The sequence below is a fragment of the Streptomyces calvus genome (assembly GCF_006782915.1).
GTDB lineage: Bacteria > Actinomycetota > Actinomycetes > Streptomycetales > Streptomycetaceae > Streptomyces > Streptomyces calvus.
In genome coordinates, this window is the sequence record NZ_VCNP01000058.1 from 57,672 (window position 1) to 282,587 (window position 224,916).

Sequence of the window (224,916 nt, forward strand, 5' to 3'; positions counted from 1 at the left end):
CGCTGCACGCCGACCGTCCGTCCCGGCACGTCGACTGGACCGCCGGCCACGTCCGCCTGCTCACCGAGCGCACCGACTGGCCGGCAACCGGCCGGCCCCGCCGCGCCGGCGTGTCCTCGTTCGGCATCAGCGGCACCAACGCGCACGTCGTCCTGGAACAGGCCGAACCCGTCCCGGCACCCGACGAGCCCACCACGCCCGCCCTCACCCCGGCGGTCGTGCCCTGGCCGGTCTCCGCCAGGACCGAGGACGCCCTCGGCGACCGGCTCACCCAGATCACCGCACCCACCGACGCCACCGCCCTCGACACCGGCTACTCCCTCGCCACGGGCCGCTCCGTCTTCGAGCACCGGGCGGTGCTGCTCACCGGCGCCGACGGGGTGCCCGCCGAGGTCGCCCGCGGCCGCGCCACGGAACGCACACTGGCCGTCCTCTTCTCCGGCCAGGGCTCGCAGCGCCCCGGCATGGGACGCGAACTGTACGCGCGGTTCCCGGTGTTCGCCGAGGCCCTCGACGCCGTACTGGACCGGCTCGACGGCGCCCTGGAGCGCCCGCTGCGCGACATCCTCTTCGCCGGACGCCGCACCCCCGAGGCGGACCTCCTCGACACCACCGGCTGCACGCAGCCCGCACTGTTCGCCGTCGAGGTGGCGCTGTACCGGCTCGTCGAGTCGTGGGGCGTCGTACCGGAGTTCGTGGCCGGACACTCCGTCGGCGAGATCACCGCCGCACACGTCGCCGGGGTGCTGTCCCTGGACGACGCCTGCACCCTGGTCGCGGCCCGCGCCCGGCTCATGCAGGCCCTCCCGGCGGGCGGCGCCATGATGGCCGTCCAGGCCACCGAGGAGGAGGTCACCGCCCGGCTGACCGACGGTGTGGCCCTGGCCGCCGTGAACGGGCCCGAGTCCGTCGTCGTCGCCGGCGAGGAGACCGACGTCCTCGCCCTGGCCCACGGGTTCGCGGTGGACGGCCGCAAGACGCAGCGGCTGGCGGTGAGCCACGCCTTCCACTCGCCGCTCATGGACCCGATGCTCGAGGAGTTCCGCCGGGTCGCGGAGACCCTCACCTACCACGAGCCCGTCGTCCCCGTCGTGTCCAACGTGACCGGGACGATCGCCGAACCGGGGCTGCTGTGCTCGCCGGACTACTGGGTGCGCCACGTCCGGCGCACGGTGCGCTTCGCCGACGGCGTGCGCGCCCTGGCCGACGCCGGCGCGAACGCCTACCTGGAACTGGGCCCGGACGGCGTCCTGACCGGCCTGGCCGCGCAGGTCCTCGACGGCACCGCCGACACCGTCTCCGTGGCGGCCCTGCGCAAGGACCGCGCCGAGGAACGCGCCCTGCTCACCGCGCTGGCCCGGCTCCACGTCGCGGGCGTCGGCGTCGACTGGGCACGCTGCTTCGACGGCACCGGCGCCCGCCGCACCGACCTGCCCACCTACCCGTGGCAGCACGAGCGGTACTGGCCCGTCCTCATGGCCGCCGCCGGTGACGTGACGGCCGCCGGGCTCGTCTCCGCCGAACACCCCCTGCTCGGCGCCGCGGTGACCCTGGCCGGACTCGACGGGGTCCTGTTCACCGGACGGCTCTCCGCGCAGACCCACCCGTGGCTGATGGACCACACGGTCGGCGGCGTGGCCGCCTTCCCCGCGACCGGCTTCCTGGAACTGGCCGTCCGCGCCGGCGACCAGGTCGGCTGCGACCGCATCGACGAACTCACCCTCGCCAAACCGCTCATCCTCACCGAGAACGCCGCCGCCGTCGTCCAGGTGTGGGTCGGCGCCCCGGACGAGACCGGCGCCCGCAAGGTCACCGTCTACTCGCAGACGGTGGACGACCCGGAGCAGCGCTGGACCGAGCACGCCAACGGCGTCCTCACCACCGGTGAGCGCACCACGGCCTTCGACGCGAGCGTCTGGCCGCCGCGCGGCGCCGTCGCCGCGGACCTGGAGGGCTTCTACGAACGCACCGAGTACGGCCCCGTCTTCCAGGGGCTGCGCGCCGTGTGGCGGCGCGGCGACGAGGCGTTCGTCGAGGTCGCCCTGCCGAGCCAGGTCGACGACGCCGAGTACTACGGCATGCACCCGGCGCTGCTGGACGCGGCCGTGCAGTCCGTGGGCTTCGTCGGCGTCGGCGACGGCAAGAAACTCCTGCCGTTCTCCTGGTCCGGGGTGTCGCTGCACGCGGGCGGCGCCTCCGTGGTCCGCGTCCGGGTCGCCCGCACCGGCGAGGACTCCGTCTCCATCGCCGCGGTCGACGTCGAGGGCGCGCCCGTGCTCTCCGCCGAGTCGCTGATCCTGCGCGTCCCCTCCGCCATCCAGGCTCCCGCACTGCGCAGCAGCGAACAGGACGGCCTGCTCCGCCTCCACTGGACGCCCGCCACCGACGCCGGCACGGACACGGACGTCCGCCACGCCGTCCTCGGCACGGGACTGCCCGGAACCACCGTCGCCGCCCTGGCCGACAGCCTGGCCGCCTCCCCGCCGCCCGCCCTCGTCCTGGCCCCGCTGGACGGCAGCGGCGGCGAACTGCCCACCGCCGCCCACACGCTCACCGCGCACGCCCTCGACCTGGTGCGCCAGTGGCTGGACCTGGACCCGTCCGCCCCGTGCCGGCTGGTGTTCGTCACCCGCGGCGCCGTCGCCGCCGACACCGGCGAACCGGTCCGCGACCTCGCCGCCGCCGCGGCCTGGGGCCTGGTGCGCAGCGCCGCGACCGAGAACCCGGGCCGCTTCGCCCTGCTCGACCTCGACCCGGACACCGGCACCGACACCGACGAGGCCGGCCTCGACGCGGTCCTCGCACGGCTGCCCGGACTGCTCGCCGACGGCGACACGCAGTTCGTCGTCCGCGACGGCACCGTACGCGTCGCCCGGCTGGCCCGGCTCGCCGGCGGCGAGAGCCTGCTCCCGGCCGCCGGACTGCCCTGGCGGCTGGACAGCGACGACCGGGGCACCCTCGACGCGCTCACCCTCGCCCCCTGCCCGGAGGTGCTGGACGGCCCGGTAGGCCGTCAGGTGCGCCTCGACGTGCGGGCTGCCGGGCTGAACTTCCGCGACGTGATGAACGCGCTCGGCATGTACCCGGGTGAGGCGGGACTCCTCGGCTCGGAGGCGGTCGGCGTCGTCACCGCCACCGGACCCGAGGCCACCGATTTCGCGCCGGGCGACCGGGTGATGGGCATGGTGCCCGGCGGCCTCGCCGACACCGTGCTCATCGACGAGCGCTACCTCGTCCGCGTCCCCGACGCGTGGACGGACGAGCAGGCCGCGTCGACGCCGCTGGTGTTCCTGACCGCCCTGTACGCGTTCCGTGACCTGGCGGGTCTGCGGGCGGGGGAGTCGGTGCTGGTGCACGCCGGTGCGGGCGGTGTCGGCATGGCGGCGGTGCAGTTGGCCCGGCATCTGGGTGCGGAGGTGTTCGCGACCGCGAGCGAGGGCAAGTGGGACACGCTGCGCGGGCTGGGTCTGGACGACGATCACATCGCGTCGTCGCGTGATCTGGGCTTCGAGGAGAAGTTCCGGGCTGTGACCGGCGGCCGGGGCGTGGACGTCGTACTGAACGCGCTCGCGGGTGAGTTCGTGGACGCGTCGTTGCGGCTGACGGCCGATGGTGGCCGGTTCCTGGAGATGGGCAAGACGGACATCCGCGACCCGCGGGCGATCGACCGGGTGACGTACCGTGCCTTCGATCTGGGTGAGGCGGGTCCCGAGCGTACGCGGGAGATGCTGCGGGAGCTGGTGGGCCTGTTCGCCGAGGGCGCGTTGAGTGCGCTTCCGGTGCGGGTGTGGGACGTGCGGCGGGCGCGTGAGGCGTTCCGGTTCATGAGCCGGGCCCAGCACGTCGGGAAGATCGTGCTGCGGATGCCGCCGCGCTGGAACCCGGACGGCACCGTCCTCGTCACCGGCGGCACCGGCGGCCTGGGCCGGGAGCTGGCCCGCCACCTGGTGTCCGCGCGGGGCGCGCGCCGCCTGCTGCTGGTGTCGCGCAGCGGCATCGAGGCAGAGGGCGCCGCGCAACTGCGGGACGAACTGGCCGCCGCCGGCGCGGTCGTGGACATCACCGCCTGCGACGTGGCCGACCGCGAGGCGGTCACGGCCCTGCTCGCCGGCATCGACCCGGCCCACCCGCTCACCGCGGTCGTGCACACGGCCGGCGTCCTCGACGACGGTGTGGTGACGTCGTTGTCGGCGGAGCGGGTCTCCGACGTGCTGCGGCCCAAGGTCGACGCCGCCTGGCACCTGCACGAGCTGACCCGGGACCTCGACCTCGCCGCCTTCGTCATGTACTCGTCGGTGTCCGGTGTGATGGGCAGCGCCGGTCAGGGCAACTACGCGGCGGCGAACGTCTTCCTGGACGCGCTCGCGCAGCAGCGGGCCGCCTCCGGCCTGCCCGCCCTCTCCCTCGCCTGGGGAGCCTGGGCGCCGAGCGCCGGCATGACCGGCAGCCTCTCCGACGCCGACATGCAGCGCATCGCCGCCTCCGGCGCCGCCCCGATCCCCGTCGAGCGCGGCCTGGCCCTCTTCGACACCGCCACCGGTTCCGCCGAAGCCCTCGTCGTGCCCATCGGCGCCACCGGCGGCGACCTGCGCATCCCCGGCGCGGTACCGCCGCTGCTGCGCAACCTGGTACGCGGCACCCGGCGTTCGGCCGCGACCGCCGTCGGCGGCGCGAGCACCGCCGCCGACCTGACGCGCCGCCTCCTGGCCCTTCCCGAGGACGAGCGCGTGCGCGACGTCGTCGAACTGGTGCGGGTCGAGGCCGCCGCCGTACTCGGCCACTCCTCACCCAAGGCCATCGACCCCGGCCGGGAGTTCCGCGAGCTCGGCTTCGACTCGCTCACCGCCGTCGAGCTGCGCAACCGCCTCACCACCGCCACCGGCCTGCGCCTGTCCGCCACCCTCGTCTTCGACTACCCGACCCCGCACGGCCTCGCCGAGCACCTCGTCGCCGAACTCCTCGACGAGCGCGGCGACCTGGGCACCCCGCTCGTGGCCGCCGACGTCGCCGACGACCCGGTGGTCGTCGTCGGCATGGCCTGCCGCATGCCCGGCGGCATCACCACGCCCGACGACCTGTGGCGGATGCTCGCCGACGGCGAGGACCGCATCACCGCGTTCCCGACCGACCGCGGCTGGGACCTGGACGCCCTGTTCGGCGGCGGCCACGACAACCGGGGCGTCAGTGCGACCCGCCGCGGCGGCTTCCTGCACGACGTGGCCGGCTTCGACGCCGCGTTCTTCGGCATCTCCCCGCGCGAGGCCCTCGCCATGGACCCGCAGCAGCGGCTCCTGCTGGAGACGTCCTGGGAGGCGTTCGAACGCGCCGGCATCGACCCGGCGGGCCTGCGCGGCAGCGCCACCGGCGTCTTCGTCGGCACCACCGGCCAGGACTACGCGAACCTGGTGATGACCTCCCGGGAGGACGTCGAGGGCCACGCCAGCACCGGCCTCGCCACCAGCGTCATCTCCGGCCGGGTCGCCTACGCGCTCGGCCTGGAGGGCCCGGCGCTCACCGTCGACACCGCCTGCTCCTCCTCCCTGGTCGCCCTGCACCTGGCCGCCCAGTCCCTGCGCAGCGGCGAGAGCTCCCTGGCCCTCGCGGGCGGCGTCACGGTCCTGTCGACCCCGATGAACTTCTCCGGTTTCACCCGGCAGGGCGGCCTGGCGGCCGACGGCCTGTGCAAGGCGTTCGCCGACTCCGCCGACGGCACCGGCTGGTCCGAGGGCGTCGGCCTGCTCGTCCTGGAACGCCTCTCCGACGCCCGCCGCAACGGGCACGACGTGCTCGCGGTGGTCCGCGGCTCCGCCATCAACCAGGACGGCGCCTCCAACGGCCTCACCGCGCCCAACGGCCCCTCCCAGCAGCGCGTCATCCGGCAGGCCCTGGCGAGCGCCGGACTCGCGGCCGCGGACGTGGACGCGGTGGAGGCGCACGGCACGGGCACCACCCTCGGCGACCCGATCGAAGCACAGGCCCTGCTGGCCACCTACGGCCAGGACCGGCCCGCCGACCGGCCGCTGCTGCTCGGCTCCATCAAGTCGAACATCGGCCACACCCAGGCCGCCGCAGGCGTCGCCGGCGTCATCAAGATGATCCTCGCCATGCGCCACGGCGCCCTGCCGAAGACCCTGCACGTCGACCGGCCCTCCACCCACGTCGACTGGGAGGCCGGCGCGGTACGGCTGCTCACCGAGACGACCGCATGGCCCGACACGCACCGGCCGTGGCGCGCGGGCGTGTCGTCCTTCGGACTCAGCGGCACCAACGCGCACGTCATCCTCGAACAGCCGGACACGACCCCGGAGCAGCCGGAGCCGTCCACCACGCCGTCCGTCACACCGGCCGTCGTGCCGTGGCCGGTGTCCGCCCGTTCCGAGGACGCCCTGCCGGGCCAGGTGCAGCGGGTCACCTCGCTCGACGCCGAGTCCGCGCTGGACGTGGGCTTCTCGCTGGCGTCGGGACGGTCGGTGTTCGAGCACCGGGCCGTGCTGCTCGCGGACGCGGAGGGCGAACAGCCCGTCGAGGTGGCGCGTGGGCGTGCGGCGGAGCGTTCGACGGCGGTGCTGTTCTCGGGTCAGGGGTCGCAGCGGGCCGGGATGGGGCGTGAGCTGTACGACCGCTTCCCGGTGTTCGCGGAGGCGTTGGATGCCGTACTGGACCGGCTCGATGCCCAGTTGGAGCGTCCGCTGCGTGAGGTGCTGTTCGCGGAGGCGGGCACGGCGGAGGCTGAGCTGCTGGACTCGACGGGGTTCACGCAGCCGGCGCTGTTCGCGGTCGAGGTGGCGCTGTACCGGCTGGTGGAGTCGTGGGGTGTGCGGCCGGAGTTCGTGGCCGGGCATTCCGTGGGTGAGATCACGGCCGCGCATGTGGCGGGTGTGTTGTCGCTGGAGGACGCCTGCACGCTGGTGGCTGCTCGTGCGCGGCTGATGCAGAGGCTTCCGGCGGGCGGCGCGATGGTGGCCGTACAGGCTGCTGAGGAGGAGGTCGTTCCGCGGCTGACGGACGGTGCGGCCCTGGCGGCCGTGAACGGTCCGGACGCGGTGGTGATCGCCGGCGTGGAGTCCGAAGTGCTGGCGCTCGCGGATGTGTTCGCGGGGGAGGGGCGCAAGACGCAGCGGCTGGTGGTGAGTCATGCCTTCCACTCGCCGTTGATGGAACCGATGCTGGCCGCCTTCCGTGAGGTCGCCGAGAAGCTGACGTACGCCGAGCCGTCGATTCCCGTGGTGTCGAACGTGACCGGTGAGATCGCCGAGCCCGGCCTGTTGAGCTCCGCCGAGTATTGGGTGCGGCATGTGCGTGGCACCGTGCGGTTCGCCGACGGGGGGCGTGTGCTGGCCGGTGCCGGTGTGAACGCGTTCCTGGAGCTGGGCCCGGACGGTGTGCTGACCGGGATGGCCGCGCGGGTGCTGGACGGTGCCGGGGACGTCGTGTCCGTGGCGGTGCTGCGCAAGGACCGTGCCGAGGAGACCGCGCTGCTGACCGCGCTGGCCCGGCTGCACGTCACCGGCGTCGACGTCGACTGGGCGCCGTGCTTCGAGGGGACGGGTGCGCGGCGGGTGGCGCTGCCGACGTACGCCTTCCACCACGAGCGGTACTGGCCCCGCCCGGCGGCCCACACCGGTGATGTCACGGGCGCCGGGCTGCGGCCCGCCGAGCACCCGCTGCTGGGCGCCGCCACCGCGCTCGCCGCCTCCGAGGGCGTCCTGTTCACCGGACGCCTGTCGCTCGCCACGCACCCCTGGCTCGCGGACCACACCGTGGGCGGCGGCATGGTCCTCTTCCCGGCCACCGGTTTCCTCGAACTGGCCGTGCGCGCCGGGGACGAGGTCGGCTGCGAGTGCGTCGAGGAGTTCACCCTCGCCACCCCGCTGCTCCTGCCCGAGGACACCGCCGTGGTCGTCCAGGTGTGGGTCGGCGCGCCCGACGAGTCGGGCGCCCGCAAGGTCAGCCTGTACTCGCGACCCGCCGACGCGGCGGAGGAGACCTGGACGGAGCACGCGGCCGGCGTCCTCGGCACCACCGCCCGGACCCTCGGCTTCGACGCGAGCGTCTGGCCGCCGCGCGGCGCCGTCGCCGCCGACCTGGAAGGCTTCTACGAACGCACCGAGTACGGCCCCGTCTTCCGCACCATCCGCGCCGTGTGGAAGCGCGGCGACGAGGCGTTCGTCGAGGCGGCGCTCCCGACGGAGGCGGACGACGCCGGCTACTACGGCATGCACCCGGCGCTGCTGGACGCGGCCGTGCAGTCCGTCGGCTTCGCCGGTCTGGACGACGAGCACAAGCTGCTGCCGTTCCTGTGGGGAGGGGTGTCCCTGCACGCGGCCGGCGCCTCCATGGTCCGCTTCCGGGTCGCCCGCACCGGCGAGGACTCCGTCTCCATCGCCGCCGTGGACGTCGAGGGCGCGCCCGTCCTCTCGGCCGAGTCGCTGGTGCTGCGCGTCCCCGCGGGCGGGCAGGCACCCGCCGCCCGCCGCACCGAACTGGACTCGCTGCTCCGCCTGGAGTGGACCGCCGCTCCCGAGACCGCCGCCGATCCGTCGGTCCGCCACGCCACGCTGCCCGCGCTCGGCACCGACGCCGCCGCCCTGGACGGCCTCACCGGCACCGAAACCCTGGTGTGCGTCCCCGTGTCCGGCGACGGCCACGGCGACGACGTACCGCGGGCCACGCACACGCTCGTCGCGCACGCCCTCGACCTGGTGCAGGAGTGGCTGCGCCGGGACCGCTTCGAGGCGGCCCGGCTGGTGTTCGTCACCCGGGGCGCGGTCCGCGCCGGACACGGCGACCGGGTCGCGGACCTTCCGGCCGCGGCCGTGTGGGGTCTGCTGCGCGCCGCGCACTCCGAGAACCCCACCCGGTTCGCCCTGGTCGACCTCGATGCGGACACCCGCGTCGAGAGCGTGCTGCCGCTGCTGCCGGAGCTGCTGGCAGGCGGCGACGCCCAGTTCGTCGTACGGGACGGTGACGTCCTGGTGGGACGTCTGGACCGGGTGGTCACCGGGGCCGGACTGTTGCCTCCGGCTCAGAGCCCCTGGCGGCTGGACAGCACGGCCAAGGGCGACCTGGACGCCCTCACGCTCGTTCCGTGCCCGGAGGTGCTGGACGGCCCGGAGGGCCGTCAGGTGCGCCTCGAGGTGCGTGCGGCCGGGCTGAACTTCCGCGACGTGCTCAACGCGCTCGGCATGTATCCCGGTGAGGCGGGACTGCTGGGAGCCGAGGCGGTCGGCGTGGTCACCGCCACCGGCCCCGAGGCCACCGATTTCGCGCCGGGCGACCGGGTGATGGGCATGGTGCCCGGCGGCCTGGGCACCGACGTGCTGATCGACGAGCGGTTCCTGGTGCGGGTGCCCGACGGCTGGACCGACGAGCAGGCCGCGTCCATGCCGCTGGTGTTCCTCACCGCCTCCTACGGCCTGACCGAGCTGGCGGGTCTGCGGGCGGGGGAGTCGGTGCTGGTGCACGCCGGTGCGGGCGGTGTCGGCATGGCGGCGGTGCAGTGGGCCCGGCACCTGGGTGCGGAGGTGTTCGCGACCGCCAGCGAGGGCAAGTGGGACACGCTGCGCGGGCTGGGTCTGGACGACGATCACATCGCGTCGTCGCGTGATCTGGGCTTCGAGGAGAAGTTCCGGGCCGTGACCGGCGGCCGGGGCGTGGACGTCGTACTGAACGCGCTCGCGGGTGAGTTCGTGGACGCGTCGTTGCGGCTGACGGCCGACGGTGGCCGGTTCCTGGAAATGGGCAAGACGGACATCCGCGACCCGCGGGCGATCGACCGGGTGACGTACCGTGCCTTCGATCTGGGTGAGGCGGGTCCCGAGCGTACGCGGGAGATGCTGCGGGAGCTGGTGGGCCTGTTCGCCGAGGGCGCGTTGAGTGCGCTTCCGGTGCGGGTGTGGGACGTGCGGCGGGCGCGTGAGGCGTTCCGGTTCATGAGCCGGGCCCAGCACGTCGGGAAGATCGTGCTGCGGATGCCGCCGCGCTGGAACCCGGACGGCACCGTCCTCGTCACCGGCGGCACCGGCGCGCTCGGCGGACACCTCGCCCGGCATCTCGCGGCGTCCGGGACGCGGCACCTGCTGCTGACCAGCCGGCGCGGACCGGACGCACCAGGTGCCGCCGAACTCGCGGCAGAGCTGCGGGAGTTGGGTGCCGAGGTCACCGTTGCGGCCTGCGACACCGCCGACCGCGACGCCACCGCCGCGCTCCTCGCCGGCATCGACCCGGCCCGCCCGCTCACCGCGGTCGTGCACACGGCGGGCGTGCTGGACGACGGTGTGGTGACGTCGTTGTCGGCGGAGCGGGTCTCGGACGTGCTGCGGCCGAAGGTCGACGCCGCCTGGCACCTGCACGAGCTGACCCGGGACCTCGACCTCGCCGCCTTCGTCATGTACTCGTCGGTGTCCGGTGTGATGGGCAGCGCGGGCCAAGGCAACTATGCGGCGGCCAACGTCTTCCTGGACGCGCTCGCCCAGCAGCGGGCCGCCTCCGGACTGCCCGCCCTCTCCCTCGCCTGGGGCGCCTGGGCGCAGGACGGCGGCATGACCGGCACCCTCTCCGACGTCAGTGCCCGGAGGATCGCCGCCTCGGGCGCGCCGCCCCTCACCGTCGAACAGGGCCTCGCGCTCTGGGACGCCGCCACGCTCTCCGACGAGCCGTACCTCGTGCCCCTCGGCGCCTCCGGCAACACCCGGATGCCCGGTGAGGTGCCGCCGCTGCTGCGCAACCTGGTACGCGGCACCCGGCGTGCCGCCGCCACCGCCGTCGGCGGTGCCCGGGTCGCCGAGAACCTCACCCGCCGGCTCCTGGAGACACGGGAGGAGGAACGCGTCCGCGTCCTGCTCAACCTGATCCGCGGCGAGGCCGCCACCGTGCTCGGCCACTCCTCGCCCAAGGCCGTCGAGGCCGACCGTGACTTCCACGACCTCGGCTTCGACTCGCTCACCGCCGTCGAACTGCGCAACCGCCTCACCGCCGTCACCGGCCTGCGCCTGTCCGCCACCCTCGTCTTCGACTACCCGACGCCCACCGTGCTCGCCGAGCACCTGGTGACCGCCCTCCTCGACGAGAAGCGCGTCGCCGGCACGCCCGCGGCGACCGGAACCGTCCTGCCCGCGACGGCCGACGACCCGGTGGTCATCGTCGGCATGGCCTGCCGGATGCCCGGCGGCGTCAGCTCGCCCGAGGAACTGTGGCGGCTCGTCGTCGAGGGCCGCGAGGGCATCTCCGCCTTCCCGACCGACCGCGGCTGGGACCTGGACACCCTCATGCGCGGCGGCCACGGCGGCCACGGCCGCAGCGCCACCTCCGAAGGCGGCTTCCTCTACGACGTCGCCGACTTCGACGCCGGCTTCTTCGGCATCTCCCCGCGCGAGGCCCTCGCCATGGACCCGCAGCAGCGACTGCTGCTGGAAACGTCCTGGGAGGCGTTCGAACGCGCCGGCATCGACCCGGCGACCGTGCGCGGCAGCCGGACCGGTGTCTTCGTCGGCACCAGCGGCCAGGACTACACCACCCTCGTCATGAACTCCAGCGAGGACGCCGAGGGTCACGCCCCGACCGGCCTCGCCACCAGCGTCATCTCCGGCCGACTGTCCTACACGTTCGGCCTGGAGGGCCCCGCGGTCACCATCGACACCGCCTGCTCCTCCTCCCTGGTCGCCCTGCACTGGGCGGCCCACGCGCTGCGCTCCGGCGAGTGCAGCCTCGCCCTGGCGGGCGGCGTCACCGTGATGTCCACCGCCATGGGGTACGCAGGGTTCACCCGGCAGGGCGGCCTCGCCCCCGACGGACGCTGCAAGGCCTTCGCGGACGCCGCCGACGGCACCGGCTGGTCCGAAGGCGTCGGCATGCTCGTCGTGGAGCGGCTGTCCGACGCCCGCCGCAACGGTCACCCCGTGCTGGCCGTGGTGCGCGGTTCCGCCGTCAACCAGGACGGTGCATCCAACGGCCTGACCGCGCCCAACGGGCCCTCGCAGCAGCGCGTCATCCGGCAGGCCCTGGCGAGCGCCGGACTCGCGGCCGCGGACGTGGACGCGGTGGAGGCGCACGGCACGGGCACCACCCTCGGCGACCCGATCGAGGCGCAGGCCCTGCTGGCCACTTATGGCCAGGACCGGCCCGCCGACCGGCCGCTGCTGCTCGGCTCCATCAAGTCGAACATCGGCCACGCCCAGGCCGCCGCAGGCGTCGCCGGCGTCATCAAGACCGTCATGGCGCTCCGCCACGGCATCCTGCCGAAGTCCCTGCACATCGACGCGCCGTCGACCCACGTGGACTGGACCGAGGGCGAGGTGCGTCTGCTCACCGAGACCGTCGACTGGCCGGACACCGGCCGTCCGCGCCGCGCCGGTGTGTCGTCGTTCGGCATCAGCGGCACCAACGCGCACACCATCATCGAGCAGGCCCCGGAGTCCGAGCCCGTCGCACAGGCCGTGGAACCCGGGCGCGTTCCCGAGGTCGTGCCGTGGCCGGTGTCGGCCAAGTCCGAGGAGGCCCTGGAAGGCCAACTGGACCGGATCACCACGCTCGACGCCGAGTCCGCGCTGGACGTGGGCTTCTCGCTGGCGTCGGGACGGTCGGTGTTCGAGCACCGTGCGGTGCTGCTCACCGGCGCCGACGGTGCGCCCACCGAGGTCGCCCGCGGCCGGGCCACGGAGCGTTTCCTGGCGGTGCTGTTCTCGGGTCAGGGGTCGCAGCGGGCCGGGATGGGGCGTGAGCTGTACGACCGCTTCCCGGTGTTCGCGGAGGCGTTGGATGCCGTACTGGACCGGCTCGATGCCCAGTTGGAGCGTCCGCTGCGTGAGGTGCTGTTCGCGGAGCCGGGTTCGGCGGAGGCGGAACTCCTCGACACGACGGGGTTCACGCAGCCGGCGCTGTTCGCGGTCGAGGTGGCGCTGTACCGGCTCGTCGAATCCTGGGGGGTGCGGCCGGAGTTCGTGGCCGGGCATTCCGTGGGTGAGATCACGGCCGCGCACGTGGCGGGGGTGCTGTCGCTGGAGGACGCCTGCACGCTGGTGGCTGCTCGTGCGCGGCTGATGCAGGGGCTTCCGGCGGGCGGCGCGATGGTGGCCGTACAGGCTGCTGAGGAGGAGGTCGTTCCGCGGCTGACGGACGGTGTGGCCCTCGCGGCCGTCAATGGTCCGGACGCCGTGGTGATCGCCGGTAGCGAGTCCGAAGTCCTGGCGCTCGCTGATGTGTTCGCGGGCGAGGGGCGCAAGACGCAGCGGCTGGTGGTGAGTCATGCCTTCCACTCGTCGTTGATGGAACCGATGCTGGCCGCCTTCCGTGAGGTCGCCGAGAAGCTGACGTACGCCGAGCCGTCGATTCCCGTGGTGTCGAACGTGACCGGTGAGATCGCGGAGCCCGGCCTGTTGTGCTCCGCCGAGTACTGGGTGCGGCATGTGCGTGGCACCGTGCGGTTCGCCGACGGCGTGCGCGCCCTGGCCGGTGCCGGCGCGAACGCCTACCTCGAACTGGGCCCGGACGGTGTCCTGACCGCCCTCACCCGCCGGTGTCTCGATGCCGGGGCCGACCCGGTCGCCGTGCCCGCCCTGCGCAAGGACCGCCCCGAGGAGACCGCGCTGCTCACCGCGCTGGCCGAACTGCACGTGGCGGGCGTACGCGTGGACTGGAAGCCGTGCTTCGACGGCACCGGCGCCCGGCGCACCGAACTGCCCACCTACGCCTTCCAGCGCGCCCGTTACTGGCCCGACGCCCAGCGGACCACGGCGGGCGGCACCGGAGCGGACCCCTTGGACGCGGCGTTCTGGACGGCGGTCGAGGGCGAGGACCTGACCACGCTCGCCGCCGATCTCGCCGTCGACACCGACGCGCTCGGTGCGGTCCTGCCCGCCCTGTCCACCTGGCGGCGCAGGCAGCGCGACCAGGCGATGGTCGACTCCATCAGGCACCACGAGGTGTGGAAGCCGCTGTCGCTGCCGTCCACCGCGCCCGCCGCCACCGGCACCTGGCTGGCCGTCGTCCCCGAAGGGCTCGCGGACGACGCGTGGGTGGCCGCCGTCCTGGCGGCCGTGGGCACCGACGTCGTGCCGCTGACCGTCGGCACCGACGACCGTGACGCGCTCGCCGGAAGGCTGCGCGGCCTGCTCTCCGAGCACACCGCGCTCACCGGAGTGCTGTCCCTGCTCGCCCTCACGGACACCGCCGAGACCCCCGCCGTCCCGACGGCGGTGCTGCTCCAGGCCCTGCTGGACGCCGAGATCAACGCGCCCCTGTGGTGCGTGACGCGCGGCGCCGTCGCCGTCGCCGGCACGGAGCGGATCACCGCCCCCGGCCAGGCGGCGGTGTGGGGCCTCGGACGGGTCGCGGCACTGGAACTGCCCGTGCGGTGGGGCGGGTCGATCGACCTGCCCGCCGTCCTGGACGACCGTGCCGCCCGGCGGTTCGCCGCCGTCCTCGCCGGACACGACGGCGAGGACCAGATGGCCGTACGCGACTCCGCCGTCTTCGGCCGCCGGCTCGTGCCCGCGCCGGAGGCCGCACCCGACGCCGGCTGGGAGCCCAGCGGCACCGTCCTGGTCACCGGCGGCACCGGAGGCCGCGGCGCCCACGTGGCGCGCTGGCTCGCCGCCGCCGGAGCCGCCCGCCTGGTGCTGGTCAGCCGGCGCGGCCCGGACGCGCCGGGCGCCGCCGAACTCGCCGCCGAGCTGCGGGAACTGGGCGCAGAGGTGACGGTCACCGCCTGCGACGCCGCCGACCGCGACGCCCTCGCCGCCGTCCTCGCCGACATCCCCGAGGACACCCCGCTGACCGGAGTGGTGCACGCCGCCGGCATCGTCGACGACGGAGTGCTCGACGACCTCACGCCGGAGCGGTTCGCCGCGCTGCACCGTGCCCGCACCGTCCCCGCCGTCCACCTGGACGAACTGACCCGGGACCTGGACCTGACGGCGTTCGTGCTCTGCTCCTCGGTGGCCGGCACGATCGGCACCGCCGGGCGCGCCAACCTCGCCGCCGCCACCGCCGTCCTGGACGCGCTCGCCCGGCGCCGCCGGAGCGAGGGCCTGCCCGCCACCTCCATCGCCTGGGGCGCCTGGACCGACGAGGAAGCGGGCGCGGACGCCACGGTCACCGACACGACGGACGCCGGCACCACCGGCACCGGTGCCGCCGGGCGCCCGGCCCGCACCGCCGGACACCCGGCCGTGCACCCGGACCTCGCGCTCGCCGCCCTGCGGCAGGCCGTGACCCGGCCGGAGCCGACACCCGTCGTGTTCGACCCGCGGCAGCCGCAGGTCCTGGACGGCCTCATCGGCATCCGCGGCAGTGCCCTGCTGCGGGACCTGCCGGACGCCCGGCAGGCCCTGGCCGACGCGGCCACCGCGCGGGAGCGGACCGAGACGGCCGCCTCCGGGCTCGCCGCGCGGCTGCGGCAGCTGCCCGCCGCCGAACGCACCGCCGTCATGGGCGACCTGGTCCGCACCCACGCCGCCGCCGTCCTCGGCCACCCGGGACCCGAGGCCGTCGCCCCCGACCGCACCTTCCGCGACCTGGGCTTCGACTCGCTGACCGCGATCGAACTGCCCAACCGGCTCGCGCTCGCCACCGGCCTGCGCATGCCCGCCACCACCGTCTACGACTTCCCGACCGCGCAGGCCCTGGCCGAGCACCTGGTCGCCGAGATCCTCGGCGAGCAGGACACCGAGTCCGGTGCCGACCGGGTGAGTGCCGCCGGACTGTCCGACGACCCGATCGTCATCGTCGGCATGGCCTGCCGCCTGCCCGGCGGCGTCCGCTCGCCCGAGGACCTGTGGCGGATGCTCAGCGAGGGCCGCGACGGCATCGAGGCCTTCCCCGAGGACCGGGGCTGGGACCTCGCCACCCTGGAGACCGGCGGCGCCGACGGCCGCGGCCGCAGCGCCACCCTGCGCGGCGGATTCGTCGCGGGCGCCGCCGAGTTCGACGCCGGCTTCTTCGGGATCTCCCCGCGCGAGGCCCTCGCCATGGACCCGCAGCAGCGCCTGCTCCTCGAAACCACCTGGGAGGCGTTCGAACGCGCCGGCATCGACGCCGACGCACTGCGCGGCAGCCGCACCGGTGTCTTCGTCGGCACCAACGGCCAGGACTACTCCACCCTCGTCATGAACTCCCGCGAGGACCTGGAGGGCCACGCCGGCACCGGCCTCGCCGCCAGCGTCGTCTCCGGCCGGCTCGCCTACACCTTCGGCCTCGAAGGGCCCGCGGTCACCGTCGACACCGCCTGCTCCTCCTCCCTGGTCGCCCTGCACTGGGCGCTCCAGGCGCTGCGGGCCGGCGAGTGCGACCTCGCCGTCGCGGGCGGCGTCACCCTCATGAGCACCCCGTCCGGCTTCTCCGGCTTCACCCTGCAGAACGGCCTCGCCACCGACGGCCACTGCAAGGCGTACGCGGACGCCGCCGACGGCACCGGCTGGTCCGAGGGCGTCGGCCTGCTCGTGGTGGAACGCCTGTCCGACGCCCGCCGCAACGGGCACGACGTGCTCGCCGTGGTCCGCGGCTCCGCCATCAACCAGGACGGCGCCTCCAACGGCCTGACCGCACCCAACGGGCCCTCCCAGCAGCGCGTCATCCGCCAGGCCCTGGCGAGCGCCGGACTCGGCCCCGCCGACATCGACGCCGTCGAGGGCCACGGCACCGGCACCCCGCTCGGCGACCCCATCGAGGCGCAGGCCCTGCTGGCCACCTACGGCCAGGACCGGCCCGCCGACCGACCGCTGCTGCTCGGCTCCATCAAGTCGAACATCGGCCACACGCAGGCCGCCGCAGGCGTCGCCGGGATCATCAAGACCGTCATGGCGATGCGGCACTCCGTCCTGCCGAAGACCCTCCACGTCGACCGGCCCTCCACCCACGTCGACTGGGAGGCCGGCGCGGTGCGGCTGCTCACCGAGCCGGCGCCGTGGCCGGAGACCGGCAGGCCCAGGCGCGCCGGTATCTCGTCCTTCGGCATCAGCGGCACCAACGCCCACACCATCATCGAGCAGGCACCCGAGCCCGAGACGGTGCCCGAACCGGGCGGCTCCGCGGCGACCGGCACCGCGGCCCCCGCGCCGGCCCTCTCGGTCGTCCCGTGGCCCGTCTCCGCGAAGTCCGAGGCAGCCCTGGACGCCCAGGTGTCCCGTGTCGCCGCCCTCACCGGCCGCTCCCCGCTGGACGTGGGCCACTCCCTGGCCACCGGCCGCGCCCTGTTCGATCACCGCGCGGTCCTCCTCGCCGGACCCGGCGGGCAACCCCTGGAGGTGGCGCGGGGCCGCGCCGCCCACCGCACCACCGCCGTCCTGTTCTCCGGACAGGGCTCCCAGCGGGCCGGCACGGGACGCGAACTGTACGCCGCTTTCCCGGTGTTCGCCGAGGCCCTGGACGCCGTACTGGCCCGCCTGGACACCGGCGGCGAAGTCCCCCTGCGGGCCGCGCTGTTCGCCGCCGAGGGCACGCCCGAGGCGGACCTCCTCGACACCACCGGCTACACCCAGCCCGCACTGTTCGCCGTCGAGGTCGCCCTGTACCGGCTCGTCGAGTCCTGGGGTGTGCGGCCCGACTACGTGGCCGGTCACTCCGTCGGCGAGATCACCGCCGCGCACGTCGCCGGGGTGCTGTCCCTGGACGACGCCTGCACGCTCGTCGCGGCCCGCGCCCGGCTCATGCAGCAACTCCCGGCGGGCGGCGCCATGATCGCCGTCCAGGCCACCGAGGAGGAGATCACCCCCAGGCTGACCGACGGCGTGGCCCTGGCCGCCGTCAACGGACCCGACTCCGTCGTCGTCGCCGGCACCGAGGAGGACGTCCTCACCCTCGCCGCCCTGTTCACGGCGGACGGCCGCAAGACGCAGCGGCTGGCGGTGAGCCACGCCTTCCACTCGCCGCTCATGGAGCCGATGCTCGACGCCTTCCGCGACGTCGCAGAGACACTGACGTACGCCGAGCCGCGCATCCCCGTCGTGTCCAACCTGACCGGCGAGATCGCCGACCCGGCGCTGCTGTGCTCCGCCGACTACTGGGTGCGCCACGTCCGCGGCACCGTCCGCTACGCCGACGGCGTGCGCGCCCTGGCCGACGCCGGAGTGACCGCGTTCCTGGAGGCCGGACCCGGCGGTGTCCTCACCGCACTGACCCAGCGCTGCCTGGACACCGACCTCGACACCGTCGCCGTACCCGCGCTGCGCACGGACCGCGACGAGGAGACCGCGCTGCTCACCGGGCTCGCCCGGCTCCACACCGCCGGTGTCCGCGTCGACTGGGCGGCCTGGTTCCGGGGCACCGGGGCGCGCCGCACCGAACTGCCGACCTACCCGTTCCAGCGGGAGCGGTTCTGGCCCCGCCCGGCCGCCCTGACCGGCGACGTCGGCTCGGCCGGCCTGGTCTCCGCCGACCACCCGCTGCTCGGCGCCGCCGTGCCGCTGGCCGACTCCGAAGGCGCGCTGTTCACCAGCCGGATCTCCCTGCAGGTCCACCCCTGGCTGCTCGACCACAAGGTCGGCGGCACGGTGATCCTGCCCGGCACCGGCTACCTGGAGATGGCCATTCGCGCCGCCGACCAGGTCGGCTGCGGCCGCGTCCAGGAACTCGTCCTGTCCACCCCGATGGTGCTCGACGAGAAGGTGCCCACCGCCCTCCAGGTCGTCCTCGGCGCCCCGGACGACGAAGGCACCCGCAGCATCGCGTTCTACTCCCGCCCGTCCGACGCCACCGACGCCCCCTGGACCCGGCACGCCACCGGCACCCTCGCCGCGGACGAGCACACCGCCCCGTTCGACGTGCCCGTCTGGCCGCCGGCGGACGCCCGGCCCATGCCGGTCGACGGCACCTACGAGCGCACCGAGTACGGCCCCAGCTTCCAGGGGATGCGCACGGTGTGGATCCGCGGACAGGAGGCCTTCGTCGAGGTCGCCCTGCCCGAGGAGATCGCCGGGGACGCCCAGTACTTCGGCATCCACCCGGCCCTGCTCGACGCCGTCCAGCACGCCAACGGCTACCTCGGCGTCGGCAGCGAGGACAACCCGCTGCTGCCCTACATCTGGAGCGGCGTCTCCCTGCACGCGGCCGGCGCCACCACCCTGCGGGTCCGCATCACCAGGCTCGGCGACGAGTCGGTCACCCTCACGGCCGTCGACGCCGAAGGCGCGCCCGTGCTCTCCGCCGAGGCCCTGGTGCTGCGCGCCCCGAGCGTGCCGCGCGCCCCGGCGGCCACCGGCGGCCAGGAACCGGTGTTCCGCCTCGACTGGGTCACCGCACCCGAGGTCAAGCCCACCGAAGGCCTGCGGGCCGCCACCCTGGGCGCCGACGTCCTCGGCACCGGCACCACCCTGTCGTCCCTCGCCGACCTCACCGACCCGGCCGACGCCCCCGACTACGTCCTTGTTCCGCTCCACGGGCAGTACACGGCCCCGGACGGCACGGACGCGGGCGGCGGCGACCCGGCCGCACCCGGCACGGACGTCCCCGGCGCCGTCCACGCCCTCACCGCCCGCACCCTGGAACTCGTCCGCCAGTGGCTGGACCACGACCGGTTCGACCGCACCCGCCTGGTCTTCGTCACCCGTCACGCGGTGGCCGCCGCCGACGGCGAGACGGTGCGGGACCTCGCCGCGGGCGCCGCCTGGGGTCTGGTGCGCTCGGCCCAGTCCGAGAACCCGGACCGGTTCGTCCTCGTCGACCACGACGGACGGGACGACGTCCTCGCCCTGCTGCCGGACCTGCCGGCCCTGCTCGCCACCGGCGACGCCCAGTTCGCCGTGCGCGAGGGCACCGTCCGCGTCGGCCGGCTGGACCGCCTCGCCACCGGCGCCGGGCTGCTGCCGCCCGTCGACGTGCCGTGGCGGCTCGACACCACCGGCAAGGGCACCCTGGACAACCTCGTCCTCGCCCCGTGCCCGGAGGTGCTGCAGCCGCTCGGCGACCACGAGGTCAGGATCGACGTCGACGCCACCGGCCTCAACTTCCGCGACGTCCTCAACGCGCTCGGCATGTACCCCGGCGAGTCCGGCCCGATGGGCACCGAGGCCGCCGGTGTGGTCACGGCCGTCGGCCCCGCCGTCACCGGACTGCGGCCCGGCGACCGGGTGTTCGGCACCGTACCCGGCGGCTTCGGACCGGTCGTCGTCGCCGACGAGCACTACCTCGCCCGCGTCCCCGACACCTGGACCCAGCAGCAGGCGGCCTCCGTGCCGCTGGTGTTCCTGACCGCCCTGTACGCGTTCCGTGACCTGGCGGGTCTGCGGGCGGGGGAGTCGGTGCTGGTGCACGCCGGTGCGGGCGGTGTCGGCATGGCGGCGGTGCAGTTGGCCCGGCATCTGGGTGCGGAGGTGTTCGCGACCGCGAGCGAGGGCAAGTGGGACACGCTGCGCGGGCTGGGTCTGGACGACGATCACATCGCGTCGTCGCGTGATCTGGGCTTCGAGGAGAAGTTCCGGGCCGTGACCGGCGGCCGGGGTGTGGACGTCGTGCTGAACGCGCTCGCGGGCGAGTTCGTGGACGCGTCGCTGCGGCTGACCGCCGACGGCGGCCGGTTCCTGGAGATGGGCAAGACGGACATCCGCGACCCGCGGACGATCGACCGGGTGACCTACCGGGCCTTCGACCTCGGCGAGGCCGGACCCGAACGCAACCGCGCACTCCTCGGCGAACTCCTCGACCTGTTCTCCGAAGGCGCCCTGCGACCCCTGCCGCTGAAGGTGTGGGACGTACGACGGGCACGCGAGGCGTTCCGCTTCATGAGCCAGGCCAAGCACATCGGCAAGATCGTGCTGACGATGCCGCCGCGCTGGAACCCCGACGGTACCGTCCTCGTCACCGGCGGCACCGGTGCGCTCGGCGGACACCTCGCCCGCCGCCTCGCCGCCGCGGGCATGCGGCACCTGCTGCTGACCAGCCGACGCGGACCGGACGCACCCGGCGCCGCCGAACTCGCCGCCGAACTACGGGAACTCGGCGCCGAGGTGACCGTCACGGCCTGCGACACCGCCGACCGCGACGCCACCGCCGCGCTCCTCGCCGACGTCCCCGCCGCCCACCCGCTCACCGCGGTCGTGCACACGGCCGGCGTCCTCGACGACGGCGTCGTCGCCTCGCTCACCCCCGAACGGCTCGCCACCGTCCTGCGGCCCAAGGTCGACGCCGCCTGGCACCTGCACGACCTCACCCGCGACCTGGACCTGGCGGCGTTCCTGCCGTTCTCGTCCATCGCCGGCGTCATGGGCAGCCCCGGCCAGGGCAACTACGCCGCGGCCAACTCCTTCCTCGACGCGCTCACCGCGCACCGCCGCTCCCTGGGCCTGCCCGGCACCTCCCTCGCCTGGGGCCCCTGGTCCCACGAAGGCGGCATGACCAGCACCCTCTCCGACACCGACATGCGCCGCATGCAGTCCGGCGGCCTCCCGCCGCTCTCCGTCGACCAGGGCTTCGGCCTCTTCGACATCGCACGCGGCTCCGACGAGTCGTTCCTGGTCCTGGTCGGCCTCGCCCCCGGCGCCATGCGCGGCGCCGCCCCCGAGGACCTGCCGCCGCTCTTCCGCGGCATGGTCAGGAGCAGCCGCCGCACCGCCGCCGCCACCGACGCGGCCGGAGCGGCCGCCGCCCTCGGCGCCAGGCTCGGCGAACTCCGCGCCGACGAACGCGTCCGGTACGTCACCGACCTGGTCCGCGAACAGGCCGCCCGGGTCCTCGGACACGCCACGCCGAAGGCCGTCGACGTGACCCAGGAGTTCCGGGAGCTCGGCTTCGACTCACTGACCGCCCTGGAACTGCGCAACCACCTTGCCACGGCGACCGGGCTGCGCCTGCCGGCCACCCTGGTCTTCGACTACCCGACCCCCACGGCACTCGCCGAACACTTCGTCTCCGAACTGGCCCCCGGCGACGAGCGCCCGCAGGGCCCCTCGCTGCTCGCCGAACTCGACCGCCTGGAAGCCCTCTTCGCGGCCGGCGAGCACGACGAGATCACCCGCGCGGGACTCGCGCTCCGGCTCGGCCAGATGCTGGACAAGGTGCGCGGCAGCGCGCCGGAGCAGACCGGCACCCCCGTGGACGACGCCTTCGAATCGGCCAGCGCCGACGAGGTGTTCGCCTTCATCGACAACGAGCTCGGCCGCATGGGCGACCACTGAGACGAGCCGATTCACCACAGGAAGGTATTCCCGTCATGCCCGATGACAAAAAGCTCGTCGACTACCTCAAGTGGGTCACGGCCGACCTGCACAGGACCCGTCGGCGGCTGGAGGAGGCCGAGGCGAGCCGGCACGAACCGATCGCCATCGTGGGCATGGCCTGCCGGCTGCCCGGCGAGGTCGCCTCCCCGGAGGACTTCTGGCGGCTGCTGGACGAGGGCCGCGACGGCATCGCCCCGTTCCCCACCGACCGGGGCTGGGACCTCGACGCGCTGGGCGGCGACGGAGCGGGCAGCAGCGCCGCCGCCGAGGGCGGCTTCGTCGACGCCGCCGCCTTCGACGCCGGGTTCTTCGGCATCTCGCCGCGCGAGGCCGTCGCCATGGACCCGCAGCAGCGGCTCCTGCTGGAAACCACGTGGGAAGCCGTCGAACGCGCCGGCCTCGACCCGGTGTCCCTGCGCGGCTCCCGCACCGGCGTGTTCGTCGGCACCGCCGGCGTCGACTACGTCGGCGTCGTGATGAACTCCCGCGAGGACGCGGAGGGCCACGCCACCACCGGCCTCACCGCCAGCGTCGTCTCCGGCCGCGTCGCCTACGCCTTCGACCTCGCCGGCCCCGCGGTCACCGTGGACACCGCCTGCTCCTCCAGCCTGGTCGCCATCCACCTGGCCGCCCAGTCCCTGCGCCAGGGTGAGTGCGGCCTGGCCCTGGCGGGCGGCGTCACCGTCATGTCGACCCCCATGGGCTTCTCCGGGTTCACCCGGCAGGGCGGCATCTCCACCAGCGGCCGCTGCAAGGCGTTCGCCGACTCCGCCGACGGCACCGGCTGGTCCGAGGGCGCCGGCGTCCTCGTCCTGGAACGCCTGTCCGACGCCCGCCGCAACGGCCACCAGGTCCTCGCCGTGGTCCGCGGCTCCGCCGTCAACCAGGACGGCGCCTCCAACGGCCTCACCGCCCCCAACCGCCCCTCACAGCAGCGCGTCATCCGGCAGGCCCTCGCCGGCGCCGGCCTCTCCCCCGCCGACGTCGACGCCGTCGAGGCGCACGGCACCGGCACCCCGCTCGGCGACCCCATCGAGGCCCAGGCCATCCTCGCCACCTACGGCCAGGACCGCCCCGAGGACCGCCCGCTGCTGCTCGGCTCGGTGAAGTCCAACATCGGCCACTCCCAGGCCGCCGCCGGTGTCGCCGGCGTCATCAAGACCGTCCTGGCCATCCGCCACGGCGTCCTGCCCAGGACGCTGCACGTCGACGCGCCCTCCACCCACGTCGACTGGACCGCGGGCAACGTCCGCCTCCTCACCGAACGCACCCCCTGGCCGGAGACCGGCCGGCCCCGCCGCGCCGCCGTGTCGTCCTTCGGCATCAGCGGCACCAACGCCCACCTCGTCGTCGAACAGGCCCCCGAACCACAGGAACCGGCCCAGCCCGCCGCACCGACGGCCCACCCGGCGGTCGTGCCGTGGCCGGTCGCCGGCAAGACGAAGGGCGCCCTGGAGGCCCAGCTCGCCGCCGTGTCCGCCCCGACCGACGCCACCGCCCTGGACGTGGGCTTCTCCCTGGCGTCGGGACGGTCGGTGTTCGAGCACCGGGCCGTCCTCCTCGCGGACACCGGCGGCGGCGCACCCGTCGAGGTGGCGCGCGGTCGCGCGGCGCAGCGGTCGCTCGCCGTGCTGTTCCCGGGCCAGGGCTCGCAGCGGGCCGGGACGGGACGCGAACTGTACGCGGCCTTCCCCGTCTTCGCCGAGGCGCTGGACGCCGTACTGGAGCGGCTCGACGCGGAGCTGGACCGCCCGCTGCGGGAGGTGCTGTTCGCGGCGGAGGGCACGCCCGAGGCGGACCTCCTCGACTCCACCGGCTACACGCAGCCCGCGCTGTTCGCGGTCGGGGTGGCGCTGTACCGGCTGGTGGAATCGTGGGGTGTGCGGCCGGAGTTCGTGGCCGGTCACTCCGTCGGTGAGATCACGGCCGCGCACGTCGCCGGGGTGCTGTCCCTGGACGACGCCTGCACCCTGGTCGCCGCGCGGGCCCGGCTGATGCAACAACTCCCTTCCGGTGGCGCGATGGTGGCCGTGCAGGCGACCGAGGAGGAGATCACCCCGCACCTGACCGCAGACATCGCCCTGGCGGCGGTGAACGGCCCGGACGCGCTGGTGATCGCCGGCGCCGAGTCCGACGTCGCCGCCGTGGCGGAGGAGTTCGCCGCGCGGGGACGCAAGACGCAGCGGCTGTCGGTGAGTCACGCCTTCCACTCGCCGCTGATGGAGCCGATGCTGGAGGAGTTCCGAGGGATCGCCGAGCAGCTCACCTACGCCGCACCGCGCATCCCCGTCGTGTCCAACGTGACCGGCGGGATCGCCGACCCGGCCCTGCTGTGCACGGCCGAGTACTGGGTGCGGCACGTCCGCGGCACCGTCCGCTACGCCGACGGCGTACGGGCGCTGGCCGAGGCGGGAGCGGACGCCTTCCTGGAACTGGGACCCGGCGCCGTCCTCACCGCCCTGACCCGGCAGACCCTCGGCGACGACACGGACGCCGTGGCGGCACCCGCCCTGCGCGCCCGGCACGACGAGCAGACCGCGCTGCTCACCGGGCTGGCCGAACTGCACGTCGCGGGCGTCCGCGTCGACTGGACCGCCTGGTTCGAGGGAACCGGCGCCCGCCGCACCGACGTCCCCACCTACCCCTGGCAGCACCGGGCGTACTGGCCGCGTCCGCTCGCCCACGCGGGCGACGTCGCCGGCGCCGGACTCGTCCCCGCCCGGCACCCCCTGCTGGGCGCCGCCGTGTCCCTGGCCGACTCCGACGGTGTCCTGCTCACCGGACGGATGTCGCTGCGCACCCACCCGTGGCTCGCCGACCACACCATGGGCGGCATGGTCCTCTTCCCCGCCACCGGATTCCTGGAGCTGGCCGTCCGCGCCGGCGACCAGGTCGGCTGCGGCCGGGTCCAGGACCTCGCCCTGACCACGCCGCTGGTGCTCGACGAGCGGGGCGCCGTCGCCGTACAGGTGCGGGTCGGTGCGCCAGACGACTCCGGCGTCCGGCACATCGCCATCCACTCCCGGCCCGCCGACGCCGACGCCGGGCCGTGGACCCAGCACGCCCTCGGCACCCTCGTCCCGGGCGACCGCGCCATCGACTTCGGCACGGCCGAGTGGCCACCGAACGGCACGGAACCCGTCGACCTCACCGGCTTCTACGAGCGCACCGAGTACGGCCCCCTCTTCCAGGGCCTGCGCGCCGCCTGGACCAGGGACGACGAGGTCTTCGCCGAACTGGAACTGCCGGGCGGCGCCGACGACGCGGCCCTGTTCGCCCTGCACCCGGCGCTGCTGACCGCCGCACTGCACGCCGTCGAGTTCGTCCGGTTGAAGGACGCCGACCAGGGACTGCTGCCCTTCTCCTGGTCGGGTGTCTGCCTGCACGCCTCCGGAGCGGCACGACTGCGGGTCCGGCTGGCCAAGGCCGGCGAGGACACCGTGTCCATCGCCGCCGTGGACCCCGCGGGACGGCCCGTCCTGTCGGTCGAGTCGCTGGCGCTGCGGCCCTCGTCCGCCGCCCGGCTCCTCGGACCGACCGCCGGCGACCGCGCCTGCCTGCTGCGGCTGGAATGGGTGCCGGCCGACACCGCAACCGGGCGCGGCGCCGCGCCCGGCCCGCTGGTGGCCCTGGGCGAGGACCCGTTCGGAGCGGGCCGCACCATCACATCGCTGTCCGAGGTCACCGAGAACGGCACCCGCGTCCTCGTCCCGGTCGCCGATCGCACCGACCGCACCGACACCCCGGACGCCGTCCACGATGCCACGCGTGCGGCGCTGGCCCTCGTCCAGGAATGGCTCGCCGAGCCCCGGCCCACCGGCGCCCGGCTGGTGTTCGTCGCCCGCGGCGCCGTCGCCGCACGACCCGGCGACCCGGCCGGCAACCTGGCGGCGGCCGCGGTGTGGGGCCTGGTGCGCACGGCCGAGTCCGAATACCCCGGCGGGTTCACCCTGGTCGACATCGAGCCCGCGGCCCCGCTGCCCCTGGACACCGTGTTCGCGGTGGACGAGCCGCAGATAGCCGTCCGGGACGGCGGGCTCCTGGTCGGCCGCCTCGCCCAACTGCCCACCGCGCAGGACGCGCCGGCCCCTGCCACGACGGACGACGGGCCGGAGCACCGGGACGCCCTCGGTGCCGGCCGTGCCGGAACCGTCCTGATCACCGGCGGCACCGGAACCCTAGGCTCGCTCACCGCCCGCCACTTGGTGACGCACCACGGCGTCACCAGGCTGCTGCTCGCGAGCCGGCGCGGTCCCGAGGCACCCGGCGCCGCCGAACTGCGGGACGAACTCACCGCGCTCGGCGCCCACGTGGACCTCGCGGCCTGCGACCTGACCGACCGGGACGCGGTCGCCGCGCTGCTGTCCGGCATCCCGGCCGGACACCCGCTCACCGCCGTCGTCCACGCGGCAGGCGTCCTCGACGACGCCGTACTCACCTCCCTCACACCCGAACGGCTCGAGGACGTCCTGCGGCCCAAGGCCGACGCCGCGCTGCACCTGCACGACCTGACGCGGGACCTGGACCTCGACGCGTTCGTGCTCTACTCGTCCATCTCGGGCGTCACCGCCCGCGTCGGACAGGCCAACTACGTCGCGGCCAACACCGTCCTCGACACCCTCGCCCACCACCGCGCCGCCCAGGGCCTGCCGGCCCTGTCACTGGCCTGGGGCGCCTGGGATCTGGGCGACGGCATGGCTCGGGACCTGCTCACCGACAGCGGCCGGCAGCGCATCCGCGCCGACGGCATCGACGCCCTGCCCGCCGAGCGGGCCCTGCACTTCTTCGACACCGCCCTCCGCCTCGACGAACCCGTCGTGGTCCCCACCACCTTCGCGACGCCGCCGGCGGGATTCACGGGCGACGTACCGCCCCTCATGCGAGGGCTGGTCCGCGCGCCCCGCCGGACGGCGGCCGCATCCGCACCGCTCCGCGCCGTCGACCCGGTCCCGTTCCGCGAGCGACTGGCCACCCTCGGTGCCGCCGAGCGCAAGCAGGCGCTGCACGACCTGGTCGTCGGACACACCGCGGAACTCCTCGGCCACCGCGACCAGTCGGAGATCGACCCGGAACGCAACTTCCTGGAACTCGGCTTCGACTCCCTCATCGGTATCGAACTGCGCCGCAAGCTCAGCGAGGCCACCGGACTCCAACTGCCGGCGAGCATCGTCTACGACAGCGGCTCACCCGAGGGACTCACCGCCTGGCTGGGCACCGAACTGGCCGCCCAGGGCGGCGGCCCGGCCGCCCACGGCGCCGCGGCCGACGGCCCCGCCGAGAACGACTCCCTGGAGCGGCTGTTCCTCGACGGCCTGGCCCGCGGCAGGACGCGCGAGGCGCAGCGCATGCTGGCCACCGTCGCCGCCCTGCGCCCCACCTTCGAGGCGACCGCCGAACTGGAGGACCTGCCCTGGCCGGTGACGCTCGCCGAGGGCCCCGCCCCGTCCCGGCTGGTCTGCGTCAGCGCGCCCACCGCCAACGGCGGCGTCCACCAGTACGCGCAGCTGTCCGCGCACTTCCGCGGCGGCCGCGACGTGACCGCGCTGCCGCTGATCGGCTTCGCCACCGGTGAGGCCCTGCCCGCCGGCCCCGAGGCCGCCGCCCGGGTGATCGCCGAGAGCGCCCTGCAGGCCGCCGACGGCCGGCCCTTCGTCCTCGCCGGCCACTCCTCGGGCGGTTCCCTCGCCTACGCGGCGGCCGGCGTCCTTGAGTCCACCTGGGGCATCCGCCCCGCCGCCGTGGTCCTGCTCGACACCCTGAGCATCCAGCACAGCAGCGACGAAGGCGTCGACTTCTCCGGCATGATGCGGTTCAACTTCACCGCCGTCGACGACTCGCCCGTACGGCTCACCAACTCCCGGCTGTCCGCGATGGGCCGCTGGATGGTGCTGCTCAACGCCCTCGACGTGCACCCGACCACGGCACCCGTGCTCGAGATCAAGTGCACCCGCGCCCTCATCGAGGGCGTGCCCGCACCGGACCCGGACAGCCTCGGCGAACCGCTGGTGCCGTCGGCGACCGTGCGCGCGGTCGACGCCGACCACCTCTCCGTGATCCGCGAGGACTCCGCGAAGGCCGCCACCCTCATCGAGGAGTGGCTGACCACGCTGGAGGAGACCACGGGCTGACCACCCCTCAGGAACCGGCGGCCACCCCTCGGAACCGGCGGCTGTCACTCAGGACCCGACGACCGCCACACAGGACCAGTGGTCGCCGCTCGGCACCCGCGGCCACCGCTCAGGCACCGGCGATCCCCGCTCAGGCACCGGCGGCCGCGCCCCCGATAACCGATCACCATCAGGGAATTCACCAGTTCTCCGCCCCGGGCCGGGCGTGTGTGGCAGCCGCCACCGCGCCCGGCCCCGCCATTCCCCCGAGGCTCTAGGGAAACCCGCAGTCGACCACGGCCCAGACTGGCCTCCGGTCCGGGACGCCGCGCGCCCCGGACCGGAGGACCACCGGGCGGCGCCCTCCGCGCGCACCGCGGGTCCTCCCCACAGGGTCGGGGCGTGGACACCGGGAATCGCCGCTCTCCGCGCGTCCCGGAATCTGAGTGAGAGGTGGGCACCTGATGTCGAACGAGGACAAGCTCCGCGCGTACCTCAAGCGGGCGATCGCCGACCTCCAGGAGGCCCGGCAGCAGCTCAGCGAGGCCGAGAACCGGGACCGCGAGCCCGTCGCCGTCGTCGCCATGGCCTGCCGCTACCCCGGCGGCGTCCGCTCGCCCGAGGAACTGTGGGAGCTGGCCCGCGACGGCGTGGACGCCATCTCCGCGTTCCCCGGCAACCGCGGCTGGGACCTCGACCGCCTCTTCCACCCCGACCCCGCCCACCACGGCACCACCTACACCCGCGAGGGCGGCTTCCTGCACGAGGCCGGCGAGTTCGACCCGGCGTTCTTCGGGATCTCCCCGCGCGAGGCCCTCGCCATGGACCCGCAGCAGCGCCTCCTCCTCGAAACCTCCTGGGAGGCCCTGGAACGCGCCGGCATCCTGCCCGACTCCCTCACCGGCAGCCCCACCGGCGTCTTCGTCGGCACCGGACACGGCGACTACGACAGCGCCTCCCGCGGCCGGCAGGAAGAGGTCGCCGGACACCTCCTCACCGGCAACACGGTCGCCGTCGCCTCCGGCCGCCTGTCCTACACGTACGGCTTCGAGGGCCCCGCGGTCACCGTGGACACCGCCTGCTCGTCGTCCCTGGTCGCGCTGCACCTGGCGGTGCGCTCGCTGCGCCAGGGGGAGTGCTCCCTCGCCCTGGCCGGCGGCGCCACCGTCATGTCGACGCCGAAGATGTTCACCGAGTTCGCCCGCCAGCGCGGACTGGCCGCCGACGGCCGCTGCAAGGCGTTCGCCGCCGCCGCCGACGGCACCGCCTGGTCCGAGGGCGTCGGCATGGTCCTGCTGGAGCGGCTGTCCGACGCCCGCCGCAACGGCCACCAGGTCCTCGCCGTCATCCGTGGCTCCGCCGTCAACCAGGACGGCGCCTCCAACGGCCTCACCGCCCCCAACGGCCCCTCGCAGCAGCGCCTCATCCGCCAGGCCCTCATCGACGCCGGACTGTCCGCCGCCGAGGTGGACGTCGTGGAGGCGCACGGCACCGGCACCACCCTGGGCGACCCGATCGAGGCGCAGGCCCTGCTCGCCACCTACGGCCAGGACCGGCCGGCGGACCGGCCGCTGCTGCTCGGCTCGCTGAAGTCGAACATCGGCCACACCCAGGCCGCGTCCGGTGTCGGCGGCGTCATCAAGATGGTGCAGGCCATGCGGCACGGCACGCTGCCCAAGAGCCTCCACATCGACGCCCCGACGCCGCACGCCGACTGGGCCGACGGCGCCGTCGACCTGCTCACCGAGCCCACCGACTGGCCGGCAACCGGCCGGCCCCGCCGCGCCGCCGTGTCCTCCTTCGGCGTCAGCGGCACCAACGCCCACCTCGTACTGGAGCAGGCCCCGGAGCTCCCGTCGGACGACGAGGCCGACGGCCCGGTGGAGAGTCCGGTGTGGCTGCCGTGGGCGGTGTCGGCGAAGTCGCGTGAGGCGGTGCGGGAGCAGGCGGCGCGGCTGGCGGCGTCCGTGCGCGCCTCCGGTGCGGGTGCGCTGGACGTGGCGCATTCGCTGGTGTCGACGCGGGTGGCGATGGAGCACCGTGCGGTCGTCGTCGGCAGCGGCCCGGACGACCTGCTCGACGGACTGGACGCGCTCGCCGCTGGTCAGCCCGCTCCCGGTCTGGTCGAGGGCACCGCCACGGAGGACGGCGGCGTCGTCTTCGTGTTCCCGGGCCAGGGCTCGCAGTGGGCCGGGATGGCCGTGGAACTCCTCGACACCTCGCCGGTGTTCGCCCGGCAGATGTCCGCCTGCGCCGAAGCGCTCGCGCCCCATGTCGAGTGGTCGTTGCTGGATGTGGTGCGGGGTGTGGAGGGTGCCGCTTCGTTGGAGCGGGTGGATGTGGTGCAGCCCGTGTTGTGGGCGGTGATGGTGTCGTTGGCGGAGGTGTGGCGGTCGTGTGGTGTGCGGCCGGCTGCGGTGGTGGGTCATTCGCAGGGTGAGATCGCTGCGGCGTGTGTGGCGGGTGGGTTGTCGTTGGAGGATGCGGCGCTGGTGGTGGCGTTGCGTTCGCGTGCGTTGCGTGCTTTGTCGGGTCTTGGTGGCATGGTGTCGGTGGCGCGTGGTGTGTCGGTGGTGCGGGAGCTGGTCGGCCGGTGGGAGGGCCGGGTGTCGGTGGCGGCGGTGAACGGGCCGTCGTCGGTGGTGGTGTCGGGTGACGCGGATGCGTTGGACGAGCTGCTGGTGGTGTGTGAGGCGGAGGGTGTGCGGGCGCGCCGGGTGGCGGTGGACTATGCGTCGCATTCGGCTCATGTGGAGCGTATCGAGGCGGAGTTGGGCCGGTTGCTGGCTCCGGTGGTGCCGCGTTCGTGTGAGGTGCCGTTCTACTCGACGGTGTCGGGTGGTGTGATCGACACGGTTTCGCTGGATGCGGGGTACTGGTACCGGAATCTGCGGGGGACGGTGGAGTTCGAGGCGGCGACGCGTGCGCTGCTGGCGGACGGTTTCCGGGTGCTGGTGGAGGTGAGTGCGCATCCGGTCGTGGCGACGGGTGTGCGTGAGACGGTCGAGGACGCGGGTGTCGCGGCCGGTGTGGTGGGGACGCTGCGTCGTGACGAGGGCGGCTGGGAGCGGTTCACGCTGTCGCTCGGTGAGGCGTGGGCGTACGGCGCCGATGTCGACTGGGACGCCTTCTACGACGGCACCCGGCCCCGCCGCGTCGACCTCCCCACCTACCCCTTCCGCCGCGAGTGGTACTGGCTCACCCCCGACGAGACCGACCGGCCCGCCGGCACCGATCCCGCCGACGGCGAGTTCTGGTCGGCCGTGGAGAGCGGAGACATCACCCGCCTGTCCACCGTCCTCGACATCACCGGTGACGACACCGAAGCCTTCAGCAGCCTGCTGCCCGCCCTCGCCTCCTGGCGCCGCCGCCGCACCCTGCGCACCACCCTCGACGCCTGGCGCCACCGCGTCCACTGGACCCCGCTGACCGGCGCCGCCGGCCCCGTCCCCGACGGCCGCTGGCCCGTACTCGTCCCGGCCGGACACGCCGACGACCCCTGGGTCGCCGACGTCCTCGACGCCCTCACCGCCCGCGGCCTGCGCGTCGAACGCCACGACCTCACCGGCGACGAGGACACCGCCGCCCTCACCGCCCTGCTCACCACCCCCGACAACGACGACACCCCCGCCGGCGTACTGTCGCTGCTCGCCCTCGACGAGCGCCCCCACCCCGACCACCCCGCCGTGCCGCGCGGCCTCGCCGCCGCCAAGACCCTCACGCACGCACTCACCGGCACCGGCATCCGCCTGTGGGCCCTCACCCGCGGCGCCGTCTCCGTCGACAGCCGCGACCTGCTCACCTCACCCGTCCAGGCCCAGACGTGGGGCTTCGGGCGCGCCGTCGCCTTCGAACTCCCCGACACCTGGGGCGGACTGGTCGACCTGCCGGCCACCTTCGACCCGCGCGCCCTCGACCGCCTGCCCGGCCTCCTCACCGGCCCGGAGGACCAGCTCGCCGTCCGCGCCTCCGGCAGCTACGCCCGCCGGCTCGCCCGGATGCCGCTGCCCGAGCCCGCCGACGGCACCGACCCCACCGGCACCTGGGGACCGCACGACACCGTCCTGATCACCGGCGGCACCGGCGCGCTCGGCGCCCACGTCGCCCGCTCCCTGGCCGCCGCCGGCGCCCGGCACCTGGTCCTCACCAGCCGCCGCGGACCCGACGCGCCCGGCGTCGCCGACCTCACCGCCGACCTCACCGCGCACGGCACCCGCGTCACCGTCGCCGACTGCGACGTCGCCGACCGCGACCAGCTCGCCCGCCTCCTCGAGTCCCTGCCCGCCGACCTGCCGCTCACCGGCGTCGTCCACGCCGCGGGCGTCCTCGACGACGGCGTCCTCGACGCCCTCACCCCGGACCGCTTCGACGCGGTCCTGCGCCCCAAGACCCTCGGCACCGCCCACCTGCACGAACTCACCCGCGGCCACGACCTGTCGATGTTCGTGCTGTTCTCCTCCATCGTCGGCGTCCTCGGCAACGCCGGACAGGCCAACTACGCCGCCGCGAACGCCTACCTCGACGCCGTCGCCGAACAGCGCCGCGCCGCCGGCCTGCCCGTCACCTGCGTCGCCTGGGGCCCCTGGGCCGACACCGGCATGGCCACCGCCGACGTCCTCACCGACCGGATGAGCCACGACGGGCTCACCCCGATGGCACCCGACACCGCCGTCGCCGCGCTGCGCGCCGCCGTCACCGAAGGCGCCCCGCACGTCACCGTCGTCGACGTCGACTGGCCGTCGTACGCCGCCGTCCTGACCGCGGCCCGGCCCAGCCCGCTCATCGGCGACCTCCCCGAGGTCCGCCGCGCCCTGGAGGCCGCCAAGGCCGCCGCGCCCGACACCCACGCCCTGCGCGACCGGCTGCGCGGCCTCGCGCCCGCCGAGCAGGACCGCCTGCTCACCGACCTGGTCCGCGCCGAGGTCGCCACCGCCCTGCGCCACGCCTCGCCCGACGCGATCGACGTGCACCGCGCCTTCAAGGACCTGGGCTTCGACTCGCTCACCGCCGTCGAGGTGCGCAACCGCATCACCGCCGCCACCGACGTCACCCTGCCCACCACGCTCCTGTTCGACCACCCCAACACCGCCGCCGTCGTCGACCACCTCAAGGACCGGCTGCTCGGCGAACAGCGGCACACCGCCGCCCCCGTCGTCGTCGCGGCCGGTGCCACCGACGAGCCGATGGCCGTCGTCGCCATGGCCTGCCGCTTCCCGGGAGGGGTCACCAGCCCCGAGGAACTGTGGGACCTGATGGTCGCCGAGGTCGACGCCGTGTCCACCCCGCCCGCCGACCGCGGCTGGGACCTCGACGCGATGTACGACCCCGACACCGAACGGCACGGCACCACCTACAGCCGCGAGGGCGGCTTCATCCAGGACGTCGCCGGCTTCGACCCGGCGTTCTTCGGGATCTCCCCGCGCGAGGCCCTCGCCATGGACCCGCAGCAGCGACTCCTCCTCGAAACCTCCTGGGAGGCGTTCGAACGCGCCGGCATCGACCCGGAAAGCCTGCGGTCCACCGCCACCGGTGTCTTCGTCGGCACCATCAACACCGACTACCAGGTCCGCCTCGGCGGCGCCGCCGCCCAGGAGCAGCTGGCCGGCCACCTCATGACGGGCAACGCCTCCAGCATCGCCTCCGGCCGCCTGTCCTACACGTACGGCTTCGAGGGCCCCGCCGTCACCATGGACACCGGCTGCTCGTCCTCCATGGTCGCCCTGCACCTGGCCCTGCAGGCGCTGCGCACCGGCGAGTGCACCATGGCCCTGGCCGGCGGCGTCACCATCATGTCCACCCCCGAGCCCTACGTGGAGTTCTCCCGGCAGCGGGGCCTCGCACCCGACGGCCGCTGCAAGGCGTTCGCCGAGGGCGCCGACGGCATGGGCTTCGCCGAGGGCGTCGGCCTCGTCCTGCTGGAACGCCTCTCCGACGCCCGCCGCAACGGCCACCCCGTCCTCGCGGTGGTGCGCGGCTCCGCCCTCAACCAGGACGGCGCCTCCAACGGCCTCACCGCCCCCAACGGCCCCTCGCAGCAACGCGTCATCCGGCAGGCACTCGCCAACGCCGGACTCACGCCCGCCGAGGTGGACGTCGTGGAGGCGCACGGCACCGGCACGCCGCTCGGCGACCCCATCGAAGCCCAGGCCATCCTCGCCACCTACGGACAGGGCCGCGACCCCGAACGGCCGCTGCTGCTCGGCTCGCTGAAGTCGAACATCGGTCACACGCAGGCCGCCGCGGGTGTCGGCGGCATGATGAAGATGGTGCTCGCGATGCGGCACGGCATGGTGCCCAGGAGCCTGCACATCACCGCACCCACGTCGGTCGTCGACTGGTCCAGCGGCGCCGTCCGGCTGGTCACCGAACACACCGCCTGGCCGGGCACCGGCCGGCCCCGCCGCGCCGGCATCTCCTCGTTCGGCATCAGCGGCACCAACGGCCACCTGATTCTCGAGCAGGCCCCGGAACTCCCGTCGGACGACGAGGCCGACGGCCCGGTGGAGAGTCCGGTGTGGCTGCCGTGGGCGGTGTCGGCGAAGTCGCGTGAGGCGGTGCGGGAGCAGGCGGCGCGGCTGGCGGCGTCCGTGCGCGCCTCCGGTGCGGGTGCGCTGGACGTGGCGCATTCGCTGGTGTCGACGCGGGTGGCGATGGAGCACCGTGCGGTCGTCGTCGGCAGCGGCCCGGACGACCTGCTCGACGGACTGGACGCGCTCGCCGCCGGCGAGCCGTCCGCCCACGTCGTGGACGGCGTCGCCGAGACCGGACCGGGCACCGTGTTCGTCTTCCCGGGCCAGGGCTCGCAGTGGGCCGGGATGGCCGTGGAACTCCTCGACACCTCGCCGGTGTTCGCCGCCCGCATGGCGGAGTGCGCGGCCGCCCTGTCCCCGCACGTCGAGTGGTCGTTGCTGGATGTGGTGCGGGGTGTGGAGGGTGCCGCTTCGTTGGAGCGGGTGGATGTGGTGCAGCCCGTGTTGTGGGCGGTGATGGTGTCGTTGGCGGAGGTGTGGCGGTCGTGTGGTGTGCGGCCGGCTGCGGTGGTGGGTCATTCGCAGGGTGAGATCGCTGCGGCGTGTGTGGCGGGTGGGTTGTCGTTGGAGGATGCGGCGCTGGTGGTGGCGTTGCGTTCGCGTGCGTTGCGTGCTTTGTCGGGTCTTGGCGGCATGGTGTCGGTGGCGCGTGGTGTGTCGGTGGTGCGGGAGCTGGTCGGCCGGTGGGAGGGCCGGGTGTCGGTGGCGGCGGTGAACGGGCCGTCGTCGGTGGTGGTGTCGGGTGACGCGGATGCGTTGGACGAGCTGCTGGTGGTGTGTGAGGCGGAGGGTGTGCGGGCGCGCCGGGTGGCGGTGGACTATGCGTCGCATTCGGCTCATGTGGAGCGTATCGAGGAGGAGTTGGGCCGGTTGCTGGCTCCGGTGGTGCCGCGTTCGTGTGAGGTGCCGTTCTACTCGACGGTGTCGGGTGGTGTGATCGACACGGTTTCGCTGGATGCGGGGTACTGGTACCGGAATCTGCGGGGGACGGTGGAGTTCGAGGCGGCGACGCGTGCGCTGCTGGCGGACGGTTTCCGGGTGCTGGTGGAGGTGAGTGCGCATCCGGTCGTGGCGACGGGTGTGCGTGAGACGGTCGAGGACGCGGGTGTCGCGGCCGGTGTGGTGGGGACGCTGCGTCGTGACGAGGGCGGCTGGGAGCGGTTCACGCTGTCGCTCGGTGAGGCGTGGGCGTACGGCGCCGACGTCGACTGGGACGCCTTCTACGACGGCACCCGGCCCCGCCGCGTCGACCTCCCCACCTACCCGTTCCAGCGGCAGCACTACTGGCCCCGCTTCTCCGACGCCTCCGGCGACGTCACCTCCGCCGGACTGGACTCGCCCGACCACCCGCTGCTCGGCGCCTCCGTGGAACTCGCCGGCGGTGACGGACTCGTCGCCACCGCCCGCTGGTCCCTGCGCAGCCACCCCTGGCTCGCCGACCACGCCGTGTCCGGCACCGTCATCGTCCCCGGCACCGCCCTCGTCGAGTCCGTCATCCGCGCCGGTGACGTCCTCGGCGTCGGCAGCGTCGACGACCTGACCCTCCAGGCACCCGTCGTCCTCCAGGAGCACGGCGAGGTCCAGGTCCAGATCGGCATCGGCGACGCCGACGACTCCGGCCGCCGCCCCGTCACCGTCCACACCCGGGCCACCGGACCCGACGGCGACACCGAGAACTCGTGGACCCTGCGCGCCCAGGGCACCCTCACCGCACCCGGCAACCCCGCCGTGGCCCGCCCCGAGGACTTCACCGCCTGGCCGCCACCCGGCGCCACCGCCCTGGCCGCCGACGGCTTCTACGACCTGCTCGCCGGCCGCGGCTACGAGTACGGCCCCGTCTTCCAGGGCGTCCGCGCCACCTGGCGCCGCGGCGACGACGTGTTCGCCGAGGTCGTCCTGCCCGACCAGGTGCGCGGCGACGCCACCCGGTTCGGCATCCACCCCGCCCTCCTCGACGCCGCCCTGCACGCCGCCGGGCTCGCCCCCGGCAGCGACGACCGCACCCTCGTCCCCTTCGCCTGGTCCGGCGTGTCCCTGTACGCCACCGGCGCCACCGCGCTGCGCGCCCGGATCTCCCCGGCCGGTGAGGACACCGTCACCGTCCACCTGACCGACCCGGACGGCGCGCCCGTCGCCGTCATCGACGCGCTCACCGTCCGCGAGGTCGCCGCCGAAACCCTCGACCCGTCCGCACGGGCCGCCCGCGACTGGCTGTTCCACCTCGACTGGACCCCCCTCGCGCCCGCCGACGCCCCCGCCGACACCTCCGGCTGGGCCGTCCTCGGCACCCCGGACGGCCCCGTCACCGCTCCCGACCGCACCGGCACCCCGCTGCCCGCCCTCGCCGGCCTCACCGCCCTCGACACCGACCGACTCCCCACCGCCGTACTGCTGTTCGCCGGACAGTCCACGACGGGCACGCCCGCCACCGTCCCCACCGACGCCGGGCAGGGCGACGACACGCCGGCCGCACCGGACGCCGTCCTCGGTGACGTCCTGACCACCGTCAACGACTGGCTCGCCGACGACCGCACCACGGACATCCCGCTCGTCGTGGTCACCCGCCACGCCGTCGCCACCGGACCCGGCGACCCCGCGCACGACCTGCCCGGCGCCGCCGTCTGGGGCCTGCTGCGCTCCGCCCAGTCCCAGCACCCCGGCCGCCTGGTCCTCGCCGACCTCGACATCCACGACGACTCCTGGCAGGCCCTGCCCGCCGCGCTCACCACCGGCGAACCCCAACTCGCCCTGCGCCAGGGCACCGCCCACGCACCCCGGCTGACCCGCCCCCGCACCGCCGACACCCTCACCGCACCCGACGGCGCCACCGCATGGCGCCTCGACATCCCGGTGAAGGGCTCCGTCGACCAGCTGGAACTGGTGCCCTGCCCCGAGATCACCGACGAGCCCGCGCCCGGACACGTCCTCATCGAGGTCCGCGCCGCCGGACTCAACTTCCGCGACGTCCTCAACACCCTCGGCATGTACCCGGGCCCCGCCGTGCTCCTCGGCGCCGAGGCCGCCGGCGTCGTCACCGCCACCGGCCCCGGCGTCACCGGCCTCGCACCGGGTGACCGCGTCATGGGCCTGGTCACCGGCGGCTTCGGCACCCACGCCGTCGCCGACGCCCGCATGCTCGCCCCCGTGCCCGACGGCTGGACCTTCACCCAGGCCGCCTCCGTCCCCGTCGCCTTCCTCACCGCCTACTACGGCCTGCGCGACCTCGCCGGCCTCACCGCAGGCGAATCCGTCCTCGTCCACGCAGCCGCCGGCGGCGTCGGCATGGCCGCCGCCCAACTCGCCCGCCACTGGGGCGCCGAGGTCTACGGCACCGCCGGCGACCACAAGCGGCGCCTGCTGCGCGCCGACGGCTGGGCCGACGACCACCTGGCCTCCTCCCGCACCCTCGACTTCGAGGACCGCTTCCGCGAGACCAGCGGCGGACGCGGCGTGGACGTCGTGCTGAACTCCCTGGCCGGCGACTTCGTCGACGCCTCCCTGCGGCTCCTCGCCCCCGGCGGACGCCTCGTCGAAATGGGCAAGACCGACGTCCGCGACCCCGAACAGGTCACCCGCGACCACCCCGGCGTCGCCCTCTACCAGGCGTACGAACTGCGCGAGGCCGGCGAGGACCGCATCCAGGAGATGTTCGCCGACCTCACCCGGCTCTTCGCCACCGGCGCCCTGCGCCCCCTGCCCACCGTCACCTGGGACGTCCACCAGGCCCGCGACGCCTTCCGCCACATGGCGCAGGCCAAGCACTACGGCAAGATCGTCCTCACCGTGCCGCGCGCCTGGAACCCCCACGGCACCGTCCTGATCACCGGCGGCACCGGCACCCTCGGCGGCATCCTCGCCCGGCACCTCGTCACCCGGCACGGCATGCGCCACCTGCTGCTCACCGGCCGCCGCGGCCCCGACGCCCCCGGCGCCGCCGCCCTGCGCGACGAACTCACCGCCCTCGGCGCCGAGGTCACCGTCGCCGCCTGCGACGCCGCCGACGCCGACCAGCTCGCCGCGACCCTCGCCGCCGTACCCGCCGCACACCCGCTCACCGCCGTCGTGCACGCGGCCGGCACCCTCGACGACGGCGCCCTCGAACACCTCACCCCCGACCGGCTGCGCACCGTCCTCGCCCCCAAGGCCGACGCCGCACGCCACCTGCACCGCCTCACCCGCGACCTCGACCTCGCCGACCTGGTCCTCTTCTCCGCCGGCGCCGGCGTCTTCGGCAACGCCGGACAGGCCAACTACGCCGCCGCCAACACCTACCTCGACGCCCTCGCCCACCGCCGCCGCGCCGACGGCCTGCCCACCACCTCCCTGTCCTGGGGCCTGTGGGCCGACGCCAGCGCCATGACCGGCCACCTCGACGCCACCGACCTCGCGCGGGTCCGCCGCTCCGGCGTCCTGCCGCTGTCCGCCGCCGACGGCATGGCCCTCTTCGACGCGGCCCTCACCGCGCAGCGCCCGCACCTGGTACCCGTCCGCCTCGACACCGGCCGGCTGCGCGCCGACGGCGACGTACCGCACCTGCTGCGCGCCCTGTACCGGGGCCCGGTCCGCCGCGCCGCCGCGGCCGGCCCCGCCGGCGGCACCGACGGGCTGCGGCTGCGCCTGGCCGGCCTGCCCGCCGACGACCGGCTCACCGTGCTGCGCGACCTCGTCGCCACCCACGCCGCCGCCGTCCTCGGCCACACCGAACCCGGACGGCTGCACGCCGGACGCGCCTTCCGCGACCTCGGCTTCGACTCGCTGACCGCCGTCGAACTGCGCAACCGGCTCAACACCGCCACCGGACTGCGGCTGCCCGCCACCCTCGTCTTCGACCACCCGACCCTCGCCGAACTCGCCGCCCACCTCGACGGCGAGCTCGGCGGCGACACCCCCGCACCCACGACCGCCGCCCCCGCACCCCGGGCGACCGACCCCGGCACCGACGAGCCCCTCGCCATCGTCGGCATGGCCTGCCGCCTCCCCGGCGGAGTGCGCTCCCCGGAGGACCTGTGGCGGCTCCTCACCGACGGCACCGACGCCGTCGCCGAAGTCCCCGCCGACCGCGGCTGGGACCTCGACGGCCTCTACGACGCCCTGCCCGGCGAGCAGATCACCTCCCGCACCCGAGAAGGCGGCTTCCTCGACGACGCCGCCCACTTCGACGCCGACTTCTTCGGCATCTCACCGCGCGAGGCCCTCGCCATGGACCCGCAGCACCGGCTGCTCCTCGAAACCGCCTGGGAGACCTTCGAACGCGCCGGCATCGACCCCCGGTCGGTCCGCGGCAGCCGCACCGGCGTCTTCGCCGGACTGTCCTCCAGCGACTACCTCAAGCGCGTCACCCGCGTCCCCGACGAGATCGCCGGGTACGTCAACAACGGCAACGCCAACAGCGTCCTGTCCGGCCGCGTCGCCTACACCCTCGGCCTGGGGGGCCCGGCGGTCACCGTCGACACCGCCTGCTCCTCCTCCCTGGTCGCCCTGCACATGGCGGTCCAGTCGCTGCGCCGCGGCGAGTGCACCATGGCCCTGGCCGGCGGCGTCACCGTCATGTGCTCACCGGAGATCATCGTCGACTTCTCCCGCCAGCGCGGACTGGCCGCCGACGGCCGCTGCAAGCCGTTCGCCGCCGCCGCCGACGGCACCGGCTTCTCCGAGGGCGTCGGACTCGTCCTCGTCGAAAGGCTGTCCGACGCCCGCCGCAACGGCCACCAGGTCCTCGCCGTGGTGCGCGGCTCCGCCGTCAACCAGGACGGCGCCTCCAACGGCCTGACCGCCCCCAACGGGCCCGCCCAGCAGCGCGTCATCCGCCAGGCCCTCGCCGACGCCGGTGTCACCGCCGACCAGGTGGACGCCGTGGAGGCGCACGGCACCGGCACCCGCCTCGGCGACCCCATCGAGGCACAGGCGCTCCTCGCCACCTACGGCCGGGACCGCGACCCCGAACGGCCCCTGCTGCTCGGCTCGGTGAAGTCCAACCTCGGCCACACCCAGGCCGCCGCCGGTGTCGCCGGCGTCATGAAGACGGTCCTCGCCCTGCGGCACGGACTGCTGCCGAAGAGCCTGCACATCGACGCGCCCACCCCGCACGTCGACTGGTCCGCCGGCGCCGTCAGCCTCCTCACCGACGCCACCGCATGGCCCGAACCCGCCGCCCCCCGCCCCCGCCGGGCCGCCGTGTCCTCCTTCGGCATCAGCGGCACCAACGCCCACGTGATCCTCGAACAGGCCCCGGCGGAAGCGGAACCGGAGGTGGCCGCCGCGGCGGACACCGGCGACGACGCGTCCGAGGCCCGCGCCGGCCTGCCCCTGCCGTGGATCCTGTCCGCCCGCAGCGACGCGGCGCTGCGCGGCCAGGCCCGCGCCCTCCTCGCGCACCTCGACGCCCACCCCGACCTGGCGCCCGCCGACATCGCGCTGTCCTTGGCGACCCGCCGGGCCACCCTGGAGAAGCGTGCCGTCGTCGTCGCCACCACCCCCGGCGACTTCCGCGCCGGCCTCACCGCCCTCGCCGACGGCACCCCCTCGCCCGCCGTGACCAGCGGCGGCACCGTCAGCGGCCGCGACCGCCGGGCCGTCCTCGTCTTCCCCGGCCAGGGCTCCCAGTGGGCCGGCATGGGCGCCGAACTCCTCGACACCTCACCGGTGTTCGCTGCACGCATCGCCGCCTGCGCCGACGCCCTCGCCCCGCACGTCGACTGGTCCCTCACCGACGTACTGCGCGGCACCGACGGCGCACCCGGCCTGGACCGGGTCGACGTCGCCCAGCCCGCCCTGTGGGCGGTGATGGTGGCGCTCGCCGACGTGTGGCGCGCCCACGGACTGAAGCCCGCCGCGGTCCTCGGCCACTCCCAGGGCGAGATCGCCGCCGCCGCCGTCAGCGGCGCCCTCTCCCTCGAGGACGCCGCCCGGATCGTCGCCGTGCGCAGCCTCGCCATCGCCCGCGAACTGTCCGGCCAGGGCGGCATGGTGGCCGTCACCGCCCCGCACGACGAGGTCACCGCCCTCGTCGCCGACCTGCCCGGCGTGTCGGTCGCCGCCGTCAACGGCCCCTCCTCCGTGGTCGTCTCCGGCGACACCGACGGCCTCGACACCCTCCTCGCCGACTGCGCGGAGCGCGGAGTGCGCGCCCGCCGCATCCCCGTCGACTACGCCTCGCACTCCGCGCACGTCGACCGGCTCGCCGAGACCCTGCCCGCCGCCCTGGCCGGCATCGAACCCCGCGACGGCGACATCCCGTTCTTCTCCACCGTCACCGCCGACTGGCTGCCCGGCACCGCCCTGGACGCCCCCTACTGGCACCGCAACCTGCGCGGCACCGTCCGCCTGGAGGAGTCCCTGAACGCCCTCCTCGACCAGGGACACGACGTGTTCGTCGAGTGCAGCCCCCACCCGGTGCTCACCGTCGGCATCGAGGACACCGTCACCGCGGCCGGGGCCGACGCCGTCGCCCTCGGCTCCCTGCGCCGCGACGACGGCGGCACCGACCGGGTGCTCACCGCGCTCGCCGCCGCCCACGTCGCCGGTGTCCCCGTCGACTGGCGGCCCGCCGTCGCCCACGGCCACCCCGTGGACCTGCCCACCTACGCCTTCCAGCGCGAGCGGTACTGGCTGGAGGCGACCGGCGCCGACGCGGACCCGACCGGCCTCGACACGGTCGTACGGCTCGCCGACGGCGGCGCCCTCCTCAGCGGCGGCCTCTCGCTGACCGGCCAGCCCTGGCTGGACGCCCACCGCGTGCACGGCACCGCCGTCGTACCGGCGACCGCCCTGCTCGACTGGGCCGTCCGGGCCGGCGACGAGACCGGCTGCCCGGTCGTCACCGCCCTCGACGAGCACACCCCGCTCACCGTCCCCGAACACGGCCGCGTCGACATCCAGGTCACCGTCTCCGCCCCCGGCGGCACCGACGCCGACCAGGGCTCGTGCACGCTCACCGTCCACTCCCGCGTCCCCGACGCGGACGGCACCGACGTGCCCTGGACCCTGAACGCCACCGGCACCCTCACCGCCGGCGCCCTGGAGCCCGCCCCGGCAGGCCCGGACACCTGGCCGCCCGCCGGCGCCCGCCCCACCGACCCCGACCGGGCCCACGACCGTCTCGACGGCAGCGGCCTGGACACCGGAGCCGCCTTCCGCACCCTGCGCGCGGTGTGGCGGCAGGGCACCGACCTCCTCGCCGACGTGGAACTCCCCGAGGACGCCCGCGCCGACGCCACCCGGTTCCGCGTCCACCCCGCGCTGCTCCAGACGGCCCTCGCCCTGGCCGCCACCCCGGAGCACGCCGACGCGCCCGCGCTGCCGCACCGCTGGCAGGACGTCACCGTCCACGCCACCGGCGCCACCCGGCTGCGGCTGCGGCTGACCGGCGACGGCGACACCTGGACCGTCCACGCCCACGACGCCACCGGCGCGCCCGTCCTCACCGCCACCGCCACCACCCGGCCGGCCACCCCCGACCGGCTCCCGGCCGCCACCGCCCCCGACGCGTTGCACCGCGTCGAATGGACCCCGTGGACCGGCGACACCGACCCGGCGGACCTCACCGGCCCCTGGGCCGTCCTCGGCGGCCACGGACGCCTCACCGCCGCACTGGAGAGCGCGGGCGCCACCGTCCGCGTCCACGCCGACCTGGACGAGCTCACCGCGGCCCTGGACAGCGGCGACGCCGAACAGCCCGCCGTGGTCGTCGTCCCGCACACCCACCCCGGCACACCCGGCGGTCCGGCCGCCCGTGACACCGCGACCGCCGCCCACGCCTCCGCCCACCGCGCCCTGCGCCTGGCCACCGCCTGGCTCGGCGACCCGCGGTACACGAACACCCGGCTGCTCGTGGTGACCGAGGGCGCCCTCGCCACCGGACCCGACGACAGCGTCCCCGCCCTCGCCGACGCCACCGTCTGGGGACTGCTGCGCTCGGCCCAGACCGAACACCCCGGCCGTTTCCTCCTCGCCGACCTCGACCCGACGACCGACACCAGCGGCACCAGCGGCACCAGCGACACTGGCGGTACCGGCGCGACCGGTGACGGCACGGCGGACGGCGACCCCGCACCCCACACCGACCCGTCGGCCACCGCCCTGATCGCCGCCGTCGCCGCGGCCGACCGCACCGGCGAGCACCAGTTCGCCGTACGCTCCGGCACCGTCACCGTGCCCCGGCTGGTGCGCGCCGACCGCGACAGCACCACGCCCGCGGACACCAGCCCGTGGGGTGACGCCGCGGCCACCGGCACCGTCCTCGTCACCGGCGGCACCGGAGTCCTCGGCTCCCTCGTGGCCCGGCACCTGGTCACCCGGCACGGCGTACGCCACCTGCTGCTCACCGGCCGCCGCGGCCCCGACGCCCCCGGCGCCGCCGCCCTGCGCGACGAACTCACCGCCCTCGGCGCCGAGGTCACCGTCGCCGCCTGCGACGCCGCCGACGCCGACCAGCTCGCCGCGACCCTCGCCGCCGTACCCGCCGCACACCCGCTCACCGCCGTGGTGCACGCGGCCGGCACCCTCGACGACGGACTCCTCGACACCCTCACCCCCGAACGCCTCGACCACGTCCTGCGGCCCAAGGCCGACGCCGCCTGGAACCTGCACGAACTCACCCGCGACACCAAACTCTCCGCTTTCGTGCTGTTCTCCTCCTACGCGGGCCTCGCGGGCGGCCCCGGCCAGGCCAACTACGCCGCCGCCAACGCCTTCCTCGACGCCCTCGCCCAGCACCGCCGCGCCCGCGGCCTGACCGCCGTCTCCCTCGCCTGGGGCTTCTGGGAGGACCGCAGTGGCCTCACCGGCACCCTCGACACCGCGGACCTCGCCCGCCTGGAGCGGGCCGGCATCCGCCCCCTCACCGCCGACCAGGGCCTCGGCCTGCTCGACGCGGCCACCGCCCTGGACACCGCCCACCTGGTCCCCGTGCGACTCGACCCGCGTGCGCTGCGCGCCGACCGGGTGCCGCCGCTGCTGCGGGCCCTCGCCCGGCCGGCCGGCCGTCGCGCCGCCGACGCCGGAACCACCGACGCACCGCAGGACCTGCGCCGCAGGCTCACCACGCTCAGCGGACCCCAGCAGCAGGCCCTGCTGCACCGCACGGTCCTCGGTCACGTCGCCGCCGTCCTCGGCCACGCCTCCGCCGAAGCCCTGGACTCCGGGCGCGGCTTCCTCGACCTCGGCATGTCGTCGCTGACCGCGGTGGAACTCCGCAACCGCCTCAACGCGGAGACCGGACTGAGCCTGCCCACCACCCTCATCTTCGACCACCCCGACCCGGCCGCCCTCGTCCGTCACCTGCGGGACGAACTCGGCACCGGCGGCACCGGACCCGGCGACACCGACCAGCCCGTCTTCACCGAACTCGCCGACCTCGAGGCCGCCGTCGACGGCACCGAGCTCGACGACCAGGACCGGGCCCGCCTGGCCAAGCGCCTCCAGGCCCTGCAGTGGAAGCTCGACGCCACCACGCAGACCACCGGCGAGCGCGACGACACCGACCTCGACACCACCACGGACGACGAGATGTTCGACCTCATCGACAACGAACTCGGCCTCGCCTGACACCCCGGCCCGGCACCGCGTCCTTCCAGAACCCAGAGGATCCCACCCCCATGGCAAGCTCCGAAGACAAGCTCCGCGACTACCTCAAGAAGGTCACCGCAGACCTGCGACGCACACGTCAGCGGCTGGAGTCTGTCGAGGCCGACCAGAGCGAGCCGATCGCGGTCATCGGCATGGCCTGCCGCTTCCCCGGCGGCGTCCGCTCCCCGGAGGACCTGTGGCGGCTCGTTGCCGACGGCACCGACGCCGTCGGCCCGCTGCCCGACGACCGCGGCTGGGACCTCGACTCCCTCTACGACCCGGACCCCGGCACCCCCGGCAAGAGCTACGTCCGCGAGGGCGGCTTCCTCGACGGAGCCGCCGACTTCGACGCCGACCTCTTCGGCATCGCCCCCCGCGAAGCCCTCGCCATGGACCCCCAGCAGCGGCTCCTGCTGGAGACCGCCTGGGAAGCCGTCGAACGCGCCCGCATCAGCCCCGCCTCCCTCCGCCACACCGACACCGGCGTCTTCGTCGGCGGCGCCGACACCAACTACGGCTCCCTCGCCCGCACCACCGACGAGACCGAGGGCCACAACCTCACCGGCGGCGCCATGAGCGTCCTGTCCGGCCGCATCTCCTACACCCTCGGCCTGGAGGGCCCGGCCGTCACCGTCGACACCGCCTGCTCCTCCTCCCTCGTCGCCCTCCACCTCGCCACCCGCGCCCTGCGCGCCGGCGAGTGCTCCCTCGCCCTGACCGGCGGCGTCGCCATGATGCCGACCACCGAACTCTTCACCGAGTTCTCCCGGCAGCGCGGCCTCGCCCCGGACGGCCGCTGCAAGCCCTTCGCCGAAGCCGCCGACGGCACCGCCTGGGGCGAGGGCGTCGGCGTCCTCCTCGTGGAGCGCCTCTCCGACGCGCGCCGCAACGGCCACCGCGTCCTCGCCGTCATCCGCGGCACCGCCGTCAACCAGGACGGCGCCAGCAGCCGCCTCACCGCCCCCAACGGCCCCTCCCAGCGCCGCGTCATCGAGGCCGCCCTCGCCGACGCCCGCCTCACCCCCGACCAGGTCGACGCCGTCGAGGCACACGGCACCGGCACCACCCTCGGCGACCCCATCGAGGCCCAGGCCCTCCTCGCCACCTACGGACGCAACCGGCCCGCCGACCGGCCCCTGCGCCTCGGCGCCGTCAAGTCGAACATCGGCCACGCCCAGGCGGCCGCCGGCGTCGCCGGTGTCATCAAGATGGTCATGGCGATGCGCCACGGCCTGCTGCCCGCAACCCTCCACGTCGACACCCCCACCTCCCACGTCGACTGGACCGCCGGCGCCGTCGAACTCCTCACCGAGGCCACCGACTGGCCCGCCGCCGACCACCCCCGCCGCGCCGGTGTCTCCGCCTTCGGCATCAGCGGCACCAACGCCCACGTCCTGCTCGAACAGGCCCCCGCCCACGAGGAGGCGGAGGCGTCCGACGGCACGGGCCCGCAGGCCCCGGCCGTCGACCCCGCCGTGACCCCGTGGCTGCTGTCCGCCCGCTCCGCGGCCGCACTGCGCGCCCAGGCCGAACGGCTGCTCACCCACATCGGCGACCACACCGGCCCCTCGGGCAGCGGCCCCCGGTACGCCGACATCGCCCTGTCCCTGGCCACCAGCCGCGCCCCGCTCCCGCACCGCGCGGTGGTCCTCGCCACCGACCCCGACACCACCGCCCGGGCCCTCACCGCCCTCGCCGCCGCCGAACCGCACCCCGCCGTCCTGGAAGGCACCGCCCAGGGCGGCTCCACCGCCTTCCTGTTCTCGGGCCAGGGCTCGCAGCGGCTCGGTATGGGGCGTGAGTTGTACGGGCGTTTCCCGGTGTTCGCGGACGCTTTCGGCGCGGTGTGTGCGGGCCTGGACGGGCACCTGGAGCGGCCGCTGCGTGAGGTGGTGTGGGGTGAGGACGAGGAGGCGCTGAACCGGACCGCGTACGCCCAGGCGGGATTGTTCGCGGTCGAGGTGGCGCTGTTCCGGTTGGTGGAGTCGTGGGGTGTGCGGCCGGAGTTCGTGGCCGGTCACTCGATCGGCGAGGTGGCGGCCGCGCATGTCGCGGGTGTGTTCTCGCTGGCTGACGCGTGTGTGCTGGTGGCGGCTCGTGGGCGGCTGATGCAGGCGCTGCCGGCCGGTGGTGCGATGGTCGCCGTCGAGGCGACGGAGGCGGAGGTTCTGCCGCACCTGACGGATGAGGTGTCGGTGGCGGCCGTGAACGGTCCGTCGTCGGTGGGGGGTTCGGGTGCTGAGGCTGCGGTGGAGGCCGTGGCGGAGGGGTTCCGTGGGCTGGGGCGGCGTACGGCCCGGTTGCGGGTGTCGCACGCGTTCCACTCGCCGCTGATGGAACCGATGCTGGACGACTTCCGCGCCGTCGTGGACGGGCTGTCCTACGCGGACCCGGTCCTGCCGGTCGTCTCCAACGTGTCCGGTCGTATCGCCGCCCCCGGCGAACTCACCACCGCCGACTACTGGGTGACCCACGTCCGTGAGGCCGTCCGCTTCGACGACGGAATCCGCGCGCTGGCCGCGCAGGGTGTGACGCGGTTCGTGGAGCTGGGCCCCGACGGCGTGCTGAGCGGCATGGCCCGCGACAGCGCCGGAGACGACGCCCTGCTCGTAGCCCTGCTGCGCAAGGACCGCGACGAGGAGACCACGGCCCTCACCGCTCTCGCACGCCTGGCGGCACACGGCCTGACCGTCGACTGGCCCGCCTACCTCACCGGAACCGGCGCCCGGCTCATCGACCTTCCGACCTACGCCTTCCAGCACAAGCGCTACTGGCCCACGCCCGACGCGTCCTCCGCGGACGTCGAGTCCGCCGGCCTGCGCACCGCCGACCACCCCCTGCTCAGCGCGGCCGTCGAACTGTCCGACTCCGACGACCTCCTCCTCACCACCCGGCTGTCGCTCCGCACCCACCCGTGGCTGCGCGAACACGTCGTCATGGGCAACGCCCTGCTGCCCGGCACCGCCTTCGTCGAACTAGCGGTACGGGCCGGCGACGAGGTCGGCTGCGACCGCGTCGAGGAACTCACCCTGGCCGCCCCGCTCGTCCTCCCCGAGCAGGGAGGCGTCCAACTGCACCTCCACATCGGCCCGGCCGACGCCGCGGGCCGCCGCAGCCTCACCGCCCGCTCCCGTCCCGAGTCCGCGGACGACCGGGCCTGGACCGAGCACGCCACCGGCGTCCTCGCCCCGGGGACGGCTGCCGCCTTCGACACCGCCGCCTTCGACACCGCCGTCTGGCCGCCCGCCGACGCCGAGCCCGTCGACCTGACGGGACTCTACGAGGGCATGGCCGACGGCGGATACGAGTACGGGCCGCTCTTCCAGGGCCTGCGCGCCGCCTGGCGCCGCGGCGACGACGTGTTCGCCGAGGTCGCCCTCCCCGAATCCGCCGAGCGCGACGCCGCCGGCTTCGGCCTGCACCCGGCGCTGCTCGACGCGTCCGTGCAGATCTCCGCCCTCGGCGGACTCGCCCGAGGCGTCGTCCCGTTCTCCTGGGAAGGCGTGACCTTGCACGCCACCGGCGCCCGGGCCGTCCGGGTCCGCCTGACCCGGACCGGCGACGAGTCCGCCACCGTCGCCGTCGCCGACCCCGCCGGAGCACCGGTCGCCACCATCGAGAACCTGGTGCTGCGCGCCGTCGCCTCCGACAGCACCGTGGACACCACGACACGGGACGCCCTGTTCCAGCTGGCCTGGACGCCCGTCACCGCTCCCGCACCCGACAGCGGCGCCGAGGAGGCTGCCCCTTCCACGGCCGTCCTCGGCACCACCGACGACCTCCTCGCCTCCCTGACCGGACCCCACCACACCGACCTCGACGCGCTGCTGCACGCCGGTGCGGTGCCGGCGACGGTGCTCGCCGTCGTACCGCGGACCGGCCCGCAGGAGGCGGGCGTGGTCGAGTCCGCGCACCAAGCCGCAGCATGGGCACTGGAGTTGGTGCGTCGATGGCTGGCGGAGGAGCAGTGTGCCACCGCGCGCCTGGTCTTCGTGACGCGGGGCGCGGTCCAGGGCGACGACCTGTCCGGCTCCGCTGTGTGGGGCCTGGTGAGGTCGGCCGTCTCGGAGCATCCGGGACGGTTCGGTCTGCTGGATGTCGAGCCGGGTTCGGTGCTGTCGGCTGAGCTGCTGGCCGCGGTGGGGCGCGTGCTCGGTGAGGCGGAGTCCGAGGTGGTGGTGCGTGGTGGTGAGGTGCTGGTGCCTCGTCTGGCGCGCGTGACGCCTGCGGCTGGTGCGGGTGCGTCTGGCTGGGATTCGGTCGGTGGCGCGGTGTTGGTGACGGGTGGTACGGGTGGTCTGGGCCGGATCGTGGCCCGGCATCTGGTGGTTGAGCACGGTGTGCGGGACCTGTTGTTGGTGAGCCGTCGTGGTGCGGCTGCCGAGGGTGCGGATGCCGTGGTCGCCGAGCTCACCGAGCTGGGCGCACGGGTGGTGGTGGAGGCCTGCGACGTGGCCGACGCGGCCGCGGTCGCGGGCCTGGTGGGCCGGCATCCGGTACGGGCCGTGGTGCACACGGCGGGTGTGCTGGATGACGGTGTGGTGGAGTCGCTGACGGCCGAGCGTCTGGCGGGTGTACTGCGTCCGAAGGTGGACGCGGCCTGGAACCTCCACGAGGCGACCAAGGACCTCGACCTCACCGCCTTCGTGCTCTTCTCCTCCATGTCGGGCATCCTCGGCGGCCCCGGACAGGCCAACTACGCGGCCGGCAACACCTTCCTGGACGCCCTGGCCCGGCACCGCCGTACGCTCGGCCTGCCGGCCGCGTCCCTGGCCTGGGGCCCGTGGACCCACGACGCCGGCATGATCGGCACCCTGTCCGACACCGACGTACGACGCATCGCCCGCGCCGGCATGCCCGAACTCACCCCCGAGCAGGGCACCGCCCTGTTCGACGCCGCCCTGGCACTCGACGAACCCGTCGTCCTGCCCGTGCGCCTCGACCTGCCCGCCCTGCGGGACCAGGGCGACATCCACCCCATGCTCAGGAGCCTGATCCGGGTTCGGGTGCGGCGGTCGGTTGCCGGTGGTTCGGTGGCGGCGGCCGGTCTGGTGCAGCGGTTGGAGGGGTTGGGCCGGGACGAGCGGCGTGAGGTGCTGCTGGACCTGGTGCGTGGCCAGATCGCCGTGGTGCTGGGGCATGCGGGTGCGCAGACGGTGGATCCGGGGCGTGCGTTCCAGGACCTGGGCTTCGATTCGCTGACGGCGGTGGAGCTGCGGAACCGGCTCGGCAAGGCGACGGGGCTGCGGCTGCCGGCGACGGTGGTGTTCGATTATCCGACGGCGAACGCTCTGGTGGGTTATCTGCTGGACGAGTTGTTCGGTGTGGTGGAGTCGGCTGCGGTGGTGCCGGTGGGGTCGTTGCCGTCGGTGGCGGATGATCCGGTGGCGATCGTGGGCATGGCCTGCCGTTACCCGGGCGGTGTGTCATCGCCGGAGGACCTGTGGCAACTGGTCTCCGAGGGCGTCGACGCCGTCTCCGAGTTCCCCGTGAACCGAGGCTGGGACCCGGACGTCCTCTACAACCCCGACCGCGAGGCCACGGGCACCAGCTACACGAAGGCCGGCGGCTTCCTGCACGACGCCGGTGCCTTCGACGCGGACTTCTTCGGCATGAGTCCGCGAGAGGCGGTGGCCACGGACGCGCAGCAGCGGCTGCTGCTGGAGACGACGTGGGAGGCGATCGAGCGGGCCGGGATGGACCCGGTGTCGCTGCGCGGCAGCCAGACCGGCGTCTTCGCCGGCGTCATGTACAACGACTACGGCAACATGCTCGCCGACGAACAGTACGAAGGCTTCCGCAGCAACGGCAGCGCCCCCAGCATCGCGTCCGGCCGCGTGGCCTACACGTTCGGGTTCGAAGGGCCTGCGGTGACGGTGGACACGGCGTGTTCGTCGTCCCTCGTCGCGCTGCACTGGGCGGCGCAGGCGCTGCGGTCCGGTGAATGCTCGCTGGCGGTGGCCGGTGGTGTGACGGTCATGTCGACGCCGACGACCTTCGTGGAGTTCTCGCGGCAGGGTGGTCTGTCGGCGGACGGCCGGTGCCGTTCGTTCGCGGATGCGGCCGACGGGGTCGGTTGGTCCGAGGGCGTGGGCGTGCTGGTGCTGGAGCGGTTGTCGGATGCGCGGCGGAATGGTCACCGTGTGCTGGCGGTGGTGCGTGGCAGTGCGGTGAACCAGGACGGTGCGTCGAACGGTCTGACCGCGCCGAATGGTCCGTCGCAGCAGCGGGTGATCCGGCAGGCGTTGGCCAGTGGTGGTCTGTCCGCTGGCGATGTGGATGTGGTGGAGGCACACGGCACGGGCACGACGCTGGGCGACCCGATCGAGGCACAGGCGCTGCTGGCCACGTACGGCCAGGACCGGCCGGAGGACCGGCCGTTGTGGCTGGGGTCGGTGAAGTCGAACCTGGGTCACACGCAGGCGGCTGCCGGTGTCGCCGGTGTGATCAAGATGGTGATGGCGATGCGGCACGGTGTGCTGCCGCGGACGCTGCACGTGGATGCGCCGTCGTCGCATGTGGACTGGTCGGCGGGCGCCGTGGAACTCCTGACCGAACCGGTGCCGTGGTCCAGCGAAGAGCGTCCGCGTCGAGCCGGTGTGTCGTCGTTCGGCATCAGCGGCACGAACGCACACGTCGTCCTCGAACAGCCCGCAGCCGAGATCACGGACGACGAGGAGACCGGAACCGGCGGCCTCGCCTCCCTCGCGCCCGGAGTGGTCCCGTGGGTCCTCTCCGGCAAGACCGAGGCCGCACTGCACGCCCAGGCCGCACGCCTCCTGGCCCGCGTCGAAGCCGCCCCCGAACTGCGCGCCGTGGACCTCGGCCATTCGCTGGCCACCCAGCGCTCCGTCTTCGACCACCGTGCCGTCGTCCTCGCGGACGACCGCGACTCCGCCGTGCGCGGACTGGCCGCGGTGTGCGTGGGCGAGAGCGACCCTGCTTCGATCGTCGGCGCGACCGAACAGGGCCGTACGGCGTTCCTGTTCTCGGGCCAGGGCTCGCAGCGGCTCGGTATGGGGCGTGAGTTGGACGGGCGTTTCCCGGTGTTCGCGGACGCTTTCGACGCGGTGTGTGCGGGGCTGGACGGGCACCTGGAGCGGCCGCTGCGTGAGGGGGTGTGGGGTGAGGACGAGGAGGCGCTGACCCGCCCCGCGCACGCCCAGGCGGGATTGTTCGCGGTCGAGGGGGCGCTGTTCCGGTTGGGGGAGTCGTGGGGTGTGCGGCCGGAGTTCGTGGCCGGTCACTCGATCGGCGAGGTGGCGGCCGCGCATGTCGCGGGTGTGTTCTCGCTGGCTGACGCGGGTGTGCTGGTGGCGGCTCGTGGGCGGCTGATGCAGGCGCTGCCGGCCGGTGGTGCGATGGTCGCCGTCGAGGCGACGGAGGCGGAGGTTCTGCCGCACCTGACGGATGAGGTGTCGGTGGCGGCCGTGAACGGTCCGTCGTCGGTGGTGGTTTCGGGTGCTGAGGCTGCGGTGGAGGCCGTGGCGGAGGTGTTCCGTGGGCTGGGCCGTCGTACGTCCCGGCTTCGGGTGTCGCACGCGTTCCACTCGCCGCTGATGGAACCGATGCTGGACGCATTCCGCGAGGTCGCCGAAGGACTCGCCTACGGCGAACCGCGGCTGCCCGTGATCTCCAACGTGACGGCAACAGCGGCGGAGCCGGGCCAGTTGGCGTCGGCCGACTACTGGGTGACCCACGTCCGTGAGGCCGTCCGCTTCGACGACGGAATCCGTGCCCTGGCCGCCCAAGGTGTGACGCGGTTCGTGGAACTGGGCCCGGACGGTGTGCTGAGCGGCATGGCGCGCGAGAGCGCCGGAGACGACGCTCTCCTCGTCCCGCTGCTGCGCAAGGACCGCGACGAAGTCACGGTCGCGCTGACCGCGTTGGCCGAGCTGTACGTCCGTGGCGTTCCCGCCGACTGGGCCGCCGTGCTCGACGGCACCGACGGCCGTCCCGTCGACCTGCCGACGTACGCCTTCCAGCACGAGTACTTCTGGCCCGCGGGCTCGGCCACCGGCACCGGTGACATACGTTTGGCGGGCCTCGGCACCGCCGGTCACCCGCTGCTAGGGGCGGCCGTCGAACTGGCCGGCGCCGACGGCGTGGTGCTCACCGGCAGGCTGTCGCTCCAGGCCCAGCCCTGGCTGGGCGACCACATGGTGCACGGCTCGGTCCTCGTACCGGGGACGGCGCTGCTGGAGCTGGCGATCCGCGCGGCCGACGAAGTCGGCTGCGACACGGTCGAGGAGCTGACCCTGTCGGCCCCGCTGCTCCTTCCGGCCCACGGCGGCACCCGCATCCAGGTCACCGTCGGCGAACCGGACGAGTCGGGGCGCCGTAGCGTCGCCGTGCACTCGCGCGAGGACAACGACGACGAACGCGGCTCCTGGACCCTGCACGCGGAGGGCATGCTGGCCGACACCGCCCCGACCGTCCCGCAACCGGACTTCGACGCCTCCGTGTGGCCGCCGAAGGACGCCCGCCCGGTCGACGTGACCGACTGCTACGAAACACTGGCCGAGGCCGGCCTCCGTTACGGCCCGGTCTTCCAGGGACTGCGCGCCGCCTGGCGCCGCGGCGACGACGTCTACGCCGAGGTGACACTCAACGACGACGTCGACGGCGGCACCTTCGGCCTGCACCCCGCACTCTTCGACGCGGCCCTGCACGCCTCCTACGCCTTCGGCGGCGACGAGCCGCACGACGCCGCGCCCGGCGGTGTGCCGTTCTCCTGGGAGGGCGTGCGCCTGCACGCGTCCGGAGCCTCCGCGCTGCGCGTCCGGCTGACCAGGACCGGGGAGGACTCGCTGGCGGTGGAACTGGCCGACCCGGCCGGCGCCCCCGTCGCCTCCGTGGAATCCCTCGTCGTACGCTCCGCCTCGACCGTCGGCGGCGGAACCGGCAGCGGTACGAAGCCGCTCTACCACGTGGACTGGGTGCCCGCCCGGGCTGCGGCCGGCACCCTCCCGGCGGAACCGGTCGCGCTGCTCGGCGGCAACGCCCTCGCCTCGGTCATCACCGACACCGACGGCCTCATCACTGCCGCCGACCTGGACGCACTGGCCGAGCGGGAAGTGCCGGGCACGGTCCTGGTCACCGTGACGAACTCGCTGCCGGACGTCGTCGAGTCGGCGCACCACGCGGCCGCTCAGGCACTCGAGTTGGTGCGGAAGTGGCTGGCGGACGAGCGGTTCACCGCCTCTCGGCTGGTCTTCGTCGTCGGTGCCTCCGAGACGACCGGGAGTGCTGAGGGCCTGACGGCGGCTCCGGTCGGAGGACTGGTGCGCTCCGCCCAGCTGGAGCATCCGGGACGGTTCGGTCTGCTGGATGTCGAGCCGGGTTCGGTGCTGTCGGCTGAGCTGCTGGCCGCGGTGGTGCGCGTGCTCGGTGAGGCGGAGACCGAGGTGGTGGTGCGTGGGGGTGAGGGGCTGGTGCCGCGTCTGGCGCGCGTGACGCCTGCGGCTGGTGCGGGTGCTTCCGGCTGGGATTCGGTCGGTGGCGCGGTGTTGGTGACGGGTGGTACGGGTGGTCTGGGTCGGATCGTGGCTCGGCATCTGGTGGTTGAGCACGGTGTGCGTGATCTGTTGTTGGTGAGCCGTCGTGGTGCGGCTGCCGAGGGTGCGGATGCCGTGGTCGCCGAGCTCACCGAGCTGGGCGCACGGGTGGTGGTGGAGGCCTGCGATGTGGCCGATGCGGCGGCGGTGGCGGGTCTGGTGGGCCGGTATCCGGTGCGTGCGGTGGTGCATGCGGCGGGTGTGCTGGATGACGGTGTGGTGGAGTCGCTGACGGGTGAGCGTCTGGCGGGTGTGCTGCGTCCGAAGGTGGATGCGGTGTGGAACCTGCATGTGGCGACCCGGGACGTGGATCTGGCTGCGTTTGTGGTGTTCTCGTCGGTGGCGGGGACGTTCGGTAGTGCGGGTCAGTCGGCTTATGCGGCTGGTAATGCGTTCCTGGATGCTGTGGTGCGGCATCGTCGTGGGCTGGGGTTGCCGGCGGTGTCGTTGGTGTGGGGTCCGTGGTCGCAGGACGCGGGCATGACGCAGGCGCTGTCGGAGACCGACCGCCGACGCATCGACCGCGCCGGCATGCCTCCGCTGACTCCCGAACTCGGCACCGAGCTCATGGACGCCGCGCTGGCCGTCGACGAACCCGTCGTCCTGCCCGTGCGCCTCGACCTGTCGGCCCTCCGCGCCCAGGAAGAGGTGCTCCCTCTGCTGCGTGGGCTGGTACGCGCTCGGGTGCGGCGGTCGGTTGCCGGTGGTTCGGTGGCGGCGGCCGGTCTGGTGCAGCGGTTGGAGGGGTTGGGCCGGGACGAGCGGCGTGAGGTGCTGCTGGACCTGGTGCGTGGCCAGATCGCCGTGGTGCTGGGGCATGCGGGTGCGCAGACGGTGGATCCGGGGCGTGCGTTCCAGGACCTGGGCTTCGATTCGCTGACGGCGGTGGAGCTGCGGAACCGGCTCGGCAAGGCGACGGGGCTGCGGCTGCCGGCGACGGTGGTGTTCGATTATCCGACGGCGAACGCTCTGGTGGGTTATCTGCTGGACGAGTTGTTCGGTGTGGTGGAGTCGGCTGCGGTGGTGCCGGTGGGGTCGTTGCCGTCGGTGGCGGATGATCCGGTGGTGATCGTGGGCATGGCCTGCCGTTACCCGGGCGGTGTGTCGTCGCCGGAGGACCTGTGGCGGCTGGTGTCCGAGGGCGTCGACGCGGTGTCGGAGTTCCCGGCTGATCGTGGGTGGGATGTCGACTCGCTGTTCAGCGAGGACCGGGATGTGCCGGGGACGTCGTACACGCGATCGGGTGGGTTCCTGCATGATGCCGGGGACTTCGATCCCGAGTTCTTCGGGATGAGCCCGCGTGAGGCGGTGGCGACGGACGCGCAGCAGCGGTTGCTGCTGGAGACGACGTGGGAGGCGATCGAGCGGGCCGGTATGGATCCGGCGTCGCTGCGCGGCAGCCAGACCGGCGTCTTCGCCGGCGTCATGTACCACGACTACGCCAACCTCCTGAACGGCCCCGAATTCGAGGGCTACCAGGGGAGCGGCAGCGCGGGCAGCGTGGCCTCGGGCCGTGTGGCCTACACGTTCGGGTTCGAGGGGCCTGCGGTGACGGTGGACACGGCGTGTTCGTCGTCCCTCGTCGCGCTGCACTGGGCGGCGCAGGCGCTGCGGTCCGGTGAATGCTCGCTGGCGGTGGCCGGTGGTGTGACGGTCATGTCGACGCCGATGACCTTCGTGGAGTTCTCGCGGCAGGGTGGTCTGTCGGCGGACGGCCGGTGCCGTTCGTTCGCGGATGCGGCCGACGGGGTCGGTTGGTCCGAGGGCGTGGGCGTGCTGGTGCTGGAGCGGTTGTCGGATGCGCGGCGGAATGGTCACCGTGTGCTGGCTGTGGTGCGTGGCAGTGCGGTGAACCAGGACGGTGCGTCGAACGGTCTGACGGCGCCGAATGGTCCGTCGCAGCAGCGGGTGATCCGGCAGGCGTTGGCCAGTGGTGGTCTGTCCGCTGCTGATGTGGATGTGGTGGAGGCACACGGTACGGGTACGACGCTGGGCGACCCGATCGAGGCACAGGCCCTCATCGCCACCTATGGCCAGGACCGGCCCGACGACCGACCCCTGTGGCTCGGCACCATCAAGTCGAACATCGGACACGCCCAGGCGGCTGCCGGTGTCGCCGGTGTGATCAAGATGGTGATGGCGATGCGGCACGGTGTGCTGCCGCGGACGCTGCACGTGGATGCGCCGTCGTCGCATGTGGACTGGTCGGCGGGCGCCGTGGAACTCCTGACCGAACCGGTGCCGTGGTCCAGCGAAGAGCGTCCGCGTCGAGCCGGTGTGTCGTCGTTCGGCATCAGCGGCACGAACGCACACGTCGTCCTCGAACAGCCCGAAGCCGAACGTCAGCTGGAGTCCGCGGAGACCGAGGCCCCCGAGGCCGTGGCCGCTGTGGTGCCGTGGGTGCTTTCGGGCCGGACTGAGGCTGCGCTGCGGGCGCAGGCCGAGCGGTTGCGGAAGTTCGTGGAGGGCGCAGGCGCGGAGGTCCGTGCCGTCGACCTCGGGTTCTCGCTGGCGACGCAGCGTTCCGCTTTCGATCACCGTACCGTTGTGGTGGCAGCGGACAAGTCGGTTGCTCTGGAGGCGCTTGCGGCGGGTCTTCCGGACGCGGGCGTTGTCGAGGGCGTGGCCGGTGGCGGCCGTACGGCGTTCCTGTTCTCCGGTCAGGGCTCGCAGCGGCTCGGTATGGGCCGTGAACTGCACGCGCGTTTCCCGGTGTTCGCGGACGCCTTCGACGCGGTGTGCGCTGTGCTGGACGAGCACCTGGAGCGGCCGCTGCGTGAGGTCGTGTGGGGTGAGGACGAGGACGCGCTGAACCGGACCGCGTACGCCCAGGCCGGATTGTTCGCGGTCGAGGTGGCGCTGTATCGCCTCCTGGAGTCGTGGGGTGTGCGGCCGGAGTTCGTGGCCGGACACTCGATCGGCGAGGTGGCGGCCGCGCATGTCGCGGGTGTGTTCTCGCTGGCTGACGCCTGTGCGCTGGTGGCTGCTCGTGGGCGGCTGATGCAGGCGCTGCCGGCCGGTGGTGCGATGGTCGCCGTTGAGGCGACGGAGGCGGAGGTTCTGCCGCACCTGACGGATGAGGTGTCGGTCGCGGCCGTGAACGGTCCGTCGTCGGTGGTGGTTTCGGGTGCTGAGGCTGCGGTGGAGGCCGTGGCGGAGGTGTTCCGTGGGCTGGGCCGTCGTACGTCCCGGCTGCGGGTGTCGCACGCGTTCCACTCGCCGCTGATGGAACCCATGCTGGACGACTTCCGTGCGGTCGTGGACGGGCTGTCCTTCAGCGAACCGAAGGTTCCCGTCGTCTCCAACGTGACGGGTCGTATCGCCGCTGCCGGTGACCTCACCACTCCCGACTACTGGGTGACGCATGTCCGTGAGGCCGTGCGTTTCGCCGATGGTGTCGGCGCCCTGGTCGAGCAGGGCGTGACGCGCTTCGTCGAGGTGGGTCCGGACGGCGTGCTGAGCGGCATGGCGCGCGAGAGCGCCGGAGATGACGCTCTCCTCGTCCCGCTGCTGCGCAAGGACCGCGAAGAGGAGTCGGCGGTGTTGGCGGCGCTGGCGCGGCTGCACGTTGCCGGGGCTCGCGTGGACTGGGCCGCGTACTTCGCCGGAACCGGCGCACGGGCCGTGGACCTGCCCACCTACGCCTTCCAGCGACAGCGCTACTGGCCTGCTGTTGCGGTGAGCCGGGCCGGCGACGTGAGGTTCGCCGGTCTGGGAGCGGCCGAACACCCGCTCCTGGGCGCGGCCGTCGAACTGGCCGGCGCCGAAGGCCCGGACGGGCTGGTGCTCACCGGCAGGCTGTCGGTGCAGTCGCACCCCTGGCTCGCCGACCACGCGGTGCGGGGCTCGGTCCTGGTACCGGGCACGGCACTGCTGGAGCTGGCGATCCGCGCCGCCGATGAGGTCGGCTGCGACACGGTCGAGGAGCTGACCCTGTCGGCCCCGCTCGTCCTGCCTGACCACGGTGGCGTTCACCTCCAGGTCCGGGTCGGTACGCCCGACGCCGACGGCCGGTGCGCTCTGGGCATCCACGCGCGGTCCGAGGAAGACGTCCAGGCCCCGTGGACCGTGCACGCGACCGGCGTGCTGTCCAGCGCGTCGCCCACCGACGGCGCCCGGTCGTCCGCCTTCGACGCGTCCGTCTGGCCGCCGAAGGACGCCCGCCCGGTCGACGTGACCGACTGCTACGACAGGCTGGCCGACGCCGGTTTCGCATACGGCCCCGTGTTCCGCGGCCTGCGGGCCGCCTGGCGCCGTGGCGACGAACTGTTCGCCGAAGTCGCCCTCGACGAAGCAACGGACGGCAGCGCCTTCGGTCTTCACCCCGCCCTGTTCGACGCCGCCCTGCACGCCTACGCACTCGACGACGACGGCCGAGGCGGAGTGCCGTTCTCCTGGGCCGGCGTGTCGCTGCACGCCTCCGGCGCCTCGGCCCTGCGGGTCCGGCTGACCCGGGACGCCGACGGCACCATGGCCCTGGACCTCGCCGACCCGGCCGGCGCTCCCGTCGCCTCGGTGGAATCCCTGGTCGTCCGGCCTCTGACAGCGGAACAGATCGGCACCGCGGCTCACGACTCCCTCTACCAGGTGCACTGGGTGCCGGCGCGGGGCATGAAGGCCGCCGACGTGGTCCCGGAACCGGTGACGATCTTGGGAGCGGACGATCTCGACGCGCTGGTACAGGGTGAGGTGCCGGGGACGGTGCTGGCGACCGTGCCCAGTGCCGCCGGTGCCGACGACACCGTCGTCGGGTCCGCGCATGATGCGGCCGCGTGGGCCCTGGAGCTGGTGCGGTCGTGGCTGGCGGACGAGCGGTTCACCGAGTCCCGTCTGGTGTTCGTGACACGCGGTGTTGCAGAGGGCGGTGACCTGACCGGTGCCGCGGTGTCGGGACTGGTGCGGTCCGCCGCGTCGGAACATCCTGGCCGCTTCGGCCTGCTGGACGTCGAGCCCGACGCCGGGCTCTCCGGCGAGCCGCTGGGCGCGGCGCTGACTCTCGGTGAGGCGGAGTCCGAGGTGGTGGTGCGTGGTGGTGAGGTGCTGGTGCCTCGTCTGGCGCGCGTGACGCCCGCGGCTGGTGCGGGTGCTTCCGGCTGGGATTCGGTCGGTGGCGCGGTGTTGGTGACGGGTGGTACGGGTGGTCTGGGCCGGATCGTGGCTCGGCATCTGGTGGTTGAGCATGGTGTGCGGGATCTGTTGTTGGTGAGTCGTCGTGGCGCGGCTGCCGAGGGTGCGGACGCCGTGGTCGCCGAGCTCACCGAGCTGGGCGCTCGGGTGGTGGTGGAGGCCTGTGATGTGGCCGATGCGGCGGCGGTGGCGGGTCTGGTGGGCCGGTATCCGGTGCGTGCGGTGGTGCATGCGGCGGGTGTGCTGGACGACGGTGTGGTGGAGTCGCTGACGGGTGAGCGTCTGGCGGGAGTGCTGCGTCCGAAGGCGGATGCGGGGTGGAACCTGCATGTGGCGACCCGGGACGTGGATCTGGCTGCGTTTGTGGTGTTCTCGTCGGTGGCGGGGACGATCGGTAGTGCGGGTCAGTCGGCTTATGCGGCTGGTAATGCGTTCCTGGATGCTGTGGTGCGGCATCGTCGTGGGCTGGGGTTGCCGGCGGGGTCGTTGGTGTGGGGTCCGTGGTCGCAGGACGCGGGCATGACGCAGGCGCTGTCGGAGACCGACCGCCGACGCATCGACCGCGCCGGCATGCCTCCGCTGACGGCAGAGCAGGGCGTCGCCCTGTTCGACGCCGCGCTGGCTGCGGACGCAGCAATCGTTCTGCCCGTGCGCTTCGACTTCCCGGCCCTGCGCGCACAGGGAGACATTCCGCCGCTGCTCAGCGGGCTGATCCGGACGTCCACCCGTCGTACGGCTGCTGCCGCGACGGGCTCCGCCGAGACGTCCGGCCTGGCCGGGCGGCTGACCGTACTCGGCGAGGCGGAACGCCGCGAAATGATGCTGGACCTGGTCCGCGGACACATCGCGCTCGTCCTAGGCCACTCGGGCGCGCAGACGGTCAACCCCAACCGTGCCTTCCAGGACCTGGGCTTCGACTCCCTGACGGCCGTGGAGCTGCGGAACCGACTCGGCAAGGCCACCGGGCTGCGCCTGCCCGCCACCGTGGTGTTCGACTACCCGACCGCGGAACTCCTCGCCGATCACCTGCTCGACGCCGTACTGGGCACCGTGCGCGATGTGGCCATGCCGGTGGGGTCGTTGCCGTTGGTGGCGGACGATCCGGTGGTGATCGTGGGCATGGCCTGCCGTTATCCGGGTGGTGTGTCGTCGCCGGAGGACCTGTGGCAACTGGTCTCCGAAGGCGTCGACGCGGTGTCGGAGTTCCCGGCTGATCGTGGGTGGGATGTCGACTCGCTGTACAGCGAGGACCGGGATGTGCCGGGGACGTCGTACACGCGATCGGGTGGGTTCCTGCATGATGCCGGGGACTTCGATCCCGAGTTCTTCGGGATGAGCCCGCGTGAGGCGGTGGCGACGGACGCGCAGCAGCGGTTGCTGCTGGAGACGACGTGGGAGGCGATCGAGCGGGCCGGGATGGATCCGGTGACGCTGCGCGGCAGCCAGACCGGCGTCTTCGCCGGCGTCATGTACAGCGACTACGGGAGCATCCTCACCGACGAGCAGTACGAGGGCTACCGCGGCAACGGCAGCGCGGGCAGCATCGCGTCCGGCCGCGTGGCGTACACGTTCGGGTTCGAGGGGCCTGCGGTGACGGTGGACACGGCGTGTTCGTCGTCCCTCGTCGCGCTGCACTGGGCGGCGCAGGCGCTGCGGTCCGGTGAATGCTCACTGGCGGTCGCCGGTGGCGTGACGGTCATGGCCACACCCACCGCGTTCGTCGAGTTCTCCCGCCAGGGAGCGCTCTCGGCCGACGGCCGCTGCAAGGCGTTCTCCGACACGGCCGACGGAGCCGGCTGGTCCGAGGGCGCGGGCGTGCTGGTGCTGGAGCGGTTGTCGGATGCGCGGCGGAATGGTCACCGTGTGCTGGCTGTGGTGCGGGGCAGTGCGGTGAACCAGGACGGTGCGTCGAATGGTCTGACCGCGCCGAATGGTCCGTCGCAGCAGCGGGTGATCCGGCAGGCGTTGGCCAGTGGTGGTCTGTCCGCTGCTGATGTGGATGTGGTGGAGGCACACGGTACGGGGACGACGCTGGGCGACCCGATCGAGGCACAGGCGCTGCTGGCCACGTACGGCCAGGACCGGCCGGGGGAGCGGCCGTTGTGGCTGGGGTCGGTGAAGTCGAACCTGGGTCACACGCAGGCGGCTGCCGGTGTCGCCGGTGTGATCAAGATGGTGATGGCGATGCGGCACGGTGTGCTGCCGCGGACGCTGCACGTGGATGCGCCGTCGTCGCATGTGGACTGGTCGGCGGGCGCGGTGGAACTCCTGACCGAACCGGTGTCATGGTCTGCCGAGGGACGTCCGCGTCGGGCGGGTGTGTCGTCGTTCGGCATCAGCGGCACGAACGCACATGTCGTCCTCGAGCAGCTCGAACCCGCAGTCGACACCGTGCCGACGGAACTCGACGCCGACAGCAGCGAGACGGCTGCCGTGGTGCCGTGGGTGCTCTCGGGCCGGACTGAGGCTGCGCTGCGGGCGCAAGCCGAGCGGTTGCGGGAGTTCCTGGAGGGCGCAGGTGCGGAGGTCCGTGCCGTCGACCTCGGGTTCTCGCTGGCGACGCAGCGTTCCGCTTTCGATCACCGTACCGTTGTGGTGGCGGCGGACAAGTCGGTTGCTCTGGAGGCGCTTGCGGCGGGGCTTCCGGACGCGGGCGTTGTCGAGGGCGTGGCCGGTGGCGGCCGTACGGCGTTCTTGTTCTCCGGTCAGGGCTCGCAGCGGCTCGGGATGGGCCGTGAACTGCACGCGCGTTTCCCGGGGTTCGCGGACGCCTTCGACGCCGTGTGCGCTGTGCTGGACGAGCACCTGGAGCGGCCGCTGCGTGAGGTCGGGTGGGGTGAGGACGAGGACGCGCTGAACCGGCCCGCGTACGCCCAGGCCGGATTGTTCGCGGTCGAGGTGGCGCTGTATCGCCTCCTGGAGTCGGGGGGTGTGCGGCCGGAGTTCATGGCCGGGCACTCGATCGGCGAGGAGGCGGCCGCGCATGTCGCGGGAGTCTTTTCCCTCGCTGACGCGTGTGTGCTCGTGGCCGCTCGTGGGCGGCTGATGCAGGCGCTGCCGGCCGGGGGTGCGATGGTCGCCGTTGAGGCGACGGAGCCGGAGGGTCTGCCGCACCTGACGGATGAGGTGTCGGTCGCGGCCGTGAACGGGCCGTCGTCGGTGGTGGTTTCGGGGGCTGAGGCTGCGGTGGAGGCCGTGGCGGAGGGGTTCCGTGGGCTGGGCCGTCGTACGTCCCGGCTGCGGGTGTCGCACGCGTTCCACTCGCCGCTGATGGAACCGATGCTGGAAGGCTTCCGTGCGGTCGTGGACGGGCTGTCCTTCAGCGAACCGAAGGTTCCCGTCGTCTCGAACGTGACCGGCCGTGTTGCCGTTCCCGGCGAACTGACCACTCCCGACTACTGGGTGACCCACGTACGCGATGGCGTGCGCTTCGGTGACGGTATCGGTGCCCTGGTCGAGCAGGGCGTGACGCGCTTCGTCGAGGTGGGGCCGGACGGTGTGCTGAGCGGCATGGCCCGCGAGAGCGCCGGAGACGACGCGCACCTGGTGCCGCTGCTGCGCAAGGACCGCGAAGAGGAGTCGGCGGCGTTGACCGCGCTGGCGCGGCTGCACGTCACCGGAGTCCGCGTCGACTGGGCCGCCTACTTCGCCGGAACCGGCGCACGGGCCGTGGACCTGCCCACTTACGCCTTCCAGCGCCGGCGCTACTGGCCGGAGGCCGGTACGGCGGCCACCGCCGCGGACGCCCGGTCCGCCGGTGTCGATGCCTCCAACCACCCGCTGCTGGGTGCGGTGGTGGCGTTGCCCGACTCGGGTGGTGTGGTGCTGACGGGCAGGCTGTCGGTGGAGTCGCAGCCGTGGCTCGCCGACCACGTGGTCCTGGGACGTACCCTCCTGCCCGGCACGGGTCTGGTCGAACTGGCCCTCACGGCCGGTGAAACGGTGGGCTGCGTGACGGTGGAGGAACTGACCCTGGCTGCACCGCTGGTGCTGCCCGAACAGGGAGCTGTTCAAGTCCGTGTCGTGGTGGGTCCGCAGGACGCGGACCACCGCACGGTCGCCGTCTACTCACGCCCGGAAGGTGCCGAAGACGCACCGTGGACGACCCACGCCTCCGGTTTCCTGGTGGAGGGTGTGGTGTCGGCGGAGTTCGATCTGGTGCAGTGGCCTCCGGTGGGTGCCGAGGTGGTGCCGGTGGAGGGCGCGTACGAGGTCTTCCGTGAGCGTGGTTATGGCTACGGTCCGGTGTTCCGTGGGTTGCGTGCGGTGTGGCGTCGGGGTGAGGAGCTGTTCGCCGAGGTGGCGTTGGCAGAGGAGTCGGCGGGTGAGGCCGGGGGGGTCGGTCTGCATCCGGCGCTCCTGGACGCGTCGATGCATGCGGCGATCCTCAACGACGGTGACGGTGACGGTGAGGGCGAGACGGTGATTCCGTTTGCCTGGAACGGTGTGCGGCTGCACGCCGTGGGCGCCTCCGCCGTCCGCGTCCGCATCAGCAAGCTGGACGGCCGGGCCGTCTCCCTGTCCGTGGCAGACATGACCGGCGCGCCCGTGATGTCGGTGGACTCCATGGCGAGTCGGCCTGTGTCGGTGGGTCAGTTGGGTGCGGCGTCTGGTGATGGTGGTGCGCTGTATGGCGTCGAGTGGGTGCCGGGTGTGTCCGGTGGGCGTGATGCGGTGTGGGTGCCGTGGGAGGGCCTGTCGCAGGTTAGGGATGTGCCGGGGACGGTCGTTCTGGACTGCGGTGAGGTGGATTCGTCGGCTGGTGTGGATGTGCCGGCGGGTGTGCGGTCGGTGGTGCACCGTGTGCTGGGTGTGGTGCAGGAGTGGCTGGCGGGGGAGCGGTTTGCTGGTTCGCGTCTGGTGGTGGTGACGCGGGGCGCTGTTGCGGTGGCCGGTGCTGCTGGTGATGTGGTGCAGGCTCCGGTGTGGGGGCTGGTGCGTGCGGCGTTGTCGGAGAATCCGGGCCGTTTCGCGTTGGCTGATGTCGATGGTGGCGGGGACGCCGCTGTGGATGTTGCTGTGGCGGCGATTGCTGCGGGTGAGTCGGAGGTGGCGGTGCGGGACGGTGCGGTGCTGGTGCCGCGTCTGACCCGGCTGCCGTCGCCCGTTCACGGTGACGCGGATTCCTCCGACGGTACGGTCCCGGCCTTGGATGGTGCGGGTGCTGTGCTGGTCACGGGTGGTACGGGTGGTCTGGGTGCGGTGGTTGCGCGTTATCTGGTGGCCGAGCGTGGGGTGCGGGACCTGGTCCTGACGTCCCGGCGTGGCCCGGACGCACCCGGCGCCACCGAACTCGCCGACGAGATACGGGCCATGGGAGCCCGCGTCGACATCGTCGCCTGCGATGTGTCCGACCGAGAGCAGGTCGATGCCCTCGTCACGTCCCTGGCAGCGGACCGTGGTCTGCTGGCGGTGGTGCATGCTGCCGGTGTGGGTGACAACGGGCTGGTGGGTGCGTTGTCACCGTCGCGGGTGGATGGTGTGCTGGCTCCGAAGGCGGATGCGGCGTGGTGGCTGCACGAGGGCACGGCCGGCATGGATCTGGCGGCGTTCGTGTTGTTCTCGTCGGCCGGTGGGCTGGTGCTGACGGCGGGGCAGGGCAATTACGCTGCGGCGAATGTGTTCCTGGATGCGTGGGCGGCGCGTCGGCGGGCGGAGGGGCTGCCGGCGACGTCGATGGCGTTCGGGTTCTGGGACGTGGGTGCGGGTCGTGGCCAGTACCTGAGTGAGGTGGGCCGTAGGCGGATGGTGTCGCAGGGTCTGCCGGTGCTGTCGTACGAAGCCGGGCTGGAGCTGTTCGCGGCAGGACTCGACCGTGCGGAGGCCACGGGGGTGCCGCGGCGGGTGGACACCGCCGCCCTGCGCCCCCGCACCGACGAAGTCCCCGCCCTCCTCCGCGCCCTCGCCCCGGCACCACGACGGCAGGCGGCCGCCGGTGCCTCCTCCGTGACCGCGGCCGGCGGCCTCGCGGCCCGACTGGCCGGCCTGACCGCCGGGGGACGGCACCGCACGGTGCTCCCGTTGGTGCGGACACAGGTGGCGGCGGTGCTGGGACACGGGTCGGCCGAGGCGATCGGGCCGGACCGGGCGTTCCAGGAGCTGGGCTTCGACTCGCTCGCCGCGACCGAACTGCGCAACCAGCTCAACACCCTCACCGGACTCCGCCTCCCCGCCACCCTGGTCTTCGACCACCCCAACGCCCTCGCCGTCACCGAACACATCGAGGCCAAGCTCGCAGGCCCGAACCCGCTGACCACCGCCTCCGCCCGGACGACCACGGACAGCAAGCCGGTCGACGACGAGCCGATCGCGATCATCGGCATGGCCTGCCGCTACCCGGGCGGAGTGACCTCACCCGAGGACCTGTGGCGGCTGGTCGCCGACGGCGTCGACACCGTCTCCGACATGCCCGACGACCGCGGCTGGGACCTCGAAGGCCTCTACGACCCGGAGCCCGGCAAGGAAGGCAAGAGCTACACCCGCCGCGGCAGCTTCCTCCACGACGCCGCCCAGTTCGACCCCGGCTTCTTCGGCATCTCACCGCGCGAGGCCCTCTACATGGACCCGCAGCAGCGCCTGCTCCTGGAGACCTCCTGGGAGGCCCTGGAACGGGCGGGCATCGACCCGGCCACACTCAAGGGCAGCCGCACCGGCGTGTTCGCCGGCGTCATGTACCACGACTACGCCCTCAACGTGTCGCCCTCCGGCACGGCAGGCGGCAGCGTGGTGTCCGGACGGCTGTCGTACACGTACGGCTGGGAAGGCCCGGCCGTCACCGTCGACACCGCCTGCTCCTCCTCCCTGGTCGCACTGCACCTCGCGGTCCAGGCGCTGCGCTCGGGCGAGTGCTCGCTCGCCGTGGCCGGCGGCGCCACGGTGATGTCCACGCCGGGCATGTTCATCGAGTTCAGCCGGCAGCGCGGGCTGTCCGCGGACGGACGCTGCAAGGCCTTCGCGGGCGCGGCCGACGGGGTCGGCTGGTCCGAAGGTGTCGGTGTCCTCCTCGTCGAACGCCTCTCCGACGCCGTACGCAACGGGCACCGCGTCCTCGCCGTCGTCCGCGGCACCGCCGTCAACCAGGACGGCGCGTCCAACGGCTTCACCGCCCCCAACGGGCCCTCGCAGCAGCGCGTCATCCGGCAGGCGCTCGAAGCCGCCGGAGTCGCCGCATCCGAGGTCGACGTCGTCGAAGCACACGGCACCGGCACCACCCTCGGCGACCCGATCGAGGCGCAGGCCCTGCTCGCCACCTACGGCCAGGACCGGCCCGCCGACCGGCCGCTGCTGCTCGGCTCCATCAAGTCGAACATCGGGCACGCGCAGGCCGCCGCAGGTGTCGCCGGCGTCATCAAAATGGTGATGGCCATGGAGCACGGCACAGTGCCGCGCACCCTGCACGTCGACCGGCCCTCCCCGCACGTGGACTGGACCGAGGGCCACGCGGAACTGGTCGTCGAGGAACGGCCGTGGCCGGACACCGCACACCCGCGCCGTGCGAGCGTCTCCGCGTTCGGACTCAGCGGCACCAACGCGCACGTCGTCCTGGAGCAGGCACCCGCCCCGGCCCCGGCCCGACCGCGCCCGGTGGACGGCGACGGCGAACGCCCGAAGCGCCCGCTGCCCTGGACGGTGTCCGCCGCGACCCCCGAGGCGCTGCGCGCCCAGGCCGGACGGCTCCTCGCCCACCTCACGGACCGGCCCGAACACGACCCGCTGGACACGGCCTACGCACTGGCCACCTCCCGCACCGTGCTGCAGTCCCGCGCCGTCGTACTCGGCGCCGACCGCGACGACCTTCTCGACGGACTGCGGACGCTCGCCCGCGGCGAGTCGTCCCCGGCCGTCCTCCACGGCACCGCGCGGGACGGCGGATCCACCGCCTTCCTGTTCTCGGGCCAGGGTTCGCAGCGGCTGGGTATGGGCCGTGAACTGCACGCGTGTTTCCCGGTGTTCGCGGAGGCCTTCGACGCGGTGTGCGCCGCGCTGGACGAGCACCTGGAGCGGCCGCTGCGTGAGGTCGTGTGGGGTGAGGACGAGGACGCGCTCAACCGGACCGCGTACGCCCAGGCCGGGCTGTTCGCGGTCGAGGTGGCGCTGTACCGCCTCCTGGACGCCTGGGGCGTGCGGCCCGACTACGTCGCCGGGCACTCGATCGGCGAAGTCGCGGCGGCGCACGTCGCGGGGGTTCTTTCCCTCGCTGACGCGTGTGCGCTGGTGGCCGCTCGTGGGCGGCTGATGCAGGCGCTGCCGGCCGGTGGGGCGATGGTCGCCATCGAGGCGACGGAGGCGGAGGTTCTGCCGCACCTGACCGACGAGGTCTCGGTCGCGGCCGTGAACGGTCCGTCGTCCGTGGGGGCTTCGGGTGCTGAGGCTGCGGTGGAAGCTGTGGCGGAGGTGTTCCGTGGGCTGGGCCGTCGTACGTCCCGGCTTCGGGTGTCGCACGCGTTCCACTCGCCGCTGATGGAACCGATGCTGGACGACTTCCGTGCGGTCGCCGAAGGGCTGTCCTACGCGGACCCGGTCCTGCCGGTCGTCTCCAACGTGTCCGGTCGTATCGCCGCCCCTGGCGAACTCACCACCGCCGACTACTGGGTGACCCACGTCCGTGAGGCCGTCCGCTTCGCCGACGGGATCCAGGCCCTGCACGCGGCCGGAGTCGGCCGCTGCGTCGAAGTCGGACCCGACGCCGTCCTGACCGGCATGGCACGCACCTGCCTCGGCGACGGCGACGACACCGGCGTCCTGCTGGTGCCGACCGCCCGCAACGGCCGGGACGAGGCCGACACGCTGCTCCGAGCCCTCGGCCGACTGCACAGCGACGGCGCCTCCGTCGACTGGGCCGCCTACTTCGCCGGAACCGGCGCACGGACCGTCGACCTGCCCACCTACGCCTTCCAGCGACAGCGCTACTGGTTGCACGCCACGGACGGCACCACCGCCGTACCCGCCGGCGCGGGCCTGGACGCCTCCGACCACCCGCTGCTGGGTGCGGTGGTGGCGCTGCCCCACTCGGGTGGTGTGGTGCTGACGGGCAGGCTGTCGGTGGAGTCGCAGCCGTGGCTCGCCGACCACGTGGTCCTGGGCCGCACCCTGCTGCCCGGTGCCGTACTCGTCGAACTGGCCCTCACGGCCGGTGAAGCCGTGGGCTGCACGACGCTGGAGGAACTGACCCTGGCCGCACCGCTGGTGCTGCCCGAGCGGGACGGCGTCCAACTGCGTGTGGTGGTCGGCCCGGACACCGGCGGACGCCGCACGGTCGCCGTCTACTCACGCCCCGAGGACACCGAGCAGGACTGGTCCACCCACGCCTCCGGTTTCCTGGTGGAGGGTGTGGTGTCGGCGGAGTTCGATCTGGTGCAGTGGCCTCCGGTGGGTGCCGAGGTGGTGCCGGTGGAGGGTGCGTACGAGGTCTTCCGTGAGCGTGGTTATGGCTACGGTCCGGTGTTCCGTGGGTTGCGTGCGGCGTGGCGTCGGGGTGAGGAACTGTTCGCGGAGGTGGCGTTGGCAGAGGAGTCGGCGGGTGAGGCCGGTGGGTTCGGTCTGCATCCGGCGCTCCTGGACGCGTCGATGCATGCGGCGATCCTCAACGACGGTGACGGTGACGGTGACCGTGAGGGCGAGACGGTGATTCCGTTTGCCTGGAACGGTGTGCGGCTGCACGCCGTGGGCGCCTCCGCCGTCCGCGTCCGCATCGACCGGTCCGACGACGGCGGAATGCGACTCGCCGTCGCCGATGTGTCGGGCGCGCCCGTGATGTCGGTCGGCTCCATGGTGGGCCGGCCTGTGTCGGTGGGTCAGTTGGGTGCGGTGTCCGGTGATGGTGGTGCGCTGTATGGCGTCGAGTGGGTGCCGGGTGTGTCCGGCGGGCGTGATGCGGTGTGGGTGCCGTGGGAGGGCCTGTCGCAGGACAGTGATGTGGTGGGGACGGTCGTTCTGGACTGCGGTGAGGTGGATTCGTCGGCTGGTGTGGATGTGCCGACGGGTGTGCGGTCGGTGGTGCACCGTGTGCTGGGTGTGGTGCAGGAGTGGCTAGCGGGGGAGCGGTTTGCTGGTTCGCGTCTGGTGGGGGTGACGCGGGGCGCTGTTGCGGTGGCTGGCGATGCTGGGGATGTGGTGCAGGCTCCGGTGTGGGGTCTGGTGCGTGCGGCGTTGTCGGAGAATCCGGGCCGTTTCGCGTTGGCTGATGTCGATGGTGGCGGGGACGCCGCTGTGGATGTTGCTGTGGCGGCGATTGCTGCGGGGGAGTCGGAGGTGGCGGTGCGGGACGGTGCGGTGCTGGTGCCCCGTCTGACCCGGCTGCCGTCGCCCGTCCACGGTGACGCGGATGCCTCCGACGGTACGGTCCCGGCCTTGGATGGTGCGGGTGCTGTGCTGGTCACGGGTGGTACGGGTGGGCTGGGTGCGGTGGTTGCGCGTTATCCGGTGGCCGAGCGTGGGGTGCGGGACCTGGTCCTGACGTCCCGGCGTGGCCCGGACGCACCCGGCGCCACCGAACTCGCCGACGAACTCACCACGTTCGGCGCACGGGTGGAGATCCTCGCCCACGACTTGTCCGACCGGGACACCGTCACGCAGCTGGTCGGCTCCCTGGCAGCGGACCGTGGTCTGCTGGCGGTGGTGCATGCTGCCGGTGTGGGTGACAACGGGCTGGTGGGTGCGTTGTCACCGGAGCGGGTGGATGGTGTGCTGGCTCCGAAGGCGGATGCGGCGTGGTGGCTGCACGAGGCCACGGCCGGCATGGATCTGGCGGCGTTCGTGTTGTTCTCGTCGGCCGGTGGGCTGGTGCTGACGGCGGGGCAGGGCAATTACGCTGCGGCGAATGTGTTCCTGGATGCGTTGGCGGCGCGTCGGCGGGCGGAGGGTCTGCCGGCGACGTCGATGGCGTTCGGGTTCTGGGACGTGGGTGCGGGTCTTGGCCAGTACCTGAGTGAGGTGGACCGTCGGCGGATGGCGTCGCAGGGTCTGCCGGTGCTGTCGTACGAGGCCGGGCTGGAGCTGTTCGCGGCGGGACTCGACCGTGCGGAGGCCACGGTGGTGCCGCTGCGCGTGGACACCGCCGCCCTGCGCACCCGCACCGACGAAGTCCCCGCCCTCCTCCGCGCCCTCGCCCCGGCAACACGACGGCAGGCGGCCGCCGCGACCGCAGGAACCGAGCGTGAGGAGGCCCCCGCCCAGCGGCTGGCCGCGCTGCCGCCGACCGAACGGCACCGCACGGTGCTCCAGTTGGTCCGCTCGCAGGTGGCGGCCGTGCTGGGACACGGTTCGGCCGAGGCGATCGGAGCGGACCGGGCGTTCCAGGAGCTCGGCTTCGACTCGCTCGCCGCGACCGAACTGCGCAACCAGCTCAACACCCTCACCGGACTCCGCCTCCCCGCCACCCTCGTCTTCGACCACCCCAACGCCCTCGCCGTCACCGAGTTCGTGGAGGCCGAACTGGCCGCCGCCCACCCGGCGTCCGGCGACGGCACGGACGGCGCCGACGGTGAGGACGGCATCCGCCGCGCCCTGCGGTCGATCCCGACCAGGCGTCTGCGCGACGCCGGCCTGATGGACGTCCTCCTCGAACTTGCCGAGGACGACACGGCGTCGGCGCGCGAAGAAGCCCTCGCGGACTGGGAGTTGCTGGACGCCGCCGATCCGGACGACGTACGCAACGAACACGACGTACGCAACGAACACGACGTACGCAACGAACACGACGCACACAACGAGCGCGGCGAGCACGAAGGGAACGGCGAGCACGAAGGGAACGCCGGTACCTCCGAGACCGCCGCAACCTCCGACGTCGCCCTGCACGCCGCCCGTGCGGAGACCGCGCGGCTGCGCCGGGACAACCGGCGGCTCACCGCCGCCCAGCACGAGCCCATCGCGATCGTCGGCATGGCCTGCCGCTACCCGGGCGGAGTGTCCTCGCCCGAAGACCTGTGGCGGCTGGTGACGGACGGCGCCGACGCCATCACCCCGTTCCCCGAGGACCGGGGATGGGACCTGTCGATGCTGCGCGACCCGGAGGGCAAGCACCCCGACGGCTACTACGCCCGCAACGGCGGCTTCCTCGACGGTGCGGCCGACTTCGACCCCGGCTTCTTCGGCATCTCGCCCCGCGAGGCCCTGGCCATGGACCCGCAGCAGCGGCTGGCGCTGGAGCTGTCCTGGGAGGCGCTGGAGCGTGCGGGCATCGACCCCGGCTCGCTCAAGGGCAGCCGTACCGGCGTCTTCGCCGGCGTCATGTACCACGACTACCCGGGCAGCGACGGCAACGGCAGCGTCGTCACCGGCCGCATCGCCTACAAGCTCGGCCTCGAGGGCCCGGCCGTCTCCGTCGACACCGCCTGCTCCTCCTCCCTGGTCGCACTGCACCTCGCGGTCCAGGCACTGCGACAGGGCGACTGCTCGCTCGCCGTCACCGGCGGCGTCACCGTCCTGTCCACGCCCGGCGTGTTCGTGGAGTTCGGCCGCCAGGGCGGCCTCGCGCCCGACGGGCGGTGCAAGTCGTTCGCCGCGGCGGCCGACGGCACCGGCTTCTCCGAAGGCGCCGGGTTCCTCGTCATCGAGCGGCTGTCCGACGCACTGCGCAACGGGCACGACGCACTGGCCGTGGTCCGGGGCTCCGCCGTCAACCAGGACGGCGCCAGCAACGGCCTCACCGCCCCCAACGGCCCCTCGCAGCGACGCGTCATCCGACAGGCCCTCGCCAACGCGCGGCTCGCCGCCGACCAGATCGACGCGGTGGAGGCACACGGCACGGGCACCACCCTCGGCGACCCGATCGAGGCGCAGGCACTGCTCGCCACCTACGGTCAGGACCGGCCCGAGGACCGCCCGCTGTGGCTGGGCTCGGTGAAGTCCAACATCGGCCACACACAGGCCGCCGCGGGTGTCGCGGGCGTCATCAAAATGGTGATGGCCATGCGCCACGGCGTGCTGCCCGCCACCCTCAACGTGGACGCCCCCAGCGACCAGGTCGACTGGACCACCGGATCGGTCGCCCTGCTGACCGAACGGCGGGAGTGGACCGGCACCGGCCGGCCGCGCCGCGCCGGCATCTCCTCCTTCGGCATCAGCGGAACCAACGCCCACGTCATCGTCGAACAGGCACCCACCGCCCCGGCCGTACCCGGTGACGAGACAGGCGCGCACCGTGCCCCGGTCGTGCCGTGGCTGCTGTCCGCCCGCGACCGCGACGCCCTGCGCGCCCAGGCCGCACGCCTGCTGGCCCACGTCGAGGAAGCCACGACGAGCACAGCAGACGCGCCCCGCCCGCTGGACGTGGCGTACTCGCTGGCGACGACCCGGGCGGCGTTCGAACACCGGGTCGCGGTGGTCGGCGACGACCGGGACGGGCTGCTGGCCGCCCTGCACGCCGTCGCCCGCGGCGAGGAGCCGGTGACCACGGCAGGCGAAGGGCTGCTCGCCGTCCTCTTCCCCGGCCAGGGATCACAGCGGCTCGGCATGGGACGGGACCTGTACGAGCGGTTCCCGGCGTTCGCCGAGGCCTTCGACGCGGCCTGCGCCGGCCTGGACGAGCACCTGGACCGGCCGCTGCGCGAGGTCGTCTGGGGCGACGACGAGGACACCCTCAACGGCACCGCCCACACCCAGGCCGCCCTCTTCGCCCTGGGCACCGCCCTGTACCGCCTCACCGAGTCGTTCGGTGTCGTCCCGGACTACGTGGCGGGACACTCGATCGGTGAGATCACCGCGGCCCACGTCGCCGGCGTCTTCACCCTGGAGGAAGCCTGCGCGCTGGTCGCCGCCCGCGGCCGGCTGATGCAGGCGCTGCCCGCCGGCGGTGCCATGGCGGCGGTGCAGGCCACCGAGGACGAGGTCCTGCCGTACCTCACCGACGGCGTCGCCGTCGCCGCCGTCAACGGCCCCACGTCCCTGGTGGTGTCGGGCGACGCGGCGGACGTGGAGAAGATCACCGCGGTCTTCCGGGAACAGGGCCGCCGTACGACCGCCCTGCGGGTGTCGCACGCCTTCCACTCCCCGCTGATGGAACCGATGCTGAAGGAGTTCCGGGCCGTACTGGAGCGGCTGTCGCCGCAGCCGCCCGCCCTGCCCGTCGTCTCCAACCTGACCGGAGCCCTCGCCACCGCGGACCAACTGTGCTCCGCCGACTACTGGGTGCGGCACGTCCGCGAGGCCGTCCGCTTCTCCGACGGGATACGCACCCTGCACGAGCAGGGCGTCAGCAGGTTCCTCGAACTCGGTCCCGACGGCGTCGCCTCGGCCATGGCCCGCGACAGCCTGCCCGAGCAGGCCGTGACCGTCGCCGCGCAGCGGCGCACCACCCACGGCGAGACCGCCCTGGTCGACGCCCTCGCCCGGCTCCACGGGCACGGTGTTCCCGTCGACTGGGCCCGCTTCTTCGCCGGCCTCGGCGCCCGCCGCGTCGCCCTGCCCACGTACGCCTTCCAGCGGCGCCGCTTCTGGCCCACGGAGATGCACCACGGCGCGGGAGCGGAGGCCGCCGGTCTGGCGCCCGCCGACCACCCGCTGCTCAGCGGTGTGACGGAACTCGCCGGATCCGACGGCCACTTGTTCACCGGGCGGCTGTCGGCCGGCACGCACGGCTGGCTCGCCGACCACGTCGTCATGGGCGCCGTCCTCGTCCCCGGCACCGCCCTGCTGGAACTGGCGGCGCACGCCGCGAACTCCCTGGGCTGCGAACGGGTGGAGGAACTCACCCTCGCCGCCCCGCTGGTCCTGCCCGCCCGGGGCACGGTGCAGCTGCAGGTCGGCGTCGGCGCCCCCGACGACTCCGGCCACCGCCCGGTCGCCGTCCACTCCCGGCCCGCCGACGATCCCACGGCCACCTGGACGACACACGCCGAAGGTGTCCTCGCGACCGGACCGGCCGTCGCGCCCGCAACGGACTTCGACGCCTCCGTCTGGCCGCCCGAGAAGGCCGAACCGCTCGACACGGACGGCCTGTACGAACGCTTCGAGGACGCCGGATTCAGCTACGGGCCGGTGTTCCAGGGGCTGCGGGCCGCCTGGCGGCGCGACGGCGAGGTGTTCGCCGAAGTCGCCCTGCCCGACGGCACCGACGGCGGCGCGTACGGCCTGCACCCGGCGCTCTTCGACGCCGCGCTGCACGCCACCGCACTGGCCGGTGCCGCCACCGACGGCCACTCCCCGCAGGACGGCGACTCGACGGGAAGCAACGGGACGTCGCAGGGCGGCGGGGTGCCGTTCGCCTGGAGCGGCGTGTCCCTGCACGCGGTGGGAGCCTCGACCGTCCGCGTCCGGCTCTCCCGCGCCGACGACGGCAGCCTCACGATCGCCGTCGCCGACACCACCGGCGCGCCCGTGGCCACGGTCGGCTCCCTGCGGACCCGCCCGATCTCCGCGGCGCAGCTCGGCACGTCGGCGGCCGCCGACCGGGACTCCCTGTTCGCCCTGGACTGGATCCCCGCGCCGGAGCCGGACGCGGCCACCCCGTTTGACGCCCAGCAGACCGGAGCGGCCACTTCGGCCGACGAGCAACAAACCGGTACCGCGCGGATCGCGGTGATCGGACCGGACGCCGCCGCGCCCGACCACGCCCACGACCCCGCTCTCGACGCGGCCGTCCGGAACACCGTCGCCGCTGCCGACCGGTACGCGGATCTGAACGCGCTGGCCGACACGGCGGCGGACGTCCCGGTCCCGCCGGTCGTCCTCCTCCCCGTGCACACCGGCACCGGCACGGACACCGGAACCAGTACCGGCACCAGCATGGACACCGGAACTGGATTCGGCACCGGCGCCGCACGGGACGGCATGGCGCGTGCCGCGCACACCTCGACGACCCGGGTCCTCGAGGCGGTCGGCACCTGGCTCGGAGACGACCGCTTCGCCGCCTCCCGCCTGGTCGTCGTCACCCGCGGCGCGACCGACGGCACCGACCCGGCCGCGGCCGCCGTCTGGGGCCTGGTGCGCTCCGCCCAGGCGGAACACCCCGGCCGGTTCACCCTGCTGGACCTCGCGGACCGGCAGCCGGACACGGTCCTCCCGCCCGCGGCGCTCACACACGCCTCCGACGAGCCGCAACTCGCGGTGCGCGACGGCCGGCTGCTCGTGCCCCGCCTGGTCCGGGCCGCCGTGACCGAGCCGCGGGACACCGGCGACCGGGACGTCGAGGGAACCGTCCTCGTCACCGGAGGAACCGGCGGCCTCGGCGCGGCCGTGGCCCGGCACCTGGTGACCGAGCACGGCGCGCGGAGCCTGCTGCTGGTGAGCCGGCGCGGCCCCGCCGCCGAAGGCGCCGCTGAACTCGCCGCCGAACTCGAGGCACAGGGCGCCCGCGTCACCGTCGCCGCCTGCGACGTGACCGACCGCGCCGCACTCGACCGGCTCCTGGCCGAGGTGCCCGCCGACCGGCCGCTGCGCGCCGTGATCCACGCGGCGGGCGTCCTGGACGACGGCACGATCGGCTCCCTCACACCGGAGCGGCTCTCCGCCGTGCTGCGGCCCAAGGTGGACGCCGCCTGGCACCTGCACGAGGCCACCGCGGACCTTCCGCTCGACGCCTTCGTCCTGTTCTCCTCCGTGGCCGGCACGCTCGGCAACGCCGGACAGGCCAACTACGCGGCGGGCAACGCCTTCCTGGACGCCCTCGCCCGGCACCGCCGCAACCAGGGCCTGCCCGCGCTGTCCCTCGGCTGGGGCCCCTGGACCAGGGGCAGCGGCATGACCGGCGAGCTCGGTGAGGCCGACATCGCCCGGATGACCAGGGCGGGCATGCCGCCGATGCCGCCGGAGCAGGGCCTGGCCCTGTTCGACACGCTCCGCACCGCCGACACCGGAGCCGCCGTACTGCCCGTACGGCTGGACCTCGGAACGCTGCGCTCCCGCGGCGAGGTGCCGCCGCTGTTCCGGTCACTGATCAGGACGACGTCCCGCCGGGCCGCGACGGGGACGGGAACGGCGGCCGCGGCCGCCGACCTCACCCGGCGACTGTCCGGGCTCACCCCGGCGGAGGGACGGGAAGCACTGCTGGAACTGGTACGCGGTCAGATCGCCACCGTGCTCGGTCACGTCGACCCGGCCGACGTCGAGGCGGCCCGCCCGTTCCAGGACCTCGGCTTCGACTCGCTGACCTCCGTCGAACTGCGCAACCGGCTCGGCGCCCTCACCGGCACCCGGCTCCCGGCCACCCTGCTGTTCGACTACCCGACGCCCAGCGAACTCGTCGCCCACCTGTACGCGCGTGTCGCCCCGGCCCCGGCCGACGGACCGGAGGCGGTCCTGGCCGAACTGGACCGGCTGGAGAAGAGCATCACGGGCATCGAAGTGGGCGCCGAACTCTTCGAACAGGTCGCCGGCCGACTGGAGGTGCTGCGCAGCAAGTGGCAGGCGCTGCGCACGGAGACGTCCACCGGGCCGGGCAAGGAGGACGACGCCTTCGACTTCGACTCGGCCACGGACGAGGAGGTGTTCGACATGCTCGACAACGAACTCGGCCTCTCGTAGCCGCGCGGGCCGCCGGAGCGAGGCCCCGGCGGCCCGCTCCGGCCCCCACCGCCCGCCGCGGCGAACCGGCCGCGCACACCGCCCTCGACACCACCAACCCGCCCGCCCGTCAGGCCGATCGGCCGACCGGGCGGGCGGCCCCGTTCCGGGCGGCCCCGTTCCGGGCGGCCCCGTTCCGGGCGGCCCCGTTCCGGGCGGGCCTGTTCGGTCCTCCAGCCCACCAGCCCCGCCAAGACTTCCGCTTCCATTTCCGCTTCTCCACAGGAACAGGGCGCCCGGCCCGTTTCCCGCTCCGGGCCTGCCCGCCCGGAGACGACTCGTGCGGCCCGCAGACCGGCGACCAGCGATTTCCCCGCCACCCCGTACCCGTCGCCTTCCGTGCCACCCCGGCCCGTGACCGAAACGGGCAGCACCCGCGGCGCTCCGGAAGCGGCGACCCCGGCTCGCCTCCGAAGACACGCCTCCGAAGACACGCCTCCCAAGGCATGCCTCCCAAGGCATGCCTCTGAAGACATGCCTCCGAAGACACGCCTCGAAGACACCTCTCCGAACACCCGGACACGAAAAGGCCCGTGAGCGCCGCAAGGCGCCCACGGGCCGGTCCCGGACGGACCCGGGGGAGTGGTGCCGGGGTCAGAGAGGCCGACGGAAGCCGGCCAGCGCGGCGAACGCCCCCGCCGCGCTGATCACCGCGCCGATGACCAGCGCGGGAATCGCGTGGTCGAGGCCCGGCACATCCAGCGCGAGAGCACGCGTGGCGTCGATGGCGTACGTCAGCGGGTTGACGTGGGCGACGGCCGCCAGCCAGCCGGGAAGGTCGGCGACCGGCACGTACGCGCTGGAGGCGAACATCAGCGGGAAGATCACGATCAGGGCGAGGTTCTGCAAGGGCTCCGCGCGGCGCAGCCAGGCACCGGCCGCGATGAAGGCCCAGCCCAGGGCGAAACTGATGAAGAGCGTGAGCCCGGCGGACAGCGCGAGTTCGGCGACGCCCCCGTTCGGGGAGTAGCCGAGGACCGTCATCGCCAGCACCATGATCACGAGGATCTGCACGGCGCTGCGCACCAGCCCCACGAGGCTGCGCGCCACCAGCAGCGCCCCGGGATGCACGGGCAGCGAACGCAGCCGGGCGACCACACCGTTGCGCAGGTCCTCCACCAGCCCCACCCCGGACTGCATCGCCGACTGCGCGGCGTTGTCGACCAGGACGGCCGGGAGCACGAAGTCGAGGTAGCTGACGCCGTCCGGGAAGTGCGGTGGCATGCCCATCTTGCTGAACACCTGGGTCAGCACGAACAGGATGACCACCGGCTGGATCAGCCCGAACAGCACGATCCCCGGGTCGGTCACCATGGCCCGCAGTGACCGCCCGGTGAGCACCCGCACCTGGGCGAAGTACGAACTCCCGCCGAAATCAGGTGCCTTGAGCGCGACGGCCGCGGATGCGTTCCGGCGCGGGGCGGGAGTGAGGTGCGTGGTCAAGTGGTCCTCCACGAAAGGCGTCGGAAAGCGGTCACGCCGGGGTCCGGGCGTGCTGCTCGGCGAGGGTGAGATACACGTCGTCCAGGGTGGGTTCGCCGAACGTCAGCTCGTCGGCCTCCACGCCCGCCTGGTCCAGCGAGCGGATGACGTCCGCGATCTGCCGGGTGGTGTCGATGGGGACGACGAGTCCGCGGGCGCCGTCCTCGCCGCCGGCCGGCGCGAACCCGGCGGCGCGCAGCGCGGTCGCGGCCCGGACGGCGGCGTCGTCGCCGTCCAGTGTCAGCGTCACGGTGCGCCGGCCGACGGTGGCCTTGAGCTCGTCCGCGGTGCCCGAGGCGACGACCCGTCCGGCCGAGAGCACCGCGATCGTGTCCGCGAGCCGGTCGGCCTCCTCCAGGTACTGCGTGGTCAGCAGAACGGTGGCGCCCTGCTCGACCAGGCTCTCGACGATCTCCCACAGCCGCAGCCGGCTGGACGGGTCCAGGCCGGTGGTGGGTTCGTCGAGGAAGATCACCTGAGGGCCGCCGACCAGGGAGGCGGCCAGGTCGAGCCGACGGCGCAGACCGCCCGAGTAGCCGCTCGCGCGCCGGTCGGCGACCTCGGTCAGGTCGAACAGCTCCAGCAGTTCGTCGGCCCGGGCGCGCGCGGCCCGGCGTCCCGCGCCGAGCAGCCGGGCGATCAGGACGAGGTTGTCGCGTCCGCCGAGTTGCGTGTCCACGGACGCGAACTGGCCGGTGAGGCCGATCCGGCGGCGGATCTCGAACGGCTCGCGGTGCACGTCGTACCCGGCGACGTACGCCCGTCCCGAGGTCGGCGGCAGCGCGGTGGTGAGAATGTTGACGAGTGTGGTCTTGCCGGCTCCGTTGTGGCCGAGGAGCGCGAGGACCGTGCCCCGGCGTGCGCTGACGCTGACCGAGTCCAGGGCGTGGACCGTGCCGTACGACTTGCTGACGGCGTCCGCCACGATCATCAGATCGCCGTCGGAGCCGAAGCCTGGGACCGAGCCGAAACCGGAGCCGGGGTCGGGGTCGGGGTCGGGTTGGGTGACGGGGGGCATGACGAGCCCGCTCATGAGGTGATCTCCCGCTGGTGGGTGTGCGCTGCATGGAGGACCGGCCACCGGCCGGCCCGTGGAGCCGTGTCCCGCCGTCCGCCGCCCGGCGGCGGACGGCGGGACACGGGACGCGGGGACGTGCCGGAGAGGCGACTAACGGCCCCCGCCCGGCGTGTCCGTGCCGGCCGCCCCGTCCATGAGGCGGAACAACTCCTCGTCCGACGCGTCCTCCAGGTCCAGGGGACCGGCGGCCGCCTCCGGGGCCTCGCCACGGGCCGGCGACCAGCGGGCGGCCAGCGTCCTGAGCCGGCCGGCCGTCCCGGAGTCGAGGTCGGCGCCCGACGTGAACAGCGCCTCCAACTCGTCGACCAGCAAGCCCGCGTCGCGGACCCGGACCTGTCCCGACCGCCGCAACGTGTCGCAGACCAGCCGGGCCACGGCGGCGGGGGAGGGATGGTCGAAGACCAGGGTCGGCGGCAGCCGGACGCCGGTGACGGCGGTGAGCCGGTTGCGCAGCTCCACGGCGGTGACGGAGGTGACGCCCAGTTCGGTGAAGGCCAGGCCGGGCCCGGCGTCCGGCGGCAGCTCCCCGCCGGTCACGGCCGCCAACTCGCCGCGCACCAGGTCCGTCACCAGCGCCTCGCCCTCCGCCTCCGACAGGCCCGCCAGCCGCTCGGCCAGCGCCGGTCCGCCGTCCGCCGCCCCGACCGTCCCGGGGCCCGCCACGGCCACCGCGCCGGCGGGCACCGCGGCCAGCCAGTACGCCTCGTGCTGGAACGCGTAGGTGGGCAGCGGGACCGTCCGCGCGTCCGGCAGCACCGCCGGCCAGTCGACGGACAGGCCGTGCGCGTGCAGCCGCACGGCGGCGGCGAGCAAGGCGCCCTCCTCGTCCTCCCCGCCCCGCAGCAGCGGCTCCACCACCGGCCCGGTGCCCGGCTCCCGCCCGCCGAGGCGTTCCTCCAGACACTCGTCGACCATGGGCGTGAGCGCGGCCTCCGGACCCAGCTCGACGTAGACGCCGGTACGGGCGTCGGCGAGGTGCCCGACGGCGTCCGCGAACCGGACGGCCTCCCGGGCGTGCCGCACCCAGTGACCCGGGTCCCCGGCCTCCTCGGCGGTCAGCGGGCGGCCCGTGACGGCGGAGACCAGCGGCAGCACCGGCGCGGAGAAGGACAGGGACGCCACGGTCTCCCGGAACGCGTCGAGCACCGGATCCATCAACGGCGAGTGGAAGGCATGACTCACCACCAGCCGGCGGGTCTTGAACCCGGCGGCGGTCAGTTCCCCGGCCAGTTCGCCCAGCGGACCGTCCGCGCCGGACAGCACCACCGACCGCGGACCGTTCACCGCGGCGACGGCGACACCGGAGAACCGCCCCGCCAGCCACGGCAGCACCTCGTCCTCCGGACAACGCACGGCGACCATCGCCCCGCCCGGCGGCAGCGACTGCATCAACCGGCCGCGCGCGGCGACCAGCGCGCACGCGTCCGGCAGGCTCAGCACACCCGCCACGTGCGCGGCGGCGATCTCACCCACCGAGTGGCCCACCAGACGGGAGGGCCTGATCCCCCAGGACTCCAGCAGCCGGTACAGGGCCACCTCGAAGGCGAACAGGGCGGGCTGCGCGTACCCGGTGCCGTGCAGCAGCCCGGCCTCCTCGCTGTCCTGCCCGGCCCACATCACCGACGTCAGCGGCCGCTCCAGCAGCGGATCGAGCCCGGCGCACACCTCGCGCAGCGCGGCGTCGAACACCGGGAACGCGGCGGCCAGCGCCCGCCCCATGCCGGGACGCTGACTGCCCTGACCGGTGAACACGAACGCCGCCTGCGGGACGTCCCCGCCGGCGCTCCGCGCCGTGCTCCCGGTGACAGCACCCCGGGCGAAACCGGCCGCCGCCGCGGTCAGCGCGGCCCGGTCCGCCCCGGTCAGCACCGCCGTGCGGCCGTGCAGGGAGCGGGTGGTGAGCAGCGAGTACGCGATGTCGCGGGCCGGCACCTCCGGGTGCGCCTCGGCGTACTCGGCCAGCCGTCGCGCCTGGCCCCGCAGTGCCGCCGCGTCCCGGGCCGACACCAGCCACGGCACGGCGGCCCGCCCGGGACGCTCCGCCCGCCCGGCCGGTGCGGCTTCGGCGGGCGCCTCCTCCAGGACGAGGTGGGCGTTGGTGCCGCTGATGCCGAACGACGAGACGGCCGCCCGGCGTGGCCTGCCGTCCTCGGCCGGCCACGCGCGTGCCTCGTGCAGCAGCCGGACGGCCCCCGAGGACCAGTCCACTCGAGCCGTGGGCGTGCCGGCGTGGAGGGTGCGCGGCAGGACTCCGTGCTCCAGCGCCAGCACCATCTTCATCACGCCGGTCGCGCCGGCCGCGGCCTGGGTGTGGCCGAGGTTCGACTTGACCGAGCCCAGCCACAGCGGACGCCCCTCGGGACGCTCACGCCCGTAGGTGTCGAGCAGCGCCTGCGCCTCGATCGGGTCGCCCAGCGGCGTACCGGTGCCGTGTGCCTCCACCGCGTCCACGTCCGCCGCGGACAGCCCCGCGTCGGCCAGCGCCCGCCGGATGACCCGCCGTTGGGCGGGGCCGTTGGGCGCGGTCAGGCCGTTGGAGGCGCCGTCCTGGTTCACCGCCGAGCCGCGGATCACCGCGAGCACGCGGCGGCCGTTGCGCCGTGCGTCGGACAGCCGCTCCAGCACCAGCAGCGCGGCGCCCTCCGACCAGGCGGCCCCGTCCGCACCGTCACCGAAGGACTTGCAGCGGCCGTCCGGCGACAGGCCGCGCAGCCGTGAGAAGCCCACGAACGGCGCCGGCGTCGCCATCACCGCCACACCCCCGGCCAGCGCCAGCTCCGACTCGCCCGACCGCAGGGAACGGCACGCCAGATGCAGCGCCACCAGCGACGAGGAGCAGGCGGTGTCCACCGTCAGCGCCGGGCCGTCCAGACCCAGGGTGTACGAGATCCGCCCGGACAGCGCACCGGCGGACGTCCCCACCGGCAGGAGCCCCTCCAGCTCGCCGGACGGGTCGGTCGCTCCCGCCGCGTAGTCGTGGTACATGGCACCGGCGAAGACCCCCGTACGGCTGCCGCGCAGCGTCAGCGGATCGATCCGGGCCCGCTCCACGGCCTCCCAGGCGACCTCGAGGAGCAGCCGCTGCTGCGGGTCGGTGGCCAGCGCCTCCCGCGCCGACATGCCGAAGAACCCGGCGTCGAAGTGGGCCGCGTCGCGCAGGAACCCGCCCTCGCGGGCGTAGGTGGTGCCCGGGTGCTCCGGGTCGTCGTCGAAGAGGGCGTCCAGGTCCCAGCCGCGGTCGGTGGGGAAACCCGACACGGCGTCACCGCCCTCGCTCAGCAGCGCCCACAGCGCCTCCGGTGAGGCGGTGCCCCCGGGCAGCCGGCAGGCCATGCCCACGATCGCCACGGGCTCGTCGCCGGAGCCCCGGCCGGTCGGCGGCTCCTCGTCCTGCCGGTTCAGCCCGGCCAGTTCCCTCGCCAGGGCGGCCGGGGTCGGGAAGTCGAAGGCCACCGCGGCGGGCAGCGGCAGCCCGGTGGCCTCGGCGAGCGCGTTGCGCAGCCGCACCGACGCCACCGAATCCAGCCCGTGCTCCCGGAACGTGACGTCCGCCCCGATCGGCTCCGAGGCGTCCGCGCCGCTCGCGCCGAGCACCTCGGCGACCGCGGCGACGACCAGGTCGTAGGCGGCGCGCGGGTCCGGGCGCGGTGCGTCGGCGGGAACCGGGGCGGGGTGCGCGGCGGCGTCGGCCAGGAGCTGCTCCAGCGCCCGCCGGTTGATCTTCCCGGCGGGTGTGCGCGGCAGCACCGGCAGCACCACGATCTCCAGCGGGATCTTGTACTCGGCGACGCCCCGCTCCCGCAGGAACGCCGTCACCTCACCGAGCCCGACCGGGCCCGCCAGCACGTCCCCGGCGTCCGCCGCCGCAGGCGGGTCGGCCGGGCGCGCCGTCACCACGAGGCAGGGGTACTCGCCGAGCCGCGGGTCCGGTTTGGCGACCACCGCCAGCGGGCCGACACCCGGAAGGTCCGCCAACAGCCCCTGGATCTCGACCGCGTTGAACTTGCGCCCACCCACATTGATCAGCTCGGCGGAGCGGCCGTGGAACACCACCAGACCGTCCGCGCCGATCGAGGCGAGGTCGCCGGTGCGCAGCCAGGCGTCGCCGGACACCACCGACCGGGTCAGCTCCGGCTCGCCGTAGTAGCCGCGGAACATGCTGGGGCTGCGGTAGTACAGCTCCCCGGCCTCGCCCGGGGCGCACGGCCGGCCGTCCTCGTCGAGGATCCGCAGCTGCGCGCCCCGCACCGGCCGGCCCACACTGCGCGCCGCGACCTCCGGCGGGTCCCCGGCCAGACTGCTGGTGCCGTTCCCGGCCTCCGACATGCCCCACACCACGACGAGCGCGGTCTCCAGGGCCTCCCGCACCTCGCGCACCAGGGCCGGGGGCAGGGCGGCGCCGGCGGTCAGGACCCGCTCCGGGCGGAACCCGGCCCCGGACGCCGACTCCCGTGCCCGCGACACCACGTCGTGCAGCTGCGCCGGCACCGCGACCACCACGGACGGCTGGTGGGACCGGGCCAGTTGCAGGAAGCGGTCCACGTCCCACGCGCCCAGCAGCACCTGACGGCCGGAACGGAACAGCGCCGAGTACATCGACTGCAGGCCGAAGCAGTGCGTGAGCGGGCAGGCCGTGATCAGCGTGCCGCCGAACGGGCCGGCGCTGTCCTCGGTGGCGGCACGGGAGTTGGTGAGCAGCGAGTCGTGGGTGTGCAGGCAGATCTTGGGCCGCGCGGACGTCGTACCGGAGGACGGGAACAGCAGGAACGGCGCGTCCGGGCGCACCTCGACCGGCCGGGGCCGCTCACCGGCCCGGCGCGCCAGCAGGCCCGCGACCGTCTCCGCGCCCTCCGCCGCGTCCTCACCGGTGACCAGGACGGTACGCAGCGACGGCACCGCCTCCCGGAGCACCGCCGCGCTCAACGGGCCACCGGGCTCCTGGGTGCCGGACGGCAGCACGAGCGCCGCCGGACCGACCCGTTCCAGCAGGGACAGCACGTCGGCGGGGGCGTTGCCCCGGTGGACGGGCAGCGTGACGGCCCCCACCGACGCCGCCGCCAGGTGCAGGGTGACGTACTCCCAGCAGTTGGGCAGGTGCAGGGCGATGACGTCGCCGGGGCCGAGACCGCACTCCTGGAGGCCGCGGGCCAGCGCGTCCACCTCGGCCCGCCACTCGTGCCAGGTCCGCACGCGGTCGCCGTCCACCAGCGCCACCGCGTCACCCCCGGCGCGCACGGCCGCCGCGAACACGGCGGGCAGCGTGAGGCCGTCCAGCCCGCCGTCGGCGGCACCGGGCGGCTGGATCACGTAGTCGTCAGCATGGACGGGCACCATCACTCCCGGGGGTCGAGCGATACCGGCGAACGGGGAACCCTCCCAGGCTGTTGCCCAACCCCCCGGGTTTTCCCTAGACATGCCCGGACACGGACAGCCCGGCGCATACGGGCACCCGCAACGGGGGACAGGGCCGCGACCACCCGCCGCCCGCACCGGTCCGGACGCCGACCGGCCACGCGGCCACCTCCGCCCGCCGGCCACGCGGCCACGTCCAGCGGCCGGTTACGCGGTCACCTCCGCCCGCTGGTTACGCGGCCACGTCCACCGGCCGGCCGTGCGGCCACGTCCACCGGTCGGCCGTGCGGACTCGGGCGCCCGCCGGTCACGCGGCCACGCCCACCGGCCGGTCACGCGGTCACCTCCGCCCGCCGGCCACGCGGCCACGTCCAGCGGCCGGTTACGCGGTCACCTCCGCCCGCTGGTTACGCGGCCACGTCCACCGGCCGGCCGTGTGGCCACGTCCACCGGTCGGCCGTGCGGACAAGGACGCCCGCCGCCCGCACGGTTCCCGACACCTGCCGCCCGCACCGACAGCGCGCCCAGGACCTCAACACCGCGCCTTTCCACCGCCGTTCAGCGCGACCGGGGCAGGGCCTCCCGGCCGTCCGCCGACTCGCCCGCACCGGCCGGGCCCGCCGCAGCGGACCCGGCCGCCGCGTCGTCCGCGAGGTCCGGGCGCCCGGGGAACTCGGTGCCGAGCAGCCGCAGCAGCGGCGCCGCCTTCACCGCCGTCTCCTCGAACTCCGCCGCCGGGTCCGAGAGGGCGATGACGGCGCCGCCGACGCCGTAGCGCAGCCGGTTACCGCTGAGCACCACCGTGCGGATCACGATGCTCAGATCCACCGCGCCGGTCAGCGAGAAGTAGCCGATGGCCCCCGAGTACACCCCGCGCGGGCCGCCCTCCAGCCGGTCGATGATCTGCATGGTGCGGATCTTCGGGGCGCCGGTCATGGAACCGCCCGGGAACGCGGCGCGCACGGCGGCGACCGGGCTGAGCCCGGGACGCAGCCGCGCCCGCACCGTGCTCACCAGTTGGTGCACCGTCGCGTACGTCTCCACCTGGAACACCGGGTCCGCGATGACCGAACCGACCTGCGCGCACCGGCCGAGGTCGTGCCGGACCAGGTCGACGATCATCAGGTTCTCGGCGCGGTCCTTCTCGCTAGTCGCCAGGTCCTCGGCGAGCCGCGCGTCCTCCTGCGGCGAGGCGCCGCGCGGCCGGGTGCCCTTGATGGGCTTGGACTCCATCACCCCGTGCCGGTCGATGCGCAGGAACCGCTCGGGGGAGGTGCTCAGCACCGCCATCGTTCCGAAGTGCAGGAACGCGGCGAACGGCGCCCGGCTCACCCGGCGCAGACAGCGGTAGGCCTGCCACGGGTCCAGATCGGTGTCCGCCTCGGCCATGTTGGTCAGGCACACCTCGTAGGTCTCGCCGGCCGCGATCTCCTGCTGGCAGGCGTCGATCAGCTTGAGGTAGGCGTCGCGGTCGTGGCGCAGCACCACCGGGCCGGTGCCGCCGGGCGCGGGCGGCCGGTAGGTCTCCGGTTCCCGGCCCGCGACGGTCTCCAGTACGGCGGCGGCCGACGCGAGCCAGGAGCGTGCCGCCTCCTCGTCGCCGTCCTCGGCCAGCGCCAGCAGATACGTCGTGTCGGTGCGGTGGTCGAGGACCAGGGCACGGTCGGCGAAGACGAGGACGGCGTCCGGGTCGGGGGAGCGGTGCGCCGCGTCGCCGTCGCACTCCGCCTTGAGTTCGTAGCCCAGGCAGCCGACCCAGCCCAGCGCGAAGTCGAAGGGCAGCTCCGGGACGTGTGTGCTCAGCCCGGCGAGGTCCCGCTCCAGCCAGGCCAGGAACGGCGACCGCTCGACGCGCGTGGTGCCGCGCTCCGTGACGGTCACGGTGCCGGCCTCCACGTCCGCCTTGGCGACGCGGGCCAGCGGCCCGGAGGCGTCCCCCATCACCGACAGCTGCCCCAGACGTCCGCCCGGGCGGCTGCTGTCCAGCCAGAACGGGTGGTCGCCGGTACGGAAGAGCCGGTCGAAGACGACCTCCGCGTCCCAGCGGGTGCCCAGCCGTTCGGCGAGGACCCGCAGCCGACGCGGCGAACCGCCGCCCGCGTCCAGGCCGCCGGAACCCGCCGTCACCGCACCCTGCCCGCCGCTCGCCCCCGCAGGCCCGCTCGCCCCCGCAGGCCCGCCCGCGTGTGCGCCCGCGGTCGTACGTCCGGCCGCGCCCGTGTCGTCCGGTGAGCGGCGCTGCTCCGGGATGCCCACCGTGACGGCGTTCCCGCCGCGGGCCCGGAAGCGGCCGTGCCGCTCGGTCAGCCGCCGGAAGTTCTCCAGCAGCCGGTGCCCCTCCCGGGTGCCGATGGACTCCGGGTGGAACTGCACACCCCACAACGGCAGCGTCCGGTGCCGCAGGGCCATCAGCACCCCGTCCGGCGCCCACGCCGTGGCCTGGAGCTCCCGCGGCAGATCCGTCACCGCGAGCGAGTGGTAGCGGACCACCTCCAGCGGCTGCGGCATCCCCTCGAACAGGCCGCTGCCGTCGTGCCGTACGAAACAGGTCCTGCCGTGCCGCGGCTCGGGCGCGCGGCCCACCGAGGCACCGTGGGCCAGCGCCATGCCCTGGTGGCCCAGGCACACCCCGAGCACCGGCAGCCGGCCCTCCTCGGCGATGCCCGCGCACAGCCCGAAGTCGGCGGGCCGGTGCGGGGTGCCGGGGCCGGGGGAGAGCACCACGTTGTCGAAGGAGTCCAGGAGCCCCGGCCGCCACGACGGGTCGTCGTTGCGGATCACCTCCGGCTCCCGCCCGTTGACCCGGGACAGGTAGTGGAACAGGTTGTACGTGAACGAGTCGTAGTTGTCGACGAGCAGTGTGCGCATGAGCGTTTCCTTGTCCAGGAGGCGCGTGAGCGGAAAGTGACGTGGAACGTGACGGACGCGGGTGACGGTCCGGCCGTGTGCGGGCTCTCCGGTGGCGGGTCGACCACGACTCCTGCGCCTGCCCGGGTGGTGCCCGCCGAGCGGCACCACCCGGGCGGACGTCAGGACGCCGGGGCGGAACGGGCCAGGCCGAGGGCGTCGGCGATCTCGCCGTTGACCGCCGTCAGATGCTGGGTGAGGAAGAAGTGGCCGCCGGTGAACACCCGCAGCCGGAACGGCCCTTCGGTGTGGTCCCGCCACCGCTCGGCCTCCTCGACCGTGGTGAGCGGGTCGCCGTCACCGGTGAGCACCGTGATCCCGCAGCGCACGGTCCGGTCCGGCGGGCAGGAGTAGGTCTCGATGGCGCGGTAGTCGCCGCGCAGCGCCGGCAGCGCCATCCGCAGGATCTCCTCGTCGCCGAGGACACCCGCCGCGGTGCCGTTCAGGCGCTTCATCTCCGCGACGATCCCGTCGTCGTCGCGCAGGTGCACCTCCTCGGACCGCGTGGTCGACGGGCCGCGCCGGCCCGAGGCGATGACGGTGAGCGGTCCGGCGTCCTTCTGCTCCAGCCGCCACGCCGTCTCGAACGCCAGCGCCGCGCCCATGCTGTGCCCGAAGAACACGGTGGGCCGGCCGTCCAGGGCCAGCAGCTGCTCGGCGACCAGATCGGCCAGCCGGCCGAGGTCCTCCACGCAGGGCTCCTTGCGCCGGTCCTGACGCCCGGGGTACTGCAGCGACAGGACCTCGGCGGCCGGCGCGAACCGGGCCGAGACCGGGTGGTAGAAGCTGGCCGAACCGCCCGCGTGCGGGAAGCAGACCAGCCGTACCGCGCCGGCGTCGGCCGGGTGGTAGCGCCGCAGCCACAGGGCCGAGGTGTCGTCAGCGGTGGTCACGGTGTGAGTCCCTTCGGTGATGCCGCGGCCGGCGGTGCTCCGCCGGCCGGTCGGGTCCGTGGCGGTACGCGACGGGCGCACCTCCCGCCACGGCGTGCGCCACGGACCCCTGACTCCTCGACCGTACGTCCGGACCCTCTGGACCCCGGACGTCCCGTCGGGGAACTCCGTGCCCGGGCGCCGCGCCCCGCCACGGAAGTCCTTGCTCCGGCCGGGCCGCGGCCGGCGCCCCGCCGCGCCCCGCGCGCCGGCGGTCAGTCCTCATGGACGGTGATCGAACCCGACGGACACAGGTCGGCCGCGGCCAGGACACCCTCCGCGTCCGCCGCGCCGGGCTCCTGCACGAGCAGGGTGACGATCCCGTCGTCGTCCTGGTCGAAGACCTCCGGCGCGTTCAGCGCGCACTGGCCCGCTCCGACGCACCGCTCGCTGTCGACGGTGACGCGCATGCTCGTTGCTCCTCGTGGGGGTGGGTACTTCGGCGGAGAATGGGCCGGGTGCCGCCGGGACCGTCCGGCGGCACCCGGTGCCGGTGGCCTACCAGCGCACCGGCAGCTCGTGGAGTCCGAACAGGATGCCGTCGTACTTGAAGGCCAGTTCGTCCAGCGGGACGGCCAGCTCCAGCGTCGGAACGCGTTCGAACAGCTTGCGGTAGGCGATCTCCATCTCGACCCGCACCAGGTTCTGGCCCAGGCACTGGTGGACGCCGTAACCGAACGCCACGTGCCGGCGCTCGGAGCGCTCCGGGTCGAAGGCGTGCGGGCAGGCGAACACCTCGGTGTCGTGGTTGGCGGCGGCCAGCAGCGGCACGATGCCCTCGCCCTTGCGGATCAGCTGACCGGCGATCTCCACGTCGTCCACGGCGACCCGCAGCGCCACCATGTCGGCCACCGAGTGCAGCCGCAGCAACTCCTCCACCAGCCGCTCGTTGCCGATCCACTGCGGGTTGGTGAGCAGGGTGACCACACCCAGGCCGATGTTGTTGGCGGTGGTCTCGTGGCCCGCGATCAGCAGGAGCAGCAGCACGCCCGACAGTTCCTGACCGGTGAGCTGCCCGGTGGCCAGCAGCCGGCTGATCAGGTCGTCGCCCGGCCACTTCTCCTTGATCGCGATCAACCGGTTGATGTAGCGCAGCAGTTCGCGGGTGGCCGTGGCCCGCTCCTCGTCGGTGGAGGTGCGGATGGCGACCAGGGTGCGGGTGCGGGACTCGAAGAAGTCACGGTCCGCCGGCGGCACACCCAGCAGCGAGGAGATCACCAGGGACGGCACCGGCAGCGCGAAGTCGCCGATGAGGTCGGCCCGGTCGCCGGCGGCGAGCATCGCGTCGATCCGCTCGTCCACGATGCGCTCGATCGACGGGCGCAGTTCGCGGACCCGCCGCACGGTGAACTCGGGGATGAGGACCTTGCGGAACCGGTCGTGCTCGGGCGAGTCCAGGCCGACGAACCAGCCCGGGATCTGTTCCTGCTTGGGCACGCCCATCGTCTCACCGACGTTGGGGAAGCCCTCGTTGTCCGGATTGGCGCTGATCTTCGGGTGGGTCAGCACCGCGCGCACGTCCTCGTGCCGGGTCACCAGCCAGATCGGCACGCCGTTCGGCAGGTGGGACAGCACCAGACCGCTCTGCGCGCGGTGGCTCGCGTACTGGGACAGGGGCAGCGGTTCCTCCGGTGTGCGCCGCGGGAAGCCGACCACCGTGGGGCCGGTGCTGGTCGTCATGTCCGTTCCTTCTTCCTCTTCCTGAGGGTTCCCGGGGCCCGGGCGGTCCGGGCGGTCCGGGAGCACGTCGGCGCGGTCAGCCCGCGCCGTAGAACTCCCGGACGGCGCCGGTCACGTACTCCTGGTCGGCGGCGGTCAGTCCGGTGTGGGTGGGCAGGTACAGGCCGTCCTCGCTGAAGCGGTGCGCGTTCAGCGACGGCCACACCGGGTCGAGGTAGCCGGGCTGCCGGCTCATCGGCTTGAAGAACAGGCGGGTCTCGATGCCGCGGTCCGCCAGGTGCGCCCGCAGCTCCTCGCGGCGCTCGGCACGGATGTCGTACATCCACAGCACGTCCCGCGGCGGCATCAGCGTGACGCCGGGCACGTCCTTGAGCCCGGCGTCGTAACGGGCCTCGATCTCCCGGCGGGCCGCCAGGATCTCGTCCAGCCGCTCCACCTGCGCCAGCGCCACGGCCGCCTGCATGGCCGTCATACGGAAGTTGTAGGCCAGCTTCTTGTGCAGGAAGCTGTGGTCGCGGGTGAACGCCATGGCCCGCAGGTGCGCCAGCTGCTCGGCCAGCCGCGGGTCGTCGGTGAGGCAGATGCCGCCCTCACCCGCGGTGATGATCTTGTTGGCGAAGAGCGAGAAGCAGGCGATGTCCCCGACCGGCCGCACGCCGTGCGCCTCCGCCGAGTCCTCCACCACCCGCAGGTTGTACTGGTGCGCGAGGTCCATCACCGCGTCCATGTCGCAGCGCCGCCCGTAGACGTGCACCGGCATCAGCGCCTTGGTGCGCGGGGTGATCTTCTCCTCGATCAGGGAGACGTCGATGTTCAGGTCGTCCCCGCAGTCCACGAAGACGGGCGTCGCCCCGGTGTACGTGACCGCCCACGCGGAAGCCACCATGGTGAACTCCGGCACGATCACCTCGTCCCCGGGGCCGATGCCCAGCGCGCGCAGGGCCAGGGTCAGCGCGGCCGTGCCGGAGGAACACGCGACGCCGTGCGCCACGCCGTTCCACTCGGCGAACGCCTCCTCGAAGCGCCGTACGTACGGGCCCTGCGAGGAGATCCAGCCGCCGGCGACGGCGTCGGTGACGTACTCCAGTTCGCGCCCGTCCAGGGCGGGCCGGGAGACGGGATGGGTGAAAGACATGCGTCCTCGCTGCGATGATGCGGGCGGTGGCCCAGGGACCGGAAGGCGGGAAGAAGTCGGGGCGCCGGGTCGGCGCCGGCTCACGGGTGGTGCGCGGTCACGGCCTCGGCAGCAGGCCCAGGATCAGGTCGGCCGCCGCCTTGCGTCCGCCGGCCGCCCGCTGCAGCGCGCCGAGGCGCTCCGCACGCTCACGGAACGACGGGTCCTCGATCACCCGGGTGAGCTTGTCGACGACGTCGTCCGGGTCGACGGTCCCCGGCCGGTCCAGGGTCAGGCTGATGCCGAAGTCGCTGCCGCGCACCGCCTGGTCGAAGCAGTCCACCCACAGCGGCCGCACAACCTGCGGCTTACCGAAGTAGACACCCTCGTGGTAGGCGTTCCCGCCGCCGTGCGAGAAGAACACCGACACCTTCGGGTGCGCCAGCACGTCCAGCTGGGACGGCACCCAGCTCTCCACCCGCAGGTTGCCGGGCAGCGAGCCGGCCGGCGGCAGCAGGTGCTGCTGCTCCTTCGGCAGCTTCCACAGGAACTGGTGCCGGTCCGACATCCGGCGGGCCACCTCCACCAGCGCCGCGACCTCCTCGCGGGTCAGCCGGGTGATGGTGCCGAACCCCATGTAGACCACCGACGACTGCCGGTCCAGCCAGCCGCTGAGGTCCTCGTCCTGCGGGCACTCCGGCAGCGGCGGCAGCAGCGCGCCCACCAGGCGCACCTTCTCCGGGAGGTCGAAGGGGTAGTCGAGCTCCGGGATGGACGAACACAGCACCATCTCGGCCTCGTCCACCCGGGTCAGCGCGTTGGGCGGGGCGATGCCCAGCTCCTTGCGGATCGCCGCGTCCTCCCGCAGCACCTTGCCCATCGACGGGTGCAGGAACATGAAAAGCGTGCGCCACTTGAACAGCGTGTTCTGCAGCCGCTGCCGGCGGGTCATCGCCAGCGGCAGACCGGAGTTGGGGACCGGGAAGTGCTTCGGCGTGTAGGACGAGCCGAACGGATTGTGCGAGGTCAGCACGTTGCTCGGGACGAACGGCACCGACAGCACGTACGGGATCCGGTGGGTGAGGGCCAGGTCGACACCGAAGCCGCTCACACAGTCGATCACCATCAGCGCGGGCCGGACCTCCTCCACCACCTTCTCCAGCGCACGGTACTTGCGCGCCTGGAGCGCCGGCTTGTACGACTGCCGGACCACGGCGCGGTGCGCCTTGAACCGGGAGGACTGGGTCACCTCCCGGTAGACGGCGTCGTCCCAGGTCACCGCCGACAGTTCCGACACGGTCCCGCCCAGGGACGCGAACGACACCGCCGACTCGGCGGCCAGCGCCGCCACGTCGTCCCGCCGGTGCTCGTCGGTGGCGAACCACACGTCGGGCACACCACGCCGGGCCAGTTCCCCGGCCAGCACCAGCAGCGGGTTGAGCAGGCCGCTCTCGGGGAGACCGACGAAGAGGATCGGCCGTGCGGCGGAGTCCATGAGGGCCCTTTCACGAGGTGACTGCCGAAGCCGGCCGCCGGGCCGCGCGGGCGCGACCGGCAGGCGGACAGGGCAGGGCGGAGTTGTCCGTGTGCGGCCCGCAGGCACGGGCCCGAGCCGGGCGGCGCCGACCGCACCACACCTTGATCTCACGGCAACAACCGGGAAATCCTTAGACTTGGCCGCCACGGCCGGACGGGACACCGCGCACGGGGGGACGCCGCGCGAAGATGACGCCGGGGCAACGGATGTTGCCTGTACGGTGGGCGCGCACCGAGCGTTCCGTACGCGCCGAGGACGGGGGTTGACCACCTGAGCGCCGTCGCGGGCTCAGTACGACGCAAGGGAGACCACGTGACACACCGGGAACGGGCCATCGGCCCGTCCCTTCCCCTGGTCGGCCGGGAGGCACACCTGGGGACGCTCGCCGCCGCAGCCGCCGACGCCCGTGCCGGACAGCCCCGGCTGATCCTGCTCGACGGGCCGGCCGGATCCGGCAAGACCACGCTGTTGCGGACCGCCCTCGACCACGGCGGACCCTGCGACGGCATGACCGTGCTGTACGGGGACTGCCGGGCCATCGACGCCGGCCACGGATACAGCGGTGTGCGCGCCCTGTTCGCGCCGCTCAACCTCACCGCGCGCCGAAGTCCCGCCGCGTCCCTGCTGGAAGGAAGCGCCCGTCACGCCCTGCCCGCCCTCGCCCCCGACCGCGTCGACGGCGGCCACACACCCGGTGACACCTATCCCGCGCTGAACGGCCTGTACTGGCTCGCTGTCAACGTCATGGCCGAGCGCCCGCTGGTACTGGTCCTCGACGACGTCCACTGGTGCGACGAACGGTCGCTGCGCTGGCTGGACTTCCTGCTGCGCCGCGCCGACGGCCTGCCGCTGCTCGTGGTGCTCGCCCAGCGCACCGACTCCGACAGCACGGCCGGCCCGGCCCTGACCGACCTGGTGGCCCACCACCGGCCCGACGCGCTGCACCTGCCGGCCCTGACGGCCGGACACGTCGAGGAACTCGTCCGCAGCGCCTTCCCGCAGACCCCTCCGCACCCCGCGTTCGTCGACACCCTCACAGCCGTCACCGGCGGCAGCCCCCTGGAGGTCCAGCGGCTCCTGCAGAAGCTGCGCGCCGCCCGGGTCAGCCCCGACGACGCGGGCGCCCGGCGGATCACCGAACTGGGCGGGCGGGTCGTCACCTCCTGGGTGCGCGAGGTACTGGACGGCAGCACGGCCGGGGTGCGCGAGGTGGCCCGCGCCCTCGCGGTGCTCGGTCCCGAGCAGCCCGAACACCTCGCCGTCCTCGCCGGTGTGTCCACCGTGCAGGCCGAGGAGGCCCTGGACGTGCTGCGCCGGGCCTCGCTCCTCCAGCCGGACCGTACCGAACTGGTGCACGACCTGGTGCGTGCGGCGGTCCTCGACACGGCCGGACCGGCGGCCCTCACCGCGCTGCGCACCCGGGCGGCCCAACTCCTCAGCGACGTCGGCCGCTCGCCCGAGCAGATCGCCGGTCAGCTGCTGCTCCTGCCGCGCGTCGACCAGCCGTGGATGACGGCCGTCCTGCTCGACGCCGCCGCGCAGGCGGAGCAGCGGGGAGCCCCGGAGGCCGCCGTGCGCTACCTCGAACGCGTCATGGAGACCGGGCCGGACACACCCGAGGTCCGGATGCGGCTCGCCGGAGTCCTCTCCGAGACGGAACCGGCCCGCTCCCTGACCCTGCTGCACGAGGCACTGGCCCTGGCCGGCGACGTCCGCACCCGGGCGGCGGTCGCGGTCCGGCTCGGACTGACCTGCCTGCGCGTCCAGCGGTCGCCCGAGGGCACCCGCGTGCTCACCGAGGCCCTGGACGCCCTGCGCGACGAGGTCGGCACCGACCCCGAACCCGCCGACCGCGAACTGGTCACCCTCGTCGAATCGGCCCTGCTGATCGTCGGCGCGGACGAGAAGAGCACCCTGCCCGACGTGCGCGAGCGGGCCGCCCGCATCACCCCGCCGCCGGGCGACACCCCCGCCCAGCGGCAGCAGCTCGCCATGCTCACCGTGCTCACCGCCATGAGCGGCCGGTCCGCCGCCCAGTCGGTCCACCAGGCCCGGCGCGCCCTGCGCTCCCCGGGCGTCGCGCTCGGCGCCTGGTCCCTGCTGCCCGCCTCCCTCGCGCTGTCCCTCGCCGACGAGACGACCGAGGCGCTCGACGCGCTGGAGGCCGTCCTGCGCGACAGTCGGCGCGACGCCTCGGTGTGGACGTACGTCCTGGCGCTCTCCACCCGCGCCTTCGTCCACCTCGACCGGGGCGGCATCCCACAGGCCCTGGCCGACGCCCAGACCGCCCTCGACCTGCTGGACGAGGGGCACTGGGGCGAGGGTGCCACCATGCCGCAGACCGTCTGCGCGCTCGCCCTCACCGAACGCGGCGAGCCCGGCCGGGCCGAGGAGGTGCTCGACACCGTCAAACGGCCCCGCATCGAAGCCTTCGCCTGGGAGTACCACTGGTACCTCATGGCGCGGGCACGGGCACGGCGCGCCCTCGGCGACCCCGAGAGCGCTCTCGACCTGCTGCGCACCTGCGGGGACTCACTCGCCGGGGCCGGCCTCGCCAATCCCGTCCTGGCCCCCTGGTGGCTGGACGCCGCCTGCCTGCTGGCGGAGACCGGACGTCCCGACGAGGCCCGGACGGTCGCCGACCACGGCGCCGGGCCCGCCGAACGCTGGGGAACCGCACGCGCCCTGGGCTACGCCGCCCTGGCCCGCGGCGTGGCCACGCCCGGACCGGAGGGAACCGCCCGGCTGCGCGAGGCCGTGGGCCGGCTGGCGGACTCACCGGCCCGCGCCGACCACGCCCGCGCACTGCTGCTGCTGGGCCGGGCCCTGCTGGCCGACGGCGCCCCGCGCGAGGGACGCGAACACCTGCGGGACGCCGTCGCGCTCGCCCGCCGCTGCGGCTGCATGGCGCTCGCCCGGCAGGCCCGCGACGAACTCGTCGCGGCCGGCGGACGCATGCGCGAGGTCACCCCGTCACCACGGGACATGCTGACCGGAACGGAACGCACGGTGGCCGCGCTCGTCGCCTCCGGAGCGAGCAACCGGCAGGCCGCGGAATCCCTCTTCGTGACCGTGCGCACCGTGGAACTGCACCTCACCAGCGTCTACCGCAAACTCGGCATCGGCCGACGCTCCGACCTGGCCGACGCCCTGCGCGAGGACCCCCCGCCCGCCGGCTCCCGCGCGGGCCGCGGCGGCCCCGAAGCGAACCGGTGACACCATGCCGGCACGAGACCCACAGGAGCACAACGCACCACCGTTGGGCGCCGCGGACCACGGACGCCCCCATCACCACGGCACGCCGCTCGCCGAACTGCCGCTGCTGGAACGCGAACGCGAACAGGCCGTACTGTCCGCCGTGATCGGGGAACTGCGGTCGGGCCGCCCGGCCGTGGTCACGGTGACGGGCGAACCCGGAGCGGGCCAGAACGAACTGCTGCGCTGGGCGGCCCGGCACGCCGCCGAGCGGGACCTGCGTGTCCTCACGGCCCGCGCGACCCCCGCCGAACAGGACCTGCGCTACGGCGTGGTCGGCCAACTGCTGTCCGGCCACGAGAAGTTCACCCACCACCTGCCCCGGCTCTTCCTCGACCAGGACGGACCGGGCAGGTTCCCCGGGCTGACCCGCCTGCTCACCGCGGCCCGCGACCGGCCCACCCTCCTCGTGGTGGAGGACCTCCACCGGCTCGACCCCGACTCGATGCGCTGGCTCGAAGCCCTGGTGCGCCGGCTGCCCCGCGCGCCACTGGCGCTGATCGCCGGCAGCATCTGCACGGCGGACATCGGCCTCGACCCCTGCGCGGGCAGCCCCCTCACCGGCTCGGCCACCACCGTCGAACTGGCGCTGCCCGGCCTCACGCACACCGGGACGGCCACCGCCGTACGGTCCGTCTGCGGCACGCTCGGCGACCGGTCCTTCGTCACCGCCGTCGTGGAGGCGACCGGGGGCAACCCGGCCGCCGTACGCGACACCCTGGACCGGTTCGCCCGGGCGGGGCATCCGCCCGACGCCGACCACGTGCGGCACCTGCGGGCCCTCGCGGCCGACGTGACCGGCGAGCACGCGTCCGCGGCGCTCGGCGCGCTGCGCGACCCGGTCGCCCTCGACGTGCTGCGCGCCCTCGCGGTCTGCGGTGAACTCCTCGACCTCCCGCTGGTCCTGGCCCTGGCCGGGCCGAGCCCGATGCCCGAGACCCGGCTGCGCTCCGCACTGCTGAACAGCGGACTCGTCGTCCTGCGCGACGGGCGCCTCGCGGTACGCGGCCCGGTCGTACGCGCCCGGATCATCGAGGAGATACCCACCGCCGAGCGCGCCGACCTGCACGCGCGGGCCGCGGAACTGGCCCACCGGGCCGCCGCCGACGACCAGGGCATCGGCGACCTGCTGCTCCCGGCCCGTCCGGTCGGCGCCCAGTGGGCGGTGGACACCCTGTGCCGGGCCGCGGCCGCCGCGCTCCGCGGAGGCCACCGCGAGCGGGCCGCCGCCTACCTCTCCCGCGCCCTGGACGAACCGCTGACCGAGCAGGACCGCGTCCGTGTCCTGTTCCAACTGGCCGCCGTGGAACTGGTGATCGCGCCCGTCGCGGCCGGCCGCCGGATGGGCGGCATCATCCGCGAGACCGGTCGGGCGGCCGAGGCCTACCGGGCCCGCGCCGAGGACCTCGTCCTCCTCGGCGGCGACACTGACACCGCCTGGCGGGCCCTCGCGGACTTCCTCACCGGTCCCGGGGCCGACGGCGGATCTGGCCCGGCCCCCGGCCTCGGGGAGGCGGCGGAGGCCACGGCACGGAACGAGGAACTCACCGCCCTGTTCCGCGTGGTGCAGCCGCTGTCCCACGTGCCGCCCGAGATCGCCGGCCCGCCCGCACCCGGCCTGCCCCGCGCCTCGCGCAGCCCGGCCGTCCAGGGCGTGCGCGCCTGGGAGACGACCGCGCGGGGAGCCGACCGGGACGAGGCCCGCCGGCTGGCCCGCGCCGCCCTCGTGCCCGACTCCTCCGGCCGGCCCACGCTCACCGTGCCCAGACTCCTGGCCTGTCGCACGCTGCTGCTCACCGAGGACGGCGAGGAGACCGAGGCGCACCTGTGCGCCCTCCTCGCCGAGGCCCACCGCGAACGACGCTCCGTGGCCGTCGCCCGGGTGCTCGCCCTGCGCACCGAACTGCACCTGCGGCACGGCCGCCCCGACGCCGCCGCCCGCGACCTGGCCGCCGCCGACTACGAACTCCCGCCGGACAACAGGCACCCGCTGTCCTACCCGTACTGGACGGCACTCGGCATCCTCACCGACCTCGCCAACGGCCGGCCTGACCGGGCGCGGGCCGCCGCCGAGCGCCCCCTGCCGCCTCCCGCCGAGGAGTCCCTGAGCGGCGCCCAACTGCTGTACGCCCGCGGCCTGCTGGCCCAGGCCTCGGAGGATCACCACCGGGCCGGGAACCTCTTCCGCGCCTGCGGGCGGTGGCTGTTGCGGTACGGCTACACCAACCCGGCCCTGCTGCCCTGGCGCCTGAGGGCCGCCGAGGCCGCCCACGCCCTCGGGGACGCGGCCCAGGCACTGCGGCTGGCACGGGAGAACCTGGAACTCGCCGAACGCTGGGGCACCCCCGGCGTGATCGGCGCCGCCCAGCTCTGCCTCGCCCCGATGCACGGCGAGGACCGCCTCCAGCGGCTCCGGTCGGCCGTGCACCACCTGGGGCGGGCACCCGACCGGGCGGCCTACACGCGTGCCGTCGTGGCCCTGGCCTCCGCCGAGAACGGCGAGCCCGACCCCGGCACCGCGACCGCCGTGCCCGTCGTCGGCACCACGGGGCCCGGCGGCGACCCGGTACGACGGCCCCGTCCCGCGCCGCCCCCGCCCACCCGCGTACCGGCCGGCCCGCTCCCGCCCGAGTGGCGGATCCTCACCCCGGCCGAACAGGCCACGGCCACGCTCGCGACCCGGGGCCTGCCCAACCGTGAGATAGCCGCCGCGCTGTCGGTGACCACCCGCACCGTCGAACTGCGCCTGAGCGGCGTGTACCGCAAGCTTCGCATCCGAGGGCGTGACGAACTGCGCGCCCTGGTCCCAGGCACGGAGGACGACTGACCCCATGCTGCTGGAGCGCACCACCGAAACATCCCTGGTCGAGGCGGCGCTGGGCGCCGCGGCTCGGGGCAGGTCCTCACTGATCCTCGTCACCGGCCCGCTCGGCATCGGCCGGTCCGCGCTGCTGCGGTCCCTTCCCGCGCTCGCCGACGGCCACGACGACGTCCGGGTGCTGCGCGCCAACGCGGCCCCCATGGAACAGGACTTCGCCTTCGGCGTCGTACGGCAGCTGTTCGAGAGCCTGCTGTCCGACTCGCCCGAGGACACCCGCACCCGCTGGATGGACGCCCACGCCTCCTTCGCCCGGCACGTCTTCGCCGACGACAACGCCTCACCCGGCGCCGACCAGGCCGCCGCGGCCACCGAGGCGGTCCTGCACGGCCTGCTGTCCCTGCTGGCCAACGTCAGCGCGGACGGCAGGCTCCTCGTCGTCGTCGACGACCTCCAGTGGTCCGACGTGCCCTCCCTGCGCTGGCTCGCCTACCTGGCCAAACGGCTGCACGGGGTGCGCGCCGTCGTCGTGTGCTCGCTGCGCGACGGCGACCCGCGCACCCACCACACCCTGGTGCGTGAGGTCAGGGAAGCCGCCACCCAGACCCTGCGACCCGCCTCCCTCAGCCTCGACGCCACCCGTCAACTGGTCCGTGAACGCTTCGGCGAGCCCGGCGACGACACGTTCGTCCGCGCCTGCCACGAGACGGCCGTCGGCAACCCGCTGTTCCTGATGTCCATCCTGCTCGGACTGGAACACGCCGGACTGCGCCCGCTGGCCGAACACGCCGACCGGGCACGGTCGCTGCGCCCCTCGCAGCTGCGGGAGCGCCTCGCCGGCATCCTGCGCACCCAGGCCCAGCCGGTCCGTGACCTGGTGGCCGCCATCGCGGTGCTCGGCGACCACGTCGACCGCGACAGCGTCGCCGGCCTGGCCCGCCTGGACTCCGTCGACTACACCGCCGCCCTGCGCACCCTCGCGGCCCTCGGGCTCGTCACCGCCGACGGTGAGCCGCGCTTCGTGCACCGCGTCGTACGGGACGCCGCCGAGTCGACCCTGACCATGGTCCGGCGCGAACAGCTCCACGACGAGGCGGCCGCCCTGCTCTACACCTCCGGCCGCCCCGCCGAACAGGTCGCCGCCCAGCTCATGGCCGTCGTCACCCGTCACCAGCCGTGGACCGTGGACGTCCTGCGGTCCGCCGCCGACACCGCCCTGCGCCGCGGCGCCCCCGACGCGGCGGCCCGCTATCTGCGCCGCGCCCTCCTCGACAGCGCCGCGCAGGGCATCGACCGGGCCCGCCTGCTCGTCGAACTCGGCACCGCGGAGCGGGTCTTCGACCCGCCCGCCTGTGAACGGCACATCGCGCAGGCGATCGCCCTGCTGCCCGAGGCGCGGGACCGCGCCATGGCGGTGCTCCGCATCTCGCCCACACCCCTGGGCCCCGCCCCGTCCGGCGTGGTCGACCTGCTGCGCCAGGCCGCGGAGGGACTCGGACCGGCCTGTGCGCTGCACGGCACCGACCGCGACCTCGCGCTGCGGCTGGAGGCCCGGCTGCGGCACTGCGCCTACGAGGACCCCTACGAACTGGCCGACGCCGCCGAGCGGTTGCGGAACCTGGGCGCCGAACCACCGCTGGACACCGGCGGTGAACGGGAGCTGACGATAGCCCTCCTGCTCGCCGCCACCTTCGCCGGCAGCCTGCCGGCCGCCGACGTGGTCCGCCGGGCGGAACGCGTGCTGGACCGGGAACCGGCGACGTCCGCCCGCGTCCAGTCCACCCTGCCCCTGGTCGTCATCACCATGGTCGCCGCCGACTCCGTGGAGGCACTCGACTCCTGGCTGGCGGTCGAGTACCGGGCCCGGGAGCAGCGCACGGCACCGACCGACGCACTGGTGCACATCGAACGGGCCCTGATCCACCTGGGCCGGGGCCGGCTCGACCAGGCCCGCGAGCAGTCCGAGACCGCGCTGGGCATGACCGAGGCCGACCGGCACAGCCTCGGCACGCTCGCCACCCTCGCGCACGCCATGGTGGCGCTGGAGACGCGGGACCCGGCACTGGCCCGGCGGGTGATGCGGCGCGCCGAACGGATCCGAGGCCAGGGACTGACCGTCACGGCGATGCTGCGCCTGCTCCAGGCCGCCGACGACGTCGCGAGCGGCGATCTCACCGGGGCCCTCGACACCCTGCTGTCCTGCGGCCGCCGGCTGGAGGCGGCCGGCTGGCAGAACCCGGTGCTCTTCCCCTGGCGCCCCTGGGCCATCGGCGTCCACCGCCGCCTCGGCGACCTCCGGGCGGCGCGCTCCCTGGCGGAGGAGGAACACGCCAGGGCCGCGCAGTGGGGCGCGCCGGTGGGGCTGGGCCGGGCGCTGCGGCTGCTCGGCCGGCTGGAGGAGAGCGGCCGGGGAACGGCACTGCTGCGCCAGGCGGTCACCGTGCTGCGCGGCTCCGCCAACCAGCTGGAACTCGCCCGTGCCCTGCTCGCGCTCGCCGAACGGCTGGGCGGCGGAGCGGAGACGGAGGCCCTGGCCCGGGAGGCCGCCACGCTCGCCACCGCGTGCGGTGCGCCGTGGCTGGCGGAACGCGCCGCCGTCGGCGGCGGGCAACTGCTCGCCGCGGTCCCCGTGCCCGAGGCCGTCCTCACCCGCACCGAACGCCGGGTGGCCGCCTTCGCCTGCCGGGGCCTGACCAACCAGGAGATCGCCGAGACCATGGGCGTGAGCTCCCGGGCGGTGGAGAAGCACCTCACCCATTCCTACCGGAAACTCGGCATCGCCGGCCGACGGGAACTGATTGCGCTGATTTCCGGAGCGTGAAAGTGCTTTCCCCACGGGGAAAGCACTTTCACTGAACGCCCGGGTACGGTCCGCTGAATTCAGCGGCCGTGCCCGGGCGTTTCCGTGTGCCGGGTCCACGGTGTGGCACCGGCGCCGGGCGGGCACTGCCCGCCCGCCCGGTACGGGCCCGACCGAACCCCGCGCTCCTCCGCCGTCGACGCAGCGTGCCCCGACCGTACCCGTGTGTGCTCCCACCAGGGGCGTTCGCCCGGAACGCGCGGTGTGCCCGGCTGTGGACGGCGAGGGCACACCGAACCCCCGAACACCGAACCCCTTCGGTACGGGACCGTACCTACCGAAGGGGCAACCACAGTATTGGGGCGCTCACCCCGGTTTGCGTTGACCCGGGGATACCGGTCTCCGTAATCTCCGCATCATTCTTCCTGTCGGTACGGCCTTTCAGCGGGATCAGGGCGCTGCAGCCCGGTCCTGCCGCAAAGAAGGCCGTGCTCTCGGTTTCCTTTGCCGCACCACGCAGAAGGGCCTGAGTTCCTTGACGCTTTCCCCCCACCACCTCGTCATGGACCGTCAGCACACCGCTGGCGGGACGCCGGTGCCGCTGGACGCCGCCGGCGTCGACGGGTCCCACACCTCCGTCGCCTGTCTGGACCCCTCCCTGACCATCCAGCAGGTCAACCAGGAGTTCGACCGCCGCTTCGGCACCCCACTGGAGGACCTGTGCGGCCGGCCCTTCTGCGATCTGGTCCACCCGAGCGTCCAGCAGCCGCTGAAGCAACAGTTCGCCCGGATGCTGGAGGGCAAGCGGCACCGGTTCGCCACCGAGGTCATCACCGTGGGCGAGGACACCACGCACACGCTGCCGCTGACCGCGGTGGCCGTGCGCGGCGGTCACCTCCCGGACGTCGCGGCGATCCTGGTGATGCTGCCCCCGGCGGACGGCGACAGCGCGGACTCCGGTGTCGTGGTGCCCCGCAAGAAGCTGCTCAGCGAGGTCGACGCCCGCATCCTCGAGGGCATAGCCGCCGGTGTCTCCACCGTGCCGCTCGCCTCCCGTCTCTACCTCAGCCGCCAGGGCGTGGAGTACCACGTCTCCGGTCTGCTCCGTAAGCTCAAGGTGCCGAACCGGGCCGCCCTGGTGTCGCGCGCCTACTCCATGGGCGTCCTCAAGGTCGGCACCTGGCCGCCCAAGGTCGTCGAGGACTTCGTCAAATGAGCCCGGCAGCCGCCGACCGGTGCCCGCCCCGCCGGGACGGCGACCGGTGAACCCCCTCACCCCGGCCGACGGCGCGGCGGGCCCCACGGCCGAACTGAACGGCGAGCCCGCCGCGCCGGAGGCGCTGCGCACCCTGGCCCTGACGAACTACGGCCACTTCACCACCATGACGGTGGAGAACGGCCGGGTCCGCGGACCGGACCTGCACCTGGAACGTCTGGCCCGCGACTGCCGTGCCCTCTTCGACGTCCCGCTCGACACCGCACAGGTGCGCGCCTGGGCGCGCCGGGCGGTCTCGGCGACGGGCCGGTGCACCGTGCGGATCACCGTCTTCGATCCGTCGCTCCACCTCGGCAACATCGCGGACGACGCGGATCCGCGGGTCCTGGTGACGTCCAGGCCCGCGCCCGCCCACGCACCGGCACCGCTGCGGGTGCGGTCCGTCACGCACCTGCGGGACCTGCCGGAGGTGAAGGGCGTCGGCCTGTTCGGCGTGCTGCGGCGGCGGCGCGAGGCCCGCAGGGCGGGATACGACGACGTCCTGTTCACCGACGGCGACGCGACGCTGCTGGAGGGCAGCACCTGGAACGTCGGCGTGATCCGCGCGGGCCGGGTGGTCTGGCCCCACGGGCCGGTCCTGGCCGGCACCGCCCGTGAGGTGCTGCTGCGTGCCGGAGCGGGGACGACGGACCGTGTCCGGTTGCCCGAACTGGCCGACTGCGAGGCGGTGTTCGCCACCAACGCCACCGTCGGAGTCCTCCCGGTCACCCGTGTCGACGACCTGGAGTTCCCCGCGGACCACCCAGGCGTGACCGGCCTCGCCGCGCTCTACGCGTCGCTGCCGACGGAGTGGTTGTAGCCCGCACGCCACCGCGGCGGCGTGCGGATGCGCGTGCGCGTGGTCGGGGTCGAAGCGTGCCCGGCACGGCCGGGTCCGCACCGCGGACGGGCCCGGCGACGGCCGCCTCCCACTCCCGAACTGTTGACAGGTGTACATCAAAGAGGAACGCTGAGAGCGCTCTCAACCTCTTCCCCCCACCGACACGAAGTCGAAAGGAGACAGAGCATGTTCGGCTCATTCAGACGCCGCATCCTGACCGTGGGAACGGCCGTCGCCACGGTGCTCGCGGGCTCGCTGCTCGCGACCGGAACGGCCGCACCCGCGCACGCCGCCGTCCCGGACACCATCCCCCTGCAGATCACCAACAACTCCGGCCGCGGCGAGCCGGTCTACGTCTACAACCTCGGCACCGAGCTGTCGACCGGACGGCAGGGCTGGGCCGACGCGAGCGGCACCTTCCACCCCTGGCCCGCGGGCGGCAACCCGCCCACCCCCGCCCCGGACGCGTCGATCGCCGGCCCCGCGGCAGGACAGTCGACCACCATCCGGATCCCCAAGTTCTCCGGCCGCATCTACTTCTCCTACGGCGAGAAGCTCGTCTTCAAGCTGGCCACGGGCGGCCTGGTGCAGCCCGCCGTGCAGAACCCCTCCGACCCCAACCGGAACATCCTGTTCAACTGGTCCGAGTACACGCTCAACGACTCCGGGCTGTGGCTCAACAGCACCCAGGTCGACATGTTCTCCGCGCCCTACTCGGTGGGCGTGAAGCGCGGCGACGGCAGCACCGCGACCACCGGACGGCTCAAGCCCGGCGGCTACAACGCGGTCTTCAACACCCTGAGGGGACAGTCCGGAGGCTGGGGCAACCTGATCCACACCCGCTCCGACGGCACCGTACTGCGCGCCCTGTCGCCGCTGTACGGAGTGGAGACGGGCGCCCTGCCGGCGTCGGTCATGGACGACTACGTCAACCGCGTCTGGGACAAGTACGCCGGCTCCACCCTGACCGTCACCCCCTTCGGTGACCGGCCCGACGTCAAGTACTACGGCCGGGTCTCGGGCGGCGTCATGAACTTCACCGACGGCTCGGGCGCCGTCGTGACCAGCTTCCAGAAGCCGGACGCCTCCTCCATCTTCGGCTGCCACAAGCTGCTCGACGCCCCCAACGACCAGGTGCGCGGCCCGATCTCCCGCACCCTGTGCGCCGGCTTCCACCGCTCCACCCTGCTGAGCAACCCCAACCAGCCCGACTCCGGCTCCGGCGGCTTCTACCAGGACGCCGTCACCAACCACTACGCCCGCGCCGTCCACGCCCAGATGGCCGACGGCAAGGCCTACGCCTTCGCCTTCGACGACGTCGGCAACCACGAGTCGCTCGTCCACGACGGCAACCCGCAGCAGGCCTCCGTCACGCTCGACCCGTTCGACTGACCCCTGCCGGCCTCCCCCCCCACGGGGACCGCATCGGTGGCGGCGCGCAGTAGCGGCGCCGCCACCGGTGACGACGGCCACCGGACCGTCAGCCGATGAGCTCCTTGCGGATCCGGTCCAGCATGAACGACGAGGACGCGCGGGCCCGTTCCTCCCAGGCGAAGACACAGGCCGTGGCCACCCCGTCGAAGTCCATCTCCCTCAGCGTGCCGAAGAACGCGTCCCAGTCCACCTCGCCCTGACCGATGTCGAGGTGCTGGTGGATGCGGGCGGGCGTGCCCGGCGGGTTGAGGATGTACCGCAGACCCGAGGAACCCTTGTGGTCGAAGGTGTCCGCGATGTGCACGTGCCGCAGCTTGTCCCCGGCGTACCGCAGCATCGCCGCGACGTCCGCCACCGCGTCCGCGCCCGACAGGTGGAAGGTGTGCGGAGCGCAGTACAGGTAGTTCACCCACGGCTTGTTGACCGCACGGACCAGATCGACCGCCGGGGCGTTCTCCTCGCAGAAGTCGTCCGGGTGCGCCTCCAGGTTCAGGGCGATGCCCTCCCGTTCGAAGACCGGCAGCAGGTCCTCCATCGAGCGCCAGAACGCGGCCTCGCTCTCCGCGGCGCGCTCCGGGCGGCCGTTGAACTCCGAGTTCATCAGCGGACAGCCGAGCTCGACGGTGATCTCGATCATCCGCCGCCAGTACCGCACGGCGGTCCGCCGCTCCGTCTCGTCCGGAGACGACCACTTGTACAGCGGCAGCACGGACGACAGCTGTACGCCGTACCGGGCCAGCGCCGTCTTCAGCTCGCGCACCCGGTCGTCGTCGGCACGCGGGTGCAGGAAGAACGGCATGAAGTCGTCACGGGGCGACAACTCGATGTAGTCGTAGCCCAGTTCGGCGACGGTGCGCACCATCTCGTCGATCGGCAGGGCACGGAACATGTACGGGTCGAGGGCGATCTTCACGCTGCACCTCCGTAGAAGGCGGGCCGGGGCCTGATGTCGGTGGCGACCGTGCGGTCCTCCTGGAGGGAGGTGACGGTCGCGCGGGTGATGGCGGTCGCCGCGTATCCGTCCCAGGCGGACGGGCCGGTGGGCTCCGCGCCCGCCGCGACCCGGGCGACCCACTCGCGGAACTCGGTGTCGAAGGCGTCCGCGAAACGGCCCACCCAGTCCGTGGGCACCCGGGTGCTGTGCGCCGCGGCGGTGCGCACGGCCGGCGAGGCCGGGTCGGGCAGCCTGACCAGGCCCTCCTCGCCGACGGTCTCGCACTGGATGTCGTAGCCGTACTGGCAGTTGACGAACACCTCCAGGTCGATGCGGACCCCCTTCGCCGTCTCGAAGAGCATGATCTGCGGATCCCTGAGGTGGGCGAACCGCTTGCGCGTCGACCGGGGCGTGACCACCTGCGCGGAGACGATCTCGTCGTCGAGGAGCCAGCGCAGCACGTCCACCTCGTGCACCGCGGTGTCCAGCGCGGCCATGTCCGAGGTGTAGGACTCGGGGACCGTCGGGTTGCGGTGCGCGCAGTGCACGACCAGGGGCTCGCCGATCGCGCCCGAGTCGATGACCTGCTTCATCTGCCGGTAGCCGGCGTCGTAGCGGCGCATGAACCCGACCTGTACCAGACGGCGGCCGTTGGCCGTCTCCGCCTCGGTGATGCGCAGGCAGTCCTCGACCGTGGTGGCCAGGGGCTTCTCGCAGAACACGGGCTTGCCGGCGGTGATCGCGTTCAGTACGTGCTCGGCGTGCGTCGGCCCCCAGGAGGTGACGAGCACCGCGTCGACGTCGTCGGACGCGATCAGCTCCGCGCCGTCCGCGGCGACCCGCGCGCCGACCGGCGCGGCGGCCTCGGCCGCGCGGGAGCGGTCGATGTCGGTGACCGCGGTGACCCGGGCGCCGGTCACGGTCCCGGTGAGACGGCGGATGTGTTCCCGGCCTATCCAGCCGGCTCCGATGACCCCGATGCGCACAGTCATGGGGCAGTCCTTTCTACGGTCCCGGGCCGAAGAGAACCCGGGCGGGGGAGGGTCAGGAGAAGCGGGCCTTGAGCTCCGTCTCGAGCGTTTCGAGCGTGCGGCCCCTGGTCTCGGGCATGTACCGCTTGACGAAGGCGAGGGAGAGCACGCCGAGCGCCGCGAAGAGGAAGAAGGTGCTGGAGATCCCGATCCGGGCCACGAGCGACGGGAAGACCAGCCCGATCGCGAAGTTGGTGAGCCACAGCACCACCGCGGCGACACCCATGCCGAAGGCGCGCATCCGCATCGGGAAGATCTCCGAGAGGGTCAGCCAGGTCACCGGTGAGATCGCGCCCTGCTGGAAGGCGAGGAAGGTGACCGTCATCGCGAGCACGGCGCAGGCGCGGCCCCACCCCTCGGGCAGCGTGAGGGAGAAGACACCGATCAGCAACAGTGCGCCCGTCGTGCCCAGTTGGCCCGTCATCAGCATCGGCCGGCGGTCCACCCGGCCCAGCAGCCAGATGCCGACGACGGTGGCGGCCACCGAGATCACCCCGTTGGCGATGTTCGCCGTGAGGGCGCTGTCCGCGGTGAAACCCGCGTCGGTGAGGATCTGCGTGCCGTAGTACATGATCGTGTTGACGCCGGTGACCTGCTGCACGATCGCGATGCCGAAACCGACGAGCATCAGCCGGCGCACCCAGGGGACGGACCGCATGTCGCGCCAGCCGCCGAGCTTCTCCCGCTCGTCGCGGACGGAGAGGGCGCTCACCTCGCTCAGCTCCGTCCCGGCCCGCCGCTCCGACCGGATCTCCCGCAGCACCGCGAAGGCCTCGCCGAAGCGGCCCTTGGCGGCCAGCCAGCGCGGACTCTCCGGCATGACCAGCATGCCGAACCAGAGGACCACGGCGGGCAGTGTGGCGACCACCAGCATCCAGCGCCAGACACCGCCGGACTCGCCGCCCACCCGTGCGATCAGCGCGTTGGAGGTGAAGGCGAGCAACTGCCCGGTCACGATCATCAGTTCGTTGCGGGTGACCAGTGCGCCGCGCCGTTCGGCCGGGGACACCTCCGCGAGGTACACCGGCACCGTCACCGACGCGCCGCCGACCGCGAGGCCGAGGACGAACCGCGCCACGACCATGACCGCGGTGGTCGGGGCGAGCGTGCAGCCCAGCGCGCCGACGAAGAACAGCACGGCCAGCCACAGGATGGTGCGCCGCCGTCCCCGCCGGTCGGACAGCCGGCCGCCGGTGACCGCGCCGAGCGCCGCACCCAGCAGCAGCGAACTGGTGACCATGCCCTCGGTGACCGCGGTCAGCCCGAGGTCGTCGGTCATGTACGGCAGCGCGCCGTTGATGACACCGGTGTCGTAGCCGAAGAGGAGGCCGCCGAACGTGGCGACGAGGGTGATGACCCTCAGCCGGCGCCGCACGGCCGGCGGCGGGTCGTCGCTCACGGCGGCGGTGACCGCGGCCGGACCGGCGGGCTGCGCGGGCGGGTCGGCGGGCTGCGCGGGCGTGTCGTCCCTGACGTCCATGGTGGCCTCCTACCGGTTGTCGTTCGGGCGCCGGGTGCCGCTCAGGCCGCAGCGCGCCAGGTGCTCACGGGTGCGCACGGCGATGGGCAGCGGCACCTCGGGCGCGCACGGATACAGGTCCTGCTCGACGATGACGAACAACTCGGCGTCCAGAGCGGCGAGTTCACGGATCACCTCGGCCGGGTCGGGCACCCCGGCCGGCGGGGACACGCACACGCCCCGCTGGACGGCCTGGCCGAACGACAGGCCCTCGGCGGCCACCTGGGCCAGCACCTCCGGGTCCATCTGCTTGATGTGGACGTACCCGACGCGGTCGCCGTAGCGGCGGATCAGGTCGACGGTGTCACCGCCGCCGTAGGCGACGTGCCCGGTGTCCAGGCAGAGGTTGGTGAAGCGGCCGTCCGACTCGTTGAGCAGCCGCTCGATCTCCGGCTGCGTCTGGATGTGGCTGTCGGCGTGCGGATGGATCACCAGACGCACGTCGTACTCGTCCAGGAGCAGCCGGCCGAGCCGGTCGGCGTTGCGGCCGAAGCCCGCCCACTGCTCGGGCGTCAGCTCGGGCGGCTCCGTGCAGGCGCCGGTCTTCTCGTCCCGGTACATCGGCGGGATGAGCACGAGGTGGCGGGCTCCCGCGGCGGCGGTCAGCGCGGCGACCTGCCGGACGTGGGCGAGCATCCCGTCCCAGGCCTCCGGCCGGTGCAGCGCGCCGAACGCGGTGCCGCCGGACACCTTCAGCCCGCGGGCGTCCAGCTCCTCCCGCAGCTGCCGCGGATCGGTGGGCAGATAGCCGTAGGGGCCCAGTTCGAGCCACTCGTAGCCCGCCCGGGCCAGCTCGTCGAGGAAGCGGGTGTGCGGGACCTGGTGTTCGTCCTCGGGGAACCACACGCCCCAGGAGTCGGGGGCCGAGCCGAGACAGAGGTTGCCCGCGACGGTGCGGAGCGGGGACGGCGTCGTTGCCATGGCCATTCCTTGGGGGAGAGGGGAAGGGGTGTCCTGCGGAGGGGGTGCCGCTGTGGCGCGGCACCCGGGGGTGTGCGGAGGGCCGGGTCAGGCGGAGGTGGGGAAGGCGAACCCGGCGGCGTCCTGCCGCGCCGGGCGCGGCCAGCGGGTGGTGACGACCTTCGGCCGGGTGTAGAAGCGCACGCCCTCGGGGCCGTGCACGGGGGAGTCGCCGATCAGCGAGTCCTTCCAGCCGCCGAAGGAGTAGTACGACATCGGCACGGGCACCGGCACGTTGACGCCGATCATGCCGACCTGCACCCTGCGCTGGAAGCGCCGCGCCGCCTCGCCCGAGCCGGTGAACAGCGCGGTGCCGTTGCCGTACGGGTTGGCGTTGATCAGGTCGATCGCCTCGTCGAGGGTGTCGACGCGGACCACCGCGAGGACCGGGCCGAACAGCTCCTGCCGGTAGGCGTCCATCTCCGGGGTGACGTGGTCGAGCAGCGACGGGCCGGTGAAGAAGCCGTCGGCGCACTCCGGGTGGCCGTCCGGCTTCAGCCCGCGGCCGTCCACGACGACGGTGGCGCCCTGCCCGGCCGCGGTGCCGACGGCCCGCTCGACGCGATCGCGGGCGTCCTCGGTGATCAGCGGGCCCATCTCCACGCCGGGGACGTGGCCCGGCCCGACCTTCACCTCGCGGGCCCGGCGCGCCAGCGCCTCGACCAGCCCGTTGGCGGCGGACCCGACCGCGACCGCCACGGACACGGCCATGCAGCGCTCACCGGCCGAACCGTAGGCGCCCGCCGTGATGTGACCGGCGGCGAACTCCGGGTCGGCGTCCGGCAGGACCACCGCGTGGTTCTTGGCGCCGCCGAGCGCCTGCACCCGCTTGCCGGCCGACGTCGCCGCCCCGTGCACGTACTGGGCGACGGGCGTGGACCCGACGAACGACACCGCCTCGATGCCCGGGTGGGCGAGGATCGCGTCGACCGCCTCCTTGCCGCCGTGCACCACGTTGAACACGCCGTCCGGCAGTCCCGCCCGCCGGTACAGCCCGGCCACGAAGCCGGCCGCCGACGGGTCGCGCTCGCTGGGCTTGAGGACGAAGGTGTTGCCGGTCGCGATGGCGATCGGGTGCATCCACAGCGGCACCATCGCCGGGAAGTTGAACGGGGTGATGCCCGCGACGACACCGAGCGGCCGACGGAAGTCGTGCACGTCCACACCGCGCGACACCTGGTCGGAATGGCTGCCCTTGAGGACGTCGCCCAGCCCGCAGGCGAACTCCACGACCTCGCGGCCCCGCACGATCTCGCCGCGCGCGTCGTCCACCGTCTTTCCGTGCTCGGCCGAGATGATCCGGGCCAGCTCCTCCTCGTGCTCCACGAGGAGCTGGCGGAAGGCGAACATCACCTGGGTGCGCTGCGTCAGCGACGACTCGGACCAGGTCTCGAAGGCGGCGGCGGCCCGGGTGACGGCGGCGTCCACGTCGGCGGCCGTGCCGAGGACCACCCGGGCCCGGATCCGGCCGGTGGCCGGGTCGAACACCGGAGCGGTGGCCGATGCGGAGCCGGCGGGCGAGCCGCCGATCCAGTGCTTGATGATCTCCACGTGCGGTTTCCTTTGCAGAGCCGGGGGTTACAGGTAGTGCCGCTGCGCGCGCTTGCGGGCGGCGTACGTCCGGTACGCCGCGCGGGTGGAGTCGAGGGCGGAGACCTCGCTGACGGGAACGTCCCACCAGCCGTGCGCGGGCGGATTGGGGCCGTACAGGTCGGTCTCGACGTGCACCACGGTGGTGCGGTCGGCGGCCCTGGCCTTCACGACCGCCTCGCGGAACGTGGCCACGCTGTCCGCGTGCAGCACGTCGGCGCCCAGCGAGGCCGCGTTGGCGGCCAGGTCGACGGGCAGTACACCGCCGTCCAGCAGCCCCGACCTCTCGTCACGGAAGCGGTAGCGGGTGCCGAAGCGCTGGGAGCCGAGCGCCTCCGAGAGCGAACCGATCGACGCGAAGCCGTGGTTCTGCACCAGCACGACGATGACCTTCAGGCCCTCGGAGACCATGGTGACGATCTCCTGCGCCATCATCAGGTAGGAGCCGTCGCCGACCAGGACGACGACCTCCCGTGACGGGTCGGCCATCTTCGCGCCGACACCGGCGGCCACCTCGTAGCCCATGCAGGAGTAGGCGTACTCGACGTGGTAGGCCTTGGGATCCCGGGCCCGCCACAGCTGCTGGAGGTCGCCCGGCATGGAGCCGGCGGCGTTGATGACGACGTCGCGGTCGTCGAGGACGTCGTTGAGGACGCCGAGGATCTCCGTCTGCGCGGGCAGCGGTCCGTGCCCGACGGCGAAGCAGCGGTCCTCGATCTCGCGCGTACGGTCGATCAGTTCACGGGTCCGCCGGCGGTACGCCTCCTCCACCTGCCGGCCGGCGAGCGCGTCCGCGAGGGCGTCGATGCCCAGCAGGGCGTCCGCGACGAGCGGCTCCGCCGCGTGCTTGACGGCGTCCAGCCGGGCCACGTTGAGGTTGACGAAGGCGACGCCCGGGTCGCCGAAGACGGTGTGGCTGGCGGTGGTGAAGTCGCTGTAGCGGGTCCCGATGCCGAGGACGACGTCCGCCTCCCGGGCCAGCTCGTTGGCGGCGAGCGAGCCGGTCGAACCGATGCCCCCGACCGCGCACGGATGGTCCCAGGGCACCGCGCCCTTCCCGGCGTGCGTGTCGGCGACCGGGATGCCGGTGGCCGCCGCGAACGCGCGCAGCCGCTCCTGCGCACCCGAGTAGACGGTGCCGCCGCCGGCCACGACGAGCGGCCTGCGCGCACCGCGCAGCAGCCGCGCCGCCCGCTCCACCGCCCGCGGTTCCGGCACCGGACGGCCCACGTGCCACACCCGGCGGCGGAAGAACTCCACCGGCCAGTCGTACGCCTCCGCCTGCACGTCCTGCGGCAGCGCCAGGGTGACGGCGCCGGTCTCCACGGGATCGGTGAGCACCCGCATCGCCGCGAGCGCCGCCGGGACCAGCTGCTCGGGACGGGAGACGCGGTCGAAGTACCGGGACACGGACCGGAAGGCGTCGTTGACGGTCACGTCCCCGCCCCGGCCGTCCTCGAGCTGCTGCAGCACCGGGTCGGCGGCGCGGGTGGCGAACATGTCGCTCGGCAGCAGCAGCACCGGCAGCCGGTTGGTCGTCGCCAGCGCCGCACCGGTGATCATGTTCGTCGAGCCGGGGCCGGTGGAGGCGGTGCAGGCGAAGGCCGACAGCCGGTCGCGCATCTTCGCGTACGCCACCGCCGCGTGCACCATGCCCTGCTCGTTGCGGGCGAGGTGGTACGGCAGGTCGGCCTCCCCGGTGAGGGCCGCCTGGAGCAGCGCCTGGCCGAGACCGGCCACGTTGCCGTGCCCGAAGATGCCCCAGACACCGGGGACCAGCCGCTGCTCCCGGCCGTCGCGCTCGCTGTACTGGTTCGCCAGGAACCGCACCAGGGCCTGGGCGGTGGTCAGCCGTACGGTGTTCACAGCAGGCTCACCGCCCGGTCCACGGCACCGGCGACGTCGCCGTCCGCGGGGTAGAGCAGGGAACGGCCGACGACCAGGCCCTGCGCGGTGGGCAGGCGCAGCGCCCTGCCCCAGGAGGCGAACGCCGCCTCGGGGTCGGTGACCTCGCCGCCGAGCAGCAGCGCGGGCAGCGTGGAGGCGGACAGCACGCGTTCCATGCCGTCGACGACCGGCAGCTTCAGCCAGGTGCAGGCGCTGCTGCGGCCGAGGCCCGAGGCGATGGTGACCGACCTGATCACGGCGTCGGTGGACAGGTCGTTGCGGAGCCGCCCGTCCCGCCAGACGGACAGGAACGGCTCGACCAGGGCGATCAGCCGGTGGTCGGCGAGCCGGTCGACGGCACGCGCGGTGTTCTCCAGCGCCGACGGGGTCGCCGGGTCGTCCAGCGCGATACGGGTGAGCATCTTGCCGCCGTCGAAGCCCATCGCGGCGATCGTCTCGGCGTCGTAGCCGGTGAAGCGGTCGTCGATCTCGAAGACCGAGCCGGCCAGGCCCGCCCGGTTCATCGAGCCGAAGACGCTCTTGCCGTCGAGGACGCCGAGCAGGAGCAGGTCCTCCAGGATGTCGGCGGTGGCGAGCACACCGGTGACGCCCGGCCGCCGCAGGGCGGTGCACATCCGGTCCAGCAGTTCGAACCGGTCGGCCATGGCCGTCGGGTCGTCGCCGACGGCGTTGGCGCCGCGCGCCGGATGGTCCGCGGCGATGATCATCGCCTTGCCGTGGTCGCCCAGCGGTGACGTGGCGCGGACCCGCCGCCGGGCCGCCTCCGCGACGGCGCCCGGGCCGCCGACCCTGGCCGTCACGATCCGCTTCACTTCGTCAGGCAGCACGCTGCACCTCGCCGAGCCGGGCGTGGACCTCGTCCCCGGTGGGCATGGCGTCGGAGCAGGCCAGCCGGCCCGCGACGATCGCGCCGGCCGCGTTGGCGAACGCCACCGTGCGGCGCGTGTCCCAGCCGGAGAGCAGCCCGTGGCACAGGGCGCCGCCGAACGCGTCCCCGGCGCCGAGCCCGTTGACCACGTCCACCGGTACCGGCGGCAGCTCCACCGCGGTGCCGTCGGCGTCCACGGCCAGCACGCCCTCCGGCCCCCGCTTGACCACCGCCAGCTCCACCCCGGCGGCCAGCAGCGCCCGCGCCGCGGCGTAGGGCTCGTGCTCGCCGGTGGCGACGGCGCACTCCTCCAGGTTGCCGACGGCGACGGTGGCGTGCCGCAGTGCCTCGGCGTAGGCGGCGCGGGCGGCGTCGCGGTCCGGCCAGAACACCGTGCGCCAGTCGAGGTCGAAGACGGTCGGGCCCGCTCCGGCCCGGTGCTCCAGGGCGGCCAGGGTGGCCGAGCGGCTCGGCTCCTCGCTCAGCCCGGTGCCGGTCATCCAGAACAGCGCGGCGTCGCGGACCGCCGTCAGGTCCAGCTCGTCGGCACGGATGTCCAGGTCGGGGGCCTTGGGCAGCCGGTAGAAGTAGAGCGGGAAGTCGTCCGGCGGGAAGATCTCGCAGAAGGTGACCGGGGTCGGTGCCACGTCCGACAGCCCGACGAGGCGGCTGTCGACGCCGTACCCGTCGAGGGCCTCGCGGACGAAGGTCCCGAAGGGGTCCCGGCCCGTCTTGGTGATCACGGCGGCGCTGTGCCCGAGGCGCGCGGCGGCGACGGCGACGTTGGTGGGGCTGCCGCCGAGGTATTTGCCGAAGGAGGTGACGGCCGCCAGGCCGACGCCTGTCTGGAGCGGGTACACGTCCACCCCCACTCGGCCCATGGTCAGCACGTCGAACGGCATCAGGCGATTTCCCTTCGCTCCGGGGGACTCCGGCTACTGGCGCGCTCTACTAGCGCGCTCTAGTGCCAGTACGATGGCGGCGGTCCGTATGTCATGTCAATAGGTTGTTACCGAGGGATTTCGTGAACGGCCGTCGGGCGTTCAGCCGCCGCCGGAGCCTCAGCCGAGCGTGATCCGCGCGACGACCGGCAGGTGGTCGCTGCCGGTGGCCGGCAGGGTGGCGATGTGGCCGACGGTCGCCGAGCGGGCCATGACCTGGTCGATCCGGACCAGCGGAAGGGCGGCGGGGAAGCTCGGCGCGAAGCCCCGCTCGGCCTCCTCCAGCCGCGAGGTCAACGGGTCCAGACCGCGGTCGTCGACGCTGCCGTTGAGGTCACCGAGCAACAGCACCGTCTCCTGCTCCTCGGCCTCGACGGCCCGGCCCAGCGCGGCCGCGCTCTCGTCCCGCAGGGCCGACGCGAACCCGCTCGCCCGCAGCCGCACCGACGGCAGATGGGCGACGTGGACCGCCACGTCACCGTGCGGCGTGTGCGCCACGGCCCGCAGCCCCCGGCTCCAGGGCCCCGTGATCCCCCGGGGCCTGATGTCCAGCACCCGGACGTCGGACAGCGGGTACCTCGACCAGAGCCCCACGGTCCCGCGGACCGCGTGGTGCGGCAGGGCCGGGCCCAGGGTCCGCCGGTAGGCGGGCAGCGCCCGCGGCACCAGCTCCTGCAGTGCGACGAGGTCGGGCCCGGCGCCGACGAGAACCCGCGCCGTGCCGACGGGATCGGCGTTGGTGTCGCCGACGTTGTGCTGCACCACGAGCAGGTCGCGCTCACCGGACGCGGGCAGCAGCAGCCCGCCGAAGCGGTCGGTCCACGCCGCCACCGGAAGCAGCAGCGCCACCAGCGCGACGGGGGAGCGGCGCACCAGCGCCAGGACCAGGAGCACCACGAGCGCCGGCCCGAGCCACGGCAGGAACGACTCCAGCAGACTGCCCGCGCGCACCAGGGAGTTGGGCACCACACGCGGGAACGCCAGCAGCACGGCAGTCAGCACCGCGCACACCGCGATCGGCCGCCCCCGGCCCGCGTACCGGACACGACGCGTCCCCTCCTGCCCCATGCTCCCGAGGACGGGCCCGCGGCCGTTCCGGTTGCCGTCCGCGCCCGTCCGTGACGGGTGACACCCGCCCGGCTCAGTCCGGTGGCGTCGGCCGCAGCGCCAGAACGGCGATGTCGTCCTCGCTGTCCGCGCCGTGACCGATCAGCAGCTCGTCGCAGAACACGTCGAGGGGCTCGCGGGCCAGCGCGGCGGCGTGCCGGCGCAGCCGCTCCAGGGAGTCGTCCAGGTGCTCGGCCCGGCGCTCGATCAGGCCGTCGGTGTACAGCAGCACCGTCGCGTTCGGCGGGAGTTCGTACCGGGCCCGGGGACGGGGCAGGCCGGGGCTCACCCCGAGCAGCAGTCCCGAGGCGTCGTCCAGGTAGTGGGTGCGGCCGTCCGCGCCGATCAGCAGCGGCGGCGGGTGCCCGGCGGAGGAGAGCAGCAGCTCCCAGGGGCCCTGCTCCGGGCCTTTGACCAGCGCGTAGATGCAGGTGGCGGTGGACTCTGGGTACAGCGTGTGGCTGGCCATGTCCAGGCGGCGCAACACGATCTCGGGCGGCTCCTGACGGTCCACGGCGATGCCCCGCAGCATGCTGCGCAGCTGGCTCATCGCGATGGCCGCGTCCAGGTTGTGCCCGGCGACGTCCCCGATGACCAGCGCCGTGTCCCCGTTGGGCAGCACGAAGCTGTCGTACCAGTCACCGCCGACCTGGGCGGTCGTCGACGACGCGGCGTACCGGGCGGCCAGCCGCAGCGGCCCGACCGCGGGCAGCACCGACAGCAGCGAATGCTGGAGCCGCTCGGCGATGTCACGCGTCTCCTGGTACAGGCGCGCGTTGTCCACGCCCAGCGCCAGACCGCCCACCAGGTCGTTGACGAGCGCCAGGTCCTCCTCCGTGAACGGCCGGTCCCGGCCGCGCCGGGCGACGGTGAGGGCACCGATGACCTGCCTGCGGGCCCGCAGCGGCGCGACGACCGCGCTGTCCGCGCCCATGGAGCGGAACAGCCCCAGGTAGTGGGCGTCCAGCGGGCTCGCCACCTCGGCGGGCGGCGGAGGCCCGGTCAGCAGCAGCGGGCCCGCCCCGCGCAGCGCCCGCGCCAGCGGCCCACGCGCGGTGTCGGACACCGCGGGCAGCCGGCCCTCGTACTCCCCGGAGCGCGGATCGCGCCCGAGGCGGTGGACCACCGAGACCCGTTCCACCTGCCCGTCGTCGACGATCAGGTCCACCGCGCACCAGTCGGCCAGGCGCTCGGTGAGGATCCGGCCCACCCCCCGCAGCCCCTCCTCCAGGTTCGGCGCGTTGCTCAGCGCGGTCGCCGTGTCGGCCAGCAGTGTCAGCCGCTCCAGCGCCGACCGGTCGGCCCGTCCCGGCACCCCGCCGCCGGCCGGGGCGGGCGTGCGCTCCGGCTCCCGGCGCACCGCGGATCTGGCCCGCCCGCCCGGCCGGGCGGAGGGGCCGGGAGCGGACGCCCGCGGAACGAGCTGGGCGACGAAGACGGTACGGCCGTCGGCCGTCTCCTGCGGCTGGATGATCAGACGCACCGGAACCAGCCGCCCGTCGTGGTGCAGCGCGGGCAGCGGCACCGAGCGGCCCAGGATCCGGGGCCGGCCGCTCAGCAGCAGCGACGTGAACGCCGCGATGTGCCGCCGGCGCAGGTGCTCGGGGATCAGCGTGGTGAGCGGCAGGCCGACGAGCTCCTCCACCTGCCAGCCGAGCAGGTCCGCGGCCGGCCCGTTGACTGCGATGATCCGGTTCCGTTCGTCGGCGGCGATCGTCGGCACCCGGCCCGCCCGCACCTGCTCCGGCTCCCACGGCACCTGCTCCGAGGAACTGGCGCCGGGCTCCCCGGGCACCACCGTCCACGCCGTGGGCTCCGCCCCCGCGAGCTGGCCGACGATCTCGTCGAGCAGCCACTGCTGGAAGAGCAGCTGACGGGGCAGCGCCGGGAGGGTCAGCAGCCGCTCCTCGCGAGCGCCGTCCTCGGCCAGCTCGAGCACCGCGCGCAGCGTCCGCACCGACGGCCCGGCGTCCGGCGGCAGCGACAGCGGCAGCGAACGGACGGCCTCACCGGCCGGCCGCCGCAACGCGTCCGTCACCGCCGCGGTGATCAGGTTGCTGGTGTCGTGGGCGACGGCGAGGTCCTGCGGCGGCACCACGATGCCGTGGCCCTCGGCGGCGGCCAGGCCGACCTCGCGCAGCAGGGCGTGCCGGTGCTGCTGCGCCGCCGTGCACAGCGCCGTCGGCACGTCCAGCAACGTCACGGTCGGGCCGGTGCCGGCCGGCGCCCCGGCGGGCTCCCAGTCGTCCGGGTGCCGGGGCGGCCCTCCGGGGCGCAGCTCGAACCAGACCGACTTGCCGTCGCCGTCCGTCTCCACGCCGCGCCGCGAGGCCAGCCGCGCGACCAGCGGCAGACCCTGCCCGGTCCCGGAGTACGGAGGGCTGCCGTACGGCACGAGCGCCCGGTCCGGCCGGCCGTCGCTGACCCGCACCCGGACGGTGCCCGCCTCGGCGCGGGCCGTCACCTCGACCTCCGTGCGGGCATGCAGCACCGCGTTGGTCACCAGCTCGCTGACCAACAGCTGTGCGGTGTCCACCAGGTCCGGCGCGACATCGCCCAGGGCGTCCCGCACGAATCGCCGGGCCTCGGCCGCACTCTTCGGTGCCGCAGGGAACCGGTACGACGGTGTTCCACGGGCGATGACGTCGCGCATGCCCTCAGTCTGCCCCCACCCGGCCCGGCCGTCCTCGGCCGACACGGTGCGGCGGCGCCGGACGCACGCCCCCCGCGCGGGCATCCCGGGCGATCACCGGACCCGCGGGCCCCATAAAGTGCCCCCATGTCTGCGACGTTGAACGCGGGGAGAACCCGCGCCGCGCTGCGCACCTCGGCGCGCATCTCCGGCGAGCTGCTGCTGGTCCTGGTGGCGGCCGCGGTGGTCCTGTGGCTGCTGGGCCGCATGTGGTCGGTGGTCTGGCCCCTGATAGTCGGTCTCCTGCTCACCACGCTGACCTGGCCCCCGGCCCGTTTCCTGCGGCGGCGCGGTCTGCCTCCCGCGCTGGTCGCGTCCCTGGTGACCGTGCTGTTCCTGGTGGTGGCCGCGGGCACGGTGGCGCTGATCGCGGTGCCCGTGGCCTCGCAGTCCGGTGAGCTGACCGACGGCGTGGTCGAGGGCATCCAGCGGCTGCGGGAGTGGGCCGCCGGGCCGCCGCTGAACATCGGCGAGGAACGCATCGCCGGCGCCTTCGACACCGCGACGGCCCGCGTCCAGGACAGCGCCGGAACCATCGTCAGCACGGTCGTCACGGGCGTGAGCACCGTCTTCAACGGTGTGCTGACGGCCGTGCTGGGGCTCTTCCTGATGTTCTTCTTCCTCAAGGACGGCCCGCGCTTCCTGCCCTGGCTCCGCAGGCAGCTCCCCGGCCGGCTCGCCACCGACGTCCCGGTCGTGGCCGCGCGCTGCTGGAACACCCTGGGCGCGTTCGTGCGGTCGCAGGCGCTCGTCGGTCTGATCGACGCCGTGCTGATCGGCCTGGGCCTGTGGTTCCTCGGCGTTCCGCTGGTGCTGCCGCTGGCGGTCCTCACGTTCGTGGCCGCGTTCGTGCCCATCATCGGCGCCCTGTTCGCCGGCCTGGTCGCGGTGCTGATCGCGCTGGTGTCCAACGGGGTGACGGACGCGCTGATCGTGCTGGCCCTCATCGTCGCGGTGCAGCAGATCGAGGGCAACGTCCTCCAGCCCATGATCCAGAGCCGCGGGCTCGGCCTGCACGCGGCGGTCGTCCTGCTCGCCGTCACCCTGGGCGGCAGCCTCGCCGGCATCGTCGGCAGCCTGCTCGCCGTACCGGTGGCCGCGCTGGTCGCGGTCGTCTGGAACTATCTGCGCGAGCAGCTCACCGACCCGCCGCGGGAACCGGCGGCCGACGGGTCGGCCGGATGACCGGCGGCACGGCACACCGCACCTCGGGACCGCGACCGACAGGAGCCCTTCGATGACATACGACCTCACCGCGCTGCGCGCCCGGATTCCCGCCCTGGCCGCCGGCACCGCGCACTTCGACGGCCCCGGCGGCACCCAGACGCCGCAGCCGGTCATCGACGCGATCAGCGCCGCGCTGTCCCGTCCCCTGTCGATACGCGGCGACGGCCTGCCCGGCGAGCGCAACGCCGAGACCCTCGTCGTCGAGGCCCGCCGCGCCCTGGCCGACCTGCTGGGCGCCGACCCGGCGGGCATCGTCTTCGGACGCAGCGCCACCCAGCTCACCTACGACTTCTCCCGCACCCTGGCCCGCACCTGGGCACCCGGCGACGAGGTCGTCGTCACGCGCCTGGACCACGACGCCAACATCCGCCCGTGGGTGCAGGCGGCCGAGCGGGCCGGCGTCACCGTCCGCCGGGCGGACTTCGACCCCGCCACCGGTGAACTGACCACCGACCACATCCGCGCGGTGCTCTCCGCACGCACCCGGCTGGTGGCGGTCACCGCCGCCTCCAACCTCATCGGGACCATCCCTCCGATCGCCGACATCGCCCGGATCGTGCACGAGGCGGGCGCCCTGCTGTACGTCGACGGCGTGCACTACACCGCGCACGCCCGGGTGGACGTCGAGGCGCTCGGCGCGGACTTCTACGTCTGTTCGCCGTACAAGTTCCTCGGCCCGCACCACGGTGTCCTGGCCGCCCGGCCCGCGCTGCTGGAGACGCTGCGCCCGGACAAACTGCTGCCGTCCACCGACGCGGTCCCGGAGCGTTTCGAACTCGGCACACTGCCCTACGAGTTCCTGGCCGGCACCCGCGCGGCCGTCGACTTCCTGGCCGACCTGGCCGGGCGGCCGGACGGCAGCCGCCGGGAACGGCTCGGCGCGGCCTTCGAGCGGATCGAGGAACACGAGGGCGTGCTGCGGGACCGGCTGGAGCGGGGCCTGGCCGCCCTCGACGCGGTCACCGTCCACTCGCGTGCGGCCCGGCGCACCCCGACGCTGCTCCTCACCCTCGACGGCCACCGCACCGAGGACGCCTACCGCTTCCTCGCCCGGCGCGGCGTCCACGCACCCTCCGGCTCGTTCTACGCCCTGGAGGCCTCCCGCCACCTCGGCCTCGGCGACAGCGGCGGCCTCCGGATCGGTCTGGCGCCCTACACCGGCGAGGAGGACGTCGACCGCCTCCTGGCGGGCCTGGCCGCCTTCCTGGACCCGGCGGCGGACGCGCATGGGTGACGCGGGCGGGGACGGTCTGACCTACGGCTGCCGCGGCGCCACCGCCCCGGACCTCGCCGTCTGGCCGGCCTCCCCGCCCGGTTTCCGGCGGTTCGAGACGTGCGTGCCGGTCGGACGCGGCGAGGACGTCTGGACGGCCGCCGCGGACGCGGTGCTGCGGTGGGAGGTCAAACGGCGCAGCGGCTTCACGGTCGCCGCGGCCGACGGGGGCGGCACCGCGGTGCGCGACGGAGGACGGTACACCGTCACCGCGGGCCTCGGCCGGCTCGCCGTCCGGGAGCCGGTCGAGGTCGTCGCCGTGGTGGACACCGGGGACCGGCGCGGTTTCGCCTACGGCACCCGCCGCGGCCACCCGGTCAGCGGGGAAGAGGCCTTCGTCGTGCACCGCGACGACGAAGGCCGGGTCTCGTTGACCTTGAGGTCCCTGACCCGGGCGGCGCCGGGCGGCCCCTGGCGTCCGCTCTTCCCCGTGCTGCTCCTGGCCCAGCGCGCCGCCCGGGCGCGCTACCTGCGCGCCCTGCCGTGACGCCCGGTCAGGAGTACAGCGCCTCGATCTCCTGCGCGTACGCCTCCTGCGCGGCGCGGCGTTTGACCTTCAGGGACGGTGTCAGCAGCCCGTTCTCCTCGGTGAACTCGCCGTCGACCAGGGTGAAGGCGCGGATGGACTCCGCGCGGGAGACGGCCTCGTTGGCGTAGTCGACGGCCCGCTGCACGTCGGCGCGCATCCGCGGGTCGCGGACCACCTCGGACATCGGGGTGTCGGCGGGCATCTTGCGCACCGACAGCCAGTGGGCGACCGTCTCGGGGTCGAGGGTGATCAGCGCGGCCACGAACGGGCGGTTGTCGCCGACGACGAGGCACTGGCCGACCGGCGGGCGGCTGCGCAGCCGGTCCTCCAGGACGGACGGGGAGACGTTCTTGCCGCCGGAGGTGACGATGATGTCCTTCTTGCGGCCGGTGATGGCCAGGTAGCCGTCCTCGTCCAGAAAACCGAGGTCTCCGGTGCGGAACCAGCCGTCGTCCAGCACCGCCCCGGTGGCGTCCGGGTTGTTCCAGTAGGAGCCGAAGACGATGCCGCCCTTGACGCACACCTCGCCGTCGTCGGCGATCCGCACCGCGGTGCCGGGGACGGGCAGGCCGACCGTGCCGGGCCGGGGGGAGAGCGGCGGCACGATGGTGGCGGCGGCGGTGGTCTCGGTCAGGCCGTAGCCCTCGTAGACCATGACCCCGGCCGCGTAGAAGAAGAGGTTGAGGTCGCGCTCCAGCGGGGAGCCGCCGCTGATGGCGTACCGCACACGCCCGCCGAGTTCCTTGCGGACCCTGCGGTAGACCAGCAGGTCGTACAGCGCCCAGGCGGCGTACAGGCCCGGGCCGGGGCCCTTGCCGCGGCCCAGGAACCGGTTGAGATGGGCCTCGCCGAACCGTACGGCGATGCGGTGGGCGCGCTCGAAGGAGGCGCCGCGGCCGAGCTTCTCGGCGGTGGCCCGGCCGGTGTCGTGGATCTTCTCGAAGAGGTAGGGGACACCGACCAGGAACGTGGGGCGGAACGCCTTGAGCGCGGGCCTGAGTTCGTCCGGCTTGATGCTCGGGAAGTGACCGATCTCGATGCGGCCCAGCAGACAGGCGATCTGGATGGTCCGGCCGAGGATGTGGGCGAGCGGGAGGAACAGCAGGGTCGAGGCGACCTGGTCCGTGACCTCCTTGAAGACCGGGTGCAGCAACTCGACGGTGTTGGCCGCCTCCGCGTGCAGGTTGGCGTGCGTGAGCACGCAGCCCTTGGGCCGTCCGGTGGTGCCGGAGGTGTAGCAGACGGTCGCGGCGGTGCCGGGGGTGAGCGCCGTACGGCGCTTGGTGACCTCCTCGTCGGCGACGTCCGCGCCGAGCGCCGTCAGGTCGGCGAGCCCGCCGGCGTCCAGTTCCCACACGCGCGGCGGCGCGGGGTGGACGGCGGTGGCGGTGGTGACGGTGGCGGTGTTCTGCGCGGTCTCCGTGACGACGTACCGGGCGCCGGAGTCCCGGACGATCCACTCGACCTGCTCCGCGGAGGACGTGGCGTAGACCGGCACCGACTGGCCGCCGGCGGACCAGATCGCGAAGTCCAGCACCGCCCACTCGTAGCGGGTGCGGGACATCACGGCGACCCGGTCGCCCGGCCCGAGGCCCGCCGCGATCAGCCCCTTGGCCACGGCGGTCACCTCCCGGGCGAAGTCCGCCGCCGTGACCGGGTGCCAGGTGCCGTGCTGCTCGCGCCGCAGCACCACCGCGTCGGGAGCCTCGGCCGCGTTGGTGTACGGGATGTCGGCGGTGGTACCGGTGGTCCGCCGGGGCGCGAGAGCCGCCGTGCGCGCCTCCCGCACGGTTCCCCGGGCGTCCCTGACGGTCTCGACTCCGGCGCGGTCGGCCAGGTCGGTGCGTCGTTTCGCCCGTTTCAGATCCTTGCGTACGCCCATGACGGCTCCCGGTCGCGGCTGATGCTGTCGTGCTGGTGCTGCCGTACTTACTTACTCGGGAGTCAACTTACTCATGCGTAAGAAGAAGTTTCAATGGCCGGGCCGCAGCCGACCGTCCCTCACCGGCCACGGGTCCTGACACGCCTGCGGGGCCGCCGATGGACGACGGCCCCGCGAAGGCGGTGGACCACGGCGGACCGTGGCGCGACGGTCAGCGCTCCTCGACCACCGTGAACCGCAGCGTCTCGGTGAAGGAGCGGCCGTGGGAGTCGGTCGCGGTCACCTTGGCGCGGTGGGTTCCCGCCTCGAGGCCGGAGGGCAGTTCCAGCCGCCACAGGTGCATGGTGCGGTCGGCCACGCTGCCGCCGTTGACCAACTGCTGGGCGGCCGCGTGCGGGTCGGACCACTCCGGACCGATCAGCTGGTCCTCACCGCGGGCCTGCTGGGTGCGCACGGCCTCGCGCGCACGGCCGCCGTCGATGCTGACCTTCACCTTCGAGCCGGTGGAGCCCATCCAGAAGTTGGTGGTCAGCCAGGTGGTGCCGGTCAGGTCGTCCCGGCTGACCACCGTCGGGTCGCCCAGCTCGGGGGCCTCGCCCTGCTTGTCCGCGTTCCAGGCCCGACGGTCGACGTACCACTGCCGGTAGGTGGGCGAGTTGACGCCGAGCTGCATCTGGACGTCGTCCTTCTCACCGGTGACGGTGAAGCGCTCCTCGAAGGAGTTGCCCTTGATGTCCAGGGTCAGCACGCCCGGGCGGGCACCGTCACGGCCGACGGCGACCGGGTAGCCCTTGTCCGTCAGCTCCCCGGAGTACCAGTCGCCGGAGATGGCACCGGCGGTGATGTGCGGGAAGGGCAGTCCCTCGACGCCGAAGAGGTCGCGCCAGCCCTTGAACAGGTCGCCGGTCTTCATGTTCTCGATCGAGTGGGTGTGCCCGGCCACCGAGACGGCCCTGCGGCCCTCCAGCAGGTCGTAGACCTCGCGGACCTGGTCGACCTGGTGGCGCGCGCTGCCCTCGTCGGCGAACGTCAGCAGCGGGATGTGCCCGGCCACGACGACCAGCTTGTCCGAGGGGACCTTCGCCAGGTCCTGCTCCAGCCACTCCAGCTGCTTCTCGTCGAGTCGGCCGTTGTAGGACGGGCTGTTCTCGGGGTCGTTGCAGTTGGTGTGGCGGCCGTCGGCGTTGTCGACGTCGGGGGTGCACGGGTAGCGCACGGTGTTGAGGGCGATAACGTGCGTCCGGCCGACGTCGTAGGAGTAGTAGGCCGGGGCCATCTGCGCCCGGAAGGTGTCGAAGGAGTGCTCGGCGGTCTTCGCGTCGAAGTCCAGGTCGTGGTTGCCGGGCAGGAAGCGCACCGGGCCGTTGAGTTCGGCGGTCAGCCCCTTGACGTCCGGGTACAGGGAGAGGTCGTCGCCCACCACGTCACCGATGAACAGGGCGCCGCAGCCGGTGTAGTCGTTGCGCCGGGACAGGTCGGAGATGGCTCCGGCGCGGGCGTAGCCGACCTCCTCCTTGTCGTAGGTCTGCAGGTCGCCGGCGATGAGGCAGTGCTGCTCGCGGTCCTTGGTGGCCCGGCTCTTCACCAGCGGGAAGTTGACGGCCTCGGGCAGCGGGCCGGTGGGCTCGATGCCGCCGTACCGCAGTTCGGGCGAACCGGCGGGCAGGTGGTTGTAGTGGAACTGGGCGACGTTGTGCTCGTCGACGGGCACCTGGTAGCCGGACGGCTGGGTGATGAAGACCGTCATGTTGTCGTAGGCGGGCAGCCGGTAGCGGCCGTGGCGGTCGGTGGTCACCACGTCGCGGCCGTTGGAGACCACCACGCCGGCCAGGCCGCGCTCGCGTCCGTCGCTGCGGCTGTCGCGGTCGCCGTCGAGGAACACCCGGCCGGTGAGCAGCCGTCCTTCGTCGGCGGTGTCCTCGTCGGCGGGCACGACCTCGACTTCGCCCCGGTAGGCGTTGGCGTCCCAGTCGTTGCTCTCGTGTCTGTCGTTCCGGTCCGCGTGCGCGGCGGTCGCGGGCGCGGCGGTCGCGGTCTGCACGGCCAGGGTGGTGAGCGTGGAACCTGCGATCGCCATCGCGCCGAGCACCGCGATCCCGGTGCGCATCGGCTTGGACGAGGGGCGAGAGAGTGGCACTGCTCCTGACACCTCCGTTGGTCTTCCGCTGAGTTGACGTCGCACTCCTGTGCGGGATGCCGGGCGCGAACACCCGGCGACCGTGACACTGTCCGCCGGAGCTGAACTGCGGGGGAGGGGAAGGCGAAGGGCCGGAAGACCGTGGGTCTCCATCGGGCCCGAATGCCCGCAGGAGGGGCAGAAGGGACACCGCCGTCGGGCGGGACGCCCGTCCCGTGCCGCGGGCGGTCTTCGCCGCCTATGCAATGCACCGAACGGAACGCGCCGAACGGTACGCGCCGAACGGTACGCGCCGAACGGGGGTTTCGACGCGGCGGGTCCCTGCTGCCGTGCGGCGCGCACGGCCTGGTGGCACGGGCGACTACCCGGGGGACACCGGTCCCGTCACGTCATGTCCTTGCCTCTTCGGGTGGTTGACGCCCGCGTCGGCGGCTGTGACGGCGCACACCGGATCCGGAAGAGTGGTGCCTGCACCACCTCGCCAGGGCAGTTGGCCGCATGGACCGGGAGTCACGGAGCCTCCTACGGTTGTCCCTTGGCGCGCAACCCGGTGGGCGTCGGTACGGCAAGGGAGTTGAGGTGCGGTCGTGTCAGTCGGGGCACCGCCCCGCGCGGGCCTGGGTGAGCAGGACGACCGGGCCGGCACGCTCCGTCGGCCGGGGCACCGGCCCCGGGACGGACCGCCGGGCGGACGCGGGACGCCGCACCCGGTGCTCCCGCTCCGGGAGGTGCGCACGGTGACGACCGACGACCGTCCGGCGGTCGGACGGCCCGGTCGGCCGACGGCCGCCTCCGCCCGCGCCCGGGCCGCGCTGGACGCCCTGGAGCACCTCGTCGGCGGCATGGGCACCGGCCTGCTGGCACTGCTCGCGCTGCTGTGGCTGACCCTGACCGCCGTGACCTGCCTCCTCGGGGTCGGCCTGGTGCTGCTGCCGTCCGCCCTGCACGCGGTGCGGGCCGTCGCCGACCGGGAGCGGGCCCGGCTGTCGCGGTGGGGTCCGGAGCTCATCGGCCCGGCGCCGCTGCCGGCCGGGCTGCGCGCCGCGCTCGCCGACCGGGCCGTTCGCCGCGAGGCACGCTGGGTGTGCTCCCACGCCACCTACGGCCTGCTCCTCGGCCTGATCGGAGCGACGCTGCCGCTCAACGCGGCACACGACACCGCCTTCCCGCTGTTCTGGCGGCTGCTGCCGGCGAACGACGCCACCGCCGCGGTGGGCTGGTGGATCGTGCGCGACTGGCCCGGCGCCCTGCTCGTCAGCCTGATCGGGCTGCTGTGGGTGGCCGTCATCGTGGCCTGCGCCCCCGCGCTCGCCCGCGGCCAGGCATGGCCCGGACGGCGGCTGCTGAGCCCCGACCCCGGGGCGGACCTCGCCCTGCGGGTCGCCGAGCTCACTGCCACCCGGGCCGCCGCGCTCGACGCCCACGCCACCGAACTGCGCCGCGTGGAGCGGGCGTTGCACGACGGCACCCAGAACCGCATCGTCGCGGTGACGGTGCTGCTCGGTGCGGCCCGGCGCGCCCTGTCCCGGAATCCGGAGGAGGCCGACGCCGTGCTGGCGCGCGCCCAGGACGCCGCCGAGCAGGCACTCGCCGAACTGCGGGCCGTCGTCCGCAGCATCCTGCCGCCTGTCCTGGCCGACCGCAGCCTGCCCGACGCCCTCACCGCCCTGGCCGCCGACTGCCCGGTCCCCTGCCGCGTCGACGCCGACCTGCCCGGCCGGTGCGCGGCGTCGGTGGAGGCGACGGCGTACTTCGCGGTCGCCGAGGCGCTCACCAACGTCGCCCGGCACAGCGGCGCGGGTGAGGCCGGCGTTCTGGTGCGCCGGGTGGGCGACCGGCTGTACGTGGAGATCCACGACGACGGCCGCGGCGGGGCGCGCGAGCACGGCGGAACCGGACTCACGGGCATCCGCCGACGCGTCGAGGCCCACGACGGAACCCTGCTGCTGGCCAGCCCTCCCGGCGGCCCCACTCTGGTGAAGGTGACCCTGCCGTGCGGATCGTGATCGCCGAGGACGACGCACTGCTGCGCGAAGGACTCGCGCTGCTGCTGCGCGCCGAGTCGCTGGAGGTGGTGGCCACGGCCGACGACCCCGGCACCTTCCTGGACGCCGTGGACGCGGGGGAGCCGGACGTGGCCATCGTCGACGTCCGGATGCCGCCCACCCACACCGACGAGGGCATCAAGGCGGCCGTGGAGGCACGGCGCCGCCGGCCCGGCCTCGCCGTGCTGGTGCTGTCCGCCTACGTCGAGCAGGCCTTCGCCACCGACCTGCTCGCCCAGGGCAGCGCCCGGCTCGGCTATCTGCTGAAGGAACGGGTCGGACGCGTCGAGGAGTTCCTCGACGCCCTGCACCGGGTCGCCCGCGGCGGCACCGCCATCGATCCCGAGGTCGTCGCCCAACTGCTCGCCCGCACCCGCCCGGACGACCGGCTGCGGCGGCTCAGCCCGCGCGAACGCGACGTCCTCGCCCTGATGGCGGAAGGGCTCGGCAACGCGGCCATCGCCGAACGGCTCGTCGTCACCGACGGCGCCGTCCACAAGCACATCCGCAGCATCTTCGCCAAGCTCGACCTGCCTCCCACCGACCGCGCGGACCGCCGCGTGGCCGCCGTCCTGCACTACCTGGACGACGCCAGACGCCGGGCGTGACACCTCGGCCCCCGGAAGCCGGGCCCGGCTTCCGAGGGCCTTTCGGGTTTCGGTGCCGGCCGGTCCTAGGCGGCCAGGCGCCGGGCCAGCTCCTTGGCCCGGGCGGCCGCGTCCTCGTGGGCGCGTTCGCGCGAGCTCTCGAAGAGCGGGACCAGCTCGGCCATCGCCGGGTTGTGCGGAGCCATGGTCAGCTCCGGGACGATGAACTCCAGGTCGAGCCCCAGGCCGTCGGCCAGTACCGCCCGCAGGTAGGTCTGGACGTACTCGAAGCCCTCCCGGGGCGTGCCCGGAGCGTAGGAGCCGCCGCGGCTGGCGATCACGGTGACCGGGGTGCCCTTGGCGGACTGGCTGTCACCCGCCGTCCGGCCCATGAGGATCACGTTGTCCAGCCACGCCTTGAGCGTCGAGGGGATCGTGAAGTTGTACATCGGGGCGCCGATCAGCAGCGCGTCCGCCTGCTCGAACTCCTCGATCAGCCGCAGCCGCTCGGCGAAGGCCGCCGCCTGTCCGGGAGTGTGCGACGCCGGATTTGCGAAGCCCGCGGTGTGGGCGTCGGCCGTGATGTGCGGGACGGGGTGCGCGGCGAGATCGCGGTGGATCACGGTGCCCTCGGGGTGCTGCTCCTGCCAGGCCTTGCGGAACGTCTCCGCCACCGCGCGGGACGCGGAGCCGGACGCCGGGAACAGGGACGAGTCGATGTGCAGAAGGGTGGCCATCGGGATCTTCTCCATGGACGCAGGAACGGGGACGCTCGAGCGCCACCGCTGAGTTTTCGTATTCGACTATGGATAACACAGGTACTTACTTTTTTTCACCCTCTTGTGGTGAGGTAGTACCCTGGAGGCATGGCGGTCGAGCGGGTTCACGAGGCATCGGCATGCAAGCGGGTGGACGGCGGCATCACCCGCGTCTTCCAGCTGCTCGGAAAGCGGTGGACGGGGCCGATCGTCGCCGTGCTGGTGGAGCAGCCCACGCACTTCGCCGACCTGCGCCGGGCGATCCCCGGGATCAGCGAGCGGATGCTCTCCGACCGGCTGACCGAGCTGGGCGCCGCCGGGCTGCTCGTCCGCGAGGTCGACGAGGGGCCCCCGCTGCGGGTCACCTACCGTCTGACGGAGTCGGGGGCGGCGCTGGAGCCGGCGCTCAAGGAACTCGGCAGGTGGGCCGAGACGCATCTGCCCGAGTCGGGGCCCTGTACGGAGCCGCCCGGCTGCTGAGACCGGTCGCAGGAGGGGCGTGACCGCTGCCGGCTTCGGGCTGGCTGCGGCAGGGGCCGGATGGCCGGACCCGCCCGCTCGCGGGGAGATGTTCCACGAGCGGCGGGAAAGGCTCGCGGCGAACGCCCCACGAGCGGCGGGAAAGGCTCGCGGCGAACGCCCCACGAGCGGCGGGAAAGGCTCGCGGCGAACGCCCCACGAGCGGCGGGGAAGGCTTGCGGCGAACGCCCCGCGAGCAACGGGGAAGGCTCGCGGGGAAACCCCGCGAGCGGCGCGGGACAGCGGACGTCGGTCAGTCGTTCCGGTCGCCGAGGGAGCGGCGAGTGACCCCGTCCAGGTGGCGGATGAAGACCTCGCGGGCGTCGGGCGTCAGGGTGCGCAGCGCCATCAGGGCCGTCACGGCGACGTCGCACAGCTCGGACCGGACGTCGTCCCAGGTGTGCGTGGTGCCCTTGCGCGGATTCTGGCCCGTCGCGCCGATCACGGCCTGGGCGACCTCGCCGACCTCCTCGGACAGTTTGAGAATGCGCAGCAGCAGCTGATCCGGGCCGTCGACGGGCCGGTGGGTGTCCAGCCAGCCGTGCAGGCCCTCGATGGACTCCCACAGGCCGGCGTCCGCGGCCCTCGGCGGTGGAGGAGACAGGTGATCGCTCATGGGGGAGAGCCTGGCACAGGCGACCGACACTCCCCGGCGGCCGAGCCGACCCGGCCGAGCAGCCGCCGCTACTCCTCGAACAGCGCCTCCTGCTCGCCCTCCCTGGACCTGCGCAGCCGCCGGCTGCGCGCCCCCACGGTCACCACCGTGGCCGCCGCGGCCACCGCGAACGCCACCGGGAGCATCCAGCCCCGGTTGACGGTGTGGCCGAGGGCGTGGTCCAGGGACAGCCGGCCGGGTCCCGTCACCGCGAGTCCGGCCGCCGTCAGTCCCAGCGAGGCGGCGTACTCGAAGCCGCCCTCCTGGTTGAAGAACCCGTTCGGCGCGTGCACGGCCGACGCCCCCGCCATCGCACCGGCCGCCGCCGCGCCGGCCGCCGGGGTGGCCAGGCCCAGCGCCAGCAGCGTGCCGCCGCCCGCCTCGGCGAGCCCCGCCGCCATCGCGCTGGTCCGGCCGGGGGCGTAACCGATGGACTCCATGAACTGGCCGGTGCCCTCGATGCCGCCCCCGCCGAACCAGCCGAACAGCTTCTGCGCTCCGTGCGCCGCGAGCACCCCGCCGGTTCCCAGCCGGAGCAGCAGCAGTCCCAGATCGCGTCGGTCGTAACAGGTCACGTCGTCTCCCGGGGCAGTGGCTTGCCCGACCACCGTCGCACCCGCACCGCCGGACCGGCCCGCCGCCGGTCGCCGTTCGGGTGACGCGGGTGGCGGACGCGGAAACCCGGGACGACGCTGAGGGGCATGACGATTCAGACCACCCGACTCAGCGACCCGGTCGTCCGGGCCTTCGTCACCGCCGTCAACAACCACGACCGCGAGGGCTTCATGGCCCTTCTCGCGCCCGGCGCCACCATGGCGGACGACGGCTCCGAGCGGGACCTCGACGAGTGGATCGACCGGGAGATCTTCTCCGCCAACGGCCACCTGGAGGTCGACAACGAGTCCGGCGGAGGCCGCCGCCTGCTCGCCCGCTACCGCAACGACACCTGGGGCGAGATGCGCACCCGCTGGTCCTTCACCGTCGACGACGACGGCCGTATCTCGCGCTTCGAGACCGGCCAGGCCTGACCTGCCGCAACGCCACAGCGACCCGCCGTCCGCGAAACGTCCGGCGCGTGAGGATCGGGTGAGGAGATGGTCACAGATCTCTCCCAGTCGCTGGTTGGCGGTTCAAGCAACGCGTTCAACTCGGCATTTGCCGCTCGGTTGGCTCCGACTTGGGCGGACGTTGTGGAGATGTGCCGCCCCGCCGCCTCTGACGTGCCGGGACACCATTGATCTGATCGCGACAAGTAGTCAGTCTTCTCGTCAGCCTCGGCGTGACACTGCGCCCGAGGTCAACCCCCCACACCTGACGAGGAGATCCCTCTTCATGACGCATCAGATGCGCTTCGTCGCGCTGAAGGTGACCGCCGCGGCGTGCGCGGTGACCGCCGCGACCACGGCCGCCCTGCTCGGGGCGTCGTCCGCCAACGCCGCGGAACCCGCCCAGGGCGCCGTGTACGGCATCAACGCCGCGGACGCCGTCGCCGGCAGCTACATCGTCGTGCTCGACAAGAAGACCACCTCCGCCGCCAAGAAGGACCTGGCCCAGGAGTACGGCGGCAAGCTCAGCCGGTCCTACGGCTCCGCGCTCGACGGCTTCGCCGCGTCCGGCCTGACGCAGACCGAGGCCAAGCGGCTCGCCGCCGACCCCGCGGTCGGCGCCGTCGTCGCCAACCGCACGGTGCACACCACCGCCACTCAGGACAACCCGCCCTCCTGGGGTCTGGACCGCGTCGACCAGGCGGACACCGCGGGCGACAGCAAGTACACCTACCCCGACCAGGCCGGAGAGGGCGTCACCGCCTACGTCATCGACACCGGCGTACGCATCAGCCACACGGACTTCGAGGGCCGCGCCAGCCACGGCTACGACGCCGTCGACAACGACGACACCGCCGACGACGGCAACGGCCACGGCACCCACGTGGCCGCCACCATCGCCGGAGCCGCGCACGGCGTCGCCAAGAAGGCGAACGTGGTCGCCGTCAGAGTCCTGGACGACAACGGCTCCGGCACCACCGAGCAGGTCATCGCCGGCATCGACTGGGTCACCGAGAACCACCAGGGGCCCTCCGTCGCCAACATGAGCCTCGGCGGTGGCGCCGACCCCGCCCTGGACGCGGCGGTCGCCAAGGCCATCGCCTCCGGCGTCACCTTCGCCGTGGCGGCCGGCAACGAGTCCACCGACGCCGGCCAGGGCTCCCCGGCGCGCGTGCCCGAGGCGATCACCGTCGCCTCCAGCACCGAGGACGACGCCCAGTCCGACTTCTCCAACTACGGTGCGGTCGTGGACGTCTACGCGCCCGGCTCCGACATCACCTCGGCGTGGAACGACAGCGACGAGGGCACCAAGACGATATCCGGCACCTCGATGGCCTCGCCCCACGTGGCCGGCGCGGCCGCCGTGTACCTGGCCGGCCACCCCGACGCCGCCCCGGCGGACGTGGCGACGGCGCTCACCGACGGCGCCACCCCCGACAAGATCAGCAACCCGGGCTCCGGCACGCCGAACAAGCTGCTGAAGATCACCGAGTAGTGCGCGGCACGGCCACGCGCGACTGACACCCGGAAGGGGCCACGGCGGAACACCCCGCCGTGGCCCCTTCCGCCGTCGGACGGCCCCGGCGTCAGGCACCGGAGAGTGGCCCGGTTCACATGGCGTCCCCGGCCCGCCGCCGACACGATGGTCTTCGTCACCGGCGAGCTGAAGGGATCGACCATGTTCCGCAAGGTGCTGGTAGCCAACCGAGGCGAGATCGCGATTCGGGCGTTCCGCGCGGGCTACGAGCTGGGTGCCCGAACCGTCGCCGTCTTCCCCCACGAGGACCGCAACTCGCTGCACCGGCTGAAGGCCGACGAGGCCTACGAGATCGGCGAGCCGGGACATCCGGTGCGCGCCTACCTCTCCGTGGAGGAGATCGTCGGCGCCGCTCGCAGAGCCGGCGCCGACGCCGTCTACCCGGGCTACGGGTTCCTCTCCGAGAACCCCGAACTGGCCCGGGCGTGCGAGGAGGCGGGCATCACCTTCGTCGGGCCGAGCGCCCCGATCCTGGAACTGACCGGGAACAAGGCCCGCGCCGTGGCCGCCGCCCGCGAGGCCGGCGTGCCGGTCCTCGGCTCCTCGGCGCCCTCCACCGACGTCGACGAACTCGTCCGCGCCGCCGACGACATCGGCTTCCCCGTCTTCGTCAAGGCGGTCGCCGGCGGCGGCGGGCGCGGCATGCGCCGCGTCGAGGAACCCGGCCGGCTCAGGGAGGCCGTCGAGGCGGCGTCCCGCGAGGCGGCCTCCGCGTTCGGCGACCCCACGGTGTTCCTGGAGAAGGCCGTCGTCGAACCGCGCCACATCGAGGTGCAGATCCTCGCCGACGGCGAGGGCAACGTCATCCACCTCTACGAGCGGGACTGCTCGGTGCAGCGCCGCCACCAGAAGGTCATCGAACTCGCGCCGGCACCGAACCTCGACCCGGAGCTGCGCGACCGCATCTGCGCCGACGCCGTGCGCTTCGCCCGGCGCATCGGCTACCGCAACGCCGGCACCGTGGAGTTCCTCCTCGACAGGGACGGCAACCACGTCTTCATCGAGATGAACCCGCGCATCCAGGTCGAGCACACGGTCACCGAGGAGGTCACCGACGTCGACCTGGTGCAGGCGCAGCTGCGCATCGCCGCCGGTGAGACGCTCGCCGACCTCGGCCTCACGCAGGACACCGTCACCCTGCGCGGCGCCGCACTGCAGTGCCGCATCACCACCGAGGACCCGGCCAACGGCTTCCGCCCGGACACCGGCCGCATCAGCGCCTACCGCTCGCCCGGCGGGTCCGGCATCCGCCTGGACGGCGGCACCACCCACGCCGGTACGGAGATCAGCGCCCACTTCGACTCGATGCTGGTGAAACTGACCTGCCGGGGCCGGGACTTCGCCGCCGCGGTGGGCCGCGCCCGGCGCGCGGTGGCCGAGTTCCGCATCCGGGGCGTCGCCACCAACATCCCCTTCCTCCAGGCCGTGCTGGACGACCCGGACTTCCGGGCCGGACGGGTCACCACCTCGTTCATCGAGCAGCGCCCGCAGCTGCTCACCGCCCGCCACTCCGCCGACCGCGGCACCAAACTGCTGACGTACCTCGCCGACGTCACCGTCAACAAGCCGCACGGCGAGCGGCCCGAGCTGATCGACCCGCTGACCAAGCTGCCGCCGCTGCCCGCCGGCCGGCCCCCGGCCGGCTCCCGGCAGCGGCTCGCCGAACTCGGCCCCGAGGGCTTCGCCCGCTGGCTGCGCGACTCCCCGGCCACCGGCGTCACCGACACCACCTTCCGTGACGCCCACCAGTCGCTGCTGGCCACCCGCGTGCGGACCAAGGACCTGCTCGCCGTCGCGCCCGCGGTCGCGCACACCCTGCCCGGGCTGCTCTCCCTGGAGTGCTGGGGCGGCGCCACCTACGACGTCGCGCTGCGCTTCCTCGCCGAGGACCCGTGGGAGCGCCTGGCCGCCCTGCGCGAAGCCGTACCGAACATCTGCCTGCAGATGCTGCTGCGCGGCCGTAACACCGTGGGCTACACCCCGTACCCGACGGAGGTCACCGACGCCTTCGTCCAGGAGGCGGCCGCCACCGGCATCGACGTCTTCCGCATCTTCGACGCGCTGAACGACGTCGACCAGATGCGGCCCGCCATCGACGCCGTACGCGAGACCGGCACGGCCGTCGCCGAGGTCGCCCTGTGCTACACCGCCGACCTGTCCGACCCGTCCGAGCGGCTCTACACCCTCGACTACTACCTGCGGCTGGCCGAGCGGATCGTCGAGGCGGGCGCCCACGTCCTGGCCGTCAAGGACATGGCCGGCCTGCTGCGCGCGCCCGCGGCGGCCACCCTGGTGTCGGCCCTGCGCCGGGAGTTCGACCTGCCGGTCCACCTGCACACCCACGACACCGCGGGCGGCCAGCTCGCCACCTACCTCGCGGCGATCCAGGCGGGCGCGGACGCGGTCGACGGAGCGGTGGCGTCCATGGCGGGCACCACCTCCCAGCCGTCGCTGTCGGCGATCGTCGCCGCCACCGACCACTCCGAGCGGCCCACCGGACTCGACCTCCAGGCCGTCGGCGACCTGGAGCCGTACTGGGAGAGCGTCCGCAAGGTGTACGCCCCCTTCGAGGCGGGCCTGGCCTCACCGACCGGCCGCGTCTACCACCACGAGATCCCCGGCGGGCAGCTGTCCAACCTGCGCACCCAGGCCATCGCGCTCGGCCTCGGCGACCGGTTCGAGGACATCGAGGCGATGTACGCCGCCGCCGACCGCATGCTCGGCCGCCTGGTCAAGGTCACCCCCTCCTCCAAGGTGGTCGGCGACCTGGCCCTGCACCTGGTCGGCGCGGGCGTGGCCCCGGCGGACTTCGAGGCGGAGCCCGGCCGGTTCGACATCCCCGACTCCGTCGTCGGCTTCCTGCGCGGAGAGCTGGGCACCCCGCCCGGCGGCTGGCCCGAACCGTTCCGCAGCAAGGCCCTGCGGGGCCGCGCCGAGCCCAAGCCGGTCGCGGAACTGACCGCCGACGACCGGGCCGGCCTGGCCAAGGACCGCCGCGCCACCCTCAACCGCCTGCTCTTCCCCGGCCCCACCCGGGAGTTCGAGACGCACCGCGGCAGCTTCGGCGACACCAGCGTCCTGGACAGCAAGGCCTTCTTCTACGGACTGCGCCCCGGCAAGGAGTACGCCGTCGACCTCGACCCCGGTGTGCGGCTGCTCATCGAACTCCAGGCCGTGGGCGAGGCCGACGAGCGCGGCATGCGCACCGTGATGGCCACCCTGAACGGCCAGCTGCGGCCGATCCAGGTCCGCGACCGGGCGGCGGCCTCCGACGTCCCGGTCACCGAGAAGGCCGACCGGTCCGACCCCGGCCACGTCGCGGCGCCGTTCGCCGGTGTGGTGACCCTCGCCGTCGCCGAGGGCGACGAGGTGGCGGCCGGAGCCACGGTGGCCACCATCGAGGCGATGAAGATGGAGGCCGCGATCACCGCCCCGAGGGCGGGCCGGGTGACGAGGCTGGCCATCAACCGCATCCAGCAGGTGGAGGGCGGAGACCTCCTGGTGCACATCGTCTGAGCGTGGCGAGCCCGGCCGGCCCGGACCGCCGCCGCCGGCCGGGCGGCCGAACCCCGACCGGCCGGTCCGGCGGTCCGGCGGATAGGGTCCGTCAGCATGTCGGAGAAACAGGGGGCGGACGGCCCTCCGGACGGACTGTGGGCCGCCTGCGCACTGGCGGCGTGCGCGGGCGTACTGGTCTGGATGCTCGGGTGGCTCACGGTCGGGGTGTCGGAGCTGGACGAGCGCTGCGCCCACGGGCTGGAAGGCCCCGGAGGCGACTTCCGGATGGAGCGCAGCAGCTTCCCGCCCGGCGAGCGCTGCGTGTTCGCCGACGGCACGACGGTCTCCTCCGGCGACGTCCTGGGCTGGGTGCTGTGGGCGTGCGTCGTGGTCGCGGCGGCCTGCGCCCTCCTGGCGGCGGTGCGCGAGTTCGCCGGGCTGCGGCAGCCGCGCTCCGTCGTACGGTTCGCGGTCATCGCCCTCGTCTCGTGCCTCGTCCTGGCCGCCCTGTGCGCGTTCGTGCCGCTGGCCGTGGCGCCGCCCGGCCGTGAACCGCTCTCCGTCTGCTCGGCGTTCACCACCGGCATCTACGAACGGGCCTACGAGGTGCGGCGGTCGGTGTTCCCCGTCCAGGCGACGTGCCTCTACCCCGGCGGAGCCCGCCACGACCTCGTGCCCGTGTGGTGGAGCCGGCTGGCCTGGGCCGCGCTCGGCGCGCTGCTGCTCGCCCTCCTCGGACTGGCGGGAGCCGTACGACGCCATGGCGGGCGGCCGCGCGTCCCGGAGCCGGACACCTCCTGAGCCGCGGCGCGGACCGGTCCCGGCGAGCGCTGCCGGCTCCCGCATCCGGCCGGACCGCCGCCGGACCGACGGCAATTCACTGGACAACACCGGCATCCGCGGCCAGCCTGGACGGGATGGAGCAGAAGGACATCTGGGACGCCGAGACCGCCCGGAACTACGACACGCCCGGAACCGGCATGTTCGCGCCCGAGGTGCTCGACCCGACCGTGGACCGCCTCGCCCGGCTGGCCGGCGAAGGCGCGGCACTGGAGTTCGCGATCGGGACCGGCCGGGTGGCCGTGCCGCTGGCCGCCCGCGGTGTGCCCGTCACCGGCATCGAGCTGTCCGGGCCGATGGTGGAGCAACTGCGCACCAAGGCCGACGAAACGACGATTCCCGTGGTCATCGGCGACATGGCGACCACCACCGCGCCCGGCGAGTACACCCTGGTCTACCTCGTCTTCAACACCATCTCCAACCTGCTCGAACAGGACCAGCAGGTCGCGTGCTTCCGCAACGCCGCCCGCCATCTGGCGCCCGGCGGACGCTTCGTGGTCGAGCTGTGGGTGCCCGAGCTGCGCAAGCTCCCGCCGGGCCGGACCGCCACCGTCTGGCAGTCCACGCCCGGATACATCGGCCTGGACACCTACGACGTCCTGCGCCAGCACGTCGTGTCGCACCACTTCCACTTCGACGGAACCCGCAAGGCACAGCTGTTCCGCAGCCCGCACCGCTACATCTGGCCGGCCGAACTGGACCTCATGGCCCAACTGGGTGGATTCGAGCTGGAGAGCAGGCACGCGGACTGGGCCGGCAGCCCTTTCACCGCCGAGTCCCCCTCGCACGTCTCCGTCTACCGACTCCCCGGCGCCGTGTAGCACCGCCGGGTTTCCCTCAAGTGCCGCCCAGGGCGCGCCGGTTCCGGCGCGCCCTTCCCATTGCCCGACACGGCACGGACTTTGAACTCATCGATGACAAAGTATGGACGTGCCCAGCAGAAGTCTCCTAGCGTGTGCGCCGCAACCGTTGGCATTTTTCGCTACCGGAGTTTTCCGGCCCTCCGGTCGAACCCACAGGAGGAAGCATGAGCGCACGGCTGCCCCAGCGCGCCCGAAGATGCCTGACAGGGCTGCTCGTGGGCGCGTTCTTCGCGGGCGGGCTCTTGGGTTCACCCCTGGCCTCGGCGCAGCCGGGCTCCGCGGCGCGGGCCGACGTGCCGCCGCAGGAACCCGGTGTCACCCTGCGCGTCTTCGACGTCCAGGTCCCGCTGGACAAGATCTGCACCCTCAAGCCCGGGCAGACCCCCAACGTCGACCGGCTGATGCCGACCATCGACTGGAAGACCACCGACGACTTCGGCGGCTTCAGCGACAACTTCGTCACCCAGGTCGTCGGCAACATCCACATCCCGGCGGACGGTTCCTACACCTTCCGCCTGACCAGCGACGACGGGTCCCGTCTGCTCATCGATGACAACGTAGTCATCGATCATGACGGACTGCACGGCGCCGAGCCCAAGGACGGCACCGTCCAGCTCACCGAGGGCATGCACGCGCTGCGCATCGACCACTTCGAGCGCGGCGGCGACCAGCAGATCACCCTCGCTTGGCAGCCTCCGGGCGCCGCCGGGTTCGAGACCGTCCCGGGCACCGCGCTGAGCACCGACGCGGGCGTGGTGCGGGTGACCGCACCCGGCCGCAAGGAGTGCGAGGGCTTCCGGGACTCGCCGGGCGACGGCCTGCCGCTCAACTCCGTGCGCCCCGACCACACCCTCACCGACCTGCGGCCCGAGGGCTTCGAACCGCAGGTCACCGGCATGGACTGGCTGCCCGACGGCCGTCTGGTGGTGAGCACCTGGGGCGGCACCGACAACACGGACGGCGAGGTCTACGTCCTCGACGACACCGCGGGCAGCACGGGCCCCGACAAGGTGAAGGCGACGAAGATCGCCGAGGGCCTCAAGGAGCCGATGGGCCTGAAGGTCGTCGACGGCACCATCTTCGTGTCCCAGAAGCACGAGCTGACGGAGCTGGGCGACACCGACGGCGACGGCGTCATGGACCGGACCAGGACGATCGCCACCTGGCCCTACGGCGGCAACTTCCACGAGTTCGCCTTCGGCCTGCTCTACCGCGACGGGTACTTCTACCTGAACCTGTCCGTCGCCATCAACTACGGCGGCGCCACCACCGATCCGCAGCCGGCTCCCGGCCGCGGCACCACCGTCAAGGTGAACCGCAAGACCGGCAAGGTCAGTTACATCGCCGGTGGCCTCCGCACACCGAACGGCATCGGCTGGGGTCCCGGCGGCGACATCTTCGCCACGGACAACCAGGGCGGCTGGCTGCCCGCGTCGAAACTGGTCCACGTCAAGCAGGACCGCTTCTTCAACCACTACACCAACCCCGCCGGCCCCTTCGACTCCGAGCCGGTGACCCGGCCGGTGCTCTGGCTGCCGCAGAACGAGATCGCCAACTCGCCCAGCACACCCCTGTACCTGACCAAGGGCAGGTTCGCCGGGCAGATGCTCTTCGGCGACGTCACCTACGGCGGAATCCAGCGCGCCTACCTGGAGAAGGTCAAGGGCCAGTACCAGGGCGCGGTGTTCCGCTTCACCCAGGGCCTCGAAGCCGGCGTGAACCGCATCGCGATGGGCCCCGACGGCGCCATCTACGCGGGCGGTCTGGGCGCGGACGGCAACTGGGGCCAGGAGGGCAAGCTCAAGTACGGCCTCCAGAAGCTGTCCCCGAACGGCGGCAACACCTTCGACATCCAGGCGATGCGGGCGAAGAAGGGCGGCTTCGAGCTGGAGTACACCCAGCCGCTGTCGCAGGAGACCGCCGACGGCCTGGCCGCCCACTACGAGGTCCAGCAGTGGCGCTACACCCCGACGAAGGACTACGGCGGCCCCAAGATCGCCGAGGAGACCCTGAAGGTGACGTCCGCGAAGCTGTCGGACGACCGCAAGAAGGTGACCCTCGCCATCGAGGGCCTCAAGCCGGACCGCGTGGTGCACGTCCGCTCCCCGCGCCCGTTCAGCTCCGCGTCGGGTGAGTCCCTGTGGAGCACGGAGGCCTGGTACACGCTGAACGCCCTGCCGGGCAAGCAGCCCGCGCCGTCGCCGGTGTACGAGGCCGAGGAGGCCGCGCTCACCGGTCCGGTCGGCATCAACACCGACCACCGGGGCTACTCCGGCAGCGGCTTCGTCGACCGGTACGGCACCCAGGGCGGCACGACCACGTTCGACGTCGAGGTGTCCGAGAGCGGCACGTACGACGTGGGTCTGCGCTACTCCAACGGCCCCGACCCCTTCCGGGGCACCAAGTCCCTCTCCCTGTACGTCAACGGCAAGAAGGTGAAGCAGACCAAGCTGCGCGACACCGGCAACTGGGACACCTGGTCGACACAGCGCGAGGCCGTACCCCTGCGGGCCGGCCACAACACCGTCGCCTACCGGTACGACGAGGGCGACACCGGTCACGTCAACCTCGACCTCATCACCGTCGACCCGCAGGGCGCCCCCGTCACCCTGTTCGACGGCGACGGCCTGGACCGCTGGCAGCACACCGACGGGCGCCCCGTGCAGTGGCCCGTCTCCGACGGCGCGATGGAGGTGTGCTGCGGCGACATCCGCACCAAGGACAGCTACGACGACTTCAAGCTGCACGTGGAGTTCCGGCTGCCCCAGCTTCCGCCGGACGTGACCGGACAGGACCGCGCCAACAGCGGCGTCTACCTCCAGGACCGCTACGAACTCCAGATCCTGGACTCCTTCGGTGACACCACACTCGACACCAACGAGGCAGGAGCGATCTATCTGAAGAAGGCACCCGACGTGAACGCCGCCACGGCGCCCGAGACGTGGCAGTCGTACGACATCGTCTTCCGCGCGGCCCGCTACGACGCCGAGGGCAGGAAGACGGCGGACGCCCGGGTCACCGTGATCTGGAACGGCAAGAAGATCCACGACGACGTCGCGATCGACAGCCCGACCGGAGGCGGAGCCGCCGAGGGCCCGGCGGCCGGCGCGATCCGGCTGCAGGACCACGGGAACAAGGTGCTGTACCGCAACATCACCGTCGAGCCGCTCGACTAGAACCGGGCTCCCCGGGTGCCGGTGTCCTGTCGTCCCGAGCGGACGGCAGGACACCGGACGTCCCGCCCCCGGCGGACCTCCGCACCGCGGGGAACCCGGGCGCCCGACCGCCCTCTCGACCGTCCGGAAAAAAGACCGGACGGCGATGTCGAGAATCCGTGGCCCGCTCCGTCCCCGGGGTGAACGCGACCACAATGGGTCGCACCAGCACCGAGGAGAGAGACCATGGCCAAGTACCTGCTGCTGAAGCACTACCGCGGCGCTCCGGCTGCGGTGAACGACGTGCCCATGGACCACTGGACGCCGGAGGAGATCTCGGCCCACGTCCAGTACATGAACGACTTCGCCGCCCGCCTGGAGCAGTCCGGCGAGTTCGTCGACGGTCAGGCGCTCGCCCCCGAGGGGATGTGGGTCCGCTACGACGGCGAGGGGCGCCCGCCGGTCACCGACGGCCCGTTCGCCGAGACCAAGGACCTCATCGCCGGCTGGATGGTGATCGACGTCGACAGCCGGGAGCGGGCCGTGGAACTCGCCGGGGAACTGTCGGCGGCGCCCGGCGCGGGCGGGAAGCCGATCCACGAGTGGCTGGAGGTGCGCCCCTTCCTGGCCGCGCCGCCCACCATCACGGAGTGCCACTGAGCATGGACGAGGTCCTGCTCAGGAGCCTCACGCCGAGCGTGCTCGGCATCCTCGTCCGCCGCGGAGCAGACTTCGCGGCGGCCGAGGACGCCGTGCAGGACGCGCTGGTCGAGGCGGTCCGCGTCTGGCCGGCCGACCCGCCACGCGACCCCAAGGGCTGGCTGGTCACCGTGGCGTGGCGCAAGTTCCTGGACGCCACCCGGGCGGACGCCGCCCGCCGCCGCCGGGAGGACCTCCACGAGGAGCAGCCGCCGCCCGGGCCCGCGCCCGCCGTGGACGACACCCTCCAGCTGTACTTCCTGTGCGCGCACCCCTCGCTCACCCCGTCGTCCGCGGTCGCCCTCACCCTGCGCGCCGTCGGCGGCCTCACCACCCGCCAGATCGCCCAGGCCTACCTGGTGCCCGAGGCGACCATGGCGCAGCGCATCAGCCGGGCCAAGCGCACCGTGTCCACCGTGCGCCTCGACCGGCCCGGCGACGTCGCCACGGTGCTGCGCGTGCTCTACCTCGTCTTCAACGAGGGCTACTCCGGCGACATCGACCTCGCCGCCGAGGCCATCCGGCTCACCCGGCAGCTCGCGGCCGCGATCGACCATCCCGAGGTGGCGGGCCTGCTCGCCCTGATGCTGCTCCACCACGCCCGGCGCCCCGCACGGACCGCGCCCGACGGCAGCCTGGTGCCGCTCGCCGAGCAGGACCGCGGCCGATGGGACACCGCGGCGATCGCCGAGGGCATCGGGATCCTCCAGGCGGCCCTCGCCCGCGACCGGCTCGGTGAGTTCCAGGCCCAGGCCGCGATCGCGGCGCTGCACGCCGACGCGCCCACCGCCGAGGAGACCGACTGGGTGCAGATCGTGGAGTGGTACGACGAACTGGCGCGCCTGACCGACAGTCCGGTCGTCCGGCTCAACCGCGCGGTCGCGGTCGGCGAGGCCGACGGACCCCGCGCCGGCCTGGCGGCACTCGATGCGCTGGACGCCTCACTGCCCCGCCGCACGGCGGTGGCCGCCTACCTCCACGAGCGCGACGGCGACCTGGCGACGGCGGCACGGCTGTACGCCGAGGCGGCCCACAAGGCGCCCGACCTCGCCGAGCGGGACCACCTGACCCGCCAGGCCGCCCGCCTCAACTCCCGCCTGCGCCGCTGAGGCGCCGCCCGTCACCGCTGCCCGCCCCACTGGCCGCACCGGCGCGCCCGGCGCGGCGGCGGAGCAGCGGGCGGGACGGAGTCGAAGGGCGGCTGTCGGTGCCCGATGGCACGCTGAGGTCAAAGGGAATCAGCGAAAGGACATCGCGGTGATCACCACTGACTTCGCCCCCGGCTCCCCCTGCTGGCTCGACCTGGGCACCCCCGACGTCCGGGCCGCGGCCGCCTTCTACGGCGCCGTCCTCGGCTGGCAGTTCGAGTCCATGGGGGAGGGGGAGGACATGGAAGGCGGCATGTTCCGCAAGGACGGCAAGATCGTCGCAGGTCTCGGGAAACTCACCGAGGAGGGCGCGCGCTCCGCCTGGATGATCTACTACACCGTCACCGACGCGGACGCGACCACCGAGGCGGTGCGGGGCGCGGGCGGCACCGTGCGGGTGGAGCCCAGGGACCTCGACCAGTGGGGCCGGATGGCGCAGTACAGCGACCCGCTGGGCGGCCAGTTCGCGGTCTGGCAGCCGGGCGACACCAAGGGCGTCGACCTCGTGGACCAGCCCGGATCGCTGTCCTGGACGGAGCTGTACACCAGCGACGCGGCCGCCGCGAAGGAGTTCTACGGCGGTGTCCTCGGCTGGAGCTTCAGCGACATGGAACTGCCGGGCGGTGGGGGCACCTACTCGCTGATCACCCCGGCCGGACTGCCCGAGGACCGGATGCACGGCGGTGTGATGCAACTCCGCAAGGAGGATCTCGCCCTGGCGGGCGGGCGGCCCTACTGGCACCCGGTCTTCGCCGTCGCCGACTGCGACGCGGCGGTCGCCGAGGTCACCGGGAACGGCGGCCGCGTCCAGATGGGACCCGAGGACGCGGAAGGCGTCGGCCGCCTGGCCGTCTGCCTCGACCCGTTCGACGCGGACTTCGTGGTGCTCACCCCGGCCGGGAGCTGAGCGCACCGGCACGCCGGCCGGCGGGCGACCACGCGGTGCTCCCGCCGGCCGCCGCCGGAGCCCAGGTCACCCGGTCGGCCGCTGCGCGTACACCTCGATCTCGATCTTCATACGGGGATCGGCCAGACCGCACACGAGCATCGTCGCCGCCGGCCGTACCTCGCCGAAACAGCGGCGCAGCACCGGCCAGCAGGGCTCGAAGTCGGCCCGGTCGGGCAGCAGGTAGCGCACCCGCACCACGTCGGCGAAGGTGCACCCTGCCTCGGCGAGCGCTGCGCCTATGGTGCGCAGGCACTGCTCGGCCTGCTCCACCACGTCGTCGGAGATCGTCATGGTGCTGTAGTCGAACCCGGTCGTGCCGGACACGTGCACCTGGTCGCCGACGACCACGGCACGGGCGTAACCGATCTGCTCCTCGAACGTCGAGCCGCTGAGGATCGCGCGTCGCTCTGTCATGCGCCGCACGCTAAGTGATCAACGCCGGACGGGTCCACCCCCGCCCGGCCGGCCCTCACGTTCATCCGGCCGGGTGCAGCTCCCGCAGGGCGTGCAGCACCTCCTCGTCGGTGACCTGGTGGAAGTCCTCGTACCACTCGCCCACGGACCGCAGGTGCTGCGGCTGGAGCAGCGAGATGACGTCGTCGGCCTCGTCCCGCAGCGCCGCGGCGGTCGCGTGGCCGCAGACCGGCACCGCCAGCGTCAGCCGCAGCGGACCGCCGCGGCGCAGGTGGCGCAGGGCCGCCCGGGCGGTGATCCCCGTGGCCAGCCCGTCGTCCACCACCACGACGCCGTGCCCGCTGATGTCCGGGGCGGCACGTCCGCCGCGGTACAGCCGCTCACGCCGGTGCAGTTCGACGCGCTCCCGGGCGATGTCCGTTCCCAGCTTGTCCTCGGACAGGTGCATGGCCTGGAGCCCGGTACGGTCGAACACCGGCGGGTCGTCGCCGACGATCGCCCCGATGCCCACCTCGGGCGACCCCGGCACCCCGATCTTGCGGACGACCAGCACGTCCAGCGGAACCGCCAGCGCGCGGGCGATCTCCGCCCCGACCGGCACGCCGCCGCGCGGCAGCGCCAGTACCGTCACATTCGCCAGATCGCCGCTGCTCGCCCACTCCAGCAGCCTGACGGCCAGCTCCTGGCCGGCCTGCTTGCGGCTTCGGAATCGCACGGCTCGCTCCCTTCCTCGGCCACCGGTGGCCGGGTATCCGTCCCGCCCCGCCCCTCACCTCCCCGCGCCCGCCCGAACGCGATGCGCCGACGGCCGGATGCCGAGGACCGCAGGCCGGTTCCGACCCACCGGTGCGAGGCGCCCGCACGGGGCGGACGCCGGAGAGCCCGTCACCACCGCACGCCCGCCGAGGCCGGCGCCGGGCGGGCCGGGCGTCGGGAGTGGGCCGGGCCGGCGCTGCCCACGCTGCTGGTCTCCATCGATGCGTTGCTGCTGCTGCCGGGGCTGAGCGCGGACCTCGGGGCCGACACACCGAGCAGCTGTGGAGTGTGGACCTCCACGCGTTCATGCTCGCCGGTTCCTGATCAGGATGAGTACGCCCGGCGACCGCGTCGGCCGCCGCCAGCTGCTGTGACCGGTGCCGTCGCCTTCGGCGCGGCGGAGGCCGCGGGCAGTCCCGCAACGCCGGCCGCGGCCCGCGCGGCGCCGGGGATCGCGGGGCGGCACTGGCACCGTCGACGATGCCCCTGATCACCCACATGTTCCGCGACGCCGGGCAGCTGGCGCTGGCCGTCGGCATCCGGATGGTGTGCCCGACGGCCGGCCGGCCGGCCGCCACCGGTTGGACGCGGTCACCGGCCATCTGCCGGAGACGGCCGGTGACCGCGAGGCCGCCCGGTCCGCCCACCGGTCGGCCGCGCGCCGCACGACGAGCCTGCCCGAGCGGCGCCACCTCGAGGCGCGGGCCAACCGGCTGACACCGTAGGCGTGCACCGCGGCATGGCTCCACCGTTCACGGCACAGTGGAGAGATGACCACAGAGAACGAAGGGGTTCTGGCCGGGGCACGCGTGGCGACCAGGCTTCCCGCCCAGGACCTCGACCGGGCGCGGCGCTTCTACGCCGAGCGGCTCGGTCTGGAACCCGTCGACGAACGGCCCGGTGGGCTGCTGTACCGATGTGCCGGCGCGGATTTCGTGGTGTTCCGCTCGACGGGCACCTCCCCGGGCACCTTCACCCAGATGGCGTTCGAGGTCGACGACATCGAACGCGTCGTGGCGGAGCTCAAACGGCGCGGCGTGGTGTTCGAGGACGTCGACGTGCCGGGGTTCCGCACCAGGGACGGGATCGCCGAGGTCGAGGGGAACTACCCGAGCAAGGGCGCCCGCGGTGAACGCGGCGCGTGGTTCCGCGACAGCGAGGGCAACCTGCTGGGCGTCGGTGAACCCGTCGTGTGAGCCGGTGCGGCCGTCACAGCCGCGGAGCGCCGGTCACCGACATCACCAGGGAGTACAGGGAGGTGGTGGCGGTGATGAACAGACGGTTGTTCTTGGGGCCGCCGAAGGCGATGTTGGAGACGGGCTCGGGGACGCGCAGCCGGCCGATGAGGGTGCCGTCGGGGTCGTAGCAGTGCACGCCGTCGTCGAGGGCGGCGGCCCACAGGCGGCCCTCGTCGTCGAAGCGGATGTTGTCGAAACGGACGTCGCCCCGGCCCTCGGCGAAGACCTTCCCGTCGGAGAGCGTGCCGTCCTCGCGGATGTCGAACGCGTGGATCCTCGCGGCCCGCGAGTCGGAGACGAAGAGCCGCCTCTCGTCCGGCGACAGGATGACCCCGTTCGGTCCCGCGAACCCGTCCGCCGCCAGGTGCACGTCGCCCGACACGGGGTCGATCCGGTACACGTTGCACGCGCCGATCTCGGACTCGGCGCGATGGCCCTCGTAGTCACTGGCGATGCCGAAGTCCGGGTCGGAGAACCAGACGGTGCCGTCGGAGCGGACGACGGAGTCGTTCGGGCTGTTGAGGCGCTTGCCGTCGAACCGGTCGGCGAGGACGGTCACGGTCCCGTCGGGTTCGGTGCGGGTGACACGGCGATTGCCCTGCTCGCAGGTGATCAGGCGGCCCTGCCGGTCGAGGGTGTTGCCGTTGCTGTGCCCGGCCGGGACGCGGAAGACACCCACCGTGCCGGTGGCCTCGTCCCAGCGCAGGATGCGGTCGTTGGGAATGTCGGACCAGATCAGCTGGCGCCAGGCCGGCACGTAGAGCGGACCCTCCGCCCAGCGGCAGTCGTCGTACAGCACCTCCAGCCGGCTGTCGCCGTTCGCGCAGCGTCCCGTGCGGAACCGCTCGTCCAGGATCTCGTACGGGCCGTCGGCGCCGGGCATGGTGCCCCCTCGAAGAGAGTGATCGGAATGTGATGCAACGTAACACGCGAGCGGCCGAACCAGGTACGGTCAGGGCATGAAGCAACTGGATGACATAGACCGCCAGTTGATCGCGCAGCTCCAGCGGGACGCGACGCAGTCGTACGCCGCGCTGGGCGGAGCGGTCGGACTGTCGGCGGGCGCCGCCCACGAGCGCGTACGCAAACTGCGTGCCCAGGGCGTCATCCGGGCCACGACCGTCGACGTCGACCCCACCGCGCTCGACCGCGGCGTCCTCGCCTTCGTCTCGGTCGACTCCACGGCGTGGATGGGCGACCGGGCCGCGGACTTCGCCGCCGTGCCCGAGATCCAGGAGGCCCACGTCGTCGCGGGCAGCGCGACCGTCCTGGTGAAGGTGCGCACCGCGACCACCGAGCAGCTCCAGGACGTGCTGCGCCGGCTGTACGCGATCGACGGGGTCAGCGGGACGCGGGCCACGGTGGTGCTGGAGACCTTCTTCGAACGCCCGCCGGACGTCGGCCGGTCCGCGGCCACCGGTCCTTGACGGGCCGGCAGGTGAGCGTGGCGAGGCCGTCGCCGACGGTACGGCCGGTGACGAGGGCCAGCGGTGTCGTGGCGCCGGGCGTGTCGAAGAGGCGCCGGCCCGCCCCGAGCACGACCGGGAACACGGCGAGCCGCAGTCGACGAGACCGTGCTCCACGCGGGCGCTTCCGCGACCGCTGCGGACGGCGCGCCGCCCGCCCGGCCCGTGTCACAGGTGTTCCGTACGCTCGTCCCCGGACCGCACGGAACGAGGGAGGGCGACGATGGACGTCACCGCGCAGGACGCGATCGAGGCACTGAGGGAGCTGGAGCGGCGGCTGCCGGACCTGTTCACGCTCGAGCCGGGGATGACGGACGCCGAACTGACGGAGGCGGAGCCCCGTCTGCCGGACGGCATACGCACGCTGCTGCGGGCCGTGAGCGCCGTCCACATGGCCGGTGACGACCGGCTGGACCTCGACCCGCGGGTGACCAAGGCCGGAAGCCGGTGGATGCGGGGGCCGGGCGAGGAGAGCCGCGTGCTGCTCTCCCTCGCCACCGGTGACCACTTCTTCGTCGACGTGCACCCCGGGACCGGCGAGTGGGGCGCGGTGTTCTCCCAGTCGGCGGACTTCTTCAGCACCTACGCCTACTGTGCCCGTTCGCTCCCGGAGTTCCTCGTCGACTACGCGCGCGAGGCGCTGGCCCACGCGGACCGGGTGAAGGCCGACCCGGAGGAGTACGACTGGGAGGACGAGGAGTTCGACATCCTGTTTCCCTGCGAGTCGGTGTGGGGCGGGCGCGCGGACGTCCATGGCACTCCGGTGGCCGAGCTGCGCGGCACGGACGACCCCGACCTGGCCGAGGTGGTCGCCGGGCTGCCGGACGAGGCCGTCCTCGTCGATGTGCGCACCCTGGAGCCGCCGCTGCTGATGAAGCTGAGGCCGACGAACCGCAAGCAGGAGGAGTTCGTCCGTCTGGGGCGGCAGCGCCAGTTCGCCGTGGCCGTGCCCGAGAACACGCCACTGCCCGCGCACGACGCGCACTGAGCTGCCCCTGCCCGGGCCCGGTTCGCCGCCGGGCCCGGGCTCGCGGACAGAACCTGACCGCAAGGCTTCCTACGGTCGTGCCATGACACAGACGCAGAAGATCCTCGTCACCGGTGCCACCGGAACCGTCGGCCGCCAGGTCGTCGCCGAACTGCTCGACCGGGGCCACGCGGTACGGGCCCTCACCCGGGACGCGGCACGGGCCGCCCTCCCCGCTGCCGTCGAGGTCGCCCAGGGCGATCTGACCGACCCCGAGGGCCTGGTCCCGGCGCTGGAAGGCGTCACCGGGATCCATCTGATCACCTTCGGCGGGGCCTTCTTCGCCCCGCTGGAGACCGGCCCCCGCATCCTGGAGCTTGCCCGGGCGGCGGGCGTGCGCCGGGTCACCGTGCTGCACGGCGGCGGGCCGTCGCTGCTGGAGGACGCCGTGCGCGCCGACGACGGCGTGGACTGGACGGTGCTCATGCCCGTCGAGTTCATGGCCAACGCCCTGGAGTGGGCCGACGGCATCGTCGCGTCGGACGTGGTCCGTGAGCCGTTCGTCTCCCGGCTCAGTGCCATGGTGCACGAGGGCGACATCGGGGCGGTCGCGGCGGTCGCGCTCACCGAGGAGGGCCACGCCGGGCAGGAGTACGTGATCACCGGACCCGAACTGCTGACGGTCGGCGACAAGGTGGCGGCGATCGCCGCGGCCCGCGGCCGGGACATCGCACTGGTGGAGCTGACCGAGGAGCAGGCCGTCGCGCAGTGGCGGGCGGCCGGGCACTCCGAGGACGTGATCGGCTTCCTGCTGGAGGCGTACGGCAACACGCCGGAGGTCGGCCGGACGGTCCTCGACACGGTCGAGAAGGTGACCGGCCGCCCGGCCCGCACCTTCGGCCGGTGGGCGGCGGAGCACGCGGCGGCGTTCACGAAGGGCCGCTGACCCGGCGGACGTTCCGGGCTGCCGGGGCCGGCGCCCCCGCAGAGGGCGCCGGCCGTCCGGTTCAGCCGAGCAGAGCGGCCACCATCGTGGCGAACTCCTCCGGCGTGGCGAGGCGCACGCCGAGCTGTTCGGCCTTGGCGCGCTTGGATCCGGCACCCTCGCCCACGACCACCAGGCCGGTCTTCTTCGAGACGCTGGAGGAGGAGCGTCCGCCGGCCCGCTCGACGAGTTCGTTCATCTCGTTGCGGGAGAGCTTCTCCAGGCTTCCGGTCATCGCACCCGTCACCACCACCGTCATCCCGGCCAGCGGGCCGCCCTCCGCCGGCGCCGCGGCCTCGCCGTCGGTGGACGCGGCGCCGGCGGGCGGCGCGGGAGTGGCGCCGGGCTCGGTCATGTTGACGCCGGCGGCGGTCAGCTTGTCGATGAGCGGGGCGAGTTCGGCCAGCTCGGCGACGATCGACGGAGCCTTCTCCGCCCCGATGCCCTCGACCCGCTGCATCGCGTCGGCGTCCGCCGCACGGATGGCGTCCATGGTCGCGAAGTACCGGGCTATGCGCCGTGACATGGACCGTCCGGTGCCCCGCACACCCAGCGCGCACAGCACCCGCGACAACGGCTGCTCCTTGGCCTTCGCGAGCGCGGCGAGCAGGTTGTCGGTACTGGTCTCGCCCATCCGCTCCAGCGCGAGCAACTGGTCGCGCCGGAGGGTGAACAGGTCGGCGAGATCGGCGACCAGGCCCGCCTCGACGAGCTGGACGACGCGGGTGGCCCCCAGCCCCTCGATGTCCAGCTGGTCGCGGCCCGCCGCATAGGCGAGCGAGGCGACCAGGTGGCAGTTGCGGCCCTGGGCGCACCGCCAGCGCTCCTCGCCGGTGTCGATGTCCGAACCGCAGCGGGGACACTGCGCGGGGAACACGATGGGCCGCTCCTCACCGGTCCGCAGGTGCGCGACCGGTGCCTCGATCCGCGGGATGACGTCACCGGCCCGGTGCACCATCACGTGGTCGCCCAGGCGCAGGTCCCGGCGGGTGATGTCGGCCGGGTTGTGCAGCGTGGCGTAGGTGATGGTGGAGCCGTCGATGACGACCGGTTCGAGGACGGCGCGCGGCGCGATGATCCCGGTGCGGCCCACGTTCCACTCCACCTCGAGCAGCCGGGTGATCTTCTCCACGGCCGGCAGCTTGTAGGCGACCGCCCAGCGGGGCGCGCGCGAGCCGTTTCCGGCGGCCCGCCGGTCGGCGGCGAGGTCGGCCTTGACGACGATCCCGTCGATGCCGAACGGCAAGTCGGCGCGCAACGCGGCGATCTCCCTCACCCGCTCCAGGACGTCCTCGGGCGTCTCGGCGACCACGTCCGGGACGGCGGTCCGGGCGCTGGTGTGCACACCGAGGTCCGCGGTGAGGGCCATCACCTCGCTGTACGCCAGCTCGTTCAGCCGCTCGGCGAGCGCGCCGTCGGTGCCGGGCAGCGGCAGCAGGCTGTAGCCGAAGAACGTCATCGGCACGGTGTACAGGCGTTCCTTCGCGCGCAGGGTGCCCGCCGCGGCGTTGCGCGGGTTGGCGAACGGCTGCCCGCCGTGGGCGGTGCGCACCTCGTTGGCATGCTCGAACTGGGCGGCCGTCATGAGGACTTCGCCGCGCACCTCCACGGTGACCGGCTCGCCGAGCTTCTCGGGCAGCCCCTCGACGGTGCCGATCGCGTGCGAGACGTCCTCCCCGGCCGTCCCGTCGCCGCGGGTGATCAGCCGGGTGAGGCGGCCGTCGACGTAGCGGGCGGCCATCGCGAGCCCGTCCAGCTTGGGGCCCACGCTGAAGCGTCTCGCGTCACGGCCGGTACGGCGGGACAGGGACGCCGTCCAGGCGGTGAACTCCTCGGCGGAGAACACGTTGTCGAGGCTGAGCATCGGCTCCGTGTGCGGTACGTCGCCCTCCACGGCGCCACCGGCGACCTTCCCGGTGGGGGAGTGCGGCAGTGTCCGATCGGGGTGGGCGGCCTCCCAGTCGGCGATCCCCCGCACCAGCCGGTCGTACGCGTCGTCGTCCAGCGGCGAGGTGCCGCCCGTGTAGTAGGCGGCCGCCGCGCTCACGGCGTCCTCGACCGCCCGAGCGTAGGCGGCGGCATCCACGATCACTGCTGCAGGAGTTGTCATGCGTCGCATCCTGCCGCCCACCACTGACAACGGCCCCGGACCGGCCGCACATCGATGCCATTTGCCTAAAGGCTTTAGGCTGGCGCATAATCATTACAGTCGAAAGGGAGGACGATGATGGTGCGTGCGGGACTGACAGCTGAGCGACTGGCACGCGCCGGCGCGGAGCTCGCCGACGAGGTCGGGTTCGACCGGGTCACCGTCTCCGAACTCGCCCGGCGCTTCGACGTCAAGGTGGCGAGCCTGTACTCCCACATCAGGAACTCCCACGAGCTCAAAACGCGGATCGCGCTGCTCGCCCTGGAGGAACTCGCCGACCGGGCCGCCGACGCCCTGGCCGGCCGGGCCGGCAAGGACGCCCTGGTCGCCCTCGCGGACGTCTACCGCGACTACGCGCGCGAACACCCCGGCCGCTACGCCGCCGCCCAGTACCGGCTCGGCCCCGAGGACGCCGCCGGGAGCGCCGGTGTGCGGCACGCGCAGATGACCCGGGCCCTCCTGCGCGGCTACGACCTGACCGAGCCGGACCAGACCCACGCGGTCCGGCTGCTGGGCAGCGTCTTCCACGGCTACGTCAGCATCGAGATGGGCGGCGGATTCAGCCACAGCGCCCCCGACTCCCAGGAGACCTGGTCGCGCATCCTCGACGCGCTGGACGCCCTGCTGCGCACCTGGCCCTCCTCCTGACGCGCGAGCCACCCGGCGGCCGGCACGCCGGCAGCAACCCCCCGTCCCCCCCCTTCCACCCCGACCGGAACCGAGGACGTACCCCCATGCCCCCGACCCCCGCCACCCCGCCCGGGTGGATCACCACGCCCGTCACCGCGGACCTCGTGCGCGGCGCCCTCGACCTGGAACGCACCGCGCACGGCCTCCTGCCGCACCGCCTGCCCGCGCGGGCCCGCGCCCAGAACACCGACGGCCAGCTCGCCATGGCCGAGTCGCAGCCCTCCGGCGTACGCCTCGTCTTCCGCACCGGGGCGACCGCCGTCGAACTGGACACGCTGCCCACCAAACGGGTCTACGTCGGCGCCCCGCCCCGACCGGACGGCCGGTACGACCTGCTGGTCGACGGGCGCCCGGCGGGCCGGGCCACCGCCGACGGCGGCAACAGCGTGGTCGTCGACCTGACCACGGGAGCGGTCGAGCAGCGGACCGGGGCCGTGGCCACCCTCCGCTTCACCGGCCTGCCGGAGCGGGACAAGACCGTGGAGATATGGCTGCCGCACAACGAGACCACCGAACTCGTGGCGCTGCGCACCGACGCCCCCGTCGAACCGGCGCCCTCCTCCGGACGCAGGACGTGGCTGCACCACGGCAGTTCCATCAGCCACGGCTCCGACGCGGCGAGCCCCACCACCACCTGGCCCGCGCTGGCCGCGTCACTCGGCGGCGTCGACCTGGTCAACCTGGGGTTCGCCGGGGGCGCGGTGCTGGACCCGTTCACCGCGCGGGCCATGCGCGACACGCCCGCCGACCTGATCAGCGTCAAGATCGGCATCAACGTGGTCAACACCGACCTGATGCGGCTGCGCGCCTTCACACCCGCCGTCCACGGTTTCCTCGACACCATCCGCGACGGCCACCCCACCACGCCGCTCCTCGTCGTCTCGCCGGTCCTGTGCCCCATGCACGAGGACACGCCCGGACCCACCGTCTTCGACTTCAGCCGTCTCGCCGAGGGACAGCTGCGGTTCGCCCCGGCAGGCGACGCCCCGGCGCAGGCCGACGGCAGGCTGACGCTCACCGTCATCCGCGACGAGCTGAAGCGCATCGTCGAACAGCGGGCGGCCGACGACCCGAACCTGCACCACCTCGACGGCCGGGAGCTCTACGGCGAGGCGGACCGGGCGGAGCTGCCGCTGCCCGACGAGCTGCACCCCGACGCGGCCACCCACCGCCGCATGGGCGAACGCTTCGCCGCCCGCGTCTTCGCCGGAGACGGCCCGTTCGCGGACGGCCGCGACTGACGGTTCGCGGACGGCCGCGACCCACGGATCGTCCACGGGCCGCCGCGACCGACGGATCGTCTCGTCCACGGGCCGCCGCGACCGGCCGTTTCACGGACGGCCGGTCGTGGACGGCACCGGCTTCCCGGCTACTCGAAGAACTTCAGGCTCCAGCCGGTGTCCGTGTTCGGGCCGGGGACGTTGGCGCGGCTGTAGGTGGTGTTCCCCCACCAGCAGAAGGTGCCCGTGTACCAGTAGCGGTTCTCCCATGTGTACGGCGTCCCCTTCGGCACCGCGTGGAACATCAGCGGGAACCTCGGGCCGGCGGGCGGACTGGTGGCGATGTCGCCGTGCAGCAGCACGAAGCTGTGGTGCCCGGGGCCGTTGACGTGCAGCGTCGGGTCCCAGCCGGCCATCATCGTCGCCCGGTTGGAGCCGAACAGGCAGCCGTTGGACTTGTACCAGTCCCACACGTACGTCGGGTCGCCGCCGGCCCGCAGCCGCAGGTCGGCCAGGCAGTACTGGTCGCTCCAGCTGCCGTTGGCGGAGTACACGATGTGCAACTGGCCGTTCGGGTCCTTGATGGGTTCCGGGCCCTCGTTGATGAACGGGTTGCCCACCACCCGCTCCCAGCTCTCCCGGGGCTGCGAGATGATGTACCGCGCGCCGGTCGGCGTGGTCGGGCTGCTCATCCGGGCGATGTAGATGTTCTGCTCGACGTTGGTGTCCCCGGCCCAGCCGGACCAGACGAACCAGCGCTGGCCGTTGAACGTGAACAGGGTGCCGTCGATGGCCCACTTGTCGTCCGGCAGGGCCAGCCGGGTCTCGGCGGAGTAACCGCTGTCGGGGCTGGCCGAGCTGATCGCGTACATCCGGTGCGCGGAACCCCGCCCGGCCGTGAAGTAGATGTAGTAGCGGCCGCCGTCCATCACGATCTCCGGAGCCCAGACCTCACCGAGGTTCCGGGTGTCCGACCAGACCTGGCGTGGCGTCGCCGACGCCAGCGCGGACGTCGACGCCGCCTGGCGTACGGCGATGCCTCCACCGGTCGACTGCACCGAGATGTACGTGCCTCCGACGCGGATCACACTCGGGTCCGCGGCGCGCAGGGACGTCTGCTCTGCGCGGGCGGGCTCGGCGGACGTCACGGTCATCACGGCGGCGAGCACGCCGGACAGGACGAAACCGAGGACGCCCGCCAGGCGGCGGGAGAGTGTCGTCGTCCTCTGTACGGGTCTGACCATCGGGTTCCGTCACCTCCGCGCCGGGATTTACATCGATGAAACAGCCCTCACAGGATTGTGACTGGCCCTGGACATGTCAATAGCTGCGCCGGCTGCGGGTTGTGGGTTGCCGGTGCCAGGTGCCGGTGTCGACGGCGGTCTCGGTGCAGGTGCCGGGCCGTCCCGTACAGGTGCGGCGCATCACGAGTCGCGCGTAGCCGCTCTGACGGTGCGTCAGCTGTGCGCGAAGCCTGGACAGTCGTCGGACGGCGTGTTGTCATTCCGCTGCACACCGGATTTCCAACGTTGGAAGGGAATCCCGGGCCGAGGCGGTGGCCGCCCTGCTTCGCCATGGCCCCATGCCCTCTGCGCGAGGAAAGGTTCGATGACAAGACAACTCACCCGCCCCAGACCCAGATGGTGGGCCCTGCTGACCGTGACCGCCCTGGCCCTGTCCACGGGCGCACTGGCACCCGCCGCCTCGGCCGTCGTGCCGACGGCCGGCACGTCCGCCGGCGCGGCCGCCGAGGCCGCGGCGTCCGACGTGGAAGTGCACGGCCTCAAGGGCGAGTACTTCACGATGTCGGCCCCGGGCGCCCGGGACTTCGCCGAACTCGGCGGCACCCTGCTGGAACCGCAGATCAACTTCTCCGGACTGACAAGCACCTTCCAGGAGCTGACCGGACGGACGGAGCACACCACCGCCCGCTGGACCGGACAGATCGAGGCCCCGGAGACCGGCGACTACACCTTCTACGCCATCGGCGACAACGGCTTCCGGCTCTTCATCGACGGCGAACCGGTCATCGACCACTGGGAGCCGGACTGGGACCGGGAACAGACCAGTGTCCCCGTCAGACTGACCGCCGGTGAGAAGCACGACTTCCGCCTGGAGATGTTCCAGGACTTCGGCGGGTCGAACATGTACCTGCGCTGGTCGACCCCGACGATGCCCAAGCAGCTCGTCCCGACCACCGCGTTCACCCCGCCCGCCGGCTTCGAGGTCTTCCCGGTCGAGCTCACCGTCGCCGAGGACGGACGGCGGCTGCGCGCCCGGTTCGAGGACGCGGTCGGCGGCATCGAGAACGTCCGGGAACACCTCAGGATCGAGGCCGACACGACGGCCATGCCGATCGGTTCGGTGGCGGTGGCCAAGGACGACCCGCACGCCCTGCTGATCACGCTCTCGGAGCCGATCCAGAAGAACCAGCAGGTCCGGGTGACCTACGACGGCGAAGGCGGCCTCAGGGCCGGCGACGAGACCGTCCCCCGCGTCGTCCGCTACGCCATGAACACCTCCACCCACCGGCTCACCACCCCGTGGGGCGACAAGCTCGACAGGAACAACCCGCTGCCGGAGTACCCGCGCCCGCAGCAGGTGCGCGCGCAGTGGAAGAACCTCAACGGGCCCTGGCAGTTCAGCGGCGCCGAGGCCGGCGAGGAGCCGGTCTTCGGCAAGGACCTCGACGAGAAGATCGTCGTGCCGTTCCCGGTGGAGTCGCAGCTCTCCGGGCTCGAACGGCACGAGGACCACATGTTCTACCGCAAGCTCGTGAACGTGCCGGAGAGCTGGAAGGTCGGCAAGAGCGGCAAGCGGCTCAAGCTCAACTTCGGCGCCGTCGACTACCGGGCCCGCGTCTGGGTCAACGGCACGAAGGTCGCCGAACACACCGGCGGCTACAACGCCTTCAGCGCCGACGTCACCGACGCCCTCAAGGACGGCGGTCCGCAGGAGATCGTGGTCGCGGTCACCGACACCGGCGGCGCCGACCAGCCGATGGGCAAGCAGTCCACCAACCCCGGCGGCATCTTCTACACCCAGTCGTCCGGCATCTGGCAGACCGTGTGGATGGAGCCCGTCGCCGACACCTCCATTGACAACGTAGTCACCACGCCCGACATCGACACCGGCACCCTGGCCGTGACCGTCGAGTCCGACGACGCCTCGAAGGACGCCCGGGTCGAGGCGGTCGCCCGCGACGCCCGCGGCCGGATCGTCGGCCGCGTCAGCGGACCCGCCAACAGCGCGCTCAGTCTGCCCGTCGCCGGGCAGCACCTGTGGAGCCCGGACGACCCCTACCTCTACGACCTCGACGTCAAGCTGACCGACGGCAGGTCGACCGACCGGGTCGGCAGCTACTTCGGCATGCGCGAGATCGGCATCGAGGACGTCGGCGGATTCCGGAAGCTGGTGCTCAACGGCAAGCCGATCTTCTCCCTCGCCACTCTCGACCAGGGCTTCTGGCCCGACGGCCTCTACACCCCGCCGAGCGACAAGGCCCTGGCGTTCGACCTCCAGGCCCACAAGAAGCTCGGCTTCAACGCGGTCCGCAAGCACATCAAGGTCGAGTCGCCGCGCTGGTTCTACCACGCGGACCGGCTGGGACTGCTGGTCTGGCAGGACTTCGTCTCCGGGAACATCACCAACGAGACCGGACGGAAGGCGTTCGTCGACCAGGGCCGGGAGATGATGCGCCAGCACCACAACTCGCCCGCCGTCATCGGCTGGATCGTCTTCAACGAGGGCTGGGGCGAGTGGGACCGCGAGGAGAGCGGCCGGATCGCCGAGTCGGTGAAGGCCGCCGACCCGTCCCGGATCGTCAACGCCCACAGCGGAGTCAACTGCTGCAACTCCAAGGGCGACTCGGGCAAGGGCGACATCATCGACCACCACGACTACAACAACGAGGACCCGCCCTTCCCGGACCACCGGGCGGCCATGGACGGCGAGCACGGCGGCTTCACGCTGCGCACCCCGGGCCACATGTGGCCGGGCGCGCCGACCGTCATCTACAGCGGCGTCGCCGACAAGGAGGCGCTGACCCGCAAGTACGTCGAGAACACCGAGAAGTTCTACCTCGACCAGGCGGGCGCCGAACTCTCCGGCTCGGTCTACACGCAGATCTCCGACCTGGAGAACGAGCTCAACGGCCTCTACACCTACGACCGCCGCGAGATCAAGGTTGACCCGGTCCCGGTGCGTGAGATCAACCGCAAGGTCATCGCCGCCGGCGCCGCGGCGGGCGACCGGGAGCCGCTGACGGGCGGCGGCCACTGGGCCCTCGACGAGGGCGCCGGCACCACCGCCGAGGACAGCGGACCCAACGACAGGCCGCTGACCGTCACCGAGGGCACCGCCTGGACCGGCGGAGTCAGCGGCAGCGCCCTGAAGTTCGACGGCCAGGGACAGTACGCCCAGACCGACGGCCCGGTGCTCGACACCACCGGCAGCTACACCGTCTCCGCCTGGGTCACCCTCGACGCCCTGCCCGGCAACTACGCCACCGCCGTCAGCCAGGACGGACGCCGCCAGGCCAGCCCCTTCTACCTGCAGTACGGGCAGGGGGCCTTCGCCTTCAGCACGCCCGACGGGCAGCGCGCCCGGCTGGAGACGCGGCCGGAGACCGGCCGCTGGTACCACCTGGTCGGCGTGCGCGACGACGCGACCGACCGGATCACGCTGTACGTCGACGGCAAGCGGGCCGCGACCTCCGCGGCCGGCCCCGCCTACGTCGGCTCCGGCCCCCTGGCCGTCGGCCGCGCCCAGTGGAACGGTGGGAACACCGACTTCTGGCACGGCGCGGTCGACCAGGTGCACGCCTACGACAAGGCGCTCACCGCCGAGGAGGTGAGCGCCCTGTACGGCCGGGAGAAGCCGTAGCCACGAAGGTTTTCGGACCGGCGGTCCCGGCGGGAGGGTGTCACGCCCTCCCGCCGGGACCGCGCCGGTTCAGGAGGCGGGGGAGACCGCCACGTTGTCGAAGGACGCGGCGGTGTCGAAGACCCGGACGCCGTTGGCGCCGCTGCGGTACGTGTCGTCGGTGACCGAGATCTTCGGCGTCATGAGGTCGTCGACGTACACCTTGAGGGACGGGCCGACGGCCGTGACGCGCAGCCGGTGGGAGGTGCCGGGAGTGACGGACACCCGGGCGGATCCGAGCGGGGTCCAGGAGTCGTCGGCCCGGCCGAGGACCACCGTGCCGTCCCCGCCGATGCCCGCGTAGTACCCGGAGTAGCGGTCGACGCCCGTGCCCGGCCGGCTCGCCCGGAACACCAGACCGGCGTCGCCCCGGCCCGCGGCCGGCGTGACGTCGGCGTCGTAGGTGAAGTCGGCGAAGTTCGTGTCGAGCAGCGCCTTGCCGCCGAGCGAGCGGCCCGCCCGGTAGCGGCCGCCGGCCGCCGCCCAGGTACCGCCGTAGGTCTTCCAGCCCAGCGCGTTGCCGTCGGCGAAGTTGTCCCGCACCTTCATCTCGATGCGCCGGATCGTGCCGTCGGGCCGGAAGTACATGCGGTCGTACGCCAGTTGACGGTGGTTGCCGTCCGTCTCGCCGAGCGGGCGGCGGTGGTAGAAGATGTACCAGATGTCGGTGCCGGGCACGTTGACGACCGAGTTGTGGCCGGAGCCCTTGGCGACCGCCGGGTCCTGGGCGAGCACCTTGTCGAGCTTCTCGAACGGACCGGTCGGCGAGTCCGAGACGGCGTACGAGACGGAGTAGTCGGGACCCGTCCAGCCGCCCTCCGACCACATCAGGTAGTACTTCCCGCCCCGCTTGAACATCTGCGGGCCCTCGACGTAGTCGGCCGGGGTGATCTCCTTGAACGTCGACCCGTCGGCGAAGGTGCCGAGGCTGGTCATGTCCGGGTTGAGCTTGACCACGTTGGCGTGGCCCCAGCCGCCGTAGTACATGTACGCCTGGCCGTCGTCGTCGATGAAGACGTCCTGGTCGATGGGCTGGGCGCCGTTGTGGAACTGCGAGATCAGCGGCCGTCCGATGGCGTCCTCGTACGGGCCCTCGGGACGGTCGGCGACGGCCACGCCGATGCCGCCGAGCTGGGAGTCGTTCTGGATGTCGTTGGCGGCGAAGTACAGGTAGTACTTGCCGTTCCGCTCGATCGGCGCGGGCGCCCACATCGCGCGCCGCGCCCAGGAGATGCTCGCCTTCGTCAGGACGTTGCTGTGCTTGGTCCAGTGCACCAGGTCGGTGGAGGAGAACGCGTCGAGGTGGGTCTGCTCGTCGTACGGCCTGGAGGTGGTGGGGAACACCCAGTAGGCGCCGTCGTACACCGCGATGTCGGGGTCGGCGTACCAGCCGTCGACGAAGGGGTTGCCGGCCTCGGCGGTGGTGTGGTCGGGAATGCCGGGCGCGGCGAGGGCGGCCGAGGGTGACAGCGTTGTCAACAGGCCGCCGGCGAGCATCGCGGCGCAGCACTTGACGGCGAGTCCGGTCGTTCTGGCAGTCATCGTCCGAGAACTCCAAACGGTCGGGGGCGGGTTCGGGCGTGGGAGACGTGCGCGTGCGTCGAGCGGCCGGTCGCGCGGTGCACGCGACCGGCCGCCCGGTACCGGACGGGGGCGGGGCCGGCGGACCGGCCGCCCCGTCCGGAGCTCTACATCAGTTGTCGTCTGCGGCCCAGCCAGGTCTGGGCGACGACCACCACCGCGAGGAAGGCGCCGCTGACGACCTGCTGGTAGGAGGAGTCCAGCGAGCCGATCTGGTTGATGACGTTCTGGATCACCTTCAGCAGCAGCACCCCGACCAGTGACCCGCTGACGTAGCCGAGCCCGCCGGTGAGCAGGGTGCCGCCGATGACGACGGCGGAGATGGCCTCCAGTTCCATGCCATTGCCGAGGATGGTCACACCGGAGGCGAGCCAGGCGGCGTTGAGCGCGCCGGCCAGTCCGGCCAGCAGCCCGGACAGCGTGTAGACGAGGATCTTGGTGCGCGCCACCGGGGCGCCCATCAGGGCCGCCGCGTCCTCGTTGCCGCCGACCGCGTACACGTGCTGCCCGAAGCGCGTGCGCCGCAGCACGACGGCCCCGGCGACGAACAGCGCCAGCGTGATCCACACCGGGTTGCCGAGGCCGAACGTGGTGCCCTGGCCGAGCTCCGCGAGGAACGAGCCCTTGCCGATCAGATAGGTGTCGGCGCCCTCGTCGGTCAGGGCCAGCATCAGGCCCCGCGCGCCGAGCATGGCGGCCAGCGTGACGATGAACGGCGCCAGCCGGGACCGGGCCACGAGCAGCCCGTTGACGACGCCGATGGCCCCGCACACCAGCAGCGGCAGCAGCAGCGCCACCAGCGTGCCGTGCCGGGAGCCCCAGGCCGCCAGGACCCCGCCGAGCGCGAACAGCGAGCCGACCGACAGGTCGATGCCGCCGGTGATGATCACGAACGTCATGCCGAGCGCGACGATCGCGAGGAACGCCGAACTCGTCGCCATGTTGCCGATGTTGTCGCCGGTGGCGAAGGAGTCGAAGCTGAACGACGCCACCAGCGAGACGAGCACCAGCACCGCCAGCGCGCCGTGCTGCTGGACCAGCGCGGTCAGCCGCTCCGAGCGGGCCGGGCCCGTGGGCCCGGCGGCCGCCGCCGGCTCCGCGCCGCGCGCCGCGGCCGTCCGCGCGTCCGTCTTCGTGACGGTCATCGCTTCCCCCGTCCCCGTGCCGCGTAGACCGCGCACACGATCACTATGGCCTGCGCGATCTGGGTCCAGGAAGGCGGCAGATCGTGCTTGATGAGGGTGGCGGTGAGCAACTGGATGAGGACGGCTCCCGCCACGGTGCCGGCGATGTTCACCCGGCCGCCGGTCAGCGGTGTCCCGCCGACCACGACGGCGGTGATGGCGGACAGTTCCATCAGGTTGCCCAGCGACGTCGGGTCGCTGGCCTGGAGCCGGGCCGTGGCCAGGACGCCCGCCACGGCCGCGAGGAGCGCGCAGACCACGTACACCACGATCAGCACCCGGCGCACCGGCAGGCCGGCGAGCTGCGCGGCGGGACGGCTGTCGCCGATGGCGAGCAGCTGCCGCCCGAAGGTGGTGCGGCGCACCACGAACGCCACCAGCAGCGCCAGCACGGCCGCGATCAGGATCAGGTACGGGACGCCCAGCACGTCGCCGGAGCCGAGGGAGGCCAGCGCGGGGTTGCGCAGGTCCTCCAGCTGCGGCAGCAGCACCAGGGCCAGGCCGCGGCCGCCGACCATGAGCGCCAGTGTGGCCACGATCGGCTGCACCCCGACGAACGCGACCAGCGCCCCGTTGGCCAGCCCCGCACCGGCCGCGAACACCGCCACCACCAGCAGGGCCGGCAGCAGGCCGTAACCGAGGTACAGGGCCGTCACGGACGCCGCCAGGGCCATCACGGCCCCGACCGACAGGTCGACGCCCTCGGTCCCGATGACCAGGGCCATGCCCAGCGCGACGATGATGACGGGCGCGACCTGCACGGCCTGGGTGCGGAAGTTCTCCGCGGACAGGAAGTGCGGGGTGATGACGATGTTGACGACCAGCAGCAGCGCCACACCGGCGTAGACGCCGTAGGTCTGCAGCCACCGCAGGACGCGGGTCCGATCCAGCGGGACGGTCTTGAGGGTGGCTTCAGCCATCGGTGGCCGCCTCCTCGACCGCGTCCCGGTCCGGGGCGTGCCCGGCGATGGTCCGCATCAGCTTGTCCTCGGTGACCTCGTCGCCGGTCAGCTCGCCGACGACCGCACCGTCCTTCAGTACGACCACGCGGTCGGACCCTTCGATCAGTTCCTCCAGGTCGGAGGAGATGAGCAGGACGCCCAGGCCGTCCGCGGCCAGTTCGTCCACGAGTTTCTGCACCTCGGCCTTGGCGCCGACGTCGATGCCCCGGGTGGGCTCGTCCAGCAGCAGCACCTTCGGGTTCATCGCCAGCCAGCGGGCCAGCAGTACCTTCTGCTGGTTGCCGCCGGACAGTTCGCCGACCTTCTGCTGCGGCGAGGACGCCTTGATGCGCAGCCGCTCGATGAACGTGTCGACGATGCTGTCGACGCGCGCCTCGGAGACCAGTCCGAAGCGGGAGAGCCGGGGCAGCACGGCGAGCGAGATGTTCTCCCGGACCGACAGACCGGGGACGATGCCCTCGCTCTTGCGGTCCTCCGGCAGCAGGCTGATGCCGGCCCGGATCGCCGCGGGAGTCGAACCGCCGCGCAACGGCACCCCGGCCACCGTCACCCTGCCCGAACTCGTGGCCAGCGCACCGGAGATGGCCTTCGCCGTCTCGGTGCGCCCGGAGCCGAGCAGTCCGCCCAGGCCGACGACCTCGCCGGGGCGGATGCTCACCGAGACGCCGTGCAACTGGTGCGGCACCGTCAGGTCCCGTGCCTCGAGGACGGGGTCGGTGTCGGCGGCGTGATGGTCGCCGGTGAACTTGGTCAGGCCCTCGGAGCGGACCTCGCCCAGTTCCCGGCCCAGCATCGTGGAGACCAGGGAGAGCCGGTCGAGGTCGGCGAGCCGGCCGTGGTGCACGCGCCGGCCGTCGCGCAGCACGGTGACCGTGTCGCACACGGCGTACAGCTCGTCGAGCCGGTGGCTGACGTAGATGACGGCGATGCCGTCGTCGCGGAGCCGGCGGATCACCGAGAACAGCGTCTCCACCTCCCGCGGTTCGAGCGAGGAGGTCGGTTCGTCCATGATGACGATCCGCGCCTCGCTCGCCACGGCACGCGCCAGGGCGACCATCTGCTGGGCGCCGACACCGAGGGTGCGCAGCGGACGGCGGACGTCCACCCGGACGCCGTAGGCGCCCAGCGCCTCCTCGGCCTCGCGGTGCATGCGGGCGAAGTCCAGCAGGCCGAAGCGGTTGCGCGGCTCGCGGCCCAGGAACAGGTTGCGGGCCACGCTCAGCAGCGGGATGAGATTGACCTCCTGGTAGATGGTCGAGATCCCGGCCTTCTGCGCGTCCAGCGGCGTGGCGAAGGAGACCGCGCTGCCCTGGAAAACGATGTCACCGGCGTCGGGCCGGTGCACACCCGTGAGGAGTTTGATGAGGGTCGACTTGCCGGCGCCGTTCTCGCCGATCAGGGCGTGGACCTCACCGGGGTGCAGGGTCAGGTCCACGTCGTCCAGGGCCCGGACGCCGGGGAAGGTCTTGCTCAGTCCGCGGACGGCGAGGACTTCGGCGGGGGGAGCCACCTGTGCCTCCAGCATGAAAAGGGTGACGTTCGGACAGGGGGCCCGGAGACCGGGCCCCGCGGCGGATCAGTAGGCCTTGCCGAGGTCCTGCTCGGCGTTGTCGGCGTCGTAGGCGCTGTCCTGGATCACGATGTCCTGCGGGACTTCCTTGCCCTGGGTGAAGGTGTCCAGCGTCTGGAACGCCAGCGGGCCGAACCTCGGGTTGGACTCGATGACGCCGCTGATCCAGCCGTCGACGACGCCCTGGACGGCGTTGCGCGTGCCGTCGACCGTGACGATCTTGACGTCGCCGGCCTTCTTGCCGGCGCCCTTGAGCGCGGCCACCGCGCCGAGGCCCATCTCGTCGTTCTCCGCGTAGATGCCCTTGATGCCGGGCTTGGACTGGATGAGCTGCTCGGTGACCTGCTGGCCCTTCTCGCGGGTGAAGTCACCGGTCTGCTCGAAGACCACCTTCAGCCCGGGGGCCTTCTCGGCGACGCGCTCCTTGAAGCCCTTGGTGCGTTCGGTGGTGACGTTGTTCCCGGCCGAGCCGAGCAGGATGGCGACCTCGCCCTTGCCGCCGGTGGCCTCGATCATCTGGTCGGCGGCGCGCCGGCCCTGCTCGACGAAGTCCGAGGCGATGAAGGAGACGTAGTCCTTGCAGGCCGTGGCGTTGATCTTGCGGTCGATGGTGACGATCGGCACCTTCTTGGCGGCGGCGGCCTGCAGCACCGGGTCCCAGCCGTCGGAGTTGAGCGGCGCGATCACCAGCAGGTCGGCGCCCTTGGCGAGCAGGTCCTGGACGTCGCTGATCTGCTTGGAGAACTGCGACTGGGCGTTGGCCGTCAGCAGCTTGACGCCTCTCCTGGCCGCCTCGTCCTTGATGGACTGCGTCTCCGCGATGCGGAACGGGTTGGCCTCCTTCTCCGACTGGGAGAAGCCGACCGTGGCGTCCTCGAGGTCGATCTTCTTGCCGCCGTAGGCCTCGATGGTGCAGGTCTTGCTGCCCGGCTTCGGCGTGACGACCTTCTGGCCGGCGTCGGCGGCCGCCGAGGGCTTCTTGTCGCCCGACGCGTCGTCCTCCGACTTGGCACAGGAGCTGGCGGTCAGGGCCACGGCGGCGGCCAAGGCCACGGCCACGGGACGGGCGAGGAGGCGGGAACGGTGAGTGGTGCGCTGCATGGTGACCCCGATCCGGGTGACGCTGAAAAGGTGAATGGGGAGCGGGAAGCCGCGCATGAGTGGTGCTGCTCCCCCTCTGCGGGCGGCGTCCGGTGCGCCGCAAAGGAGGTTTTACATCGTTGGAAGGATGCTGTAAACCCCCTGCGCACAAGGTGGGAACGCGGTGCGGCGGGCGAAGGGAGGGGCGGGGCGAGGCGAGAGGCGGTGCCGCACGGGACGGGTCCGGCGCGGTAAGCGCGTGCTGCCGTGCGCCGTGAAACGGGCCCCGTACGGCGCCTTCCGTCTTCGCGGCGCGCCCGGTGCACGGCCCTCGCGGGCACTCCGGGAGAAGCGGTGCCCGGGCCGTGGCCGTGCCAGTCGTGGGATTCCGGGCGGGGCGCGGTGGGTGTCCGGGGCCGGACACCGGTCCCGGACGGCGAAACGGGCGTCGCCAAGGGCGCACCTTGACCGCGACAGGTGCGGCGGCGGTCAGCGCGCATGCACCGGCGACCGGGACCGGGCCGGGCCCGCGAGGTCACGCGGCAGGCGCTGCGACAGCAGACGGCCGGCCGGCAGGGGCGGAGCGTGCCCGCCGGCCGGTGAAACGAGGACGGTGCACGTCCGTGTTCCCGCACCGCCCCGACGCGGGGTTCCGCGTTCACGGAGCGGACGGCACGGGCGGCCCGGCGGCCGCGTACGGCCGCGGGGCGGATCGCCGCGCGGCCGTGGACGTCACCGTGTCAGGAGTCCGTGCGCCTCTGGGCCGCCGGGCGGCCCAGGGTGCTCTCCCGCTCGACGAGCCGGTACGGGGCCGAGACGCGGCGGTGTTCCGTGGCCCGGTCGTGGAGCCTGGCGAGGACCGATTCCACCGCCAGCCGCCCGATGGCGGCCTTGTCCGGGGACACGGACGTGAGGGTGACCGCGCCGAAACGCCCCTCGATCACGTCGTCGAAGCCGACGACGGCGATGTCCTCCGGCACCCGCAGTCCCCGCTCGTGCAGCACCCGCATCGCCCCGATCGCCATCGGGTCGTTGTAGGCGAACACGGCGTCGGGCCGCCGGCCGCTGTCCAGGATGTGGTTCATCGCCGACGCGCCGTCGGCGTGCCCCCAGCCGTCGGTGGCCGCGACGAGCCGTTCGTCGGCCGGCAGCCCCGCGGCGGTCAGCTCCTCGCGCCAGCCCCGCACGCGCAGTTGGGCGGGTTCGCTGCGCCCGCGGCGGGCGCCGATGAACGCCACGTCCCGGCGCCCCAGATCGATCAGGTGCCGCACGGCGGCGCGGGCCGCCGCGACGTTGTCGATGGCGATGTGGTCGTACGGCAGGTCGTAGTCCCGTTCGCCGAGCAGCACCAGCGGCACGTCGTGGGCGCGGTCGCGCAGGTCCTCCGTCTCCAGCTCGATGGGGCTGAGGATGAGGCCGTCGATCACCCGGGCCCGGAATCCCTGGCTCACCAGCAGTTCCTGCTCGCGCAGTCCGCCCGTGTGGTCGAGGAGCACGATGTAGTCGTGCTGGGCCGCGGTGTCGATGACGGAGGCGGCGAGTTCGGCGAAGTAGGGGTTGCCGAGTTCGGGCAGGGCGAGCGCGATGATGCCGGTGCGCCCTTTGCGCAGGTGCCTGGCGGCGAGGTTGGGCTGGTAGCCGAGTGCGTCGATGGATCTCTGGACGCGCTCGCGCATGGCGGGGGTGACGTGCTGGTAGTTGTTCACCACGTTGGAGACGGTCTTGATCGAGACCCCCGCGTGCGCGGCGACGTCCTTGAGGCTGACCGGCACGGCAATCCCTTCGTGAGCGGCCCGGCCCGGTCGGCCGGTGCGGATGCGGTGCCCTGACCATGAGCCGTGCGCCGAGCCGCTGGGCTCAAGTTTTACAACGTTATACACGCCGTCAGGTGGCACTGACAAGGCCGTGCGGACCAGGAACCGTCGACCCGGCGGCGCGCCCACCTCCACCGTCCGGCCCGCGCGGAACGGCCCTCACGCTCCCGAACTCTCCCGCACGATCAGGCGGTGCCCCGCCGTCTCGTCCACCGCCGGACCGCCCGGTGCGCCGGCCTCGATCCGGTCCAGCAGCAGCCGTACCGCCCGCCGCGCGATGCCGCGCTTGTCCGGCGCGACCGTGGTGATCGTGGGGATGCTGAACCGGGTGGCCTCGATGTCGTCGAACCCGACCACGTCCACGTCCTCGGGAACCGACCAGCCGTCCTCGTGGAGGGCGCGCACCGCGCCGAGCGCCAGGTGGTCGTTGAGGCAGAGCAGCGCGTCCGGCCGGTCCGGCAGCCGCATCAGGCCGCGGGCGGCGGCGGCCCCGTCCGCCCGGCGGAACTCGGGCACCGGAAGAACGAGCTCGTCGGGCAGGGCCAGCCCGGCCCCGGACAGCGCCTCCTGGTAGCCGAGGGTGCGCAGCCGGCTGGTGTTCAGCGTCCCGCGCAGGTCGCCGCCGACCACCGCGATGCGCCGGCGGCCCCGCGCCAGCAGGTGCTCGGTCGCCTCGCGGGCCGCCGCGACGTTGTCGATCGCCACGTGGTCGGCGCTGCCCGGCAGGTTGCACTCGCCGAGCAGCACCAGCGGCAGCCGGGTGTCGCGGTCGGCCAGGTCGCGGGGGAGCAGGGCGAGCGGCGAGAGGATGACGCCGTCGGTGAACTGGGCGTCGAACCCGCGCACCGCGGCCAGTTCCTTCTCGCGCCGCCCGCCGGTCTCGAGCAGCAGCGTGGTGCTGCCGAGCCGCTCGGTCTCCGCCATGACGTGCCGGGCCAGCTCGGCGAAGTAGGCGATGTCCAGGTCCGGCACGGCGAGCGCGATCATGCCGGTGCGGCCCCGGCGCAGCTGGCGTCCGGCGATGTTGACCCGGTAGCCCAGGACGTCGATGGCCTCGCGCACCGCGGCCCGGGTCTGCTCGGAGACGTGCTCGTAGTCGTTGAGGACGTTCGACACCGTCTTGGCCGAGACGCCGGCGTACTCCGCGACGTCCTTGATCCTGGGCCTGCCCATGCTTCCCTTCTCGTTCCTCACCGTGCCCCCGGATCGTAACGGCAGCGTCGAGGGGCGCCGTCGTGCACCGGGTCGGAACCGGTCGTCGAAAAGTTTCCACCACGCCATTTACATCGATGTAATCGTATGGTCGCATGACCCCGTACCGAGCGCACCCGTAGTGACGAGGAGCAGCATGAGCACGACCCTGCCCCTGGACGTTCCGCGTCCGGAGTACCCCCGGCCCCAGTTCGTCCGCGAGGCATGGCTGAATCTCAATGGCCGCTGGCAGTTCGAGACGGACCGGGGGGACAGCGGACTGGAGCGCGGACTGCGCGACCGCGACCTGACCGGCGAGATCGTCGTGCCGTTCTGCCCCGAGTCCGAGCTGTCGGGGATCGGCGACACCGACTTCATGGAGGCCGTCTGGTACCGGCGCACGGTGACGATCCCCGGGGAGTGGTCCGGGTCCGACGTGCTGCTGCACTTCGGCGCGGTCGACCACGACGCCACCGTCTGGGTCAACGGCACCGAGGTGGCCCGACACCGCGGCGGCTTCACCCCGTTCACCGCCGAACTGCGCGGCGTGGCCGCGCCCGGCGAGGACGCCGTGATCGTGGTCCGCGCCCGCGACAGCCGGCACGGCCCGCAGGCCCGCGGCAAGCAGGCCACCTGGTACGCCAACACGCACTGCCACTACACCCGGACCACCGGCATCTGGCAGACCGTCTGGCTCGAGCCGGTACCGTCCGCGGCCCGCCTCAAGCGCCCGCGGATCACCCCCGACCTCGGGTCGAACTCCTTCCACGTCGACCTGCCGATCACCGGCAACCTGCCGGGCCACCGGGTGCGCGCCGTGCTCTCCGACGGGGACGGCGAGGTGGTGACCGCCTCCGCCCGCGCCGACCTCGACCTGTGCCCCCGACTGGTGCTGACCGTCCCCGAGGACCGGGTGCGCACCTGGTCACCGGCCGACCCGCACCTGTACGACCTGCTCCTGCAACTCCTCGACGCCGACGGCGCGGTGGTCGACGAGGCCGCCTCGTACGCCGGGCTGCGGTCGGTCGCCGTGCACGGCAAGCGGGTGCTGCTCAACGGCGCCCCGGTCTTCCAGCGGCTGGTGCTCGACCAGGGCTACTACCCGGACGGCCTGATGACCGCCCCCACCGACGCCGACCTCGTGCGCGACATCGAACTCGGGCTGCGCGCCGGCTTCAACGGCGCCCGGCTGCACCAGAAGGTGTTCGAGGAGCGCTACCTCTACCACGCCGACCGGCTCGGCTACCTGGTGTGGGGCGAGTTCGGCGACTGGGGCTGCGAGACCGGCGTCCGCGACGACAACCAGCGCCCGGACGCCAGTTACGTCGCGCAGTGGCTCGAGGCCCTGGAACGCGACCACTCCCACCCGTCGATCATCGGCTGGTGCCCGCTGAACGAGACGTACCAGAACCTGCACGACCGGATCACCCCGCTCGACGACGTGACCCGGGCGATGTTCCTGGCGACCAAGCAGGCCGACCCGAGCCGCCCGGTGATCGACGCCTCCGGCTACGCCCACCGCGTGCCGGAGACCGACGTCTACGACTCGCACTGCTACGAGCAGGACCCCGAGGCGTTCGCCCGGACGATGTCCGGCCTCGCCGAGGACCGCCCCTACGTCAACACCGGCCCGGACGGCCGCCCCTGGTCCGTCCCGTACCGCGGACAGCCCTACTTCTGCAGCGAGTTCGGCGGGATCTGGTGGGACGCGGCGGCCGCCGCGACCGCCGCCGGCGACGAGACCGGAACCTCCTGGGGCTACGGCGAACGGCCGCGCACCGTCAAGGAGTTCCTCACCCGCTTCGAGGGCCTGGTGGACGTGCTGCTCGACGACCCGGACATGTTCGGCTACTGCTACACGCAGCTCACCGACGTCTTCCAGGAGCGCAACGGCGTCTACGGCTTCGACCGCGGCGAGAAGTTCGACACCGCCGTACTGCGCCGGATCCAACAGCGCAGCGCCGCCTGCGAATCCACCGACTGACCGCGCCGGACCCCTCCGGTGGGCGACCGGAGCCGGACCCGCGCGCACGTCGCGTCCCCAGCAACCGCCGGCGATGTACATCGATGTAGAGAAAGGTAGTGCCATGGTCGACCTGCCTGGCCCACGGGCCGCCTCCGCCAGGCCGGAAGGTAACCCCGCCGCGCTGTCCCGACGCGGCCTGCTGCGCGCCTCGTTGGCCTCCGCCGCCGTCCTCCTCGGCGGCGGGGCCCTCGCCGGCTGCGGTTCCGCTGCCGCCGCGTCGGACCCGCGCACCGTGCGCATGTGGGACCTGTTCAGCGGCGCCGACGGCGCCCTGCTCGACGAACTCATCGGCGTCGCGGGGCCCGACATGCCCGGCACCCGCGTCGAGCGGACCGTCCTGGAATGGGGCCCGCCCTACTACACCAAGCTCGCCATGGCCTCGGCCGGCGGGCGCGGACCGGACGTCGCCGTTTCCCACATGTCGCGCCTCGCCGGCTACGCGCCCCTGGGACTGCTCGACTCCTGGGACACCGGACTGCTGGCCGAGTTCGGCGTCCGGGAGCAGGACTTCGCCGACGCGGTGTGGAACCGCACCCAGTACCGGGGCCGTACCTACGCCGTACCGCTGGACACCCACCCGTTCATCGTCTTCTACCACCCGGACACCGCCCGCAAGGCCGGACTGCTGACGGGCGCCGGAGACCTCGACCTGGACGCCTTCGCCGGTCCCGAACGGTTCGTGGAGGCGGGCCGGGAACTGGCGAAGGCCTCCGGCCGGCAAGGCATCGCCTTCGGCTACGTCAACGACACCGCCCAGGGCTGGCGGTTGTTCTACGGGCTCTACCGGCAGACCGGGAACGACTTCGACCTGCCCGTCGGCGGCCGGGTCACCGCGAACGTCGACGCGATGACCGAGGTCATCGCCTTCATGCGCAAGCTGGTCGACGGCCGCGTCAACCCGCGCCGCCTCGACTACCCGGCGGCCATCGCGGCCTTCACCAACCGGCAGACCGGGATGATCCTCTCCGGCGAGTGGGAGCTCGGCACCTTCCGGGCCGCCGACCCGGAGGTCGGCGCCGCGCCCTTCCCGACCGTGTTCGGCACGCCCGCCGTCTACGCCGACTCCCACTCCTTCGTGCTGCCGCGCCGCCCCGACCCCGACGAGGCCCACCGCAGGCGCACCCACCAGGCGGTCGCGGCGATCCTCAAGGCCGGGCAGGTCTGGGCGAAGGCCGGTCACATCCCGGCGTACCAGCCGGTCACCCGCACCCGGGACTACGCCCGGCTGGAGCCGCAGTCCCGCTACGCGGTGGCCGCCGACCACGTGGTGCTCGACCCGGCGGTCTGGTTCGCCGGGGCCGGATCCGACTTCCAGAACTCGATGTCGCAGGTGCTCCAGCGGGCCGTGCTCGACGGACTCGCCCCCGACCGCGCGGCCCGCGCCATGGTCGACCGGATCAACACCGCCCTGTCCCAGCCCAGTCCGGCCTGAGCCGCCGCGAAGGAGGCAGCAGATGTCCACCCCACTCGCTTCCCCCGGCCGGCCACGGGCCGACCGCACCCCCCGGGGACTGGGCGCCGCGGTACGCCGCGCCCTCCCGCCCGGACTGCTCTTCGCCCTGCCCTTCCTCGTCCTGTTCGCCCTGTTCATGCTCTGGCCGATGGTGCAGGGCGTCTGGATGAGCCTCACCGACACCTCGCTCGCCGCCCACGAGCCGTCCTTCATCGGGCTGGACAACTACACCGAGGCGTTCGGCGACGCCGACATGTGGCGCGCGATGTGGAACACCGTCTGGTTCACCGTCGTGTCCACCGTGCCCCTGGTGGCCGTCGCCCTCGCCATGGCCCTGCTGGTGCACACCGGCCTTCCCGGCCAGTGGGTGTGGCGGCTCGCGTTCTTCGCCCCTTACCTGCTGCCGGTCGGTGTGATCGGCCTGCTGTGGGGCTGGCTGTACCAGCCGGACCTCGGCCTGTACAACCACCTGCTGCAGGCGGTCGGACTGGACGGCTACGCCTGGCTGAGCGACGAGTCCATCGCCCTGTACGCGATCGTCATCGCCACCCTGTGGTGGACCGTCGGCTTCAACTTCCTGCTGTTCCTCGCGGCGCTGCAGACCGTGCCCGACCACCTGTACGAGGCGGCGGCGCTGGACGGGGCCGGCGCCTGGCGTCGGCTGTGGCACGTGACGCTGCCACAGCTGCGGCGCATCACCGGCGTGATCACGGTCCTGCAGATCCTCGCCTCGCTGAAGGTGTTCGACCAGGTGTACCTGCTCACCAAGGGCGGCCCCAACGGCTCCACCCGTCCCGTCGTCGAGTACCTCTACGACATGGGCTTCACCGGCTACCGCCTCGGCTACGCCTCCGCCATCAGCTACGTCTTCTTCGCGTTCATCGTGCTCGCCTCCGCCGTGCAGTTCGTCGCCCTTCGCCGCAGGGAGAAGTGACATGACCTCCACCGACGTCCGGACACGGCCCGCGCGCCGCACGGTCTCCCCGCTGCCCGCCGCCCGCCGCGCCCGCCCGGCCGTGCAGCGCGGGCCCAACCTCACCCTGGGCGCCGGCCCGCTGGCCCGCACCCTGGCCCTGGCCGCCCTCGCGGTGCTGGCGGTGATCTGGCTGCTGCCGATGTTCTGGGCGGCGTTCACGGCCCTCAAGTCCGAGCAGGACGCCAGTGATCCGCTGCACTGGATCTGGCCGCAGGGCGGTTTCACCCTGGACGCCTTCCGCACCGTGATCGAGCGCGGCGACCTGCCGCTGTGGATGCTGAACAGCTTCTTCATCGCCGCGGCCGTCACCGTCGTCACCGTCGCGGTGTCGGCGATGGCCGGCTACGCCTTCTCCCGCACGCTCTTCCGCGGCCGGCGCTGGCTCTTCACGGTCACCATGGCGTCGATCCTGGTCCCGCCGCAGCTGCTGATCGTGCCGTGGTTCCAGCAGATGCTGACGCTGGACCTGGTGGACACCTACGCGGCGGTGATCCTGCCGCAGACGGTCGCTCCGGCGATGGTCTTCATCCTGAAGAAGCACTTCGACACGATCCCGCGCGAGCTGGAGGAGGCGGCCCGCATCGACGGCGCGAGCCATGCGCGGATCTTCCGCTCGGTGATGCTGCCGCTGTCCCGTCCCATGCTCGCCGCCGTGTCGATCTTCGTGTTCATCGGCGCGTGGAACAACTTCCTGTGGCCGTTCGTGTCGACCTCCGACCCCGCGCTGATGACCCTGCCGGTCGGCATCACCGCGGTGAAGGACGCCTACGGCGTGCAGTACGCGCAGACGATGGCGTCCTCGGTGCTGGCCGCGCTGCCCCTGGTGCTGGTGTTCGTCTTCTTCCAGCGGCACATCGTGAAGTCGGTGGCGACGACCGGCCTGGGCGGTCAGTGACCGGACCGGACGGGAGGCGGCGGCGCGCCGGACCGCGCGCCGCCCGTCCCGGGCCGGCGGAGCCCCGGGCGGAGCGGCGCCCGGGGCCGGCGCCCGCCGGGCCTCAGCCGACCGGCGTGGCCCTGCCGGTGTCCGCCGCGGGCGCGGACTCCTCGGCGAGGCGTTCCATGCCGCTGGTCGTCTTCAGCGGCTTCTCCTTGAGGAAGACGACCGTGATCAGCGCCAGCAGGGCGCACGGTGTGGCGATGAGGAACAGATCGGCGGTGGCGACGCCGTAGGCGTGCTCGATGATCGCCCGTACCGGCTCGGGCAGGGTGCTCATGTCCGGGACCCCGTGCGCGCTGCCGCCGGCACCGCCGCCTGCGGGAATGCCGGCCGTCTCCATGCCCTTGGCCGTCTCGGTGGCGACCCGGTTGGCGAGGATCGCGCCGAGGACGCTGGTGCCGATGGTGCCGCCCATGCTGCGGAAGAACGACAGCACGGACGTCGCGGCGCCCAGTTCGGCGGCGGGCACGTCGTTCTGGGCGGCCAGCACCAGGTTCTGCATCAGCATGCCGACGCCGACGCCGAGCACCGCCATGTAGAGGCTGAGCAGCGTGAACGACGTGTCCGCGCCGATGGTGGAGAGCAGCCCCAGACCGACCGTCATGATCACCGCGCCGGCCACCAGGTAGCGCTTCCACACACCGGTCCTGCTGATGACCTGCCCGGCCACGGTGGACGACACCAGCAGGCCCATGATCATCGGCAGGCTCATCAGGCCGGCGACGGTGGGGGACTTGCCGAGGGACACCTGGAAGTACTGGGAGAGGAACACCGTGCCGCCGAACATGGCGACACCGACGAGCAGGCTGGCGACGGTGGTGAGCGTCACGGTGCGGTTGCGGAAGATGTCCAGCGGAATGACCGGCTCGGGGGTGCGGGCCTCGACGACCACGGCGGCGGCCAGCAGCACGAGACCGGTTCCGGTCAGCGCGGCGGTCTGCCACGACGCCCAGTCGAACTCGTTGCCCGCCAGCGTCACCCAGATGAGCAGGGCGCAGACACCGGCGACGATGAGGAAGGCACCCAGGAAGTCGATCTTCGCCTCGCGCCGGGTCACGGGCAGGTTCAGCGTGCGCTGGAGCAGCACGATGGCGAGCAGCGCGAACGGAACGCCGATGAAGAAGCACCAGCGCCAGCCCAGCCAGGAGGTGTCCACCAGGACGCCGCCGACCAGCGGGCCGGCCACCGTGCCGACGGCAAACACGGCACCGAAGACACCGGCGTACTTGCCGAGCCTGCGGGGCGGGATGATCGCGGCCATGACGACCTGGGCGAGCGCGGTGAGTCCGCCCGCTCCGATGCCCTGGACCACCCGGCTGAAGATCAGCAGCCCGACGCCGTGCGAGAAGCCGGCCAGCAGCGAGCCGACGACGAACAGGCCCAGCGACAGCTGGAGCAGCAGCTTCTTGTTGAACAGGTCGGACAGCTTGCCCCACAGCGGGACGGTCGCCGTCATGGCGAGCAGTTCGGCGGTGACGACCCAGGTGTAGGAGGACTGGCTCGCTCCCAGGTCGGTGATGATCGTGGGCAGTGCGTTGGACACCACGGTGCCCGCCAGGATCGCCACGAACATGCCGGCCATGAGCCCGGACATGGCCTGGAGTATCTGCCGGTTGGACATGGGAGCGGGCGGCGCCGCGTCGGGCGCCTGTGCTGCGGTCACGGTTTCTCTCTCGACGATCGGTGGGCAGTGCCGGGTCGCGCCCCGGTGCGGGGGCGGGGGAGCGGGGAGGGCGAGGACACCCGGGCGGCGTACGCGCCGCCCGGCGGCCGCCCGTCGGGGCGGCTACCGTTCGGGTGCCGGGAGTCCGGCGGCGAGCAGCGCGAACACCTCGCGGAAGACGTCGGCGAAGGCGAGTTCGTCCTGCCGGTCGCACCAGTGCTGCACGCTGACCCGGACCGCCGCGCCGGCCACGGCCGCCAGCAGGCGCGGGTACAGGTCGAGTGCCCGGCCCCGCTCGCCCGGGCCGCCCTCGTCCGGCGGGACGTCCGCGCGGTCGGCGGCCGTGCCGCTGATCCGCCGGGCGATCGTCTCGGCGAGTCCGGCCTCGTCGGCCATGTGGGCACCGAGGCTGCGGACCAGCAGGTGCGGTGAGTTGCGCAGCACCTCCGCGTGCAGGCTCCACAGCTCGTGCTGCCGTTCCGCCTCGGTGAGTTCCGCGGCGAGGGCCTCGCGCAGGGCGTCGAGCGGGGTGAGGTCCGCCGGCGCTTCGAGCAGGGCCTGCCGGACCCGGACGGACGCGTCCGCGTCGATGACCACGAACGCGTCGTCACGCGAGTCGAAGTAGTTGAAGAAGGTGCGTACGGACACACCGGCCGCCGCGCTGATGGCCTCGACCGTGACGTTGTCCGCGCCGTGCTCGGCGGCGAGCCGCACCGCGGCCTCCGCGAGGGCGGCGCGCGTCGCCCGCTTCTTGCGCTCCCGCAGTCCGCCGTTCGCGCTGTTCTTCCCCGTCATGTCTTGCATGGTATGAAAAAATGCAGGCTCTGCAAAATTGGCGATTGCGGAGCGGGAACCCGGCGCAATCGTCGCCAGTGCGTCGGTATCGGCGGGCCCCCGCCACCGGCTGCGGGCAGGGGGCGGGGCCTTGCGGACGGCCGGGCGCGGTGGCACCCTGCGTTCCGTTCACTCCGGCCAGGCGGAGTTCTGGATGACGTCGACGAAGTCGATCCGGCGGAAGCCCGGCACGAAGTGCTCCAGGACGTCCGCGTTCACCGTCCCGAACGTGCTGTCCGGGCGGTGCCGGAACCCGTCGGCGAACGCCCGGAGGATCTGCCGTTTGAAGTCCGGCCGCGGGTGGGCCGCGGTGACCTCGTCGATCTGCGCCGGAGTGATGTGGGCGAGGTTCAGGCCGAGCACGTCGGTCTCCACGCCCGCCGTCGTGGCGGCGATCTCGGGGGCCAGCTTGTAGGGCACCTCCGGGGTGGTGTGCAGGGCGACGGCCGTCCACACCTTCTCCGCGTCGCTCTCGGACAGCCCGTGCGTCAACAGGAACGCGCGGGCCTGGTCGGCGCCGTCCATCTCGAAGCGCTGGTCGTCACTGCGGTACGGCGCCACCAGGCCCGTGTCGTGGAACATGGCGGCCACGTACAGCAGTTCGGGGTCGGGGCGCAGCCCCAGCGCCGCGGCCTGCAGACTGCCGAACAGGTACACCCGGCGGGAGTGGTGGAAGATCAGCGGCGGTGTCGTGTCGCGGATCAGGTCGGTCGCGGCCTGGGCCAGCTTGCTGTCGGGGATCGCGATGCCGGCGATCACTTCACTCATGACGGTCTCCTCGGGCAGGTGGTGCGCGGAGCCGGTCGGGACACCGACCGGACAGCTCCACCATCCGCCCGCCGAGGACCGCGCGTCCGCTACGGAACGGCCGACAATCCCTCACGAACGGCCACACTTGCCGGGCGGGGTGTCAGGCGCCGCGCGGGGAGGTGCGGGAGCCGGCGCCCGTCGTGGTGAACCGCTGCCGGTACCTGGTCGGCGACAGGCCCAGGTGACGTGCGAACGCGCGCCGCAGGCTCTCGTAGCTGGGGAACCCCGACAGTGCCGCCGCCTCGGTGGCGTTGTGCCCGGCGTCCAGCAGCGCCTTCGCCCGGTCGAAGCGGATCAGCTCCACGTACTTCATCGGCGTGGTGTCCAGCTCGTCGCGGAACATCCGGGTCAGATGCCGGGGACTGACCCGGACCCGCGCGGCCAGCGCGCCGAGGCTGTGATCGGCCGTCGGGTCGGCCTGGACCGCGTCCTGCACCAGCCGCAGCACGGGCGTCTGCGGGGCCGGTCCCTGGAGGGAGGCGGAGAACTGCGACTGCCCGCCGGAACGCTGCATGTACACCACGAGCGAACGGGCGACGCCGCGCGTCAGGTCCGGTCCGTGGTCGGCCTCCACCAGTGCGAGCGCGAGATCGATGCCGGCGGTCACCCCGGCCGAGGTGTAGGTCGTGCCGTCCCTGACGAAGATCGCGTCGGGTTCCACCCGCGCCGTCGGGCAGACACGGGCCAGCAGCGCGGTGTGCTGCCAGTGCGTCGTCGCCCGCCTGCCGTCGAGCAGACCCGCCGCCGCCAGGACGAACGCGCCGGTGCAGATGGAGGCGACCCGCCCCGCCCGCGATGCCAGATTCCGTGCCGCCGCGGCGAGCGCGGGGTCGACGGGGGAGGCGGGCAGCCGGTCGCCGCCCACCACGAGCAGGGTGTCGAAGGCGGGGGCGTCGCCGGCGTCCGCGTCGACCGGCACCCGCAGGCCGATGGACGAGCACACGGGCTTCCCGCCGGCCGACACGATGCTCAGCCGGTAGCGGGCGCCAAACCGGCCGGCCTCGCTGAACACCTCCGCCGGGCCGGACAGATCCAGCATCTTCATTCCGTCGAACACCAGGAAGCCGACGTGGTGCTCCCGCGGTTCCATCCGTCCTCACCTCGAGACGATCCCGGCTCCGCGCCGGAGCCCGCACAGCCACATTGTGCTGCGTGCGGGCGCCGCACGCGGACCGCGGAGGGCGCTCGACGCCGCCGCGGCGTGCGCGGCATGCGGGTATGCGGGTATGCGGGTATGCGGGGCGTGCACGGCGTGCACGGCGTGCGGGGCGTCGGGCGCGGCACCGGTGCCGTCGGCGCGCCGCGGGACCGGCGCGCCGTGCGGTGCCGGCCGTCAGTCCACGCGGTGCACGAGCTGGCTGGTCAGCTCGTAGCGGGCCCCGACGACGGCCAGCCGGCCGGTGGACAGGCGGGCGGCCAGGTCCGGTTCGGACGCCAACCGGTCGCGGACGAGCCGGATGTTGGCGTCGACGGTCGCGTCGATGCGTTCCTCGCCCTGGTGGCCGTGGTCGATGGCCGGGGCTATCCGGTCGGCGATGTACTGGATGTGGGCGGGCAGCCGCTCCCCGGACTCCTCACACTCGACGGCGGCGCGCACGGCCCCGCACGACTGGTGTCCGAGCACCAGGACCAGCGGGACGTCCAGTTCGAGCACACCGTAGGCGACGCTGCCGAGCACCGCCTCGTCCAGGACCTGCCCGGCGCTGCGCACGGTCATCAGGTCCCCGAGCCCCTGGTCGAACACCAGCTCCGGGGGAACGCGGGAGTCGATGCAGCTGAGCACCACGGCGAACGGGTGCTGACCGGAAACCAGTGCCTCGCGCACGGCGCGTGTCTCGTCCGGGTGCCGCTCCCGGTAGGTGCGCCAGCGCCGGTTGCCGGCCGCCAGTTCGCGCAGGGCGTCCTCGGGCGTGGCGGGACGTTTGCGGGCGCGGGAACCGGCGGCGGCCGCCGGGGCGGCGCCGGCGGTGCCGGCGGCGACAGCGGTGCCGACGGCGGCGGCACCGGTGACGGCGGAGCGCAGGAGCAGGCGGCGCGGCGGCTTCCGGTCGGGAGACTGCGGGGACCCCGTAGGGGAATCGGTGTTCACGCAGGGAACGTATGAGCGAGGAAGGGGTGCGTTCCGCTGCCCTGCCGAACCATGGCCTCGTCATGGGGAGTTCATGATGAGACGTTGATCAGCTCTTGACGGGCGCCACGGTGACCCGGCCCCCGGACCTTGACAGACGTACGGAACCTCCGCCCCCGGACCGCCGTCAGCCGGTGGGGCGGGTTCCTCCCGGGCGGACGGTGGTCACGGCGAGCACCGGGTCGAGTGGCTCGACGAGCCGCTGCACCGCCACGGCCACGAGAGGGGCCGGAACCTCGCCGTCCAGCAGTCCTCGGACGTACGCGAGGGCCTGCGCGGGAGTGAGGTCCGCCAGCCGCCGCCGCAGCACACGCACCGCCGTCATGGTCCCGTGCGCGGCGGCGGCCCGCCGTAGCTCGTCGTGCAGGTCGTCCACGGCCGTACGGATGGTCTGCCCCCGGATGCGGACCCGGTAGTCGGCCTCCCAGTCGCCGCCCATGGCGGACAGGACGCCGATCCGGTGCAGTCCTCCGTCGACACGGTCGACCAGGTACGGCCCGACACCGATGAGCATGGCGTCCCGACTGCCGGTGCGTACGAACTCCTCGGACTGCCGTCCCACGATCCACACCAGCTCGTGCTCCTCGACCGTGGTCACGACCGTACGCACGGGATGCACGCCCCGGGCGGCGCACCTCTCGTCCTCGCGGGCGAGTTCTTCCTCGACGATGCGGACGGCGGCTTCCCGGTCGATCACGGGCCCAGTATCCGGTGCGGACTGCAGAATGGGGCCATGCCCGAGTCGCACCTGCCCGGAGGTTTCGTCAGCGGGGTCGTCAGGGTCGGGGACACCGTCCGCCGTTCCCCGCCGGCCCGCCCGGAGTTCGTGTGGGCCCTGCTGAGATGGTTCGAGGCGGCCGGCTGGGACGGGGCCCCGCGGTACCTCGGTACGGACGACGAGGGGCGCGAGGTCCTCGGCTACCTCGACGGACATGTGGCCTGGGAGCCGCGTCAGCCGGCCGCCGTCTCCTCGGACGAGAGCCTGGCGGCCGTCGCCCGGCTCGTCCGCGCCTTCCACGACCTCACGGCCGGCACGGCGTTGGCCGGTGGCGAGGAGGTGGTGTGCCACAACGACCTCTCGCCCAAGAACACCGTCTACCGGCCGGTGGACGGCGAGCTGCGACCGGTGGCCTTCATCGACTGGGACCTGGCGGCGCCCGGCGCGCGGATCCACGACGTCGCCCATGTCTGCTGGCAGTACCTGGGCCTGGGCCCGTCGGTGACCGACGTCGCGGCGGCGGCCCGTCGGGTGCGCCTGATCGCCGACAGCTACGGGCTGACGGACCGGCGGCAGCTCGTGTCCACGGTCCTGTGGTGGCAGGACCGCTGCCGGCGCGGCATCCGGAGCGGGGCGGCCGCGGGCGATCCCGCGATGCGCCGGCTGCGCGACGCCGGAGTGGTCACCGGCGTGCGCAGGGCCCACCAATGGGTCCTCGAACACCGGGCCGTCTTCGAGGACGCGTTGCGCTGACGCGCCCGGGACCGGCCGCCCGCCCGACCGGCTGCCCGCTCGCCCGGACGCCCGCTCGCCCGGCCGGTCCCGACCGGACGCCCGCTCGGGACCGGCCGGGCGCCGGTACCCTGCCCGGCACCCGGGACCGGTCAGGCCGCGGTGGTCAGCCGCCACAGGGACGTGGTTTCCGCACGGCGCGCCGCGTGGAGCGGGTCGGTGGTGTCCCTGGAGCGCCGGTGCCGGGGCCTGGTGTCGATCCTGTCCACCACGCGCAGGTGAGCCGCCCGGACGGCGTCGAGCAGGTGCGCGCGTGTCCGCAGGCCGAGGAGTTCCGCCAGGTCGGACAGGACGAGCCAGCCCTCGCCGCCCGGTCGGAGACGGGCGGCGAGCCCGGCGAGGAAACCGTGGAGCATCGCGCCGTCCGGATCGAAGACGCCCTGCTCGACAGGGCCGGTCGGACGGGCCGGGATCCAGGGCGGGTTGCACACGACGAGGTCGGCGCGGCCTTCCGGGAACAGGCCGGGGCCCCACACCTGGACACGGCCGGTGAGTGCGAGCCGCCGGACGTTCTCCTCGGCGCAGGCCAGCGCGCGCGGGCTGATGTCGGTGGCCACGACCCGCCCGATGCCCCGCCGGGCCAGGACCGCGGCGAGGACGCCGGTGCCCGTGCCGAGGTCGAAGGCCATGGCGCCGGCGGGAGCACAACGGACCGCCGGTGGCAGCGGTGCCTCGGCGACCAGGTCGACGTACTCGCCCCTGACGGGGGCGAACACGTCGTAGTGCGGATGGACGCGGGCGCCGAGCATCGGCACCTCGACTCCTTTCAGGCGCCACTGGTGAGCGCCCGTCACCCCCAGCAGCTCCCGCAGCGACACCGCCATGGGGCCCTTCGGCGGGCCGTAGGCCTCCAGACACGCCCGGCGGACGTCGGGGGCCCGGCGCAACGCCAGGCCGTAGTCGTCGTCCAGCAGCACCAGCAGCCTGCCGAGGACACGGGCGCGGTGGCCGCTGTCGCGCCGGTGCAGACGGTAGGTCTCGGCGGGGGACGTGCCGGGAGTGGGCGGTGTGCGGTCGATGCGGCGGCCCATCGCCTGCAGCAGGTGACGGGCGTTGTGGAAGTCGCCCCGCCACAGCAGGGCCGTTCCCGCGCAGGCGTGGTGGTAGGCGTCGTCGGCCCTGGTCCGGTCGTCGACGACGACGGTCCGGCGGGGCAGGGGCGTGCCGTTCTCGGAATGCCAGCGGGCGGACCGGCGGACGGAACCTTCGGTCCAGTGGATCGTGGACACCACGAACTCCTCGTGATCGAACGTGCGGGGGCACGAAGAGCACTTCGACGAGGAGCAGGCAGAACCGACGCCTGTCCACGGGACAGGCGTGTGCGTCGAGGCAGGTGACGGTTACCGCTCTCGCGTCGAAGCGCGACAGCGGACGTCCCAGAGAACCATGCCGAGCATGTCAGGTGCCCTTTCGGAGGAGTGGTCAGGAGAGTTGCACAGGTGCCGCCCGGCTGCCAAACGGCCCGCCCGGCCCGGCGCGCACCGGTACGGCCGCAGCCGGGCGGCCGGCGCTTCCGGCGACGTCACCCACGGCCGACGGACGACAACCGTCCGCCTCGCCGTGCGGAGTCGTCCGTCGGCCCTGCGGGCAACTCCTCGGTGCCGAGCACCCCGCAGCAGGGCCGGCCGTTCACGGGCCTCGTCGTCTCGCGGGACTCGTCGTCCGCCGGGGTGAGGGCCGGCAACCGCCGGCTGTGGTCCGGAGTGCATGTCCGGGCTCGGCGTGGGCAACTGACCCCGGCCGCCCGTCGGTCGGCGACGGGCGGCCGGGGTCAAAACGAGCCGTGGGTGGCGGCCGTGGCACCGCACCGGTCGGGCCGCGCGTCGGGTGGCGCCGCAAGCGTGAGGGGCCCGCCGGTCGGCCGGTCGGTGCGGTCCGGCAGTCGGCCGTGCGAGCCGTCGGGCCGCTGTCCGGGATCGGTGCGAGGGCCGCCGTCGGCCGCGACGGTTCCGGGAAGGCGTATGCGCCGCAGGCGGACGCGTGAGTCGGGATTCTCCATGCTTCCCTTCTTCGCTGTCCTCACGAGGAGGCTCATGAGTGGAGGGAGTCCTCCACTTTACCGGAGGGGGTCCTCCGGTGCAACCGGGCGAAGAGGGCGACAGGGATCCGGCGCGCGCGTGAGGCCGCCTCCGGCGCGGGAGTCGTCGGGCCGGCGAGCGGGCGAACTCGCCGTCTCGTCAACCGAGTTCGCGTTGCAGGACCCGGCGGGCCGCCTCGGCCTCCGCCGCCGGCGGGGACAGCTCGTCGAGGGAGTCGAGCTCGTCGTCGGCCTCCAGCTCCCGCTCCCAGGCCGCCGCGAGGCGCTCCTGTTCCCCGCGCGGTCTGGCGCCGACGGCATCCCGGTGCTCCGGGTCCAGAGCTGCCAGGAATCGTCCGACCGGGTCCGTGGACATGCCGTGCTCCTCGTCGCTGGAAAAGGGGGGTCCGTGTGCGACCAAGGATGGCCAGCCGGGCCCGGGACGGCAGTCCGACACGTCCGTCACCACCCTGATGGCCCCGCCCGGCCCACCGCCCCCGGCACCGGCCCTGGAGGGGAAGCGGCCCGCCGGCGCCTCGCGCCCTCTCCGACCCGGGCGCCCCGCCGACCGAGGACCGCGCGCGGACGCTGCCCCGGATCGCGGCGTGCGGACGCTGCCCCGGATCGCGGCGTGCGGACGCTGCCCCGGATCGGCGCGCGGCCGGTGTACGCCCGTGCCCGAAAGCCGGCCCATCGTCCGCCGGAAACCGCCCGCAGTGCGTACGGCGGCACCGGAGGCCGCCCTTCCGTCCACCGGCCGGCCCCGTTGTCAGAGGCCTCCTCTACAGTTCCCGTCACTTGATCATTGCGGATGCGGAGGCACGCATGGGGTGGGTGTCGGCCGGCGGCTACGAAGTCGCCCTCGACGACGGCAAGGTGGTGTGCCGCAACGCGGCCGGGCGGCGGCTGAAATCCGTTCCGCCGAAAATCGCCGACGACCCCGCGGTGGTGGGGCTGCGTCAGCTCGTCGAATGGCTGGAACGGCACGAACGGCAGTGCCTGACCGACGTGGAACGCTGGATGGTGCGCTCGCTGCCGGTGCCGTTCGAGGTACTGGCACGGGTGTGGCCGGACCCGGCCTGGCAGGCCGCGCTGCGCGACCTCGTGGTCACCGGAGCGGACGGCGTGGTGGCCGGATTCCTGCGGGACGCCGACCCCGAGCGCGGTCTCGGCCTGGTCGACCTCGACGGCGACACCGTCCGGCTCACGCCCGACCTGGTCCGCCTGCCGCACCCGGTGCTCCTGGACGAGCTGGAGGAACTGCGCGAGTTCGCCGTCGAGATAGGCATCGAGCAGCGCGCCCAGCAGCTCTTCCGCGAGGTGTGGCGCCGGCCCGCCACGCTGGACACGGAGGCCACCTCCGTCGAGGACCACGCGGGCGGCGCCTTCAAGGAACTGCGGTTCCTGCACGGCCGTGTCACCCAGCTGGGATACCGGGTGCGCGGAGGCCACGCCGTGTGCTCGGTGCACGAGGACGGCCGCACCGTCGAGGCCCGCGTGTGGGTCGGCGACTACGACGGCTACGAGGAGACCGAGACGGGCCCGCTGCTCTTCACCGACCAGGCGGGCCGCGTGCTGAAGCTCGGCCAGGTGGGGCCGGTGACCTGGTCGGAGGGCATGCGCATGGCAGCCGCACTGTACGCCGGACGCGACATCGAGGACGAGGAGCGTGCGGCATGACGACGTACGACGGCACCACCCACGACGACACCACCTCCGCCGCGCTGCTCGACGCCGGAGCCGTCCTGCCCCCGGGCACCACGGACCGGGAGGACGCCGACGTCCTCACCGTCCGCACCTACACCCACACCGCCCTGGACGAGCGGAAGATCGTCCGGCTGGTGCCGGGCACGCTCGGCGAGGCCGAGGACCTCGCCCTGGACTTCCTCGGACTGGTCCGCGAGCCGGAGACCCGCGAGGTCGGCCAGGTCCGCCGGGAAACCCTCGGCTTCCCCGCATGGGCCCTGGTCAACGACCCGGCGAACGGACACCACGCGCTGGCCCTGGTCAGGGACGTCGAACGGCTCGCCCGGCAGGCCAAGTCCCGGCCCGGCACCGCGAAGGAGGGCTTCGAAGCGCTCGGCGAGCGGCTCGGCCGCACCGTGCCGCACTTCCTGCCCACCTTCTACGAACAGGCCGCCCGCGTCTTCCTCCAGCACGAGAACACCACCTACGCCTCGGCCTTCTTCGGCAAGGCCCGCGAGGCGGAGCGCGTGCACGCGCTCACCGTCGACGAGGAACGGCAGCGGGCCGTCTTCCTGGAGTTCGCCTTCGCCGGAGCACTCACGGTCAAGGCGCTCAAGGAGCACGTGAAGGACCTCGCGGCACGGCTCGCGCCGGGCGAGGCCTGGGCGCAGTTCCGGCAGCTGTCCGTGGAGCGCTGCGCGGCCGGCATGCCGCCGTACGCGTCCCTGCCCCAGGACGCACGCGCCCTGATCAAGGCCGCCGGACTGGACCGGGCCACCGAGGAGTGCGCGCTGGTCGCCGACCTGATCGCGTCCCCGGCCGCGGTACGCGCCCCCGCCTCCTTCTGGAACACCTACCGGGCGACCCTCGTCCTCCTGGCCGGACAGCGGCCGGACGTACGGAGCCGGCTGCTGGAGATCATGCCGGCCGGGCTGGGCCGCTCAACCGGCGACGACGAGTTCTGGCTGGCACTGCTCGCCGAGACCGGCGCCGACCGGCTGCTGACGGGCGAGGACCCGGCCGACGGCGTCGACGCGGCGGACTGGCTCAGCCGCTGGGCCCTGCACCGCAAGCACGGCGGCTCCGCCGGCGGACGCTCGCCCGCCACCCTCGCGCTCGTGGAGCGCATGGCCCCGCGCCTGCGCGCCCAGGGGCGGCCCGTGGACCTCTTCACCGGCCGCTGGCACGCCGGAGCCGACCTGGACCTGCTCGACCTGTGCGTGGCCGAGGACGTGCCGCTGACCCTGCCCGCGACCGACCAGGACGTCCACCTCCCCGTCAGCCAGTGGCTGAAGGAGAACCGGCCCGGACAGCGCGACCTGACGGCGCTCGCCGCGCACCCGCGCTGCCGGAACCTGCTGTACAGGTCGGTCGGGAAACTCGGCGGCCACCGCCCCGACCCCGCGTTGCTGGAGGAACTGGCCGGACACCCCGTCCTGGCCGGCGTACTGCGCGAGTGGCTGGACGACGCCGCGGGCGACCTGCACGCCGCCGCCGGACTGCCCGCCGCCCGCGAGGCACTGGAACGCCTGCGCCCGTTCCGCGCGGTCGCCGCCCGGGTCGGTGAACAGGCCGTCGCCCGCGCCGCCGCACTCGACGTCGCACCACTGCTGGGCCGCACCCTGCGCGCCGGCATCCCCGACGAACTGGGCTGGCCCGCCCTCGAGGAGGCGCTGCGGCGGCTCGACGCCGAGACCCGACGCGGCCGCGACGACACCCTCGCCGTCCACGAGGCATGGCCGGCGCTGATCCTCTCCCGCGGCAACAAGGCGATCGTCGTCGGACCGCAGGACATCCTGCTCGAACACGACCTGCGGCTGCCGGTCGAACTGGGCCGCTGGCAGCGGCCGTCGTTCCGCTACACCGACGGCGAACTGCTGGTCGTCTGGCACCAGGACGGCAAACAGCACGCCTACTGGTCGAACCGCCCCACCGAGGTGTTCCCGCTCGGCGGCGAAAGGCTCTCGCACTGGTACGGCCGTACCGACGCGGGCAACACCTCCATCCCGCTGCCCGGCGGCGGCCGCGCCACCGGCGGCCGCGTCCTGCACGCCGGCGACACCGTCGTACCGCCCGCCCGGCCCGTCCTCGGCGACGGAACGTCCTACTGGCGCCAGGGCCGGCAGGGGCGACGGCAGGTGTGGCTGGAGTACGACCCGGCCACCGGCACCCACGGCCGGGCCTCGCTGCCCGCGTTCCTGCGGTCCGGCATCCGGGACGGGGCCACCCTGCTCCAGCAGCACTGCTCGGTGCTGCCCCTCCAACCCGGCCTGGAGCACAGCCCGTTCGGCACGGACGGCACCGTCCTCGGCCGCTGGGTGCGTACCGAGGGCGAGAACGGCGAGACGCGCACCACCGTCGGCACACCGGACGGCCGGACCGTCACCGTGCCCGGGACAGGCACCCGGATGCCCGGCGTGCCGCTCGGCGCGCTGCGACTGCCCGGCGGCGCCGAGCCCGTCGTCGTCGCCCTGCACCGCCAGGTCGCCCTGTACACCACCGACGGCGACGGCACCGGAGCGCGGGAACTCGGCCGGATCACACCGCTGCAGCGCGGCGGCGAGTTCGCGGCGGGCACGCCCCTCGTCCCGCCCGTCGACTTCTGGCACGCGCTGCGGCCGCGCGACGAGGAAGCCTCGGCGGCCCTGCGGTCCCTGACCGACGAGCAGGCGGACGCGCTGCTGCGCGCCGGGGCCCGGACACTGGCGGAGCGGCAGGCGAAGGTTGCGGCGGCCGCCGCCGGCGCGGACCGGCCGTCCGCGCCGCACCACGACGCCGGGGACACCACCGCCGAGCCCGCCGTGCCGAGCGCCGACGAGGTCCTGCGCGCAGTGGTCGCCGACCGCGTGCCCGCCCTCACCGACCCCCGTCTGCTCACCGGCGTCACCGCCCTCGTGCACGCGGTGCTGCGCCTCGCCGAGTCCGTCGCCGGCTTCGTGCAGCCTCCCGTGGAACGTCCCAGGACCGAACGCCGGCACGCCGAAGGCATGTTCGCCGACTACAGCCCCGAGGACGGCGACGACCGGACGCTGCGCGAGGCGACTGCCGGACTCGCCCACCTGCACGGCTGGTGGAGCAGCACACCGCGGTGGAACGCACTGCGTCAGATCCGTGCCGTCAACCACGTCCTGTCCGGCCGGCCCGCCGACGGCAGGCCCCTGCCCGACACCTGCCGGCTCACCGGGCCCGCAGACGGCTGGAGCAGCGAGGAATTCACCGTCCCCGGCATCGGCACGAGCTGGCCGGCCGTGCTGGGCGTGCTGCGCCCGCTCGCCTACCGCGCCGCCTCACCCGCCCTGACACCGGCCCACCGCCGGGCGCTGCTCCTGCTGTTCGAGGCCGTCGCCGACGGCCCGCTGGCCGCACCCGGGGGAGCACTGCGCGAGGTCGTGCTCGGCGAACCGCACGGCACGCAGGACCGCACCGGCCAGGTGCTGCGCCGCGACGGCCGCACCGTCGTCGTCCTCGGCAGCCACACCGCGGGCCGCCCCCACGGGCGCGTGTGGTGGCTGGCCCTGGACCACGACCCGGCCGGCGCGTTCGGCGCGATCGCGCACTTCACCCTGGAACGCGAGACCGCGCACCCACCGGTGTTCCCCGCCGACGCACTGACCGCGGTCACCGACCTGATCCGGGACAAGGGCGCCGCGCCCTGGCAGCCGGACGCGCCCGCCGCACTCGCCGCCGCGACACGCGACGGACTCGGACCCGTGCAGGCGGCCCTGCTGCTCGCCGGCAAGCCGGCGCAGCACACCGACGAGGTGAGCGCCACCACCGGGCTGAAGCCGCGGCAGAAACAGCTCGGCGACGCCCTCCTCACCTCGCTGGGTTTCGCCGACCAGGCGGCGCTCGTCGGCGCACTGCTGCCCGACGACCCCGCCGACCTGTGGACGACCGGGCCGGACACCGGCGCGGCGGGCCGGGTGTGGAGCGAGCGCCTCGACGGGATGGTCCGCCTGCCCGAGGACCTCGCCGCCGACCTCACCCTGGCCGGCGTGGCCACCGGCTCCGCCGAGGAGGTGCTCAACCCCGGCCGCACCCCATGGATCAGCCGCACCACCGTGCAACGGCCGGACAAGGACGGCAACCTCGTCCCGGACGACCCCCGCGCCCTGCCCGGCCGGTACCACCTGGTACGCGCCGTGACCACTCTGGCCGGCCTCGCCTACTCCCTGCCGTACGGGCACCCGCTGCGCGCCCTGCTGCCGGACGGACTGGCCGCGCTGCGCCGCCGCGTCGCCGACCAGGAACTGCTGCTGGACCTCGACGTGGCGTGGACGGAAACGGGCTCGTCGACCGCCGTCGAACTGCGCAAGGCGTACGGACTGCCCGCCACCGGCGGCGCCGACGCCCACGGCTCCACCCCGGTCGGCGAGGCACTGGTCCTGCGCCCCTGGTACGGCGACCAGGAGACCGTCCTGGTCCGCCCGGCCGCCCTCACCGGGTCCGACGACCCCGTCCTCGCACTGGTCGCAGGGCTCGTCGGACCGGGACGCGGCGAGGGCCTGCAGGCCCTGCGGACCCTCCTGGACGAGGAACTCCTGCGCGCCGTCACGGCCGGCATCGATCCCGAAGGCCCCACCGGCCACGCCCAGGACCCGACGGTCAGTGTGCCCGGCCTGGTCGCCGAGGTCGCCGAGACCCACGGCCTGGGCGAGGACGCGGCCGCGCTCTACCTGCAACTGCTGGCCCTGCCCGACCCGACGGACCGCAACTGCGCCCGCTGGACCGGCTGGAAACCCGCCCGCATGAAGAAGGCCCGAGCCGAACTGGCCGCCGCCGGCCCGGTCGTCGAGGCGAAGCGGGCCCGCGCCGGGCGCACCCTCTTCCTGCCGTGCGGCTGGCTGGACCTGAAGTCGCCCGCGCTGCCGGTGGAGATCTGGAAGCAGGGCCTCTACCCGGTCGGCGGCACCTCCCGTGCGGTGCCGCTGATGCCGGTGCCCGACCTGTTCCACCGCGCGTGGGACCGGGTCCGCGCCGGCGACGCCCCGGCCTACGAGGAACTCACCACCCGCGCCACCCGCAAGGGCCGCCGCCGATGACCACCGTCCACCCGCACCCGGAAGACACCGCACCGATGACCACCACCCTCCCTCCCGCCCCGGCCCGGCAGATCGTCCCGCCCGAGGACCGGTACGCGACCGAACTGGCCTTCCTCGCCGCGTACGACGACGGGCCCCGCCCGCCCGCGTGGCGGCTCACCCCGCGCGCCGTCGTCACGTTCGTCATGGGCAGCGACGGACAGGCACTCGGACTGCCCGACGGGGCGCAGGCCACCGAAGGCGTACCGCAACGGCTGGTGATCGAGGGCAAGTTCGTCGGCGACCGGGCGCTGGTCGAACGGTGCGTGGTGACCCTCGCCGGAGAGCGCGGCCTGCTGCTCGTCGGCGAGCCCGGCACCGCCAAGTCGATGCTGTCGGAACTGCTCTCCGCCGCCGTGTGCGGCACCAGCGGCCTGGTCGTGCAGGGCACCGCGGGCACCACCGAGGACCAGCTCAAGTACGGCTGGAACTACGCGCTGCTGCTGGCGCAGGGCCCCAGCCGGCAGGCGCTGGTGCCGTCGCCCGTCATGACCGCCATGTCCCGGGGCGCCGTCGCCCGCGTCGAGGAGGTCACCCGCTGCCTGCCCGAGGTGCAGGACTCGCTGGTGTCACTGCTCTCCGAGCGGCGCATCGCGGTACCCGAACTGGCCGGCACCGAGGACGCGCTGGCGCACGCGGCGCCCGGCTTCACCCTCATCGCCACCGCCAACCTCCGCGACAAGGGCGTCTCCGAGATGTCCGCGGCCCTCAAGCGCCGCTTCAACTTCGAGACGGTCGGACCCATCGGCGACCTCGACGCCGAGACCGCGCTGGTGCGTGGCCAGGCACGGGCGTCCGTGGAGCGGGCCGGGGCACCGTTCCAGGTGGACGACGCCGTGCTGGAGGCCCTGGTCACCGCGTTCCGCGACCTGCGCGAGGGCCGGTCGGCGGAGGGCTGGGAGGTGGAACGCCCGTCGACGGTGATGAGCACCGCCGAGGCCGTGTCCGTCGCCGGCGCGCTCGCCCTCGCGGCGGCGTACTTCCCGGGCGACCGGGACGTGCTGGGCCTGCTGCCCGGTCACCTGCTCGGCGTGGTCCGCAAGGACGACCCCGCCGACGCGGCCCGGCTGCGCGGCTACTGGGACGGCCCCGTCCGGCGCCGCGCCGAGCAGGGTTCCGCCACCTGGCGCACCCTGTGGGACCTGCGTACGGTGCTGGAGGACTGACGGCCGTGTCCCTCACCCACGGGGCCGACGCCTCGCGCGACACCGGCGGCGCGGGCGTCCTGCCCGTCCCGCCCGACGAGGCGCTCGCCGCCCTCACCGGCCCCCGCGCGCCCTACCTCATCGGGGTACGGCACCACGCGCCCTCCCTGGCCGCCGTCGTGCCCGCGCTGCTCGACGCGGCGGAGCCGGAGGTGCTGCTCGTCGAACTGCCCGCCGAGATGCAGCAGTGGCTGCCGTGGCTGGGACACGAGGAGACGCGGGCCCCCGTGGCGCTCGCCGCCGCTCCCGGTGACGGGAGCGGCGGTGGGCCGGCGTTCTATCCGTTCGCCGACTTCTCGCCCGAACTGGCCGCCGTCCGCTGGGCCGCCCGCACCGGCACACCGGTGATCGCCTGCGACCTGCCGCTCGCCGACCCCGCCTGGTCCGAGGGCCGGCGGGCCGTGGGGGAGCGGTCCGGGGGGCCCGGCCTCGCCACCGCCGTACGGGCCCGGCTGACGGGCCGGCCCGGGGACGACCTGTGGGACCGGCTGGTCGAGGCGGCCGCCCCCGGCTCCCCGCCGGAGGCCCTGCGCCGGGCCGCCCTGCTCACCGGGTGGGCGCTGCGCGAGGACGCGGCCGCCTCGGGCGGGGTACCGGTACTGGACCTGCGGCGCGAGCGGTGGATGCGGGACCGGCTGGCCGAGGCCACCGCGCGCGGCGAACGGGCCGCCGTGCTGGTCGGCGCGTTCCACGCGCCGGCGCTCGTGGCCCGGGACAGCGGGCCGGACACGGAGGCCGACGGCGTGTCCGGCGGATCGGAGCGCGGGGAGCGGAGCACGGCCGACGCGCCGGTGTCCGCCTGGACCACCTCGCTGATCCCGTACACCTACGCCCTGCTCGACGAGCGGTCCGGCTACCCGGCGGGCATCCGGGACCCGGAGTGGCAGGACATGGTGCTGCGCGCGGCCGGCGACCCGGCGGCACTGCAGGAGGCGCTGACCCGGGCGGCCGTGCGTGTCTGCGCCGCACTGCGGGACCTCGGCCACCCCTCGGGGCCCGCCGACGCGCGGGAGATCAGCCGGCTCGCCTCCGATCTGGCCCGGCTGCGCGGACTGCCCGCGGCGGGCCGCGGCGAACTCGTGGAAGCCGTCCAGACGGTGCTCGCACAGGGCGAGCCCTACGGGCGCGGACGGGCCGTGGCGCGCGCGATGGAGCGGGTCCTGGTCGGCACCCGTGGCGGGCGGCCCGCCCCGCAGGCGCCGCGCAGCGGCCTCGCCCCCGCGGTCGAGGCCGAGGTGACACGGCTCGGCCTGCCCGGCCCGAGGGCTGGCGGCCCCGGCCCCGCGAAGGACCTGCGGCTGGACCCGCTGCGCTCCGACCTCGACCGGCTCCGCGAACTGCTGCTGCGCCGCCTGACGGTGTGCGGTGTCCCCTACGGGGAGGCCAAGGAGGTGGCCGGCGCGGGTGGCGGCGAGGCCCTCACCACCCGCTGGGAGGTGCGCTGGACACCGGCCACCGAAGCCGTGCTGACCGCGGTCGGCGCACGCGGCGTCACCGCCGAGCAGGCCGCCGAAGGAGTCCTGCTCGAACGGCGGCGCCTGGAGCGCGACGAGGGCGGGCCCACGGCCGCGCAGGCCCTCGAAGGGCTCGAACGGGCGGCCGAGTGCGGCCTGACGGGGCTCGCCGACGAACGGCTCACCGATGTCGCCGACGTCCTTCCCCAGGCCGGCACCCTGCCGGAACTCCTCGCCGGCCTGGCCCTGCTGGACCGGCTGCGGGCCGGCCACGTCCCCGGGCTGGGCACCGACCCGGACCGCGAGGCCCGCGCCGGCGCCGTCGCGGACCTGCTCACGGCCGCGGCCGTACGGCAGGTCGACGGCCTGACCGGGTCCGAGGACCTCGCCGACGCCCATGCCCTGCTGGAACTCTCCCACCGCGCCGACCAGTTGGGCGGCATCCGGCTCGCCGACGCCCTCGGCCGCCTGTCCGCCGGCGGCTCCCCGCTGATGCGCGGCGCCGCCGGGGCCGTACGCGTCCTGCTCGGCCACGAGGACGCGCGCACCTTCGGCGACCGCGTCGCCTCCTGGGTCGACGCGGCCACCGCACCCGACTCGCGCGCCGCCCTCACCGCCCGGCTCGGCGGACTGCTGACCGCCGCGGGCCCGCTGCTGGAAGCGGCGCCGGCCGCGCTGGAACCCCTGCTCACCCGGGTGTCCGAGCTGCCCGACCGGGCGTTCCTGGACCGGCTGCCCGCACTGCGCGGAGGCTTCGACACACTGAGCCCCGCGGCCCGCGACCGCCTCCTCGCGACCGTCGAGGAACACCTCGATGCCCCGTACGTGCCCGCCACGGACGGCGTCGACCCGGCGGCACTCGCCGCCTGGACCGCCGCGGACTTCGCGGCCCGCGAGACCCTGCGGACCCTCGGGCTGCTCCCCGCACCGGGCCCCGTCACCGAGCCCACCGGAACGGCCACGACGAACCCCCCGCCGGCCGGCACCGCGCCGCCCGGCACCGCGCCGCCCGGCACCGCGCCGCCCGGCACCGCGCCGGCCGGCACCGCGCCGCCCGGCACCGGGGCGGTCGGCACCGTGCCGCCGCCCGGCACCGACGACCCTTTCCTCACGCCCGCCGACCGCTGGCGTCTCCTCCTCGGCCGCCGCGCGGACCGGCTGCCCCCGTCCGCGGCCCCGATCGCGACCGCGCTGGACGAGCTGTACGGCAGCGGACGCGGCGAGGGCAGCCGAGGCGACCTCTCCGGCCCGGGCCGCGGCGGGGGCCGCGAGGCCCCGTACCCGGGGGTGCGGGAGTGGTCCGAGGAACTGGCCGCGCTGTTCGGGCCGGGCATCCGCGAGGAAGTGCTCGCCGCGGCCGCCGCGTCCGGCCGCAAGGACGTCCTCACCGAACTGGACGCGGACAGCGTGCGACCGTCGGTGGACCTGCTGCGCACCGTGCTGCGGCACGTCGGCGGACTGCCCGAGGCGCGGCTGGCCGCACTGCGCCCGCTCGTGCGACGGCTGGTCGACGCGCTGACCCGGCAACTGGCCACCCGCCTGCGCCCCGCCCTGCACGGCACGGCCCTGCCACGCCCCGGCCGGCGGCCCGGCGGCGGCCTGGACCTGCCCCGCACCCTGCGCGCCAACCTGGCGACCGCGCGCCGCGCCCCGGACGGCACGGTGCAGGTGATCCCCGAACGCCCCGTCTTCCGCACGCGGGCGCGCCGGGCCGCCGACTGGCGGCTCATCCTCGTCACGGACGTCTCGGGATCGATGGAGGCGTCCACCGTGTGGGCGGCGCTCACCGCCTCGGTGCTGGCGGGAGTGCCGACGCTCTCCACCCACTTCCTGGCGTTCTCCACGGAGGTCATCGACCTCACCGGACACGTGGACGACCCGCTGTCGCTGCTGCTGGAGGTGAGCGTCGGCGGCGGCACCCACATCGCCGCCGGGCTGCGGCACGCGCGCGAGCTGGTCACCGTGCCGTCGCGCACCCTCGTCGTGGTCGTCAGCGACTTCGAAGAGGGATATCCGCTGGGCGGACTGCTCGCCGAGGTCCGCGCGCTGGTCTCCTCCGGCTGCCACGTCCTGGGCTGCGCGAGCCTCGACGACACCGGCCGGCCCCGCTACGCCACGGGGGTCGCCGGTCAACTCGTCGCCGCGGGCATGCCGGTCGCCGCCCTGAGTCCGCTCGAACTCGCCCGCTGGGTAGGGGAGAAGATCGCATGAGCCCGGACCTGCCTCCGGTCGTCCCGTCCGTCACCGCCGAACTCGTCGCCGCGCTCTCGCCCCGGCTGCGCAAACGGCTGGACGCGGGCGTCACGAAACTTCTGGCACGTCCCGTGACCCGCGACGGCGACAGCGTGCGGATCGCCGTCGACGACGACACCGACGTCGTCCTGCACGCACCCGGCGGGACGGTGACCGGCGCGGACGCGATCCACTGCGGTTGCCTGCTGGCCCCCGACTGCCTGCACCGGGCGGCCGCCGCCTCGGCTGCGCCGGTCGCGGACGACCCGCCGGCCGACGCCCCCGCCGGCACCACGCCGACGGGCGACGAGCCCACCGCGGCCCCGGAGACGGAACCGGCGGACGGCACGGCACAGACGGACGGCACGGGACCGGCGGACGGCACGGCACCGGCGGGCATCGAGACCGCCACCGACGTCCAACGCGTCGCCGCCCGCGCGGTGTTCGACGCGGCCGGCGCCGTCCTGGAAGCCGGCGCGGACGGTGCCGGCGCCGTGCTCCAGGCGGAGCTGCTGCACGCCGCGCACACCGCCCGCCTCGCCGGGCTCCCCCGCGCCTCCGCCGCGGCGGTCTCCGTGGTGACGGGAGTGCGCGCCGCCCGCTCGGCCGATCCCGGCCACCGCCTCGCCGACCTCACCGGCGCACTGGCCGAGGCCCTGGGCGTCGCCCACCGCCTCCCGGACGCCACCGGCGACGACCTGACCGGGCTGCGCGGCACGGTGCGGCAGCCGTACCGCCCGGACGGCTCCCTGCGCCTGTACGGCCTCTTCACCGAGCCCGTCCTCACGGCGACGGGCTATGCCGGCGCGGTCACCTGGACCGCCGACGCCGACGGACGGCTGTACACGGTGTCGGACGTGGCGCCGGGCGGACCGGCCCGGGCGACCGGCGCAGCCGACCGGGCCGTACGCATCGGCGACACGTCCCTGACCCACCGTGAACTCTCCCGCGCCGGACTGGCCGTGTCCGGCGCCACCGTCTCACCCACGGGCCGGCTCGGCGCGGGGGCCGGCGTGCGTGCGGTGCGCGCAGCCGGTGCCTCCTGGCACGCCGAGCCGCTGGACCGGCTGTGGTCCGTACCCGCCGCCGACCAGGTGGCCCGGGCCCTGGACGGCGGACCTGACCTGCTCTTCCTCGACGTGACCCTCGCGGGCACGGTGCGCGGGACCACGGGCGACTGTCTGCTGGCCGACTGCGCGGGCGTGCCCCTGCGGCTGGTCACGGCGCACGACGACCCCTCGCTGCCGTACCGCGACAACCTGCGCCTGCTGGCCGCCGCCCGGGGCAGTCGGCTGAGGATCGTCGCGCGCCTGGCCCCCGGGCCCCTGCCGCGCGTCCTGCTGCTCGCCACCGAGCACCCCACCGATCCCACCGCCCGGGTGGACCTCGGTCTGGACCGGCTTCAGCACGCCGACCTGCCGGCCGGCGCGGTCGCGTCACCGGCGGCGGACGTCCCCGCCGCGGACGAACCGCCCCTGCACCTGCTGCGCCGCCGCGTCCACCAGGCGGTGTCCGGCGGTCGCCGGGTCCTCGCCCTCGGCGGAGGCGCGTCGGGTGACGGAGCCCGCCTGCGCCGGCTCGGTCTCGGCACCGCCGGTGACCTCCTGGACGACCTGCACGCGGCCGCCGCGGACCGTTCCCGTGACTCCTTCGGCCGCCTGCTCCCGGCCGACACGGCCCGCTTCGCCCGCTCGTGGCTCGCCGCCGCCCTCTACACCGACACGGTGGAACGGTCCCTGTGCGCCGGCGCCTGGGCCGCCACCGCCGAGGCACCGGCTCCGGCCCGACCGACGGAGGTGGCCTGACCAGAGGATGTACGAAGGCGGCCTGACCACCGGAGACGGCCGCGGGGTCTGCCATGTCTGCCATGTCGGCCGGGAGGACGGCACGGCGGTCGGCGGCAGGACGGTGCGGCGGCCGGCGGCAGGACGGTGCGGCGGCCGGCGGCGGAATGGTGGCGGGGCCGTCGTCCCGGGCGTTCCGCACGCCCAGCAGAATGACGCCATGGCCTCGACCTCCCGCATCCGCCCCGGAGTTGGCGACCACCCGGCCCGTACCCGGCTCGTGGCGGCCGTGGCCGCGGCGGCGACCGTCGGCGCGGCACTGGGGCTGAGGTCGGTGGCGACGGGAGACGTGGCCAAGTACGGGGGAGACGCCCTCTACACCGTGCTGGTCCTCGCCCTCGTCGTCCTGGTGGCGCCGCGGGTGACACCGCTGAAGGCCGCAGCGGTCGCGCTCGCCGTCAGCTGGGGCGTGGAGTTCCTGCAACTCAGCGGGGTCCCGGCGGAACTCTCCCGGCACAGCACCGCCGCCCGCCTGGTCCTCGGCTCCACCTTCAACGCACCGGATCTGTTCTGGTACGCGGTGGGCGCAGCGGCCGGCTGGTCGGTGCTGAGCCTTCGGGCGACCCGTCGGCCGTGCTCCACAGCCGACCGGTCGTAGACACACAGCGCACACCCTGCAACGCCATACCGTTCGTCCGGGCCTCACTCCACAGCCGTCGGTTCGTACAGGGACCTCGCTGTGCAGCCCCTGCTAGGCTGCACCCGACGTTGGTCGTATGTCGAGTTGTATGCCGAGGAGAGCCGGACATGGTGGGTGACGACGACATCTGCGGGTGATACCCGCACGTGACGGCCACCGGCAGGCGCACAGGAGCGCCGCCGCAGTGGCCTCCCCGTCGTCCCCTCTTCCGTCCCACCGGGCAGATGCCCTTTCCTGCCCGGCATTTCCGCGAGGTCATCCACATGTCCAACGCTGCCGTCGTCTGCTCCGACCTGTCCTTCTCCTGGCCCGACGAGACCCCCGTCTTCGAAGGGCTGTCCTTCACCGTGGGCCCCGGCCGGACGGGCCTGGTCGCCCCGAACGGTGCCGGCAAGAGCACCCTGTTGAAGCTGATCGCCGGTGAGCTGCTGCCGGGCAGCGGCTCCGTGTCGGTGGCCGGCACGCTCGGGTACCTGCCGCAGAGCCTGCCCCTGACCGGTGACCTCACCGTCGCGGAGGTGCTCGGGGTGGCCGCGGTGATCAGGGCCATCAACGCCGTCGAGTCCGGTGACGTCGACGAGCAGCACTTCACCACCATCGGCGACGACTGGGACATCGAGGAACGCACCCAGGTCCAGCTCGACCGCCTGCAACTGGGCGACCTGGCCCTGGACCGGACCCTGAACACGCTCAGCGGTGGCCAGATCGTCTCCCTCGGCCTGGCCGCGCAACTGCTGAAACGGCCCGACGTGCTCCTCCTCGACGAACCCACCAACAACCTCGACGCCGAGGCCCGGCACGCGCTCCACCAGGTGCTGGACGACTTCAACGGCGCCCTGCTGGTGGTCAGCCACGACCGTGCGCTGCTGGACCGCACGGAGCGCATCGCCGAACTGACCGACGGCGGACTGCGCCTGTACGGCGGCAACTTCACGGCGTACGAGGAGATCGTGCGGACGGAACAGGAAGCCGCCGAGAAGAACGTCCGCAACGCCGAGCAGGAGCTGAAGCGGGAGAAGCGCGAGATGCAGCAGGCCCGGGAACGCGCCGAACGCCGGGCCTCCAACGCCGCCCGCAACCTCAAGAACGCCGGACTGCCCCGCATCTTCGCCGGCACCATGAAGCGCGGAGCGCAGGAGTCCGCGGGACGGGCCGGGCAGACGCACGCCGCGCGCGTCAGCGACGCCAGGGCCCGGCTGGACGAGGCGGGCAGGGCGTTGCGCGACGAACAGCGCCTCGTCCTGGACCTGCCCGACACCCGTGTGCCCGCCGGCCGGACCCTGTTCCTCGGCGAGGCGATGCGGGTCCGGTACGGCCGGCACGACGTGTTCCGCGGCGAAGGCGCCGACCTGACGGTCCGGGGCCCGGAGCGCATCGCACTGACCGGACCCAACGGAGCGGGCAAGAGCACCCTGCTGCGCCTGATCAACGGCGACCTCGGCCTGGACGGCGGACGGATCAAGCGGGCCGACGGACGGATCGCGTACCTCACGCAGCGACTGGACGTACTGGACCCGGAGCGCACCGTCGCCGAGAACTTCGCCGCCTTCGCACCCCACCGCACGGAGGCCGAGCGCATGAACCTGCTCGCCCGCTTCCTCTTCCGCGGCGCCCGGGCCCATCTGCCCGTGCGCGTGCTGTCCGGAGGGGAGCGGCTCCGCGCCACCCTGGCCTGCGTGCTGTGCGCGGAACCGGCGCCGCAGATGCTGCTCCTCGACGAGCCGACGAACAACCTCGACCTCGTCAGCACGGGCCAACTGGAAACGGCACTGGGCTCCTACCAGGGAGCGTTCGTCGTGGTCAGCCACGACGAACGGTTCCTCACCGGGATCGGCGTCGACCGGTGGATCCGTCTCGCCGACGGCGAACTCACCGAGACGGGCGCACCGAGCACCTGACCGGCACGGGCACACCTCGCACCTGACCCGGACGGGCCTCGCAGCGGACCGGCGCGGGCGGACGCCTCGGCTGCCGCCCAGCCGCACGCGCCCCGCATGCGCGGCCCTGTCACTCCGGGCACGCTGGTCTCATGGCCGGGGACCAGCCCATCGTGATCTACCCGCCCGCCGCGGACGGCGGCAGGCGGGTCCGCGCCGACGGGCGCTTCCTGGGGATGGCGTACGGGCTGCTGGACGTCGTGGAGTTCCTGCGCCTCGCCGGTCTCGAGAGCGTCGACGACGACTGGCTGAAACAGTCCGACCTGGTCGAATGGCGCGGCGGAGGCCCGGACACCTGGAGCGCCGACAACTGACCTCATGGGTGGACGGTGATTCACCCGAACCGGGGACTTGGAATCTCAATCCAAGTACTGGACTATGGATCCAGTCGATCCAGTCGATCCAGTCGATCCAGTCGATCCAGTCGATCCAGTCGATCCAGTCGATCCAGTCGATCCAGTCGATCGAGGCCGTAGGTCCGGAGGGAGGGCGCGTGGCGAGCGAGGTACGCCCGAGCGGGCGGAGGGCAGGGGGGACGCCGATGCGTCCTGACACGGAAGGGGACGGGCAGCGGACACGTGAACAGGACGCGATCATCGCGGCGTTGGGCCCCGTGGCCGACGGCATCGCCGCCACGCTGGGATCCTTCTGCGAGGTCGTCGTCCACGACTTCCGCCGCCCGGAGCGGTCGGTCGTCGCCATCGCCGGCTCGGTCACCGGACGTTCCGTGGGCGGCTCGATGAGCGAGATCGGCATGGGCGTACTCGCCCGGGGCGACGAGGCCGAGGACCGGCTGAACTACGTCACCCGGACCTCCGGCGGCAAACTCGTCAAGTCCTCCACGATGGTGCTGCGCGACTCCGCCGGCACGGTGTTCGGCGCCCTGTGCGTCAACCTGGACATCACCGCCGTGCAGCAGGCCGGCTCACTCATCGGTGAACTCGCCGGTGTGCAGGCCCCGGTCGGCGTACCCATGACGACATTCGGCAACGACATCGACTCCGTCGTGGACGCCCTGGTCGACACCGAACAACTGCGGCACAGCAGACCCTGGAACGCGCTCGACCGGGAAGAACGCCTCCGTCTCTTCGCGCGCCTGGACGCCGACGGCGTCTTCGCGGTGCGCGGCGCACCCGGACGGGTCGCGGAGCGCCTCGGCATCTCCCGGGCCTCCGCCTACAGCTACCTCGCACAGGCCAGAAACGCGACGACGGCCGAACCCGGGCCGGACGACGCCGTACCCGCACACCACGAACCGAACGGAGAACGGACATGACGGTCACCCTGGACGACGTGCGGGACGCGGCGGCGCGGATCGAGGGAGTCGCGCACCGCACCCCGGTCCTGCGCTCCCGCACCCTGAACTCCCTCGTCGGCGCCGAGGTGTTCGTCAAGTGCGAGAACCTGCAGCGCGTCGGCGCCTTCAAGTTCCGCGGGGCGTACAACGCGGCCTCCCGCCTCACCCCCGAGCAACTGTCCCGGGGCATCGCCGCGTACTCCTCCGGCAACCACGCCCAGGCCGTGGCCCTGGCCGCCCGTGAACTCGGCACCACAGCGGTGATCGTCATGCCGGAGGACACCCCGACATCCAAGGTCGAGGCCACCCGCGGCTACGGCGCCGAGGTGGTCACCTACGACCGCTACACCGGCGACCGCGTGGCCATCGGAGAGGCCCTGGCCGCCGAGCGCGGACTCGCCCTGATCCCGCCCTACGAACACCCGCACGTCATCGCCGGCCAGGGCACCGCCGCGCTGGAACTGCTCGAAGAGACCGGAGACCTCGACGCCCTCGTGGTGCCGGTCGGCGGCGGCGGACTGATAGCGGGCAGCGCCACGGCCGCCAAGGGCCTGCAACCCGGCATCAAGGTCATCGGTGTGGAGCCGGAGGAGGGGGACGACACCAAGCGGTCACTGGAGGCGGGCAGGCGAGTGTCCATTCCCGTGCCCCGGACCATCGCCGACGGGCAGGCCGCCGACATCCCCGGAGAGCTCACCTTCTCCCTGAACCAGAAACTCGTGGACGACATCGTCCTCGTGAGCGACGACGAGATCCGTCAGGCGATGCGCACGGCCTTCGAACGCATGAAGACCGTCGTCGAACCGAGCGGCGCCACACCCCTCGCCGCTCTCCTGGCGGGCCGGATCGACCCCGTGCCGCGCCGCATAGGCGTCATCGTCTCCGGCGGCAACATCGACACCCGTCGCTTCGCCCAGCTCGTCGGCTGACGCCGACGCGGAACTCGGGCCCCCGTCCACGGCGCACGGCCGGCCCCGCCGAGCGCGACATGTCCGCCACCGCGCACCGGCGCGGGCCCGGTGGCGGACACGAGCCATCCGGCGCGGACCCGGTGGCGGACACGAGCCCTCCGCCGCACGGCGGGTGGACGGCGCGGACCGGTGGACGCGGGGCTCGCGCCGCGCGGTTCAGCGACGGCGCCGTACGAGACGGCGGAACGCCCCGGCACCGCCGGCCGGTGCGGGCAGCGCACCCGCCACCGCGTCGGCCAGCAGGGAACCGACGGTCTCGGCCGCGCAGGCACGGTTGGCACCGATCCCGCCCGAGGGACCGCGCTTGATCCACCCGACGACATACGTCCCCGGCCTGCCCGTCACCCGGCCCCGCTCGTGCGGCACGGTCCCGGTCGCCTCGTCGAACGGCAGCCCCGCCTGGGGCACACCCCGGTAGCCCACCGCCCGCAGCGCCAGGCCGGCCGGTATCTCCGACTCACCCGTGCCGTCCGTGACCCGCACGGCCCGGGCCGCCTCGCCCCCGCACACCGCCACGGGCTCGGACAGGAAGCGGAACACGATGCGCCGCCGCTGCCCCGGCGCACCCGGCGACAGGGACCAGTCGACGGCCTCCCGCGGAACGTCCCGCAGCACCGCCGCCTTGTCCCACGGCCCGGCACCGTCGATCGCCGCGGCGATGCGCGGATCGTGGTCGTCGACGAGCAGGTCCACCCCGGGCAGGTGCTTCAGTCCGAGCAGTTCGGACCTGGTGAACGCCGCGTGCTGCGGCCCACGGCGCCCGAGCAGCACCACCTCGCGCACCTTGCTCCGCCGCAGCTCCGCCAGCGCATGGCCGGCGATCTCGGTGCCGGCCAGCGCCTCCGGGTCGCAGACCAGGATGCGGGCGACATCGAGCGCGACGTTGCCGTTGCCGATCACGACGACCCGCTCGGCCGACAGGTCGACCGCGTCCGGCGCGACCTCCGGGTGCGCGTTGTACCAGGCGACGAACGTGGTCGCCGAGACACTGCCCGGCAGGTCCTCACCGGGGATGTTCAGCCGCCGGTCGGTGGCGGCACCCACCGCGTAGATCACCGCGTCGTGATGGGCGGCGACCTCCTCCGCCGTGATGTCGCTGCCCACGTCGACCCCCAGGTACGTCCGCACCCGGGGATGGGTGTGGAAGCGGGCGAAGGACTCGCCGACCTTCCTGGTGGCCGTGTGGTCCGGCGCCACGCCGTACCGCACGAGCCCGCCGGCGACCGGAAGCCGGTCGATGAGCGTCACCTCCGCCCGCGTGTGCAGCAGCAGGTCCTTGGCGGCGTACATGCCGGCCGGGCCGGTGCCGACGACCGCGACCCGGAGCGGCCCGAAGTCCGAGGGCAGCACCCGGTCGAACACCGGCTCGCCCCAGGTGTGGAAGTTGGGACCCGGGTCCGCCGCCTCCGCCGGTGACTCGTCCTGCTCGAAGTAGGCCGCGTTGATCCGCGCGTACTCCTGCAGCCCGTCGGTGAGCTGGTCCACGGGGAAGACGGCGTCCACCGGGCAGGCGTCGGCGCACGCCCCGCAGTCGATGCAGCTCTTCGGATCGATGTGCAGCATCTCCGTGCTGCCGAAGGCCCGTTCCTCGGGCGTGGGGTGAATGCAGTTGACCGGGCAGACGGACACACACGTGGCGTCGCTGCAGCAGGTCTGGGTGATCGCGTAGGCCATGGTCGTCCGCTCCGCTGAAAGGCCGTGAGGGGCAGGCTGAACGTCGTCAGATGAGGTGGGCGCGCCGGTAGAAGAAGAGCGCCGGCCGGGTGAGCAGCCCCACCGAGGACAGGAACTCCATCAGGCCCGAACAGCTCGCGCGCATCATCGACTTGTGGTGTTCGTTGGCCTTCGCCTCGCGGACGGCGCGCTCCTCGTCCAGCCCCGCGTTCGCGTACACCTTCCGGTTCACCATGCTGGTGACGATGACGTACGCCGCGACGGCGATCAGCACGGCGTGGATCCGGCGGCGCAGCCGCCCGGCGCGCGCGAGGTGCTTGCGCGTCTCGTCCCGGGCGAACTTCATGTGCCGCGACTCCTCCACCACATGGATGTTGTTGATGGTGCGGACGAAGGGCACCACCCGTTCGTCGCGCATCCAGTCGCGCTGCATGACGTCGAGGACCTCCTCGGCGACCAGGATGGCCGCGTACGCGGCCTCGCCGAAGGCAACGGTCTTGAAGAACCTGCCCAGTTCGACCGCGACCCGGTGCGGGCGGTAGGCCGGGGCCCCGAGCTTCTTCGCGCCGCGGGCGAACATGATCGAGTGCCGGCACTCGTCGGCGATCTCGGTGAGCGCCCACTGGAAGGTGTCGTCCGTCGGGTCCTTGGCGTAGATGTCCCGCAGCACCATCTGCTGCAGGATCATCTCGAACCAGATGCCGGTGCTGGCGACGGACGCGGCCTCCTGGCGCGTCAGCGCCTTGCGCTGCGCGTCGGTCATCTCGTTCCAGTACGCCGTTCCGTAGAGCGTGCTCCACTCCGGGCTGGCGCCGTGGAAGTCGGTGTCCAGGGGCGTGTCCCAGTCGACCTCGGTGAGCGGGTCGTAGGAGAGCTGCGCGGAGGAGTCGAGCAGCCGCCGGGCCACGCCGTCGTCGGAGGACTGGTTCCTGGCCTGCGGCCGAGAGGTGCTGATGGCCATGCTGAAGGCTCCTCGAGTCGAGTCCGGGCACTATTACCCCGGGTAACCACCCTGGCTTGTTGACGCACTGTATAGCAAGAGGTGGCCGGTTCCCAGCCCGGTGACGCCGAAGAATCGCGATCGGCGGCGCGGTCGTCCGAGTCCGTGCGCACCGGCGGCGAAAGAAAATCGCTTGATGCGATCCTGACAAAGCAGGATTTCCGTGGCACTCTGCCTGACGCACGTCGATCCGCACCGCTCTTCGTTCCCCCCAGCCCTGCCCGGACCCGACCGGTTCCGGCACGGCAGAAGGAGGCATGCGTGAGACGCAATCGCACCGCGGGCATCCTGCTGGCTCTCGGAGCCCTGTTCGGCGGCGGCCTGGCCGCCGCCGCCCCCGCGCACTCGGCACCCACCCCCACGGCTGACGGCGCGTCGGCCGCGCTCCGTACCGTCTCCCCGGCCGAACAGCGCACGGCCCGCACCTTCTGGACTCCCGAGCGCATGCGCGGCGCGGCGCCGCTCGATCTGCGCCTGACACCGAAGGCCGCGGCCGCGCCGAAGACCCCCGCCCCGGACGGGAAGGCGGCCACCGTCGTGCCCGGCGCCGCCCCGACGGCCTTCCCGGAGGGCGGTGCGCCGTGGACCGGCGGGGGAGCGGTGGTGTCGACCTCGGGCCGGGTGTTCTTCACCTTCGACGGACGCACCGCATCGTGCTCCGGCAACGCCGTCACCAGCGCGAACGCCAGCACCGTCATCACCGCCGGGCACTGCGTGAAGTACCAGGGCAGCTGGCACACCAACTGGGTCTTCGTCCCGGCGTACGACAACGGCAAGGCCCCGTACGGTCAGTGGACCGCGACCAGGACGCTGACCACGCCGCAGTGGGAGGCGAGCGAGGACATCAACCACGACGTCGGTGCCGCGGTCGTCGCGCCGCTGAACGGGCGGACGCTCACCTCGGTCGTCGGCGCGCAGGGCCTCCAGTTCAACGGCGGCTACAACAAGCAGATGTACGCCTTCGGCTTCCCCGCCGCCTCGCCGTACGACGGCTCCGCGCTGATCCACTGCAGCGGCAACAGCTCGAAGGACTTCCTGTTCTCCCAGGACCACAGCCTCGCCTGCGACATGACGGGAGGCTCCAGCGGCGGCCCCTGGTTCACCGGCTTCGACGAGGCGACCGGCACCGGCCTGCAGGTCTCGGTGAACAGCTTCGGTTACACGTTCCTGCCGAACCGCATGTTCGGCCCGTACTTCGGTGACGTGGCCAAGGCCCTGTACGACAGGGCCCAGGCCGCCTAGGGGGCCTGCGGATCAGGCCGACCCCAGGCCACGACGCCTTCCTCCAGACGTCGGCGCCCGGCTGCCCGGCGGACCGGGCAGCCGGGCGACCGGGTGGCGCTCAGCAGCTGAGGTTGCCGCCGGGCTCCACGCCGAGGAGCTGGGTGAACCGCTGGTAGTTGTCGATCCGGCTCTGCACCTGGCCCGGGTTGCCGCCGTTGCACTCCAGGCTGCCGTTGATGGCGCGGATGGTCTCGCCGAACCCGGCGCCGTTGACCATGGCGTCATGCGGTGTCATGGAGCCCGGTCCGCTCTGGGTGTTCCAGTACCACAGGCCCGTCTTCCAGGCGACGGACGCGTCGTTCTGCACCAGGTCCGGGTTGTTGAGCAGGTCGATGCCGAGTGCGTCACCGGCCGCCTTGTAGTTGAAGTTCCAGCTCAGCTGGACCGGGCCGCGGCCGTAGTACTTGTCCGTGCCGGCCGGGCAGCCGTAGGGCTGGGTGGCGTCGCAGTAGTGCGGGTAGTTGGCGGTGTTCTGCTCCACGACGTGGACCAGCCCGCCGGTCTCGTGGCTGACGTTGGCGAGGAAGGCGGCGGCCTCCTGCTTCTTGACCGTGTCACTGCCGGTGTTGGTGAACCCCGGATAGGCGCTGAGCGCGGCGGTCAGGCCGCTGTAGGTGTAGAACGGGTTCCTGTTCGGGAACATCTCCTCGAACTGCGCCTCGCTGACGACGAATTCCGCCGCGGCGGCCTTCGTGTCGGCCGTTCCGTCCGTCTTCTGGGCGGATGCCGTCGGGGCCAGCGTGAGGCCGCAGACAGCGGCGGCCACGCCGGCGGCGGCCAGCGCGGAGAGTTTTCGGGCATGCACGATGTCGGGTCTCCTGCAGGTGTTGTGGGGGGAAGACACGGGGGAGGGCGGGCGGTCGAAGGCCCGCCGAGAGGCGGGGGGGGGGGCGCCCGTACGGACCGTGCGCCGTGGTCCCTGGAGCCGGGCGCCCGCCCGGGAATCGTTCCGGCCTGAGGTCAGCCGCCGACGTTCACGTCGATGCAGGCGTAGAACGCGTTCGAGGTGTCGGCGACGTTCCACACCGCGAGCACCTTCTGCTGCCCCGTCAGGCCGCCGAAGTCGACCTGGTGGTTCACCACTTCACCGGGCTGGGCGCCACCGTCGTCGAACAGCGCGATCCGCTGGCCGCCGACGTAGTACTCCCAGGTGCTGGTCGAGTGCCGGGCGGTGAGCTTCCACGAGAACGTGGCGTTCTTCGGGACGGGCGTGACGGCCCAGCCCTTGCTGTCGTCGTCCAGTTCGGCGAAGCGGCTGTTGCCGCCGCTGCAGCTGGTCAGCCCCTTGGGGCCTTCGACGCTCTGCGGCTCGTAGGTGATGTCACCGCAGGACACCGTGCCCGCGGCGCACTGGGCCTGACGGCTCGGCGGATCCGAGATGTAGCCGTGCGCGCTCGCCGACGAGGCGGGCAGGCAGACGGCGACCACCGGGGCGAGAGCCGCACCGATCAGCGCGGCCTTTGTCTTGTTGGTACGCATGTGGATCTCCTTCACATCGGATCGTCCCGGCCTGTGTGGGTCATGAGTGGGGGGACCGCACACGAAGGAACGACCGCTCGTGGGTGGGGCCAAGAGGCGCGAAGGTAGCGCGCGCTCGCCGTCCTCGCGGGGAAGTGGTCGGGGCCCGCGAAGGATCAACTCCCAAAGCGGAGCGGCGAGTTCTGTTGGACTAGACCATACAAGCGGTGAGCATGAGCGTGTCAAGGGTGGGTGCGAAAGGCGCGCCGCCGGCCGCCTCGCGGTTCGGGCGGGCGGTGAGGGGGACCGGCCGGGCGGGCGTATCGGCGGATGCCGCCACCCGGTGTGCTGCCGAGCCGGTGGTCGTGCGGGCGGTGCTCAGGCCGCCGTCGGGTCCTCCACGGGAATTCCCAGCCGGCCGGCGACGGCGGTGAGGGCCGCGCCCAGCGGGAGTGCGACCCGGGTGAGGGCGTGCCGGTCGCCCCGCGTCACATCACGGTTGACGATCAGCACCGGCTTCCCCGCCTCGGCGGCCTGCCGGACGAACCGCAGCCCCGACATCACCGTCAGCGACGAGCCCAGGACCAGCAGAGCGGAGGCCTCACGGACCAACGCCCGGCAGTGCTCCACCCGTTGCGGCGGGACGGCCTCGCCGAAGAACACCACGTCCGGTTTGAGGACGCCGCCGCACACCGCGCACGGCACCACACGGAAATCGCCGACCTGTTCGTCGGTGAGGTCGGCGTCGCCGTCCGGATTGATGCCCGCGGCCACCGGTGCGAAGCCCGCATTGGCCTCCTCCAGCCGCCGCGCGAGCTCCCGGCGCGCGCTGAGGGCACCGCAGGACAGGCAGACCACGCGGTCGAGGCTGCCGTGGAGCTCCACGACGTCCCGGCTGCCGGCGGCCTGGTGGAGGCCGTCGACGTTCTGGGTGATCACACCGGCGAGCAGGCCGTGCCGCCCGAAGGCGGCCACGGCCCGGTGCCCGGCGTTGGGCAGGGCCCGGCCGAAGGTGCGCCAGCCCAGGTGGCTGCGCGCCCAGTAGCGGCGCCTGGCCGCGCTGCCGCCGATGAAGTCCTGGTACGTCATCGGCGTGTGCCGGCTCAGGCTTCCGCCCTCGCCCCGGTAGTCGGGAATGCCGGACTCCGTGGAGATGCCCGCCCCGCTCAGCACCAGCACACCGCCGGCGCCCAGGGCGTCGGCGACCGGCGCCGGGTCCGTGGTGCCCGGCGGCAGGTCCTCTGTGGGCGTCCAGCTCAGAGTGGGGCGCATGCGCATGCCGCCAGGGTACGCAGGCGCCTCGGCGTCCGGTGGTCCCGTCGATCGGCTCACGGAGGATGTCCGCGCGGCCGGCGTGACGGCCGCTCTCCTCGATCATGTACAGGGCGGCGCCTCCTCGTGGTGCCGTGCCGGCTCAGGCCGTGCGGCGGACGATCAGGATGTGGTCGGTGACCTCAGCGGTCCGCCCGTCCGGTCCGCTCGCGACCCGGCGGGAGGCGTCGGCCCGCTCGACCGTCCAGGCCGCCGGGTCCAGGGCGATGTCCGCGGCGACCTCCTGCGGTGCCGGATGGCGGAGGTCGGGGTCCTGGTTCCACGACCACGGCGCGGTCGAGCCGTGGTCGACCACCAGCAGCCGCCCGCCCGGCCGGAGCGCGTGGGCGGCCGTGCGCAGCACGCTCGCCCGGTCCAGGTCGAGGGGAGTGTGCAGGTAGTGGGCGCAGACCAGGTCGAACGTGCCGTCCGGGAACGACTCGCGCAGGTCGTGCCGCCGGGCGGTGATCCGCTCCGACAGACCGTGCGCGGCGGCGAGCTGCGTCAGCCGCTCGACGGCCACCGACGACACGTCGACCGCGGTGACGTGCCACCCCTGGCGGGCGAGCCACAGCGCGTCACCGCCGGCCCCGCACCCGAGGTCCAGCACGTCACCGGGCGGCGGGCCCGTGACGGTCTCGGTGAGCCGTACGTTCGGCCGGGGGTCGGCGGGCGCGGGACGGGCCGCGTACACGTCGTCCCAGAACCTGACCGCGTCGGTGGTGTTCATCGTGGGTACCTTTCGCCGGAAGGTCTCCGAGTCTCGCCCGGCCCACGACGCTCCGGCACGCGAACTTGCCGTTACGGCAAACAGTGGTGCCGCGCACCGGCAGTCACCGGGCACTCCGAGCCCGTTCCGCCCGCCCCGGCACCCTTCGCACGCCGTCCTGAGGGCGTCGTCACACCGGCACCTCCCGGCGCGGCGGCGCCTCGTCGCCGCGCAGCGCCGCCCACCACCCCGGATGGCGCGTGTACCAGGCGACGGTCCGGGCGAGCCCTTCCTCGAAGGGCACGGTGGGCCGGTAGCCCAGCTCGGCGGAGATCTTGTCGTACGTCAGGGCGTACCGCAGGTCGTGTCCCTTGCGGTCGGGCACGTGGTCGACCCGGGACCAGTCGGCACCCAGCAGGCCGAGGATGCGTCCTGTGAGGTCCCGGTTGGTCAGTTCCGTGCCGCCGCCGATGTTGTACACCTGGCCCGGTCTCCCGCCCGCCGCGACCAGCGCGACACCCCGGCAGTGGTCGTCGACGTGCAGCCAGTCCCGTACGTGCGAGCCGTCCCCGTACAGCGGAACCCGCTGCCCGCTGAGGATCCGGGTGACGAAGCGGGGGACGACCTTCTCCGGGTGCTGGTGCGAGCCGTAGGTGTTGGAGCAGCGGGTGACGCAGACGGGCAAACCGTGAGTGCGGTGGTAGGCGAGCGCGAGCAGGTCGGAGGCCGCCTTCGACGCCGAGTACGGCGAGTTCGGGGCCACCGGTGACTGCTCGTCCCAGCGGCCCGGTTCCTCGATCGAACCGTAGACCTCGTCGGTGGAGACGTGCACGAACCGGGCCACCCGGGCTCTCAGCGCCGCTTCCAGCAGACGGTGGGTTCCCATGACGTTGGTGCGGACGAAGTCGTCGGCCGCGGCGATGGACCGGTCGACGTGCGACTCGGCCGCGAAGTGGACGACCAGGTCGGCGCCCGTCAGCAGCTGCTCGACCAGCGGCTGGTCGCAGATGTCCCCCTTCACGACGGTCAGCCGCGAACTCCCTTCCGCCTCACGCAGGTTGCCGGGGCCGGCCGCATAGGTGAACCGGTCGAGCACGGTGACGTGAGCGGCACGGAACTCGGGGTGGGTGCCGCGCAGGACCTGCCGGACGAAGTGCGAGCCGATGAAGCCGGCCCCTCCGGTGACGACGATGTGCACGCTCGGCCCTTCTCATTCGATGATGTCGAGGAGGTACTGGCCGTACGAGGTGTGCCGCAGCCCGTACGCCAGCTCCCGGCACTGGTCCGCCGTGATGAACCCCATCCGGTACGCGATCTCCTCCAGGCAGGCGATCCGCACCCCTTGCCGCTGCTCCAGCACCTGTACGTAGTGCGCGGCCTGCAGCAGCGAGTCGTGGGTGCCGGTGTCCAGCCACGCGAACCCGCGCCCCAGATTGACCAGTTGGGCCCGGCCCTGCTCCAGGTAGGCACGGTTGACGTCGGTGATCTCCAGTTCGCCGCGCGGCGAGGGACGCAGGTTCTTCGCGATGTCGATGACGTCGTTGCTGTACGCGTACAGCCCGGTGAGCGCCAGACTGGAGCGCGGCTCGGCGGGCTTCTCCTCGATGGAGACCAGCCGCCCGTCCGCCGCGACCTCGCCCACCCCGTAGCGCCGGGGATCGCTGACCTCGTATCCGAACAGCACGGCGCCGTCGACCTGGGACAGCCGGCTGCGCAGCAGGTGGGAGAAGCCGGGGCCGTGGAAGATGTTGTCGCCGAGCACGAGCGTCACGGGGTCCGCGCCCATGTGGTCGGCGCCGATCGTCAGGGCCTGGGCGATCCCTCCGGGATGAGGCTGCTCGGCGTAGGAGAGGGAGATCCCCAGGTGACTTCCGTCGCCGAACAGGGTGTGGAACAGCGGGAGGTGACGGGGCGAGGAGATCAGCAGGATGTCGCGGATGCCGCCCAGCATCAGCACGGACAGGGGGTAGTAGACCATCGGCTTGTTGTAGACGGGCAGCAGTTGTTTGGAGACGGCTTGGGTGAGCGGGTAGAGGCGGGTTCCGCTGCCGCCGGCCAGGAGGATGCCCTTCACGACGCCTGCTCGGGCGGCAGCTCCTCGACGCGCCGGACGCCCTCGTTCCGGCCGGCCGCGCCCCGGCCCCGGCCGCCTTGGTGCTCGGGGCCGGCGGCCGACGGCATCCGGTGGACGGGCCGCCCGGCGCCGTCGGAGGCCGCCGCGGCCGTGATGCCGGGCAGCCGCACATGGGTGTACTGCATGGGCGTTACTCCTCGGAGCGGGGTGTGGAACGATCCGACGGCCACCGAATTCCTCGGGGTCACCTGACATATGGGGGTGCACCTGGATTGCTCAGGTGCACCCGGAAAGAAGGCGCCCGCCGCACGTATACAGGGTGCGGGTTCCGCTCGCCCGGGATTTCACGGAGAAATTCCCTGCGGAGAGGGTGCGAGAGGGCGCGACTGTTTTTTGAAGTCTTCGTGCAAGCCCGCGGAGGACTCGCTCTTCCGGTCTTCCCGGAGCGCTTCACGTACGGCCGAGGCGAGGGGAATCACTGCGGTTGTCGGAGTGGAGCTTCTCGTGGGGGCTCGCCATGACCAAAGAACGTAGATCACCCCGAGGCTAAATTCACCACTTGAATCAAGTCGTGCGCGGGCGGGGTGAATTGTCCGGATAGAGTCCGGTGTCGGATGGATTGCTTCGGGCTTCTCGCGCCGCCTCAGTCGGACGTTGTCTCGTCGGCAGGTGAGGAAACCGGCAGGTCGGAGCGGTGTGGGCAGGGTCCCGGCGGGAGAGGTGCACGTAAAGGGCCGGCGTGTTGCGCAAGCTGGCCGATTGGTGCCGGAGGAAACGTTCAGCGGGTCGATCGGGCAGCAATTGTTCCTTCTGGTGGACTTGGCGACCTCTGTCGCGTATGCGCCCATGAACTCTCTTCGCGGGAAGACGCGAGGGAGCTGGTCGACTCGGGTGTGCTGGATTCCTCTGATGTTCACCGGCGACCGGGAGCACCCCGTCGACTTTCTCGACCGGCACGCGGTTGACACACGAAAACCCGCACGCTTCAATTCCGTACGGCGACACAGCGGGGTGTTCGCCCTTTTCCTCCGGCGGGCCGGTGACACCGCCGTTTCTGCAGACCATCGGCCGCCCGGCCGGCCGTCTCCCATCGCTCTTCCACTCTGCGCCTCGAGCCGCGCAGTTCCGGCTCCTCATGTCATTCGGGTCGTACGGACAAGGAGAAATACAGAATGCTTGCGACCACCGGCGTCCTTGCGAAGTCGGGCCGTGTCCTGGCCGGCGCCGCGACCCTGGCCGGCCTCCTCCTGGCGGCGCCCGCATCGGCGCACGCCCACTCCGCCGACTCCGCGGACGATCCCGCGACGGCGTGCCCGTTCAGCCGGACCCTGTGCCTGTTCGACAGCACCGGCTATACGGGCGCCCGCTTCGCGGTGCAGTCCCGCTCCCCGTCCGAGACCGTCTGCGTCGACCTCGTCGCGCACGGCTGGGGCGACAGAGCCCGCTCGGCCGTGAACACGGGGACACGGGCCGCCCACCTCTACAGCAGCTCCGACTGCACCGGCACGCCGGTGACCGTCACGGGCGCGGCGTCCTCCCTGCCCCTCCAAGGGGGAAGCGTGCGCGTCTCCTGAGCCGGCGCTCCCCTCGGACCCCGGCCGGGTCCCCGAACGGAAAGGAGGGACTGTCCCGTCATGAGGAGAGTTCTCGGGTCGAGCCCCGGGCTGCGCAGGTTCGTCGTCGCCCGAGCGCTCTCCAGGGCCGGTGACGCGGTCTTCCCCATCGGCCTGGCCGCCGCCATGGTCGAGCAGTCGTTCGGGGCCTCCGACGTCGGCGTTGTCATGGGCGCCTCCCTGGCACCCGTCGTCCTGCTGATGCCCATCGGCGGAGTGGTCCTCGACCACTTCAACGCCAGGACGCCGATGGTCGCCGCCGACATCGCCCGCACACTGCTCCAGGCCCTGCTGGCGTTCTCGCTGCTGGCCGGGCGCCCGCCCCTGTGGCTGATCCTGGTGCTGTCCCTGGCCTCCGGGGCGGCCCAGGCGTTCTTCCAGCCCGGAGTGGCCGGCATGCTGCGGCAGTTGGCGCCGGAGCGGCTGCGGGAGGCGAACGCGACGATCCGCACACTGGAGTCGGTCGTGGCGCTCACCGCGCCCGCCCTCGCCGGAGTGGTCATCGCCGTGTCGGACGCGGCGATCGTCATCGCCCTGGACGCCTGCACCTTCGCCGCGAGCGCCTGGCTGCTGGCCGGCATCCGGTTGAAAGGCGCCGCCCCCGCCACGGCCCCGCCCAGGATCTGGCGGGAACTGCGGGAAGGCTGGCAGGAGTTCACCGCCCGGCCGTGGTTGTGGTCCGTCGTGTCGGTGTTCTCCCTGTTCGGCCTGGTGGTGTTCGGCCCGTTCGACGTGCTGAAGGCCATCGTGCTCATCGACCGCTTCGGCGCCGCGTCCTACGCCTGGCTGATGTCCGCGTTCAGCCTGGGCGCCGTGCTCGGCGGGCTGCTCGCCCTGGCGACCGCGCCCGCCCGGCCCCTGCGCACCGGCCTGCTGGCGCTGCTCGGCTTCGTCCCGCTGCCGGTCGTCATCAGCCTCGACCTGCCCGTGACCCTCGTGGCGGCGGCCATGGTGACGGGCGGAGCCGCCAACGCCTACTGGGCGGTGGTGTGGGCGACGTCCGTGCAGTCCCACGCGCCGCCGCACGCACTGAGCCGCATCCACGCCTACGACGTCATCGGATCCATCGGCCTCATGCCGGCCGGCCGGGCGCTCACCGGAGCGGCCACGGCCTGGACGAGCGCGGCCACCGTCCTGTTCACGTCCTCCGCCGCCCTGCTCGCGGGCTGCGCGGCGCTCCTGCTCGTCCCCGCCGTCCGCAGACTCCCGGCCGACCGGCCGCCCCAGGAACAGAAGGCCCCGGCCGGCCCGGCCGCCGCCACCCGCCACGCCCGAGACCACTAGGGGGTGGCGTTCGGATCAGACCGACTCCAGGCAACGGCGCCTTCCCACCGCGCAGACCCCGTGACCCCGGACAGATCTCACCGGCAACCCCTAGGAGCGCCATGCACCATCCCCGGACCAGCCGCACCCTCACCGCCAAAGAGTTCTCCGACATCAAGCACACCGTGGCGATCCGCTCCCAGTCACGAGCCCGGCTGCGCCAGGACGCCGGCTACGCCTCGGACGTCCCCCGCGAGGTCAGCCTGCAGCTCACCTACAAGTGCAACCTGCGCTGCACCCACTGCTACCAGTGGAACGAGCAGGGCTTCTTCCGCGACTGGGGAATCGACAAACAGCGCACCGAACTCGACCTGTCCATCGTCGAGGACGTACTGAAGGCCACCGCGCCGGTGCGCGGCAAGCTGTTCCTGTGGGGCGGCGAACCGCTGATGCACAGCGGCTTCACCGAGGTGTCGCGCCTGATCGAGCGCCACCCCCGCACCGTCAACATGTGCACCAACGGGCTGCTGTTCCAGCGCCGGATGGACGATCTGCTGCGGATCGGACGGGACCTCAACCTGCTGGTCAGCCTGGACGGCCTCGGCGCGGACCACGAGGAACTCCGCGGCAGGGGCACCTTCGGGCGCACCACCCGGAACATCGAGACGATGCTCGAGATGAAACGCAAGGGCGAGTTCCACGGTGAGCTGTCCCTGTCCTGCATGGTCTCGCACGTCACCGTGCACCGCATGTACGAGTTCATGGAGTGGGCCGAGGAACTGGACGTCAACACCGTCTACTTCCAGTTCCCCTGGTACATCAGCCCCGAGGTGGCGCAGGCGATGGACTCCGTCTACCAGGAGCACTTCGCGTGGCTGTCACCGCAGACCGGCACCGCACGCCCCACCTGGCACTCCTACACGTACCAGCTGCCGCCCGAACTGCTGCCGGCGCTGCGGGACTCCATGGCCCGGCTGGCCGGCCGGGTCTGGCGGCCCCGGGTGCGCTACCAGCCGCAGCTGGAGCCGGACGAGGTCGAGTCGTTCATCCTCGGCACGTCCCGTCCGGCGCAGCGCCGCACCCGCTGCCTCGCGGTCACCAACCGGATGGAGGTGCACGCCGACGGCAACGTCAGCTCCTGCAAGTTCTTCCCGGAGTTCGTGGTGGGCAACCTCTACGAGTCCTCGACCGCGCAGCTGTGGCAGAGCGAACGGTTCCGCCGTGTCCGGTCCGTCCTCGCCGAGACCGGCATGATGCCGGTCTGCTCCAAGTGCATCCTTCTCTACTTGAACGGAGTGTGACCCATGAGCAGCGCTACCGAGATCACCGAGACGGAGGCCCGCGTGCGCACCGTGCTCGCGGAGGTGCTCGAGGGCAGGGTCCCGGTGGAGGAGATCACCGTGGACGCCGACATGGTCCAGGAGCTCGGCCTGGACTCGCTGCAGGCCATCCAGTTCCTGCTGCGCATCGAGGACGAGTTCGACGTGGAACTCGACTACGAGAGCCTCAGCCTGGACCATCTGAGGTCGGTGCGCTACTTCACCGCCGAGGTCCTCGGGCGGCCGGTGCGCGAACCGTGAGCCGTGCCCGTCCGGCCCGTGCCGGGGCCGTCCTCTTCGGGTCCTTCGACGCCGAGCGGCGCTGGCGCCCGGACGGCCTCGCCTCGCTGCCGCAGCTCGCCGACCCGGGCGCCGACCGGCTCGTGGCCCGCATGGACGAGGCCCTGTTCGCCGCCGCCGAACCCGGCGACCTGCTGATCACCCGGGAACCGGTCGCCCCGGCCCTCCTGCACGCCCGGGAGGCCGCGGGATTCACGTGCGAGCACCGCCACGCCGGCGGCCCGGACACGGCCGCGGACGTGGAGCACCAACTGCTCGCCGACCCCGAACTCCTGGGCCGCATAGCCGACTTCGCCCGGCTGCGGCCGTACGCGGTGCTCCCCGGCACCGGCGCACTGGCCGAGCGCACCGGGCACGCGTCCGGCCTGCCGGGCAGCGGGACCGTGGTCCGGGTCAACGGCAAGGCGTGGTCCAGCCGGCTGGCCGCCCGCCACGGACTGCCCGGCGCCGGCCGCGTCGTGCGCTCGGCGGCACAACTCGCCGAGGCGGTACGGTCCGACGTGGAGCGGGGACACCCGGTGGTCCTCGTCAAGGACCCCTACGGAGTGGCCGGCCGGGGCACCTTCGAGGTCGGCTCCGAGCGGCGGCTGACCCGGCTGGTCGCGCATCTGCGCCGCCAGGAGGACAGAGGTCTCCGCGTCGAGTTCGTGGTGCAGCCGCGCTACGACCGCGTCGCGGACTTCTCCAGCCACCTCCGCGTCGACCGCGACGGATCCTGGCACCTGCTCGGCGTGCAGCACCTGGCCAACTCGGGCTACCGGCACGAGATGTCCGGGCCCGCGCCCCGCACCCTCACCGGAAACCTGAGCGACCCCGCCCACCCGGAGGTGCTGGACGTCGTGGCACGCGCCCTGGCCGAGGAGGGCTACGACGGTCCCGTCTGCGTCGACTCCATGGTGCTGCGGGACGGCACCTGGGTGCCCGTGGTCGAGGTCAACGCCCGCATGTCCATGGGCGGACTGAACCTCCGGCTCGACGACCGGGTACGCGCCCACGGGCTGCGCAGTCACCTGTGGCAGGAGGACGCGGCCGTCGCCGACGGCTGCGGCGTCGACCACTTCCTGAAGATGCTCCGCGAGGAGGGACTCCTCTACGACGGCGGGAGCGCACCGGGTGTCCTGCCCCTCGTCGGTGGTTCCCTCACGGCCCCGCGCGGGCGTCTGGTCTGCGCGGCGCTCTGCCCGCCGGAGTCGTATCCCCGCCTGCGGGCAGCTGCCCGCTCCGCCGCGGCCGCGGCCGGTATCTCCCTGGCGAGGCCCGCATGACCTGGGGCATCGGACTGATCGGCGCCACCGGCATCGCCGAGCGCGCCGTGATCGCCCCGAGCCTGGAGCGCCGCGACGTCGCCGTGCACGCGGTGGCGGCCTCCGACGGGCGGCGCGCGGCGGCGTTCGGACAGCGGCACGGCATCAAGGTGCTGCCCGGCTACGAGGACGTGGTGACGGCACCGGACGTCGACATCGTCTACGTCTCGCTGCACAACTCGGCGCACGCCCACTGGGCCCGGCGGGCGGTCGCCGAGGGCAAGACGGCGCTGGTGGAGAAACCCCTGTGCCTGACCGTCGCCGAGTGCGGCACGCTGCGGGAAGCGGAGAACCGGGGCGGAGGGCAGGTTCTGGAGGCCCTTCCCACCCTCGGCCACCCCTGGCACGGCATCGTGCGGCGCATGCGGGACGAGGGCCGGTTCGGCCGGCTCGACCGTGTGCACAGCCGGTTCACCTTCCAGGTGCCCGCACCCGGCGGCTACCGGCTGCGGCCCGACCTGGGCGGCGGCATCTTCCGGGACGCGGCGGCCTACTGGCTCCAGGCGTTGCAGGACACCACAGGACTGCCGCCGGCCGGCGGCTCGGGCACCGCACAGTGCGCCGAGCCGCACGGCGTCGACCACGCCTTCGAGGCCCGGCTGCCCCTGCCGGACGGGGCGACGGCCACCCTGTCCTGCGCGTTCGCACCACGTCACACCGCCGAGCACGTCTTCCACTTCGACGAGGCACGCGTACGCATCCGCGGAGTGCTGCTGCCCACCGCGGGCGCGGTGCCGTTGAACGTCGCCGTGCGCACCACGACGGGCCGCACGGAGATCACACGCACCGATCCGGTGTCGTACTACGCCGCACAACTCGGCCGACTCACCGACCTGTTGAGCGGGCGGGCCGGGCACTGGGGCGCCCAGCTGACCGCGGCGGGCACCCGCATCCGCACCATGGAGCACATCCACCGGACGGCGCGGCGTGAGATCCGTGCCGCTGCCCTCGACAAGGAGCACAAGGAGCACCCATGAGCCCTGAGGACCTCGACCCGGCCGTCGTCGCCGTGCTCGCGAAGGTCTCGGTCACACCGGCGGACGTCGCGGAATGCGCACCCCTGGCCGGAGGGACGTACAACTCCCTGCTGCGCCTGGCGCTGCGGGACGGACGGCACTGGGTCGTGAAACGGCCGCCGTCCGCGGGCCCCGGATCGGCGCTGCGGTACGAGCACGATCTGCTGCGCGGCGAGACGGAGTTCTACCACGCCGCACGACACGTACCGGGCGTGCCGCTGCCCCATCCGGTGCACACGGACGTCGGCGGCACCCCGCCCGCCGTGTCCTGCCTCGTCATGACCGAACTCCCCGGCACCCCGTGGCACGAGGCCGACGCGTCCCTCACCGCCGGCGAACGGACCCGGCTGCGGCGGGACCTGGGCACGGCCGTCGCCCGCCTGCACTCCGTGACCGGGCCGGAGTTCGGCTACCCCGCCCGGCCCTTCGGACCGCCACCGGCCGACTGGAGGAGCGCCTTCACCGCCATGACGGACGCCGTCCTCGACGACGCGGAACACTACGGCGCAGAACTTCCCCTGCCCGCGGCACGGATCCGGGACCTGCTCGCGGAAGCCGGGGACGTCCTGACCGACGTGACCCGGCCCGCCCTCGTCCACTTCGACCTGTGGCAGGGCAACCTGCTGCTCGACGGCGAGGCGGGCGCCAGGACCCTCAGCGGAGTCATCGACGCCGAGCGGATGTTCTGGGGCGACCCGGTCGCCGAGTTCGTCTCCCTCGCGCTCTTCGACGACATCGAGCACGACGACGCCTTCCTCACCGGATACGCCGCAGGGGGAGGCGAGGTGACCTTCACGGACTCCGTGCGGCTGCGCCTCCACCTGTACCGCTGCTACCTGTACCTCATCATGCTGGTCGAGGCGGTTCCGCGCCGCTATCCGCCCGAGCAGCTGGCCTGGACGCGCCGGCACGTCGGCAAGCACCTCACGGCGAGCCTCGACGCGGTGGCCTCGGCCCTGGCCGGCCGGCGATGATCGCCGTCCTGACCTCGGGCGTGGCCCTCGGCGTCCACGTCCCCGGGCTCCTGCTCGCCTCCCGCCTGCGCGAACGCGGAGCCGAGACCGTGGTGGAGGTGATCGAGCGGCTGCTCCCCGACGACCGGCGCCGGAGCATCGAGGCCTCCCGGGCCGTCTTCCACCGGGACTTCCGTGTGGCCCGCGCGGGCCAGCGCCTCGCCGCCGACCCGTCCTCCGCCGTCGACGGCACCGCCCTCGCCGCGCTGCACGACCGCTGGACCCGCCTCGGGGTGCGGCACGCGGTGGTGTTCTCCGGCTTCTGGCTCGGCGCGCTGCGACGACTGTCCGGCACGGGACTGCGGCTGCCGCACGTGACCGTCTGCCACGTGGACTCCGTGGAGTCCCCGTCGTTCCGCCGGGCCGGCCCCACGTCCCCCGGCACGGACGTGGTCCGCCTCGCCTCGTCGGCCACGGGCCGCCTGCCCTGCACCATCCCGGTCACGCACCGGCCGCCCGTGCCGTGGGCCGAACGCGGCGGCCGGCTCCTCGTCCACGGCGGCGGCTGGGGCATGGGCACCTACCGGGAGCGCGCGGCGGACCTCGCCGCGGCCGGCCACGCGCTCGACCTCGTCGTCCACGAACCGGACGAGGCGGCGTCCGCACCGCCGGGCACCCGCGCGTACCTGATGGACCCGTCCTGGCATCCGTGGCACGACGACGGCTACCCGCCGCTCGGCCGCCTCGCCCCCGGCCAGGACCCCGGCTCGGTGCGGTACCGGCGCGGCACCGCCCACCACGCCTCGTTCGACCTGGCGCGCGGGGCGGCGGCCATGGTCAGCAAACCGGGCGGCGGCACCCTTCTGGACTCGCTGTGGTCCGCCACCCCCCTGGTCCTGCTGGAGCCGTCCGGGCAGCACGAGGAGCACAACGCCCGCCTGTGGTGCGAACTCGGCTTCGGCATCCGGTACGAGCAGTGGCGGGCCACCGGTTTCGACCCCGCGTGCCTGCGGCCCCTGCACGAGGCCCTGCTCGCCGCCGGCACCGGCCCGGCTCGCCCGCAGAGCCTGCTCGACGTGCTCGGCGCCCGGGAAGGACCCGCATGTACGCGATGAAGCTGGTCGGGGCCGACCGCGACGCCGCCCTGCACGCCTCCTTCACCCAGCAGGAACGGCTCGCCACCGGACGGAACGTACACCTGCAGAACAACGTGCTGACGTTCGGCTGTCTCGTGGAGGGCCCCCTGGACCCCGGGCGGCTCCGGCAGGCGTATCTGGCCCTTCGGCAACGCCACGAGAGCCTGCGCCTCGTCTTCCCCAAGGACCCCGGGGCCACGGGCGGCACGGCCGCCCTGCGCGCGCCCTGCGACACCGGCTTCCACGTCGCGCACGCCACGGCCGACGACCCCGACGACGGGCTCCGGCAGGCCAGGGCGCTGGTCGCCGAGGCCGCCACGGTGCCGTTCGACCTGGCGGCCGGCCCGCTCGTCCGGCTGCTGTGCGTACGCATCACCGCGGACCTGCACCTCGTCGGCTGCGTGGCCGACCACATCGTCGTCGACGGCGACTCCTGCACCCTCATGGCCGAGGACCTCTTCGCGCTGTACGCCGCGGAAACCCCCGAGGCAGCACAACTGCCGCCCGTGCAGGTTCAGTTCCCCGACTTCGCCCACTCCGAGAGACTCCACCTGCAAGGACGGACACTCGACCGACTCCTCACGTACTGGCGTCGCAAACTCGACGGCGTCGGCGCGATCCCCCCGTCCCACCTGCGCGACCCCGACACGGACGACCGGCACCGGCCCGCACCGGCCCGCGGCCTCCTGGTGCGCCGGGCCACGATCCAGCCGCCGTCGACCCTCCGCCTGCGCGAGGGGGTCCGACGCCAACGCGCCACCCTGACGGCCGTGTTCGGCGCGGCGCTCAAGGACGTCGTCCGCCGGCGCCGACTGGCCCTCGGCATGACCGCCGAACAGGCCGGGGACGTCGCCGTGATGGGCTCGATCGGCAACCGCCACCGTCCCGAGGTGCGGCGCTCCGTCGGCTACTTCGCCACCCCGTGCGTGCTGCGCACCGACTGCACCGACGCGCCGCCCTTCACCGACCTGGTCCGTCGCGAGACCGGCACGCTCCTCGGCACCCTGCGGCACCAGGAACTGCCGCACGCGCTGATGACGCGCGAGCTCGACCCCGAGCACTACGGAGTGCGTCACCGGGGCGACCCCGGGGCGGTTCCGGGATACGTCAACTTCGACGTCTCGGAAGCCGGAGCGGCCTGGTCGTTCACCGACCGCGCCCTGCGCGTGACCATGACGCGCATCCCGCGCGACGAGGTGCCCCGCGGGGGAGTGCGACTGCTGGTGCGCGACGAGGGCCCGCGCATCCTGGTGGAACTGCGCACCGACGCCTCCCGGTTCGGTCCGCGCTGGGCGGAGGAGTTCCTGACCGACTTCATGGCCCTGGTCGGGACGTTCACGGACCGGGCCGTGCGGTAGCCCGCCGCGGATGCCGCACTCCGGCTCCCGCCCGCACGGCCCGGACCGCCGGGAGACGGCCCGGGACACCCGGCCGGCCCGCACGCGTGAGGCGAGGCGAGCCCGAACGTCGTGCGGCCCGCTGCACGGGAAGGCAGCGGGCCGCACGGGGTCCGGGCGCTCACACCGGTGACACCGTTCCCCGAGGCGGTGCCCGAACGGGGGCCGGCGGCGGTTCAGGCGGCGGCGACGTTGTCCCGCACGCGCATCCGCCCGCCGAGGAACCCACCGAGCGCGGTGATCAGCGACAGCGTCATGAGCAGCAGGGCGGCCGGCCAGGAGGCCCCGCCGCCGGCCGCCAGCAGCGCGGTCGCGAGGAAGGGGAGGAACCCGGTGAGCGCGCCGGCCAGGTTGTACGACAGGGCGACACCGGTGTAGCGCAACTGGGCCGGGAAGAGTTCCGCGAGCAGCGCTCCGGACACCGCGTAGGCGATGGAGAGCACGGCCACGCCCGTCGCCATGGCCAGCACGATCACGAACGGGTTCCTGGTCTCCACCAGCCAGAACAGCGGGAAGGCGAAGACCGCGCTGAGCAGGCCGCCCCACAGTGTGACGCGGCCCGGGCCGAGACGGTCCGCCATGCGCCCCACGACGATGATCACCGCGATCTCGACCACGGCGGCCACCAGTGTCCCGTTCACCATGAGCGACCGCGACAGCCCCAGGGTGTCCGTGCCGTAGCTGATCATGAAGGTGGTCAGCATGTAGAAGCCGCCGACGCCCAGCGTGGCCGAGGCCATGGCGACCAGCAGCCGCCCCCACGCCTTGCGGAACACGTCGAGCGCGGGCACCTTGGCCTGCTCGTTGTGCTCCATCATCTCGTCGAACAGCGGTGACTCCTCCACCCTGCGCCGGATGTAGACGGCGATCGCCATCAGCGGGAAGGCGATCAGGAACGGCAGGCGCCAGCCCCAGGCGTCGAAGGCGTCCGAGGGGAGCAGCAGCACCAGGGCGAACGCGCCGGAGGAGAGCAGGGTGCCCACGGGCGAGCCGACCTGGGGGAGTGCGGCGTACCAGCCGCGCTTCTCCGGCGGTGCGTGCTCCACGGCCAGCGTGATGGCGCCACCCCACTCACCGCCGACGGCGATGCCCTGGACCAGCCGCAGGAGCACCAGCAGCAGCGGCGCCGCGATGCCTATGGTGGCGTAGCCGGGCAGCAGGCCGATCAGACCGGTGGCCGCCCCGATCATCACCACGGTGATCAGCAGGGCCGGCTTCCTGCCCATGCGGTCGCCCAGCCATCCGAACACCAGGGCGCCGATCGGCCGGGCCGCGAAACCGACACCGAAGGTCGCGAAGGCCGCGAGCGTGGCCGCCGTCGGGTTGAGGGTGGTGAAGTACAGCCGGTTGAAGACGATGGCCGAAGCGGTGCCGAAGAGGAAGTAGTCGTACCACTCCAGCGCGGTGCCCACGAAGGAGGCGAAGGCGACCCGGCCGGCGTCCTTGCCGCTCACCGCGGTCGCCGCGCCCGGAGGGGCCCCTGGGGTGACCTGACCGACTGTGCTCATGAGTGACTCCTTGCGTGTTGCCGAGCGGTTCCGGCCATGGGGAGGGGCCCGTCCAGTGACGCCGGGTCCCCGAGAGCGTCGGCGCCGTGGACGCACTCCCCGGCCACGAAGGTGGCCAGGACGTCGATGGCGCCTATCCGAGTACTGTCGGCAAGGACAGGGTCGTCGGAAAGTATGACAAAGTCGGCGTATTTGCCGGGTGTGATGCTGCCCCTGCGGTCCTCGTCGTGGCTGGCCCACGCCGCGTCGATCGTGTACGCCCGCAGCGCCTGCTCCGCGGTGACCCGTTCGTCCGGCGCGAGCACCGTGCCCGCACGGCTGAGGCGCTCGACCATGGACTGCATGCCGAGGAGCGGCGCGCCCGGGGCGACCGGGCGGTCGGAACTGCCCGGCACCCGGATCCCCCGCTCCAGGAAGGACCGGTGCCGGTACATCCACACGGTGCGTTCGGGGCCGAGCCCGGCGGACATGCTGTCGCCCACCTCGTACAGGAAACGCGGCTGCGGCACCGGGACGGCGCCCAGCTCCGCATAGCGGTCAAGCTGGTCGGGGCGGACGACCCCGGAGTGTTCGACGCGGTGCCGCACGTCCGGGCGGGGCAGGACGCGCTGCGCCTCGGCGAAGGCGTCGAGGGCGAGGTCGACGGCGCTGTCGCCGATCGCGTGCGCGGCGACCCGCCAGCCCGCCCGGTGCGCCTCGACGACGAGCCGGTGCATCTCCTCCGGGCTGTTCTGGTAGACGCCGCCGGCGTGGTCGTGCCCGCAGAGCGGCTCCGACACCGCCGCGGTACGGCCGATCAGCGACCCGTCCAGCCAGATCTTCATCGGGCCCAGGCGCAGCCGGTCGTCGCCGAACCCGGAGCGCAGGCCCAGGTCGATGCCCGTGGTGATGCCGTCGTCGGCGTGGGCGCGCAGCGCGTGCAGGTTGTCGGCGGCCACCATCAGCTCGACCCGGGTGCGCAGCGTGCCGCGCTCGCGGGCCAACTGGTAGGCGGCGGCCTCGACGGGACTGCGGCCGATGAGACCGAGCCCGATGCCGGCCTCCACGACATGGGTCAGCCCTTCCGCGGCGTAGACCTCGGCGGCCCGGCCCAGGGCGTCGGCCAGGTCGGCCACCGGATAGGGCATGACCAGGTCGGTGACCAGGGCCTGGGCCCGCTCCTGCAGCAGTCCGGTGGGCGCGCCGTCGCCGTCGCGCACCACGACCCCGCCCTCCGGCGCGTCCGCGGTGCCGTCGAGGACGCCGGCCCGCCGCAGGATCTCGCTGCCGACCGCGCACATGTGCCCGGAGCGGTGCTTGAGCCACACCGGCCGCCCGCCCGCGGCCCGGTCCAGTTCCGCGCGGTGCGGGTGCCCGCCCATGACCGTGTCGTCGTACCCGGAGCCGATGATCCAGGCGTCGGCGGGCAGGCCGGCCGCACGCCGGGCGACGGCGTCGTAGACCTGGGACAGCGTCGTCGCCGTGCTCAGGTCGAGTTCGGTGAGGGACTGGCCGAACCAGGCCATGTGGTTGTGCGCGTCGCCGAACCCGGGGACGACGGTCGCGCCGCCGCAGTCCAGCACGGTGCGTGCGGGCAGGTCCTCGACCGTCGCGTCGAGACCGACGATCCGGCCCGCCAGGACGCCGAGGGTATGGGCGTGCGGCTGCTGGTCGTCCACGGTGCGGATGCGCGCGTTGCGCAGTATGAGATCGAGCATGGAGCGGCTTTCGCTGGGCGGGAGGGGACGCGTCGGGGTGTCCGGCAGGTCCGCGCGGCCGGCGGAGGGCGGCGGGGACGTTCGGCCGGGGGG

Annotated in this window: 113 protein-coding genes (1 of these 113 cut by a window edge); 58 read left to right on the forward strand and 55 right to left on the reverse strand. The window is 73.4% G+C overall.

The window, feature by feature from the left end:
- The 4 genes from FGW31_RS33540 to FGW31_RS33555 all read left to right on the forward strand — a co-directional run.
- Nucleotides 1-22,103 carry the 3' portion of a type I polyketide synthase gene (locus FGW31_RS33540; RefSeq protein ID WP_142197380.1) on the forward strand. Its footprint begins 1,219 nt before the window's first position, so the window shows 22,103 of its 23,322 coding nt (coding positions 1,220-23,322); its start codon lies beyond the left edge, outside the window; the stop codon is at nucleotides 22,101-22,103.
- Between the two features lie 35 nt (nucleotides 22,104-22,138).
- Nucleotides 22,139-28,273, forward strand: coding sequence for a type I polyketide synthase (locus tag FGW31_RS33545; RefSeq protein WP_142197381.1), 6,135 nt, complete (start codon nucleotides 22,139-22,141; stop codon nucleotides 28,271-28,273).
- A gap of 443 nt (nucleotides 28,274-28,716) precedes the next feature.
- A complete protein-coding gene (locus FGW31_RS33550; protein WP_142197382.1) occupies nucleotides 28,717-45,327 on the forward strand; it encodes a type I polyketide synthase in 16,611 nt (5,536 codons plus the stop codon).
- A gap of 50 nt (nucleotides 45,328-45,377) precedes the next feature.
- Nucleotides 45,378-77,492 (forward strand): type I polyketide synthase, encoded by a 32,115-nt coding sequence (locus tag FGW31_RS33555; RefSeq protein WP_142197383.1) that lies wholly within the window; start codon nucleotides 45,378-45,380, stop codon nucleotides 77,490-77,492.
- Nucleotides 77,493-78,125: 633 nt separating this feature from the next.
- Here FGW31_RS33555 and FGW31_RS33565 read toward each other — a convergent pair.
- The 9 genes from FGW31_RS33565 to FGW31_RS33605 all read right to left on the reverse strand — a co-directional run bounded on the left by FGW31_RS33565 (nucleotide 78,126) and on the right by FGW31_RS33605 (nucleotide 93,571).
- Nucleotides 78,126-78,974, reverse strand: coding sequence for an ABC transporter permease (locus tag FGW31_RS33565; RefSeq protein WP_220511239.1), 849 nt, complete (start codon nucleotides 78,972-78,974; stop codon nucleotides 78,126-78,128).
- A gap of 31 nt (nucleotides 78,975-79,005) precedes the next feature.
- Nucleotides 79,006-80,046, reverse strand: coding sequence for an ATP-binding cassette domain-containing protein (locus tag FGW31_RS33570; RefSeq protein ID WP_373303457.1), 1,041 nt, complete (start codon nucleotides 80,044-80,046; stop codon nucleotides 79,006-79,008).
- A gap of 135 nt (nucleotides 80,047-80,181) precedes the next feature.
- Nucleotides 80,182-85,425 carry a type I polyketide synthase gene (locus FGW31_RS33575; protein ID WP_142197384.1) on the reverse strand — a complete coding sequence of 1,748 codons (5,244 nt, stop codon included), beginning with the start codon at nucleotides 85,423-85,425 and terminating at the stop codon, nucleotides 80,182-80,184.
- Between the two features lie 576 nt (nucleotides 85,426-86,001).
- Entirely contained in the window at nucleotides 86,002-88,311 is a 2,310-nt protein-coding gene (gene pabB / locus FGW31_RS33580; RefSeq protein ID WP_233452623.1) for an aminodeoxychorismate synthase component I, read from the reverse strand.
- Nucleotides 88,312-88,472: 161 nt separating this feature from the next.
- The gene (locus FGW31_RS33585) at nucleotides 88,473-89,243 is read right to left on the reverse strand and encodes a thioesterase II family protein (protein WP_142197385.1); all 771 of its coding nucleotides are present in this window, start codon (nucleotides 89,241-89,243) and stop codon (nucleotides 88,473-88,475) included.
- A 254-nt stretch (nucleotides 89,244-89,497) separates the two neighbouring features.
- On the reverse strand, nucleotides 89,498-89,692 hold the full coding sequence (locus FGW31_RS33590) for a ferredoxin (RefSeq protein ID WP_142197386.1): 195 nt from the start codon (nucleotides 89,690-89,692) through the stop codon (nucleotides 89,498-89,500).
- 88 nt (nucleotides 89,693-89,780) lie between these two features.
- Entirely contained in the window at nucleotides 89,781-90,962 is a 1,182-nt protein-coding gene (locus FGW31_RS33595) for a cytochrome P450 (protein ID WP_142197387.1), read from the reverse strand.
- A gap of 76 nt (nucleotides 90,963-91,038) precedes the next feature.
- Entirely contained in the window at nucleotides 91,039-92,097 is a 1,059-nt protein-coding gene (locus FGW31_RS33600; RefSeq protein ID WP_142197388.1) for a DegT/DnrJ/EryC1/StrS family aminotransferase, read from the reverse strand.
- A gap of 97 nt (nucleotides 92,098-92,194) precedes the next feature.
- Entirely contained in the window at nucleotides 92,195-93,571 is a 1,377-nt protein-coding gene (locus FGW31_RS33605; RefSeq protein WP_142197389.1) for a glycosyltransferase, read from the reverse strand.
- A 354-nt stretch (nucleotides 93,572-93,925) separates the two neighbouring features.
- Here FGW31_RS33605 and FGW31_RS33610 point away from each other — a divergent pair, with 354 nt between their 5' ends.
- From FGW31_RS33610 to FGW31_RS33635, 6 genes are all read left to right on the forward strand, one after another.
- Nucleotides 93,926-96,829, forward strand: coding sequence for an ATP-binding protein (locus FGW31_RS33610; RefSeq protein ID WP_142197390.1), 2,904 nt, complete (start codon nucleotides 93,926-93,928; stop codon nucleotides 96,827-96,829).
- A gap of 4 nt (nucleotides 96,830-96,833) precedes the next feature.
- On the forward strand, nucleotides 96,834-99,695 hold the full coding sequence (locus FGW31_RS33615; RefSeq protein ID WP_142197391.1) for a helix-turn-helix transcriptional regulator: 2,862 nt from the start codon (nucleotides 96,834-96,836) through the stop codon (nucleotides 99,693-99,695).
- 4 nt (nucleotides 99,696-99,699) lie between these two features.
- Nucleotides 99,700-102,507 (forward strand): ATP-binding protein, encoded by a 2,808-nt coding sequence (locus tag FGW31_RS33620; protein WP_142197392.1) that lies wholly within the window; start codon nucleotides 99,700-99,702, stop codon nucleotides 102,505-102,507.
- Between the two features lie 514 nt (nucleotides 102,508-103,021).
- Nucleotides 103,022-103,702 (forward strand): PAS domain-containing protein, encoded by a 681-nt coding sequence (locus FGW31_RS33625; protein ID WP_370011066.1) that lies wholly within the window; start codon nucleotides 103,022-103,024, stop codon nucleotides 103,700-103,702.
- A 46-nt stretch (nucleotides 103,703-103,748) separates the two neighbouring features.
- Nucleotides 103,749-104,561, forward strand: a complete 813-nt coding sequence (locus FGW31_RS33630; protein ID WP_142197394.1) for an aminotransferase class IV — start codon at nucleotides 103,749-103,751, stop codon at nucleotides 104,559-104,561.
- Nucleotides 104,562-104,768: 207 nt separating this feature from the next.
- On the forward strand, nucleotides 104,769-105,974 hold the full coding sequence (locus FGW31_RS33635; protein ID WP_142197395.1) for a glycoside hydrolase family 64 protein: 1,206 nt from the start codon (nucleotides 104,769-104,771) through the stop codon (nucleotides 105,972-105,974).
- Between the two features lie 88 nt (nucleotides 105,975-106,062).
- Here FGW31_RS33635 and FGW31_RS33640 read toward each other — a convergent pair whose 3' ends face one another.
- From FGW31_RS33640 to FGW31_RS33685, 10 genes are all read right to left on the reverse strand, one after another.
- The gene (locus tag FGW31_RS33640; protein ID WP_142197396.1) at nucleotides 106,063-106,929 is read right to left on the reverse strand and encodes a sugar phosphate isomerase/epimerase family protein; all 867 of its coding nucleotides are present in this window, start codon (nucleotides 106,927-106,929) and stop codon (nucleotides 106,063-106,065) included.
- Entirely contained in the window at nucleotides 106,926-107,942 is a 1,017-nt protein-coding gene (locus FGW31_RS33645) for a Gfo/Idh/MocA family protein (RefSeq protein WP_142197397.1), read from the reverse strand. The genes FGW31_RS33640 and FGW31_RS33645 overlap by 4 nt, the downstream gene beginning before the upstream one ends.
- Before the next feature lie 52 nt (nucleotides 107,943-107,994).
- Nucleotides 107,995-109,461, reverse strand: a complete 1,467-nt coding sequence (locus FGW31_RS33650; RefSeq protein ID WP_142197398.1) for a sugar porter family MFS transporter — start codon at nucleotides 109,459-109,461, stop codon at nucleotides 107,995-107,997.
- Between the two features lie 9 nt (nucleotides 109,462-109,470).
- A complete protein-coding gene (locus FGW31_RS33655; protein ID WP_142197399.1) occupies nucleotides 109,471-110,421 on the reverse strand; it encodes a TIM barrel protein in 951 nt (316 codons plus the stop codon).
- 87 nt (nucleotides 110,422-110,508) lie between these two features.
- A complete protein-coding gene (locus FGW31_RS33660; protein ID WP_142197400.1) occupies nucleotides 110,509-112,011 on the reverse strand; it encodes a CoA-acylating methylmalonate-semialdehyde dehydrogenase in 1,503 nt (500 codons plus the stop codon).
- A 27-nt stretch (nucleotides 112,012-112,038) separates the two neighbouring features.
- Nucleotides 112,039-113,916 carry a 3D-(3,5/4)-trihydroxycyclohexane-1,2-dione acylhydrolase (decyclizing) gene (gene iolD, locus FGW31_RS33665; RefSeq protein ID WP_142197401.1) on the reverse strand — a complete coding sequence of 626 codons (1,878 nt, stop codon included), beginning with the start codon at nucleotides 113,914-113,916 and terminating at the stop codon, nucleotides 112,039-112,041.
- Nucleotides 113,913-114,782 carry a Cgl0159 family (beta/alpha)8-fold protein gene (locus FGW31_RS33670; protein WP_182675162.1) on the reverse strand — a complete coding sequence of 290 codons (870 nt, stop codon included), beginning with the start codon at nucleotides 114,780-114,782 and terminating at the stop codon, nucleotides 113,913-113,915. Before FGW31_RS33670 ends, iolD begins: the two co-directional genes overlap by 4 nt.
- Nucleotides 114,775-115,728, reverse strand: coding sequence for a 5-dehydro-2-deoxygluconokinase (iolC, locus tag FGW31_RS33675; protein WP_142197403.1), 954 nt, complete (start codon nucleotides 115,726-115,728; stop codon nucleotides 114,775-114,777). The genes FGW31_RS33670 and iolC overlap by 8 nt, the downstream gene beginning before the upstream one ends.
- 159 nt (nucleotides 115,729-115,887) lie before the next feature.
- Nucleotides 115,888-116,835, reverse strand: a complete 948-nt coding sequence (locus FGW31_RS33680) for an endonuclease/exonuclease/phosphatase family protein (RefSeq protein ID WP_142197404.1) — start codon at nucleotides 116,833-116,835, stop codon at nucleotides 115,888-115,890.
- Between the two features lie 73 nt (nucleotides 116,836-116,908).
- A complete protein-coding gene (locus FGW31_RS33685; protein ID WP_142197405.1) occupies nucleotides 116,909-119,527 on the reverse strand; it encodes a SpoIIE family protein phosphatase in 2,619 nt (872 codons plus the stop codon).
- Between the two features lie 126 nt (nucleotides 119,528-119,653).
- On the opposite strand from FGW31_RS33685, the gene FGW31_RS33690 reads away from it, so the two are divergent.
- From FGW31_RS33690 to FGW31_RS33700, 3 genes are read left to right on the forward strand one after another with little or no spacing between them, the layout of a single operon-like run.
- On the forward strand, nucleotides 119,654-120,751 hold the full coding sequence (locus tag FGW31_RS33690) for an AI-2E family transporter (RefSeq protein WP_142197406.1): 1,098 nt from the start codon (nucleotides 119,654-119,656) through the stop codon (nucleotides 120,749-120,751).
- 52 nt (nucleotides 120,752-120,803) lie between these two features.
- Nucleotides 120,804-122,027, forward strand: coding sequence for a cysteine desulfurase-like protein (locus FGW31_RS33695; protein WP_142197407.1), 1,224 nt, complete (start codon nucleotides 120,804-120,806; stop codon nucleotides 122,025-122,027).
- On the forward strand, nucleotides 122,020-122,553 hold the full coding sequence (locus FGW31_RS33700) for a DUF1990 family protein (protein ID WP_142197408.1): 534 nt from the start codon (nucleotides 122,020-122,022) through the stop codon (nucleotides 122,551-122,553). Before FGW31_RS33695 ends, FGW31_RS33700 begins: the two co-directional genes overlap by 8 nt.
- A gap of 7 nt (nucleotides 122,554-122,560) precedes the next feature.
- Here the strand turns inward: FGW31_RS33700 and FGW31_RS33705 are convergent, their stop codons facing one another.
- Together FGW31_RS33705 and FGW31_RS33710 are read right to left on the reverse strand one after the other, a co-directional pair.
- The gene (locus FGW31_RS33705; protein WP_142197409.1) at nucleotides 122,561-124,477 is read right to left on the reverse strand and encodes an AMP-dependent synthetase/ligase; all 1,917 of its coding nucleotides are present in this window, start codon (nucleotides 124,475-124,477) and stop codon (nucleotides 122,561-122,563) included.
- Between the two features lie 211 nt (nucleotides 124,478-124,688).
- Nucleotides 124,689-126,614 (reverse strand): calcineurin-like phosphoesterase C-terminal domain-containing protein, encoded by a 1,926-nt coding sequence (locus FGW31_RS33710; protein WP_220450367.1) that lies wholly within the window; start codon nucleotides 126,612-126,614, stop codon nucleotides 124,689-124,691.
- A gap of 737 nt (nucleotides 126,615-127,351) precedes the next feature.
- Here FGW31_RS33710 and FGW31_RS33715 point away from each other — a divergent pair.
- Nucleotides 127,352-128,620 carry a sensor histidine kinase gene (locus FGW31_RS33715; RefSeq protein WP_142197410.1) on the forward strand — a complete coding sequence of 423 codons (1,269 nt, stop codon included), beginning with the start codon at nucleotides 127,352-127,354 and terminating at the stop codon, nucleotides 128,618-128,620.
- Entirely contained in the window at nucleotides 128,608-129,267 is a 660-nt protein-coding gene (locus tag FGW31_RS33720) for a response regulator (protein ID WP_142197411.1), read from the forward strand. Before FGW31_RS33715 ends, FGW31_RS33720 begins: the two co-directional genes overlap by 13 nt.
- Nucleotides 129,268-129,332: 65 nt before the next feature.
- Here the strand turns inward: FGW31_RS33720 and FGW31_RS33725 are convergent, their stop codons facing one another.
- Nucleotides 129,333-129,983: an FMN-dependent NADH-azoreductase gene (locus tag FGW31_RS33725; protein WP_142197412.1), complete on the reverse strand. Its 651-nt coding sequence runs from the start codon at nucleotides 129,981-129,983 to the stop codon at nucleotides 129,333-129,335.
- Between the two features lie 129 nt (nucleotides 129,984-130,112).
- On the opposite strand from FGW31_RS33725, the gene FGW31_RS33730 reads away from it, so the two are divergent.
- The gene (locus FGW31_RS33730; protein ID WP_142197413.1) at nucleotides 130,113-130,484 is read left to right on the forward strand and encodes a winged helix-turn-helix transcriptional regulator; all 372 of its coding nucleotides are present in this window, start codon (nucleotides 130,113-130,115) and stop codon (nucleotides 130,482-130,484) included.
- Nucleotides 130,485-130,776: 292 nt separating this feature from the next.
- Here the strand turns inward: FGW31_RS33730 and FGW31_RS33735 are convergent, their stop codons facing one another.
- A complete protein-coding gene (locus FGW31_RS33735) occupies nucleotides 130,777-131,139 on the reverse strand; it encodes a MazG-like family protein (protein WP_142197414.1) in 363 nt (120 codons plus the stop codon).
- A gap of 68 nt (nucleotides 131,140-131,207) precedes the next feature.
- Nucleotides 131,208-131,753 carry a DoxX family protein gene (locus FGW31_RS33740; protein WP_142197415.1) on the reverse strand — a complete coding sequence of 182 codons (546 nt, stop codon included), beginning with the start codon at nucleotides 131,751-131,753 and terminating at the stop codon, nucleotides 131,208-131,210.
- 126 nt (nucleotides 131,754-131,879) lie between these two features.
- Between FGW31_RS33740 and FGW31_RS33745 the strand changes: the two genes are divergently transcribed.
- The 9 genes from FGW31_RS33745 to FGW31_RS33785 all read left to right on the forward strand — a co-directional run bounded on the left by FGW31_RS33745 (nucleotide 131,880) and on the right by FGW31_RS33785 (nucleotide 144,871).
- A complete protein-coding gene (locus FGW31_RS33745; RefSeq protein WP_142197416.1) occupies nucleotides 131,880-132,206 on the forward strand; it encodes a nuclear transport factor 2-like protein in 327 nt (108 codons plus the stop codon).
- A gap of 304 nt (nucleotides 132,207-132,510) precedes the next feature.
- The gene (locus FGW31_RS33750; protein ID WP_142197417.1) at nucleotides 132,511-133,719 is read left to right on the forward strand and encodes a S8 family peptidase; all 1,209 of its coding nucleotides are present in this window, start codon (nucleotides 132,511-132,513) and stop codon (nucleotides 133,717-133,719) included.
- A 183-nt stretch (nucleotides 133,720-133,902) separates the two neighbouring features.
- A complete protein-coding gene (locus tag FGW31_RS33755) occupies nucleotides 133,903-137,277 on the forward strand; it encodes a pyruvate carboxylase (RefSeq protein WP_142197492.1) in 3,375 nt (1,124 codons plus the stop codon).
- 96 nt (nucleotides 137,278-137,373) lie between these two features.
- Complete coding sequence (locus FGW31_RS33760) at nucleotides 137,374-138,060, forward strand: hypothetical protein (RefSeq protein ID WP_142197418.1); 687 nt, start codon at nucleotides 137,374-137,376, stop codon at nucleotides 138,058-138,060.
- A 116-nt stretch (nucleotides 138,061-138,176) separates the two neighbouring features.
- The gene (locus tag FGW31_RS33765) at nucleotides 138,177-138,920 is read left to right on the forward strand and encodes a class I SAM-dependent DNA methyltransferase (protein WP_142197419.1); all 744 of its coding nucleotides are present in this window, start codon (nucleotides 138,177-138,179) and stop codon (nucleotides 138,918-138,920) included.
- 206 nt (nucleotides 138,921-139,126) lie between these two features.
- Nucleotides 139,127-142,138 (forward strand): family 16 glycoside hydrolase, encoded by a 3,012-nt coding sequence (locus FGW31_RS33770; protein ID WP_142197420.1) that lies wholly within the window; start codon nucleotides 139,127-139,129, stop codon nucleotides 142,136-142,138.
- 225 nt (nucleotides 142,139-142,363) lie between these two features.
- Nucleotides 142,364-142,777 (forward strand): YciI family protein, encoded by a 414-nt coding sequence (locus tag FGW31_RS33775; RefSeq protein WP_142197421.1) that lies wholly within the window; start codon nucleotides 142,364-142,366, stop codon nucleotides 142,775-142,777.
- Between the two features lie 2 nt (nucleotides 142,778-142,779).
- Nucleotides 142,780-143,925 (forward strand): RNA polymerase sigma factor, encoded by a 1,146-nt coding sequence (locus FGW31_RS33780; protein ID WP_142197493.1) that lies wholly within the window; start codon nucleotides 142,780-142,782, stop codon nucleotides 143,923-143,925.
- 148 nt (nucleotides 143,926-144,073) lie between these two features.
- The gene (locus FGW31_RS33785; RefSeq protein WP_142197422.1) at nucleotides 144,074-144,871 is read left to right on the forward strand and encodes a VOC family protein; all 798 of its coding nucleotides are present in this window, start codon (nucleotides 144,074-144,076) and stop codon (nucleotides 144,869-144,871) included.
- A gap of 66 nt (nucleotides 144,872-144,937) precedes the next feature.
- On the opposite strand, the gene FGW31_RS33790 is transcribed toward FGW31_RS33785, so the two are convergent.
- Both FGW31_RS33790 and FGW31_RS33795 read right to left on the reverse strand, forming a co-directional pair.
- Nucleotides 144,938-145,327 carry a RidA family protein gene (locus tag FGW31_RS33790; RefSeq protein ID WP_142197423.1) on the reverse strand — a complete coding sequence of 130 codons (390 nt, stop codon included), beginning with the start codon at nucleotides 145,325-145,327 and terminating at the stop codon, nucleotides 144,938-144,940.
- Nucleotides 145,328-145,388: 61 nt separating this feature from the next.
- Entirely contained in the window at nucleotides 145,389-146,042 is a 654-nt protein-coding gene (locus tag FGW31_RS33795; protein WP_142197424.1) for a phosphoribosyltransferase, read from the reverse strand.
- Nucleotides 146,043-146,631: 589 nt separating this feature from the next.
- On the opposite strand from FGW31_RS33795, the gene FGW31_RS33800 reads away from it, so the two are divergent.
- Together FGW31_RS33800 and FGW31_RS33805 are read left to right on the forward strand one after the other, a co-directional pair.
- Nucleotides 146,632-146,808, forward strand: coding sequence for a hypothetical protein (locus FGW31_RS33800; protein WP_182675147.1), 177 nt, complete (start codon nucleotides 146,632-146,634; stop codon nucleotides 146,806-146,808).
- A gap of 45 nt (nucleotides 146,809-146,853) precedes the next feature.
- Nucleotides 146,854-147,279 (forward strand): VOC family protein, encoded by a 426-nt coding sequence (locus FGW31_RS33805; RefSeq protein WP_142197425.1) that lies wholly within the window; start codon nucleotides 146,854-146,856, stop codon nucleotides 147,277-147,279.
- A gap of 13 nt (nucleotides 147,280-147,292) precedes the next feature.
- On the opposite strand, the gene FGW31_RS33810 is transcribed toward FGW31_RS33805, so the two are convergent.
- Complete coding sequence (locus FGW31_RS33810; RefSeq protein WP_142197426.1) at nucleotides 147,293-148,204, reverse strand: SMP-30/gluconolactonase/LRE family protein; 912 nt, start codon at nucleotides 148,202-148,204, stop codon at nucleotides 147,293-147,295.
- Nucleotides 148,205-148,289: 85 nt separating this feature from the next.
- On the opposite strand from FGW31_RS33810, the gene FGW31_RS33815 reads away from it, so the two are divergent.
- The 3 genes from FGW31_RS33815 to FGW31_RS33825 all read left to right on the forward strand — a co-directional run bounded on the left by FGW31_RS33815 (nucleotide 148,290) and on the right by FGW31_RS33825 (nucleotide 150,700).
- A complete protein-coding gene (locus tag FGW31_RS33815) occupies nucleotides 148,290-148,748 on the forward strand; it encodes an Lrp/AsnC family transcriptional regulator (RefSeq protein ID WP_142197494.1) in 459 nt (152 codons plus the stop codon).
- A 262-nt stretch (nucleotides 148,749-149,010) separates the two neighbouring features.
- On the forward strand, nucleotides 149,011-149,775 hold the full coding sequence (locus FGW31_RS33820; protein WP_142197428.1) for a hypothetical protein: 765 nt from the start codon (nucleotides 149,011-149,013) through the stop codon (nucleotides 149,773-149,775).
- Nucleotides 149,776-149,857: 82 nt separating this feature from the next.
- Nucleotides 149,858-150,700 (forward strand): NmrA family NAD(P)-binding protein, encoded by an 843-nt coding sequence (locus FGW31_RS33825; RefSeq protein ID WP_142197429.1) that lies wholly within the window; start codon nucleotides 149,858-149,860, stop codon nucleotides 150,698-150,700.
- A 61-nt stretch (nucleotides 150,701-150,761) separates the two neighbouring features.
- On the opposite strand, the gene ligA is transcribed toward FGW31_RS33825, so the two are convergent.
- On the reverse strand, nucleotides 150,762-152,849 hold the full coding sequence (gene ligA, locus FGW31_RS33830; RefSeq protein WP_182675145.1) for an NAD-dependent DNA ligase LigA: 2,088 nt from the start codon (nucleotides 152,847-152,849) through the stop codon (nucleotides 150,762-150,764).
- 117 nt (nucleotides 152,850-152,966) lie between these two features.
- Between ligA and FGW31_RS33835 the strand changes: the two genes are divergently transcribed.
- Both FGW31_RS33835 and FGW31_RS33840 read left to right on the forward strand, forming a co-directional pair.
- A complete protein-coding gene (locus FGW31_RS33835) occupies nucleotides 152,967-153,536 on the forward strand; it encodes a TetR/AcrR family transcriptional regulator (RefSeq protein WP_142197431.1) in 570 nt (189 codons plus the stop codon).
- 86 nt (nucleotides 153,537-153,622) lie between these two features.
- Nucleotides 153,623-154,819: a GDSL-type esterase/lipase family protein gene (locus FGW31_RS33840; protein ID WP_142197433.1), complete on the forward strand. Its 1,197-nt coding sequence runs from the start codon at nucleotides 153,623-153,625 to the stop codon at nucleotides 154,817-154,819.
- 128 nt (nucleotides 154,820-154,947) lie between these two features.
- Here FGW31_RS33840 and FGW31_RS33845 read toward each other — a convergent pair whose 3' ends face one another.
- Complete coding sequence (locus FGW31_RS33845) at nucleotides 154,948-156,042, reverse strand: glycoside hydrolase family 43 protein (RefSeq protein WP_142197434.1); 1,095 nt, start codon at nucleotides 156,040-156,042, stop codon at nucleotides 154,948-154,950.
- Between the two features lie 364 nt (nucleotides 156,043-156,406).
- Here FGW31_RS33845 and FGW31_RS33850 point away from each other — a divergent pair, with 364 nt between their 5' ends.
- The gene (locus tag FGW31_RS33850; protein ID WP_142197435.1) at nucleotides 156,407-159,682 is read left to right on the forward strand and encodes a LamG-like jellyroll fold domain-containing protein; all 3,276 of its coding nucleotides are present in this window, start codon (nucleotides 156,407-156,409) and stop codon (nucleotides 159,680-159,682) included.
- A 69-nt stretch (nucleotides 159,683-159,751) separates the two neighbouring features.
- Here FGW31_RS33850 and FGW31_RS33855 read toward each other — a convergent pair whose 3' ends face one another.
- The 7 genes from FGW31_RS33855 to FGW31_RS33885 form a co-directional block, all read right to left on the reverse strand.
- Nucleotides 159,752-161,263, reverse strand: a complete 1,512-nt coding sequence (locus tag FGW31_RS33855) for a glycoside hydrolase family 43 protein (RefSeq protein WP_142197436.1) — start codon at nucleotides 161,261-161,263, stop codon at nucleotides 159,752-159,754.
- A gap of 146 nt (nucleotides 161,264-161,409) precedes the next feature.
- A complete protein-coding gene (locus tag FGW31_RS33860) occupies nucleotides 161,410-162,447 on the reverse strand; it encodes an ABC transporter permease (protein WP_142197437.1) in 1,038 nt (345 codons plus the stop codon).
- Nucleotides 162,444-163,406, reverse strand: coding sequence for an ABC transporter permease (locus FGW31_RS33865; RefSeq protein ID WP_142197438.1), 963 nt, complete (start codon nucleotides 163,404-163,406; stop codon nucleotides 162,444-162,446). Before FGW31_RS33865 ends, FGW31_RS33860 begins: the two co-directional genes overlap by 4 nt.
- Nucleotides 163,399-164,958, reverse strand: a complete 1,560-nt coding sequence (locus FGW31_RS33870) for a sugar ABC transporter ATP-binding protein (protein WP_142197495.1) — start codon at nucleotides 164,956-164,958, stop codon at nucleotides 163,399-163,401. Before FGW31_RS33870 ends, FGW31_RS33865 begins: the two co-directional genes overlap by 8 nt.
- 66 nt (nucleotides 164,959-165,024) lie before the next feature.
- On the reverse strand, nucleotides 165,025-166,119 hold the full coding sequence (locus FGW31_RS33875) for an ABC transporter substrate-binding protein (RefSeq protein WP_142197439.1): 1,095 nt from the start codon (nucleotides 166,117-166,119) through the stop codon (nucleotides 165,025-165,027).
- Between the two features lie 719 nt (nucleotides 166,120-166,838).
- On the reverse strand, nucleotides 166,839-167,870 hold the full coding sequence (locus tag FGW31_RS33880; RefSeq protein ID WP_142197440.1) for a LacI family DNA-binding transcriptional regulator: 1,032 nt from the start codon (nucleotides 167,868-167,870) through the stop codon (nucleotides 166,839-166,841).
- A gap of 201 nt (nucleotides 167,871-168,071) precedes the next feature.
- The gene (locus FGW31_RS33885; RefSeq protein WP_142197441.1) at nucleotides 168,072-169,085 is read right to left on the reverse strand and encodes a LacI family DNA-binding transcriptional regulator; all 1,014 of its coding nucleotides are present in this window, start codon (nucleotides 169,083-169,085) and stop codon (nucleotides 168,072-168,074) included.
- A gap of 175 nt (nucleotides 169,086-169,260) precedes the next feature.
- Between FGW31_RS33885 and FGW31_RS33890 the strand changes: the two genes are divergently transcribed.
- From FGW31_RS33890 to FGW31_RS33905, 4 genes are all read left to right on the forward strand, one after another.
- A complete protein-coding gene (locus FGW31_RS33890) occupies nucleotides 169,261-171,087 on the forward strand; it encodes a glycoside hydrolase family 2 protein (RefSeq protein WP_142197442.1) in 1,827 nt (608 codons plus the stop codon).
- Nucleotides 171,088-171,190: 103 nt separating this feature from the next.
- Nucleotides 171,191-172,561 (forward strand): extracellular solute-binding protein, encoded by a 1,371-nt coding sequence (locus FGW31_RS33895; RefSeq protein ID WP_142197443.1) that lies wholly within the window; start codon nucleotides 171,191-171,193, stop codon nucleotides 172,559-172,561.
- Nucleotides 172,562-172,583: 22 nt separating this feature from the next.
- The gene (locus FGW31_RS33900) at nucleotides 172,584-173,516 is read left to right on the forward strand and encodes a carbohydrate ABC transporter permease (RefSeq protein WP_142197444.1); all 933 of its coding nucleotides are present in this window, start codon (nucleotides 172,584-172,586) and stop codon (nucleotides 173,514-173,516) included.
- 1 nt (nucleotide 173,517) lies between these two features.
- The gene (locus tag FGW31_RS33905) at nucleotides 173,518-174,453 is read left to right on the forward strand and encodes a carbohydrate ABC transporter permease (RefSeq protein WP_142197445.1); all 936 of its coding nucleotides are present in this window, start codon (nucleotides 173,518-173,520) and stop codon (nucleotides 174,451-174,453) included.
- A gap of 103 nt (nucleotides 174,454-174,556) precedes the next feature.
- On the opposite strand, the gene FGW31_RS33910 is transcribed toward FGW31_RS33905, so the two are convergent.
- The 6 genes from FGW31_RS33910 to FGW31_RS33935 all read right to left on the reverse strand — a co-directional run bounded on the left by FGW31_RS33910 (nucleotide 174,557) and on the right by FGW31_RS33935 (nucleotide 180,630).
- Nucleotides 174,557-176,119, reverse strand: coding sequence for an MDR family MFS transporter (locus tag FGW31_RS33910; protein WP_182675157.1), 1,563 nt, complete (start codon nucleotides 176,117-176,119; stop codon nucleotides 174,557-174,559).
- A gap of 165 nt (nucleotides 176,120-176,284) precedes the next feature.
- Nucleotides 176,285-176,965, reverse strand: coding sequence for a TetR/AcrR family transcriptional regulator (locus tag FGW31_RS33915; protein ID WP_142197447.1), 681 nt, complete (start codon nucleotides 176,963-176,965; stop codon nucleotides 176,285-176,287).
- A gap of 159 nt (nucleotides 176,966-177,124) precedes the next feature.
- Nucleotides 177,125-177,763: an HD domain-containing protein gene (locus FGW31_RS33920; RefSeq protein WP_142197448.1), complete on the reverse strand. Its 639-nt coding sequence runs from the start codon at nucleotides 177,761-177,763 to the stop codon at nucleotides 177,125-177,127.
- A 142-nt stretch (nucleotides 177,764-177,905) separates the two neighbouring features.
- The gene (locus tag FGW31_RS33925) at nucleotides 177,906-178,895 is read right to left on the reverse strand and encodes a GlxA family transcriptional regulator (RefSeq protein ID WP_142197449.1); all 990 of its coding nucleotides are present in this window, start codon (nucleotides 178,893-178,895) and stop codon (nucleotides 177,906-177,908) included.
- Nucleotides 178,896-179,138: 243 nt separating this feature from the next.
- On the reverse strand, nucleotides 179,139-179,894 hold the full coding sequence (locus FGW31_RS33930; protein ID WP_142197450.1) for a carbonic anhydrase: 756 nt from the start codon (nucleotides 179,892-179,894) through the stop codon (nucleotides 179,139-179,141).
- A 166-nt stretch (nucleotides 179,895-180,060) separates the two neighbouring features.
- A complete protein-coding gene (locus FGW31_RS33935) occupies nucleotides 180,061-180,630 on the reverse strand; it encodes a YrhB domain-containing protein (RefSeq protein ID WP_142197451.1) in 570 nt (189 codons plus the stop codon).
- Nucleotides 180,631-180,666: 36 nt separating this feature from the next.
- On the opposite strand from FGW31_RS33935, the gene FGW31_RS33940 reads away from it, so the two are divergent.
- Complete coding sequence (locus FGW31_RS33940; protein WP_142197452.1) at nucleotides 180,667-181,404, forward strand: phosphotransferase; 738 nt, start codon at nucleotides 180,667-180,669, stop codon at nucleotides 181,402-181,404.
- 131 nt (nucleotides 181,405-181,535) lie between these two features.
- On the opposite strand, the gene FGW31_RS33945 is transcribed toward FGW31_RS33940, so the two are convergent.
- Both FGW31_RS33945 and FGW31_RS33950 read right to left on the reverse strand, forming a co-directional pair.
- Nucleotides 181,536-182,672 carry a methyltransferase gene (locus FGW31_RS33945; RefSeq protein WP_142197453.1) on the reverse strand — a complete coding sequence of 379 codons (1,137 nt, stop codon included), beginning with the start codon at nucleotides 182,670-182,672 and terminating at the stop codon, nucleotides 181,536-181,538.
- 948 nt (nucleotides 182,673-183,620) lie between these two features.
- Nucleotides 183,621-183,836, reverse strand: a complete 216-nt coding sequence (locus FGW31_RS33950; RefSeq protein ID WP_142197454.1) for a hypothetical protein — start codon at nucleotides 183,834-183,836, stop codon at nucleotides 183,621-183,623.
- A 449-nt stretch (nucleotides 183,837-184,285) separates the two neighbouring features.
- Here FGW31_RS33950 and FGW31_RS33955 point away from each other — a divergent pair, with 449 nt between their 5' ends.
- The 10 genes from FGW31_RS33955 to FGW31_RS34000 all read left to right on the forward strand — a co-directional run bounded on the left by FGW31_RS33955 (nucleotide 184,286) and on the right by FGW31_RS34000 (nucleotide 201,765).
- A complete protein-coding gene (locus FGW31_RS33955; protein ID WP_142197455.1) occupies nucleotides 184,286-185,140 on the forward strand; it encodes a DUF4132 domain-containing protein in 855 nt (284 codons plus the stop codon).
- The gene (locus FGW31_RS33960; RefSeq protein ID WP_142197456.1) at nucleotides 185,137-190,188 is read left to right on the forward strand and encodes a hypothetical protein; all 5,052 of its coding nucleotides are present in this window, start codon (nucleotides 185,137-185,139) and stop codon (nucleotides 190,186-190,188) included. Before FGW31_RS33955 ends, FGW31_RS33960 begins: the two co-directional genes overlap by 4 nt.
- Before the next feature lie 35 nt (nucleotides 190,189-190,223).
- A complete protein-coding gene (locus FGW31_RS33965; RefSeq protein WP_142197457.1) occupies nucleotides 190,224-191,393 on the forward strand; it encodes an ATP-binding protein in 1,170 nt (389 codons plus the stop codon).
- 59 nt (nucleotides 191,394-191,452) lie between these two features.
- Nucleotides 191,453-195,097: a vWA domain-containing protein gene (locus tag FGW31_RS33970; RefSeq protein ID WP_182675155.1), complete on the forward strand. Its 3,645-nt coding sequence runs from the start codon at nucleotides 191,453-191,455 to the stop codon at nucleotides 195,095-195,097.
- Nucleotides 195,094-196,923 carry a hypothetical protein gene (locus tag FGW31_RS33975; protein WP_142197458.1) on the forward strand — a complete coding sequence of 610 codons (1,830 nt, stop codon included), beginning with the start codon at nucleotides 195,094-195,096 and terminating at the stop codon, nucleotides 196,921-196,923. Before FGW31_RS33970 ends, FGW31_RS33975 begins: the two co-directional genes overlap by 4 nt.
- Before the next feature lie 199 nt (nucleotides 196,924-197,122).
- Nucleotides 197,123-197,560 carry a ribosomal maturation YjgA family protein gene (locus FGW31_RS33980; protein ID WP_142197459.1) on the forward strand — a complete coding sequence of 146 codons (438 nt, stop codon included), beginning with the start codon at nucleotides 197,123-197,125 and terminating at the stop codon, nucleotides 197,558-197,560.
- A gap of 305 nt (nucleotides 197,561-197,865) precedes the next feature.
- A complete protein-coding gene (gene abc-f / locus FGW31_RS33985) occupies nucleotides 197,866-199,500 on the forward strand; it encodes a ribosomal protection-like ABC-F family protein (protein ID WP_142197460.1) in 1,635 nt (544 codons plus the stop codon).
- A 131-nt stretch (nucleotides 199,501-199,631) separates the two neighbouring features.
- On the forward strand, nucleotides 199,632-199,853 hold the full coding sequence (locus FGW31_RS33990) for a hypothetical protein (protein WP_142197461.1): 222 nt from the start codon (nucleotides 199,632-199,634) through the stop codon (nucleotides 199,851-199,853).
- 227 nt (nucleotides 199,854-200,080) lie between these two features.
- Nucleotides 200,081-200,815: a helix-turn-helix transcriptional regulator gene (locus FGW31_RS33995; RefSeq protein ID WP_142197462.1), complete on the forward strand. Its 735-nt coding sequence runs from the start codon at nucleotides 200,081-200,083 to the stop codon at nucleotides 200,813-200,815.
- On the forward strand, nucleotides 200,812-201,765 hold the full coding sequence (locus FGW31_RS34000) for a threo-3-hydroxy-L-aspartate ammonia-lyase (protein ID WP_142197463.1): 954 nt from the start codon (nucleotides 200,812-200,814) through the stop codon (nucleotides 201,763-201,765). Before FGW31_RS33995 ends, FGW31_RS34000 begins: the two co-directional genes overlap by 4 nt.
- Before the next feature lie 198 nt (nucleotides 201,766-201,963).
- On the opposite strand, the gene FGW31_RS34005 is transcribed toward FGW31_RS34000, so the two are convergent.
- Nucleotides 201,964-203,481: an FAD-dependent oxidoreductase gene (locus FGW31_RS34005; RefSeq protein WP_142197464.1), complete on the reverse strand. Its 1,518-nt coding sequence runs from the start codon at nucleotides 203,479-203,481 to the stop codon at nucleotides 201,964-201,966.
- A 46-nt stretch (nucleotides 203,482-203,527) separates the two neighbouring features.
- A complete protein-coding gene (locus FGW31_RS34010; RefSeq protein WP_142197465.1) occupies nucleotides 203,528-204,442 on the reverse strand; it encodes an AurF N-oxygenase family protein in 915 nt (304 codons plus the stop codon).
- Between the two features lie 300 nt (nucleotides 204,443-204,742).
- Here FGW31_RS34010 and FGW31_RS34015 point away from each other — a divergent pair, with 300 nt between their 5' ends.
- Nucleotides 204,743-205,723: a trypsin-like serine peptidase gene (locus tag FGW31_RS34015; protein WP_142197466.1), complete on the forward strand. Its 981-nt coding sequence runs from the start codon at nucleotides 204,743-204,745 to the stop codon at nucleotides 205,721-205,723.
- 100 nt (nucleotides 205,724-205,823) lie between these two features.
- Here FGW31_RS34015 and FGW31_RS34020 read toward each other — a convergent pair whose 3' ends face one another.
- The 7 genes from FGW31_RS34020 to FGW31_RS34055 all read right to left on the reverse strand — a co-directional run bounded on the left by FGW31_RS34020 (nucleotide 205,824) and on the right by FGW31_RS34055 (nucleotide 211,502).
- A complete protein-coding gene (locus tag FGW31_RS34020) occupies nucleotides 205,824-206,570 on the reverse strand; it encodes a chitinase (protein ID WP_142197467.1) in 747 nt (248 codons plus the stop codon).
- 155 nt (nucleotides 206,571-206,725) lie between these two features.
- On the reverse strand, nucleotides 206,726-207,244 hold the full coding sequence (locus FGW31_RS34025; RefSeq protein ID WP_142197468.1) for a lytic polysaccharide monooxygenase auxiliary activity family 9 protein: 519 nt from the start codon (nucleotides 207,242-207,244) through the stop codon (nucleotides 206,726-206,728).
- Between the two features lie 357 nt (nucleotides 207,245-207,601).
- Nucleotides 207,602-208,501: an NAD-dependent protein deacetylase gene (locus FGW31_RS34030; RefSeq protein ID WP_142197469.1), complete on the reverse strand. Its 900-nt coding sequence runs from the start codon at nucleotides 208,499-208,501 to the stop codon at nucleotides 207,602-207,604.
- A 136-nt stretch (nucleotides 208,502-208,637) separates the two neighbouring features.
- Nucleotides 208,638-209,264: an SAM-dependent methyltransferase gene (locus FGW31_RS34040; RefSeq protein ID WP_142197470.1), complete on the reverse strand. Its 627-nt coding sequence runs from the start codon at nucleotides 209,262-209,264 to the stop codon at nucleotides 208,638-208,640.
- Nucleotides 209,265-209,433: 169 nt separating this feature from the next.
- The gene (rfbB, locus tag FGW31_RS34045) at nucleotides 209,434-210,441 is read right to left on the reverse strand and encodes a dTDP-glucose 4,6-dehydratase (RefSeq protein ID WP_142197471.1); all 1,008 of its coding nucleotides are present in this window, start codon (nucleotides 210,439-210,441) and stop codon (nucleotides 209,434-209,436) included.
- 12 nt (nucleotides 210,442-210,453) lie between these two features.
- Nucleotides 210,454-211,317 carry a glucose-1-phosphate thymidylyltransferase RfbA gene (gene rfbA / locus FGW31_RS34050; protein ID WP_142197472.1) on the reverse strand — a complete coding sequence of 288 codons (864 nt, stop codon included), beginning with the start codon at nucleotides 211,315-211,317 and terminating at the stop codon, nucleotides 210,454-210,456.
- Complete coding sequence (locus FGW31_RS34055; RefSeq protein ID WP_142197473.1) at nucleotides 211,314-211,502, reverse strand: hypothetical protein; 189 nt, start codon at nucleotides 211,500-211,502, stop codon at nucleotides 211,314-211,316. The genes rfbA and FGW31_RS34055 overlap by 4 nt, the downstream gene beginning before the upstream one ends.
- Before the next feature lie 987 nt (nucleotides 211,503-212,489).
- Here FGW31_RS34055 and FGW31_RS34060 point away from each other — a divergent pair.
- From FGW31_RS34060 to FGW31_RS34100, 9 genes are all read left to right on the forward strand, one after another.
- Nucleotides 212,490-212,891 carry a peptidase inhibitor family I36 protein gene (locus FGW31_RS34060; RefSeq protein ID WP_142197474.1) on the forward strand — a complete coding sequence of 134 codons (402 nt, stop codon included), beginning with the start codon at nucleotides 212,490-212,492 and terminating at the stop codon, nucleotides 212,889-212,891.
- 60 nt (nucleotides 212,892-212,951) lie between these two features.
- Complete coding sequence (locus FGW31_RS34065; RefSeq protein WP_142197475.1) at nucleotides 212,952-214,214, forward strand: MFS transporter; 1,263 nt, start codon at nucleotides 212,952-212,954, stop codon at nucleotides 214,212-214,214.
- Between the two features lie 101 nt (nucleotides 214,215-214,315).
- Nucleotides 214,316-215,494, forward strand: a complete 1,179-nt coding sequence (locus FGW31_RS34070; RefSeq protein ID WP_142197476.1) for a radical SAM protein — start codon at nucleotides 214,316-214,318, stop codon at nucleotides 215,492-215,494.
- A gap of 3 nt (nucleotides 215,495-215,497) precedes the next feature.
- Complete coding sequence (locus tag FGW31_RS34075) at nucleotides 215,498-215,773, forward strand: acyl carrier protein (protein WP_142197477.1); 276 nt, start codon at nucleotides 215,498-215,500, stop codon at nucleotides 215,771-215,773.
- A complete protein-coding gene (locus tag FGW31_RS34080; RefSeq protein ID WP_142197478.1) occupies nucleotides 215,770-217,077 on the forward strand; it encodes an ATP-grasp domain-containing protein in 1,308 nt (435 codons plus the stop codon). The genes FGW31_RS34075 and FGW31_RS34080 overlap by 4 nt, the downstream gene beginning before the upstream one ends.
- Entirely contained in the window at nucleotides 217,074-218,093 is a 1,020-nt protein-coding gene (locus FGW31_RS34085) for a Gfo/Idh/MocA family protein (protein ID WP_142197479.1), read from the forward strand. Before FGW31_RS34080 ends, FGW31_RS34085 begins: the two co-directional genes overlap by 4 nt.
- On the forward strand, nucleotides 218,090-219,106 hold the full coding sequence (locus FGW31_RS34090; RefSeq protein ID WP_142197480.1) for a phosphotransferase family protein: 1,017 nt from the start codon (nucleotides 218,090-218,092) through the stop codon (nucleotides 219,104-219,106). Before FGW31_RS34085 ends, FGW31_RS34090 begins: the two co-directional genes overlap by 4 nt.
- A complete protein-coding gene (locus FGW31_RS34095; protein WP_142197481.1) occupies nucleotides 219,103-220,200 on the forward strand; it encodes a hypothetical protein in 1,098 nt (365 codons plus the stop codon). Before FGW31_RS34090 ends, FGW31_RS34095 begins: the two co-directional genes overlap by 4 nt.
- Nucleotides 220,188-221,579, forward strand: a complete 1,392-nt coding sequence (locus tag FGW31_RS34100; RefSeq protein ID WP_142197482.1) for a condensation domain-containing protein — start codon at nucleotides 220,188-220,190, stop codon at nucleotides 221,577-221,579. Before FGW31_RS34095 ends, FGW31_RS34100 begins: the two co-directional genes overlap by 13 nt.
- A gap of 215 nt (nucleotides 221,580-221,794) precedes the next feature.
- Here the strand turns inward: FGW31_RS34100 and FGW31_RS34105 are convergent, their stop codons facing one another.
- Nucleotides 221,795-223,126 (reverse strand): MFS transporter, encoded by a 1,332-nt coding sequence (locus FGW31_RS34105; protein WP_142197483.1) that lies wholly within the window; start codon nucleotides 223,124-223,126, stop codon nucleotides 221,795-221,797.
- Nucleotides 223,123-224,916 (reverse strand): amidohydrolase (locus tag FGW31_RS34110; protein ID WP_411757119.1); only part of this gene is annotated, 1,794 nt, incomplete at its 5' end. The genes FGW31_RS34110 and FGW31_RS34105, both read right to left, overlap by 4 nt.

Excerpts from the sequence above, each read along its gene's own strand:
- FGW31_RS33705 (WP_142197409.1), bottom strand. The coding sequence starts at position 124,477 with ATGGGCGTACGCAAGGATCTGAAACGGGCGAAACGACGCACCGACCTG.
- FGW31_RS34010 (WP_142197465.1), bottom strand. The coding sequence starts at position 204,442 with ATGGCCATCAGCACCTCTCGGCCGCAGGCCAGGAACCAGTCCTCCGAC.
- FGW31_RS34005 (WP_142197464.1), bottom strand. The coding sequence starts at position 203,481 with ATGGCCTACGCGATCACCCAGACCTGCTGCAGCGACGCCACGTGTGTG.
- FGW31_RS34000 (WP_142197463.1), top strand. The coding sequence starts at position 200,812 with ATGACGGTCACCCTGGACGACGTGCGGGACGCGGCGGCGCGGATCGAG.
- FGW31_RS33725 (WP_142197412.1), bottom strand. The coding sequence starts at position 129,983 with ATGGCCACCCTTCTGCACATCGACTCGTCCCTGTTCCCGGCGTCCGGC.
- FGW31_RS33550 (WP_142197382.1), top strand. The coding sequence starts at position 28,717 with ATGTCGAACGAGGACAAGCTCCGCGCGTACCTCAAGCGGGCGATCGCC.
- FGW31_RS33575 (WP_142197384.1), bottom strand. The coding sequence starts at position 85,425 with ATGGTGCCCGTCCATGCTGACGACTACGTGATCCAGCCGCCCGGTGCC.
- FGW31_RS33960 (WP_142197456.1), top strand. The coding sequence starts at position 185,137 with ATGACGACGTACGACGGCACCACCCACGACGACACCACCTCCGCCGCG.
- FGW31_RS33775 (WP_142197421.1), top strand. The coding sequence starts at position 142,364 with ATGGCCAAGTACCTGCTGCTGAAGCACTACCGCGGCGCTCCGGCTGCG.
- FGW31_RS33805 (WP_142197425.1), top strand. The coding sequence starts at position 146,854 with ATGACCACAGAGAACGAAGGGGTTCTGGCCGGGGCACGCGTGGCGACC.
- abc-f (WP_142197460.1), top strand. The coding sequence starts at position 197,866 with ATGTCCAACGCTGCCGTCGTCTGCTCCGACCTGTCCTTCTCCTGGCCC.
- FGW31_RS33885 (WP_142197441.1), bottom strand. The coding sequence starts at position 169,085 with ATGGGCAGGCCCAGGATCAAGGACGTCGCGGAGTACGCCGGCGTCTCG.
- FGW31_RS33950 (WP_142197454.1), bottom strand. The coding sequence starts at position 183,836 with ATGTCCACGGACCCGGTCGGACGATTCCTGGCAGCTCTGGACCCGGAG.
- FGW31_RS34065 (WP_142197475.1), top strand. The coding sequence starts at position 212,952 with ATGAGGAGAGTTCTCGGGTCGAGCCCCGGGCTGCGCAGGTTCGTCGTC.
- FGW31_RS33875 (WP_142197439.1), bottom strand. The coding sequence starts at position 166,119 with ATGCAGCGCACCACTCACCGTTCCCGCCTCCTCGCCCGTCCCGTGGCC.
- FGW31_RS33750 (WP_142197417.1), top strand. The coding sequence starts at position 132,511 with ATGACGCATCAGATGCGCTTCGTCGCGCTGAAGGTGACCGCCGCGGCG.
- FGW31_RS33790 (WP_142197423.1), bottom strand. The coding sequence starts at position 145,327 with ATGACAGAGCGACGCGCGATCCTCAGCGGCTCGACGTTCGAGGAGCAG.
- FGW31_RS33745 (WP_142197416.1), top strand. The coding sequence starts at position 131,880 with ATGACGATTCAGACCACCCGACTCAGCGACCCGGTCGTCCGGGCCTTC.
- FGW31_RS33555 (WP_142197383.1), top strand. The coding sequence starts at position 45,378 with ATGGCAAGCTCCGAAGACAAGCTCCGCGACTACCTCAAGAAGGTCACC.
- FGW31_RS33990 (WP_142197461.1), top strand. The coding sequence starts at position 199,632 with ATGGCCGGGGACCAGCCCATCGTGATCTACCCGCCCGCCGCGGACGGC.
- FGW31_RS33620 (WP_142197392.1), top strand. The coding sequence starts at position 99,700 with ATGCTGCTGGAGCGCACCACCGAAACATCCCTGGTCGAGGCGGCGCTG.
- FGW31_RS33600 (WP_142197388.1), bottom strand. The coding sequence starts at position 92,097 with ATGTCTTTCACCCATCCCGTCTCCCGGCCCGCCCTGGACGGGCGCGAA.
- FGW31_RS34025 (WP_142197468.1), bottom strand. The coding sequence starts at position 207,244 with ATGCGTACCAACAAGACAAAGGCCGCGCTGATCGGTGCGGCTCTCGCC.
- FGW31_RS33975 (WP_142197458.1), top strand. The coding sequence starts at position 195,094 with ATGAGCCCGGACCTGCCTCCGGTCGTCCCGTCCGTCACCGCCGAACTC.
- FGW31_RS33850 (WP_142197435.1), top strand. The coding sequence starts at position 156,407 with ATGACAAGACAACTCACCCGCCCCAGACCCAGATGGTGGGCCCTGCTG.
- FGW31_RS33655 (WP_142197399.1), bottom strand. The coding sequence starts at position 110,421 with ATGGCAACGACGCCGTCCCCGCTCCGCACCGTCGCGGGCAACCTCTGT.
- FGW31_RS34040 (WP_142197470.1), bottom strand. The coding sequence starts at position 209,264 with ATGAACACCACCGACGCGGTCAGGTTCTGGGACGACGTGTACGCGGCC.
- FGW31_RS33860 (WP_142197437.1), bottom strand. The coding sequence starts at position 162,447 with ATGACCGTCACGAAGACGGACGCGCGGACGGCCGCGGCGCGCGGCGCG.
- FGW31_RS33910 (WP_182675157.1), bottom strand. The coding sequence starts at position 176,119 with ATGTCCAACCGGCAGATACTCCAGGCCATGTCCGGGCTCATGGCCGGC.
- FGW31_RS33840 (WP_142197433.1), top strand. The coding sequence starts at position 153,623 with ATGCCCCCGACCCCCGCCACCCCGCCCGGGTGGATCACCACGCCCGTC.
- FGW31_RS33955 (WP_142197455.1), top strand. The coding sequence starts at position 184,286 with ATGGGGTGGGTGTCGGCCGGCGGCTACGAAGTCGCCCTCGACGACGGC.
- FGW31_RS33900 (WP_142197444.1), top strand. The coding sequence starts at position 172,584 with ATGTCCACCCCACTCGCTTCCCCCGGCCGGCCACGGGCCGACCGCACC.
- FGW31_RS34100 (WP_142197482.1), top strand. The coding sequence starts at position 220,188 with ATGTACGCGATGAAGCTGGTCGGGGCCGACCGCGACGCCGCCCTGCAC.
- FGW31_RS34030 (WP_142197469.1), bottom strand. The coding sequence starts at position 208,501 with ATGCGCATGCGCCCCACTCTGAGCTGGACGCCCACAGAGGACCTGCCG.
- FGW31_RS33545 (WP_142197381.1), top strand. The coding sequence starts at position 22,139 with ATGCCCGATGACAAAAAGCTCGTCGACTACCTCAAGTGGGTCACGGCC.
- FGW31_RS33650 (WP_142197398.1), bottom strand. The coding sequence starts at position 109,461 with ATGGACGTCAGGGACGACACGCCCGCGCAGCCCGCCGACCCGCCCGCG.
- FGW31_RS33590 (WP_142197386.1), bottom strand. The coding sequence starts at position 89,692 with ATGCGCGTCACCGTCGACAGCGAGCGGTGCGTCGGAGCGGGCCAGTGC.
- FGW31_RS33635 (WP_142197395.1), top strand. The coding sequence starts at position 104,769 with ATGTTCGGCTCATTCAGACGCCGCATCCTGACCGTGGGAACGGCCGTC.
- FGW31_RS34055 (WP_142197473.1), bottom strand. The coding sequence starts at position 211,502 with ATGCAGTACACCCATGTGCGGCTGCCCGGCATCACGGCCGCGGCGGCC.
- FGW31_RS33605 (WP_142197389.1), bottom strand. The coding sequence starts at position 93,571 with ATGGACTCCGCCGCACGGCCGATCCTCTTCGTCGGTCTCCCCGAGAGC.
- FGW31_RS33810 (WP_142197426.1), bottom strand. The coding sequence starts at position 148,204 with ATGCCCGGCGCCGACGGCCCGTACGAGATCCTGGACGAGCGGTTCCGC.
- pabB (WP_233452623.1), bottom strand. The coding sequence starts at position 88,311 with ATGCGCACACTGCTCGTCGACAACTACGACTCGTTCACGTACAACCTG.
- iolC (WP_142197403.1), bottom strand. The coding sequence starts at position 115,728 with ATGCCGTTCGACGTGCTGACCATGGGCCGAGTGGGGGTGGACGTGTAC.
- FGW31_RS34085 (WP_142197479.1), top strand. The coding sequence starts at position 217,074 with ATGACCTGGGGCATCGGACTGATCGGCGCCACCGGCATCGCCGAGCGC.
- FGW31_RS33965 (WP_142197457.1), top strand. The coding sequence starts at position 190,224 with ATGACCACCACCCTCCCTCCCGCCCCGGCCCGGCAGATCGTCCCGCCC.
- FGW31_RS34060 (WP_142197474.1), top strand. The coding sequence starts at position 212,490 with ATGCTTGCGACCACCGGCGTCCTTGCGAAGTCGGGCCGTGTCCTGGCC.
- FGW31_RS33940 (WP_142197452.1), top strand. The coding sequence starts at position 180,667 with ATGCCCGAGTCGCACCTGCCCGGAGGTTTCGTCAGCGGGGTCGTCAGG.
- FGW31_RS33925 (WP_142197449.1), bottom strand. The coding sequence starts at position 178,895 with ATGGAACCGCGGGAGCACCACGTCGGCTTCCTGGTGTTCGACGGAATG.
- FGW31_RS33890 (WP_142197442.1), top strand. The coding sequence starts at position 169,261 with ATGAGCACGACCCTGCCCCTGGACGTTCCGCGTCCGGAGTACCCCCGG.
- FGW31_RS33760 (WP_142197418.1), top strand. The coding sequence starts at position 137,374 with ATGTCGGAGAAACAGGGGGCGGACGGCCCTCCGGACGGACTGTGGGCC.
- FGW31_RS33995 (WP_142197462.1), top strand. The coding sequence starts at position 200,081 with ATGCGTCCTGACACGGAAGGGGACGGGCAGCGGACACGTGAACAGGAC.
- FGW31_RS33845 (WP_142197434.1), bottom strand. The coding sequence starts at position 156,042 with ATGGTCAGACCCGTACAGAGGACGACGACACTCTCCCGCCGCCTGGCG.
- FGW31_RS33690 (WP_142197406.1), top strand. The coding sequence starts at position 119,654 with ATGTCTGCGACGTTGAACGCGGGGAGAACCCGCGCCGCGCTGCGCACC.
- FGW31_RS33615 (WP_142197391.1), top strand. The coding sequence starts at position 96,834 with ATGCCGGCACGAGACCCACAGGAGCACAACGCACCACCGTTGGGCGCC.
- FGW31_RS34070 (WP_142197476.1), top strand. The coding sequence starts at position 214,316 with ATGCACCATCCCCGGACCAGCCGCACCCTCACCGCCAAAGAGTTCTCC.
- FGW31_RS33570 (WP_373303457.1), bottom strand. The coding sequence starts at position 80,046 with ATGAGCGGGCTCGTCATGCCCCCCGTCACCCAACCCGACCCCGACCCC.
- ligA (WP_182675145.1), bottom strand. The coding sequence starts at position 152,849 with ATGACAACTCCTGCAGCAGTGATCGTGGATGCCGCCGCCTACGCTCGG.
- FGW31_RS33755 (WP_142197492.1), top strand. The coding sequence starts at position 133,903 with ATGTTCCGCAAGGTGCTGGTAGCCAACCGAGGCGAGATCGCGATTCGG.
- FGW31_RS34090 (WP_142197480.1), top strand. The coding sequence starts at position 218,090 with ATGAGCCCTGAGGACCTCGACCCGGCCGTCGTCGCCGTGCTCGCGAAG.
- FGW31_RS34095 (WP_142197481.1), top strand. The coding sequence starts at position 219,103 with ATGATCGCCGTCCTGACCTCGGGCGTGGCCCTCGGCGTCCACGTCCCC.
- FGW31_RS33680 (WP_142197404.1), bottom strand. The coding sequence starts at position 116,835 with ATGGGGCAGGAGGGGACGCGTCGTGTCCGGTACGCGGGCCGGGGGCGG.
- FGW31_RS33835 (WP_142197431.1), top strand. The coding sequence starts at position 152,967 with ATGGTGCGTGCGGGACTGACAGCTGAGCGACTGGCACGCGCCGGCGCG.
- FGW31_RS33895 (WP_142197443.1), top strand. The coding sequence starts at position 171,191 with ATGGTCGACCTGCCTGGCCCACGGGCCGCCTCCGCCAGGCCGGAAGGT.
- FGW31_RS33730 (WP_142197413.1), top strand. The coding sequence starts at position 130,113 with ATGGCGGTCGAGCGGGTTCACGAGGCATCGGCATGCAAGCGGGTGGAC.
- FGW31_RS34105 (WP_142197483.1), bottom strand. The coding sequence starts at position 223,126 with ATGAGCACAGTCGGTCAGGTCACCCCAGGGGCCCCTCCGGGCGCGGCG.
- FGW31_RS33905 (WP_142197445.1), top strand. The coding sequence starts at position 173,518 with ATGACCTCCACCGACGTCCGGACACGGCCCGCGCGCCGCACGGTCTCC.
- FGW31_RS33770 (WP_142197420.1), top strand. The coding sequence starts at position 139,127 with ATGAGCGCACGGCTGCCCCAGCGCGCCCGAAGATGCCTGACAGGGCTG.
- FGW31_RS33855 (WP_142197436.1), bottom strand. The coding sequence starts at position 161,263 with ATGACTGCCAGAACGACCGGACTCGCCGTCAAGTGCTGCGCCGCGATG.
- FGW31_RS33915 (WP_142197447.1), bottom strand. The coding sequence starts at position 176,965 with ATGCAAGACATGACGGGGAAGAACAGCGCGAACGGCGGACTGCGGGAG.
- FGW31_RS33865 (WP_142197438.1), bottom strand. The coding sequence starts at position 163,406 with ATGGCTGAAGCCACCCTCAAGACCGTCCCGCTGGATCGGACCCGCGTC.
- FGW31_RS33700 (WP_142197408.1), top strand. The coding sequence starts at position 122,020 with ATGGGTGACGCGGGCGGGGACGGTCTGACCTACGGCTGCCGCGGCGCC.
- FGW31_RS34075 (WP_142197477.1), top strand. The coding sequence starts at position 215,498 with ATGAGCAGCGCTACCGAGATCACCGAGACGGAGGCCCGCGTGCGCACC.
- FGW31_RS33920 (WP_142197448.1), bottom strand. The coding sequence starts at position 177,763 with ATGAGTGAAGTGATCGCCGGCATCGCGATCCCCGACAGCAAGCTGGCC.
- FGW31_RS33765 (WP_142197419.1), top strand. The coding sequence starts at position 138,177 with ATGGAGCAGAAGGACATCTGGGACGCCGAGACCGCCCGGAACTACGAC.
- FGW31_RS33780 (WP_142197493.1), top strand. The coding sequence starts at position 142,780 with ATGGACGAGGTCCTGCTCAGGAGCCTCACGCCGAGCGTGCTCGGCATC.
- FGW31_RS33595 (WP_142197387.1), bottom strand. The coding sequence starts at position 90,962 with ATGACGACCAGCACCGGCCCCACGGTGGTCGGCTTCCCGCGGCGCACA.
- FGW31_RS33820 (WP_142197428.1), top strand. The coding sequence starts at position 149,011 with ATGGACGTCACCGCGCAGGACGCGATCGAGGCACTGAGGGAGCTGGAG.
- FGW31_RS33685 (WP_142197405.1), bottom strand. The coding sequence starts at position 119,527 with ATGCGCGACGTCATCGCCCGTGGAACACCGTCGTACCGGTTCCCTGCG.
- FGW31_RS33735 (WP_142197414.1), bottom strand. The coding sequence starts at position 131,139 with ATGAGCGATCACCTGTCTCCTCCACCGCCGAGGGCCGCGGACGCCGGC.
- FGW31_RS33980 (WP_142197459.1), top strand. The coding sequence starts at position 197,123 with ATGGCCTCGACCTCCCGCATCCGCCCCGGAGTTGGCGACCACCCGGCC.
- FGW31_RS33645 (WP_142197397.1), bottom strand. The coding sequence starts at position 107,942 with ATGACTGTGCGCATCGGGGTCATCGGAGCCGGCTGGATAGGCCGGGAA.
- FGW31_RS33825 (WP_142197429.1), top strand. The coding sequence starts at position 149,858 with ATGACACAGACGCAGAAGATCCTCGTCACCGGTGCCACCGGAACCGTC.
- FGW31_RS33695 (WP_142197407.1), top strand. The coding sequence starts at position 120,804 with ATGACATACGACCTCACCGCGCTGCGCGCCCGGATTCCCGCCCTGGCC.